We start from the raw sequence: 230,686 nt of genomic DNA, 5'->3' as shown, positions 1-230,686 counted from the left end.
GCCATCCCCGGCAAATACAAGATCGGCGCGTTCCCTAAGCCATTTTATCTTACCGTTCGCCACGATACGGTGTTGGATATCGTAAGGCGCACCACGCATGGCAGCCTGCCAGGCTTGGTGCACGTAATGACGGTCAGCCGGATGGACACATTCTAAGAAGCGCTCGTAGCTTATAGGCGTGCCTAAAGGCATGCCGAAAATTCGGTAATTTTCGTCAGACCATTTCAGAGAACTGTCGCCAATGTACAAGGACCAACTGCCTAAATGCGCCTGGGCTTGGGCGTGAGCCAGATGCGCTTCGCTTTCTCGCAAGGCATTTTCGATCAACTTAAAATTGCTGACATCCATGTTAACCCCGACGATTTTTTGCCTGCCGCTCTTGGGATCGCCGGCTATGATGGCTGAAGCCTGAATGAAGCGTAAGGCGCCGTCGCTCTTCCGGCGAATCCTAAACTCCCAATGCTTTTCCTGTTGGTCTCGAATTAACTTGCGTAGTGTGGCTTCAGTGCGCGGTAAGTCTTCGACCACTACCAAGGTAGCCCAGGTCTGGTAGTCTATGGGCGTTCCCACGGGAATACCGAACATCTCGTACATGCGTTCATCCCAATCCCCGACGCCCAACGCCAGATCCCACTCGCAAATGCCGATTGCGGCGGCTTTGGTGGCCAGGCCCAAGCGCTCGCTGTAATTGCGAAGTCGCTCTTCCGCGCTCCGACTTTCGGTTATGTCGCGCGCCAGACCGATGGTGCCCAGCACATCGTCTTTATCGTCGATGATGGGCGCTTTGATCGTTTCAGTCCAAGTCTCTCGCCCAGCATCGAAAGCTCTCTCGGTCAGCGATACTTGTTGCCGAGTCAGCATCACTTCTTGGTCAACCGCGCGATAATGCTCGGCCAGGCTTTCCGGCCAGATATCGAAATCAGTCACATCTTCTGAATCACGCAGATTGTCGATGCCCACGGCGGTTAGCCAATGTTTGTTGGCTTGAATATATTTCCCGTTTTTGTCCTTCATCCAGGCCAAGAATGGCAGGCTATCGTACATCGCACGCAGACGGGCTTCCGACTCGCTGATGCGTTTTTGCGCGGATTTCAATGCGGTGATGTCGGTCACCAAGACGAAAAATCCTTTCACTTGCCCTACCGCGCCATCCGGCAAATAGGCGGCTTGCGTATGCCGAGCTGCGCCCGCGAAATTGACGATGGTGCGCTCAAAATACTGTGGTTCTCCTTTCAGCACGGCATCTATAAACGGCTTATTCAGCGTGTATAGTTCATCGCCGATGACTTCGCGAATATGTTTGCCGAGCAAGTTTTCGGATGTAAAGCCGAACCATTCCTCATAGGCTTTGTTGCCAAATTTGTTGATAAGATTTTTGTCCCAGTAGCCGATCATCGCCGGCATATGGTTGAGTACGGAACGCAAATTCTGTTGGTGCTCTAAAACTTCGGCCGCCTTCTCCGGGTTATTTGGCAACGAGGTATCCGAAAGTATTGTTAGCCATGCCGATATAGTGCCATGCCGGTCCGCTAGACCTCGACCGCTGACGCTGACGCGGACATCGCTGCCGTCTGCGCGTCTTACGGTTAATTCGATAGCTTCCGCCATGCCTGGGCCAACGGGCTTGAAACACGGTAAAAGCGCAACGGGAAAAGGCGTGTTACCGTCCGCGGAAAAAAGGTAATGTTGATTCTGCCAATCGGCTGTTGAGCCAATCCCCAGCAAAAGTTCGGCGGAGTGGTTGACGCAGATGATTTGGTGCGTCGTGTCGAAAACGATGACGGCTTCTTTAATACTGTCGATGATCCCGTACAGCAAGTCGGTTTCATGTTCAAAATTACTCAAGTTGAGTCGGCGGTTTGGCATCTCGACGAATTAGCAATGGTTTGGGAATGCAAGCATAAACGAGCTATGACATTTTTCGGCAAAGAAATTAACGGGCATTCTCGGGCAGCCGAGGGAATACCGTCCCGGCTTCACTTGTCGGCGGATTGGCCTACACTTTGGGCATTATCAATTCGAGAGTCGCCCGCATGGAATTTAAAGACTATCTAAAAATCCTCGTCCAACACGATGGTTCGGATCTGTATCTGACGGCGGGGGCTCCGCCGGCGGCCAAGTTCCAAGGCAGCTTAAAACCGCTGGAAAACGTCAAACTTAGCCGTGAACGCATCAAGGAAATTGCCGACGGCATCATGGACGCCGAGCAGCGCGCCGCCTTTGAACATGTGCCGGAAATGAATCTGGCCATTACTGAAGAAGGAATCGGGCGGTTTCGGGTGAATATTTTTAAACAGCGCAATTGCCACGCCTTGGTGATCCGCAACATCAAGGTCGATATTCCCAGTGCCGACGCCTTGGGCTTGCCGCAAATCCTGAAAGATAAAATCATGGAAAAGCGCGGGCTGATTTTGTTCGTCGGCGGCACCGGTTCCGGTAAATCGACATCCTTGGCGGCCTTGATAGATTATCGCAACAGCAACTCATCCGGGCATATCATCACCATCGAAGATCCTATCGAGTTTGTACATCCGCATAAAAAATCCTTGGTAAATCAGCGCGAAGTCGGCGTCGATACCCTTAGTTATGAAGACGCATTGAAAAACACCTTGCGGCAGGCGCCGGATGTAATTCTGATCGGCGAAATTCGCAGCCAGGAGACGATGGAGCATGCCTTGGCTTTTGCCGAAACCGGCCATCTGTGCTTGTCCACCTTACACGCCAATAACGCCAATCAGGCCTTGGATCGGATCATTAACTTTTTCCCGGAAGAACGTCGTCCGCAGTTGCTGATGGACTTGTCCTTGAATCTGCAAGCGTTTATTTCTCAACGTCTGGTACCCACCGTCGAAGGCAAACGGGTGGCGGCTATCGAAATTTTGCTGGGTACTAAATTGGTTAGCGATTTAATCCATAAAGGCGATATTCACGCCATCAAGGAAGCGATGGAAAAATCCGAAAATATCGGCATGCAGACTTTTGACAGCCATTTACTCAAGCTCTACAAAGGCGGGGTGATCACCTTGGAGGAGGCCTTGCGCAACTCGGATTCGCCGAACAATTTAAAACTGAAAATCAATTTGAGCGACGGTTTGGGGTCGGCGACCAAAAAGCCCAGTTCTCTGGCTGGCAGTCTTGCTTTGGAAGAAATCACCAAGAAAGAGGGTGATGAGGAAAGTGAGGGACATTAAGGAAATTCCAACGAATGTCCCAAACATCTTTGCTTTGTCGTTACAACGAAAGCGGGAAGCCGGGAAATTCAAAAAACTGGATTTCCTATTGTGGGAATGATGGGGCTATCAAAACATAAAAACGGACGATGGGCCATTTTGCAAGCGAGTGGCAATCGATAGATTTCATTTGGATCAGCTATCGTATTCCCCATGGAATCAGCTTGTTCATAGAGCTTAAAGCCGTTTTGAACAGGCTAGGATAAGTCTGCGACGCTGAGGATCTTATAAACCTCGTAGGCTGGCTGCTGATAAGGATGGCAAGCCAGCAAGGTTTGCACCACCGTTTTAATTAAATCATCGGCGCAGACCATTTCTATCTTATATTCGGCGACCTGCTGAATTTCACCGATACTGCCCAGATAAGGGTGGCTACCGGCGAGAGGGCGGAATTGGCCCTCGCCCAGCACTTGCCAGGCACAACTGTCGTAATCGCCGATACGCCCGGCGCCCTGCTCGAACAACGCTTGTTTTAGCTGTTCGGCATGGCTGACCGGCACATAAAAACTCAGTTTATACATAATGCCGGATGCCAGGTGACCATGCCAAGCAGGTTAGGGTTACTAACATCAGCCGGTAGCCAGTAAAAACACGCCCCACAGCACCACAACCAGCGTAATTTCCTCGATCATGTTGATGGCGGCCTGTCGGTCTGCTCTGTTCAGCATGGCTGTTTGATTGGCTTTTTGATCGCGCATATGAACGGATTGATGAAGCATAATCTCCTCCTAGTGGTGGTTGGTATAGCTACGCATTTGTCCGACTAATACCCCTTGTATTTCCACTTGCTCGGGCCGGTAACGCATGGCCTGCATTGAGGAATTGGCGGGAATTAGCAGGGTTTCGTGTGGGTACTGCTCGATAAATTTCAATGTTGCTTCGGCTTTTTCAACTAATGCAACGACGATTTCGCCGTTACGAGCATGGCTGCGTTGTTCGATGATGACCCAGTCGCCGTCGAAGATGCCTTCTTCCTGCATCGAATCTCCCTTTACTTTCAGGACATAACAAGGGTTCTCGGTTTTCAATTCTTCCGGCACAGCCATATAAGAAATGTTTTCGATGGCTTCTATCGGTCTGCCGGCGGCTATGGTGCCGACAAAAGGCAGCATGCCGGATGCCACGGTTTTGTTGACCAGCGATTTGGCGTGTTCGGTCAGGCGAATGCCGCGTTGCTTGCGCTCCGGTGCTTCAATCAAATTGGCGTCGATCAGTGCCTTGATCTGGCTGTGCAATGAACCGCGCGATTTCAATCCCATCGCCGAGCACAATTCTTCTAGTGTCGGCGGATGACTGAATAGCTCCTGATTTTGTAGCAGGAAGTCGAAAATTTCTTGTTGCTTACGGGTAAGTGTCATATTTGTTCTGTATTTGTTTTGTAAAAGCATACAATGAAAACAAATGCAGAACAAATAAATTTTTCAGGTTGTCGGAAAAATTTGCTATTGGTGGGTTGCTGTGGATTAGGAGCGACGAAAAACGGGTTTTTCGAAGAGGCTATTTTTAACCTGGCTCTTATATTTCCGTTGGCCGTCATTCCCGAATAAGCGGGAATCCAATTTAGCAACTGGGCTCCCGGCTTTACGGGAGCGAGCTTATTTAGAAATGTGGTTAATAGCCGTTGCGTAAGGTCCAGTGAGACTGAAACCGGTCATTCTGCAAAAATCAGGCATTTTCGGATGTTATTGCCGCGCTGGGAAACGGAAGTAGAAAGCCGTTACCAGCGTTCCAACGGGGCGGACTGGGCGTTTTATCGAAAGTGTTATTTGCTTGCGTCAGTGACGCATTTCTTGGTGAAGCTATTCTTCGCAGCGCCTTTCAAGTTTTTCTCGGCAGCTTTTGCATCGCAGCCGGCTTTAGCGGCAGTGATTTTGGCGTCTTTCTCGCATTTTTTAAGAAAGCTATTTTTGGCGGCGCCAGCCAGCTTTTTTTCAGTAGCCTTGGCTTCGCACGCTGCGTCGGCTGCATACGCCGTTTGGTTCAAGAAAAATAAAGCTACTATTGCCAAAATAATGTTTTTCATTAGGTATTCTCCGAATAGATTAATAGAGCGCTTATTCTGTAGTTGCTGAGGTTTGGATGGTTCTCGCAATTGACCCTCTGTTGCTTGCCGTTTACCGCAAGAGGTCTTTATGCCCCAACAATCGTTATTTTCAACGCAAGCGGCTAAGTGTCGCGTGATGAACGATTTTCTCAGCAGTAAAACGCTAGCCCTTCAGCACTATGGTTTCGACTTGGTCTCCCCCTCTGGCCGACAGCGTGATTTTGTCCTCCTGAGCCAACCAACCGATACTTCTTTGAATGATGGCCTCTTCCTCCGGCAGTACATAAACTAATTTGGCAACCGGTGTCGCGCCGTTTTCAGCCAAATGATGCCAGATAACCCCAGCGGTCAAACCTATGCGTTCGTGCATGGAAATTACGATTGGCGCGGTTTCACTTGGCTCTGCTTCCACAGTAGGCTCTACTTTAGCGGCTTTGGGCTTTGGATTAGCTTTTTTCGCGGCTGCTTTAACAGTGGGCGCCGGGGCTTTTTCGGTACTTTCCGGGGCAGTCGGTGCTTCAGTAGCTGTTTTTACGGCTTTAGGCGTTGTAGTTGCTTTGGGTTTAGCTTTGGTTTTGCCCGGTGCGGTGGACATTTCTTGTGCTGTTTTAACGGCAACGGATTTGGTAGGGGATTTTTTAGTCGCTTTCGCTGGAGCAGGCTTTTCAGTGGCAGAGACTGACGTTTCAGATGTTGGCGTAGTTTTTTTCATATTGGCTTTCAGACGGTCAAGGGTAGAGTTGTTTCCAGCATTCGGGCTTAGCGTATTCCGTTACTGAGAGTTTAATCGAGATTTTAACCGGATTTACAAATCGATTGCTTGTTAAACAAACGGCCATAAAAAAACCGGTATCAGCTTAGCCGATACCGGTTTGATATTACGAGCCCAAGCTGTGTTTAGTGTACGTCTTTCCAGTACTCTTTTTTCAACAGATAGGCTAGTGCGATAAACATCAGGATAAAGAACAACACGTATTTACCCATTTGTTGTCTTTCCAGTTGCACCGGTTCGCCGACGTAAACCAGGAAATTGACCAGGTCGTTGACCATTTTGTCGAATTCCTGAGGTGTCATTTGCCCCGGTTGTTCCAGTTTCAGACCGGTAATGACGTCATGGCCGTCGATTTTCTGGGTAATCGCCGATTGCGTACCTTGCAATTGCCAGAACACGTTGGGCATGCCGACATCAGGGAACACGACATTGTTAACGCCCAAAGGTGCTTTTCCCGGCTCGGCATAGAAGCTGCGCAGGTAGGTATACAACCAGTCGGCGCCGCGCGAGCGGGCAATCAGCGACAAATCGGGCGGCGTGGTGCCGAACCATTTTTCCGCATCGTGCGCGTTCATCGCCGAATGCATCTGATCGTAGATGCCGGCCCCAAAAGGTGCCACCACTTTCAGAACTTCCGCTTCATCCAGCTTCAGATCGATAGCGATACGTTTGTAGCGGATATGTTTTGCCGAATGGCAGCCCAGGCAATAGGTAACGTAATATTTCGCGCCGCGCTCCATCGCCATGGTGTCGCTTAAGTCGATGTCGGCGCTGTCGAGTTTGACGCCACCGCTGGCCAGCACGTTGAAAGGCAGCAAAAATAAAAGAGTGTAGAGTATCTTTTTCATGGCTTAATCCAGGCTCTTTTTCAGGTTTTTTGCAAAACGAATCAGTACGGCAGATATGCCGGACCAGTTCGGCCTTTTCTTGGCGATAGTGCCGCCGATATTGTCGGGAACTTGCTGTACCTCAACCACTTCATCGACTAAGGCCAGTAGAGCCGGAATGCGATCTTCCAGGCTCGGCTGGTCGGTCAGGCGATTCGGTACCGGTTTGGTTTTTTCCCAGCGGGTATACAGAGGCATCAACAGGAAAAATCCGAAGTAAACTGCGGTCAATACCCGAGCAACAGTGGTGGCACCTGGCGTAGCAGGCTGAGTTCCCAAATAACCCAAACCGATAAAGGCGACTACAAACAATGCCACGGCTTTTTTGAAGATGCCGCCACGGTAACGGATGGATTTGACCGGGCTACGATCCAGCCAAGGCAGCATGAACAGCACCACAATCGCGCCGCCCATCGCAATCACGCCGGCAAACTTATCCGGTACTGCGCGCAAAATGGCGTAAAACGGAGTGAAATACCAGACCGGCGCAATATGTTCCGGGGTTTTCAATGGATCAGCCGGGATAAAGTTGGCGTGTTCCAGAAAGTAGCCGCCCAATTCCGGCATGTAGAAAATCACCGTGGCGAAGAAGAACATGAACACGCCGACGCCGACGATGTCCTTGACGGTGTAGTAAGGATGGAAAGGAATGCCGTCGACCGGATGTCCCCAAGGGTCTTTTGATTGCTTGATTTCAACGCCGTCAGGGTTGTTGGAACCCACTTCGTGTAAGGCGACAATATGCAGGAACACCAGGATTAACAATACTAGAGGCACGGCGATGACGTGAAACGCGAAAAAGCGGTTCAACGTGGCGTCGGACACCACATAGTCGCCTCGCACCCACAGCGATAACTCGTCGCCGATCACTGGAATCGCGCTAAACAAGGAGATGATGACCTGGGCGCCCCAGTAAGACATCTGTCCCCAAGGCAGCAGGTAACCCATAAACGCTTCCGCCATCAGGCAGACGAAGATCAGCATGCCGAAGATCCAGATCAGTTCGCGCGGTTGCTTGAACGAGCCATAAATCAGGCCGCGGAACATGTGCAGATAGACCACGATGAAGAACGCCGAGGCGCCGGTGGAGTGCATATAACGCACTAGCCAACCCCAGTTGACGTCGCGCATGATGTATTCGACCGAGTCGAAAGCCAGCTTGGCATCCGGCTTGTAGTTCATGGTCAGTAAAATGCCGGTGATGAACTGATTGACCAGCACCAACAGGGCCAACGAGCCGAAAAAATACCAGATGTTAAAGTTTTTGGGCGCGTAGTAATGCGCCATGTGTTCATTCCACAAATCGGAGAGTGGAAAACGCTCCAGCAGCCATTCGCTGCATTGATTCATTTTTTGCTTCATGCTGGGTTTGCCTCGCTTTCTTCGCCAACGACAATCAGATTGTCTGTTTCATATCGATAAGGCGGTATCTCAAGATTGGTAGGGGCGGGAACGCCGCGATACACACGACCGGCCAGATCGAACCAGGAGCCGTGACACGGGCAAAAGAAACCGCCTTTCCAATCCGGGCCCAAATCGTTAGGGGCAATTTCCGGGCGAAACGTGGGCGAGCAGCCTAAGTGCGTGCACAGGCCGACCGCGACAAAAATTTCCGGTTTAATGGAACGCAGCGGATTTTTGCTGTTCTGCGGCTGCATGGATTCGTTGGATACCGGGTCAGCCAATTTGCTGTCCAGAGTCGCTAGAGTGGATATGACCTCCGGCGTCCGATTCAAGACCCACACCGGCTTGCCGCGCCAAGCCACGCGAATTAGCTGGCCGGGTTCCATCTTGCTGATATCGACATCGACGGGAGCCCCTGCTGCCATGGCTTTGGCGCTGGGCTGCATTTGCGAGAGAAAGGGGACGGCCAAATAGCCGGCACCCACTGCACCAACCACCGACAGTGCCGAGGTCAGAAACTGGCGTTTGGAATGATCGACGCCTTCGTGGTTCATAAGTAACACTCCTGATGATGTGATGTATATCGCGATACATCGATTATTATAATTTTCAGCAAATATACCCTACTGTCCGTGATTATTGAAATTGTTCTTGCGACAGCGCTATTCAAGGGTTTCAGGCCTTTGCGGATAGTGAGAATCATCACTTTAAAGCAACTGCCAACGCGCTTAGAAAGGCTTGATTTTCTTCCGGTTTCCCGACGGTGACGCGCAGGCAATTGTGTAACAGCCCGCCTTGAGGGGACAGATTCTTGATCAACACGCCTTGCGACTTCAGTGAGGCAAATACGTCGTCAGCGGCTTTGTTAAGGGTGCGGAACAAAATGAAGTTAGCAGCGCTGGGGTAGGCTCGAACGCTAGGCGTCTCCTCTAAGGCTTTGAGAACCAAAGCGCGCTCCCCTCGTAGCGTTTGGGTTTGTTCTAACAGAAACTCGCCATGATCCAACGCAAATCCCACCGTGATTTGGGTCAGGCAATTGATATTGTAAGGTAAGCGGACTTTATGCAACTGCTCCACTATGGCCGGTTCGCCGGCCAGAAATCCCAAGCGCAAGCCGGCCAGCCCCAACTTGGAAACGGTGCGCATCACCAATAAATTAGGATAATGCCCTAGTTCGCCGATAAAACTGGCGTCGGCAAACGGCGCATACGCTTCGTCGACCACTACCAATCCCGGTGCTAGGCTGAGTATTTCCTTGATGGCTGCGGCATCGAATAAGTTGCCGGTGGGGTTGTTGGGATAGGCGATAAAAATCAAGGCAGGTCGAGATTCGGCAATCGCCTCGCGCATGGCCGGCATGTCCAGTTCAAAACTGTCTGCCAGCAACGGCACGCCTAGGTAACGCAGGCCCAGGCTTTGCGCCACTTGCTTGTACATCACAAATCCGGGTTCCGGTGCCAATACGGCGGCATCGGCGCTTAAAGCCATTAATAATATTTGAATGATTTCGTCGGAGCCGTTGCCGAGCAGCAAGGCCGATTGCTCCGGAATGCCGTTCGCCCGGCGTAATGCGATCGCCAGCGTCTTGGCTTCCGGGTCGGGGTAGCGGTTAATCGGGCAGGTCTTCAGCGATTCCAACCAGCGTGCTTGAATATCTTCCGGCCAGCTATAAGGATTTTCCATGGCATCGAGTTTGATGAAGTTGCTGGCATCGGCGACATGGTAGGCCGACATGGAGAGAACTTCGGAGCGGAACAGCGTTTCGAGCGGTTGGGTTGGCATGTAGTCAAACTCTGCGGAATTGGAACGAGCGGCATTGATATTACACCCTAGCAAACTGGGTTGGCCGCGAGGGCAAAAGTCGGCGGGTTTTAACAAAGCGGAGGACGAACGTATAACCTTGAAAACCAGCCTCTTGCGTCCCCGTTGACGCGAGTCGCTCGCTACGGTGCGGGCGGATAGGGCGCGGGGATAATAACACTGCTTGCTGGAGGTGGCAAAGGGATTAGGCGGCAGAGCGGGCTAATATGCCGATTTACCTTTGGCGGCGGTGATACTTATGGCGATACACTTTTATGGCGCGTCAATTATAGTAGGTCAGGTTGCCGCTATCGCGGCTTCCTGACGATTTGCTTTATAAGGTTACCACTGCGACTCGCCCGTTTCCGGGTCGTACATTTCGTGGAATATTTTGTGGCGGTTGGCGATCAATTCGTCGATGCTGGGCGAGTTGCTCATCGCTCTGGAAATCGCCAGCTTCATGGCTTCGTAGTTAGTGCGGTACAAATCCTTGCGGTCCAGCCCCGGGTTGTCCGCGCAGGAGGGATCGATCCAGATCATGGCAATGATGCACAACTCGTTGGCTTGTAGGCGCGGAATAATGCCGTCGGCGACGCTATCGATCACCGCGTCGGCAACTGCGGACTGTACCGGGCCGCCCAATAAGTTGACGTAAGCCGAGGATTTGATCGTGACTTTTGGCACCATGATGGTGGCCGGACGCACTTGTTGGTTGGTGGCGCGGATCGCGAACATGCGCGTGTGGCCCGCAGTTTGCCCCATCAGATTGGCAAAGGCATGACCGGCCGGGCCTTTGACGTCGCCAATCAGAATTTCCGGCATCGCGTCGGTGCCTTGGCCGTCGCTGGAAAATACGGTGGCTTCGCCGGTTCTAAACCAATAAGAGTCTGACATGGTGCGTCCTCGGAGTATGTTAGGAAAGGCCGCATTCTATGCCCACGCTGGGCTTGCGGCAATAGGCGGGCTTATCCGGCTTGGGGTTTAGATTGGTGGCTAACCATCTCTGTTTATTTGGGGCGGAGTGCTATTGGTGCATGCGATCCTTATGCACTCAGGTAAGGCTGGAGAACTAATAGGTCCCACAGCGAATCCAGTGTAGCCGCTCGTCTCCCGCCTGCGCGGGTATTTAAAGTCCGAGTAAAAAATGTCCAGTGGCGCTATACCTGCAAGGCTTTTACCGCACTGCGCAGCAACTGCAAACATTGGCGATTGGCGGCCAAATCCAGCGCGCTGAAATCGTCCTGCGTACTGAGTAGCGGATCGGCGCCGGCTTCCAGCAATTGCTTGACCACAGCGTGTTTGCCACTGGAGGATGCATAAGTCAGGGCGCTAGCGCCACTGGGATTTTGATAATTAATATCGATGCCGGCCTCTAGCAACAAGCCGATGCAATCGCCCGCTTCGGCAAAACATGCGGCCCACAGCGCGTTGTTGCCGTAAGCGTCCAGCGCGTTAAGATCTGCACCTTGCTCCAGCAGATAGTTCAGTACATCGGCCCGGCCTTGTTGGGCGGACAGAATCAATGGGTGCTTGCCGTGCGGATTGAGGTCCAATTGAAAGCCGTTTTCCAGCAACCAGGCGTCTATTTCGGGAGTAATAGTCATGCGATAGGGTGCGGTTTAGACCAGCGAGGGTCGGTGGAGTAAGGACAGATGGCCGACACCGGCTGTTTTCAATTTGTCGGCCAGCTCGTGACGCGCCAGTTCGCCTTTGCCGCGCAGATACTTCAATTCGCTAACGGTCAGCAAGGTGATGGCGATGAGCTTTATTTCGCCGCCTGCAAGCGTTAAAGTTTTGGCGGGTTCGCTATTAGCCCCCAATAAGGCGCCAATTTGGCCGCGGCCGTCCTTGATGTGATCGATAGCAAATTCCATCGATAGCAGTTCCCCGTTCAATAGCCTTTCGCTTAAACGCGGGAAGCCGGCCAAGGTATGGCTGACTTCGGCGGTCAGCGGAAATAACCAGGTGTCGGCGAATTTGGCGAGCGGTGCGTTCTCGGCGGCGCCGGAATCCGGGCTTTCGATAAACACTTCCAAGCCCAGGCCGGTTTCCGGTCTGTCGCGCTCCACCCAGGGGTCGGATAAGCCATCGGAGATCACGCAGGCGTTTTGGCCATGCCGCGCGGCCAGCCAGGCAGCCCCCGCCGGCCATTCCGGGCCGTCGCTCATCGGGCCCATCAAAGAAGTTAAGGCTGCCAAGTCGGAGCCCAGCCGTTCTTTCAATGCTTGGTGGCGGGACTCGGTCGCCATCCGCAGGCGGTCCGCATAGGTCAGGCCGACGATGTGTTCAGTCTGCGGCATGCGTTGCCTCCATCGCTAAGGCTTCCCAGCGCTCACGAGCGGTAAAACTGACTTCTTCGTCGGCGTCGTCAAGCATCTGCTTCAGCAGTTCCGGCTCGGCGCGCAGCGCCACTTCATAGCGTACGGTCCAGTCTTCGTCCTTGCTCATCATGGCTAGATCGTCGACCTCCATGCGCTGCGCGACGATACGGCGGATGTTCACTTCTTGATCGTTGGCCATCAAGCCCAAACTCACGCTGGGTATGCGCTCTGCGACGGTGCGGCGCACTTCATTGTCCGGGTCGGCGACTAAACGGAATAGTCGGCCTTTGGGCAAGCGTTTGGCAACGTAAGTGCGTACCAAGTAATCCGGATCGTTGGCCATTAACTCGAGTTGGGTTTCCGGCAGGCGGTCGGCCACCGTGACTCGCACTTCCCGGTCGCTGTCCTGGCTTAATTCCAGCAGCCATTCCACCGGCACACGATAAGCCAGTACTCGGCGCACGGCTTCGTCGGGGTCGGTCAGTAAGGGGCGCAAATGATTGGTGGGCAAATATTGGGCGGCAATTGCGCGCCGTTCCCAGAATGGGTCTTGGGTGTAATTTAACGCATAGACCGGATGCGCTTTGAAAAACCGGTCGATTTGCCGACCGCTTTCCGCGACCACGCAGCGGTCACCCGGCTTGCAGGTGCCTGTGGCGAGTAAGGTATCCCGGTAAGCGCAGTGGGAGCAGTCGGCCAACGGGGTTAGATCAAATTGATCTTGTTCTGCTAAGGATGAGGCCGACATCTAGGCGGCCTCCGCCAAGACCGGCAACAACTGCGGCGTGACTTGCGCCAGCCAGACTCTGATGCGCTCGTCGGTCAAATGCGGTTGGCCGCGTTGGTCTAGTACGAGGCCGACGAATTGATCGTCGATCACCGAGTCGGAATGTTCGAAGGTATAGCCTTCCGTGCTCCAGCGGCCGATCATCTCGGCGCCGAATCGGTAGAATACCCGGTAAAGTTGGATCAGGGAGCTGGCGAAGCGCGAGGCATAGCGTTCTTGATGGCCCAAGCCGAATAACGCGATCCGTTTGCCGGAGAGATCGACGCCATCCAGGGTCGGTACGAACTCCTGCCAGCTGCGCTCCTGGCATCCGGCTCCCAAACCGGGCAAGTCGCCTATGCCGTAGCTGGGAGTACCCAATATCAGCGCGTCGTATTGCAATAGTTCTTCGGGTTTAACCCGATTGATGTTTTTGGGCTTGTCGGCCAGCTCTTCGCCCAACAAACTGAAAATCTTTTTTGCCACTAGACGAGTGCTGCCGGTATCCGTTCCGAAAAAAATGCCGATTTTGCTCATAAATCACCTGTAATCGAGAGTGCTGGATAAGGCTTGTGCAGCCGTTTTAAGCTTCTCAGCAAATTTTGATCCAGATTTAAAATCAGTCTGCTTGTCTGATTTTTTTGTTTTAGATCAGTTAGATAGATATTTTTGCCGTATTTTCCGGTTGAGGTCTGTGCAGGCATGTCTACAATTGCAGGACGGTTGGGGTGATTTGTGACATAGCGGCGCGGATTGCCCGTTAGATTGAGGTTGGATTGTTAGCGTCAAAATGCAGCTCTCCAGCGAATGCACGAGGTCCCGTTATGTAGCAGTGACAGTATCTACGGCTATTGCAATAAGCCGGTTTCTTATAAAACGGGATGAGCTAAACGCCTGTTTTAGAGCAAGCTGATTAAGTGGTTATTCTCAATCCAGCCAAGCATATTCATTATCGTAAAAAATATTCAAGGACGCCTTATGGCAATTCTGCGCTGTAACAATTGTGCCTATTTACGTGAAGTGCCGAATGAACATGTGGGCAAAACGGTTAAATGCCCGGTTTGCGATCAAGCATCGGCAATTCACGATACCGTAGTTTTTGTGAAGAAACTGATCGATAAATACGGCGTGTTATTGGGTAAATATCGAGAATTAGAGCAGGCGGGGAGCCCCGTTGCGGATGTTTTGCGATCCGACACGCGCTTGCTTAAAGTCGAAGAGGTGGATTTGCATAATACTGCGGTGATGACCAATAGTATGCAATACAAGCCTATTATCAGCTGGTTTGAGCGTAAGAATGTTCAGGTCGAAGTAAATCATAATGCCTTGGATACGCAAGGTTTTTATGATGAAGTGGCGGTTGAGTTGGGCGATAACTTTCCGGTCTTGCAGGAGGTACTGGATAAAATTAGAAAAGCCCAAAGAAATAACTACGCATCGGTAGTTTTGAATTTAAACGATTACAGTCAAAATCAAATTAAAACGATTACCGGATTTTGTAAAAACCTGTACGAATTCTCGTTTGTTGCCAAGTATTTTTATAATAAAAATGAAAAGAGAGTCCATCTAACTTTACAGAGTATGTCGGCCATCGTCGGATTTTTTAATGGTGAATGGTTGGAGTGGTATGTGTTTATGAAATTGCTGAAACACTTCTACGAAAGTAAAGGACTTTTCTCTTGCTTAAGAAACTTTAATATTCAGTTTGCGAATGAAGATAAATATGAAGTGGATGTGTTTTTTCTAATTAATGGGCGTATACCGGTATTTATAGAGTGTAAATCCGGAGAATTTCGTTCCTTTATCGAAAAGTACTGCAAAATGCGGCGCAGACTGGATATCGCCAAGGAAAACTTTCTGTTACTGGTCTTGGGTGTTAGTGATGAGCAGGTGTTGGGGCTAACCAAAATGTACGATATTACCTTCGTCAATGAGACGGGGTTTATCAAACACATTGCCGGGCTGACGGTGCAATAATCAATACCGTTTTTAGCTTGTGGTAATTGAGTTATTTTTCCCTCTTTTGCTGTTATTTCCAGAATCTATGGTAGTATGAAAAAGCTTTGAGCAAGCAACCGGATTAAAATATACAGTCATAAATTTGTAATTTTAATGTGGTTTAAAAAAACACTTAAATATCAATTGATAGGATTTGTATGAACACAGTAAAAAAAACCTTGGCTTCATTTTTAGTGATCGCCGCAGCATTAGTTTCGACATCAGCTAATGCAAACAGCGCTGGCGACGCCAAAGTTCGTGCAGCCGGTGAAGCTACCGTTGCCAAAGTAGAGGAAGCTGTAAGTTTGCTGGAAAAAGGCGACAAAGAAGGCACTTTGAAAGCGCTGGGCGATGTTCGTCAGTCACAAAAAGAGTTCCGCTACGAGCAAACCGAGCGTTTGCGTCAAAGAGCTGGTGACAAACTGAAAGTTGCCCGCGATGAGATCGAAAAAGGCGACGCTAATGCCACTGCTAGTTTGAAAGCGACTCTGGATCTCTACAAAGAAATGATGAAAGTATATAGCGCCGCTCACTAAGGACGCATCTAATCAATCCAAGCTGGATTGATTAACGGCTGCCACCGAAAGACCTGTTTTCTCGGTGGCTCCCAACTAAATAACACTGTTTTCTCGATGTTTATGCCTATTTGGCACCCCGCAAACATCGACTTTTTAAAGCTTACAATCGGCAAACAATTTCTCAAATTCCTGAGCCGGTAATGGCTTTGCGAACAAATAGCCTTGTCCGAAATCGCAACCTGCCGCAGTAAGCAAATCCCGTTGGCTTGACGTTTCTATGCCTTCGGCAATCACTTTTATTCCCAGTTTGTGGGCCATCACGATGATTGCCTCGCATAAGGCCATGTCGTCGGAGCCTATCGCGAGATTGCGGACGAAGCTCTGATCTATCTTCAGGTAATCGATGTCGAACTTTTTCAGATAAGACAACGAGGAATAGCCGGTGCCGAAATCATCCAGCGACACCTGAATACCTGCGTCGCGGAACGACAACAGTTGCTCGGCCACGCTGCTATTGGCATCCAGTAACAGGCCTTCGGTAATTTCGATGACGACGCTTTGCCCGGAAAGACTCAGCGCCTCCAATGTGTCCAGCCAATCGCGATGACTGTCGCGTTCATTCCGAAACTGGACCGGCGACTTATTGATACTGATCTGGAATTTTTCGTGTATCGATTGCCGCCAGCGGCTGGTTTGTTCGGCGGCTTCCTGAAAAATCCAATTGCCTATACTGCTGATCAAACCGGTTTCTTCGGCAATCGGAATAAAATCCGCTGGGTTGATCAGGCCGCGTGTCGGATGTTGCCAGCGGATCAGTGCTTCCGCTTTCCGCACAGTATTGGTAGCCAGTTCGACGATGGGTTGGTAACACAGATAAAACTGCTGCCCCGCCAAGGCCAGTCGTAGGTCGTTGCTTAGCCGTAGCCGCGCCTGCGCGGATTCCTGCATGGTCGGGATGAAGAAACAATATTGATTCCGGCCCTGGCGCTTGGCGGCATACATTGCCTGGTCCGCATGCTTTAACAGAGATTTCAGGTTGTCGGCATCGTCCGGGTAAAAAGCGATGCCGATGCTGGTGGAAATATAGGCAATTTCGTTACCCAACTGAAAGCATTCAGTCATTTTTTGCAACAGGTTGCCGGCTATGCGCTCGGCGTTGCCGGGCTCACCGACATCGCTCAGGATCACAGTAAATTCGTCGCCGCCCAGGCGGGCTACGGTATCGGTCTCCCGCACGCTGGCCAAAATGCGTTGGGCGGCGATTTGCAGCAACTCGTCGCCCATGTCGTGTCCCAGGGTGTCGTTCACTTCCTTGAATAAGTCCAGATCGATAAACAACAGGGCCAGACGCTTATGTTCCCGGTGGGCTTTTTTGATGTCCTGGCTCAGCCGGTCGTAAAACATGCGCCGATTCGGCAATTGGGTTAATGGGTCGAAATTGGCTTGTTGCCAGATCACGCCTTCGGTTTTTTTCTTTTCGGTAATATCGGAAAATAAAGCCACCCGCCGCTGCATGGTCTGCTGAGCATCGAAGATGGTATTGACGGTTAACCACTTGGCATATATCTCGCCGTTCTTACGCTTGTCCCAAATTTCGCCCTGCCAACTGCCCTTGCTTTGAATGGCTTGCCACATGGCTTCGCTGTGGCTGCTGCTGTTTAGAATGTCTATGTGCTTACCGACTACTTCATCCGATTGGTAGCCGGTAATGGTGGTAAACGCGGCGTTGATTGTGAGGATGCGATCATCTGAGTCTGCCAACAACATGGCCTCGCTGCTGTTTTGATAAATCAGCGCGGCCTGTTGTAGGGCTTCTTCGATACGCTTACGTTCGGTAATGTCCCGGGCGATAGCCAAGTTATAGCCGACGTTGGCGTATTCGAAATAATTGGCCACCACTTCCACCGGAAATAGCCTGCCATCCTTGGTTTTGTGGATGGTTTCCAACTTATTCGAGCGCTTAATTTTCAGTTCCGCCCAATGCGCGGCCCAGACTTGCCGTGGAAAGCAAGGGTCTACATCAAATACGCTCAACCGCAACAGTTCTTGATGGCTATAGCCCAAAGCCTTGCAAGATTGGTTGTTGACGTAGATGAAGCTGGCATTCTCGGTAATCAAATAAGCGCTGTCGTGCATTTGATCCATGCCAAAGCTTAATTGGGCTAAGCGCCTGCGCGAGGTTTTTTGCTCGGTGATGTCCCGAAAACTCCAAACCCGGCCGGCCGGTTGGCCGTCCAGATATTGTGGTTGGCAATAGCTTTCGATAAAGCGGCCGTCTTTAAATTCCAGTTCGCTGGCGTAGCGTTGCTTGGGGTATTTATAAATCTCTTTGATGCGGTTTAGGAAGGTGGTTCGATTTTTTAGGAGTTTCAGGGCATAAGTCAGCGATTTTTCGTCGTCGCCGATCTTTAAAGAACCTGCCGGGATGCCCCAAAGCCGCATGAATTGAGGATTGAAGGTGGCGATTTTGCCGAACAGATCGACTACCAATATAGCGTCGGTGCTGGAGTCGAGCGCGGCTTGAAGGATTGATAGCGATTTTTGCAAACTGGCTTGTTTCTGCTTGGATTGGACCATGACTCGGCTACACGTGCTAGCACGTAACTCTAGCAAAGGCTTATTTAAAAGGTTGTTTTATAAGCCTAGCCGATTCCGACAGTGCCGTACCTTTTTATATGGATCAATACCAAATGCTTATTGACCGGCAAAGTAATGCATCGCCCCCAGCAAGGGGGTGCGCGGATTCAAAGCCAACTTAACCGACAATTTGGCGAGCATGGGTTGAAACCGGCCCTTGGCGACAAAAGCCTGGATAAATTCCCCGGATTCCAAAGCCGATCTGATTTTCGGGCCGATACCGCCGCCGATGAATACGCCGCCGGTAGCGAAGGCTTTTAAGGCCAAGTTACCTGCTTCGGCGCCGTAAAGTTCCGCAAACAAGCGCACGGTTTCACGGCACAAGGGGTCTTCTCCGTCCACGCCCAGGCGGGAAATCAACGCATTACGATCCACACCGCGCGCTTCGGCTGCCGGAGGCACTGCCGGGCAGGGCGGGGCAAAGCGGATGTGCGCCAGAAAATCGTAGATATTGCTGAAGCCGATACCGGACAACACCCGTTCGCAGCTGACATGAGCAGGATAACGGTCGCGCAGATAAGTCAAAAGTTGGTCTTGTTGCGGGTTTTGCGGCGCAAAATCGCAATGACCGCCTTCGGTGGCGATGGGGTGATACTGGTTGCCGTCCCAATGCAGCATCGCTTCGCCGAGACCGGTGCCGGCGGCGATTACGGCGATGTTGCCGGTTTGCGGTTCGGCATTGGGGTTGAGTTCGATGAAGTCCTGGTCTTGCAGATGCAGCATGCCAATCGCCATCGCTTCCAGATCGTTCAACAATTTCACGCGTTCGGTGCTCAAGCGGAGTTTGAGCTGTTCGCCGTCCACCAGCCAGGGCAAATTCGTCGTCTGGCAGCGTTGATTGACCACCGGGCCGGCGATGCCGAAACAGGCTGACGACACTATTGGCTTGTCGCTCAGAAACAGATCCAGAATTTCCTCAAACGTTTGAAACTCGCCGCTGGCAAAGGTTTGTTCTTGTAAACAGCTCAGCGTGCCGTCGGCTTGTCTGTCGAGTAAGGCCAGAACCGTTTTGGTTCCGCCAATGTCGCCGGCTAGAATCATATGCGTCCTCATGAGGTTGGGGTGGCGTTGTTGAGCAAGTGGATCAAGGCATCGAGTATCGCGTTGGCCAGTGCATGCGGCGGCAGCTGGTAAAACGCTTGCCAAGCCAGCGATACGCATTCTTCGTAATGATCGCGGTATTGCGGATGCTGCTGTAGCCAGCTGATTCTGACCGCATGGCCGATCAAAATATCCGTGACCAAGGTGTCGTCAATGTATAGATCCGGATAATCGCGGACGATGGATGCCAGTGCGCGTAAGGCTTCGACGCTCAATTGCCGGTAAACCGGCGCCTGAATTTTATTCAGAATATGGTTGATATGCAGCCTGAAGCTTTGTTCGCCGGCGGTCATTTGCGCCAGCATGATCTCGCTGTCGATCCGGCGTTTGCTATTGTATTTTTCACCAACCATCAGGCCTTTGCAATGATGCAGCAAGTCCCAGACCCCGGCGAAGAAGGCTTCGTTCTCACGGCCGACGCTGCCTTGCTGTTCGCGCCAGGCATACCAATCGTCGGCATCGCCGCGGTCTTTTGGGTTCATCGATTCAGGGAAACGCGCTGCGGTTAAATCGCGATGCGGACCTTCGCAGTGCAGGGTTTCGACTTGGCCGAGCTGGTTTTCACTGTTGTTGTAATCTTCCAGGGTCTCTTGCAATAAGTCCGCGACTTGATGCGGCGGCAGGGACAAAATATCGCTAAACGCCTGATCCAGCGAGCTGCTGCTCAGACGCTTTTGTCGGGCGATAATCAATTGCAGAATGTGGCCGACCCGGATCGTGTGCATGTCGGCGAACAGTTCCGGCTTTAACTTGATCAGCATGCCCAGGTAGATAATCAATTCCTGCACGATGATCTGCTGGCTACTGTCGTTGGGGTTAAAGGTGCGGATGGTGTCCAGGATTTGCCAGGAATCGGTCGGACGACGCAAGGTGGCTTTGCCGCTGTAGGCGCGGCCCACGGTCAAGCCATGCTGGCGCACCAGTATCTCGGTGGCGGCCTGTTCCAGGTTGATGTCATATTTGCCCAGTAAGCTGGCGCAGCGACGTACCACATTCCAGGCGTGGCGGTCGCCGGCTCGGACATAGACTTCTTCCAACAAGTCGCGCACCCGTCCCGGCTGGTTATCATCGTTGCGTAAGCCGGTGTCGTAATCAAGCCCGTGACGTTGGCAGAGTAAGGTGAGGGCTTCCAGCTGGGCATAGAGGTTGGGGTTATTGCGCAACTGTTCCACTAGTTGGTTGTCGTCACCGATTTCCCACTCGGTCAATACGAAGCTATCCAGCGCTTGCGAGGCTTGGTTGTTGTGGGCCAGCAAATTGGCGAAGGGGCGTTCGACTTCTTCCCAACTGGCTTCCGAGAAACTAAAACCGTGCAGGTTGCCGATTTTTTCGTGGCTGGCGGTTTGGACAAAATCGGTTAATAGCCCGAGCTTAACCGGCGTGCCTTGCACATTGCCCTGGCTGAGTTGTTCGATAAAGCCCAGCAACACTTGCCGGTCTTCATTGCCGAGCATGTTGTGCTTGATATTGATGACCAATAGAGGCTGAGCGGGGTTGTCCCAGTGGCGGATGATGTAGGCCAGTTCGGTACGCAACCGTTGAATCAGCAACTGGTTGTCCATCGCAATGTAGAATCCTTTTTGGTTCATAAATTGCGGTAAAAACAATAAAGGTTCGCCTGCAAGCACGTAAAGCTTGGAGGTGGCTAGCGTGCGTAGTTGCCTTAAGGGCCGACCAGTGAGTCCAATACGGTCGTTGCGGCCCACTTGGGTGTAAGCAGCGGCTAATTCGCTGGCGTCTCGCACTTGGATCGGCGCGATTTCAGTTAAAGTTTGCGACGGAATACCGCGCTCGCGCAATTCGGCCTGGACTTGTTCATCTTCCGCCAGCAAGGCGATCTGCAAAGTAGAGTTGGGGTATAAGCGGGTGGATTTGTAGCGCCCCAGCGGGTCGATGTCGTCCACGCCGATCAAGCCGTCTTGCAATAATCCGCCCAGGATATACAGACTCTGCGCCCAGACCAGCGGCACGTTTTCGTTGGGGACGCGAGTTTGGCTATGCGGATGGCGCTTTTCGGCGCTGATGGCGCTTTCCGGCACGATGTAAAGTTCCGGCAGCAACCATTGGCCGTTTTGTTCCACCAGCAGGTCTTCCAGGCGGCGGCGATAATCGCCAACCCCTTCAGTATCGCCGGCAAACAGCTTATTCAGTAATAAGTAGCAGAAAAACAGCGGCCATTCGCATTCGATGTCCATGAACTGTTTTAATTCATGCGGTTCGTAATGCAGACGCTGATGGTCTTCGATCACGGTTTGATGACCGTCCAGCAGGAAACGTTTGCAACCGTAGCGGCCTTGCAGTTTGTCGACAATCAAAGCCTCGGTGCGTTCGCGTAGCGCTTTATTGTCTACCGCGAAGGCCGGAAAGCCGGTAACGCTGAGCACCGCCGAATCGACTTCCTTGGAGATGGATTCGCGCGGCAGCAGAGCTTCCAAGGTGATGCGGGTGCGGGCGATGTCGTCGCTGATCACGTGGATGATCGCAGTTTGCCCGCCGTCCTTGCCGAACAAATTGCAGCCTGACATGGCTTCCAGCGCGGCCTTGGCCATGCCTATCGAGCTGGCATTCAATTCCGCCAGACCGTGATTCATTTTATTGCCGCGTTCCCAGATGCCATAGTCTGGCGTGCGATAAGCCCGGCTGACGTAATGCACCAGGTTTTGCACGAAATTGACTTCGTCGATGCTGAACACAATCCGCAAGCCCGAGGCGGTCATTTGCGCCAGCATCAGCAGGAACAAGGAGGTCGCGTCCAGTTGCAAATGGCCCCATTCGCTGTCGCCCACCACCACTTCGCCGCTAGTGGTTTTGTATTTGGCGTGCAGCGAGTCCAGTGGGTCCTGGCTGTGTTTGAATTTTTCCACCTTTGCCGCTTGCCGCATCATCGCCGTCAACAGACCGCGCATCAGTTTGACGACGCTTTGTTCCAGTAAATAGGTGCGTTCCTGCTGGCCCTCCACTTTGCGGTAAGCCAGTCCCAGGCCCCAGGCCGCCAAAATGCTGTAGACATTGTCCCGCACCCAGGCGTCGGTGTAATTGCCGTGTGTGGTGACGGCGGTACTGGCCGGTAGCAGGCCACTTATCCAATCCTGGCGTTTCAGGATAATATCTTGAACTTGCTGATAATACTGGTCGAGCGTCTCGGTTTGACTGGTCGGCATCATGTATTTAATGGATTGTGAGGTGGCGTTTAAAGAATTGGGCACTCAAGCCTTGGGCAAGGTAACTCCGGTTTGGCCTTGATACTTGCCGCCGCGATCTCTATAAGAGGTTTCGCAGACTTCGTCGCCGCCGAAAAACAGCATCTGGGCGACGCCTTCGTTGGCGTAGATTTTGGCTGGTAGCGGGGTGGTGTTGGAAAACTCCAACGTCACATGGCCTTCCCACTCCGGTTCCAGCGGGGTGACGTTGACGATAATGCCGCAGCGGGCATAGGTCGATTTACCCAGACAGATGACGAGCACATCGCGCGGAATCCGGAAAAACTCCACGGTGCGTGCCAAGGCAAACGAGTTGGGCGGAATAATGCAGACATCGGATTTCACATCGACGAAGCTGCCTTCGTCAAAATCTTTCGGATCGACGATGGTGGAATTGATGTTGGTGAAGATTTTAAATTCGTTGGAGCAACGTACGTCGTAGCCGTAACTGGAGGTGCCGTAAGAAATGATGCGGCCTTGCGCGGATTCACGGACTTGCCCGGCCTGAAACGGCTCAATCATGCCGTGTTGCTCGGCCATGCGGCGAATCCATTGGTCTGATTTTATGCTCATGTTGCTGGTTGGGTAGGGAAAAATAACAGAGCGTTCAAAATAGCATATTAGGGCGGAAAAATCGCTAGTTGCCTTGCTGAAAGGGGCTAATTTGTTGAGGTCTGGCGCTTGCTTGTTTTCGGTTACAGTGCGACAAACAATCTCGGGTAGGTCACGGTGTCGCGAATGCGGTTACGTAACAAGCTTAAAGTGTCAGGGAACGCTGCCGCACACCCTGACCTAGGCCAACCAGCTTGTTCTTATAAATTAGAAAAACTTATTTACAAAATAAGACGACCGGTCGCATAATAAGGCCCATGACGAAGTTAGCACCCAAACAGCTGAAAAAAGACAAGCTCCTGGAGCAGGGCGTCAGCTTGCTGCTGGAAAAAGGCTATCACGCCACCGGCTTGAAAGAGATCCTGGATACCGTGCAAATTCCCAAGGGCTCGTTTTACGCCTATTTCGAAAGCAAGGAACGCTTCGCGGCGGAAGCAATTCATCACTACATCGAGCCGTTTATTGTGCGTTTATCCGGCCATTTGCAAGACCCGGAAACGGACGGCTTGGCGGCGTTGAAGGCTTACTATTTGGGGTTGATAGCCGAGGTGGCGCAAACCGGTTTCAAGGGCGGTTGCCTGTTGGGAAACTTGATGGGCGAGATTGGCGATACTAGTCCCTTATGTCGCGATGCTTTATTGGATGCGGTTGGTCGCTACAGTGCCTTGCAGCAAGCGGCGTTGGAGCGCGGACAAAGACAAGGTTCAGTAAGGCTGGATCGCTCAGCGAAAAGCATGGCGGATTTGATGTTGAACGGCTGGCAGGGCGCGCTGTTAAGGATGAAAGTTGAGCAATCGGTAGAGCCGTTGCAGGCGGTTTGTCGGGATTTGTTGGATGATTATTTTAGGGTGTGAATAGATACAGTTTTCTGAAAACTGTCATGAACCATATTGCTTTTGGATGAGTTATTTGAAAATCCTATTTATCCTGATTCCACTGTGTTTTTGTTTAGGAGGATGTTCCGAGCAATCAGAGACAACCTCCTCAAAGAAGTCAGAACGGCCTGTTGTTGAACTTGTTGAAAAGCCAGAAGCGTTGGCAGCTGTTGTTTCAGAGAACCCAGTAGAGCCTCCCAAAAAGTCGGAAGCGATTCCTACAGAGCTCGCGGTCGACAATGCGGTAGCATTGATTTCCGAACTTCCCGAAATCAAAGCGTGGTCGGACTATATCGAACAAAAATCGCAAGGTAAGGTGCATGCGGCATTATTAACCCCAACTAAAGAGCCACAAGACATAGATGGAAAGCAATATTGGCCGGTTGATTTCTTTGAGAGTCAAGACACTCATATGCATCGTTGGGAGTCGTTTTGGGTGCGCATTGATGGAAAGGAAATATTGGTAGATGATTTGGCCGACGGTCTGATTAGCTTGCAGAACTGGCGAGATCAAAAGAAGCCGTTGGAACGAATACAATCTTAAAGAACCTTAGACATGCTAGACGCCGGAATCGCAACTTTTAAAGAGGTAACAACTGTGGACATTCCACCTGAGCAACGAATTATGAACAACGATCCTAAACGCATCATCGACGATGCGATGCAATTAGAACCCGCTATCCGCGCCTTCATTGCTGAAACGCTGTTGGAATCACTGGATTTTGAGGAAGACTTTCCAGTATCAGCCTCATGGCAGGCAGAAATTCAGCGTCGTTGTGCCGCCATTAATAACGGAACGGCTCGACTCGTCGATCACGAATCAGCGATGGCTCAATTGCGCGCAAGCCTTGCCTAATGCGGGTTATTTGGAATGATGAGGCATTGACCGAAGCGAATGCAGCTACCTTGTATTATCGGGAAAAACAAGCGGAGTTGGGGCAGCGTTTTGTCGATGCTATCGAGGACGCGGCAGCAAAAATCGCTCACCGACCATTGCTGTATCGCAAATTAGCGGGCGATGTTCGCAAATGCAAACTACCTCACTTCCCTTTCGGCATTGTTTACAGCGTTCGAGAGGATGCGATATACATCCTCGCCGTGATGCATATGCGACAAGAACCGGGTTATTGGAAGAATAGGATTAAATCGTAACTCTGACGCGAGAATTGCGTAGGCTGGGGTGAATGAAATGAAACCCAGCATTGACAAATGCTCAGCTGGGTTTCACTGCGTGGTCTTCGGCTCGCTTTCGCTCTACCCAGCCTACGAATCGAAATAACCGCTGCCCACCCGGCAGCATTTTTTAACGCCGGTAAATTAGACGACCGGTCATTTATTAGGAGGCCATCATGCCCAAATACATTATCGAACGCGAGATTCCCGGTGCCGGGCAGTTGACGCAAGCCGAACTGCAAGGCATTTCCCAAAAATCCTGTGGCGTACTGCGCGACATGGGGCCGCGCATCCAATGGCTGCAAAGCTATGTCACCGGCGACAAGGTGTATTGCATCTATATCGCCGACAACGAACAAGCGATTCGTGAACACGCCGAGCAAGGTGGTTTTCCGGCCAATCGCATCGAACAAATTACCACCATCATTGACCCGAGCACGGGCGATTGATATACCAAACCTCTGTAGGATGTGCTGAACGCAGTGAAGCGCATCGATCGCGAATGATGCGCCTCCTCACGTCGGCACATCCTATGGGCGAAACCACAATAAAAACACTCGGGGGAGAAACTCATGACATTTAAACTAAGCACCTTTACCGCCGCGCTAATGCTCGGCACCGCCAGCATGTCCGCCAACGCCGACGAAACCTGCGCCTCGCCGTACATGGCGAAAATCACCGGCCAGGAAGATTTTGTGTACATCTGGACCTTGGGCGCGGAAGGCGTTGGCGACGAGCAGGACAAACTGGTCACCGTTGACGTCAATCCCAAATCCAAACAATACGGCAAGGTGATCGGCAGCTTGTCGGTGGGTGGTCGTAACGAAGCTCACCATTCCGACTTTACCGACGACCGTAAATTTCTGTGGGCCGGTGGTCTCGATACCAACAAGATTTTCATCTTCGACGTGGCCACCGATCCAGCCAAACCCAAGCTCAGCAAAACTATCACCGATTTCGTCGCCAAGAGCGGCGGCGTGGTTGGCCCGCACAGCTTGTACGCCTTGCCGGGCCGGATGATCATCACCGGCTTGTCCAATAACAAAGATCACGGCGGCCGCACCGCGATTGTGGAATACAGCAACGCCGGCGATTACATCGCCACTTACTGGCTGCCGACCGACAGCAATCTGGAAGGGGCGATCAAATCCGGCAAATACGCCGACGGCTATAACTACGACGTGCGGGTACTGCCGCGTAAAAATTTGATGCTGACTTCCTCGTTCACCGGTTGGTCGAACTATATGATGGACTTCGGCAAGATGTTGGCCGATCCGGAAGCGATGAAACGCTTCGGCAACACCGTGGTGCAATGGGATTTACACAGTCGCCAGCCGAAGAAAGTCTTCGACGTACCCGGCGCGCCCCTGGAAATCCGCTGCGCCTGGGCGGAAGATCATAACTACTGCTTCACTAGCACCGCGTTGACTTCCAAAATCTGGCTGATTCATCAAGACGACAAAGGTGAATGGCAAGCCAAGGATGTCGCGGACATCGGCGAACCGGCCAAAATCCCGCTGCCGGTGGACATTTCCATCTCCAGCGACGACAAAACCTTGTGGGTCAACACCTTCATGGACGGCAAGACCCGTCGCTTTGACATCAGCGACCCGTTCCACCCCAAACAAGTGTTCGAGCAAAAAATCGGCGCGCAAGTGAATATGGTGTCCTCCAGCTGGGACGGGAAACGCTTGTATTACACCTCGTCGCTGCTGGCGAACTGGGATAAGAAAGGCGCGGACAACGAGCAATTTTTCAAAGCCTATAGTTGGGATGGTAGCAAGTTGACCGAGCAGTTCTCGATTGATTTCACCAAAGAGAAGCTGGGTAGGGCGCATCAAATGCGGTTTGGGGCGTATGCTTTATATGGCAAAGCGCCGAAATAGACGCTTTGGTTTTTGGGAGACGCAAGATTTTGCGTCTCTAAATTAAGCTGCCCGCAACATGAAATCTACATGTACAGCATCGTATGGAAAAATCACTTTGCCGCCATCTGTTTTATCCAGTAGGCCGCAATTCAGCAGGGCGGTCACATCACCATGCACCGCCTTGACATCGCGACCCAAGCGGCGTGCCACTTCACGGACCGTTAATTCGCCGGCGCCGGTCATGGTTTTCAACAGCTGCCAGCGTTTTACGGTTAGGGTTTTCCAGAGCTGCTCTTCGGATGAGAAACCGATAAACGCGCCTTGTGGCCGTCCGCTTTCCCAGGAAGCCAGAAATTGTTCGGTTGCCGTCTCGCGGCTGGTGATACCAATCGTTACTTCATTCATGTTGCGCACTCCACAGATCTACATCGGGCCAAAAATCGGCCAATAGGCGGCGAGGTGACTCAAACTGGTATAAGGTTTCAGTATCAGCACCCGTGTGTTTATGATCGCCTTTGCCCGCTTCATTGTTGTAACGCAACACACAGTCGCCGTTGACGACAAACGCCAGCCGGTATTTGAAAGCATGAGTACTTCCCGGAACAGGCGTTGGTAGTTGCCACAATACCAACTCGGCGAAACGATTGTCGTCGAGTATTACGCGCTGTTTGAGCAGTAATTCCGCTTTCCTGTTGGAGATAATAACAACAGGGCGGGCGGAGTGCCAACTTGGGGGTTATCGATATAGTGTCGCTGGTGCGACGGCTGGTTTAGTTGTCGGTTCTCGCACCGACAGGCGAGGTACTTTCTTTTGCTCCGCCAAAAGAAAGTACCCAAAGAAAAGGCGGCCCGGACGCCGCTTGTTTCCTGCGCTCCGAAGCTTTTATCGAGGGTCGGCAGAAGGGGTTTCCCAGCCCCTCCGCCGACGTGCGGCATCCCTGCCGCACCCCTTCGGGCTATTCTCGATAAAAGCTCCGGTGCTCGGCGCGGCATACGGGAAAACTCCTTCCCAAGTATTTACAGTGTGCATTAATGAATGACGTGCCTCACTTTGTTTCAACATTTCCAGGATGCTTGAACTTGTTGCTTGGACATTGACTATGATTAAAAAAAATAAAGTAATCTGAGAAAGCCTATGGAACGACTATTTCGCGTGCTTGAAAAAATTAACAGCATCTTGTTACTGCTTGTCTTTGTTGGGGTAGGCATTCTCGTCGGTGGGGTGTCGTTATTTAATAACGACCTGCAGCAAAATCGAGGAACTATAAAAGTTCCATCTGGGGAATCAGCCTCCAGAGACAAAATACTTCTTCGCCTTGATCGGGTTCAAAACATTATCGGTGCAAATGCCCAAATGGTGTCGTTGACTGCTGAGAGAGAATCAGGAGGTTTTTCCTCAGGTGGCTACAACAGTTCTGAAACAAGGAATATCCTTTTTTTGATGGGATCGGACAAAACGGCACGATGGTTGTTTCCTAAGCAAAGCAATGTAGTGCTGACTACTGAGCAATTACGAGAGGAATTTAAGGATGCACGAGATAATCCCACTAGAGCATTATATTTCGAGTATGTAACTCTGGACACAAATGCAGACGGAAAGCTTTCGTCTAAAGACTTATCCAGCATCGGTATTTCTAATCCTCAAGGTTTAGCTTTTATTGAAATGTTAACCGGAGTATCTCGGGTGCTTTCACATCAGCTGCTTGATAGCCAGCGTCTTTCAATCGTCTATCAGTCTGGAAACGTAGTAAGGCACGCAATCATTTCTATCGTAACCATGAAAATAGACAAAGACCAGGAGCTGATTCGTTTACCGGATGAGCTTTAAGCAAGTAGCGTCGATGAAGCACATCGTTCGCGATAGTAAATTTCGATATTCCGGGATGGTTTTCTTACCGTATGCCGCGCCCGAGCACCGGAGCTTTTGAACGGATCAGCCCGCAGGGGTGCGGCATGGATGCCGCACGTTGCCGAAGGGGCAGGAAGCCCCTTTCGGCAACCCCGTTCAAAAGCTTCGGAGCGCAGGGAACAAGCGGCATCCGGGTGGCTTTTTCTTTGGATACTTTCTTTTGGCCAAGCAAAAGAAAGTATCGCGGTTGTCGGTCCGCGAACCGACATTAACACAAGCTGTCGCGACAGCGACACCAAATCCCAAAAGTAAACAGCATCCATGAAAATTCTCTATCGCCCCAGTCTACTTTATCTGAAAGCCGACGCCGGAGCGTCCGCCGCAGCATTCCCGCGCTGGAGCATGGGAACGATAGGATTCGGTATTCTCTGTTTACTGACAAACACAGCCGTTCTTGCCGAAGAGCAAAATCAAAAGCCCTTAGCCCCCGGCTACACCGCCCTACCTTTCGAACCGGCAAAACCCGGCACCTACACCCTGCCAGTCATCAATCCAGCCGCCAACGGCAAAGTATTAACCACCAACAACCAGCCCAAAAAACTCCACGACTTGATGGGCGACAAAATCGTCATACTCAGCTTCATCTACGCCGCCTGCAGCGATGTCAACGGCTGTCCGCTGGCCACGCAGGTGTTGCACAAAATCAGCCGGCAATTGCAAAAACAGCCGGAATTGGCCGACAAACTCAGATTACTAACGCTCAGCTTCAACCCCACGCAAGACACGCCGGAAATTATGCGCCATTACGGCGAGGGCTTTAAAACCGGAGATTTTGATTGGCAGTTTCTGACTACGCGCGACGAGGCCGCTTTGCAGCCGATTCTGGATGGTTATCAGCAAAACGTGCAAAAAGTCTACGACGACAAAGGCAAATTCACCGGCACGTTTTCGCATTTGCTGCGGGTGTATTTGATCGATAAAGACAAGAACGTTCGCAATATTTATAGCGTGGATTTTCTGCATGCCGACACCCTGATCAACGATGTCAAAACCTTGCTGGCCGATGCCAAACCGCAAGCCGCGCCGCTACCGGCACAGGCTGAAATGTTGTTTCAGCCCGGCGACAATAAGCAAAACTACCAACAAGCCGATTACCAAACTCGCTCCTTAGCGCTGGCCCAGCGTCTGGGGCAGCCGGCTAACTTGCTGGCGTTTGCGGAACAGCCGCCGCTGGGTTTACCGAAATTGCCCGTGCCCAAAGACAATCCGCTCACGCCTGCCAAGATCTCGCTGGGCCGCAAGCTGTTTTTCGACCGGCGCCTGTCGCTGAACAACACGTTTTCCTGCGCGATCTGCCATATCCCGGAGCAGGGGTTTAGCAACAACGAAATGACCACTGCGGTGGGGATTGAGGGGCGTAGCGTTCGGCGTAACAGTCCGACCTTGTATAACGTCGGTTATGCGCAATTACTATTTCACGATGGCCGTGAGAATAGCCTGGAACAACAAGCCTGGGGGCCGCTGCTGGCGCATAATGAAATGGCGAACCCGTCGATTGGTTATCTGGTGGATAAGCTAAAAGCGAGTGCCGACTATCGCGGGCTGTTCGAAAAAGCCTTCAACAAAGGGCCGACTATGGAAACCATCGGTCAGGCCCTGGCCAGCTATCAGCGCACTTTGAATGCGGCCGATTCGCCGTTCGACCGTTGGTATTTCGGCAAACAAAAAGCGGCGCTCAGCGAGGCGGGGCAGCGCGGATTTGCCTTATTCACCGGCAAAGCCGGTTGCAGTGCTTGCCATAGCATCGGTGAAAAATCCGCCTTATTTACCGATCAAAAACGCCATAACACTGGTATCGGCTATACCGAGTCCATGCAAAAAGTTTCGGAAAAGCAAAGAGTGCAAGTCGCGCCTGGCGTGTTTGTGGATGTAAACAGCGACAACTTGAAAGGTTTGAATACGGAGAAACCGGGCGATCTGGGCTATTACGAGATCAGTCAAAATCCCGCCGACCGCTGGGCTTACAAAACCCCGTCGCTGCGTAATGTCGCGCTCAGTGCGCCCTACATGCATAACGGTTCCTTGCCGACTTTGGCTGAGGTGGTGAAGTTTTACAATCAAGGCGGCGTGGCCAACGAAAATTTATCGCCCTTGCTCAAACCGCTGGGCTTGTCCGAGCAGGAAAGCGCCGACCTGGTAGAGTTTTTAAAAGCGCTGACCGGTGCCAATGTCGGCACCTTGATTTCCGATGCTTTTGCTGCGCCGGTCGGCGATAGCGGAACGGCGGCGCAGCCGATACCGGACGGCGGTAAAGGTCGATAGCCGCCGGGTTGACCGGTTTTTTGTCACAAAATGGTAATATGACGCTGATAACTTAGCAGGATCATTGGACCTTTAGACTAAACATGCTTATGTCGAACTTGAAAATCCTGGTCGTGGAAGACGAAGACGCTATCCGGGAGATGCTGGTCATGGTGCTGGAGCAGGCCAATTTATCTGTGATCGCTGTTGGCAGTGCCGAGCAGGCAAGGGAGAGTCTGGCCGATAACATGGTGGATTTAATTATCTTGGACTGGATGCTGCCGGGAATCAGCGGCGTGGAATTGGCCAGACGCCTGAAAAACGAACCGGGTTACAAAGAATTGCCTATCATTTTGCTCACCGCGCGCGGCGAAGAAGAGGACAAGATTCGCGGTTTGGAAATTGGCGCGGACGATTATGTGACCAAGCCTTTTTCGCCGAAAGAACTCATCGCCCGGATCAAGGCCGTGATGCGCCGGAGCGGTAAGTTGTCGGAATCCGGTCAGCTCAGCGTTGGCGACCTGACCCTGGATGCCGAGCAGCATAAGCTGACCATCGCCGGCCGCAGTCTGGAAGTCAGTCCTACCGAGTTTAGATTGATGCAATTTTTTATGACCAATCCCGACAAGGTCTACAGTCGCACCCACTTGCTGGATCAGGTCTGGGGGCGTAGCGTGTACATTGAGGAACGAACTGTGGATGTGCATATTCGCCGCTTGCGCAAAATTCTGGCCGAATATGGCCGCGAGGAACTGATTCAGACCGTACGCGGATTTGGTTACCGCTTTTCGATGGCAAACTGATTTTTCATGCAGCGTTGGCAGCGGGAAATAAATATTGCGATTGCGTTACTGATACCGGCTTTGGTGCTGAGTTTTTTTGTCGGGCACTTCAGCCATTTTTTGTTGGCGATTACGCTATTTCTATATATCAGGCAGACCATCAGCGTCAACAAGCTGGAACGTTGGCTCAGTCAGGGCGGGGTCGGCGAGCGGCCCGATTTTAAAGGCATCTGGGGCGACATCTACTATCACCTGTATAAAATCCGCAAAAGTCAGAAACGCCGCAAGAAAAAGCTCGGCAAGATGCTGGAGAGTTTTCGCAAATCCACCAGTGCCTTACCCGATGCGATTGTGGTGTTGGGCGCGTATGGCGAGATAGAGTGGAGCAATAAGGTCGCCCACGATTTTTTGGGGCTGAAACGATCCGATAATGGCCAACGGATTCCTAATCTGGTGCGGCATCCGCTGTTTATTCAGTATCTAAAAGATCAGGATTACCAAAACAAGATCTGCATTCCATCGCCGATCAACGAAAACATGATTTTGCAAATCGGTATTTTCCCTTACGGTGCCGGCTTACGTTTGTTGATGGCACAGGATGTCACCCATCTGAAAAATATTGAACGGATGCGTACCGACTTTGTGGCCAATGTGTCGCACGAGTTACGCACGCCGATTACCGTGTTGCGCGGTTATCTCGAGACCTTGCAAGAACTTGACGACGGTACCGGTCCTTACGCGCGCTCGTTTCAAAACATGGCGGCGCAAACCGAACGCATGCAGGCATTGATAGACGATTTGCTGCTGCTGGCGCGCCTGGAAAGCAAAACTAAAAAGTTCGAATGCGTCAATGTTCCGGAGTTGCTCGGGCAGGTTTGCCGGGAAAGCGATCTGCTGGAACGGGACGAGCGCCGGGTCGAGCTGGTTTTGGATAGCCGAGCCAATGTACGTGGCGATATGGAGGAACTGCGCAGCGCTTTCAGCAATCTGTTGGTCAATGCCATGAAATATTCGCAGCCTAGCTCACCGGTTAAAGTGAGTTGGCGGGCCAAGCCCGACGGCAGCGTTTATTTTGAAGTGGAAGACTTTGGCGACGGAATCTCTAGTGTGGATATTCCCAGGATTACCGAGCGCTTTTACCGCGCGGAAATTAAACGCAATCAAAAAATCCCCGGCACCGGTTTGGGGTTGGCCATCGTCAAACATGTCTTGGTCAGGCATGATGCCAAGCTGGACATTGAAAGCCAACTGGGCAAAGGCAGTAAATTCCGCTGTGTGTTTCCGCGGCAGCGCGTGTGTTGAGGCGTGGCTGAATCGCGGTTAAAACGTGGCCGGCGGATTGGCGAATCGGTAAGTTTGCGAGGCGGATTTTTTGGCGGCATCCATGGCCGCTTGCTTCAGCGCTTCGGTATTGTCGGCATCATAAGGGCAGATGGCGATACCGATACGGCAATTGAGTTGGGCTGTGTCGTGTTCCAGCACAAACGGTTCGGAGAGTTTTTCGATAATTATTTTAGCGATGCGCTCCACGCTGTCGATTTTTTCCAGTTCGGTGAGGATAATCGCAAATTCCGCACCATCCATTCGTGCTACTAAATCGGTTTCCCGGACATTAGCCAGCACCCGTTGCGCGGCTTCCTGCAAGATGCTGTCGCCTTGCGCATAACCGAAGCGCTCGTTAATGTCTTTGAAGTGCTCGATGTCTACCACCAGCAAGGCCAAAAACCAGCCGCCGCGCTGCGCTTTTTTAATATCTTGTTCCAGTCTGTCGTAAAACAGGCGGCGGTTACCAATACCCGTGAGCGGATCTAAATTAACCTGTTTCCACAGTTGTTCTTCTCCGAGCTTACGTTGGGTAATGTCGAAAAACAGGCCGATGCGCTTTAGCGGGATACCGTTGCCGTCGAAAATGGTGTTGATGTTGAGCTGCTCGACATAGAGTTCGCCGTTTTTACGTCTATTCCAGATTTCGCCCTGCCACTTCCCTTTGGTATTGATAGTTTGCCACATGGCTTGAAAAAAACTATCGTCATGCCGGCCAGAGCTCAGAATCCGGGCGTTCTTGCCGATTATGTCTTCGGCGGAATAACCGGTAATGCGGCTGAATGCCGGGTTAATCGATACGATAGTGGCATCCGCTTCGGTGATCATCATCGCTTCGCTGCAATTTTGGTAAAACAACATGCCCAATTGCCGATCTTCTTCAGCCAATTTGTATGCCGTGATGTCTTGCAGAATACCGGTCATACGCGGGCTATTGCCGAGTTGGTGGCAACCGGAGCCGCGAATCCAGCGGATTGCGCCGTCGATGCGGCGAATGCGGCATTCGAAATCCCAATTGCTGTGCGTGGTGCGAGCAAGCTGGAAGCCGGCATTGACCATGTCGCGATGCTCCGGTGTGACATGGCCGAGAAAAGTATGATAGGTCCAATGCGGCAGCAGATGGCTGTAGCCGAAGATTTGGTCGTGTATGTCTGTGCGTTGCACCGAATAATCTTGTAAGTCCAGGTCCCAGGCGCCGGTATCGATGGTTTCCAATGCAAAACTCAAGCGGGCTTCACTTTGTTGCAAGGCCTGGTTGATTTGTTGTTGATGGAATAAAGTCAGGGCTAGCGGTATGCCCACACTTGCGAGGATGAACAGGTAAAACCAGATGTTTAGCAGGCCGCTTTGCAGGTGTGTGGTGGCGAATGCGCCCAACTGATGCTGCAAACCCCACAGGGATTGAATGGCGGTCATTGTCACCAAAAGCAACACGCCGTGACGGCCGAATCTGACCGCTGCCCAAACCACAAACAGGAAGGCCCAATAAGTTTCGCCGTAAGCGCTCAGCAGGTTGGGAAACCAGCTTAAAAACACCGCTTGGCCGCTCAAAAAACTCGTTGCTATGAAGGCCAGCGTTTCCAACGCGCGTTTGGGGGCAAACCAGTCTTTCGGCCAGTGTCGCCAGATCAGAATCAAGGGCGTGACCAAGGCGATTCCGAATACATCGGCCATCCACCAGTGCAGCATACTGGGCAGCAGGGCTTCGGCAGGCAGATACTTGCTTAAAAACAACGTCATGGGGCCGATCAGTGCGCTGAAGCAGGCGGCAATGATGCCTGTCAACGTCAGCCAGGCAAAATCCCGAGGATGCCGCAGCGATAACGAAAAGCCTGGGTTGCCGAGCAGTAGCCAGGCGCCAAGCCAGGATTCCAGGATATTGCCGGTAGCGATGCTGGCGGAGATTAGCCAGGAGTCGCCGACCAGCATGCCGGCAAGAAACGCGCCGATGAACACGCCCGGCCAATAGCGCTTACCGCCCAACAGAAAGGTGGCCATCCCCAGGCCGGCTGGAAACCAAACCAGCGTGACATTGCCGTTGTCGGAAAAAAAAGCCAATACCAGTTTTGCCAACATGGCGTAGAGCAGGGCGATACCGACTATTTTTAGTCCAACGATAATGCGCGGAGTAAAGCCCATGAGGTTTTGGAATGTGTGCTTGTAAGTTGAAAAGTGTATATCAGTAGTCGGTATTCTCCAGTTTTTCACTCTGGATTTAATGCGAATCGATCGAGAAAATCGCAGACAAGCAAGCGGATAACTCTATAATTGCCCGCATTTTTGAGCTTGACCGAGGAGTGGGGATGATTTCCGAAACGGTTGTTGAGTTATCGCGGGCGCAGTTTGCGCTGCATGCGGTGCAATATTTTCTATGCGTACCGTTGACGTTGGGTTTGTCGCTATTGTTGGCGGGCATGGAATCCTGGTTTGTTATAAGCGGGCAGGGCGTTTACCAGCGGTTGACGCAATATTGGGGCAAGCTGTTTGTCATCGGTTTTGGCTTGAGCATGGCTTCTTCTCTGGCGATGGCTTGTCAATTCGGGACCAATTGGTCGTATTTCTCGCATTATGTCGGCGATGTGTTTGCCCTCCCTTTATTGCTGGGGTTTGCCGGTTTGTTTATAGCCGCCAATGGGCTGGGTTGGTTTTTGTTCGGTTGGCAGCGCTTGGGCAAGTGGTCGCATCTTGTGGTGACTTGGTTAATCGCTATCGGCTGCCACTTGAGTTTGTTTGGCTTTCTGCTTGCCAGCGGCTGGATGCAAAATCCGGTGGGTGCGGAATTAAATCCGCAAACGCTGCGGCTGGAGTTGCTCGATTTATCGCAGGTGCTGACCAATCCGCTGGCTTGGGCGAAAATTGTGCATAGTCTGCTGGCCAGTTATGTGGTGACCGCCGGCTTTATGTTGGCTATCAGCGCTTACTATTTACTCAAGCAGCGCCAAATCGAACTGGCGCAACGTTCTTACCGCATCGCCGCGGCTTTTGGTTTGGTGACTGTGATTGCCACCATGGCGATAGACGATGTCAGCATTTATGGCGCGGGTGCGATGCAGCATAACAAGCTGGCGGCCATTAACGGTCTGCCCAATGATGCGACTCTGGAGCAAAATCGCCAGCGCATCAGCAATGGCGTAAAAGCTTATGCTCTGCTGCAAGAATTGCGCGACGACAAAAAGGAGCCGGAATTGCTGGCGGCATTTGCCGCCGCCAAAGTCGATTTGGGCCATGCCTTATTGCTGAAGCGCTGGCGGGAGAGCGTGACCGACGCCAACCCGGCGCAGATAGAATTAGCCGTGCGCGCCAGCGTGCCGGCTACCGCGCCATTGTATTGGGGATATAGATTGATGATTGCAGCAGGTGTATTGCTGGCGCTGCTGTTTTTAGCGGCGAATGCCTCTAGCATTCTCGGTTGGCGCCATGTCTGGTTATTTAAGGCCAGTGTTTATGCCTTACCGTTGCCTTGGCTGGCGAGCGGCAGCGGCTGGTTTATCTCGGAGTTCGGCCGGCAGCCCTGGTTGGTTGCCGATATGCTGCCCACCTGGCAAGGTGTGTCCACGCTGACTGTCGCCGATCTAGCAGTCAGCCTAGCGGCTTACGGTTTGGCATATACCGGGCTGCTGGCGTTGGCTGTGATGTTAACTTTAAAATTTATCGAGCAGGGCAGTGTAGAAGTGTTGCCGTTTAACCAGGAGCCAAGTCATGTTGCTTGATTATGAAATGCTGCGCTTGGTCTGTTGGGGCGTGTTGGGCTTGTTTGTCGTGGGTTTTGTGCTGAGCAGCGGTATCGAGATCGGCGTCAGCATGTTGTTACCGTTTTTGAATGCCTCCGAAGCGCAGCGCGCCGAGCTGGTTGCCAGATTGGCGCCAACCAGCGCCGGCAATCAGGTCTGGCTATTGGCAACCATCGGTGTGTTGTTTGCCGGCTGGCCGACAGTGTATGCGGCGACGTTTGCCAGTTTTCAGCCTTTGCTGTTGTTGACGGTGTTATCGCTGTTCGTGCGGCCTTTGGGATGGTATTTCAGAGCTAGTGTGACTCGCGAAGACTGGCTAAAAAAATGGGATAAAGCCCTGTTTATCAGTGGCTTGCTGCCGGCGGCTCTGTTGGGGGTGATGGCCGGCAATCTATTGAAAGGTGTGCCGTTTCATTTGGCTAGCGATATGCACATTGCTTTTCTGGGCAGTTTTTCCGGGCTGTTCAGTCCGTTTGCCTCGCTGGTCGGTGCTACCTGCGTGGCATTATTGACGATGCATGGCGCGATTTACCTGCAAACGCATACCCAAGACGCGCTTTATCAGCGCAGTAAAGCCTTGGCGATGTCCGGCGGCCTGGCTTTTTTGGTGTTGTTTGCGCTGGCGGGCGGCTGGATTACCCATCTGGAAGGCTATCATGTCACTACCGACATCATGCCTAGTGGCGTTTCCAATCCCTTGACTAAATTCGTGAAGCGCGGCGACGGTTTGTGGCTGGACAATTACGAGCACGAACCCGCCTTATGGGCGTTGCCAGCTTTGGCTTTTGTGTGCGGGATAGCCGGGTTGGTGCTGTCGCGTCTGGATAAGGCTTATTGGGCGCAGCTGGCCAGCGCGGTGACGGTGGTGATGGTGATTTTGACCATGGGTGTGTCCCTGTTTCCGTTTTTGGCACCGTCCAATATATCGTTAAACAGTTCGCTGACTATTTGGGACGCCAGCGCCAGTCAAGTGACGTTGAGCTCGCTGCTGTGGGTGACTGGCGTGCTGCTGCCGCTTATGGCTATTGCGACGCGCGGCCTATATAAAATGTTACCTTGAGCCCATCAATGTTCATTTGGGAAGGACTACATGCATCGAGACTTCCTTAACCGGGCTAACTCTGCTAAAACCTAGTTTCCTAACAACTATAATTAATACAGGTAGGCGCATCATGAAGAAAATCCTTAATCACACCCTGATCGGCGTTCTGGCATTTATCCCGATTATGGTGATTGTGCAAATCGTCTTGTTCGTAAAAGACCGGCTTACAGATTTGTTTCAATTCGTTTACGGTTACTCCGACAATTATCTGGTGACGTTTCTGTTGTTTGCCGCCAGTTTCGCGACCATTACCTACGTGGGACATCGGGTCAGCCTGGGCCGGTTTTCCATCATTGCGATGTTCGAACACTTGATCGAGCGGATTCCGCTGCTAAGCACGATTTACCGCGTGACTAAAAAGCTGGTGAACATGATCGCCGGGCATCAGTTGCAAGAACCGCGTGAAGTGGTTTACATCGAATATCCTAAAGACGGCATTTGGGTACCTGCCTATGTCACCAACAAGACCGACGACCGTTATGTGTTGTTTGTGCCTACATCGCCCAATCCTACTTCAGGTTTCGCGGTGATTGTCCACGAATCGAAAGTGATCAAGTCGGACATGAGCATCGAGCAAGTGACTAGTTTTATCATCAGCGTCGGCGCCGATTTCGAAAAAGTCGCGGAAATCGCCAAACTACCCAAGTAAGTTTGTCTGTTTGTTGCAGCGATGACCTATCCGCTGCAACAAAATCCCTTCTCGGCTTGATGCCGTATCAGCTAACCGGACTGTCATGCACGATCCAAGCTATTTACTCGCCGAAGCACTCGGCAATCGCCTAAACATCCTAAGTCTACGTCTGGCCTTGTCCGAATCCTGTACCGGCGGCGGTATTGCCAAGGCAATTACCGATGTACCGGGCAGTTCCGGATGGTTTGATCGTGGTTTTGTTACCTACAGCAACGATGCCAAGATCGATATGCTGGGTGTCAAACCGGAGACTTTGGCGAGAGTGGGTGCGGTGAGCGAAGAGACTGCTTTGGAAATGGTGGCGGGCACTTTGACAAATAGTCTGGCCGATCTGGCTTTGGCCGTCACCGGTATTGCCGGGCCTGATGGCGGCACGCCGCTAAAGCCGGTCGGAACCGTATTTATCGCCTGGCAAAAGCGTGGCGCTAACGGTGCTTGCTTGAAGAAACAATTCAGCGGCGACCGGCAGTCGATACGGCAGCAGGCGACGTTGTTTTGCTTGCAGCAACTTTTACACATGCTGGAAAACGCGTAATCCCGGCGATTTTTATTTCTTTGGCAGCGGCTGACAAAAACAATCGAGGTGTTTCCAGGGACTGCTCTGCAAATAGCCTGGGTTCAATCCGGAGTTGGAACTGGGCTTGATTGGCCAAAAAGCTTTTAACCCCGGCCCACAAGTTACGCTAGAATGCCGCTTCTTTTCCTTGCGGATGTTGTCGCCATGTTGAAAAAACTCTTTCTTTGCACAGCTGTTTCCTTGTTGCTAAACGCTTGTGCCACCAGCCCCACCGGCCGCTCGCAGTTTATTTATATGCCGGACAATCAGGTCGATCAGATGGGTTTGCAAGCCTTCAGCAGTATGAAGAGCAAAAACCCGATCAGCGGCAATCAGCGCTACAGCCAGTTCGCCCAATGCGTGGCGTACGCTATTACCCAGCAAACCGGCGGGCAATGGGAAGTGGTGGTGTTTGAAGACGAATCCTTGAACGCCTTTGCCCTACCTGGCAACAAAATCGGCGTGCATACCGGACTGATCAATTTGGTGGATAACCAGGACCAGCTGGCGGCGGTAATCGGTCATGAAATTGGCCATGTGTTATCCAGACACAGCAACGAGCGCTTGTCGCAGGAAACGGCGGTCAGCACCGGTTTGGCCATGGTGCAAGCGGTGACGCAGCCGCAAACCGCCTTGGGTCAAACCGCATTGGGCCTGTTGGGCGTGGGCGCGCAATATGGCGTAATCCTGCCGTACAGCCGGATTCACGAAACCGAAGCCGATACCATAGGCTTGGATTTAATGGCCAAAGCCGGCTTCGACCCGCGGCAAAGCGTCAATTTATGGTTGAAAATGGACAAAGCCGCGCAGGGCGGTCAGCCTATCGAATTTATGTCCACTCATCCATCGCATGCCAGCCGCATCGATAATTTGAATCAAAATATGGGCAGAGCCGTCCAGCTACAGCAACAAGCCTGGGGTGCCGGCAGACAACCGCGTTGCAGCAAATAATGAACCCGCATTTATCCCAGTTACATCCGTACCCGTTTGAAAAGCTTGCCACGCTGAAACAAGGCGTCACGCCGCCAGTCGACAAAGCGCATATCGCTCTGTCGATCGGTGAACCCAAGCACGCCACCCCGCACTTTATTCAGGAAGCCTTACTGCAACATTTGCACGGCTTGACCCAATATCCGACCACCAAAGGTTTGCCGGAATTGCGGCAGACCATCGCCGACTGGACTTGCCGCCGCTTTGGGATTCCGGCCGGGGGTGTGGACGCCGAAACCCAGGTGTTGCCGGTCAACGGTACCCGCGAGGCCTTGTTCTCGCTGGCGCAAGCGGTAATTGATTCTGCCGACAAGCCGGTGGTGATCATGCCCAATCCGTTTTACCAGATCTACGAAGGTGCAGCTCTGCTGGCCGGTGCCGAGCCGTATTATCTGAATACGGTCGAGGCCGACGGCTACTTGCCGGACTTTGACAGCGTGCCGGAGGCGATTTGGCAACGTTGCCAGTTGATCTTTATCTGCTCGCCGGGCAACCCGACCGGCACGGTGTTGACGCCAGCCGATCATCTGAAATTATTAGCTTTGGCCGAAAAATACGATTTTGTCATCGCTTCGGACGAGTGTTACACCGAGCTCTACGACGACGAGGCCCATCCGCCGCAAGGCTTGCTGCAAAGCGCTTATCAGGCCGGCAACACCGATTTCAAACGCTGCGTAATTTTCCAAAGCCTGTCCAAACGCTCCAACGCGCCGGGATTGCGTTCCGGCTTTGTCGCCGGCGACGCCGAGGTGTTGCAGCAGTATTTCAAATACCGCACCTACCACGGCTGCCCGATGCCGGTGCCGACCCAGCACGCCAGCATCGCCGCCTGGAACGACGAAGAGCATGTCAGGCACAACCGCCAGTTGTACCGCGACAAATTCACCGCGTTTATCGAGATTTTGCAGGATGTGTGCGAGATCAGCCGGCCGCCGGCCAGCTTTTACATCTGGCTGAAGACACCGATCTCGGATACAGAATTTGCGCAAAAGCTGTTTGCCGAGCAAAACATTACGGTACTGCCCGGCAGCTACTTGTCGCGCGATAGCGGCGGCATCAATCCCGGCGCCAATCATGTGCGGATTGCCTTGGTCGCGCCTATTGAAGAGTGTGTAGAAGCTGCGCAACGGATTAAAGCATTTCTCAATGAAAACAACCCATAGGATGTGCTGAACAACGTGAAGCGCATCGGTCGCGAAGACGATGCGCCTCCTGCGTCGGCACATCCTATCCCCGTTAATCACTAACCCTAAGAAATACCATGTCAAACCTGGAAACCATCATCAACGACGCCTTTGAAAACCGCGCCGACATCAGCCCGTCCACAGTCTCCGCCGAAGTCCGTAACGCGGTTGCGGAAGTCTTGAATATGCTCGACAAAGGCGAAGCTCGCGTCGCCGAGAAAAAAGACGGCGATTGGGTCACCAATCAATGGCTGAAAAAAGCCGTGTTGCTGTCGTTTCGGATCAACGAAAACAAAGTCATCGAAAGCGGCGACGTGCGTTATTACGACAAAGTGCCGACCAAATTCGGCCAGTACAGCGAAGCCGATTTCGCTCAAGCCGGCGTCCGTGTGGTGCCGAATGCGGTCGCCCGTTACGGTTCATACATTGCGCCCGGCGCGATCCTGATGCCGTCATACGTCAACATCGGCGCTTACGTCGACAGCGGCACCATGGTCGATACCTGGGTAACGGTCGGCTCTTGCGCGCAAATCGGTAAAAACGTGCATTTGTCCGGCGGCGTCGGCATCGGCGGCGTGTTGGAGCCGCTGCAAGCTAACCCCACCATCATCGGCGACAACTGCTTCATCGGCGCCCGCTCCGAAATCGTCGAAGGTGTCATCGTCGAAGACAACTGCGTAGTATCGATGGGCGTCTACATAGGCCAAAGCACCAAGATTTTCAACCGCATGACCGGCGAAGTAAGCTACGGTCGCATCCCGGCCGGCTCCGTGGTCGTCTCCGGTAACCTGCCTTCTAAAGACGGCAGCCACAGCTTGTATTGCGCGGTGATCATCAAGCAAGTGGACGAAAAAACTCGCAGCAAAACCGGGATTAATGAGTTGTTGCGGGATTGATGTAACGTCAGAACGCTAGGCTGGGTGGAACGGCAGTGAAACCCAGTGTTTAAGCTCTGCAATCAACCTAACCCAAGGTCCTCGACTATGACAAAGGCTATTATTTTTGCCCTGATGTTGGTATCTAGTTTGGCTGCCGGGGTGAGTGTCGCCGACGATTGTCCTATCGAGCGAGCTCGGTACGAACTGATGGCAGATCCGGAATATACCGCTGGGTTTGAGTTAAAACCAACGGTCGTCGCGCCTGACGGCGAGTTGGTGTTTTTTGTCGCTTCAGCTAAAAGTGCATTTACTTATTGGTTTCGGCTGAACTTTGGCAATGGTTTTACGACGCTGTCAATGACGCCGCTGGCGGTTACGCAATCTGCTAACTCTGCCCTGGGTCTTAACGACCTGCCGGTTTCACAGGCCCAGGCGTTTCAGCCGCTGTTTTTGATCAAGCAGGATCTGACCTTTCTTGAGCCGGAGTTAGCGGTGGCCGGTTTGGCGGCGCCTATGTACGTCTTTCCATCAGCCTTGGCGCCAGAACTTTGGTATCACAGCGAGGCGTATGGAAATCCGCAAAATATACGGGAGTCGATGACTCGCAGTTTTTTTAAGTTTGTGGCATGTAGCCGCGCATGAAAAGCCAAGTAGGCCGGCAAGTCTGTCGGTTTATCTCCGCCTAAAATTGGTGGCTAAGCCGCAAATCCCACGCTCTCCGCCCGAATCGTAAACACCATCACCAACTCTTCATCCTGTTGCAATGTCAGCGGCGTCGGCAGGCCGTCCGGGCCGGGTTGCTGGCCGATGATAGGCTCGATGCAGACATACTCGGCTTTTTTATCGCTCCAAATACCAAACGCCAACGCTAGACTTTCCGACAATGGCGATATATTGCAAGCCATCGTGACCGTGTAATCAGCTGTGCTCAATTTGACCGGTGCTGCTGGCGATTTTGCGTGGTGTACTCTTAAGCTATCGTGCGGGAGCGTTGCAACTTCGATCTGCGTATCCGCAATGTCGATAAAGCTGTTAGGCGAAATCGAGAAATAAGGGTGAAAGCCGGGGCGAACCAGCGCGGTTTCCGACACCGCGCGAATCCGGGTGCTGACCGTCAGGGTTTTGCCGTTTGCTTCCGTCAGCTCTTGCCAGTCGGTTATTACCTCGACAGAACCCCAATTCACATCAGCCGGCGCAGTGAGGTTTTTTTGATGCGGCAGGTCGCTGTCGCAAGGTGTTATCCGATATTCGCCGTGTTTAAGCGCGAAAGGCGGTGTTAATTCTTCAAAGTTGGGTATGCACAGATACACGCCGCCCCGCGAGCCGCCGTCTGGTTTGTCGTGTAAGGGTTGGATAATATGAATATCGTCTAACTGCCAGTTGATCAGGGTGCCCGTGTCGGTGAATTTCATTGGGGAAATATGTCCTGTACTTTAATGGTGTTGCGGTATGAGGTGGGACGAGTTCGGCTCCATGCTTCGCAAGTGAATTGAATTGAGCTGATTTTCTCGGTTAAAAAAGTGCTTTAGCGGCTATTGTAAACAACGAGGCCAATAAAATGGGGGATTTCAGCTTGTAGTGCCGAAGTTTCAGCTAAACGATGCGCCCAAGTGACTATGGATTAACGCCAATTTGCCGGGCTATCGACTATGAGAAAATCAATCCGGACACGCGTTTTTTTCAAATCGAACTGATGCAAACAATCGATATTTTTTCCTTGAAAGATCATGCCGGTGACTATCAACACTGGCCGTTGCAGACCCAATTAATGATCAATGGCTTGCCGAGTTCTTGTTATGTACCGGGCTACCGGCTTTTACATCAATTTCAAACGCCGGCCCACGAATACCTATTAATCTGCGATTGGGATTGTCCCTTTGAAGAAGCCACGGAGATAATCTTGCTGGATGGCCAGCTCAAGGTGTTGGCGGCGCGTTCGTTTGCTGTGCCCTACGGCTCATTTTTGTTGAACGAGGTGTTGGTGCTGGACGAAGCCAATTTAAAACTGATGTTTTTTCGAGATGAACATTGGCAAGTGACTATTACGCCGCATAACTTGCCTTGCTTGCATTTTTCCAGCAGGAGTTGGCTGCCGGCATTAAGAACGCGGATACAGTTGAAACGGCTTTAGACATTTTGAGTGTCCGGCTGGCGTCTCTCGCTGTGAGTGTTGAGTCGGCATGAGGGATTTTCGAGGCCGACTAATGCATTTGTATATCGAGCTGGTAAGCTAGCGTTCGCGAATAAGAATACTGCGATGCCAAGCAGTCGAATTCAGGACGGAAAATAATTGTGCGGCGGAACGTGGTGGTAGCCGAGGGTGCGTTAACGCATGGCAAGGATGAGCGGCTATGCGTTACAATGCTGCCACTAGTGCCAAGGAGGCCAAACAGCATGAATGCGAACCCTTTCGATACGCTGCAGCCGCGCACCTGATTTTAATGCCGCTTTGCCGGCTCCGTTTTTCTCTTCAATCCTAACCTGCGAGCACACCATGCCAGAAAATATTTCCAATAATGCCCTAATCCTCGCCTTGTTGTCCCTGAACGGCGAGATCGCTATCCAAAAAGATTATCTGGAATCCGGCGAGATCCCGGAAGATGAGGTGACCGACGAGGAAGAAGTACTGGACGATTTGGAGCAAGCCTTCATGGAATTTGTCGATGTTTACAAAGCCCGTGCCAAAGCCGACGACTCACTGCCCAGCATCGAAGAACTGCTGGCCGGCGAAGAAGGCTAACACTGCATGATCGTAGTTTACGGCATCAAAAACTGCGATAGCGTCAAAAAGGCGCGAACCTGGCTGGAAGCGCGGCAGATTGCCTACCGCTTCCACGACTATCGGATCGATGGACTGGAAGCCGCTTTGCTGCAAAGTTTTGTCGATGCGCTGGGCGTGGATGCCGTGCTTAACCAGCGCAGTACAAGCTGGCGCCAACTGGACGACGGCCAAAAATCCGATTTAACCCCCGACAAAGCCGTGCAACTCATGCTGGCTGTGCCGACCTTGATCAAGCGCCCGATTCTGGATGATGGACAGCAACTGATCGTCGGCTTCAATCCCGATCAGTACCCTACCGAATAATGAGCGAAACCCTTTCCCTGTTAGAAGCGCTGATTCGTCGCGAATCGGTGACCCCCAACGATGCCGGTTGCCAGGATTTGCTGGCGCAACGTTTGACCAAGCTTGGCTTTACTGACGAACGCCTGAATTTTGCCGACACCCAAAACCTGTGGTTGCGGAAAGGGCAGCAGGCGCCGCTGTTCGTATTTTTGGGGCATACCGACGTGGTGCCGACCGGGCCACTGGCGGCGTGGGATTCGCAGCCGTTCGAGCCGACTATCCGCGACGGCAAGCTTTATGGTCGTGGCGCGGCGGATATGAAAGGCGGCATTGCTGCATTCGTCACGGCCATCGAGCGTTTTGTGGCTGAATATCCCGAGCACAAAGGCTCGATAGCCATAATGATGACCAGTGACGAGGAGGGCATAGCCACTCACGGTGTGGTCAAAGTGGTCGAAGTACTGGAACAGCGCGGCGAAAAAATCGACTGGTGTCTGGTCGGTGAACCGTCCAGCGACAAAAAAATCGGCGATGTTATTCGGGTGGGGCGGCGCGGCTCCTTATGCGCCAAACTGACGGTGCTGGGTATTCAAGGCCACGTGGCTTATCCGGAATTGGCGGAAAATCCGATTCATACGTTTGCGCCGGCTTTAAAAGAGTTGACCGAGGAAGTGTGGGACCACGGCAATCAATTCTTCCCGCCAACCCGCTTGCAGGTGTCCAATATCAACGGCGGCACCGGTGCGGAAAACATCATTCCCGGCCAGGTGGAGGTGCAGTTCAATCTGCGGTTTTGCACCGAATTGGATGAAGCCACCATCAAGAGCCGCACCCAGGCAATTTTGGACAAACACGGCTTCAAATACGATTTGCAATGGCGCTTGTCCGGCAACCCATTCCTGACCTCGCAAGGCGAATTGATCGACGCCACGCATGCCGCGATTGAAAGCGTCTGCGGCTTCCAGACTTTGGACGATACCGGCGGCGGCACCTCTGACGGCCGTTTTATCGCGCCGACCGGTGCGCAAGTGATTGAGCTGGGGCCGTTGAACGCCAGTATTCACAAAGTTAACGAACATATCGGTCTGGATGAGTTGGAAGTTTTGAGTCGGATTTACCAACAGATTTTGGTGAACTTGCTGGCGTATTAAGCAGGTTCTTAAAATATCGGGCACTCCCGCTCCAGCGGGAGCCCAACTGCCCACACAGGACTGGCACCCAACCTGTTTAAACAATTGCCTTCTCCCGGTCGTCACCCACTCGGCCTCTAATGCTTTGCCCAAACCGCTAGAAAGTTAGAGCAGCGCCGGCCACAGATTTAACTATTCCGAAGTGCCCAGGGGATTATCTTCAAGCAGTGAGTACCGATGGTTTGATGCCGAATTCCGCCGGATACTAATCGCAATGACCACGCTATACTTTTAAGCGCAGATTTAGGCGTTAATTTGGTCGACGGTCTGAAACGGAATATTCCGATATCAACAGGGGAAAGCATGACTACTGGCCCTGCTCCACAAAAGTTATTAGCGCGCTACCGGCATTACTATCCGGCTCTCCTGATTTTGCTGATTTCGCTGTCTGCCTTGTTTGTGGCTTGGCAAGATCTGAATTGGCGTTATCAGCAGCGTTTACAGGAATATTTCGATTTCGAAACCCAACGCCTTACCAGCGACATCAGCAAACGCATGGCTTTGCATGGCCAAACGCTACGTAGCGCCGCCGGCTTATTCGCCGCCAGCGACGAGGTTACCCGAGAGGACTGGCGCGCTTTTGTCGAAATGCTGGAGTTGGATCGCAGCCATCCCGGGGTGCAAGGCGTGGGCTATACGGTTCGGATTCCCGCCGGGCAGCTCGAACAGCATATTGCCGATATTCGTCGCCAGGGTTTTCCTGACTATGTAGTTAATCCGTTAGAGCCGCGCACCGAGTATTCCAGCATCATCTATTTGGAACCGTTCAGCGGCCGCAATCTCCGCGCGTTCGGTTACGATATGTACTCAGAACCGATTCGGCGCAAAGCGATGGAGCGTGCGCGGGATAAGGGCGAGTTGGCCTACACCGGTAAGGTGGTTCTAATCCAGGAAACCAAGGCCGATTTACAAGCCGGAATGTTGGCGTACTTCCCGGTGTATCGCAACGGCAGCATCCCGCAAACCTCAGAGCAGCGCCGTTCCGCTCTACTGGGCTGGGTATACATTCCTTATCGTATGAATGACTTGCTGAAAGCCATCCTGGGACAGGATTTATTGGCCTTGCGCCTGGAAATTTTTGATCAGGACGATCTCAGCGCCGATGGCCTGCTTTACGATAGCCAGACCGGCTTGGTGCCGGCAGCGTTTAAAACCCAGGATGATGCGAAGACACGCAGCCAGCGTCTGGATTTGGGCGGGCATTTTTGGACGTTGCGTTACACGGCCATGCCAGCCTTCAGCAAGACCGCCAAATTCGAGCCGCCCTGGGTTGAAGTATTGGCGTTGGTGCTGATCAGCTTTTTGCTGTTTTTTATTACCTGGGCCTATATCAATGCGCGCCGAAACGCTGCGATTGCCCTGCAATTGACCGAGTCGTTACGGCAAAGCGAAAGCCGGTTCCGCAGCTTGTTCGAAAACTCGCCGGTGGCTTATCTGGCAATGGATAGGCAAGGTAATTTGTTGGATGTGAATCCGCAATTGTGCGCGCTGCTGGACTACGACGTTGATGAACTGATAGGCCGAAAATTGTTTGAATTTGTCGCGCCGGAATCGGTTCAGGATTTTCAATTAAAACTGCAAATGCTCAATCATTATGGTTTGTTGGAATGCGAATTGTCGCTGCTGACAAAATTGGGGCACATGCTGACCGTGATTCTCGACGGTCGCTTGCAAGGCGATAAAAACCGTCCGGCGGTTATTCATTGTATTTTGACCAATATTACCGAGCGCAAGCGCGCCGAAGATAAGTTGCAACTGGCGGCCAGAGTGTTTAGCGATGCGCATGAAGGCATCACCATCGCCGATGCGGCCGGCAACATTATCGATGCTAATCCGACGTTTTGCGCGATAACCGGTTATACCCGCGAGGAAGTGATTGGCCGCAATCATAGTATTCTGCAATCGGGAAAACATGATTCGCAGTTTTATAAAAACTTGTGGCAAACCCTGCAAACCGAGGGCTGTTGGCAAGGCGAGATATGGAATCGCAAGAAGAGCGGCGAGTTATATGTCGAATTGCTGACGATCTCGGCGATGCGCAACCGCACCGGCGAAATTCTGAATTATGTCGGTTTGTTTTCCGACATTACCCAAGCCAAACTCCAGCAGCAGGAACTCGAGCGCTTGGCACATCACGATCCATTGACGCAATTGCCCAATCGTATTTTGTTCAACGACAGATTTTGTCAGGCCTTGGCGCGCTGTAAACGCGATAGTACGTTATTGGGCGTCGTGTATATGGATCTGGACGGTTTCAAACAGGTCAACGACCAGTTCGGCCATGAAGCTGGCGATACATTGCTGATCGAGGTGGCTGAGCGGATAAAGGCTAATCTGCGCGAGGATGATACGGTGTGCCGATTAGGCGGCGACGAATTTGCCTTATTGATGGGCGGTCTGGAATCCAAGCCGCAGTGTGAGCAGGCTTTGTTGCGTGTTCATCAGGCGATTTCCCAGCCCTACTATATCGGCGGGCAAACCGCGAAGATTGGTGTCAGTAGCGGTATTACTTTATGTCCGCTGGATGTGGGTACACCGGATTGTTTACTCAGTCACGCCGATCAGGCCATGTATCTTGCCAAACAGCATGGCCGCGGCTGCTATGAATTTTTTCAGCTCGGTTGAGTCTGCTCAGCAAGCGCTTAATTTTTCAACTCAATAAGAGGATATACCTATGCGTTGCCATCAAGTCGATTTTCAGATTATCGGTCATGACATTCAAATGGTCGAAGTCGAGCTCGACCCCAAAGAAACCGTGATCGCCGAAGCGGGGGCGATGACCTATCTCGAACAAGATGTCGACTTTGAAGCCAAGATGGGCGACGGTTCCGGCGGGGTGATGGATAAACTGTTTGGTATCGGCAAGCGTATGCTGACCGGCGAGTCGGTATTTTTGACTCATTTTACCAATCACGGTTCGCAAAAACGCCGGGTGGCGTTTGCCGCGCCGTTTCCCGGTTCAATCGCGGCATTGAATATGGCTGAATTGGGTGAGGAGGTGATTTGCCAGAAATCGGCGTTTTTGGCTGCCGCGTACGGCACCCAAGTGGATATTGCCTTTAACAAACGCTTGGGCAGCGGCTTTTTCGGCGGCGAAGGTTTTATTCTGCAACGCCTGCGCGGTGACGGCATGGCCTTTATTCACGCCGGCGGCACGGTGATTCGCAAGGAGTTGCGTAACGAAACCTTGCGTCTGGATACCGGCTGTCTGGTGGCCTTCAGCGGCGATATCGATTACAACATCGGTATGAGCGGCGGCTTGAAAAGCATGCTGTTCGGCGGCGAAGGCTTGTTTCTGGCGACCTTGAAAGGTACAGGTTCGGTGTGGATCCAAAGCATGCCGTTTTCGCGTCTGGCGGAGAGGGTGCTAAGTCAGTACCGGCCGTCGGTAGGGCAAGATACTCAATAGTTTATTGCCGCAACGGTTCGGCGGCCGAATTAAAGACCAACGTTCGGCATCACGACCAGTATTTTACCCATAGCGCGCAGATTGACTTGTTCGTGTAGCGCCAGCCCTGCTAGGGCGAAAAGTTGATGCCATTCGCTAAGCGTACGTTCTCGGCCTTGGGTAGCCATAAACATCTGCATATCGAACGCGGCACTGGCAAAATCAGCTGGGGAATCCGGCATGACTAATTCCATAATGGCAATTACAGCCCCGGTGTCGCCAATCGCTGCGGCAAGATTGCGCAGGGTGCGAACGCAGTTTTGCTGGTCCATCCCGTGCAGAACCGCGCTGAGCAGGTAAATGTCTTTACCGTTTTTGGCGGCGGGTGCCCACTCTAACAGGTTGCCGGCCACGAAACTTACGCGGTCAAGCAGTTGCGGCGCGGCATGGATGGCCCAATGGTCAGCCGCGGTATCAATGACTTGTGGCCGGTCGAACACCACTGCGCTTAGATGGGGATGCAGCTTTAATAAGGTCAACGCTTTACTGCCTTTTGAACCGCCGACATCGATAACGCGCTCGAACCGTTCCCAGGCAAAATCACGGGCGTAACTGTCGCCCGTTAAAGCTTCGACGCTGTCCATCGCGCGGGCGAACAATGCATCGAATTCGGTATTTCGGTCCATATGGGCATACAGTTCGTTGCCGTGCACACTCTCGAACGGTATGTTACCGGTGCGTATGCCTGGCTCCAATTGTTCGAACCATGGCCGGCTCATCTCGGGCGCGTTGTGCATTAAAATCATCGCGCGAACATTGTTGGGATGATCTTCCCGCAAGTAATTCGAGAGCGCATTGTTTTTGAAAATTCGTGGCGAAATTTCTTCGAATATACCCAGCGCGGCCAGCATGCGCAGCAGCCGATAGACTGCATCCGTTTGCGCCGAAACCCTTGCGGCTAAAACTTCGGCCGCAAGCGCTTGATTCGCCAGCGTCGTTGCTATATCCAGCCGAACGGCAACATATAGTGCCCGCGATTGCCAGAAAGCCGAACCGATCTGGATTAGCCTAAAGGGAGGCGGGATGATTTTACGGGGCAGTTGCTGCAACCAGTCCGCGAATTTCAGTAACTTGCTAAACAGGTAAACCGCACCGGCGTGCTTTTGTAATGACATTGGTTATGCTCCGTTTTATGCAGACGGCTTAGGCGCCAAGCCAGCGGAAAACAGGCGGCCGTTGAAAGCGGCGAGTTGCGCCAAGAATGCGGTATCCATCGGGCGGCCCATTTGCTCTTCGAAAATATCTTTCAGCAGCATCGGCATCATTGCCAGACTGACAAAAGCCAACCGCAGAATGTCGGGATCGATCGACGCGGACACTTGCCCGCTGGATTTAAGTTTTCCCACCTTTTTTGCGCCGTTCGTGCGTCCGCGAGCCAATAGTTGTTGAATAAAACGCCGGCCCGGTCCCTGTTTGAGTGCCAATACTTTCAAGATCAGCTTGGGGAATTCCGGATGTTCGGCCATGATTTGGTAATAAAGGTTGAGAAAGTCGGCAAAGCCATCGACCGAATCCAGCATTTGCCCATTCAGTACCTTTAACAGCGGTGCCATCGTGTCGCGGATCATCTCTTCGTAAAGGCCTTCTTTGTTGCCGAAGTAATAGCGAATCATTGACACATTGGCTTCAGCTTTCTGCGCGATCAGGCGAGTGGTGACTTTGTGGTAGTCGTCGGATAGAAAACTGTCGAGCGCTGCTTTTAACAGGCGTTCCCGCACTGGGTCGGCCGTGGGTTCCGGGTTGCAAGGCATCGGTTTCTCCGGGTTTTCGTTAAGCGAAAGCTAGATTAGCAATTGGAAGCGGGAGCCGCCAGGCGTTTTGTCAATCAACTTAAAGGGTTTGATTGAGCTACACTTTGCAGGCAGGCGGCGGAAAGCCTTTGGGGCCGTTATGTTCGTCTGACGCTATGCTTCGAAACCCGGTTTCGACCGAGCGAGTGAGTTTATAACAGTCCATGCTCCGCGAACGAAAAGGGCTGGCCGTCGCCGACGATGAAATGATCCAACACGCGAATATCGAACAGGCCTAGGGCCTGTTTCAGTTTGTCGGTGATTTGCCTGTCGGCCTGACTGGGTTCATTGATGCCGGACGGATGGTTGTGCGCAAATATGACCGCTGCTGCGTGGTGAAACAAGGCCCGTTTCGCCACTTCGCGCGGATAAACGCTGGCACCGTCTATGGTGCCGCGAAATAATTCTTCCCACTGAATCACCCGATGCTGATTGTCCAGAAACAGGCAGGCGAACACTTCGAAACTGTAGCTGCGTAATTGGGCGCTGAGATAGGCGCGGGTGATGTCCGGGCTGGTCAAGGCGTTGCCGCGTTGCAGGATCTCGGCAAAATGGCGGCGGGCCATTTCCAAAACCGCTTGTAACTGGGCGTATTTCGCATCGCCCAAACCGTTGCTTTGGCAGAAGCGGTGTTGATCGGCGCCGAGCAAAGCCTGTAAGGAACCGTATTCGCTCAGTAAGTCGCGGGCCATATCCACCGCCGATTTGCCGGGCGTGCCGGTGCGCAGAAAAATCGCCAACAGCTCGGCGTCAGTCAGCGCGGTGGCGCCGCGTTGCAACAGTTTTTCGCGGGGTCGTTCGTCCGCAGGCCAATTCTTGATGCTCATCAACTCCTCCAGGCCGTTAATCATTGATTTTAAGCATAGAAGAAGCGTCTAGAGTTTGCCATGAGGCAAAACTGAAAAGTTTAAATGGCCAATTGCTCCGAGAATTTAGGTATGTTGCACCCAAAGGTTGAGGAGAAGGGGGCGTGGGAGCCGCAACGCTTTGGCATCGTTGCCGCAGCTTGACGAAAGGAGCCTGCGCTACTTTCGTCAAGCTTATCCAGCGGGAAATGCTTACTTCAAAATGTTCAATCAGGAACTCCCCAGCAACCCCAGCGCACTCAAACTAGGCAAAAAGAAATAACTCCCGCCCCGCGTGGTGACAAACTGCTGAAACCCGCAAACCCGCCGCCGCAATGGTTCATCCTGAATGGTGAAATTGCGATTCTCCGCTACGCCGCTGCCGATCAACGGATCGTCTTCATCGTACAAACCGGCGAATTTGACACTGTTGATCCAGGTGTGTTGCACAAATTCGAACTGGCGCTCGATATTCGCGTTCAAGCAGATGAACAACAAGCCGCGCTCTTTGCCGTCGTCTTTTGCCGGGTTTTCCAGAAAATTGCCGTAGCTGCGGCCGCGCCGCAGGATGCGGTGGCGGTTGGCGACTTTTAGTGCTTCCGCTTCGGTAGCGCCCAATCCCACTGCTCTGGGATTGGCGCGGCGAATGTGCGAGCCCAGCGGGCAGCCGGTGCCATGCGGGTCTTTGGTAAAGTTAAAACTGTTATCGACCTTGTTAGGGTCGGTGTCCTGATTGGGCTCCACCACTGCACCGCTTTTCCAGCGGCCGACGAACTTGGCGGCCAGATAGTCGGCGGTAATACCTTGGCGTGCGGCTTCTTCTTCCATAAATTGCCAGAACGCGCCGACATCTTGCTTCAACTGGCGTAACACCAGATAGGTGCCGTTTTTGCCAAAGGCTTCGCCGGCAGTACCCAACTGTGGCATTTTGGTAAGCTTGCCGTCGTATTGATTCGGATAACCTAGCAAAAATTCGCCGGTGGCGATTTCGCCGGTGCCGCTGTTAGTCGGGAAGCCGTCTACGACAGGGTCTGAAATGCCGTCCGCAAAGCCGAAATGCTCCAAAGTAAAGCCGTTGGCGTCTTGTTTTTTCTCGCCGGCATCCAAACGCTGCACGACGCTCAAGCCGGCCCCTTTAAAGGCTTTTTCATGGTATTTCTGGCTGGCGTTGTGGATAGCGTCGTTTTTGGAAAACAGCATGAATAACATATCCACCCGTTTGGCGCCGCTGCCCCAATCCCACACGCTAGGATCGTTGATGCCACGGTCGCCCAATAGGGCCGAACGATGCTCGGAATGCATGCCTTCCCGGAAGGACAGCTCAAAGCTGTACAGGCTGTCTTTATCCAGATTTAGCTGTTCGAAACCGGAATAACTGATTGCCAGGTTTATGCGGTTTTCGGTTTCGTCGGTCGGTTTATCTGCGCCGTGGCTGATTTGCTTTTGTTCGACCAGATTTTTCAGCCAGGGCTTGGTTTTGCCGGCATCGTCGATTTTTAACAGGTAATAGCTACAGTTGGCCATATGCTTGTTATAGCCGCTAAACACGATGCCTTGTACGTCTTCTAATTTATCGATGGTGGTCATTGTTGGAGTCCTTTTATAAGCATCTCAGCCAAGCAGCCAGATTGGTCGTGGAAAATAAACCTTCGTGAATCGCCCGGTTATTGGCGACATTTTTCACGGACAAATCGATGTAGGCGCTATACCAAACCAACTCGGCGAGCTGGCTGTTTCTGGCGAAATTTTTGAAACGTTGTTCGTCGCGGGAGCCGCCGCGCAAGGCCAGCCATTGCGTATCCGGAAAGCCGCGGTCCTTACCCAGTTGGGTGTTGCTCCACACCGCGGTCAAGCCGACGCTGGCGTGGTCGATAAATTCGCCCAGATAGTTTTCCCAGCTACCGTCGTAGTTGCTCATAAATAACAAGCGCTTGTTGCCGGGCAGAATCACCCAGCGGGCAAAATGGATGGTGACGATGCCGCTAAGGTCGCCCTTGGTGGCGACTAGTTTGGCAACCAGATTGATGCCTGCCAGCACCACGCGTAAGGTGGTCAATCTGAACCAGCCGGGTTTGATGTCAATGACGCTGGTTAGATGGTTTTGCAATTGCCGGTCTTCCACGCGCTGAATAGCTTCCATTTGCTCGGAAACAACCCAGGGCTTGTCGTCCTGTTTGTCGCGCATTTCATTCCAGCGCAACACCACTGCGAATGCGACGCCGGCGATCAGTACCAATACTGCCAAAAACTCCACCAGCGGCCCGAACATGCCGAAGAAGCCGCCCACTAGCAATATGCCCAAGACGACCAGCAAGCCGTTGAAGATGTTTTGCCCCATGTTGTTCAAAAACGGCTGCGGAGTGGGTTTGTTGATGTTACCTAAATGTTTGACGATGTCGGCATGAATCTCGGCGGGCTGTTTAGCCGCGAGTGCCGGGCGATTGGCGTCGATGTAGTCTTGGATACGTTGGCGGATTTGCTGTTGCTCGTAAATGGTGTTGCGGGTTTGCCCCGGATGAGCGACATAAAAGGCATTAGCACCGAAATCGTTTTTCAATAAATAGTCGGCCAGTTGGCTGGTGTTATTGCCCGGATAATCCTTGCAGCAGCTATACACGGTATTCACAAAGTCCGGATTACCGGCAAGCAAATCGTTGACGAATTGCTTCACGTCGCCGTCGATATTGGCTTCGAAAGCCAGTAGCGCCGGCTCGCCGGTATCCACCTCCGAGGGATGCGTGCCGGGGATAACGAAAAAGGTGCAGTAGTGCAGTTGTTGATAATTGGAAAATTTAATCACCGGATTGTTTTTGATATCGGTGCCTATCGGCGCCAGATACGCCTCCAGCTTTTGTAGCTGGTCCGGCAATATTTCCGTGATAACGGTCATGGGGTTTTGTTGCATACACACGTCCTCTTGAAATTATTATCGTGCTGGTGAAGAAATTACCGATCAAAGCTCAGGACAAATTGATCGGGAAACGGTCCGTCGTACAAAATGCCGCTGCTTATTTTCAAGTTGTTCAAGCGCAGCAAACTGGCTACCAAGGTTGGGATTTGGATGCGATTGATGTATTCGCCAAAACAGCGGTGCATGCCGTCGCCAAAGTGCATATACCGATCCAGAGCGCGATCGTCACGCACACTGAGCGGCTCCGGCCAAGCGCTTTCGTCGAACATCGCCGAAGCGGTAAACGCGAATACTTCGGTACCGGGCGGTATCTTGACGCCGGCAACCTCCGCGCCGTTTTTGCAATGTCGGCGCATAGCCGCCGCCATGGTGTTGAAACGGAACACGTCGAAACACAAGTGCAATAGCTTGTCTTCGTCATCGACCACCTGTTTGGCGCGTTGCAAGACATCGGGTTTGCTAAGCAATTGCTCGACAATCAAGGTGGTGGCCATTGAGGTGGTATCCAGCGCGCCGACGATCAAGCCGGAGATGTTGCGGCGAATGCCATCGTCGTCCAGATCGTGCTCGCCGTCCATGCCCATTTTGATGAGACGCGATAGAAAATCTTCAAACTGCTCGCCTTGTTTGATGCGCTGCCGGCGTTCGGCGATCAGATTCAGCAGATACGGCCCCATTTCCCGGAACGATTGTTCGGCGGTGATTTGAATACTGCGCTGGCTGCTGAGATTCAAAAACAGATCGTGAAACAAAGAACGCATCCAGCGCATCATCGTCACTTCGTCAGGTCCAGGTACGCCTAGATAATCGCGAATAAAACGCCGCGCCACCGGCCGGGTTAATTGCGACACCATATCGATGCGGCCCACCGGCAAGGCGGCTTGGATCATCTCGTCGCAATGCTGGCGGACGATGCGGCGAATTAGTTGGTCTTCGCCGGGCTTGATCACTCGGCGCAATGCGCCTTGCTCTTTGCTATAGGCTTCCGAGCGATCCATGCCTAAGAAAAACGGCCCGTTCAAACGCTGCATATTCGGGGCGTTGATTTCGGCGATGGTGAATTCGGTATCGCGCGCCAGGGTCTCGCGCACGTCGCTGTCACTGGTGACCAAAGCGCGTTTGCCCAACACCAAAACCGGCTTATGTTTACGTAACAATCCGAATAGCCAGCGCTGTACTGTGGCGCCGGTCAATAGGGCGATACCGCGCGCCAGGTAGTAACTGACGAAATTTTGCGGTGTGGTGGACGTGGGGTGATAGTCCAGGACTGGTGTTGGCGCGGGTCGATGTTCGCGGTACATTTTCAAGGCCAGGGCGCCAGTAGAGCTGGCACGTAACTGCTCGACGAAAGCTTGGTAGGCAGCGGGCAATGCCTCCTTGGGCGGTTGTACACCGCCAAATTGTTCCGGTAACAAAACCGGCGCGGATAGCGCAGCCAGGCAATAATCGGCAATGGTGGGACCGTCGCCCAGCAAATAGGCTCTGCCGTCGGCCAGCAGCGCATCCAGCTCCGCAAAGATCGCTTCGATTTGTTGTTTGCAGGGTTCGACTTGTCCTGGATCAGCAGGCAGGGATTTTTCCATGGCTTTAGCCAATACGGGATAAGCGCGTTCGGCCAACCATTTTTGCCAGTTAGGCACCCGCTGTTGCCAGAACGACAGCACCGTTTCTTTTTGTGGCAGCAACATCGCATAGCCGTAATTGCGCGTCGCCAGGCCCAATTTGTCCACCAGCAAGGCCAGCAAGCGTTCGGTTTCCGCCATGCCTTTCTCGTCGCGTGGATACAGCCTTAGTTCGGCAGGCAAACGGGCATTGATGTATTGCAGCGATTCGCGCATCGTACATAAGGTTGCTTCGCTGGTGATCAACACCGGCATGGCCTTAGCATCGGTGCCTGCCAACAGGAAGGCGGGTAAGTGCAGCATCGGCACGCTGCCTTCTTCCCGATACGGCACCCCGCCGTAGTCGAGCATCCAGCGCACTAATTCACTGATATGGGATACCGGAATCGTCAATAAACGATTCAGTTGTTTGGAGTTGGCTCCGCGCCGCGTACTTCCGGGTTTGATCATGATTCCTTCCTCTTGCTTGCTATTGTTATAGTTATTAATGCTATAGCTGGCATAACCGGCGACCATTAGTCGTATCGGCTTGAATGGCATGTTGATATGCGCGCTTGGTAAAACAACTTGCCGGGCTGCTTACGCACGCCGTTATCGGCGGCCAAGCAATTGTTAATCCACCCGTGAACCAAACGCCGAGCTTTAACGGAATATCAATAATAGACCAATCGTAACTAATTGAAATAAAAAGCGAAAGACAAAATGTTGCTTAGCAACAACCGTGCCTAAATGCGAAGCACGTCACAAAACGCGCTGGGCTGCGCCCGCCTGGTACCTAGCAAACGGAAAGCTTCTCTGTCGCCGAAATCCGCTGCAAATCTTCCGATTCTTTCTATGCGGACCTTAATCAGATTGTCATTTGCCGCTGCCTATAATCCCGGCCTCTTCACAACGCTTAGGAGCAGTCGCGATGCAAGTATTAAAACCCAGCTGTCATTTTTTAAAACCGGCCAAACTGGCATTGGCAATAGCCGGCTTGTTAGCGCTGAACGCGCCGGTATTTGCACAAACCGTTGATGTGCCGCAAATGGAACAAGGCATCCAGATCGGTGATTTGGCACCCGGCCGTGCGATAGTTTGGAGCCGTGCCGACCGCCCGTCGCGCATGATGCTGAAATATGCTTATAACCCGCAGTTTAATGACGCGATTAGTGTCCGCGGTCCGTATGCCTTGGCCGAGACCGACTTTACCGCCCGCCAAGACCTGACGGGTTTACCCGAGGGCAAAGACGTTTATGTCAAAGTCTGGTTTGAAGATTTGACCAACGCCCGCGGCAAAAGCGAACCGGTCATTGGACATTTTCATACTATCGGCAAACGCGACGATATTCGTTTCGTCTGGGGCGGCGATACCGCCGGCCAAGGTTGGGGCATCAACGAAAGCTTCGGCGGCATGAAGATTTACGAAGCCATGCGCCAAGTGCAACCGCAATTTTTCATTCAAAGTGGCGACAATGTTTATTCCGATGGCCCGATTCCGGAGAGCAAGCTGGCCGAGAATGGCCAGGTCTGGACTAATGTGGTGACGCCGGAAGTAAGTAAAGTCGCGGAAACCTTGGACGAGTTCCGTGGCCGCTACAAATACAATTTGCTGGACGAAAATGTCCGTCGCTTCAATGCCGAAGTGCCGCAAATCTGGCAGTGGGACGATCATGAAGTGGTCAATAACTGGTCGGATTCCAAGGACTTAAGCAATGATTCACGCTACACCGAAAAAAATATACCGACGCTAATTGCCCGCGCCACTAAAGCCTTCCTGGAATATGCACCTCTGCGTCCGCACGACGCCGAAGAATCCGAGCGGATTTATCGCAAAGTTTCCTACGGTAAATTGTTGGATGTGTTTGTGCTGGACATGCGTAGCTATCGCGGCCCGAATACCGCCAATCTGCAAACCCAGGAAAATGCCGAAACCGCTTTCCTCGGTGCCGAGCAAATGGCTTGGTTGCAGGATGAGTTGAAACGCTCCAAAGCCACCTGGAAAGTCATCTCCGCCGACATGCCGATTGGTTTGAATATCGGTGATGGCAATACTGCCCAAGGCCAAGCGCGTTGGGAAGCGGTTGCGAATGGTAACAACGGCCCGGCAGCAGGTCGGGAACTGGAGGTTGCTCGCTTGTTGAGTTTTATCAAGCATGAACATATCAACAACCTGGTTTGGTTGACTGCCGATGTCCACTATGCAGCCGCGCATTATTACGATCCTGCCAAAGCGGCATCCAAAGACTTCGCGCCGTTCTGGGAATTCGTCGCCGGTCCGTTAAATGCCGGTTCCTTTGGCCCCAATAGCACTGATGGCACCTTCGGCCCACAAGTAGTTTTCTCCAAAGCGCCGCCAGCCGGCCAAGCCAATCTGTCACCTTATGCTGGCCTGCAATTTTTTGGTGAAGTGAATATCGACAAAAAAAGCCGCGCTATGACGGTGGATTTTAAGGACATCGACGGTGCCGTTGTCTTCAGCAAAACCCTGCCGGCGGAAGCCGAACGTGAGCGCGGGCACGATCATCACGACCGCGATCACGACTAACACCAAGTTGCCGGGGCGGTATTTGCCGCCCGGCAATTTCTCTGGTTAAGCCATTTAACTTCAAGCAAAATAAGGACTCCATTTATGTTGAAACCCACGTTATTGACAATTGCCATGCTGGCTGCAATCGGTGCGCAAAACAGTGCTCAGGCGCTGCCGCACAGCGAACATCACGAACATGCCAGTGCCGGCCCCTTGGTCATAGGCCATCGCGGCGCGTCCGGCTATCGTCCTGAGCATACTCTGGCTGGCTATGCCTTGGCGATTGAAATGGGTGCGGATTTTATCGAACCCGATTTGGTACTGACCAAGGACGGCCAAATGATTGCTCGCCACGAACCGATGATAGGCAGTACCACCGATGTGGCGAACCACCCGGAATTTGCTGATCGTAAAACCACCCGCATGGTCGATGGTGTGGCAGTAACCGATTGGTTTGCCAGCGACTTTAGCTTGAAAGAAATCAAAACCCTGCGCGCCATCCAAACCCGCGGTCGCGATAATTCTTATGACGGCGAGTTTGAAATCCCAACCTTGAACGAAGTGATTGCGCTGGCCAAGCTGCAAAGCGAAAAAACCGGTCGTCGGATTGGCATCTACCCTGAAATCAAACATTCCACCTATCACGCCGATCTGAAGAACGCTAAAGGTAAACCTTTATTCGGTAAAAATTTCTTCGAAGACAAGCTGCTGAAAAAGCTACATAAGGCATACGGCAACAGTGCTTGCGCGCCGGTGTTCATCCAGTCTTTCGAAGTCAGCAATCTGCAATATTTGAACCGCAAAACCGACATCAAATTGGTACAGCTGATCGATGCGGACGACGTCAATGCCGACGGCTCGATGTCGCTGGTTGCGCCGTATAAACAGCCGTATGACTTTGTCGTGAAAGGCGATCAACGTACTTTCGCCGATTTGCTGAGCAACGACGGTCTGGATTTTGTAAATACCTACGCGGATGCGGTAGGTCCGTGGAAGCCTTATCTGGTGAAAACCGTAGCTGTCGATTTTGACCGCAACGGCGATGGCAAAATCAACATTAATGACCGTATTGTCGAAGGTAGCACCGGCGTAGTAGAAATGGCCCACGACAAAGGCTTGCTAGTGCACACCTGGACCTTCCGCAATGATGCCAGCGGCTATGGCTTCGCTGACCCGCAACAGGAAATGACTTATTACTTTGATTTGGGTGTGGATGGCTTGTTTACCGACTTCGCCGACACCGGAGTAGCTGCGCGCGATGCGTCGATTAATGCGGAACATGCCGGTTTTCTGGGACGTTGTGAATCTCGCGACGACGATGGACATGAAGGTCATGCGCGCCATCATGTTCGCTGATTTGTTGTAATTCTTTAAAGTAAAACCCGGCGCGGGCGGTGCCGGGTTTTTAGGTCTGTCCTTAAATTATGTGATGCCTAGTTGGATATAAATCTACAAGTTGGTCTGTGGGTGAAAATGGGCAAGTTGCTAGTCTCCAAATCTCATGCCTTTCCCGTTGTACCATAAGTTCTCTCCGGCAATGGCCTGTTTTGGGCGTCACGTAAAAGTCTTTCCATATCCCCAAGTACGATGGAATTAAACGTCGATAAATTTTACATTTTTTAGTGGAAGTTGAGTATTCTTCTGGGTAATTTATAGCATAAAAGTCATATATATCAATTTATTAGCTATTTTTATTTTAGATTTGCCCATATTTTGCTTTGTTGCAGAGGCGTGCAGCCATTTTAGCTGCTGCCATTGAAAATTTAACTTCTACTTAATTCTGGAGATACTATGAAAACCAATGCTTTTGCGGCGCTTGTTGCTGCTGTGCTACTAACCCCAGCCGCACATGCGGGATTTGTGAATGGTAATTTTGAAACCGGCGATGCGAGTGGTTGGACAACTGGCGGCGGCTACAGAGGTAACGAATTAAACTCAACTCTGGATCCTGTGAATTACTTGCCAGGAGGCAGTAACTATAATTCTTCCTTAAACCATTCCTCTATTGTGACTGCCGGTTTTGATGCTAACACAGGGAACAATCTTAACCGAGTCTATAGCGGGAATTACTCATATCGTGTGGAAGACACTGTTACTGGCGGTTATGCTTCCGCGATTACGCAAACGGTAAGCAATTATCAAGACAGCAGCATTTTCTTTGCGTGGGCTGCGGTATTGCAAGGTGCTCACGGTGTCAATGATGCCGCAACTTTCAAATTAACGTTAACAGATTTGACCAGTATGTCAGTTTTGGTAAACAGAGAATATAACGCGGCTACTACCGGTTCAGGCGTTGACTCGCGTTTCACCTATAACGCTTCAACCGGATACTACTACACTGCTTGGCAAGTAGAGCAGTTGACTAACCTTACGTTAGGTCATACTTACCAGCTGAGCTTATTGGCTGCGGACTGCGAGCCAACCGGGCACAGAGGCTATGTCTATCTCGACGGTTTCGGTGCTGTGACTCCTCCGGTGGTGGATAACGGCACCGTTCCAGAGCCAGGTACCTTGGCTCTGTTAGGTGGCGGTTTGTTGGGTATGACCCGTTTGGCGCGTCGTAACGGTAAGGTTAATGTGATCGCCGCTTAATTAAGTTGTCGTAAACAGCCTGAAGATTGGAGCGGGCAGTTGGAAAAATTTGAATGCCCGTTCATGATGTTAGTTTTTTCTTTCAGGCCGTTTCTTTGAGATGTACCGCAGACTTCGGTTTGCGGTACTCAATGTCAAGCTGGCGCCTCCGAACAGTTTGAGCGTTACCGGCGGGTGTTAGGATTCGGAAAAAATAGTTGCTGCTTAATTTTCTCACGTAGCAATGCGAGAGCCTGGTGATCATCCCAGCCGCTCATAGTAGAGCCGTCCGCGAAGACGACGATAGGTGTCACCATTCGCCCCATCCCAAAGAAAAATCCAATATCGTTCATCATTTCGTGCGGATATGAACAACCCGGGCTAGCAGGTTCACTAGGTGCATTTTCGCGCATCATTGCCTGCCAGGATTTTGCGGCATTGCTAGAACAATAAATATTGGCTGCTTGCCGGTAGCCGTCTTCGGTTAATCCAACCGGTGCAACAAAAGCGGAAACATCTTCTTGCTCAAAGGCTCTTTCAAGTTTTCGGCAAAATGGACAATCCGGAGCCGACCAAATTACCGCCACTGCCGGTTTTCGGCGTTGAATAAAAATAAGATTTTCAAATGGCAGATACTTGATCTGTTCTTTCAGCCAATTTCTTTTTCCTTCTGAGTTGTTTTCCAAGGGGGAGCGAATGCTCCAGCCTTGAGTTCTTACATTTCCCAGCCAAGCCATATCTTCTCGAAAATAGGCGGAAGGAGCACCCGGCTGCCCCGAGCGGACGGCATAAAAGCCCGGAAAAATAGTGGGTTCGATGTGGTGTCCTTCCCGCAACGCTACACGTGTTTCTCGTTCGAACGCGGTTTTAGCCTTGGGTAGGTCAGGTTTCCAAGAGGGGCTGTCAGCAAGCGTGCTTTGGCCTGCTATACAAAGGGTCGCGATTAAAAAGCTTTTTAATGTACTCATGTGATTTTTGATGTCAGATTTCTTTACAAGACATTGTCAGAAATGTCCGGCCGGTGATTTCAGCGTCTGCGGTTTTTGCAGATGCTATTCGGAGTAGGAATTTAACGCTGTTGGGGGCATTTTGATAAGACCAACCGATCTGACGGGCCGCTATTTTATCTCTACTGCTGCGCGGTTATTAAATATATTCCTGGCATTTTACAGCCATTTGACATCGATCAAATGGCCTTATCCGATCAATGTCATGATGTTGTCCAAGCCTTATGGCTTGAAGTGCATCTCCTTTGATAATGCGCAGTTGCGCGGCAAAGGCGAATTATAAAAACATCGTCACAACCGGAAAACTTATGAAATTAATCAGCCAAGTATTATTGTTAGTTATCGCAGTAACCACCCTGGCCGCATGCGGCGAGCAAGGTGTTGGCCCGAGCAAACCAAAAGCTGATTCCTCTAAAGAAATTAAATAAGCGGCTTTAGCTTGGAATGCGATATTGCCGTGTCTTTTCGGTCCGGCAATATCAATCCGGGACACCGGCGTGGGCTGTGCAATTTATAGTGCAAGAATTAACCGCGGTTCTCAACGCGCTTAAATTGTGGATTTTTATCCCGCGTTGCTTAACGGAAATAACCCCTTGTTGGCTTAAATAAGCAAGCTGTCGGCTGACTGTTTCAATCGTCAGACCCAGAAAATTGGCGATATGCAGACGGCTCATCGTTAAATTGAATGAGGTGCTGGAAAAACCCAATGCTGCATAGCGTTGCGAGAGCATCAATAAAAAAGTCGCCATCCGTTCCTTAGCGGAGCGATGTCCAAGCAAGATAATCTTGTCGTGATCGGACGCAATTTCCTTACCTAAAATTCGCATCAGCTGGCTATGTAAGCTAGGTATCTTGCCGCATAATTCATTGAGATTGCTTAACGGCAGTTCGCAAACCGAGGCGGTTTCCAGCGCAACTGTGGTACAAGTAAAACGTCCATATTGCAGCGAATCCAGCCCCATCAATTCTCCGGGCAAATAAAATCCCATGGTTTGTTCTTCGCCTTCCGCGTTAGCGATAAAGCTCCGGAAAGAGCCTGATTTAATGGCATACAAACTGCGACAAGTATCGCCTTGCCGATAAAGTAAATCGTCAATATGCAGCGGCCGCCGTTCGCGAATTATATTCACCAGTTCTTCGACTTCGGACTGTTGTAGACCAAATGGCAAACATAATTCGGACAGCTTGCAGTTTTGGCAATTGACCTTGGTGGAGTTGGTTTCAGTCACGTTTGCCCTTGGTTAATGTCGCTGTAAATTGCATAGTAACAGAGCTTGATAAATTACTTGCCTTGCCTTGTGCTCGCGTGAGATTTTTCCGCGTCTTTCCTGGTCCAGCCAGGCTTGTCCAGCTGACTGCATCCGATTTCCGATACGCCATCCTTTCGTGACTATGGTATTTTAGCGACCCTATATCGCGCCGCCATTCGCCGGCTTACAACACAGGAATATTCGCAAAACAATGGGTGTACAGGAAAACTTCGAACAACTCCCGCTAAAAGAATTCACCGAAAAAGCCTACCTGGATTACTCCATGTACGTGATTTTGGACCGGGCTTTGCCGCACATCGGCGACGGCCTGAAACCAGTACAGCGCCGGATCGTGTATGCGATGTCGGAACTGGGTTTGACCGCGCTGGCCAAGTACAAAAAATCGGCACGCACCGTCGGTGACGTGCTGGGTAAATACCATCCGCATGGTGATTCTGCTTGCTACGAAGCCATGGTGTTGATGGCGCAGGACTTTTCTTATCGCTATCCGTTAATCGACGGCCAGGGCAACTGGGGTTCACCGGACGACCCAAAATCCTTCGCGGCGATGCGTTATACCGAATCCCGCTTAACCGCCTATGCGCAAACCCTGCTCAGCGAATTGGGTCAAGGCACGGTGGACTGGACCGACAATTTCGACGGCACCTTGAAAGAGCCCAGCCTGATGCCGGCCCGCTTGCCGAATGTGCTGTTGAACGGCACCATGGGCATTGCAGTGGGTATGGCCACCGACATTCCGCCGCACAATCTGCGCGAAGTCGCCAACGCCTGTCTGCAATTACTGGACGATCCTGAAACGCCACTGGAAAACCTGCTGACGCATATCAAGGGGCCGGATTATCCAACTGATGCCGAGATCGTCACGTCTACCGCCGATATTCAAAAAATGTATGCGACCGGCAATGGCTCGGTGAAGATGCGTGCCAAATATGAGCTGGAAGATGGCAACATCGTCATCACCGCTTTGCCGCATCAAGTCTCCGGCGCCAAGTTGCTGGAACAAATTGCCGCGCAAATGCTGGCAAAAAAGCTGCCAATGATCGAGGATTTACGCGACGAATCCGATCACGAGAATCCCACCCGCTTGCTGGTTATTCCCAAGACCAAGCGCATCGATGTCGATGCGGTAATGTCGCATTTATTCGCCACCACTGATCTGGAGAAAAATTACCGGGTCAATATGAATATGATCGGTTTGAACGGGAAGCCGCAGGTCAAAAATCTACGGATGATTTTGACCGAATGGATCAGCTTCAGAACCGAAACCGTGCGCCGCCGTTTGCAATATCGCTTGGATAAAGTGCTGGCACGTTTGCATATTCTGGAAGGTTTGCTCATCGCTTATCTGAATATCGACGAAGTGATTGCCATCATCAGAGCCGAAGATCATCCCAAGCCGGTTTTGATGGAGAGGTTTGGCTTGAGCGATTTGCAAGCCGAAGCCATCCTTGAACTGAAGCTGCGCCACTTAGCCAAGCTGGAAGAAATGAAGATTCGCGGCGAACAAGACGAATTGGAGCAAGAACGGCAGGCGCTGGAAAAAACCTTGGGTTCCGAGCGATTGCTGAATCGTCTGATCCGCAAGGAAATCGAGCGCGACGCGGAAAAATACGGCGATGATCGTCGTTCGCCCATCGTCGCGCGTGATGCTGCGCAGGCGTTGGATACCACAGAGCTAATCGCCAATGAGCCGGTCACTATTATTCTGTCGCAAAAAGGCTGGATACGCGCTGCGAAGGGTTACGACATCGAGGTGGAAAGTCTCAGCTATCGAGCCGGCGATGCCTATTTGTCGTCAGCGCGAGGCCGAACTACCCAGGCTGCTTATGTGTTGGATTCCACCGGGCGGGTCTATACGATTACCACCCACGATCTGCCGTCCGCGCGCAGTCAGGGTGAGCCGCTGACAGGTCGGCTTAATCCGCCGCCCGGCAGTTTGTTTACCGATGTGTTCACCGGGCAGCCTGACGATTGGTTGTTGATTGCTAGCAATGCAGGTTATGGTTTTCGAGTGCAGTTAAAAGAACTGCAAAGTAAAAATAAGGCCGGTAAGGCCCTGTTGAGTTTGCCGACTGGCGCCAAAGTTTTAACCCCAGCGTCAATTCCAACTGGTCACGACTTGCTGGCGGTTGCAACATTGCAGGGCAGATTGTTGATATTTCCGGCGTTGGATCTGCCCGAGCTGGCGAAAGGCAAGGGGAATAAGCTGATTCAGATTCCTGGCGGGGACTTGGCTTCCGGTAAGGATGCGGTGGTTGCGGTAACAGCGCTGTCGGCGAACAGCGAATTGAAAATCGTCTCCGGTAAACGGCATGTCACGCTCAAAGCTATGGATATTGCTCAATATACCGGTCATCGTGCCAATCGTGGCACAGCATTGCCGCGTGGCTTCCAAAAAGTGGACGGACTGGACTGCGTCGTGGATTAAAACTTCAAATACATTATGTCGATGTTTGTGCTGATCAGTAATAGGCTAAAAAGAGTTTGTTAGTGAAAAGTAAAAAATCTGTTGACGTAATTAATCTATGTCTTTATGATAGCGATCTTTCTGGAGTGCTTCTGCTCTTCGGGATAATAAGAAGGTCAATTCGGGGTATAGCGCAGTCTGGTAGCGCGTCTGCTTTGGGAGCAGAATGTCGGGAGTTCGAATCTCTCTACCCCGACCAAGATTTGCGCTTGTAGCTCAGCTGGATAGAGCATCGGCCTTCTAAGCCGAGGGTCGCAGGTTCGAGTCCTGCCAAGCGTGCCATCGCAAAAATTCATCATTATGGTGAGCGTAGCTCAGTTGGTAGAGTCCCGGATTGTGATTCCGGTTGTCGTGGGTTCGAGCCCCATCGTTCACCCCACCATTCCAACTTATTTATCAGTCTGATAGATAAGAAATTCTCCAAAGATCTGATTCTGCAAGTCAATCAATACTAGCTGTTCGTCCGTTTAAAAAGGACAAAAAAAGGACAGGGTTTCGCCTTGCCTGTATCTACTTTACTTCATTTTTTTCCTTTCTTCCTGTCAGTCCAAGCAAGTTCCTGGTCAATTTCTAATTCCTAGACCCTGGGGGGGGGATGGTTAGATCTGGGGGCGTTTGGTAAGCTAGGGGTATATGATCTATTTCTGACTCTCTCTGGATGCCAATCTAAACAGGTGATAATGGCATCATTGGAATAGACGCTGCTGAATTTGCTGCTGCTGTTGCTGTTGCAGCATTTGAGTTTCCATACGATGCATCTGACTCTCCATCTGCATTTTTTGACCTTGGATACGAGCATTCATTTCAGCTTGTCGAGCAGACATTTGCCCATGTAACGCTGCTGCCTGATCACTCAATTTATCGCTATAACTGTCTGGTACTCCTTTGAGGATTTTTAATTTTGTATCTATCAAACTTTTAAGAGAATTGGCCGTTTGCATATCCCTTCGCTCCAAAGCATCCCGATACTTTCTGTCTAGTAAAGCAATTTCACCCTCATCTCGTCTCTTGGCTACGATAGCGGCCTCATCGGCTTAGCTCGAGCCTGTTCCTCGGGCGATCTAGCATGGTAAGGCTGACGCTCCTCTTTCATCAGCTTCTCACTTTGATTCTCAGTGCAAGGAGAAGATGTATAGCCGTGCAGGCTTATCATGGGGAGGCCGAAAGTCGCGGTTTGCGAGGTAACCGCCAATAGGTTTTGCCGGGCCGAAAACGCTGGCAGCACGTGCAGTAATTGCTGTCGACCGCCGGCGATTTCAGAAAGGTGGGGTCGCATACGGGCGAATATGGCAATCGTTAAGCAAACGGGCAGGCGTCAAGTCGATCAGGGTGGGCGCTCACTGAGTAAGGCAAGCGCAACGGCACCGCCCATGCGGTAGGTCATTTGTGCGCGGGTTCAGCATTTTTGGAAATCGATAAATCGCCGGTTGACGTCGGTGACTGCATCATTGAAACGGCGGATGTGGCATGCTTCCTCGTCGTGTATTTTTATGAGCTTCAACGCGTACAGTAAGTCCTGTGTCCTGGTGAGCAGGTTGCGGTTCGCTTCTCCTGGCAGTATGCCGCTTTCCCTGCTTGCTCTGTCCGTGCTCCTTAGCAAAAGCCAAAGCAGTAAACCGATGCCCAGTGCAAGCAGAGTGAGAGGGGCGACATGCGGAAGGCGACGGACAGGTAGGCAAGTGCCAGCAGAGATAGGGTAAATAGGTGCATAAGGAAAAAGGTGCCGATGCCGATTCTCTGCGTCTCGGAAGTGAGAGCGTTGAAAATTTCGTCGCTGTGCTGGTCTGTTAGAAAGCTCCAGCGCGAATGGGCTGCCTCATCATAAAGCCGTTGTCTTAAATGATCGGCGAAGCGCAATTGCAGTGAGCGGCTTTCCCGGTCCCTGAGCGGCATGAGCCAGGCTTGCGCCGTGATCAGTCCCACAAAAATACAAGCGCGGTTTCGAAATCCCAGTTTAGCTTCAGCCTGGAGAGGAGGCGGTGAGCCACTGTAAAACGGCTACCTTCAGTTTCAAATCCGCCAGCTAAGGTCAGTAGCGGCAACAGCATTAGTAATCTCGCGTGTTCAGTGCCCGCTGACATAACGCTAAACAATGTAGTGCGCCGGATTGCTGGCGGATCGAAACGTAAAAACTCACGTGGATAAGCGCGAAAAAGCCAGTTGTTCCGGTTTGGGGTGGCTTGGTTGTTCGATGCCATAGCCGGGGGTGATAGCACGCGGCGGCAAGCGCTACTTCGTTCTGAAGCTAAGCCCGATTTGCGCATTATGCTCGGTATCACCGAGCAAGATAGCTTTTGGTCTTGGGGAAATTGCGTCCGCTGAAAATCTTGGAAACGGAGCGCCAGCGAAGTGAAGATTTTTAGTCCCCGATAGCCGTAGCGCCGGGCGGGTTTTCGCAGCGAAGCGGAGAAAACCTGCAAGGCATCGCGACACGGCGTTAAGTCATGCGAGAGCCGATGTTTCGACCCCTTGTTGGGTCGGAACGAGGTGACGCGGACGAATCGGGGCGCCGAAGGCATAAGCGGTCGCGTCATTTTTGCCGATTTTTTCCAGCAGGATGCCCGAAAAAATCTTTCGGCAAAAATAGCGACTCCCCGGAGCAGGCCGTTTTCACCAATTAGGTCCTCGGATTGTTGATAACCCGAGTAAGATCTTGAACAATTCGGTTAGGATGGATTTTGACACGACCATTTTTTCTGTTTTAATCACCAGAAGCCTTCGAACTTAAATCTGTCTATAGGTGGAAGCGGGCAAGATCGGGGTGATACGGTGTAGGATCGCTGTGCAAATAATGCTTGGTTAATTTTGACGATTCAGAGCTGATCGATCATGGTTGTATCGAATGAAGTAAGTCATGGCTCTTATTAAATGGGTTGGCAACGTAGATTGCTTTTTTACAAAAAACATTTTAAGCTCTTAATATCGTGTTGAATAAATACAATAATTCAGAGATAAAGTATAAAGTTTCTGGTCAAATACTTACGTTTTATCTTCTGCTAATCGCCTTTTCAACAGTCTATTGAAATTATTTTTCACGTTGAGTAACCATAAGTATGGTTGCTACAAAATGTTGTCTATAATTTATTGATTTTTTGTTGTTGCCGATGAGTAAGCTTTAATGGTAAGGCTATATTTGGAGGGTGATTTTTGACCGAATTGCGTTTTTAACGGGCTCTTAAATCAACTAGCACCAGAAGCTAGTCAAGGATGCTATTATTGGTTTGAAATCGAACCGATTTATTAAATTGATTGAGTTTTCAATTTTAAAGAGAAGCGGGCGGGCACACCGTAATATATACAACGCTACTAAGGCTTCGGCAAGCAGTGTAAGGGTGTTTTATCGTGTACGAGTCAGCTGTCCCTGGAGAGACTTTTTTACAGCGTATGACAATTGATGCCGAATGAAAATTGAAGCGCAATTACAAAAGCGTCGATGCTTTAGATTGTGTTTTTTCGGTTATCTAGATGAGTCGCAACAGTCCTTGGCCCTACATATTTAAATACTAGATGGATGTATTGTTCATAAACCCAGATTCGTCTAATAAGGCTTATCAGGATCTCGCTAAAACCTATTCAGCTATCGAGCCCCCTACATGGGCACTGTTACTGGCGGAGTCATGCCGAAGCAAGGGATTTGATGTCGCCTTGATGGATTGCGACGCTGAGCGTTTGACGCTTGAACAATCGGTGCAACGCATTGATGAGTTCAATCCACGTCTGGTAGTGTTCGTCGTCTACGGGCAAAATCCCAATTCCGGAACAACCAGCATGATCGGTGCATTGGCTCTGGCTAGCGCGCTTAAGGATACTGTTGGTAACCAAATACGGATTGCCTTCGTTGGTTCTCATACGAGTGCTTTGCCGTTGGACGTTCTGGCTCATAATTGCGTCGATATTGTGTTGCTCAACGAAGGCGTTTACGCATTGCATAATCTGTTGAGAGGCAATCTCGAGAGCGACTTGGCGCATGTCAAGGGCATCGGCTATAAACAGGGCTCTTCGGCCTTGCCCGTGCTCAACCCGCCTCAGTCTGTGGTACCGCAGGAACGGATGGACGAAGACCTGCCGGGTTATGCTTGGGATTTGCTGCCTTACCGCGACAAGCCACTCGACCTTTACCGGGCGCATTTCTGGCATGCCGAGTTCAGCCACGATAAACGCACACCGTTCGCGGCTATTTACACCTCGCTAGGTTGTAATTTCGGTTGCGATTTCTGCATGATCAACATCGTCAATCGGTCCGATAACAGCGTCGGCATTGATGCCTCGCATTCCCGCGGCATGCGTTTTTGGTCGCCAGCCTGGGTGATTCGCGAAATGGAAAAACTGGCGACGCTTGGCGTTCGCACGCTACGCATCAGCGACGAAATGTTCTTTCTCAATCGTAAGTACTACGAGCCCATACTGCAAAACGTGGTCGATAGAGGTTTCGACTTTAATATGTGGACCTATTCCCGCGTCGATACTGTCAGGCGCAATGCGCTCGATTTATTCAAGCGCGCTGGTGTAAATTGGCTGGCATTGGGTGTCGAGGCGGGTAATCAGATGGTGCGTCAAGAAGTTTCCAAGGGGTCGTTCAAGGAAGTCAATATCCGTGACGTGTGCGACACGATCAGCGATGCCGGCATCAGCATCATCAGCAACTATATCTTTGGCTTCCCGGATGATACGCTGGAAACGATGCAGCAAACGCTCGATCTTGCCATCGAGCTCAATACCGAGATGGCCAACATGTATCCTTGTCAGGCCTTGCCGGGCAGTCCCATGTACCATATTGCCAAACGCAACGGCTGGAAACTGCCCAAGACTTACGAAGGCTTTGCCTTCCTGTCGTATGAATGCGAACCGTTGCCGACCAAGTATTTGAGTTCGGAGGATGTGTTGCGCTTCCGTGATCAGGCATGGCAAACCTATTTTTCAAATCCCGCTTATCTTGAGCTAGCCGAGCGCCGTTTCGGCGTGCAGGAGCGCAAGAATATCGAGGACATGGCGAGCATCCGCCTTAAGCGGAAATTGTTGGGAGATTAAGCACTTGATTATCACCAGAACCCCGTTCAGGATTTCGTTTTTCGGTGGTGGCACCGACTACCCGGGTTGGTATCGTGAGCATGGCGGCGCCGTGCTGTCGACCTCGATCGACAAATATTGCTACATCAGTTGCCGCCGTCTGCCGCCGTTTTTCGACCATAAACACCGCATCGTCTATTCCCTGATCGAAAACGTCAAACATAACGACGAAATTCAACATCCCGCGGTTCGCGCGGTGCTTAACTGGGCGAATGTTGAGGAAGGCCTGGAAATTCATCACGATGGCGACCTACCTGCCCGTTCCGGCTTGGGTTCCAGCTCGTCGTTTACCGTCGGCTTGTTGAACGCCTTGCAAGCCTTGCAAGGACGAATGACCAACAAGGATGGATTGGCTAGGGACGCGATTCACATCGAACAAAACTTGATTGGTGAGAATGTCGGTTCCCAAGATCAAGTGTCGGCGGCCTTCGGTGGTTTCAACCGGATCGAGTTTCATACCAACGATACCTTCGACGTTGCGCCGGTGATTCTCCCGCAACAGCGCCAACAAGAGCTTCGTCAGCATTTGATGCTGTGCTTTACCGGCTTCTCGCGTATTGCCTCCGAAGTCGCGAAGTCGAAAATCGACAATTTGAAAAATCGCGAGAAAGAGCTGAAGCTGATGCGGGCGATGGTCGACGAGGCTATCGCATTGCTGCAGGACGGCCGCGAACCCATCGAATCGTTCGGTAGGCTGTTGGATGCCAGTTGGCATTACAAACGCAGTTTGTCTGAACGGGTGTCCACCCCAGAGATCGACGAAATATACAATGCGGCAATGGATGCCGGCGCCATCGGCGGCAAGATTTTGGGTGCTGGTGGCGGTGGTTTCTTGTTGTTGTTTGCTAAACCGGAGAAACAGGCCGCGATTCGCGAACGCCTCGACAAGCTGATTCACGTGCCGTTCAATTTCGAAGACTCCGGCAGCCGTGTAGTTCTCTACCAACCCAACGGACTTTAATTGTGATGCACCAGTTCTTATGTCTTGGTCTTCATGCCGGGGAGACCAACGGTTCGACCCATTACCGAACCAACGCCGAAATGGAGGCGCTGCTGTGAATTCCGAAACCCTTGATTTGCGCGCCAAGGCCGATTGGGTCTGGAGAGAGACGCTCGCGATCCACCGTCGCGCGCCCGAGACTCGGCTTGCTTCGTCGCTATCAGCCGTTGAAATTTTTGTCGCGTTGTATTACGGAGGCGTATTGCGTTTCGATGCCTCTCAGCCATTGGCGGCGCATCGTGACCGTTGCGTGATCAGCAAGGGTCACGGTTCAATTTGTATGTATCCGATTTTGGCCGATCTTGGTTTTTTTTCGAAAGATGAATTGTTGAGGGTTTGCCATAGCGGCGGTTTTTTGGGCGGTATTCCCGATCCGGTGATTCCTGGTTATGAGACTGTCAACGGTTCGCTCGGCCATGGCCTGGGCGTAGCCACCGGTATGGCTCTGGGCTTGAAGCGGCTCGATAGTGACCGACAAGTGTTCGTCGTGTCAGGTGACGGCGAATTGCACGAAGGAGCCAATTGGGAGGCCGCGATGTTTGCCTCTCAACACAGGCTCGACAATCTGAATCTCATCATCGACGACAACGGTATCAGCATGCTCGGCTATACCGATGATATCGTCAGCCACCATTCGCTAAGCGAGCGCTTAACCGCGTTTGGCTGGGATTGTCGGCGAGTCGATGGTCACGATGTGTTGGCTGTGCAGGCGGGTTTGTTGGAGATGAAGGTGACGGCGGCCGGTAAGCCGAAAGCGCTGATCGCCAAAACCTTGAAAGGTCGCGGTGTGCCGGGATTGGAGAATGCGCCTTTGTCGCACATTCTTAATCCCAAGCCGGAATTAATTGACAGTCTACTGGAGCAATTGCCATGACGACCAAACCGCTACCGATGCGCGACGTTCTGCTTGATCGGGTTTGGCAAGCGATGGGGCAGGATACGAAAATATTTTTCGTCAGTGCGGATTTTGGTTCGCCGATACTGGATAAAATACGCGCCGATTTCCCCGACCGTTTTGTCAACGTCGGTATCGCCGAGCAAAATTTGATCAACGTGTCTGCCGGTCTGGCGCTCGAAGGGTTTACCGTGTTTGCTTACGCGATTGCGCCGTTCATAACCATGCGCTGCTACGAACAGATTCGTGTCAGCTTGGCATTGCTGTCGGAAGTGCGGCCGATTAACGTTAACCTGATCGGCGTCGGCGCCGGTTATAGTTACGTGGTTTCCGGGCCGACGCACCAGTGCTACGAAGATTTGACCCTTATGCGCGCGATGCCGAATTTCCAAGTGTTTTCACCCGCCGACCATGTAACGGCGGGAGCATTGTTCGAGCGCTGCGTATCGGCTACCGGCCCCAAATATTTGCGCTTTGACGCTCAGGTATTGCCGGTAATCTACGAACAAACGGCACCGGACTTACGATTGGGTTTTCACGTTCACCGTCGCGGCCAGCGCGTGTGTTTGCTGGCCACCGGCTACATGTTACATACCGCGCTGAAGGTGGCGGCTCAGCAAGACCCCGAGCACGATGTCGGTGTCATCGATTTGGTGGACATTGCGCGTTTCGATGCGGATCGATTAGCTGACGAACTCGCTGGCTATCAAGGCTTGGTCAGTCTGGAAGAAGGCTTTAGTGGTCGCGGAGGGGTTGATGCCATGCTATTCGATTTCCTGGCCCGACGTAAACTGCCCTTGACACTGCTCAATCTGGGGGTCAATGGCGGCTACCGTTTCGAACTGGGTACACGGGCCGAATTACACGAACAAGTCGGCATAGGGCCGGAAGCCGTGCAACGGCGCGTTGCGGCATTCATTCAATCACTTTCTCATTAACCGGGTATTCGACAACATGAAATTCCCCCTGATGCGTAACAACATTCTGCGCGAAGATCTCGACGCAGTGATCGAACATCTCAAACAGGACGATCCGATTTTGACTCATGGCGCAAACGTGCGCGCGTTCGAGGCCGAGTGGTCGGAGTGGCTGGGTGTGAAATACAGCGTTTTCCTGAATTCCGGTGCATCGGCCAACCTGCTGACCATGGCGGTGTTGAAGATACGCCATCCCGAAGGCGGCGAAGTCATCGTGCCGCCGCTGGCCTGGGTATCGGATGTTGCATCGGTGTTGCAGAACGGATTCACCCCGGTATTTGCCGACATCGATCCGGCAACGCTGGCGATGGATACTCAACAAATTCTGAGTAAAATTACCGACAAAACCCGCGCCGTGTTTCTGACTCACGTCCAAGGTTTCGATGGCCTGACCGACGAACTGGTCGCGGAACTTGAATGCCGCAACATTCCGTTGATCGAAGATGTCTGTGAATCGCACGGCGCCCGCCATAACGGTAAATTGCTCGGCAGTATCGGCTGGATTTCCAATTTTTCCTATTACTACGCCCATCACATGAGCACCATTGAGGGTGGCATGGTTTGCACCAACGACCCCGAGGTCTATCAGCAAGTGCGCATGTTGCGTTCGCACGGCATGGTGCGCGAGGCGACTGACAATGATTTGAAGGCACGTTACATCGACGAAAATCCGCAGCTCAACCCGGATTTCATTTTTGCCTATCCGGCCTATAACACCCGCAATACTGAAATCGGCGGCATAATGGGCCGTAGCCAACTCAAGCGCCTCGATATGATCGTGCAACGCCGTACCGAAAATTTGCTGCGCTTTCTCGATAAAATTGATGCGTCCAAATACCGCACCGATTTCAAACTCGAGGGTTCGAGCAATTACGCTTTTAATCTGATCCTCAATGAGGCCGACGATAATTTGGTTCAACGGGTGATGAAAAAAATGCGCGAATCCGGCATCGAATTCCGCCGAGGTAGCGCCGGCGGCGGCAATCAGATACGCCAACCTTATTTGAGAGGCATCGTGCCCGAAGGCCATCATCTGGAATATCCGAATACCGAACACGTTCATTTTTACGGGTTTTACATCGGCAATTTCCCCGACTTGAGGTTTGACGAAGTCGACGAACTGTGCGCGTTGCTCAACGCAGCTTGATGGCGACGTCGTGACCACGGCAATTGTTCTTGCAGGCGGCTTGGGCACGCGTTTGCGTCACGCGGTACCCGATTTGCCGAAACCGATGGCTCCAATCAATGGCCGTCCGTTTCTCGAATTTTTACTCGAGTATTGGCGTACTCAGGGCGTGGAGCGTTTCATTCTATCGGTTGGCTACCGGTGTGATGCGATCATTGATTACTTCGGTAATAATTACCGTGGTGCGGTGATCGAATACGTGGTCGAACAAACCCCCTTGGGTACCGGTGGGGGCGTACTATTAGCCGCACGCAACATCCCGGTCGGCGAACGTTTTCTCTTGCTCAACGGCGATACTTTCTTCGCTGTGGATTTGGAACAGTTGATGCGTTTCGCACAACGTAGCGATGCGGATTGCTGTTTTTCGTTGTTTCGTTCCAACGAAGAAGGCCGCTTTATGGCGTTGGAAGTATCCGGTGACGGGCGCATCGAGTGTTTGCAGTCCGGCAAAGGAGGCGTCCGCAGTCTGGCCAACGGCGGAGTGTACGTCCTGCGGCGCAGCGCATTGTTGGAAGAACGGTTTACGCCGAACGCCAAATGGTCTCTCGAAGACGATATTTTTCCAGCGGCTTTGACTGCCGGCCGTCGTTTAACCGGTGTCGAGTTTCCGGGAACCTTCATCGATATTGGCATTCCCGATGATTACGCGCGCGCCGCGCAAGTGTTGAGCGGGGAGTCGGAGTGGATATAGTTTCGCGCCTCATAACTAATGTTCAGGCCTCGATTGATGCCAAAAACAGGCTGTTGGCTGATACCGACGCGTTAGCCGAATTCGGAGCGGCCGTGGAAGCTGTGATCGCTTGTTATCGCAACGGTGGCCGCATCTACATTGCCGGCAATGGCGGCTCGGCGGCCGATGCTCAGCATTTGGCGGCGGAGTTCGTCAGTAAACTGGCGCGGGAACGTGATGCGTTGCCCGCAGAAGCCCTGACCGTCGATAGTTCCATTCTGACAGCAATCGGCAACGACTACGGCTTCGAACACGTATTTTCCAGGCAACTGGCCGGCAAAGCCTGCGGCAATGACGTTTTTTTGGGCATCAGCACGTCGGGCCAGTCGCCGAACATCTTGCAAGCGCTGGCGCAGTGCCGCGCTATGTCGATACCAAGCATCGCATTTTGCGGCCGCGATGGCGGCAAAGCCCGCGAACTTGCGATGTATGCAGTAGTCGTCCCGGGAACCGCGACCAGCACTATTCAGGAATTGCACATAGTCTTGGCACATACGCTGTGCGAGTGCGTCGAAGCGGCAATCTTTGGCGAATGAATTTTTTCGAACCGAAAGGAGAGTTATGAGTTACAACATTTTAGTAACCGGCGGCGCTGGCTATTTGGGCTCTACCATGGTACCCGACTTGCTGGCTACAGGACATAAAGTTACGGTGCTGGACAACTTCATGTTCAAGCAAAGCAGTTTGAACCACGTCTGTCACCACCCGAATTTCTCGGTCGTCAAGGGTGACATCCGCTTGGAAAAAAATGTCGCGCCGTTGCTCAAAAATGCCGATATTGTGATTCCGCTGGCTGCGCTGGTGGGTGCGCCGCTGTGCAATCTGGATCCAATCGGCGCAACAACTACCAACCACGACGCAATAACGCTGATGCTGAAGTTGTTGGCCAAGGATCAAATCGTGTTAATGCCGACCACGAATAGCGCTTACGGCACCGGCGATGAAAACAACTTTTGTACCGAGGAATCGCCGTTGCGTCCGATTTCGCAATATGCAATTGAAAAGGTCAAAATCGAACAGGAATTGATGCAGCGCGAAAACGCAATCAGCTTCCGTTTGGCGACCGTATTCGGCATGTCGCCTAGAATGCGCGTCGATTTATTGGTCAACGACTTTACCTACCGCGCGGTCAACGACCGATTCGTCGTGCTGTTCGAAGGCTATTTCAAACGCAATTATGTACATGTGCGCGACGTTTCCCGCGCTTTCCAACATGCGATTACCAATTATGACGCGATGAAGGGTCAGATTTACAACGTCGGTCTTTCAGAAGCCAACGTCTCTAAAAAAGAATTATGCGAAACAATCAAAAAGCAGATTCCCGACTTCGTGTTCATCGACGCGCCGGTCGGTAAGGATCCTGATCAACGAAACTACATCGTATCCAACGCCAAAATCGAGGCAACAGGTTACAAAACCTCTGTCAGCCTTGATGCCGGTATCTCCGAATTGATCAAAGGTTTTACCATGATCAAGAATTCGATGTACGGCAACGTTTGATCCAACACCAAACTAACTATCAGCTACGGCATGCAACACGAAGATAAGGTAACGGACCAGAACTTTCGGATCGAACTTTTGGGGCGACAAGAGGTATTCGAAAACGCGCTGTTTCGGGTTTATGCCGATCACGTCGTCGATTCTCACGGCAACGAAGTGCCTCGCTATCTGAGCGTCGTGCCTCGCTGTTTAGTCGACGACTCTGTCGCCGGCGTTGCGGTACTTCCGGTTGCCGGGCACGCTATTGGCTTGATGCGAGTGCTAAGGCACCCGTTACAGCGCTGGTCCTGGGAAGTGGTCAAGGGGCATGGGGAACCCGGCGAAAGCCCAGCCGCCATAGCGGAACGCGAGCTGATGGAAGAGACGGGGTTGGCGCTATTGACCGGCGGTTTGAGGGATCTGGGGTCGCTGTCGCCGGAAGCAGGCGTTATCCAGGCTCGCTCTCGGCTGTTTGCCGCTTTGGTCGATGCCGGTGCAGCCGTCAAGGTTGAACCGGAGTTCGGCCACGGCGAATTTCGCTTTTTCGACCGATCCACCGTATTACAAATGATTGCCGAGGGTGAAATCGAAGACGCCAGTTCGTTGGTGCTGGTTTATAAGTGGTTAATCGAACACGAGTCGAATGGTTGAAGACATTGTTGATTTGTTGGTCTGCTACCGCTTTTTAAACGTGCTAATAGCGCGTTTGGGTTCAACCAAATTAATTTGCCCGGTAATCTAATCCCCGCCTTGATTCCATGTTGGATATTGTCAGTAATATTATGAAGTATCGGTCACTAATTGGCGCACTTGCCTTGCGTGATTTGCAAAGTAGGTACGTTGGGACTATGGGAGGGGCGTTATGGTCGATCATTCAGCCGGCCTCTACGGTGGCCGTGTTTTATTTTGTGTTCTCGGTAGGTTTTAAAGCGGCCGCGCCCGCCGGTTCACCTTTTATTATGTGGTTCATCACCGGACTGATGGTCTGGTTTTATTTCAATGAAACTTTGATCACCATTACTGGTTCTGTAACCAGTAACGCTCATCTGATTAAGAAAACCGTTTTTCCAACCGAAATACTTCCCTTCGTGTTCATCACGGCGGGTATTGTGCCGCATATGATCTTCATGATCTTTGTGATAGGAATGCAAGTTTGGTATGACATTGCATTTTCGCCGATGCGTTTGTTGGTGGTCTATTTCATGCTGTGCAACGCCACATTGCTACTCGGGCTGGGTTGGTTGTTTTGCGCGCTACAAGTGTTTTACCGGGACATAGCACAAGCCCTTTCCGTGATATTGAATGTCCTGTTTTGGTTAACGCCGATTGTGTGGTCAATGGAACTGTTACCGGAAAATTATCGCCATCTATTATCTTATAATCCAATTTACTATATTGTTGAAGGGTATCGTGGCTTACTTATATTTCCTGAGCCGAAATTACCAAATTTAACGGATACTGTTTTTTTTTGGTGTGTGACAATTTCGATTCTATTTTTCGGCGCTTATATTTTTCGGCGGCTCAAGCCTGAGTTTGCCGATATGCTTTGAAAAATAATGGGCCATAATGTGATTAATAAGCGTTATTTAACTGAAATTGAGGGGGGTTAATGGAGTCGTTGCCCGCAATATCAGTTTGCAACGTTAGTAAGAAATTCAGATTGTTTTCTTCTCCGAAAGAACGGTTAATCGAGGCTATTCATCCCTTCCGTAAGCAATACCACAAAGAGTTTTGGGCGCTTAGGAATATTAGTTTCGATGTACATCGCGGGGAAATCGTCGGAATTTTGGGGCGTAACGGTTCAGGCAAGTCGACGTTATTGCAGATTATCTGCGCGGTGATGCAGGCTACTGGAGGAGAGGTTAAGTCCAGCGGCAGAATTTCCGCATTGTTGGAGTTGGGGGCTGGTTTCAATCCCGAATTTACCGGGCGCGAAAATGTCATCTTGAACGGCGCCATTCAAGGTTTTTCGAAACAGGAAATGCTGGAGCGTATTGACGATATCGCAGCATTTGCCGACATCGGCGAATTCTTTGATCAACCGGTTAAGCTTTATTCCTCGGGAATGTTTGTCCGGGTCGCGTTTGCAGCGGCGATTCATATAGACCCCGAAATCCTTGTCGTCGATGAGGCTCTGAGCGTTGGCGATTCAAAATTCCAACACCGTTGTTTCCAACGCATCCGAAACTTCATGGAGCAAGGCAAGACTATTTTGGTTGTGTCCCACAGCACGGACACCCTGTTAAGGATTTGCAGTCGTGGCGTCGTTCTGGATCGGGGAGAGTTGGTACACATCGGCCCGATCACGAGTGCTGTTAATCATTATCAAAAGTTGTTGTTTGGAGAGGCTCAAAACATATCGAAGAATAGCAACGTTAAACGAAAGAAGGCCTTGCTCTTCGTAGAAAGGGCGGACAAAACCGACAAAATCCCTTTCAAGCCTACCTATAACCGTCACGAAGCCAGAATGGGCTCCGGTAAGGCCCGGATTGTCGATTTCGATCTAGTGGTCGATGGAGATTTGAATCCTCCCGAGATTGCCTCGCATGCCAATTGCGAGCTGATCGTCAAATTAGTCAGTGACGAGTTCGTGCAACTCTCTGTCGGTTTTGCCATCGTTTCGCTTGAAGGAACTTATGTTTTTGGCACCAACCTGGCAATGATGGGACATCCTTTTGTTCAAATCGAACCTGATGGCTATGTGGCGTTAAAATTTCATTGGCAAGCACATCTTACCGGGGGCGAATATTTTCTCAATCTCGGTTGTAACGAATTTGTCGATGGGCAAGATAGTTTTGTCGATGTACGACGCTCAGTGGCTCGATTGAAATTTTCGGATACACCGCAATCGGTCGGTTTTGTTGACCTTGAAGTCGTGGCTGAATTAGTGGCTGTGGACATTCTGGATGAGCAGTAGCTTAATGGTAGCTCCACGGCCGTTGGTGGTAGGTTATCCCCGTAGCGGCTTCTCTTTACTCATCAATGTGATTGCTGAACTTGTCGGCCCGGCACGGGATAGGCGTACGCTTAGCATCAAAGCGCTGTGCGACACCGCCGGATTCCAGATTTCCCGGCGAATAGAAGACGTGTTTATTCGCCGCGGTTTGTCGCACGATCTCATTTACAATTACAACTTTCGACAATTGGCCGGAGGACCTAAATGGTTGGCCGGTTCCGAGTTTCGCGATGCTCGATTTCGAAAATATATCGGCCTGCGTGGCGGCGGGGATTTCACCTTAATTACTTCTCATCCCCGCGAAATTCTCAATTATTACGAGGTTGTCCATTCGCACGTTGGACCGGCGGCTTGGTTAAGCGCGCTTGATGTCCCGAAGGGCTTGCGTTTCGCATCAATGCGTCATCCCGCGGGAACGTTAACGTCCGCCTGTTTTTCGATCAATGCGCTGGCCAGCGAATATATCCAACGTTTTGTTCCCTGTCAGGAAGATAACGACTTTCTAAGACAACGCCTCGCTCTGTACAAGCTTAGCGATCTTAACTTTTTCGAAGCGCTACTGCCGCCTTTCAAGGCTTACCTTGAAGAGTTCACTCAGCAAGATCACAACTACTATTTGATGCGCTGGGAAGACTTAATTGACAGTCCCGTGAAGACCATTCTCGGTATTGCGGGCGAATTGGGTTACAACACAAGCGTACCTCAGGCGCAAGCCTTATGGGCAAAACTCGACCACGTGAACCTAACCGGCTCCCATAAGCACAATCTGCGTCGGGGGCATGGCATCGTTGAGGGTTGGAAGGATTGGATAACCAATACTCATCTTGATATTCTGCGCGACCACGGTATCGACACGTATGCCGCCCGCTACGGTTACGGACCCATCTCGCCTTTAGACGAAAGCACTTACACGCCATTTCAGCAAACGCTTGAGGACTATATTCGGCGGGGCGAAGTATTTCGTGATTACGGCGACGAAGATTTGTTTGGATTTGCCTTCAACAAGTCCAACATCGATTTTTCCCGTTTTGGTTTTCGCCAATATCCTTGGCGAACCCATACGGCCATCGAGCGGTCCTCGTGCCGCGACGAAAGTTTGGTCATGGAAGTGTCGGATGTGGCGGAGGAGGCGTGCGGCATTTTTAATGAAGCGGCCGCTATCTGGATTAACGCGGCGCAAAATGACGGTTTAGATACGGCGGCGATAGATTCTATAACGTCGGTGGTTTCAGAGCTTTACGCTAACGATGCCGAGCTTGAAGTGTTTGTATCCGCCATGACTGCTGCCATCAACGCTGATCGAGGCTCCAATGCCGATACCGGGAAGAAATATTCGGAGCCACTTTTGTTGGATAGCCTGGGAACGACAAATGTCGTATTTTTTCAAGGCAAGTATTATGCGGTTCCACAGGCGCTAGGGCCTGTTGATTTTAGCTTGCCGAATCTCTCCGGCATTGCTTTTACGGGAATTGCAGATTCTTTTTCCGAACTCATTTTGATGGTGAAGGAATGAAAGGAAACGGCAGCGAACTTAGATTTATCGAACCGACTGCGCCAGCCTTTGCAGAAGCCTTGCGCAACAATCCGCCATTAACCGGGCCTGTTTATCTTGTGGGTCACGGCGAGCTTGCGGATACCATCGTGCGGGATGCTACTCACGAAGGTGTATCGGTTATTGCTCACACTGATATCCCACCACTGGAAGTTCTAAAACAAGCTCGCGTGTTGTTGTTTACAGAAACTCGGGGCGAGCAACTTGGGGATCTGTTGTTGGCATGTTTGGATCTGCAACAGGTCCGGATTTTTGCGCCGAAAAGTGATTGGCACATGAGTCGCAAACCCTTGTTTATAGTCTCTATCCCCAAGGCCGGTACGCATTTGGCCTACGAGTTTGCTCGAGCGTTGGGTTATGCTGCTGGTATCCAAATCCCTGATTTTCCCAAGCCAGGCACTTGGTATTGTATCGAATACAGTAACTCGCATACGGTTGCCCGAGATTTCTTTATCGATTCGGTGCGCCGAGCGCCATTTGGTAATCGGCACCATCCGGTTACTCAAACCCCTGTGCTTTTTGTCTACCGGCACCCGTTGGATATTCTGGTCTCTGAGGCGCATTACTACCATCGCGAAGGTAAAACGGTTTTTGCGGGCTATTTTTCCGGCAAGGATTTTGAACATCGGGTGCGGCAATTAGTAGACGACGAATGGTTGTTGGGCTCCTTAAGGCAGCGTGTGGGCGGTTTTCTGCCATGGCTGAATTTTCCTAATGTCATCCCGATCGCTTTCGAGGAGCTGGTGGGCGGAGCTGGCGGCGGTTCGGCACGCGCTCAACTTAAATCGATTTGGGCTATACAGTTAAAACTTCAGGCGGACGGTATTACCAAAGACATTGCGGCTCAGGTCTTCAATCAGAATTCGGCGACCTTTCGTGAAGGCCGAATTGGTGGCTATCTTTCGCAATTGCCTTCAAACCTGATCGACGAATTAGCTGATCGATGCGCTGATGTTCTTTCCGGCTTCGGCTACACGGTAAGGGGAGACTCGTTGATTCCTCGCCGGGTTGCTGAATTCCAATCACGTCCGTTGCGGTATTCGGCCAAGGACTTCAACGAGATGCCTTTAACCGTGGAACAAGACTTCATGGGTTGCAACCTTGTCCGCTATGCCCACCGTTTTTATGCCGCCCCTCTTTCGGCGGGTGTCATCGCTCTGGACGAATGCACGGCCCAGCAACTTGCGCGCTTGCCTTCGGCAGCGACGCTTGCCGAATTAAAGTCCGTATTATTGATTGGCCGTAAGGCTTATGACCGGCAATTGGCGCAGCTTAACCAAACGGGATTCGAGTTGCATTCCAACACTACGAACAACGTTTCCCCGGCCTATTGGATGGAATCCGAAGAGCCTTGTCTCTTTGACACGTATAAAGGCTTCAATTTGGTTGCCTGGAAGGGACGTTATTTCGCTTTGCGTCAGTCCGTTGGCATGATCGATTTGGCGCAAAATTTACAGACCTTGCTGTCCCTTTACACGCCGGACGCTATTCTAATGGCAAGGGATGTCGATACTCTGATGGATGATATAGATGGTATCTCGACGGCGGTTCGCCTGACGAATAATGCCAACGGAAATATCTCCGGGTTGCAAGCTCAGCTAGACGACTGCACGCGTTCGATCCAAACGCAATCGGAACAGTTACAGAACGTTTATGATATGGCCCGTTTATACGGAGAAAAAATCGAAGGTTCTCTACAGGCTTTGAGCCTGCAAATTGAGGACTCCGTGGTCAAAGGTTTGCAGAATACTTTAACTAGCATTATTCAACAGCACGCGGTCTTGCAAGGTGAACTACAAAAACAAGAAGAACAAATTATGGTCTTGAATAATAAGCTCGACATTCGTAACGCGAGTTTCCTATCGCGTTTGTTTCGGAGGAACCCCCGATGAGCGAACAGATACTAAACGTCGCAATTCCCTGGAGCCTGACACACTACATACCGCTGAATGGCTTTCATCCCCTCTACCGGGCGTTGTTCGAAGAGAAGCCCGACTGGTTGAATATCGCGGCATGGGACAATGTCGAGTTATCGCAATCTTTGCGCGGTGACAATGCGTTCAGAGAATCCCTGCTCGCGGAAGTTGCGAAGGATGCCGCTAAGTTGGAAAACGTTTCCTTGTCGCCTATCGAGAAGGATTACTTTGCGCATTATTGGCCCGCCAATCAGGCTTTAACCCGTTTATTACCCGGTGAGATTGAAGTTCATCACACCGCGCCGTTTCCGAGTTTGTGCCGCCCTTTTGTATTTCATTGCGAATCGTTTGCGCCGGTTTTTTTTCCATTTGCGCATCAAGGAACCGGGAGCATGGAATCGCAAGAACAGGTACGAGCTTATTACAAGCGAATATTCGAAAATCCGCTGTGTCTTGGAATTTTCTCTCATTTACCGGAGACAATCACGGATTTGAGCTGTTTTTTTGCGTCGCCGATCATTGATGCCAAGCTTCATTTATCGCGCATTGGATTCATTGGCGTATCGGGCGGAGATAGGCAATCCAAAAAAGGGCTCGCGGCAGCTAGGTTTTTGTTCATCAATTCCGCGCATCAAAACCCAGACAACTTTTTCCTACGTGGCGGACATCTTGTGTTGCGTTTTTGGCAGGCACTATGTGCCGAGTCTGGAAACGAGCGATTGATTATGCGTTGTGGCCGGCCTTCGAATGCGATGTTGTGGGAATATGGGGTCGATTTAGACTGGTTGAGCTATCACGAAGGCCGCAGCATCATCTGGATTGAGAGTTATCTGACGGCGGGCGAGCTTGACGAACTTATGCGCGCCGCACATTTTTTGCTGCTTCCAAGTGCTTCCCTACATTCTGTTTCAATCATGCAGGCTATGGCGGCGGGAGCCGTACCGATTGTCTCCGATACGATTGGGACCAACCGCTATGTCGTAGACGGAAATGATGGGATAGTTTTGTCTGGCGTCTATGCCAACAATTGGCGGCGAGACCCCGAATCCGGAGTTATGACTGATCGATATGCTCGTAATCTTGATTTGGAGGATTCGCTCGTAGAACAAATGTTTTGCAGGGTTAGTGATTTGCTTAATCATCCCAACAAGTACGAATCGTTGAGTTTAAGGGCTTACAATAAAGCTCAAGTCGAATTTTCGGGGCGCGCTTTCAGTGAAGATTTCTGGAGTAAGGTTCGAACGATCTATTTTGATTATAAACGATCAGCGTGTTCTAGTAATGCTCTTGAAGAACAGGGCGAACATTTCAATACATGTTTAATCTGTGACGATGATTGGCCGAAAATAATTTCCAGTGTGCCGCAACCGGTGCCACGGCTTCAAGCGGGAAGAGGGAGAGTATTCGAAATAGGTGGCTATTTTGTGGCGACACCCCATTCCCAGATCATGAACTTACACGACTGGTCTCCAATTGCCGAGTTTGTAGATAGTGCGGCTCCTTCATTGAGTTTCTCAAACAGCCTTAAAGGTCTCAATGGCTGTTACATCGGATGTTCGATTGAGGATAATGGTATGTCGATCACAAGACGGATCGTCAAGATTATTGCAAAGTATTTAACGCCCTATCCGCGTCTGTATCTGGTTGCTTCTCAAATGCTTAGATTGTTGAGAGCGTGGAGGCGCCAATTCACCGTGAATTTGGCCTCTTCGTCCGATGTCGGTTTGATAGATGAAGGAGTTAGGCTAGTGATGCATGATGTTCGCGGATTGAACGTCATTCGCAGTGGGAAGCGCTTTTATGCCATTCCGATGAGTGAAGGTGAATTCTCTTCAGCTCGGGTGGACAAAGGTGGTTATAGCTTTTGCGTGACGGGGGACAATCTGAGAGACCTGTTAAAAAGAATCGATAGTTTACCCGTCCGCGTAGACCAAATCCACAACGTGGAATTAGTTGAGGAGGGGATGTATGGTTTCAATATCATCCGTTGTAGCGACAGGTTTTTTGCCATACCCCAATGTGACGGCGCGTTTAACCTACAGCGAGTTCTTGATAACGGTTATAGTCAAATATTTTCAGGCAGTTCGGTAAATGAGGTTAGAGCAGTGGTAGAGCGGAGCATATTGTGATCGGGAGGCCCGCTAGACACCCTGTTCATCTGTGGGTATATAACCACCCCGTGCAAATGATTAGCGATCAGATTGAGTTCTTTTTTCTGATAATGCAGCAGCATGGTTATCCCGTAACAATGGGGCGTAACCCAAAGGATACTGCACTAAACGTGGTCATCGAGAATTTTTCGGAAATGACCAGCAGGACGCTCATCGATTATTGCGAACGCACCGGTAAGCGAGTAGCCGTTATCATGACCGAGCACCTTGATCTGGTTGGGGACGAATTGTTCATCCATGGCGACCGATTATGGAACAATAATGATTACATGCACCCGGCAACTCAAGTTTCGAGAATTAAGAATCTCATGGATTGCGTGCCCTATTTCCGGGCTGTTTTTGTGTTGGGAGATCTGCCCGAATTAATTGGGTCAGGGAGTATGTTTCCCGGCCTTACAGTCAGAACCCTACCGTTTCCCGAATTATTGAGTGTTGACTTAACGAATCAGGAGCCGATGCACGAAGTTGTTTTTTCCGGCGCACTTACTGCGTTTCGGGATCAAACGCTACGGGCTATTGCTGAACGTTTTGTGTTGGCGCAAACGTCAAAATTTCTACCGAGAAAGGGGCGAGACCGACTCAACGAGTCAGCGCGTGTCGTGTTGAATATTCCCCAGCGACCCAACTGGCGTTGGCTTTCACTGATGCGCATCATTGCCGCGTTGCGTTGCGGCCGGGCGACGGTTTCGATTGGAACTCAAGACCAATCCTGTATTGCTGAATGCTGTATTCAGTTGCATGAAGCAGGGTGGGAAGATGAATTAAGGCGGGTGGTGAATAATTGGCCCCATGCCTATCAAGATTGTTTAACGCGATATGAAAGCATGCGCCAATCTTTTCTCGCAAAGCATCTGTTTCCGCATGATTTGATAGAATATTGGAGTTTATTAGAACGTTTGGACACCTGATTAATAGTCATGAGCTTACTTATGAAAAAGATAAATATCGATCAATTATAAGATGGCGCATCAGCATCCCAAATAGCGATATTTTTCTTGCCGGCAGAAGTTTCAAGGGAGTTTTGATATAACTAAAGTCTCGTGGCGCTATTTATTCCGTTAAAGTAGAAGTACCAATTTAAATGATAGGATTGTTATTAATGTGCGCGTTAGTCAAGATGGGGTTGTTTATGCTATAACTCGCCATTGTATTGGTCTATATAATTTTAAAAAAATTATTTGACAGCATATTGTTGTTGGATTTTATTAAAAATCAAAAAAAACGAGTGACAAGCTGCGGTATAATGCGGCTGTTTATTTGAAGAATAAAATGGATAATTCGAAATTAAAATTTATAACAACGCTTTTTATTCCTGTAAAAAATGAAATAGATGCATTAAAGGTTATAATGCCGCGTATTGACAAAAGTTGGTGTGACGAGATATTGATTCTTGATGGCAGTTCTGATGATGGCTCAAAAGAATACCTTGTTTCTAAAGGATATAACGTCGTTAACCAAGAATCAAAAGGAGTCAAAGCTGCTTTTTGGGAGGCGTTTGAATTGGCTAAAGGTGATGTCATTATTCCGTTTTCGCCGGACGGCAACTCTATTCCGGAGGATATTCCAAGGCTAATTGAAAAGATAAACGACGGTTATGATATAGTTGTAGCATCGAGATACAAAGGCGATGCAATTTCGGAAGATGACGATTTCGCATCGGGAATTGCCAATAAGTTTTTTACCCATCTTATTAATATACTGTTCTCAACAAAATACACAGATGGGCTCGTGATGTACAAAGCATTCAAAAAGTCTCATCTATATGCATTGGAAATAGATAAATTCAAGAGTGAGTTTTCGGAAATAATGTTATTAACCCGTGGTGCGAGGTACGGTTTGAAGATAACGGAAATTTCTTCTTCTGAACCTCCTAGGATAGGTGTACAAGGAAGCCGAGCCCATCCTGGGGTGCTAGGAAAATATAAGAGCGCTCTTGTTTTATTAAAATCCATATTGCGAGATGCATTGTTTTATCATCCTGGTCTGAATAGATAACAAAACATACCGTAGAGAATAGCTTATATTCTTTCAATACAACAGGCTAACGAACAAAATTCATCCGGTTTTGAATTGGCCGCTCTTGAGTTCATCTATGGTTTGAGTGTCGCACTCGATTTTCTTGTTCCTGGCGTGCTTTTTTGTATTGCCTATCTGGCCAACCAAATAATAAGCAGGAAAAAAGTTTGGCGGTCATCGTCGCGATGGATGCGGGAGTCGGGGTGTTGATTAGCATCCTTCACGCTATTTGGATGAGGCGTCGAGCAATGGGATAGCGTTGTTCCGCAGTGTTATCGACCACTTTTTGCCAATGGTTAAACGCCGTATCGGCCAGTGCCGGTAGTATCAAAATCTATGAGAAAATCCACTTATAAACGATCAGGCTACGTGCTTGAAAACTCGCGCCAAGAAGAGAATGCACAAAAACCAAGTGAACGCGGATTTGGAATAACTTTTGCTGCCATATTTTGCATTATAGGTTTTTTGAGGTTATATCAATCCCATGACTTGCACGATCATTGGTGGATGATATGGTTATTCTTTGCTGCAGTTTTGCTTATCCTTGCATATTTTTGGGTAGCACCACTACGACCTCTTAACAATCTTTGGCATCGTTTCGGCCTCGTTTTATCTTATTTAATTAATCCCATCATAATGGGCGTCGTTTTCTTATTAACTATTCTGCCGGTTGGGCTATTAATGCGCTTCCTCAAAAAAGATTTACTTAAGCTGAAAGTTGATCGCAAATCGTCAACCTATTGGCAAAATACACCGCTTGTTGTGGTTAAACAACAAAATATGAAAAATCAATTTTAATGTGGAATTAGCGATGCTGAATACCTTGCGAGAACTTTGGGTTTTCCTATCCATGCGAAAGAAGTATTGGCTATTGCCAATCATATTCGTGCTAGCCTTGGTCGGCGGTTTGGTTGTTTTAAGCCAAGGCTCCGCAATAGCGCCATTTATTTACGCCATATTTTGAAATTTGCCGAAATACCCGTGAACATATTAGGTATCTCGGCGTTTTATCACGATAGTGCGGCCTGTCTGATTGTAGATGGGCAAATAATCGCCGCCGCGCAAGAAGAACGTTTTACGCGCAAAAAACACGATGCGGGTTTTCCTAAAAACGCGATTGAATATTGCCTGAATGCGGCTGGTAAAAAGCTGGATCAAATTGAGTATGTTGTATTTTACGACAAGCCTTTTTTAAAATTCGAACGACTTCTTGAAACCTATATTGCCTTTGCTCCGCGTGGTTTTCAATCATTTTTAACGGCAATGCCGATTTGGCTGAAAGAAAAGCTCTTTCAAAAGTTAGTATTGCGGGATGAGTTGAAAAAGCTGGGTGCAGATCCGAGTATAGAAAGCCGTTTGTTATTTGCTGAACATCATCAAAGTCACGCCGCCTCGGCTTTTTTTGCTTCACCATTCGAGGAAGCCGTTGTGCTAACAATGGATGGCGTTGGCGAATGGACAACGACTTCAGTATCGATCGGATGCGAGAATCGCTTGGAGACGGCGAAAGAGATGCATTTTCCTCATTCTATTGGCCTTTTATATTCAGCGTTTACCTATTATCTTGGTTTTAAAGTTAATTCAGGTGAATACAAGGTGATGGGGTTGGCTCCCTACGGAGAAGCAAAATATGCCGACGTTATTCTGGATAAACTCATTGATCTGAAGGCTGACGGTAGTTTTCGGCTGGATATGCAATATTTTGATTATTGCACCGGCCTCAAGATGACCAACAAGAAATTCTACAAGCTTTTTGGTGAGCCGCCTCGAAATCCGGATCAGCCATTGACGCAAAAGCACATGGATATTGCGGCATCTATTCAATGGGTTACCGAAGAAATAGTGCTTCGCTTGACGCGTAGCCTTTCCAGTGAAAACAGCAGCAAAAATCTTTGTCTTGCCGGTGGTGTGGCTCTAAATTGCGTGGCTAACGGCAGAATCTTGCGCGACGGTAAATTTGAAAAAATTTGGATTCAACCGGCCGCCGGCGATGCCGGCGGCGCTGTTGGCGCGGCATTGGCTGCTTATTACACACACCTTAACAAGCCGCGCCGAACAAACGGGCGTGATGCGATGTCGGGCGGCTACCTTGGGCCGAGTTACAGCAATAGTGAGATTGAACGGCAACTCGTCAATGCTGGCGCTGGCTTTGAAAAATTAGATGACTCCGATTTGATTCAGGCCACCGTAGATGCTTTGGTAGCGGGAAAAGCCGTGGGATGGTTTCAAGGGCGTATGGAGTTTGGCCCTCGCGCGCTCGGGGCCCGTTCTATACTCGGAGATCCTCGCAATCCAGTGATGCAGAAAACGTTAAACCTCAAAGTCAAGTATCGCGAGAGCTTCCGTCCTTTTGCGCCGGCAATATTACGAGAAGATATGGTTGATTGGTTTGAGCTTGATTGTGATAGCCCATATATGCTTTTCGTTGCAAATGTAGCCGAAAATAAGCGCAGAAAAATAACGGAACAGGAGTCAGCGCTATTTGGAATCGATAAGCTTAATGTACAACGCTCCGAAATACCGGCCGTGACCCATGTCGACTATTCCGCAAGAATACAATCCGTGGATAGAGAAACCAATCCGAGGTTTCATGAACTCCTATCCTCGTTCAAAGCACGGACCGGTTGCCCTGTTCTCGTTAACACCAGTTTTAATGTTCGTGGAGAACCTATTGTTTGCAGTCCCGAAGATGCTTTTCGTTGTTTCATGGGCTCGGAGATCGAATTGCTGGTTATTGAGAACTACATTCTGTACAAAGAAAAACAGGATGCCCGCCTGAAAATAAATGACAGCCCTGCCTTTGAGCTGGATTAATTGCGCCGCTCGATAGTGGTCAATTTAAAGGCGGCCGGCGAATTACGGTAAAAGCAGCAGGTTATGGCATTAATAAATTCTCTCGATAATAAAGGCGCTCAAACTACAAGCTTCGGCGGAACACAATCTATATATAACTGCATGCGGGACGCCAAGTACAACGAAGATTTTTGAAATTGGGATGCCCGGATTTATATTCAAATTCTCTCAAAAGTTTTTATGCGGCAAACCAATAAAAAATTTCACTCAATTGCTTTAGTCTGTATTTCGTTGGTAATCTCACTAGGTCTCGCAGAAGGCCTCTTGCGCGTAAAAAACAGCTCGATGACCAACTACGATATCGAGATGTGGCGCTACGGCAAAGAGCTAAAAATCCGCCGTTCCGAGCCTATGCTTGATTTCGATCACGTTAAGTCGAAATCCGCGATATTGCAAAATGTCGAAATTCGCCTTAACGAGCATGGATTGCGCGGTGGTCAGCTTTCCCCTTTACCGCCTGGCGGACGAAGAATCCTCTTTCTCGGCGCCTCCATCACGTTTGGCTGGGGTGTTCCTGAACAGGATACCCTTGAAGTTAGGCTTGAGAAGGCGCTGAACGCTATCGACAAACAGCCTGTGCAAGTGCTTAACGCCGGAGTCGGCAACTACAACACGGAGCGCTACGTTTCCCGTTTTTTTGATGAACTTGCCGATCTGAAGCCGACCGATATCGTCGTGCATTATTGTCTGCGCGACGCCGAAGATCTACCTGCTGGCGGAGATAATTTGCTGTTACGTCACAGTCAACTGGCGGTGATCTTATGGGGCGTTTATCACCGGTTCTTCGATAAGAATGGAGAACAATCGATGGTTCAGTACTATCGCGACGTCTATCAGCCAGAGGCGCCCGGCATGCTCAAAATGAAAGAAAAGCTCAAGCAGCTTTCGGAGTATGCCAAAGCGAACAATATTCGTATATATCTGGCCATGACGCCCATCACATACAACTTAGTTGACTACAAATTCGGGTTTGTCCATGACATCATGAAGCAAGTATCCGCCGAGTATGGATACACTTATTGCGACCAACTGCCCACAATGAAAGGTGTGCCTCAGAAAGATATCTGGGCGACGCCGACCGATCCGCACCCCAACGCACTCGGCCACCGACTAATGGCCGAGGCAATCCAGCCAATGCTTTCCCAATCAGGCAACGCCTCAGTCAACAAGTAAACAGGATAAGGAATGCTATTTAGTTCGCCGGTGTTTTTTGTATTTTTTTCCGTTTACTTCCTGCTCCACTTCGTCATTCCCAAGCAATTTAGAATTTACCTGATCATTCTTGGCAGCACGATTTTTTATGGATGGTGGCGAATCGAATACATATGGCTGCCATACTTATTGACGGCGATCGCCTACTTGGGCGTAATTTGTATGAATGGCGCGGTCAATCCAGTCGCACGCAAACGCCTGGCGGTTACAACCGTCATCGGTTTATTTTTGCCGCTCGTTTTCTACAAGTACACTGATTTTTTCTTTAGGGAACTGATCGGACCGTTTGTTGATATGCACGACAATTTGCTCAATTTGCCATTGCCGCTTGGCTTGTCTTTCGTCACTTTTACCCTCGCAGCCTATGTCATCGATATCTACAAAGGTCGGTTTCAGGCGACATCCTCCCTATCGACGGTACTTGCCTACGTCTTGTTTTTTCCGCACCTGATTGCCGGGCCGATTCTGCGCCCTGCCGAATTGTTGCCGCAACTCGAGCGGCAGCGAATCGCCACGTTACGCCGGTTTGCGGTGCCACTTACAATCTTTTCGCTCGGTTTGGTAAAAAAACTGGTTTTTGCCGATCAAGTAGGTTTTGCGGTCGATGATGTTTATAAACAGAATGGAACGCTTGGTGCGCCGGATGCGCTGTTGGCAATTTACGGTTTCTCGGTTCAAATATATTGCGACTTCAGCGGATATACGGACATGGCAATTGGACTTGCGCTCGCGATAGGAATTCATCTGCCTAATAATTTCCGCCGCCCGTACGCCGCGCGTTCGCTTAGCGACTTATGGACTCGATGGCATATTACGCTTTCATTCTGGTTTCGTGACTATCTTTTTCAACCGCTCGGCGGCTACCGGCACGGACGGTTCAAGGCCGTCCGTAATATATTGATCACCATGCTGTTAAGCGGTTTATGGCATGGTGCGAATTGGACCTTTTTGATCTGGGGCTTGTTGCACGGTATCGGTATATCGGTTAATTATTTGTTGCGGCCCGTCTTACGCGGTTTGCCATCCGGCAAAATGCCCGATTGGATTGGAGTGTTGCTGACATTTCATTTTTTCGCTTTTGCAGCGGTCTTTTTTCGTAGCCCGACTATTGCAAAAGCGCTAAACATCTGGGCTGCCCCCTTTATCGGCGGTTGGGGCGGGATTGCTTCATTCGCCCACAATAATATTTTTCCGTTGTTGTTGATCTTAGTGTTCTTTGCGCTACATCGGTTTGACGACATCCGGAAGGTCAAATTTGCGGCCCATTATTTGCGGCCGGAGCTTCTATGGACTGCGCTGGTTTTCTGTTGGCTTATGGCGATTACAGTAAGCCAAGGAAACACGGCGGCTTTTATCTATTTCGATTTCTGACGAATCGCACGAAACAAGGCTTTACCCATAAGCCGCCTACGACCCAAAACGGCTATTAAGCGCAGAGACTGGAAACACCGGATCAACCGATAAGATTGAGGACGTTGCTTATAGGCATGATTGGACTCAAACCCTTTAAAGAACAATAACAAACCTTACGAGAGGAAGTATTGGTGACGGTGAAATTCGACAAAATATCTAATTTGATAATTGTCCTTGTGACTCTTATAGTTACGACCTATTTAATAGAAGTATGTAGCCAGCTCATTATAAAAAAACTGCCGGTATATGAGTCCCGGTGGGTTTTTCGGGCAAAAAAACCACCGGCATATTCTGATTCGCCTTACTTTAGCGCGGAATTCATTCATGAATCCTCTAACGGAGAAAAAGCAAAATTTGATGATAAAGTCCGTAGATTAGTAAATTTTGAAGGTAAGTATATCAATGTGATTGACGAGCACCGCCGGACTGCGTTTGTCCCGGAAGACGCGACAAATACTGTGTATATCTATGGCGCGTCCACAATATATTCGCAGGAAGTACCGGACGAATACACTATCCCAAGCATAGTGCAGCGCAAGATTAACGAAATTACGACTAAATATAAGGTCGTCAATTACGGTGCCTCATCGATGAACACCAAGCAGCAACTTCTTTTCTTACACGAAACAACGCTAAAAAAAGGTGATATCGTAATATTTTTCGATGGTGGCTGCGATATTATATATAACGTATACAACGATTACGAATATGGTCTCAACATAAACACTCTACGGAATTCAGAAAAACCGGGTGTCCTTGAATCACAAATATTGCCGGTTTTAGAGAAAGTAAAATTAATACACTTTGCCGAACTGCTCAAATATATCAAACAGAAGTCGCCCCCTCTAAATACGCGTAATGCCGAAGAGGTAAACGCAAGGGCGATTAAGGCAAGCGAGAATTTTGCCAATAATATTCGGTTAGCGCATCAATACAGCAAAACGTCGGGAGCTGATTTTTATCATTTTCTTCAACCGTCCATCTTTTCGCTTAAATCTCGCACTAAACACGAGCAATTTCTTATTGATAACTTCTTGTTGACCCCACCAGGAATGGAGTTTGTATATACGCACAGCATCGACAAGTTTGCTAACCAGAGTGACGCATTGAATGCCAATGGAATTATATCGGTAGATTTGAGAAGTATTCTTGATAATAGACAAAGTGAGGTGTTTCTGGATTTCGCCCATACGACTGAACGCGCAAATGAAATTATTGCGGCCGCTATTTTTTCAACGGTCAGGTGGAAGCGGTAGTAATTCGTGACTGAAAGCACTCCTAAAAATCTTATAGGCAACTACCTGCCTTCTGACCTAGTCATCATTCTGAGTCTGCATGCCTGCCTATTTTGGGCTCTTGCAGCAGCCAATCTGCCATTGGCTCATGACACGATGATTAACTTCCAGATGTTTGGTACGGTCTATCGTGAATTTTTACTCTCGGATGAGTTTCCACTTTGGTTACCATTTACCAATCAGGGCGTCACGGCGGATTTTGCCTATGCTTTCACGTTCACGCCGGCCTTTTATGCGGCAGTTTTTTTGGGAAAACTCTTTTCCGTCACTGACACTCTATTACTGTTTCGGTTCGGACTTTATCTCGAAGAAGCTCTGCTGCTCTATGGTCTGTACCAACTGTCCTCGCTTTTCCATCGGCACCGCATCAGCCCTATCATCATTGGCATCACTGGCGTGCTTTCGGTTTCTTGGGGGACGCAGATTCATTGGAACTTCCACCTGATTTATCTGTATCCATTGATGTTGTATCACACCGCCCGGTTTCTACGTGGTGGAGGCTTGGAACACTTAGCATTCGCGCTGATTGCGATGACGCTGGGCGGGCTTTTTTATACGCAGATATTCATTGCGGCCACACTGTGCGCATTCGTCTGTATCTGGCTGCTTCTACTACGGCCTCAAATATCGTCACTTCTAAGCTTTGCGGTTCCTAATCCAGGAGGGCTGCTAATCGTCTGCGTAGCGCTGGTCATTGCTGTTATGAACGTTCAATTTGCCCTGCATGTAATCGACGGCATGCAAAGCTTCACTTCCCTGCGGCAGTCCAACGGGTCCGTCGGGCTGGATATCTTCTTAACTTATGGGGGGTATGTATCACCCGTGAAATTTATGGAGTTCATCTATGCAGCGCCGGTTCGCTTTGCTTTTACTGCCTACTGCGGTCTGTTCACCATACTGTTCTTGATATTTGCACTGGTACACGCAAGGACAAAGGTCTTTGGGGTGTTCATGCTTTTAGCCGGGTTGGTGCTGCTGTTTTCTCTAGGTACCTCGGGGGGAGTGGCGGAAATTGCCTATAGGTTTTTTCCGGCGATGGATAAATTCCGCCACATCGGATTTGTCACGCCGGTCGCGAAGATTCTGCTTATCGTTGCTTCGGGATTTGGTGTTGATCATTATCTGGAAAGCATATCCATACGCAAGCGCAACACATTAATCCTTACAGCGCTCACTATTGTAATGGGTGCAGCTTTTGTGATGGTCGATGCCGCGCACGGATGGCGGTATGCTTATGTGACTGATTCCAGCCTGGATATACCTTTCACCTTTCACTACTTGCAGTGGGTTATCGTCCTTCTGTTTGTCCTGGTGGCATTTGGGCTAAGGACTGAGCGCATTGCACACGACATACTGGGTCCCAGTCTTGTGGTTTGCGTTTTGCTGGAAATGATGACTTACAAGTTCATGCTGGAGTGGTACGCTCCGGCCATGACGCCAAATTGGTTCAGGCACTGGCAGTCTCTCCGTCACGCCTACGATGTGCGTCCGTTGCTTTATAGCCCGAAGCGTCGAAGAGAAATCGAGCAAGACATCATTCACCGGTTATCCCTGATGGACGTATGGGGGGCGCGCAACAGCTTGGGATATGGAAGCTTGTCGCTCGACCTGTGTTTTCCTGTTCACCGCGTGGATATGACAAGTACGTCGTTTGATTCCCTTATCCAGACACGTCTTGCCGTAACGGATGGGCAGTCTCCGCAGGAATATTTCACGCTCGCAAGCGTAGTAAAAGATGCTGCACTAATGGCAGCAATTGGCTGCGAAACGCCAAAACTCTATTTAGCCCGTACACCCGTTGTCGCAGATAACGATGCCCAGGCGAGACATATCGTGAATACTGCGGCGACTCTTTACGAAACGCCAGTCGTCCAGACTAGTCATCCAAGGCGGTACGACGCGATGCCAACTTCACCATCAGTCGTTTCTTCGGACGTAATCACAATTCGCCGTTTCAGTGCCAACCAACTGATAGCCAATATTGATATGCCGTCCGGTTCAAACAGTTTCCTCATTTATTTGGACAGCCTGCATCCTGGCTGGCAAGCGCAGATCGATGGTCATGCCGCGCCAATTCTTCCAGCCAATATTGCCTTTAAGGCCTTAGAATTGACTCCCGGGCACCATGAGGTGACATTCCGCTTTACAGGAGGCTCCCGATGGACCGCCGCGACGATTTGGATCAATTACATTTTGACGATTGCCCTACTCTTGACGACTGTAGGCGTCTACGGGAGGTATATGTTGTCAAGGATATCCTTACTTTTCTTGCTGCCTAATTCAGGGAGTAGCCAATATCCCGAGGGCGCCTCGAAAAAGCCTTCGCAATAAGAGTATTGAAACTGTCGAAACAGATTGCAATCCAACGACTTGCGTTCCAACAACAGCTTTGCAAAGGCAGGTAGAGTTTTTTACAATCTCTCGCTTTTTGATTTGTCTATATTTGATGTTGGGGGGATCGATCTGGTTGCTTTTATTGGGGATTGGCTATAGAAGGTGCGATTTGTCTTCAAGTCTGGCCGTATAAAGGATTCAGTTACAATTCCAACTCGTGTTGTCAAACTAAGGCTGTTATGATTCAGTTTATGTTGCCGAAAGGCAACGTCTGTTGGTGCCAATATTGTTGCGCGCTAAAACTACCTTAGTTTATGGAAAAACGGAATATCAAATCTCTAAATTGGAGAGCGAGGAATATTTGATCGTCAACTTTAAATTTTGTTTAATGATTTATTTAAGCTCGGCTGGATTTTTTGAAAAATTAGATGGTATCGGGGCGTTATGAAAAATACGCTGATTTCCCTTCTATTACCTAGCCGCGGCCGCTTGCAACGCGCCAACGAATTTTTACAAAGTGTTCTTGAGAATAGCGAGTATCCGGAATATGTGGAAGTTATTGTTTACCTGGATGAGGATGATTTTACTAGCCACTCGATGGAATGTCCCGGGCTAACGATTAAACGTATTATAGGACCTAGGGCAACCATGGGCGCATACAACACCGCGTGTTATGAAATGGCTGGTGGGGATATTATCGTTCTTGCCAACGACGACATGATTATTCGCACTCGTGGCTGGGATAGCATAATACGCCAATTACATGACAGTATTCCGGATCGTATCTATCTGGCCTATGGAAACGATTTATTTAAGAAAGGAAATCTTTGCACATTCCCCATCCTTTCTCGAAAAACGTGCGAGATTTTACGAGAGCCTTTTCCAATGGTATATAAAGGGGCCTTCATCGATTATCACCTTATGGATATTTTTAAGCGCTTGGAGAAGTTGGGCCTTAAACGTATTCGCTATTTACCTGAGCTGATATTCGAGCATATGCATTATCGGGCAGGGAAGGCGCCCCTGGACGATACCTACCGGCAGCGAGGAAGGTTTGCAGATGATGGAGATTTCTTGTCGTTAATAACCATGCGGGCAAATGGCGCTCGGGCATTATCTCAAGTGAATCAGAAGGAAAAAGTGCAGGCCGCTTTGGATGATTGTGTTCCGAGCTCAGTGCCTCATGGAATGGTTGGCGTCGCTAGCTATATCACACGTTTTATTTTTTTAGATAAAGGTTTGCCGTTGCGCTGGCGCTTATCGTTATGGGTATGGTTTTTGGGTCGGCAACTGGCGGCTCACGGTTTGCTGAAACCGTTTGTTTGATGGGTCAGCCATTCTATGACGAAAACTTACGCTAAGCCCGCATTATTCTTGGATCGCGACGGCGTCATCAACGTCGAAAAAAATTACGTCTACCGTATCGAAGATTTCGACTTCGTTGATGGCATTTTCGACCTATGCCGACTGGCAACCCGGTTGGGCTTGGTGCTGGTGGTGGTGACCAATCAGGCCGGGATCGGACGGGGTTTTTATACGGAAGCACAATTTCATGTGCTGACGGCGTGGATGAGCGAGCGTTTCGCGACAGAAGGCGCACCGTTGACTGCTGTGTATTTTTGTCCGTTTCATCCCGAGCATGGTGTTGGCGACTACAAACGTGAGTCTTTCGAACGCAAGCCCAATCCGGGGATGATGTTGCGGGCCCGCGATGAACTTGGTTTGGACCTGTCCCGTTCTCTGCTTTTAGGCGACAAACATTCCGATATCGTTGCCGCAAAAGCGGCGGGGGTAGGCGTGACGCTGTTGCTAGGCGAGGATGTCGACAACGTCCGGCCGACTGTGGCGATATGTTCGCTTGCCGAGGCTTGCGCTGTTCTCGAGCGGCATTATTTGAAGGGGCAACATGACGACGTTTTCTGATTTTTGTATTGTCGGCGGGGGTATCGTCGGTTTCGCAACTGCACTGACGCTGCAGGAACGTCATCCCGACGCTCGCATTCTGTTGTTGGAAAAAGAGGAGATGCCCGGCCGACATCAGACCGGTCACAACAGCGGCGTCATACACGCAGGTATTTACTACGAGCCGGGGAGCCTGAAGGCGCGTCTGTGTAGGGAGGGTTTGGTCGCGACCAAGGATTTTTGTCGCGCGCACGGGATTCCCTACGACGAGTGCGGCAAGCTGATCGTAGCGACTGATGGCGTGGAACACGAACGGATCAATACGCTATACGACCGCGCGTTTGCTAACGGTTTGCAATTGGAACGCCTTGACGGAGCTGAGCTTGCCCGCAGTGAGCCAAATATTCGTGGGGTTGCTGCCTTGTATAGCCGGGAAACGGCGATTGTAGATTACGGCTTGGTATGCCGTAAAATGGCGGAACAAGTGGTGCAAGGCGGTGCAGTGGTACGTTTCGGTTTGCAGGTGGATCGCATTGAGGAGAGTGCTCATTACGTTGAAGTCGGGGGCGGCGGTGAGCTCTTTCGCGCAGGCCAATTGATCGTCTGTGGCGGTTTGCAAGCCGACCGGTTGGCCCGCTTGGCAGGTCTGGATGTTGATTTTCGTATCGTGCCCTTCCGCGGCGAATATTTTCAATTGCCGCAATCCAAAAACGCGGTCGTTAACCACCTCATTTATCCTGCGCCCGACCCGGCGCTGCCGTTCCTGGGCATCCACTTGACCCGTATGATAGACGGGAGCGTGACTGTGGGGCCGAACGCGGTGATTGGTTTCGCCCGCGAAGGCTATCCCAAGTTATCGTTTTCCCGGCGAGATTGCGCAGATTTTTTAGGATTTTCCGGGTTCTGGAAATTGATTTATCGCTACCGCCACCACGCGCTGCAAGAGTTGGTGACGTCGTTGAGCAAACGGGTTTACCTTCGGAAATGCCGCAAATATTGCCCGTCGTTAAGCGTCGAAGATTTATTGCCGTTCCGGGCGGGTATCCGTGCTCAGGTTGTTACCGATGAGGGCCTGGCCGTCCACGATTTTCTGTTTAAGCAGACCGAGCGGATGCTGCACGTTTGCAATGCGCCTTCGCCGGCCGCAACCTCCGCACTTCCTATCGGCAGAATTATTGCGGAACGTTGCCAAGCCATTTAGTGGGCCTTGAATCAATGGGTTTTCATCGGCGCGGGCCGCCGATTTTCGGATTATAGTTCTACCATCTGCTTTCGATTTACAGCAACTCCCTGTGTAATAACGCTGCTTTGCGTTCCAAGCCCCAGCGATAGCCCGATAATTTTCCGTCAATGCTTAATACCCGGTGGCATGGTATTGCTATGGCCAAAGGATTGGCAGCGCAAGCGCTCGCCACCGCACGCGCCGAATTCGGCGAACCTATGCGCCGGGCAATTTCGCTGTAACTAGCGGTGGCGCCGACAGGGATTTCCCGTAATGCCTGCCAAACGCGCTGTTGGAACGGTGTTCCTCCAGTATCTAAAATTAACTCCAGTCCCAGCTCTGGTATGTCGATAAATTTTCGTAATTTGGCGAAAATGCGTTCTAATTCGGGGGAGACGTCTATATATTCCGCTTCGGGATATTTGTCCTGGAAGGCTGTCGTCAGTTTATCCGGAGCATCGCCCAAGGCAATTGCGCAAACGCCGCTTGGTTTTACAGCCACAAGCAGCCAGCCCAACGGACATATCCCGGTTGCAAATCGAATTTGGCTACCGGGTTCACCGTGATGATTCGGAGAAATAGTCATGTTCATATCTAGTCCCAATTTATGCTGGCCTACGGCAACAGTGTTTGGCAAAATTTGCTGTTCGCATGTTACTTAACAAAAGAATGAAAAAATTACTAAACCAAAGCTTTTTAACCAATTTTATCTCCCTGTTGATTATCGCTGCCGGCTATGTCAGCCCGTTTTATCCGGAAACTTTGAAAGCGATCGGTTTTTTTGCGTTTTCCGGGGCAATTACCAACTGGTTGGCCATTCATATGCTGTTCGAAAAAGTGCCGTTCTTATATGGATCGGGGATTATCCCGGCGCGCTTCGAAGAGTTTAAAGCATCGATCAAGGCCTTGATGATGCAGCAGTTTTTTACCGTCGAAAACATCGAACAGTTCATCGAAAGAGAAGAGCAACAAGGAGGGCGGATTCTGAATCTGCAACCTTTGTTAAACGCGGTCGATTATGACAAAGTCTATGAAGGCTTGGTGTCGTCGATCATGGCTTCGTCGTTTGGCGGCATGTTGTTGATGATGGGCGGCGAAGAGGCGTTATTGCCGCTAAAACAACCCTTTACCGAAAAAATGCAGCACACCCTATCGGAAATGGTGGAGTCCGAACGGTTTAAACACGCTTTGCAGCACGGGTTGAATGCGCACAAGATTGGCGAGGATTTGACCGGCAAAATCGAAATGGTGATCGATAGGCGTTTGAGCGAACTAACGCCGCAATTGGTCAAAGAAATGGTGCAGTCCATCATCAAGCAGCATTTGGGGTGGTTGGTCGTGTGGGGAGGCGTGTTCGGCGGGGTGTTGGGCGCAATTTTCGGCTTTGCTTGAGCGGAGTGACGATGACCACCATCGAACTGGCTTACGATAGTTTCGGGGAGCCCGGCGGCACACCATTACTCATTGTGCATGGTTTTCTGGCCGCCTCGCGTAACTGGCGCTCCGTGGCCAAACGCCTGGCCGAGCAGCAACATGTTTATGTGTTGGATATGCGCAATCATGGCAGTTCGCCGCATGCCGAGGTGCTGGATTATCCCAGCATGGCCGCCGATCTGTTGGCTTTCATGGATGATCATGGTATAGCAAGCGCGCACCTGCTCGGTCATAGCATGGGCGGTAAGGCGGTGATGTGGTTTGCGCTGCATTATCCGGAGCGGGTTGCCGGTTTGATCGTTGCCGACATCGCCCCGGTCAGTTATCAGCATAGCTTCGACGATCTGGTCGATGCCCTTAGTCGTTTACCGGTCGATAGCATTGGTAATCGTAAGCAAGCGGAAGAGGCGCTAGCGGAAGCGGTTCCCGATCTTGCTTACCGGCAGTTTTTATTGCAAAACTTGCTGTTGAAAGACGGCAATTACTACTGGCGGATCAATCTGGATATTATTCAAAGAAATGCCCATCACATCGTCGGTTTTCCGGATGTAGGTAACAGCCGATTTTTCCGGCCGGTTTTATTTATTGGTGGTGGAAACTCAAAATATCTGGATGAAGAGGCGATTTATGCGGTGTTTCCGCAAGCCAAAATCGCGAAAATTCCAGATACCGGCCATTGGCTTTACGTTGAAGAGCCGGACGCGTTTTGTCGCTTGGTTGAGGATTGGTTGCTTGCCGCGTAGCGCTTAAGTCCTTGATCTAGGTTGATTTAGAACCTTGGTACACTGGTCAGAAATCGGAATGACGATAAGCTTACCACCGCTATTTAGCTAGTTCAGTGCGGAGTAGGTACATCATGACAGTCAATTCATCTCAACAAACTCAAGGTGTCAGACGCGGCAAGCTTGCGGTGCCACTTGAGGATTTGTTACTCACTCAGTCCGAGCACGGGCTCAGCGATTATTTGTCGCTATCAGTCAGCGATTGCGGCAAACACACCAAAGTTAGTATCACTACGACCGATGTCGAGCCGTTAACCTATTCGGCGTTTATTCATGTTTCCGCGCCGCTGGATTTTGCTTCGGTAGTGTTTGTGGCGCAGCCAGTTAAGCTGGGTGAGTTGAGCGATCATCGAACATTGCCTGATAAAAGAAAAGCTTGTGTTAGAATCGCGCGGCTTGCACCGTTTTGGCGAGTGTTGCGGCAAAAGGGATCGCAACGCCGGCGCTAAGACGCGGCGATAGCTGATGGTTGGTACGCCGAGCCATCACTTTTTTCTTAACTTTTTATTCGAAACGCTCATGAACAAACCCAAAAAAGTCGCAATCCTCACGGCCGGCGGTTTGGCGCCTTGCCTGAACTCCGCTATCGGCAGCCTGATTGAACGCTACACAGAAATTGATCCCAGCATCGAAATTATTTGCTATCGCGGCGGCTACAAAGGCCTGCTGCTTGGCGACTCTTACCCTGTGACTGCCGAGGTGCGCGCCAAAGCCGGCTTGCTGCAACGTTTCGGCGGCTCAGTGATCGGCAACAGCCGCGTCAAACTGACCAATATCAAAGACTGCGTGAAACGCGGTTTGGTGAAAGAAGGCGAAGACCCACAAAAAGTCGCAGCTGACCAATTAATCAAAGACGGCGTCGATATTCTGCACACTATCGGCGGCGATGACACCAATACTGCCGCTGCCGATTTGGCGGCGTTTCTGGCCAAAAACAACTACGGCTTGACCGTGATCGGTTTGCCGAAAACCGTCGATAACGACGTATTCCCGATCAAACAATCCCTGGGTGCCTGGACCGCTGCTGAGCAAGGCGCCAGTTATTTCATGAACGTGGTAGCAGAGAACAATTCCAACCCACGCATGTTGATCGTTCACGAAGTGATGGGCCGTAACTGCGGCTGGTTGACCGCCGCGACTGCGCAGGAATATCGCAAATTACTGGATCGCGCCGAGTGGTTGCCTGAGTTGGGTTTATCGCGCGAATCATATGAAGTGCATGCGGTTTTCGTCCCGGAAATGGCGATTGATTTAGAAGCCGAAGCCAAGCGTTTGCGCGAAGTGATGGATAAAGTCGACTGCGTGAATATCTTCGTTTCAGAAGGTGCCGGCGTAGAAGCTATAGTTGCCGAATTGCAAGCCAAAGGCCAGGAAGTGCCGCGTGATGCATTCGGCCACATCAAACTGGATGCAGTTAATCCTGGCAAATGGTTCGGTGAACAATTCGCGCAAATGATCGGTGCGGAAAAAACCCTGGTACAAAAATCAGGTTACTTTGCCCGCGCTGCCGCAGCCAACGTTGATGACATGCGTCTGATCAAATCATGCGCCGACTTGGCAGTGGAATGTGCCTTCCGCCGTGAATCCGGCGTGATGGGGCATGACGAAGATAACGGCAACGTATTGCGCGCTATCGAGTTTCCACGTATCAAAGGCGGCAAGCCGTTCAATATCGATACCGACTGGTTCACCGAAACGCTGGCGGCCATCGGCCAGAAAAAAGGCGGCAAAGTCGAAGTTAGTCATTAATACGTTTTTGGCTTGATCACAGGGGCGGATTTATCCGCCCTTTTTTATTTATAGAGGGCGAATAAATTCGCCCCTACCGGCAAATTTCATAAGCCCAATTCTGTTAAATCGGCATGATCGTCCGGTCGCCGGCCCAACGGCCAATGGAATAAGCGGTCATCGGCCTTAATCGGTAAATCGTTGATGCTGGCAAAGCGGCGCTGCATCAATCCGTATTCGTTGAATTCCCAATTCTCGTTGCCGTAGCTGCGAAAACAGTTGCCGGCGTCGTCATGCCACTCGTAAGCAAAACGCACCGCGATCCGGTTGTCGGTATAAGCCCACAACTCTTTGATCAGCCGGTAATCCAATTCCTTGGCCCACTTGCGTTGTAAAAATTCGCGGATTTGTGCGCGACCCACCGGAAACTCGGCGCGATTGCGCCAACGACTATCTTCGGTATATACCTGGACGACGCGATCTGGATCGCGGCTATTCCAGGCATCTTCGGCCATCCGGACTTTTTGCGCGGCGGTTTCGGCGGTAAATGGCGGTAAAGGCGGTTTGCTGTCCATTGTTGTGCTCCTGGGCGGGTTGAAAATGATGTAGACAGGGTTGTCTACGTTTGGTGATGGTAGCAATTGTAGACAGACTTGTCTACAATCGAAAAATGATTTCTGATCCCACAACTAGTATTTCGGACCGCCCGCCTCGGGAGCGGATCTTGCTGACCGCGCATGATCTGTTTTATCGCGACGGTATTCGCGCTACCGGCATCGACAAAGTGATCGCCGAGTCCGGCGTGACGAAAGTGACGTTCTATCGGTATTTCCCCAGCAAAAACGATTTGATCCGGGCGTTTTTGGATTACCGGCACGACCTGTGGATGGCCTGGTTTAACGATGCCTTACAGCGTCACGGCGGGCGAGCGGGTGCGGGATTGATGCCGCTGGTGGCGACTATGGCAGAATGGTTTCGCAAACCGATTTATCGTGGCTGCGCGTTTATCAATACTGTTGCCGAATTAGGTGGAGTATTACCCGATGTGCTGGACATCTGCCAACAGCACAAACAGGATATGGTGCGGGTGATTACCGAGCTATTGCCGGATGGCCCAAACCGGCAGCAGTTGGCAAATGCGGCTGCGGTGGCGATCGACGGCGCCATAGTCAAAGCGCAGTTGGAATCACAAGATGCGCTGGATAAGCAGTCCCTAACAAGCTTGGAGACGCTATTGGCAGCGCTCGACGCGTTTGCCGGATCAATGTCGCCTGAAACGCCGAACGATTAGCTTTTCCAGCCCTATCGCCGCGTAAATGACTACGCTAACCCCCAAAATCAACAGCCACTCGTCAGGCCCGATTGCCGCGCTACCGAACAAGGCCTGCATCGGTGGCCAGTAGGTAAACAGTAGTTGCAGCAAAGTCATGCTGACCACGCCAAAAATCAGCCATAGATTGGAAAATACGCCGACGCGGAACATCGAATAATTTAGCGAGCGGCAGTTGAATAGATAAAACACGGAACCGAATACAAACACGTTGACCGCTACGGTGCGGGCTTTGGCCAGGGTTTCGTTGTGTGATAGTTCCCATTCGAACAGCCCGAACGCGCCTGCAAGCAATAAAAAGCCGACCAGACAGATACGAAACATCAGGTGTTTGGTCAAGATCGGTTGTTTGCGGTTACGCGGCTTACGCAGCATCAAGCCCGGTTCCTTGGGTTCGAAAGCCAGCATCAAGCCCAGTAACACCGCAGTGGTCATATTGATCCACAGAATTTGCAGAGGGGTGATAGGCAGGGCGACATTGGCGAATACGGCGGCAGTAATCACCAGACCCTCGCCGAGATTGGTCGGCAAGGTCCAGGCGATGAATTTCACCAGATTGTCGAACACGCCGCGGCCTTCCTCTACCGCCGCTTCGATGGTAGCGAAGTGGTCGTCAGTCAATACCATGGCTGCGGCTTCTTTGGCGACTTCGGTGCCGCCCATGCCCATCGCCACGCCGATGTTGGCTTGCCGCAGTGCCGGGGCATCATTGACGCCGTCCCCGGTCATGGCTACCACGTGACCGTTGGCTTGCAGCGCTTGCACCAGTTGCAATTTTTGCTCCGGCGCGATGCGGGCGAATACATCGCAGTCCTTGACGTGTTTGCGATAGTCGGCCTCGCTGTAGTTTTGCAGTTCGGCGCCGCTGATCACGCGTTCGGTGTGATGCATACTCAGCTGCTTGGCGATGGCCAGCGCGGTGACTGGGTGGTCGCCGGTGATCATTTTCACCGAGATACCGGCCTTATAACAGGCGGCAATGGCTCTGGCAGCCTCGGGGCGGGGCGGGTCGATCATGGCTTGCAAGCCCAGAAAAGTCAGGCCGCCACCCACTTCGCGGTGTTCAACGGCATCGTCATTGTGCTCTGCGCGTGCAAAGGCCAGGACTCTCAAGCCTTGTGCGGCAAATGCTTCGGCTTGTTGGCTCAGACGATTTTTATCCAGCGGCACCAATTGCATGTCGGCGGAGAAGGCGTTGTCGCAGCGCTGCAACAGGCTTTCCAGGGAACCTTTCAAATAAATATGCCGGGCATCCTCGGCTAGATCGTGGTGCAAGGTTGCCATGAATTGGTGTTCCGATTCGAAAGGAATCGCGTCCAGACGCGGATGATCGCCGCTGACGCTGGCTTGATGCAGACCGGCTTTGTGGGCCGCTACCAGCAAGGCGGCTTCGGTAGGGTCGCCTTCGATACGCCAGCTGTCGGCGTCGGCGAGTAATCTGGCGTCGTTGCAAAGTAGGCCGGCTTTCAGACATTCCAATAGTGCCGGTTTTTGGGTTGGATCGACCGCTTGTTTTTGGCTGGTAAATTCACCGTCCGGCGTGTAGCCGCTGCCGCTGACCTCGAATACTTCACCGCCGGCCTGCACGAATTGCACGGTCATTTGGTTTTGCGTCAAGGTGCCGGTCTTGTCCGAACAGATCACCGTGGTACTGCCCAGTGTTTCCACCGCCGGCAGTTTGCGAATGATGGCATTGCGCTTGGCCATCCGCGAGACGCCGATAGCCAGGGTAATGGTCAACGCGGCCGGCAGGCCTTCCGGGATGGCGCCAACTGCCAGCGCCACCGAAGCCATGAACATATTCAACATGGTTTCACCGCGCCAGACACCCACCGCAAAGGTTACCGCCGCGCAGCCGACGATGACCCAGAGCAACAATTGACTGAACTGGCTCATTTTTAGGGTTAGCGGCGTTTCCAAGGGTTCGGCGCTACCGATCAGCTTGTTGATGCGGCCGATTTCGGTGTTGTCGCCGGTGCTTACCACTACGGCCAGCGCGCTGCCGTAGCTGACCAGAGTCGAGGAATACGCCATATTGGCGCGATCAGCCAATAAGGTGGTTACGGGCAAGGTTTGCGCCTGTTTTTCCACCGGTACCGATTCGCCGGTGAGCGCGGACTCGTCGATTTTCAGTTCGCGGCTTTGCAATAGGCGCAAATCGGCGGGTACCTTGTCGCCGGATTGCAGAAATATCAAATCGCCGGGCACTAGTTCAGCAGCGGCTATGCTCCGGCGCTGGCCGTCACGCAGTACATTACTGCTGATGTTCAAGGTCTGAGCCAGCGCATTAATCGCTTTCAGCGCGTTGGCTTCCTGGATGAAGCCGATTACAGCATTGATGATGACGACACCGAAGATGACACTGCTGTCGGTCCATTCCTCTAGGAACGCGGTGGTGGCAGCGGAGAACAGCAGGATGTAGATCAGGGGTTGATGAAATTGCGCCAGTAGCAAAAGCAAAGGGCCTTTGCCACGGCGAGCGGTCAGACGGTTTGCGCCGTTTGTCACAAGGCGTTTTTGCGCTTCTTCATCTCTCAGGCCTTGACCCAGTTCTACGGCAAAATGCGTTAATACGGTTTCCGGCGTTTGGCTGTGCCAGTCGGCTTTAGGGTAATTGTCCATATGCTCAGATTGATGGTTGAAAACGGCGTTGGCGTAGTTGGCCCAGGGGCAAATAGGTCAGTGGCTAAACCCATGAATTGACAAACAGTATTTTGTACTTGTTCCCTAAAAGGTATGGGGTTATAGTCCATACCCGAGGTCTATGATCTCATTCTAAATTAAAATAAAAACAAATAGTTGGAGGTATTTATGGGCGGAGTTATCGAATTAATGGTGTTGATGTTGATTATTGCCATCTTCGCTTTCGCACCGTTAGGGTATTTCATTTACATGTATACCATGAAGAATGGCGAGCCGTTTGGCGACATCGAGCCGCACGGCGATAGCGATTCGGCGCTATTGAGAAATGTCAGTAAAGCCATTCTGATGGTTAAAGGCAAGCTGGGTAAAAATTAAATTAGCGCTTTTGTTCGTCAGTCATAGAAAGCCGGGGCCAGCCCGGCTTTTTTGTGCGGATTAGCCTACTTCGCGCCGCAGCTTGGGCAATTTGGATTTTTCTTCAAGCGCATGCTGTGCCATTCCATGCTCAGTCCGTCCAGCAACAGCAAACGGCCAGTCAATGTGCTGCCGGTGCCAACTATCAGCTTTATCGTTTCCAAGGCCTGTATGCTGCCGACGATGCCGGTGATCGGAGCAATCACGCCATTGCGGGCGCAATTTTGCAATTCCTCGCCATCGCTTTGATAGAGGCAGTTATAGCACGGGCTATCGTTTAAGCCGGGTGTAAATATGCTGACTTGGCCCTCGAAGCGGATCGCCGCGCCGGATACCAATGGGGTTTGTTGGTCTACGCAAGCCTTATTGATGGCAAAGCGGGTGGTGAAATTATCGCTACAGTCCAGCACCACGTCGGTGTCCGCCACTTCTGCCAGTAGCTGTTCGCCGGCTAATCGCTGTTTGCGAGCAAATACTTTTACGCCCGGATTAATTTTTTCCAAAGTCTGCTGGGTTGAAATAACTTTATCCAACCCTATATCGGCTGTGTTGTGAGCAATCTGCCGTTGCAAATTGGTCAAATCGACCTGGTCGTCGTCGTAAACGGTGATCTGGCCGATACCGGCCGCGGCCAGATACATAGAGGCAGGTGAGCCTAAACCACCAGCGCCTACGATTAACACTTTGGCATCAAGTAGTTTTTGCTGACCGGCAATATCGATTTGCGGCAGCATGATTTGCCGGCTGTAACGGAGTAATTGTTCGTCGTTCATGGTTTGCAGAGGTTGAGTGAGGCGCAGATGATGCCAAAGAGCTTGACAGAGTGCAAAAGCCGGATATTATTAGCACTCGTTGCTAGAGAGTGCTAATAAACTTGAGGCCGCTTAAAAGCTCGCTTCTTCCGTAAGGGGTAGCTTTTTTTTAAATAGCTTTATTAAGTTTTTAACCTTTAACTTTATCTACATTAAGGAGACATTGATGAAAATTCGTCCGTTACATGACCGTATCGTCGTAAAACGCGTTGAAGAAGAAACCAAAACCGCTGGTGGCATCGTGTTGCCCGGTTCAGCTGCAGAAAAACCAAGCGAAGGTGAAGTTTTAGCAGTCGGTTCAGGTAAACCGTTAGATAACGGCCAAGTACGTGCCCTGGAAGTTAAAGTTGGCGACAGAGTGTTGTTCGGCAAATATTCCGGCACCGAAGTTAAAGTCGATGGCGAGCAATACATCGTCATGCGCGAAGAAGACATCATGGGTGTTTTGGGTTAATCCCAATTCGTTCGACACACTCTTTTTCAATTTAACCAATATCTCAGGAATAAGAAATGGCAGCAAAAGACGTAAAATTTGGTGGCGACGCTCGTGCATTGATGGTGCAAGGCGTTAACGTTCTGGCTAACGCAGTAAAAGTTACTTTGGGTCCTAAAGGCCGTAACGCTGTGTTGGATAAAAGCTTTGGCGCGCCAACCATCACCAAAGACGGTGTATCGGTTGCGAAAGAAATCGAATTGAAAGACAAATTCGAAAACATGGGCGCGCAAATGGTTAAAGAAGTTGCTTCTAAAACTTCTGATGTAGCCGGCGACGGTACTACAACTGCGACCGTTTTGGCTCAAGCCATTGTTAACGAAGGTTTGAAATCAGTCGCAGCGGGTATGAACCCAATGGACTTGAAACGCGGTATTGACTTAGCTGTTACTGCAGCGGTTGCAGCGATTCAAAACGCCTCAACCCCTTGCACAGACAACAAAGCTATCGCCCAAGTAGGTACCATCTCTGCAAACTCTGACGAGTCTGTCGGTAGAATCATCGCCGAAGCGATGGAAAAAGTCGGTAAAGAAGGTGTTATCACTGTTGAAGAAGGCACCGGTCTGGAAAATGACCTGGATGTAGTGGAAGGTATGCAGTTCGACCGTGGCTACCTGTCTCCTTACTTCATCAATAAACAAGAAAGCATGAGCGTAGAACTGGACGACCCGTTTGTCCTGTTGTACGACAAAAAAATCTCCAACATCCGCGAATTGTTACCGATTCTGGAAGGCGTAGCTAAATCAGGCCGTTCCTTGTTGATCATTTCTGAAGATGTCGAAGGCGAAGCCTTGGCAACTCTGGTTGTTAACAACATGCGCGGCATCGTTAAAGTCGCCGCTGTTAAAGCCCCAGGCTTCGGCGATCGTCGTAAAGCCATGTTGGAAGACATCGCGGTTCTGACCGGCGGTGTGGTGATTTCTGAAGAAGTGGGTCTGTCTTTGGAAAAAGCCGACATCAGCCAATTGGGCACTGCAAAACGCGTCCAAATCAACAAAGAAAACACCACCATCATCGACGGTGCTGGTAACGAAGATCAAATCAAAGGTCGTGTTGCGCAAATCCGCGCGCAAGCCGATGAAGCCACTTCCGATTACGACCGTGAAAAACTGCAAGAGCGTTTGGCCAAACTGGCTGGCGGCGTAGCGGTTATCAAAGTCGGTGCTGCGACCGAAGTGGAAATGAAAGAGAAGAAAGCTCGCGTTGAAGACGCGCTGCATTCAACTCGCGCTGCGGTTGAAGAAGGTGTGGTTGCCGGTGGCGGTACCGCGCTGATCCGTGCATTATCTGCGCTGGAAGGCTTGAAAGGCATCAACCACGATCAAGATGTGGGTGTCAGCATTCTGCGCCGGGCGATGGAAGAACCTTTGCGCCAAATCGTCAGCAATGCTGGTGACGAAGCCTCTGTGGTCTTAAATGAAGTCAAAAAAGGCACCGGTAACTTCGGTTACAACGCGGCAACCGGCGAATACGGCGACATGATCGCAATGGGTATTTTGGACCCTGCGAAAGTCACCCGTTCTGCCTTGCAAAATGCAGCTTCGGTTGCCGGTTTGATGATCACTACCGAAGTAATGATCGCCGATGCGCCAGCCGACAACAAAGCCCCTGCAATGCCTGATATGGGCGGCATGGGCGGTATGGGCGGCATGATGTAATCGCCGTTCGGCCTCGGCCAGAAAACCCCGGTTGCCGCGAGGTGCCGGGGTTTTTTATTGCCTAGCGCTTTTGGTGTGGAACGTTTTACGATGTATTGCCATGCAATAGATTGATTTTTGCTGCGAAACATTCGATAACGGTATCAGGAAATTATTCTCAGCTCGAAGCTATTAACCATGACCAACGATTTTTCGATTCTGATTGCCGACGACAATGAAATCAATCTATGGCTATTGCGCGAGCAGTTGGAATACTGGACGACGAATATCACGTCGGCAAAAGACGGGCGGGAGGCCTGGCAATTATTGCAAAAACGCCGCTACGACTTCATCTTCCTGGATGTAAATATGCCGTTTTTGAGTGGTTTCGATGTCGCCGTAAATTTGCGCGGCACCGAAAACTACAATCGGCAAACGCCGGCAGTCGCCGTCACGGCTCACGCGCAAAATCAGCAGCAGGAACGGGCGATTGCAGCCGGGTTTAACGAATGTCTGGTCAAACCGGTCCGCCTTTACCAGTTGGAGCAATTGCTGGTGCGTTGGCGGCAACATGAGCCAGTGAATGCCGAGTATTATGCCGGGCAACTTTTGCGTAAAGCCCAGGATAATAAGCAGTTGAGCCAAGTCCTGATGGTCAAATTATTTGAGCAGTTGCCGGGATTAATACTTGAGATCGAGAAGGCCGTGGACAATGGCTTGCTGCAACAGGCTTGGGAGTTGAACCATAAACTGCATGGCACCTTTTGTTTTTACGATTTTGCCGACTGCCTGGCGGTCGTCGAGAACTTGCAAAAAGCATTGGCACAAGCCGACGCAGAGTTGGTGCGCCAGCGCTTTAGTACGATGAAAATTAAGCTGGTTCGGCTTTTGGATAATCAGGATCAAGTTCTGAAATATCTGGGTGACGATGGCTGCATACTATGACCAAGGTGAATCTGGCGTGGTTTTAACTTGGCCACTTTTAGCGACTGCCGCGCTTTCCAGTTCGACGCGCCCGCACAAATGATGCAAACTGCACCCTATATTGCAAAGTAAAGACAAGGTAGCTTTTATGAATACAGACCCCTGCACTTACGTCATTTTCGGTGCTACCGGCAATTTGGCGCGGCTGAAGCTGATGCCCGGCTTCTATCATCTGGAGCTGGAAAAAAAACTGCCGGAAGGTACGCGTATCCTGGCGGTGGGCCGCCGTCCCTGGGATAGAGCGACTTGGCTGGCGGAAGTGAAGACCTTACTGCTAGAACAGGCAAATACGCCTTTGGACGAGGCCGTATTCAACCGTTTTGCCGAAAGGCTGGATTATCATCGCGGCGATCTTGATCAGCCGGAATGCTATAAAACCCTGGCGGAAACGCTAAACGCTCAGCCGCGATTTTCCCGCAATATGGCCTTCTATCTCGCCATCGGTCCCAGCGATTTCGGCAACGTCATCGAGTCCTTGAGCCAGGTGGAACTGCTGAACGAAGAATATGGCTGGCGACGAGTGGTGATCGAAAAACCGTTCGGTTACGATTTGGAAAGTGCGCAGGCCTTGCAAAAACGCCTCAGCCGGTACTTGAGCGAAGACCAGATTTACCGCATCGACCATTATCTGGGTAAAGGTATGGTGCAGAACGTATTGGTGTTTCGTTTCGCCAATGTCATGTTGGAACCCTTATGGAATCGAAATTACATCGATCATGTGCAGATCACTCACTCCGAAGAGCTGGGTATAGGTAGCCGCGGCGAATATTACGACAGCGCCGGAGCGATGCGCGACATGTTGCAAAGCCATCTGTTGCAACTGTTGACGCTGGTGGCGATGGAGCCGCCGGTGTCTATGGACGCTGAATCGCTGCGCGACGAAAAAGTCAAAGTGCTGAAGTCCATTCGGCCGATCCCGAAATCGGCCGTGCATGCGCATGCCTTTCGCGGCCAATATGCCCGAGGCAATATCGACGGTCATAAGGTGGTTGGCTACCTGGAAGAAGCCAATATTCCCGCTGACAGCAGTACCGAAACCTATGCGGCGATGAAATTGTTGATCGACAACTGGCGCTGGCGCGGCGTGCCGTTTTATTTACGTACCGGCAAACGCATGGCCAAGGGCCAGTCTTCGATTGCGATTTGTTTTCGGCATCCGCCCTTTCAATTTTTCCGCGATACCCATGTGCAGTGTATGACGCCAAACTGGATATTGTTGGGAATTCAGCCGGAAGAATGCATCCGCATCGAAATGACTGTCAAGGAAGCCGGATTGGAAATGCGGACCCGCACCACCAGTCTGGACGCGAGTTTTCGCAATCCTGACGAACGCCGTGTCGATGCTTACGAAGACTTGTTGTTGGACGTCATGAAAGGCGACCGCTCGCTATTTTTGCGTTTTGACGAAGTGGAATACGCTTGGCGTATCGTTGACCCAATTTTGCAAAATTGGGTGACCGAGCGGGATTATATCGCCACCTATCCGGCCGGCTCCTGGGGGCCGGAAGAAAGCCGCCGCTTGTTCGAGAAGGAAGACCAGTATTGGCGCAGTTCCTTGATGCCGGAGTGTCAGCCGTAACAAAGGCTCCTGCGGTTTCTGTTAGCCATTCTTACCACGATGCGGTAGCGCCCGGTTTCTTCCGTCTTGCGGATTATTAACTCGACCCTTAACTGCCGTTCGCCCTGTCGAAGGGCAAACCAGCCTGAGCTTCGACACGCTCAACTCGTACGGAATATCAGTGATATACAGGGTCGGGTTGATAAGTGTTTCGAGCCAACGAAAAACAAAACTGCGTGAAATGCCGTGGGGGTGTGGCATTTCACACGGTTTTATGAAGTCCACCAAGCCTCAGATTTTTTCCGAACCAGCACAAAGCCCTTATTCTCAGGCCTTTAAGTCTCTGAATCCAGTCATGGCGTGAACTTTGCTGCGCCAAATGCCACGATTAACTCCAGCATGGCCTGGCTTCGCGCATGGCATTTTCAGACCACGATATTTACCGAATTTTTTTAAGTACCCGCCCGCAAATCCAGCGTTTTTTGCGACAGCGCATTCGTTGCGACGACACTGCGGCCGACCTGATTCAAGACATTTTTTTGAGATTGACGCTGTTGAAGCCACCTCCCGCCAGTGAGATCGAAGTCCAGGCCTGGCTGTTTAAAGTGGCATCCAATCTATCTCTCGATCATCTGCGCACGCAAAAACGCCGTTATGAACTGCTTGATCAATATCTGGGCGACGAAACCGACATCGACGCTTCGGCAGCGCCGGAGCGGACGGCGGAAGCGCAAGATCAATTGCGGCACATTCAGCTGGCACTGGCCGATTTGCCTGATCAATGCGCCGAGATTTTATACTTAAGCCGTATCGAGGGCTTAAGCCATATTGAAATTGCCAAGCAACTGAAAATTTCGACCAGTTGGGTGGAAAAACAGCTGGCAAAAGCGTTGCTGCATTGCCGGCAGGCTGTTGATAGCCAATGAGCTTAGTGTGGATTTAAGCGCCGTGGATCGTTATAGTAAATATCCCGCTCCAAACAACGCCGTAATGAACGAAACTTCTTCAACTCGCCGAGAAGCCTTGCAGCAACAAGCCGTTGCCTGGCACGTGCGCCTAAAGTCCGGTGCTGCCGATGACACGGTATTGGCTGAGTTCGAAAACTGGCGGTCGCAAACCCCCGAACACGAGCAAGCCTATCGTGATGTCGAGACCCTTTGGCAACACCTGCCGCGGTCGCTGCTCGCTGACCGGCAACGCCGCCGCGCGCTGGCGATAAGGCAGCGGCGAGGGCGTAGGCTAAAGCGCGGATTCGGCTTGGCTGTGGCCGCTTCGCTGCTGCTGAGCGTGATGAGTGGTTTTTATCCGGATTACTTGCAACATCCGCTGGCAGACTACCGTACCCGCATCGGCGAGCAGACCTCAATTACGCTGGCCGACGGCAGTATCGCGCACCTGAATACCGATACCGCCATCGATGTGTCAATCAATGCCAATGAGCGACGCATTGAATTGCTGCGCGGCGAGGCCGAATTTGACGTGGCGCATGACGAGCACAAGCCGTTTCGGGTCGTATCCGGTTCTACGTCCACAGAAGCGTTGGGCACCCGCTTTATCATCCGTTACGACGGCCAAGCCGGCGCGGTTACGCTATTGCAAGGCAAAGTCCGTAGTAGCAGGCCGTCCGCGCACGGTGCGCAAGCCGATAGCGCCACACTGCAACCCGGCCAACAACTAAGCTTCAATACCGAGATGTTGGGCGTGCCGCAAGCAGTCGAATTAAGCAACGCCGACGCCTGGCGCCGTGGCCGCTTGTTGATGAATTTCGTACCGTTAAAACAGGTTATCGCCGAAATCAACCGCTACCGGCGCAGCCAAATCCGTTTATTGGACGACAGTCTGGCGGAACGCGAAGTGAATATCGCCGTGGACATCAAGCAAATCGATGTCTGGCTACAGGCTTTGCAGCAAACTTTGCCAATCAAGGCCGTTGAAGCGGGGCCGTTCGTGTTTTTGCAGTCTTGATGGCCGGCTTTGCTGCCTGCGACAATTTGCCACACATCCTTTAGTACGGCTCAGCCAGCCGCCAATCGTTCTCAGCTAAAACCCACTCAAACTGAGGACACATCATGAGAAAAACCGGAAACCCAAGCCGGACGCGAAAAGCCCAAACTAAAGGCTCATCCGCCATCGGCGCATTGCCGCTTTGTCTGGGCTTGATAACCGCTGCGACGCTGCCGACGGCTCAGGCCGAAAGCCTCAGCGCCACTAGCGAAAGCCGCACCTACAACATCGCCGCGCAGCCTTTGTACTCCGCACTCAGCACACTGGCTGAACAGTCCGGCGTGCAGTTTGTTTACAACTCGGAGTTGGTGAAGGGTATCGATTCGCAAGGCGTCAGCGGCAATTATTCATTGGAAGGTGCTTTGAAACGTTTGTTACAAGGCTCGCAAGTTTCCTATCAATTCAGTAACGGTAATACCGTGACACTGCATAAATCGGCTGCGCTAGAGCCGCAGTCGAATGCCGCCACTTTGCCCAGTGTCACGGTGACCGGCTCGGAGATTTACGCGGATACCGACCCTTACAACCCCAGCTACACCCGAAGGGTGACCGCGACGGCCACCAAAACCGATACCCCGCTGATGGAAACACCGGTCAATATTCAGCTGATCCCCAAGGCGGTGCTGGACGACCAGCAAACTATACAGATGACCGAGGCCTTAAAGAATGTGGCCGGTGCCACGTTTAGCAATGGATCAGGCGCATTGTCCGACGATATTTTTATACGTGGATTTCGTAGCCGTACTTATTTCCGTAACGGCTTGCGGAGCGGCGACGCTAATAGCTCGGTAGGGAATCGACAAATGGCCAACGTGGAGCAGCTGGAAGTGCTCAAAGGCCCGGCCGCCGTTATGTACGGTCGAATGGAGCCGGGCGGCATGGTCAACGTCGTGACCAAACGCCCGCTAAATACGCCCTATTACGCATTACAACAGCAGTTCGGCTCCTTTGATCTGTATCGAACCACCTTGGATGCCACCGGACCGTTGACCCAGGATGATACCTTGCTGTACCGATTTAACGGCTCGTTCGAGAACAGCGGTTCTTTTCGCGAATTTGTCGATAAAGAACGGACTTTTATCGCACCGATGATTACCTGGAATATCAGTCCGCGGACCCAAGTCAGTCTGGAAATGGAATACCGCCACGACAACCTGATTTATGACAACAACACTTGGCCGTTTGTCGACGGCCAGTTTATCGGTATGGACAGATCGCGCAATTTGATGGAGCCGGCACGAGTGAATGTCGAGGAAAAGCTGATCGGGCTGGATTGGTCGCATCAATTCAACGACGATTGGAATATCAAGCAGCGCTTTGTAGCCAATCTACAGGACAGGGCGGAGAACTGGGTAATGGGGGCGTCGGATACCTTGACGCCGGACAATCTGTTAGCGCGCCAGCAATACGAGGTAAGAACTCAGGACAATACCTATTACACGACGCTGGACGTCACCGGCCATTTCAAAACCGGCCCGTTGGCCCATACCGTGCTTATGGGCGGAGATTACTATCGTACCGACATTGTCAGCAATCCTTATATCGCCACGTTGGCACCGATCAACGTCCACAATCCCGTACACACCGTCGAACCGATAACAGCCTATACGCCAGCCGGCTGGGCCAGCAACAACAGCGCGGATTTTGTCGGCCTGTATGCCCAGGATCAGATCAAATTGCCTTACGGTTTTCATGTGATGGGCGGCTTTCGTTACCAATACGTCAAGCAATGGGACAATTTGAACCACACCGAACAGCCGGCCGACGACGATGTCACGCCTAGAGTCGGCGTACTATGGCAAGCTCAAGATTGGTTGAGTCTGTACGGTAACTACATCGAAAACTTCGGCGTTTCCAACCAGTGGGCTACTACACTCACAGGCAAGCCGCTGCCGCCGGAAAGCGCGCAGCAATGGGAAGTAGGCAGCAAATTCGAATTTTTCGGCGGCAAACTCAGCGCAACGCTGGCGTACTACGACATCACCAAACAAAATGTCGTCACTCGCGACCCCTCTGACTTTACCGGCAATTTTTCAATAGCCGCCGGCGAAGTACGCAGTAAAGGGCCGGAAGTTGACATCCGCGGCGAGTTGCTGCCGGGCTGGAATCTGATCGCTACCTATGCCAATTTCGATACCCGCGTCAGCAAGGATAATAACGGCCTGGAAGGCAATCGGCTTTTTGCAGTACCTAGAAATGTCGGCAGTTTATGGTCGACCTACGATTTCCGGCAAGGCGATTTACGCGGATTAAAAGTCGGCGGCGGCATCAGTATGCGCGACGGCGCCACCGACGGCTCCCGTAATGGCTATCAAACCGCCGGCTATGCGACAGTCGATCTGTTGGCCGCATATTCTTGGAAAGTCGAAAAATCCAAAATCACCGTCCAGCTAAACGTCAACAATCTGCTCGACAAAACCTACTTTCCGGATGCCTACTGGAGCGGCGCCAGCAGTACGCGCACCATCGGCACGCCGCGCTCTTTGCTGGGGTCGGTCAAGGTGGAGTTTTAAGCTTCAATGCCTTTTTTCTGTCGGGTTCAATAAGGATTGCCGCCCAGAGAATGGACCACGTCAAAGTCTGACTTGTTCATGTTGGGGCTGAGGTACAGCGCGCATGAGACCGTTGGGGCGAGGTAACGAACCCCTACCTAAGCTCTATGAATCCACCGATCCTTTCCAAAATGCGCCGCCGCGCGTCGGCATTTACCCTGGTGCGCCTTTGACGGCGATGGGAACGGTGCGCTTGGAGTTCTAGCTGGCTCGGGTTAGGCAGATGTCAGAGTCAAGCAGGTCGGGGCTTGCAACCTCGACCTAAATGTTTCAAATCCACTTGGCCTGCGCACCGCCAAGTATCAATCAAACGACAATTGGCATGGGGATTTTCTGTGCTGAGACGTCCTATATAACAACCTGCCTTTGCCTTAGCACGACTATCGCTTAACTTCGACTAAAAACCATGAACATCAATGCCAATTATCTAAGGGCGACACCTCTACACCATTCGTCAAGCCCGCACTTGACCCGTTTGAAAGCCCGGCGCCAACGCTGGTTAACCGTCCATCTTTGGTTGGGATTGACACTGGGTCTGCTGCTGTCTATCTACGGTATCACCGGCAGTATTTTGGTGTTTCATGCGGAAATCGAAGAATGGCTGCACCATGAAATGCTGGTGGTGCAGGCACCGGTGGATGCGGAGTATCGACCCTTGGCAGAAATTTTCGCGGCCGGCAAGCAGGCGGTGCCGCCAAACGCCAAATATAACTTCGCCACCTATCCGCGGAACGAATTCGCGGCCTTCAAACTGCGGTACGCAGTTGCCGACGCTGACGGTTCGCTGGAAAATTGGGAAGTTGCCGTTGACCCGTATACGACTAATGTGACGGGTAAGCAACTCAAGAGGCGTTCCCGCGACTGGCTGCCCAGCACTTTTATAGGCTTGATGTTTGAATTGCATTTCGCATTGTTGATTCCGGGAGACATCAGTGAGCCGATAGTCGGCGTGTCCGCCGCGTTATTGATTATCTCGACCTTGACCGGCCTGATCGTCTGGTGGCCGCTGACCGGCAAATGGTGGCAGGCGCTGACTTTTAAGTCTGGTGCCGGCAAGGTGCGCTTTAATTACGATCTGCACAAAACTAGCGGCATTTACACGCTGCTGGTGCTGATACCGGTGTTGTTTTCCGGGATTTATATGGTGCTGCCGCATAACGTGGTGCCGGTTTTGGAGTTGTTCTCGCCGGTGACATATCGCTATTGGTATCAGTCCAAACCGCCCTATCCCGACGCACCGGCGATAGGCATGGACCAGGCGGTGGCGATTGCCTTTAAACAGTATCCGCAAGGCCGGCCACACTGGATTTACGGCGCCACCGAGCCTACCAAAACCTACACGGTCTGCCAGGACGGCGTCGATGTGCCGGGCAGTATTTTGCAACGCCGTTGCACGGTGATCGACCGCTACACCGGCAAGATTCTGGATCTGGACGACCCCAGCCTGCCGACCGCCACAGCCGGCGAAATTTTCACCCACTGGCAATGGCCTTTGCATTCCGGCCAAGCCTTCGGCATGACCGGGCGGATTTTGGTGTTTATCACCGGATTGGCTTGCCCGGTGTTGTTTGTCACCGGTGTGATCCGCTGGTTGCAAAAGCGGCGAGCAAACAGCCTACCTGCGAAGATTAATCGCGACCGAAGCGAGTCAAATAACACAGTTTAAAAGATCGAGGTGCTAACCGTCGCGGAGCTTAGAGCAAAAATTCTTCAGCATTCCAGGCGTCACCTATGCGGAGGGCCCATCAGTTCAAGTCGGGCGCGGATATTGCTATTCAAAAAGCCACACCTTGGCCGCCCTGCGTTACTTGTCCTATGCTTGAATTGACCGCCACCGACATTGCCGACCTGATGCATAAGCATCGCCGCGAATTATTGGGCTTTCTGTCGCAACGCATCAGCTGCGCGGAAACCGCGCAGGATATTTTTCAGGAGACGTTTATCCGCTATGCCGGCTACGGCGGCAAAGACCGCGTCGAAAACCCCCGCGCCTTTATTTTCCGCATCGCCGCCAATCTGGCCACCGATTATCTGCGCAGCCACAATCGCCATTCAGGAAGAGACGTCGAAGACTCCACCGATGACGAGGCGGAGGGCGGCGAGCAATCTGTCTTATCCGTCGAACGGACCGTCATGTCGCAACAACAGCTGGAGCATTTGATCGCCGCGCTGGACGAGTTATCGCCCAAATGCCGGGAAGTATTTATTCTGCTGAAGCTCAAGCATTGTAGTTATGCGGAAGTGGAGCAAAGGCTGGGCATCTCGCAGACCATGATTTTCAAATATTTGACCCAGGCCCTGCGCCATTGCCGGCAGAGGATAGGCGACCTGGATTGAACGGGATGCCTTTATCGGCAAACACACCTATGTTTATCCGGCCGGCGTTTTATAATCCGATTCCCGAACCGACCGCGGCGCAGCCTTCTTATGAACCAACCCATCCCGCCTTTCCCCGACGCCGACGCGAATGCGCAAGCCGAATACTGGCGAGCTTTGCGCGAATCGCCGTTCTTCGACAGCGAGCAGGATCAACGCTGGCGAGCTTGGTTGGCGGCCAGTCGGGAAAATCAGGAAGCCTGGCGCCAGACACAGCAGTTTTTTGACTGTATAGAGGGCTTAAACCCGGCGCAAATCAACCAAATCGAACGGGAAGTAAGGGCCTCGAACGGAACGCAACACAAAACGCCTGCCCGAACACTGCCCAAGCGCAGCCTCCGGATGTTGCCGATTGCCGCCTGCCTGATGCTGGCCTTTTGTTTGGGTTGGGCATTCAGCGCCGGTTTCTTTGCCGATTTCCGTACCGGCACCAGCGAACAGCGTCGAATTCAACTCAGCGACGGCTCTTCGGTAATCCTGAATACTGCTTCGTCGTTGTCGGTGGAATTTTCCGAAAGACAACGCCTTATCCGCCTGCACGGCGGCGAGGCTTATTTCAAGGTGGCCGCCGATGCGGCCAGGCCGTTCGAGGTGGTGACGAGTGGTGGCCGGGTCAGGGCCTTGGGTACGGCTTTTGATGTTAAACAATGGCAGGGCGACCTGGCGGTGACGGTCTACGAACACAGCGTGCGCGTCGCGTTCGCCGATGGCGAGACAGTGGAAAGTCTGGCGGCAGGCCAGCGCGTTGCATCGGCTGGCGGTAAAGCCGGACTGCCGGAAAGCGTCAATCTAAAGCAGGCCGGTGCCTGGCAAGAACGGCGCCTGGTGTTCAAGGAAAAGCCGCTGCGACAAGTGGTGGATGACCTGAACCGCTACCGTCCCGGAAAAATAATCATCGCCGATCCGGCTCTGGCCGAGCATTTGGTCACCGGCATATTCGACGCCGACGACCCGGAAGCGGCGTTGAATGTCATCGAAAAAACCTTGGCTGTCAGCGAAACCCGCTTGACCGACGCCTTGGTGATCTTGCGCCGCCAATAAGTTTTCGCCGCGTTGTTTTCCTGGTCAATGGTCGCGAAACCGCGCCGTTTGGCCTTCGGCTAAATAAATTTTCTCATCCGGGTTATAAAACCCACTTGCTCGGTCGTCTTTGCTTACGAACCCACACGGATACCGCGAAGGAGCGCCTTCTTCGCCAGCCGTTATCAGCGTATTTAAAGCCAGGAGGCCGGATGAGTCAGCGTTATTCCTTTGTTAACCCTCTCTGTTTCACCCTTTTTGCCGCAACTCTAAGTGCCAGCCCCTGGTGCGTGGCGGAGAGTGAAATCAATTTTGCCATCCCGGCCGCGCCGTTGGCCGACGCCCTGCTGCAATTTTCCGAGATAAGCGGCGTCAAGGTGTTCTTCAGCTCGCAATTGACCGAAAGGCTGCGCGCCAATGCCGTGCAAGGCCGTTATACGCCGCAACAGGCATTACATAAGCTATTGGACGGCTCCGGTCTGGCCGCAAAATCAGCGGGTGACGGTACGGTAACCTTGGAAAATTCGACAAAGTCGGTAGAGCCGCAATCGGCTAATTCTACGACTTTGCCGACGGTGACGGTAACAGGCAGATCCGGCTATGCCGACAGCGATCCTTATAATCCGGACTACAACCGCACCAGCGCCAGCGCCGCCACCAAAACCGATACGCCGATCATGGAAACCCCGGTATCGATTCAGGTAGTGCCCAGGGCAGTGATGAACGATCAAAAAACCACCACCATTAAAGACGCGCTGGAAAACGTCAGCAGCATACGTCCGCAATCGTCCTTGGGTTTAAGCAACGCCTATATTGTCCGTGGCTTTAGGAACGGCCGGGTTTATCGCAACGGCTTGATATCCAGCGGCTTGAATATCGGGGAAGGCGCTCAATACGAAACAGCTAACCTTGAGAGCGTCGAGGTACTGAAAGGCCCCGCGGCGGTTTTGTTTGGCCGTATCGAGCCCGGCGGCTTAATCAACTTGGTCACCAAAAAACCTCGCGACGAGGCCTATTACTCGGTGGAGCAGCGTTTCGGCGCTTATGATTTTTATAGAACCGAATGGGATGCCACCGGCCCTATTTCGGGAGATAAGTCGTTGAGCTATCGTTTTTCCGGTGCTTATCAAAATAACAAATCGTTTCGGGATTTTAATTTCAATGACCGGGTTCTGGTAAACCCCTCTTTGACCTGGCGACCCAGCGATGCGACCGAACTATCCTTGGATTTGGAAGCCTTGCACGAGGACACCCAGGTTGACAGAGGCTTATTTGCTATCGGCAATCGCCCGGCGCCTATTCCCGTCAGCCGCTCTTTCATCGACCCCGACGATCCTGTCGACACGAACTCCAAGGTGAACCTCGGCTTCAATCTAACGCACGCCTTCAATGAAAACTGGACCTTGCGTAATCGGTTCCTGGCTTCGTTTGTTTACGATAAAAACACCTCCGTCAAACCCGCTAACGGCTTTACAGTCGAACAGTTTTTCGATCCGAATACGGGTAATCGCCGCTATGCGCGGAATATATTTTCTCAAACATCGGACAGCGAAACCTATACGACCAATCTGGATTTAACCGGAAAATTCGACTTAATGGGCGTCAGCCATCAAACCTTGATTGGCGTCGATTATTTGCGCGCAGTCGGCAGCTATGAATTCTATGGCAACTATCAGGACCCCGTGCCGGGTTTGGAGATAGATATTTATAATCCCCAATACGGTATCGATCAGGCCTATTACGCCAATGCGCTGGCAACGCCCTCCGACGGCGGGACTAACCATTACCTGTTCCGGGATGACTGGTACGGTGCGTATTTTCAGGACCACATTACCCTATGGGATAAAGTGCATATCCTCGGCGGCGGCCGTTACGATTGGGCCAGAACCGGTGTGGGAATGGGCGATTCGGCCAGTACTGCCGACGCCGCTCTGCCTTCGCGCCGGGATGAAGGCTTTAGTCCACGGGTGGGTGTTCTTTATCAACCCTGGACCTGGGCCAGCATCTACGGCAATTGGACCACTTCTTTCGGCGCCAATAATGGCATAACAGCCACCGGCGCGACGATTAATCCGGAAATCGGCGAACAATTCGAAGCCGGGGTTAAAACCGAGTTTTTCGATCAGCGCTTGTCCACAACCTTGGCGTATTACCATTTGACCAAAGAAAACTTGATGACCCGCGATTTCAACAGCCCGGACCCGTTCGCTAGTGCGGCTATCGGTAAAGCTCGCAGCCAAGGTATCGAGCTGGATATAGCCGGACGGCTTACCGACGAGTTCAGTATCATCGGCAACTATGCCTTTACCGATGCCCGTATCACCAAAGACTTTTCCGGTCTGCAGGGCCATCGTCTGAATAACGTGCCGGAGCATTCCGGCAGTCTTTGGCTCAAATACGATATTCATCACTACGAACCGTTGAACGGTTTGAGCTTTGGCTTGGGCATGTTTGCCGCCGGGCAACGGCAAGGCGATAACGACAACACGTTTGCGTTACCCGGCTACGCCCGCTTGGATGCCTTTGCCAGCTATACCTATCAACTGGGTAAGTCCCGGTTGATTACGCAATTCAATATCCGCAATCTGCTGGATAAAACCTACTACGAGTCTACCGATCCCTTCCAAAACGCCCCGCCGCGCGTTGGTATTTACCCTGGCGCGCCACTCACGGCCATGGGGTCTGTGCGCTTGGAGTTTTAGTTCGTTCCGGCAGGCAAATTCGACATCTGAACAGGTCGGGTTTACACGCTCGACCTATATGTTGCTAATTCACTTGACCCGCTCGCGACATCCGAGCGGACAAATATTGATCAAATGACAATTGGCGTGGGGGATTTTCTTTGCTGGGACGTCCTATTGATGACCACCCGCCTTTGCAAGCACGACCAAATTTGTTTTCGACTAAAACCATGGACATCAAAGCCAATAACCTAACGGTGATAACTCTTCGCCATACGTCAAGCCAGCGCCTGACTATTTTGAAAACCCGGCGCCAACGCTGGTTGACTGTCCATCTCTGGCTAGGGTTGACGCTGGGCCTGTTGCTGTCGATCTACGGCATCACCGGCAGTATCTTGGTATTTCACGCGGAAATAGACGAATGGCTCAATAGCGAACTGTTGACCGTGGTTCCTTCTGAACAAACCGCCAGTTACCAACCGTTAGCGGAAGTTTTTGCCGCCGGACGAGCCGCCATGCCGCCGATGGCCAAATTGAGTTTCGCCACCTATCCGCGCAATCAATTGGCCGCGTTTCAATTGTCCTATGTCTTGCCTATTAGCCCGGACGTCACCCAAAACTGGCAAGTGTATGTCGATCCATACTCCGCGAGGGTAACCGGCAAGCGTTTGATGCGAAACTCCAATGACTGGTTGCCCAACACCTTCATTGATTTGATGTTCGAACTGCACTATGCGTTGCTGATTAGGTCCGAGGGAGTCAGTACCGTTATCGTCGGCGTCTCGGCAGCATTGCTGATCATTTCCGCCCTGACCGGCCTGATCGTCTGGTGGCCGCTGACTGGCAAATGGCGGCAGGCGCTGACGTTCAAGGCGGGTGCCGGCAAGGTACGCTGCAATTACGATTTGCATAAGGTTAGTGGTTTCTACACACTGCCGGTACTGATTCCGGTGTTGTTTTCCGGGATTTACATGGTGCTGCCGCATAATGTGGTGCCGGTTTTAGAGTTGTTTTCGCCGGTGACTTACCGTCATTGGTTTCAATCCGCGCCACCCGTTGCAAATGCGCCAGCCATCAGCATGGATAAAGCCGTTGAGATGGCCATACAACGTTATCCGAGTGGCCGGCCACATTGGATTTACGGTGCAGTGGAGCCAACAGACACCTACACGGTTTGCCAGGACGGTGTCGATGCGCCGGGCAGCATCTTGCAACGCCGCTGCACCGTCATTGATCAATACAACGGCAAAGTCCTGGATCTGGACGACCCCAGCCTGCCGACCGCCAAAGCCGCCGAAGTCTTTACCCATTGGCAATGGCCTTTGCATTCCGGCCAAGCTTTCGGTATGACCGGGCGGATTTTGGTGTTTATCACCGGACTGGCTTGCCCGGTGCTGTTTGTCACCGGTGTGATCCGCTGGCGGCAAAAAGCCGCAACCCGGCACAAACGGAAGGGCTGAACTCGATCGGTTATCAGGTACTGAAACGATTGGGCAATATGTTCGACCAACAAGAGATGTCTGAATTTGCCCATGTCAGTCGCGCATCGCAGCGGGAGGCTAGTTTAAAAGTGTGTCATATGCCGCACTTTGGTCGTCGCGCTTTCGGGGATTTCGCCCTCAATGCTGCCAACTGATGGATCAATCGCCAGTTAACACTGGCTTTGCAGGCTAGTGGCTTAAAATTTGCTGTAGCAGAACACGTTTCATTGCCGACTATGTGTTCATGGATGCAATCACCGATTCCGATTTACTGGCTAGCTTTCTGCTCTATCGGAAGGAGCTCCAGCAATTTTTGACGCATAAGGTCAATTGTGCCGAAACCGCGGCCGATTTGATCCAGGAAACTTATTTGCGCATTGCCCGCTATTCCGCCGCCGGCGAGATCGCCAATCAGCGGGCGTTCGTGTTTCGGATCGCCGACAATCTGGCTCTGGACCATTTGCGCAGCAGGGCTCGGCAAGAACAACGCGACGGCGGTCCGGTCGGCGATGACATCGCTTGCAGTCAACCGCAACCGGATAGCACGCTGGAGGGGCAGCAACAAATGGAATTGTTCGAAACACTTATCTACGAACTGCCGCCGCAATGTCGGAAGGTGTTCTTGTCGTGCCGCGTGGAAGGCAAGCGTTATTCCGAAATCGCCGCCGAGCTGGGCATATCGGCGCGCACCGTGGAAAGTCATATGTATAAGGCCTTGAAGCACTTGAAAGACCGCATCGATTTCCTTTGATGCTCCGCGCGCTTATCTCATGCAACTTATCCTCGTTCTAAAATCGTGGCATCATGCCTGCCTCGGCCCAACGCTTCGCGCCCCCTAACCATGTCCGATAAGCCCCAATCCCCTTCATCCGCTTCGCTTTCGAACCAGGCTCTAGCCTGGTTTGCCCGCTTGCAAGCGGATGACGTCAGCGACGAAGCGCGTCGCCAATTTGAAATTTGGTACCACGCCGATCCCCGCCACGCCGAAGCCTACGACAAATCCCGCAAGCTATGGGACTTGCTGCAACAGCCGGCGGAGCGAGTTCAGCAACGTCTACAAGCGGATGCCGCCCAAACCAAAACAGAACGCTCTCCCGCTGGGAAAGGGTGGGGTAAGGGGCGTTTGCCACCGCCAGCTAGCGGCCGAAACCTGCACCGGGTTGCCTTGGGTTGTCTTGGGCTGTTATTGCTGGTGGCCGGCTGGCGGCTACCCGAACAATGGCAAAACTGGCGCAGCGATTATCATACCGAAGCCGGCCAACAACTCGGCGTCGATCTGGCGGACGGCTCGCGGCTGACCTTGAATACCGATACGGCCTTGGTAGTCCGTTATAGCGATAGCCTGCGCCAGATCGAATTGTTACGCGGCGAAGCCTATTTCGAAGTCGCGGCCAATAAGCAACGGCCGTTTGTCGTTGACGGCGGCCAAGCGACCGCGCGCGCGGTCGGTACCGCCTATAGTGTTCGCAGACAAGCCGACGAGCTGCGCGTCGTCGTCAGCGAAGGCACCGTGGAGGTCGGCGCCGATAGCGCCAAGGCTTTGGTGCACGCCGCCGAGCAAGCCGAGTATCGACAAGGCCGGCTGCAAGCCGTTGCCCGCCTCGACAACGACGACGCGCTGGCCTGGCGGCGGCGCCAAACCGTGTTTCACCGCCAACCTTTGACCCAGGTGTTGGCGGAAGTTAACCGCTATCGGCGCGGCCGTATTGTCGCTGTCAATCCGCAGTTGGCCGAACGGGTCGTCAACGGCGTCTTCAACAACGGCGATCCCGATGCCGTGCTGGCCGCGCTGACAAACACGCTGCAAGCCAAATCTTTGCAGATGCCGGGCGATCTGGTGTTGTTGTATTGACGTGGTCGGTGGGTGCTTTGCGCTAGTAGTTTTAACGACTAAAAAATATTTTTTTCAGCACTAAGGGTAAGCCTGAACCTGCGTCGTCTTTGTCGGTAACACCATCCATCGACGAAGGAGATAGACATATGAAATATCCCATACCAGCTTGCCGTGCCCCACTCTACCTAGCGCTTGCTGCCGGCCTGTTGACTTCTACTGTTACCCTAGCTGCCGAGCAAACCGCGCAAAGCTTTGATATCCGCTCCCAAGCGCTGTCCTCCGCGTTGACTCGTTTTTCCGCGCTCACCGGCTTGCAAGTGCTGTATGAAGGCGACATTGCCGAACGCATCACCGCGCCGGAACTAAAAGGCCGTTATACGCAGGAACAGGCTTTGCAGAACTTGCTGCGCGGTTCCGGGCTGCGCTACCGGTTCAGCAACGGCAATACCGTCACCTTGGAAAAAGCGGCGGCGGTGGAACCGCAGTCGGCGGCCGGTACGACAACCTTGCCGAGTTTAACGGTGACGGGCAAAGCCTTAGGAAGCGAAAGCCTTAGCCTGACGACGCCATCGATGCAAGAATCGCAAACCAAACTCAATCGAGTGGCGGGCGGTACCACGGTAATCGACGGCGAACGGATCGCCGAAGGTGCGCCTTTGTCGGTCAGCGATGCCTTGGCGACGGCGCCGGGTGTTTATGTGGGCGATATTAGCGCCGGCGCGACCGGCGGATCGCGCATCTCCATCCGCGGTTCGGACGGCAATTCCGATATTTCGCCGATTCGCGGGATCAAAATCCTGCGCAACGGCATGCCGTTTACCCACGCCAACGGGACTTTCGATGTCGAAATGCTCAATCTTTATGCCATCGAGCATATCGAAGTCTATCGCGGTGCCAATGCCTTGGAATATGGCGGCAGCAATCTAGGCGGTGCCATCAACTACATCACGCCGACGGGATATACCGCCGATCCGCTGAAAATCGGTATTGTCGGGGGGACTAACGATTATTACCGCCCGTATTTCAGCGGGGGCAAAGCGTTTGAAAACGGCCTGGATGTTTTCGGCACGTTTTCCTACGTCAATACCGATACGACCCGGGAAAACAACCATCAAGAGCAGTTTTTGGGACATGGCAATGTCGGCTATCGCTGGAACGAAAATCACGAAACCCGTTTATATTTCGATGCGCAAAACCATAATTTCTTATGGCCGGCATCGCTGAGCAAGCGACAAATCGATCAAAATCCCCAACAAAACGCCAACGACTGGTCCTTACCCAATGGCTTTTCATCCTACCGTTTCGATCTAAAGCATTCGGTAAAATTGAATGGCGGCGACCACTTTGATATCGGTACTTATTATTCGATCAATAACTATCGTTACGACTATACCGATAGCGGCAATCATGACCAGTGGCAGGATGTCGGCTTCAATTGGCGGCACGAACTCAATGGTCAATTATTGGGTTTAAAAAACCGGGTGATATGGGGCGGTCTGACCCAATGGCAATTTATCAACGATAAAAACTACGGCGTCGTTGGCAGGCAGCTTGGACCGTTGTTGACGGCGGAGCGCGACCGCTGGCTGAATGTCGAAGCCTTTATGGAAGACCAATTGAGTTTGACCGACGCGTTTACCTTGATAGCCGGCATCCAATTAAATTATCGCGACGTCAATTACGAACGTTACGAGGGCTATGTAGCCAGTGCCGCCAGACCCAGCAATCAGGCTAATCAAGATTTTTTCACCGCTAACCCTAAACTAGGCTTTACCTGGCAAGCCACCGACGAAGCGCAAATTTACGGTAATGTCAGCCGCAGCTCCGAACCGCCAAAAATGGCCGATCTTGCCAATATTTATCTACAACCCAAAAGAAATCTGCAAACCGCCAGCACCGTGGAAATCGGCACGCGCGGGCAAGCCCAGCGCTTGAAATGGGACTTGGCTTTTTACCAGGCATGGGTCAACAACGAGTACTTGATTGTTTCCAATCCCAGAAATCCAACGGCGTTTTCCTCCACCAACGCTGATAGTACGACGCTACATCGTGGTGTCGAACTCGGCTTGGAAACCACTTTGCCTCTAAATCTGGCGGCGTCCGGCGACAACCTGCGACTCAGCGGCAACTACACCTGGAACGACTTTACGTTTGACAGCGACCCCGCGCTAGCCAATAACCGCTTGCCCGGCGTTCCCGAACACAATGCTTTCGTCGAAGCGCTGTACCAGCATCCCAGCGGTTTTTACATAGGCCCCAATGCCCGCATCGTCAGTTCCAACTGGGCGGACTTTGCCAATACTTTGGCCGCCAAGCCTTATGCGCTATTGGGTGCGCGCATGGGTTGGGATGACGGCAAACATTGGAAGCTGTTTGTGGATGGTCGAAATTTGACCGACGAACATTACGCGTCTTCGGTTTGGGTGATAGGGAATGCCAATGGTGCCGATTTGGAACAATTCAATCCCGGCGCCACCCGGTCGGTGTTTGGCGGGGTGGAATACCGGTTTTAATCTCGAGGTGGTTTCAGGCTCCAGACAAAGCTATTAACCCGGCCCAATTCATCACGGGGATTCCGTTTGGGCTGAGATTCTATGGTTTTCGTCAAGCTGCATTGTTGAGGCAAGCAATTTTCTGAGCGTCAAATCGGGCATCGGCTTGTTGCCAAAGCGAGAATGCGATGCGTAATAATTTTCTGGCGATAATCACTAGCGCCTGAGTTGCCGAGAACTCTCTGGCTCTTAACTCTTGGTAATAGGGTTTCCACACAGCCGTTTTGGCGGCTGCCTGGGCGCAGTTGTATAACAGCCGTCTCAGTTCACCCGGTCCCCGTTTGGATACGCGTCGGCGGCCCCGCTTTTGGCCTGAGTCACAGGCTCGGGGATCCAGCCCGACAAAGGCTACTACGGCATCGCTGCGGCTTAACGGGACCCGATCAAACAAGACAGCCAGCTGTGTTGAGGTTTGCCGGCCAATACCCGGTATGCTCTCAAGACGTCGGGCCTCGGCTTTCAGTGCAGGCTGCAAAGTTAATAAGTCATCCAGTTGCTGATCGATATGCTTGAGCAATCCGTCCAAGGCGGCCACGGTATCAATGAGTGGCGCTTCAAGTTCCTTCACGCTTCGCAAGGCTTTTTGCAGGGCTTGACGATGCTTGACGACCGTCGCACGGCGCCGTTGCAGTAAAGCCACTTGGTGCTGCATCGCCGAAGCAGGTTGATAGGGACGTAAATGACCCCGTTCAGCGGTGATAAATCGCCGGATCATTTGGGCGTCCACTCGATCCGTCTTGCCCCGTCTGCCCAAACCCAGGGCATAATGGCGCATATCCCGTGGGTTCAGCACATAGACGACCATGCCCATCAATACCGCTTGCTCTGCCATGAGTTGATGATAATCGCTGGTGGCTTCCAGGCCAATATAACTCCCGGTCGGTAACGTCTTCAGCCAGGCATCGATGGCCTCTGCCGTATTGGCAAGCGTCAACAAACCCTGCTCTGAATCTATCACCAGTTCATCTTTTGCTACATCGATACCGATCAACATTTCGCTTGTCATACGTCCTCCACCTGTTGAAAAATAAGAGAGTCGGGGTGGTGCGTCTGCCGAGTAAGCTTGTGCACAAATCGGCGGTCTAACCGCTAGATTCTTCATCGACTCTGGAAGACGCGATGGGATGATTTCTCAGTGAGGTCTGTCTTAGCAGATGCTTGTCGATGTCCCTCCATCCCGACAACCAAAGTCTCCCCGATTCTCTTAACCTTTACCATACAAGTTTGTCGAAGGATGGACGGGAAAATCCGGGCATCCGCCGCCCCAAACCGTTCATGCTTCGACTGAGCTCGACAATTGCTTCTGCATCCATGCAAGTCGAGCAAGAACGGTTTGGCCGGTAAGTCATTTCGGGAAGTTATTTTTAGCGCAATCCTCAGCCTCTCACCAAAATAGGAAATAGCTCCGTAATGCCGCCGGCGATAAATTCGACGGCGGTCGAGGTCAACAATAAGCCCATCACTCGCGTCACCACGTTCATGCCGGTTTGTCCCATCACGGCGATAATGCGCGGCGCCAGCAGCAGGATTAGCAACACGATCAAACTGACGGACGCGATCACGCCGCTGAACAACAAATAGTGCGCCAAGGACAAATCGCGATGTGCATAGACGATGGTGGTGCTGATCGCGCCAGGCCCTGCCAACAAGGGAATCGCCAAGGGCACCACCGCTACCGAGGACTTTTCGTGCGACTCGGCGTCTTCTTCCGGTGTGTGCCGAGAACGATCATCGCTGACTCGCAGCATCGATATGCCCATCAACAGCAACAATAGGCCGCCGGCCACCCGAAAAGCCGGCAGGCCGATGCCGAAGAAATTCAGGATGGGCTCGCCCGCCAACAGCGAAGTGAACAACACCATCGCCACGGCAAATGCGGTGGTCATTGCTGTCTGCCGACGTTGCAAAGGTGATTTTGTCGCAGTCAACGACATAAAAATCGGCATGGCACTGATCGGATTGACTACGGAAATCAAGCCGGCGAGCAATTGCACATATTCGTTCCAATTCATTTGGAGGATTCCTGTTTTTAGACCCTATAGCGTTAAATAATCACGCCAGCCGCTACCGTGTGCAAAGACGCCGGATCGATGACGATGAAACTGCCGGTGGTGCGGTTATCGACATACGCATCGACTAACAGTGGCTGTTGCAATTTAAGTTTGACCCGCAGGATGTCGTTCATGACTGCCGTTTCCGGGGTGGCCTGGTGGTCCAGCGTGTTGACGTCAACCCGGTAACTCAACTCTTCGAAGAAAGCATTAACGGTGCGGGTGGTATGTTTAACCAGGTACTTACCCCGCGCTTGCATTGGCTGCTCGGACAACCAGCACATATCGGCGGTGAGTGTCTTGACGACCCGCGGCGGCTGAATGGCGTTGGACAGCATATCGCCACGCGAAATGTCGATTTCACTTTCCAGCGCCACTACCACCGCGTGATCTGCGCTTGCCATGGCCAATGACTGTTCGGCCACAGTCAAACCCTTGACGCGCGCCCGCTGGCCGGTCGGCCACACCGCTATTTCGTCGCCAATGTGCAGCCGTCCCGAAGCCAGTGTGCCTTGATAACCGCGAAATTCCGTATCGCTTGCTCCGTTGGCGGCATTGCCCAGCATCACCCGCACCACACGCTGCACCGGCAGCCTTAGCGGGGCCCGCTCGGCATCGCGCCGGGCCGGGACGGCTTCCAAGTATTCGAGCAAACTGGGACCGTGATACCAAGGAATCGCCTCCGCGCGCGTCGCCACGTTGGTACCGTTTAAAGCCGATAGCGGAATGGCTTGCACGTGATGACGACCCAAGGCGCTGACGAAGGCGTTGAACGCATCTACGATGTCTTGATATACCGCAGGTTGCCAATCCACCAAATCCATTTTGTTCACTGCCAGCACTAACTCGCGGATACCGAGTAAATGTGCCAGATAGGCGTGGCGGCGGGTCTGGGTGGTGACGCCTTTCCTGGCGTCGACCAACAAAATCGCCGAGTCGGCGCTGGAGGCGGCTGTGACCATGTTGCGGGTATATTGCTCGTGGCCGGGCGCATCACCGATGATGAATTTACGCCGCGATGTGGCGAAATAACGATAGGCCACATCAATCGTAATGCCTTGTTCCCGCTCAGCGATCAGGCCATCGGTCAACAACGACCAATCGATAGCCGCCAGCCCGCGTTTTTGCGAAGTGGCTTGAATCGCCGCCAATTGATCGGCGGCGACGTTGCCGGTGTCGTACAACAAGCGACCGATCAGCGTGCTCTTGCCGTCATCGACGCTGCCGGCGGTGATAAACCTCAGCAGGCCGGAATTAGCGGGTTGCACGGTCTCGTCAAATTGGCTTTCAAGTGTCACATAGCTAGGTGCGTTCATCAGAAATACCCCTCTTTTTTACGTTGTTCCATCGCCGCATCGGAGGCGCGGTCGTCCAGGCGGGTCGCGCCACGTTCGGTCAGCAGGCATTGGGCGGTTTCGGCGATGATGTCGGCTACATTACCGGCTGACGATGCCACCGGCGCGGTGCAGGAAATATCGCCGACAGTGCGGAAACGGCAGCTGATGGTTTCTACGGTATCGCCGGCCTGGGCCGGTGTCAGATGCGTCACCGGTACCAGAATATCGCCGCGCCGCACCACTTGGCGCGGATGGGCGAAGTAAAGCGCCGGCAGTTCGATGTCTTCGCGCTGGATGTATTGCCAGACATCGAGTTCGGTCCAATTTGAAATCGGGAATACCCTTAGATGGTCGCCCAGTGCGACGCGGGTGTTGTACAAAGACCAGAGCTCAGGGCGCTGATTTTTGGGTTCCCATTGACCGAACTCGTCGCGCACGCTGACGATACGCTCCTTGGCCCGCGCTTTCTCTTCGTCACGTCGGGCACCTCCCAGACAGGCATCGAAACCAAATTCGGCGATTGCTTCCATCAAAGTCACCGATTGATAGGCATTGCGCGATTCCAACGCATGCCGCAAACGTACCGAGCCTTTACGGATCGAGTCTTCGACGCTGCGCACGTGCAACTGGCAAGCGTAGCGTTCGGCCATCCGGTCGCGATAGGCAATCACTTCGTCATAGTTATGGCCGGTATCAATGTGCAATAGCGCGCAGCCGATGCGCTCGGGATGAAAAGCCTTGTAAGCCAGATGTAATAACACCGCCGAATCCTTGCCGCCGGAAAACAACAACACCGGATGTCGACATTCAGCAATCACCTCGCGGAGGATGAACAGCGCCTCGGCTTCCAGTAAGTCCAGGTGGTCCGCCGCTGCGTGTGTCTGGTTGACGGGTGTGTTTACTTGCTCGTTCATATTAACTCTCCTTGCCAGAATCGGTGACGGCTTGCCAGTGCTGCGGCTGTAGATAGCGATAGCAGCGGTTGTCCAACGGATCGATACGCGTCAGGTGCAACCAGTGGTTGTCGACCAATTGCCGAACCTCGGCGTGGTTTGCCAAGACTTGCTCGATCATCTCGGCGGGTGCCTCGATGACCACGGTCAAACGCACCGGCTCGTGGCGCAGGGTTTTGCCGTCATGTAGCGATTGCCAAGGCAAGCCGGTGCGCAAATCGCCGCCGTTGCCTTCGAGAATGCCGATGGTGCCGACCACATTGTGCAACGCTTTGTTACCGCTGCCGAAGCGGCGGTTATCCACGGTCGAGGCGTAGTACTGCAGATTAATCCAGCTGGCCACCACCATCGGCGCGCTCATGATCAGACTCAAAATCGCAGTATCCGAGTCTTGCCGGTAATCGTAGTTGTGTAGAAATACCCGACCGTCGAATTCAAAGTGATACGTGCGTTGTCTGGGTGCGGCAATAAAAGCCATATTCCCCGCCAGACCCCATTCCGGACGAATCTGCGACCAATCGCGGCTGCGTTGAGTAACGGCTTTCATTAGCGCAGCGGCATCGTGGCGGGGTAATCCCAAACCCGGCGCGCGCTCCTGGCGAGTGAGTTGTGAAGCCTGATTCAGCCAGCGCTGTAATAGCAACAGGTCTTCGCCGAAGCAATGCGGGATTTGCTCAAGGTCGAACAGCCGCACCTCATCCGTGGTCGTATCGTGCAAACCGGCGACAAACCAGGTATCTTTCGGGATAGTCAGTCCCTGCGCTGCCAGGCCGGCACGAACCTCGCGATCGTTCAACACCGCAGCCGCCACCCTGGCGTTGGCTTCGCCGCTGTGCCCTCCGCAGGCGCCGCAATCCAGGCCGGCGGCGTAAGGATTGTTGACGGTGCTGCTGCCGTGGCCGCACAACAACACCAGCCGGGCAAAACGGCCTGTCAGGCTCATGCCCTGCAGGGCTTTGCGCGCCAGTTCGACGCGGTCACCCAGGGCGATACCGGTTTCGACCACTGGCCCCTTGGCAATCAGACGGCCGCGCTGGCGGGTAATGACCGGTCCGATGCGGTGGACGATGGCTTTGTCCAGACCGGCGATACCCGGTTTCACTACCGGCCGGGTCAAACCCAGGCTGTCGCTGAGCAATTTGCCGGCGAAGCTCAGACCGGAAATTTCCACGTAAGAGAAACACGACACCGCGGAGTTTTTAAAGCCCTTCCAAAGCCGATTTAAACGTTTGCGCAGCCAGCGCTTTTCCAGGATGTCGCGTAGTTCGCCGACATCGGCATCGGTTACACTTTCCCGAATCCGGAATCTAGGCTTCAGCAAAACCGGACATTGCTGCTGACCATGATGGTGCCCAAGAGCGATGTATTCGATGGGGAAACCGAAGAAACCGGCAAAACCAAGGGTTTCGATAGTATGAGATTGCATTTCCAGAGCGCGCCGATAAATTTCGGAACGCACGTCGATACAAAACACTGCCTGCAGGTTTTTACGCTGGGCTTGCCAAGGGCCTGTTGAGGCCAGCGCCGACGCGAGTTTTTCGAACAAGGGGCGTTGCGTTGCCAATTCGTAGGCCGACTGCATAATATGCCGTACTTCAAGCGCTACGCCGGTATCGGTATCTGTCAACGGCGCGTCTTGCCAATGGCCTCGCCATGTCTCGACATCTTGCCGGCTTGCCACCGCCGAAATGAGCGCATAGTCATAGCTGAGCCGTATGGCCAGTAGTTGCCGCAAGGCATCCTGGTTTTTCTCGGGGCTGGTTTGCCAATGTTTGTAACACACCCAAGAACTCCAGCCGGCCACCGTTAGCAACTGCCGATGACAGGCATCATCGAGTCGGGCGCTGGGCAAACCCATTTCAGTGAGTATCTGCGTAATCGCCTCAATGGGCTCTTCAGGCAAGGCGTTTATCGTCTGACGAAACGCCGACAGGCCGGCTAATTCCGGCGTGCGATCAAAGGCCGCAGCGCGGCGCCAGGCCACATACAGCGGCAGCCCCCGCCAGGGCATGCGCCATGCGGATTGTCCTTGATCGAAGTAGGCCGCGCACCATTTGGATATTTCCTCGGTAATCAATACCGACCACTGGCTGCCACGCATGGCGTCCAGATGCTCCGCCAAGGTCTGCCAGCGCTTGCCGGTCAACCCGAAATCCTGGCCCGACGCTTCATGCAATAGGGACAGGCATTGTTCTAGCGACATACTGCTGCCGGCAAGTTGTAGTGCCTGCCTGACATCGGACTCTTCAATGCGGCCCGAACGATAGTGTTCGGCGTAGAAACTCGCCGGCATCAGCATCTCGCCTTGACCCATCCGCGCGCTGACTTCACAAGCATCAGCAAAGCTGCGCTCAGTTAGACCCAGAAACGGATTGACCGCGACGAACTGTTGCAGGGGCCATAACGGCGCGATGCGGGTGCAGGCGCTTTCAACGGCTGCAACTATATCCGGGGTTTGGTAGGTATGCGTGCCATCGGCAACGCTGACTATCTCGGCATCAGCGAATGAGGGCTGTGTTTTAAATGACAATACGGCTGAGTTCATTGCGGCATTCCTCCAGAGTGACGATGGCTAAGACTGACGGGCTTGGACCCATACCGATGAATCATGCGGTTGGTCAGAGTACTGATGTAAAAGCCGTTGTAGATATGCACGTAGGCTGCTTGCCAAACCTGGGCAGCCGCCGGGCCCGGGTACTGAATCTGTAACATCAAAATCGTGAAAAAGCCCGCCAGTACGATGATCAGCAAAACACTATCGAACACGCTGTCTATCGGCATCTGGTCAGCAATGTCTGCGCGCAGTAAATGCAAGAAGCCGGTTTGCAGGGCGAAATACAAAAGGCTAACCCCGGCGGCAATCAGCAGGGCTTTGCCGATTTGCGCTGGACCGGTTTGATGGGCCACGGCATTCCACAACAAGTAGGTCAAGGCCATTTGCAAGATGGCACCCAACAGCACAATGCCCGGCTCTTCCCTAAATGTCAGATCGAACAAGCCGGCACTGCCAACGGTCAAGCCCAAGGCCGCTATGAACGCCAGCAACAGTTCGCCTGGATGGCGACTGTCGCGAATCGGCGGAGCCCAGGCCGCGCGAGCAATGTCCACCACGCTGCCGCTGGATAAAAAGGCGTGCGCCTTGTACAAGGCGTGGGCGACGATATGCAGCATCGCCGAGGAAAATGCGCCGAGCCCACATTGCAACATCATGAAACCCATCTGGCCGACGGTGGAAAAGGCCAGCGATTTTTTGATACTGGTTTGAGTCAGCATCACCAATGAGCCGAAAAGAGCAGTAATGGTGCCGATGACTGCCAGCAAGTGCAGTGCGACGGGCGCCTGCACCAGTATGTGGCTCATGCGTATCACTAGAAATCCGCCGGCATTGATGATGCCGGCATGCATCAACGCCGATACCGGCGTGGGGGTTTCCATGACCTCCGGCAGCCAGCTGTGAAATGGAAACTGCGCCGATTTGATCACAGCGCCAATCACCAGGGCAAAGGCTGCGGCGTTCAACAAGCCGGTGTCCGCAACCGGTCTGTCTGCAAGTGCGAACAATTCCCTGAATTCAAGGGTGCCGAAGACTTGATAAAGCCAAACCCCTGCCAAAATCAGCGCGCAATCGCCTAAGCGGCTGAAGACAAACTTCTTGCGCGCGGCGATACGAGCCCCCTGGCGTTCCGGATAAAACAACAATAATCGGTGCAAACACAGACTGGTGAGAATCCAGGCCAGCACAAATAATATGAAGTGGCCGGCGATGACTAGGGTCATCACTGCCGCGATAGTCCAGGCCAGCCACTTAAAAAAACGGCCCTGACCAGGATCGCCATCCAGGTAATGACGTGAATAGCGGATGACCACGGCGCCTATGAACGCCACCAGCATCAGCATGATGACCGAGAGTCTGTCGATGTATAAGCCGTTATCTGCGACACCAGCAGGTAATGAAACCGGATAGAAAATGCCGATGCCGGAAAGCCCGGCTGTGAGTACCGCCATGATGGATAAAGCGCCGCACAGTTTGCCCATTTGCTGCGGGTGGCGTGTCGCCCAGGCGGAGGACGGAGTGCCGGATAGAAACAACAGCAGCGGAGTCGAAACAGCCAAGTAACTGATCAAGGATGTCATGGCAGCAACTCCTGTCTAATTAGCAATGTGGCGTTGCTGTCAGATTGTTCGATGCATAAGATTGCCCAGCTGATAGTACGGTTCATGAGAATCTCCGAAGTGTTGAGAGTGAGGTCATGCTAGCAATCGGCTATTGATTCATCCAATATATGTATTTAATCTAAATGTTCTTTTTTGTTAATGACTAAATGGCCTCACTGAACTATCACCATCTGCGTTATTTCTGGATGATCGCCAACGAAAACAATTTGACGCGGGCTGCTGAACGCTTACATGTGTCACAGTCGGCGCTGAGTATTCAATTGCGTCAGCTAGAAGAATCGTTTGGGCAAAAGTTGTTCGAGCGTGAGGGCAAACGCCTGCAATTAACCGAAGCCGGACGGATTGCCCTGGATTACGCCAACGCCATTTTTCGGGCTGGCGATGAATTGATCAGCTTGATGCATGGCCGTTCGGCGGGCGAACGGCAGTTATTGCGGATTGGTGCAGTGTCTACGCTGTCGCGTAATTTTCAGCTGGAGTTGGTCCGCTCCTTAGTCCTGCGCAGCGATGTCGAACTGGTGTTGCATTCCGGCAGCCTGCGCGAATTGCTGGCGCAAATGCATACCCACACCATCGATCTGGTGCTGTCCAACCGGCCGGTACCGCGAGATGCGCAAACCAATTGGCATTGCCATCTATTGGATGAACAGCCGGTCAGCTTGGTCGGTAAACCCTGCGCCGACAATCTGCCGTTTCAATTCCCGCAGGATCTGCATGGCAGACCCCTGCTGTTACCGAGCATTGAAAGCGAAATTAGGGCCGCGTTCGATTTCTTGCTGGAACAAGCCGGCGTGAGGCCAATTGTGGTGGCCGAAGTCGATGACATGGCGATGCTGCGCTTGCTGGCGCGCGAGTCCGGCCATTTGACCCTCGTACCGCCGGTGGTTGTGCTGGATGAATTACGCCAAGGTCTGTTGGTGGAGCGCTACCGTATCGCGGATATTCGCGAGCGCTTTTATGCCATCACGCCGAGCCGGCGTTTCCCGAATGCTTTAGTCAAAGATTTGCTGGCCAACTCGTCTGAATCAAGGGTTTCGGACGTTGATCACGTTTCAATAGCTGGCGGCGAGGCTTGAGTCGAATTAACGTGCGTAGCGGGTTTGCATGCCAATTTGCCGAGGCATTTTGGCAATGCGTGAATTGCGCGAGCAAACCATCAATCTATTAGCGGAATGTTTTGCCTGGGTACTAAGTCTAGTGACTGGGAAAGGCATCGCTCCCATGAAAACGTCTGCACTTGTATCGCTGACAATTTTTTCTGAATGTTGCGGTCTTGTCGCATTCCTGTCTCAAAACAATACACTCAAACTGTGACACATCCCTGAAAGTCCCTGTGTTCCGGGGCTTGCGGGCGCTAAGTTCCGTGGCATTGATATTGCTGTGGGTCAATTGAGAATCACTGGGATTTTCAAGAGGGCGGCAGGCGCGTGCCAAAGCCTATCGCCGATTTTTTGGCAATGTCATTAAGGTGATGAAATGAGTGAAGTGATATGGGTCGGATTGATTATGCTGATTGTGGCTGCCTGTGCATTCGCGCCCTTGGGGTGCATGCTGTCGGCTTATGCAAAGTCCAGTAAATCCAGCGGCACTAGCAAAGCAGTAGGTGATGTCGGTGGTCCGGCGAAGGGACTGCCCGAGGATTCGGTCCTCAAACGGCATTTTTTGACGCAATTGCAAAGCGAGATTGAGGCAACCTTGTTTCCGCGGCCAACCGATTCGATGCTGCAACGGCATTACGATGCCTTGGTGGCGGCCAAGCTGGAAAACCGCTTGCAGATTATCGGAAAATAAGCCCTTGTTGTTGATTTAACTGCAATAACTTTAAATCTTTAAGATATACCCTCTTTGAAAAAGAGGGGGATGCAGCAAGTTGAAGACTACTCCGGCCCTTAAAATCGTCGCTTCCGCCTTTGCGGGCACGACGACGCCAGGGAAATTAAGGGCCGGGCGAATAACTCAATCGGGATAGGCGCTGATAATGTCGCGCCTATTGTGCCGATACTCATCGTAGCTGCGGTTTTGCTGAACGCCATTGCGTATTTTGCTGGCGTTCTACCAGCCCGATTAGCGAAAATAGACCGCAGATGTGTCGCCTCGTAGCGATTTCCCCGTCACTTAGACCAAGCCTTGCATGCTAAACGCCGCCGATCTCGACACCTTGTTTTTGACCTTTCGCGTCGCCAGTCTGGCTACCTTACTGTTGCTATTGTTGGGTACGCCGCTGGCTTGGAAGTTGGCGCGCAGCCGCTCGCGCTGGAAAGGTGTTATCAATAGCATCGTAGCTCTGCCGCTGGTGCTGCCGCCGACGGTATTGGGCTTTTACTTATTGGTGTTGATGGGGCCGGCTGGGGTGGTAGGGCAATTCACCCAGTGGTTGGGTATAGGCACTTTGCCGTTCAGCTTTGGTGGTTTGGTGGTGGCGTCGGTGTTGTATTCGTTGCCGTTTGTGGTGCAGCCTTTGCAGAACGCCTTCGTGGCAATGGGCGATGCACCGCTGGAAGCTGCCGCGACCTTGGGAGCCGGGCCGCTGGATAGATTTTTCAGCGTGGCGCTGCCTCTGGCGAAGCCGGGTTTTTTAACCGCTGGCGTGTTGGGGTTTACCCATACCGTCGGAGAATTCGGCGTGGTATTGATGGTGGGCGGCAATATTCCCGACAAAACCCGCGTCGTATCCGTGCAAATTTACAATCATGTCGAAGCCTTGGAATACGGGCAGGCGCATTGGCTGGCCGGCGGCTTGCTGATCTTCTCTTTCTTGGTGTTACTGCTGCTGTACAACAGCCAACAAACCCAAACCCTGACGCAATCCTTGAAATGACTATGTCCCAAGTGCCCAGCATTCAGGCCCGCTTGCGCCTGGCTTACGACCAATTTGATTTGGATGTGGATTTGCAATTGCCTGCCAGCGGTGTGACGGTGCTGTTCGGTCACTCCGGTTCCGGTAAGACCACCTTGCTGCGTTGTATCGCCGGGTTGGAACGGCCAACGCAGGGCTTTTTGAAAATCGGCGACACCCTTTGGCAAGATAGCGAGCAAGACTTTTTCCTGCCCACCCATAAACGTAATCTGGCTTATGTGTTTCAAGAGGCCAATCTGTTCCCGCATCTGTCGGTGCGCGGCAATCTGGATTATGCAGTGCGGCGCTTGCGAACCAAAGATAGGGCATTTTCCTTAGAGCAGGCTATCGAATTACTGGCGATAGGGCCGTTGCTGGACCGCTTGCCAGCCCGGCTGTCCGGCGGCGAACGGCAACGCGTAGCCATTACCAGAGCCTTGGCCGCCAGTCCGGATGTGTTGTTGATGGACGAGCCGCTGGCCTCGCTGGACGAGCAACGCAAGCAGGACATCCTGCCGTATTTGACCGGCTTGCATCAGAATCTGCAAATCCCGATTCTGTACGTCACCCACTCCTTGCAGGAGGTCAATCAACTCGCGGACCACCTGCTGGTGATGGCCGCCGGTAAGGCCTTAGCCTGCGGGCCGCTGGCGGAAACCCTGACGCGGCTGGATGGGCCTATGGCTTTGGATCGGCAAGCGGCCAGCGTCTGGCAGGGTAAGTTGATCAGCCACGAAGCCGAGTATCATCTCAGCCATGCCGAATTCGCCGGTGGCAGCCTGAGTTTGCCGTATTTGGATATGCCGATTGGTAGCTCGGTGAGAATCAGAATTTACGCCCGCGACGTCAGTATTACCTTGCAACCGCCGGAAGCTTCCAGCATCTTGAATATTTTATCGGCCCAGGTTTTGGCGCTTAGCGAAATGGGGCAGGGCCAAATCGTGGTGCAACTGGCAGTCGGCGACGAGGTGCTACTGGCGCATATCACCCAAAAATCGGCGATGTTGTTAAACGTGCAGCCCGGCATGGCCGTCTATGTGCAAATCAAGGGTACTTCCATCGTTCGGTAAGCATTTCCGCTCACTTTTACGGTCCGGCGTTTGGCCGCGCTGATTTGTTCATCACCGTCATTCCCGTCCGAATCGGAACCCGGAACATTCAAAGTTCAGGAGCTTCGCTTTCGCAGAGATGGCGCTGCAACCAGCGTTGCCTTAGCGCGGAGCCGATTACTTGTCGCTGGCGCGCAATTTTGCCGCATGAAATGTGATAGCCCTCAAAAAACGCAATGAATTTTTCGATGTTGGCGCATTGCAGACCCTTTATCGGCATTTAGCGACTATCTTGTAAACGGTTTGCCGGAGCGGGTATCGCTGGATGGATAGCCGACGGCCCCCCGCGTCAAAATAGTTGTCACCTCAAAATAATAAAAAAAATGAAAGCAAAGATATGGCTTGATGGTCGGTATCAAATACAAGCGACGAATCGATTAAACCTGTTCCTGTTCGGTATGGCGCTTAACGTCAATATCTTCGGTAGCGCGGTGGCAGATAACGCGCCGGATATCGAAGCTTTTTCCATCAACGAACTGATGCAAATGGAAGTGTCGTCGGCTTCCAGAAAGTCGCAGACCGTATCCGATACCGCGGCGGCGGCGTTCGTGATCAGTCAGGAAGACATTCGCCGTTCCGGTGCCACCAGTATTCCCGATGCACTTCGCCTGGCGCCCGGCCTTGAGGTAGCGCAAATCAACGCCAGTGTCTGGGCGGTTACCGCGCGCGGCTTCAATAGCCGTTATGCCAATAAATTGCTGGTACTGATGGATGGTCGTAGCGTTTATACGCCGCTGTTTTCCGGGGTATTCTGGGATTTACAGGATACGCTGATGGAAGACATCGAGCGTATCGAAGTAATCCGTGGGCCGGGCGCGGTGATGTGGGGCGCCAATGCGGTAAACGGTGTGATCAATATCATTACGAAGAAGGCCAAGGACACCCAAGGTAATCTGTTCGTGGCCGGCGGCGGCAACCAGGAGCGCGGCTTCGCCGGTTATCGGCACGGTGGTCGTATCGGCGACGACGGTAGTTACCGGGTGTATGCCAAAACCTTTGAGCGCGATACCTTTGTTAACGCAAGCGGAGAAAGGCTGCACGACGACTGGCGCTCGGTGCAGGGCGGTTTTCGCATCGACGACCGCATCTCCAATGACAGCCGTTACACCGTGCAAGGCGATGTTTACCGCAAGACCATAGGTAATACCGTGGTACCGCAAACCGTGTTGCCGCCGTTTAACCGCGAGTTCAATTTCGACGACCATGCCGATGGCGCCAACCTGCTGGCGCGTTGGGAAGGCAATTTCAGCGACGGTTCTGAATTCATGCTGCAAGGCTATTATGACCGGGTCGCTTTCAGCGCCGCAGCGCTGTCCGACAGTCAAGATATGTTGGATATCGATTTTCAGCATCGCCTGCATCCCAATGCCGACCACGATTTGATGTGGGGCGCCAGTTACCGGTTTATTCACAGTACCACGGTCAATACCTCGGCCATCGCCTTTACGCCCAACAGCTTGGGTTACCACAACGGCAGCGTCTTCGTGCAGGACGACATCACGTTGATAGACAACACCCTGCGCTTGACGCTGGGTACCAAGCTGGAAGAAAGCCACTTTGGTAATACTCAAGTGCAGCCCAACGCCCGTTTAATGTGGACGCCGGACCAAGTGCATTCGGTATGGGCTTCGGTTTCCAGGGCGTCGCGGACGCCGGCGCGCGGCGAAGCCCAGGCCAATGTGGGGCTGGGCGGCGTGCCGACCGGTTTGCCGGCGCCTTTCGATCAGATTCAAGTCATCGCTCAGCCCAACCCCAATTTGCGCGCCGAAAAAATCTTCGCCGCCGAAATCGGTTACCGCACTCAGTGGACCGAAAAATTCTCCACCGATATTACCGCCTTCAGCAACCATTACAGCGATTTGGTGCTATTCCGCCGTGGGGAGTTGGTAGGGCTCACCCAGTCGTTGATCTGGAGTAACGCCCAGCAAGATTTCACCACGCGCGGCATCGAGATCGCCAGTGAATGGCATGTGTTGGATTGGATGCGCTTCAGCGGCAATTACAGTCATCTGAAAATGGAAATCCCCCAGGACCCGCTCAATCCGGATATTGCCGGCCTGAGCCCACGCCATCGCGGCTCCTTACGCTGGCAGATGGATTTGCCGGAAAAAATCAAGCTCGACTTTACCCTGCGCCACGTTGGCCGCTTGCATTCCACCAGCCAGGCGGTGCCGGCCTACACCACCTTTGATGCCAGACTGGCTTACGAACCCTATAACGGCGTGGAGTTCGCCGTCATCGCCCAAAATCTGTTCTCGCCCAGCCATCCCGAATATAAAGATTCATCCGCGTTGTCCTTGCCGAGTAGTGCTGTGGAAGTGCCGCGCTCGATCTACGGCAAACTCAGCTGGCGCTTTTGATTTTTCAACCCGTAAAGAGTATCGACCATGCGTAAGCTCTGGAAAAAATTGCCCTGGATTATTGCCGGGATTGTGTTGATTGTCGGCCTGCTGAAGCCGCCGTTATTGCCTTGGCTGTTGTTAGTATTGACCGTGCTAGCGTGTTTATTTCTGCCGCGCCGCGGGCTGATCGGTCCGGTCGAATTGCCGGCCGACGATGCCTTTTTACCCAGTGAGCAAGTGCAGTGGTGGTATTGGACCGGGCATTTATTCACCGACGACGGCCGTCGCTTTGGTTTTGAAATCGTGTTTTTCTCGTTCGACAGTTTGGTGATTTTTCGCGATCAGCTGGTGCAGGCGGCGGTTACCGATGTGAATGGTCAACGTTTCTCGTTTGAAGAGTTCGTCGAGTTTCATTTGCCCAATCGAACCCCAAACGGTTTCAACCTGACGTCCGGCGCCGACAATAAAGTCACAGCGGTCGGTGGCGACGGCCATGACCGCTTGCATGCGCAAGTCGGCGACTATGTGCTGGACCTGGAGCTCAATGCCACTCAGCCGCCGGCATTACATTACGGCGGCGATCCGCATCCTTACCGGTTCGGCGGCTACACCTATTACTACTCCCGGCCGAAAATGGCGACCACCGGTACTATCAGTATCGGCGGCCAGACTTTTCAGGTCACCGGCAACAGTTGGTTCGACAGACAATACGGGGAACTCTACCAAGCTATTCTGCAAGGCTGGCAATGGTTTGCGATCGAATTGGCCGACAACCGGCAAATCATGTTGTTCGACTTCAAGGGTAGCGACACTTCAGTGGAAAAATCCGGCTCGATTACCGATGCGCAAGGGCAAACCGTCACGCTGGCGGCGCACGAATTCACGGTTACCGTGCTCGGTGAATGGACTAGTCCCAATACCGGCTGTACGTATCCCTCCGGTTGGGAAGTCGAGGTGCGTGGCGAAAAATTTACCGTGCAGCCCTTGGTGCAGGATCAGGAATTACGCGCGCAGCATACTTTTTGGGTGGGGCCTACATACTGGGAAGGTGCGTGCAGCGTAGCCGGTGCCGCGGCCGGAAATGCCTACGTAGAGTTGAACGGATTTTGCCGTTGCCCTGGTAGAGGTGGTTAAATTACTGAATCATTCGACATCAAGCTTAGAAACGCAAGCCGGTCCCTGACTGGATTGCTGGGGTTTGCGTTTCTACCTTAACAAACTTGATTGCCGGCTCCCGTCAAACAACATCATCGTTAATCTACCCGGACGGTTCTTAACCAAAACCTGATGCAAAAAGGATCTCGCATACATTACAAAATGGCCGGACAGAAAAGTTTAGGTTACGCGTCGGGCGTGATGCGGGGTATTGTCAAAAACTATCTGACCAAGCGTTTTTTCGCACCGCAATCCAGACGCTATAGGGCGCGCAAATGGATTTTCGCCTGTTTTTGCCTTTTAGTGCCTGGCTGGCAGGTGTTGCCGGCCGCCAGCCTGTCGGAGGCGCAGATCAAAGCCGCCTATCTATACAATTTTGCCAAATTCGTGGAATGGCCGGCCGACGTATTGCCGCCCGGTGCGGACATTTTGCTCTGTGTGGTCGGTAATAGCGTGCTGGACAGCGAGTTACAAGCCCTGGACGGGCGCAAAGCCGGCGAACGCACCTTGCGGTTTGTCCAACATAACTATACCGATCCGGATTTGACTAATTGCCATCTGTTGTTTCTCGGCAGCTCAGAGAAAGCCCACTTTGTGGTGACCTTAAAAGCACTGCGCGATGCGCCAGTGTTGACCTTATCCGACATCGACGACTTTGCCGAAAAAGGCGGCGGTATCAGCTTGCTGTTTCGTGAAAACAAGGTGGTATTTGAAGTGAATCTGGAACCGATTCGTAATGCCCGGCTGCATTTACCCGGCCAACTGTTGAATATAGCCGCCATTGTTTACGGGAGATAGTTTGATGCGCGTTTTGCCCAATTTTGCCAACTGGTCTCTGCGGCGCAAACTGGTGTCCATCATCATGTTTAGTTGTGCGGTATGCCTGTTCGTCAGTCTGTCGGTGATGGTAGTTAGCTCGGTGGTGAGCCGCTATCGCAGCGTGTTGCACGAATTGTCCAGTTTGGCGGACGTGTTAGCCGAAAACGGCCAAGCCGCGCTGGTGTTTGCCGATAAAGCCGAAGCCAGCAGGTTGCTGGTGTCTTTGAAAGACCGGCCTGAGCTGTATGCGGCCTGGATGGTGTCGGCCGATGGCGGTGTACTCGCGTCATGGAGCCGGGGAACGGCGGATATCGGTATACCCAGCGACTACCGGCGACCGTTTCGCGAACTGCGCACCAACTTCTGGAGCCGGCGCGCCGAGCTATTCACGCCGGTGATCAAAAATACCGAGTTGGTCGGCTATGTGTTGCTGCAAGCCGATTTCACCGCGCAATGGAACGATCAACTGGCCGATTTGGGCAAGAGTTTGGGGGCTGCGGGGCTGGCGCTGATATTGGTTTATCTGTTGGCAATCCGCTTGCAGCGCATCATTTCCAGGCCGATAGAGGAGTTGGCTACGGCCGCGCGGCTTATCGCCGAGGATAAAAATTACGCCTTACGCGTGGCGCAGCGCGACCACGACGAGATCGGCGATTTGGTGCAGGCCTTTAATACCATGTTGGGCGAGATTCAATTGCGCGACGAAACCCTTACCTGCCATCGTGACCGTCTGGAAGCCGAAGTGGCGCAGCGCACCGAAGAATTATTGCAAGCCAAAGAGGAAGCGGAAGCCGCCTCGCGTTCCAAAGGCATGTTCCTGGCGAATATGAGTCATGAAATCCGCACGCCGATGAATGCGATCATCGGCTTGTCGGATTTGGCGTTGAACAGCGATCTGTCGCCTAAGCTGCGGGATTATCTCAGGAAAATCCACACCTCATCGCTCGCCTTGCTGGGGATTACCAACGACATTCTCGATTATTCCAAGGTCGAAGCCGGCCGTATGGAATTGCAGACCGAAGCGTTTAGTTTGGAGGATGTGCTGGAGAATGTGTTGAATCTGTTCATCGTCCGCGCCGAGGAAAAAGGCCTGGAGCTGGTGCTGGAACTGGATTCCGCTTTGCCGCCGCGCTTAATTGGCGATGCGCTGCGCTTGGGGCAAATATTGAACAATCTGGTTGGTAATGCGGTGAAATTTACCGAGGCCGGGGAAATTCATATCAAGGTTTCGCAGTTGGCAAAAACCCACGGCTACTCCACCTTGAGTTTTTCGGTGCGCGATACCGGTATTGGGATGTCGGCGGAACAGCTTGAGCATTTGTTTCATGCCTTTACCCAGGCCGACGGCTCGATTACCCGCCGCTTTGGCGGTACCGGGCTGGGATTGACCATCAGCAAGCGGCTGGTGGAAATGATGGGCGGTAATTTAGCCGTGCAGAGTCAGCTTGGCGAAGGTAGCTTATTCGAGTTTACGCTGCTGCTGCCGTTTCCGTCCGAGCAGAAAGCGCGGCCAATTCCCGGCCATCTGCAAAGCATGCGGGTGTTGATCGTCGACGATTTGGACATTTCCCGACAGATGTTGCGCGATATTTTGCTGGCCTGGGGCTTCCAGGTCGAGGAAGCCGCGTCCGGGGCCCAAGCCTTAGAAGCACTGCGCGCTGCCAACGATGTCAATCGGGATTTCGAATTGGTGCTGCTGGATTGGAAAATGCCTGGTCTGGATGGTGTGCAGGTTACCCGGGAAATTCGGGAGATGGTGCGCCGCACCGAGATTCGCAGCGCTCCGGTCGTAATTATGGTGACCGCCTTCAGCCGCGAGAAATTGTTAAGTGCGGCGGGCGATGCGATACCCGACGATATTTTGGTCAAGCCGGTGATGCCATCGACCTTGCTGGAAGCCTTGACGCGTTTGCAGGGCGGCAACCCGGAGCAGGGCACTGAACAAAGCCGGCCGCTTCTGGCGGGTATGGCGGCTTCGATACGTGGGGCACGCATCCTGTTGGTGGAGGACAACGAGGTCAACCAAATGGTAGCCCGGGAATATCTGGAAAGCTCCGGCTTACACGTCACCGTGGTTAATAACGGCCGGGAAGGGGTCGAGGCGGTCAGGAAAAACCGTTACGACGCCGTATTGATGGATTTACAAATGCCGGAGATGAGCGGTATCGAAGCTACTCGGCTGATCCGCCAGGATGCGCGCTTTGCCGAATTGCCCATCATTGCCATGACGGCGGCGGTACAGGAGCGCGAGCGCAACGATTGTTACGCTGCCGGCATGAACGATCATATCGGCAAGCCGGTGTTGCCGCAGACTTTGATGGCGGCGTTGGTACGTTGGATCAAACCGTCGGGACGAAGCGCATCTCTCGAGCCGGCGCCGTCGAAGTCAGAGTCTACGGTCCCCTGCTTATCCAGGGAGTTGCCTGGATTCGATATGGCGTATATTCGGATTATGATCGGCGAGGACAGTCATAAATTACAACTTTTGTTTGAGTGTTTTAGAGATAAATTTGCCGATACAATGCAACGCCTGAGAGCGTTGCATAGCGCCGAAAAAACCGAGCAGGCGGTCGATTTGCTGCACAATTTGAAAGGAGCCGCCGGCGTGCTGGGCGCTGTAGAACTGAGCCGGGCCGCGGCGAATCTGGAGGAAGCTTTGCATGCCGGCATGCCGTTCGACGCGTGCCTCGCCGCTTGCGAGACCAGTTTGGCGGAAACCCTGAACACGATTGCCGATTTCACCGCTAAGGGTGTTGTTGCAGAGGAGCAGAGCCAAGCCGCCGATTGGGTAGCGGCAAACGAGTTGGCCGGCCAGTTGCGCGACTTGTTGGAGGGTAGCGATTTTGTACCGAATGACTTGATCGAGCAATTGAAGAGCGCGCTGCCTTGCCCGGAAACCCGGTTACTGATAAAAAAAATAGAAAAACAGGTCGGCAATATCGACTACGGGCGGGCTCGAGTGACGCTTGCCGAGTTGGTAACTTTGATAGCGTCACAGCGACAAAACAGAGGATAGTCATGACTACCGAGATCTCCAAGCCCTTGATTTTGATCGTAGACGATACGCCGACCAACATTCAGGTGTTGGCGGAAAATTTGATCGACGAGTATCGCATCAAGGTGGCGGTCAGCGGTGAGGCGGCGCTGGAGGCCATTGACCGGCAAGGTCCGCCCGATCTGATCCTGTTGGATGTGATGATACCGGGCATGGACGGATATGAAGTCTGCCGGCGTCTGAAAAGCGACCCGCAAACAGCGGCTATTCCGGTGATATTTGTGACGGCGATGAATGCGGCGACCAATGAAGAATACGGGCTGAATCTCGGCGCGATGGACTACATTACCAAGCCGTTTTATTTGCCGGTGGTTAAGGCACGGATTCGTAATCATATTCGCCTGAAACGGATGACCGATATGTTGGAAGCGATGGCCTGGATGGACGGTCTGACCGGCATCCCCAATCGTCGGCGCTTCGATCAGGTCTTGGAAAACGAATGGAAGCGGGCGCAGCGCAATCAGTTGCCCTTGGCATTAGTCATGGTGGATGTCGATTATTTTAAAGCTTATAACGATTGTCACGGGCATGGCGCCGGCGATATTTGTTTGCGGCAGGTGGCAACGATATTGGCGGCCTCGGTGAGTCGCTCCGGCGATTTGGTGGCGCGTTACGGCGGGGAAGAGTTTGTCATGCTGATGCCGGAAACCGACGCCGAAGGCGCCCAACGCGTGGCCGAACTGCTATGCCGGCGCATTGAAGCGCAGCAAATTCCGCATACCGGCTCCAGCGCTTCGCCTTGGGTGACGATTAGCGCCGGTTTTGCGGTAGTGGTGCCGGATCTGCAACAGATGCCGTCCGAATTGTTGGACGAGGCTGATCGGCAGTTGTATTTGGCTAAAGAAAACGGTCGAAACGGCGCGCGCGGACACTATTCGACCGTTTAGGTTTAGCCCGGCCGCGTGTTCTCACCGGCCGAGCTTGCGGGATTTTTTTAAGCAGCGACAGCCGAAGCTTGCACCGATTGCAGGAAGTCCTGGCAGTCGGCGTTAATCAGCTCAAAGCCCATTTTGGCACTAAAGCGTTTTTCCTTGTCGGTAGGGTTTTTTCTTAAAAACCAGCCTCTGTGTTCGTCGGCACCGTAGGTAATGTCGCTCATGACCATCCGCTCGGAATCGCGATTGAGGGGCAAACCCAGCAGCAGGTATTTTTTGCCTTTGCGGTAATCCTTTAAAAAATCCGGGATCGCGAAGCCGCCCATCAGCTCTGTGATGTAATCGACATAGTCGGCATCGGAAGCAATGTAATTGGATTCGGGTTTTGGCGTGCCCATGGGTTTAAACAAAATCGGCAGGTTTCTATCAACTTGTTCCTGCGGAATTTCGAAATAGGCGCTGCCGTCGTAATGATAAATTTTGAAACGAAAAGCGGTAGCGACGATGCGGGCGACGCCGACGATCAAGGTGTGTTCTTCGTCGGCATAGCTGTCTTGCAATTGGGTGTCGCGGTTAACGTCGACCACATATTTGGGCCGCCATTCTTTTAACCAATCGTGCATGGACGCGCGGGTGTATTGAATTTGTCCGTAAGTCTTGTCGAGAAACTGCGTTACATAGTTACGGCCGCGCTTCAGTTCCTGGTTCATCGCCGCGCGCGGAAACTCGTACATCAGTTTCGGCGCCATCGGTTTGCCGCCGTTCATCGCCAAGATCAAGCTGTCGCTGTCGGCGGGCATCGGTTCTTGCGTCAGTTTGCTTTTGGCATCGAACACTGCTCCCGGTCCGAGATAGGGAATGACTTGGTTATCGTATAAACCGCTTAGAATTTCGGAAAATACCGTATTTGACATGGTTGGCCCCAGCTAAATGAAAAGTAATACTTAGCCCAAGCAAAATTCAATCCAGTTTGCTTATTAGCTTACAGGCCTTGCTGTGCATGGCTTGCAGCTTTTTGCGGCACGGGTGGAAAGGCAACAACCGTATAAATCTAGATGAAATTGTCGTAACTGCGACAAGTTTGCGCAGCGATGGACAACACGCGGCTGCGGTTGAAGTATTCGCTCGAATTAAAAACATCCATTGCAAAGAGAGGTATAGCCATGTCCGATATGCTTATTTTGGGTACCCGCAAGGGTACGGTCATATTTGATCGGACGAACGCCGCTTGGCGTCCGCGTCCCATTGTCCATGCCGGCATTCCGGTTTGCTACGCAGCGCGCGACCCGCGTGACGGCACCTTGTGGGCTTCGCTGGATCACGGCCATTGGGGGCCGAAACTGTCGCGGTCGCGCGATGGCGGCAAAACCTGGGAGGATTTGTCGTCCTTGAAATATCCGGAAGGCGCGCGCTACATTGCCCAATATCTACCAACGCCGGATTTTGATCCTGAGGCCCCGGCCGGACAACCCGAATATAAGAATGCCACGGTGTTCAAGATCTGGCATCTGGCCTTCGGCAGCGCCGAACAAGCCGGCAGGATTTATGCCGGTACTATTCCCGGCGGGCTCTTTGTCAGCGACGATGGCGGCGACAGCTGGACGCTAAACCGGCCGTTGTGGAATCACGAGAGCCGAGGCGGCGATTTGTTTGCCGGCGAGGCGACCAGCGAGAATCGCTGGGGCGGCACGCCGGCCAGTATCGATTACGGCGTATTCGAACCTGGCATTCATTCTATCGCTGTCGATCCGCGCGATCCGAATCGGATTCATGTCGCGGTATCGTCGGCTGGCGTATTGGAATCCGCGGACGGCGGCCAGACTTGGCAAGGTCGAAATCGCGGCTTGTTGATGGACTATCTGCCGAATCCGGAAGCTGATTGGGGGCATGATCCGCATTTCATGACCACCTGTCCCGGGCAACCGGATCATCTCTGGCAACAAAATCATTGCGGGGTGTTTTACAGCGACGACGGCGCGCGGCACTGGCGCAAGGTCAGTCTGCCGGATGCCGGCGTACATTTTGGTTTTCCGATCGCCGTCGATGAGCGTGACGGTCGCACTGCCTGGGTAGTGCCGGCACGGGCGGATTCGGAACGGATGGCAATTGGCGGCGGCTTGTGTGTGGCCCGGACCACAGACGGCGGGCAGACTTGGCAAACCTTTCGCGCCGGATTGCCGCAGGAACATGCTTACGATATTGTCCTTAGGCATGGGCTCGATATTGCCGGCGATTGCTTGTGTTTTGCTAGCACCACCGGCAACGTCTATTTGTCGGAAGACCGGGGCGAGACCTGGCAGTGTCTGGGTAACCATTTTCCGCCGGTCTATTCGGTACGTTTTGGTTAGCCGCCATGCCGACTGTAAAAATGACTTCGCATCTTTACCGCTTCCTTCCTGGATTGGAGGGCCGCGCAATAACGGTGCCGGCCGGTTCGGTGGCGGAAGTTTTACAAGCCGTCAACCAGCTTGCTCCAGGATTCACCGATTACATACTGGATGAACGCGGGGCGTTGCGCCGCCATGTTTACCTTAGCGTTGACGATACCATTGTGGTCGACAGAAAGACGCTTTCGGATCGGGTCTCGGAGCATGAGGTTGTGTATATTTTTCAGGCACTGAGCGGCGGTTAATTGCTTTTGCCGTAAACCATCGGACTGTCCAAGCACAGACTAGTGCCAGCCACCGTATTGTGTTGTCGGGTCGCCACGAAAACCGGATGTGGTTTTATTGGCATCGGGCACATGTGCGGTGCTTTCCGCTGCTTGCACCATATTGTTATGGGTATAACCGCCCATGGCCTTGGCTTGTTTGGCGATGGCGGTGGTCGTGGGGTTGATGTCGTATTTGCTGGCGTCGGGATGGATCACCACGCTGATTAATTGTGCCTCTTTCGGCGCGTTGGGGCCCGGTGTGTAACTTAGAATGACCGGTAAATCGGTGCCGGCGGGTACTTGAATTTCATAGCGTTGGCTATTGTTGAGTTCGGTGCTGGCAAGCGTTATCCCGCTTTCGGATAGTAAGCTGACAGTGCCGGTTTTCAGCGGTCCGGCGTTGTCGCTGACCGCGCCGAGCAGCGATGAGGTGCGCAGGGTTTGTTTGACGGCGGCTTTGCTGGGAGCGCTTGATTTTGCTTGGTCCTGGCCGCAACCGGTCATTATTCCGCAGCTCAGCAGGGTAAGGCCGGCGATCAGGGCAAGTGTGAATGTAGTCGGGTTTTTCATCTGTGTCTCCGTTGACGTCAGTTTAAGATACCCGCTAAATCGGCCACCGACAAGTAGGGTTTGCGTGCCGCGCATCGGCGTTGGGCGCTCAGATAGCAGTTGAATAAAGCCGCTAAGGCCGTTATAGTTGCCCAACTTTTATACTTGTAAATCAATGCTATGCCATCATTCGACATCGTTTCAGAACTCGACAGCCACGAAGTGACCAACGCAGTGGACCAGGCCAATAAAGAAGTCGCTACCCGATTTGATTTCAAAGGCTCCAATGCCTGTTTCGAACAGCAGGACGATAGCATCGTGATGAAAGCCGAATCGACTTTTCAACTGCAACAAATGTTGCCTATTTTGTATGCCAAAATGGGTAAACGCGGCATCGATATTTCCAGTTTGGAAAGCGGCAAGATTCAGGACACCGGCAAAACCGCTCAGCAACCTATCACCTTAAAGCAGGGTGTGGGCACCGATCTGGCGAAAAAAATCGTCAAGCTGATCAAGGACAAGAAACTAAAAGTCCAGGCCGCGATCAACGGCGATAAGGTGCGCGTGACCGGCAAAAAACGTGACGACTTGCAGGAAGTGATTCAAATGTTGCGCACCGAAGACTTGGAGCAACCGTTGCAGTTTAACAATTTTCGCGACTAGTTTGGGTTCCGAAGTCTAAGCTAACTAAAGGGATTGTCGTGGCGGGCCCGCGGACGTGGATTCTTCAGGACTTCAACTGGCTGACCATGGACGCCAGGTAAAAGTTTGATCCGTTCGCGCCGGGCTTGAGCAGTGAACATCAGCAACTTGTTCGAAGATTTCGTTAAAACTATCGGGGGAGCGCGATATGCGAACGGTAATGATCGGTCAAAAAGTGCCGCCCCTATCGGTTTCCGAATGGGTGCAGGGACAGTCTGTCAATTTCGAACAATTGCGTGGTCAAGTTGTGTTGGTGGCGGTGTTTCAAGTCAACTGTCCCGGCTGTTTTTTGTCTTGTTTGCCACAGGTCTTGGCGTTAAAACAACGTTATGCCGAGAGCGGTTTGACCGTGCTGGGGTTGGCTACCGCGTTTGAGGACTTCGATAAAAATAATCTGCAAAATCTAAAACGCTTGGTTGAAACCGGCGAAGTGATCGGCGAAACCTTGCGAGTGTTAAGTGGGCGAGGTCTGTTGCAGGACGGCAAGTTACCGTATCGCCTCGATTTTCCGGTAGCAATGGATAGATTGACCAAGCGCGAATTTGGCAGTATCGAAAGCGAAATTGACGCTTTTATCAGCCAACGCTTGAGTGATTTGGAACAAGACATCGGTTTGCGGCAACCGCATGTGCGAGCGCAGGTAAAACAATATTTACAAACCCTGGATTATCACGCCGAAACCTTCGAATTTTTCCAGTTACAAGGTACCCCATCCTATATTCTGGTTGATAGAGCGGGCTTGCTGGTCCAATGTAAGTTTGGGGCGTATCCCGATCTGGAAACCGATATTCTCAAGCTGTTGTAACTCCCGTTCGGGTGCGCTAGGTTCGCTGCGTAGCCGCCAGATAGTGCGATAAACGGTATTGAATGCGGCCGGTGAATGTCACTCTGGCTCGCGCGGGGTTTTAGACGCAGCAGTTACAAAGCCAGCGACTGCTTATGACGAAATCTTAAGGCGACATCCGTGTCTAGTGTTAACGTTTTTTAGCTAGCCTAACCGGCCATTTCCGGATAAGTCAGGCTGGGGTATAGCAATACAACTTGGTCTTACTGGCTTACTTTGCGGCGCAAACCAGTCAGGCCCGCCAAAGCTGAGCCAAACAACCAGACAGCGCCAGGAACAGGCACTGCGGTTGATCCGCCTTCAACAAACGGCGTAAATACCAGACTTTGTGATGATTGTTTTTTCTCGATCAATGCGGAATCACCTACATTGAAAGATTCGGCGGTTAAGTCGTTTTGGATTCTGACGCGAACATCGGCATTACCCCAAGCAACAGGCGTATTCAACGTAGCCGAGGCCGACCAAGTGCTTAGCGGGCAGCCGGACGATGTGGCGCAGGAATCTGTCAATGGACCAGCGGAAAAGTTGGTCGCGATATGATCCACTCCATTCCACAGATTGGTTAAACGCAATTGACCGGATGCGTCGACCGAAGGCGCCAAGGTGATGCTGCCGGAACGATTGACCAGACGGTAGTCGCCGTTTTCCACCAGGCTTACGCCACTCAAACTCAGATTCGCATCGGGTCTGATGTCAAACTGCACGTTGCTGTTGGTGAACACCGTGCCTTGCGTACCGGTTGCTTGGGCCTTAAAGTTCAACGGCGAGAACAAAACGCTATTGCCGTCACCCGATAAAGTCGGGGCGCCAAACAAGCCTAAATTGGTATCGTCATAGATAGCCGTAAAGCCGTTACCGTCCAACGAAATTAATGCCGCCGAAGCGTTCCCGCTTAACATTGAAAGTACCCCGGCAAATGCCAGAAGCGAAGTTTTAAATTTCATAAAAGTCCCTAATAACTTTAAAAAGGCAAGTTGACTTCAAGTCGAACCATTAGCTTTCACTAAAGGCCTATCAAAGTCGGTTAAAGTTTGCTGGCCACATTGCGTTTGGAGCTTTTCAATGCGTTGCCGCTTCCATTGCCAGCTACCTACGTCCAGTCTTTTGTCGAGAAAAACTCGAATAAAAACAAAGTCGTCGGTATTCTTCCTAGAAATTCTGTCTTCGCGACCTAGCAGAGTTCCGGTCGGTGCGCAATCGTACGAATTGTCCAAGTCAAAACGGTTACCGAACCGTGAAGGTTTGAAGAAATGTATTACAAATGTATGCTGTCCATGGCAGGGATGGCTGTACTGAAAGCCTAAAGCGAGGCTTTGATTGTTTGAGACAAAGCCGATGAGCAGCGGACGATAATGCCAACCTATACCTAACAATTCAGGTCATGGTATGGTTGCGCGACTTTTTTATCCTTGCCGCTTTTTCAGGAAATGCCCATGACCGAACCCTTGCTGATCGCCAAATCCCAACTTGCCGAACTTTGTCTGTTGCCGGCCATGGCTAACCGCCACGGCTTGATCGCCGGCGCTACCGGTACAGGTAAGACCATCACTCTGCAAACCTTGGCCGAAGCGTTTTCACAAATCGGCGTGCCGGTATTCATGGCGGATGTGAAGGGCGATTTGTCGGGTATCAGCCGGACCGGCGGCGGCAATGCCAAAGTTGAAGCAAGGCTGGCAGAGCTGGGTATAGCCGCCGACTATGCGGCGATGCCGACGCTGTTTTGGGACGTGTTGGGTAAAAAGGGCCATCCTCTGCGTTCGACGGTGTCGGAAATGGGGCCGCTGCTTTTGGCGCGGATGCTGGATTTGAACGAGGTGCAAAGCGGCGTGCTTACCGCCGCGTTCAAGATTGCCGACGATAACGGCTGGCTGTTGTTGGATTTGAAAGACTTGCGGGCCTTGCTGCAATACGCGTCCGAAAATGCCTCCGAGTTGTCCGGCGAATACGGCAGTATCTCGGCGGCCAGCGTCGGCGCGATCCAGCGCGGTTTGCTGCAACTCGAGCATGAGGGTGGTGAGAATTTGTTCGGCGAGCCGGCTTTGGATTTCAACGACTTTCTGCAAACCGACGGCGGTAAGGGCGTGATCAATATTCTGGCGGCGGACACCTTGTATAACTCGCCGCGCGTCTACGCCACCTTGTTGTTGTGGCTGTTGTCCGAATTGTTCGAAAATCTGCCGGAAGCTGGCGATTTGGATAAGCCTAAATTGGTATTCTTCTTTGACGAAGCACATCTATTGTTTAACGACGCACCGTCCGCGCTGCTGCAAAAAATCGAACAAGTGGTGCGCTTGATCCGTTCCAAGGGCGTGGGTGTGTATTTTGTCAGTCAAAATCCCTTGGATATTCCTGACGTGATTCTCGGCCAGCTCGGCAATCGGGTGCAGCATGCCTTGCGGGCGTTTACGCCGCGCGACCAAAAAGCCGTGAAAGCGGCGGCGGAAACCTTCCGGGCGAATCCAGGTTTGGATGTTGAAACAGCCATCACCGAGCTGAGCGTTGGCGAAGCCTTGGTGTCTTTCCTCGACGAAAAAGGTACGCCGATGCCGGTAGAGCGAGCAATGATCAAGCCGCCTAGTTCCCGAGTCGGCCCTGCCAGCGATGCCGAACGCCAGGAATCGATCAGTACCTCCGTCATTGCCGGCCATTACGAAAAACAGGTCGATCGCGAATCGGCCTACGAAATTCTGAAAGGCCGCGCGGAAAAAGTCGCTCCGCCTGAGCCCGCCGCCGAGAATGGTGGTTCCGGCTCAGGTTTCAATTGGGGCGAAGTATTGCTGGGCGGCGTGGGCGCGGCTACCAAATCGCGGCGCGGTCGCAGCGGCGGGCAAAGTGTGCTGGAAGCGGCCGCGAAAAGCGCCGCCCGCAGTATCGGCCAGGAAGTGGGCAAGCAAATTATTCGCGGCGTGTTGGGCTCGTTATTAGGTGGTCGGCGCTAAGGCCTAAAACATTGCTGACATAACGCTGTCAGGAGGGCTGTTTTAGGATAACGGCTCTTTTAACCACAACGAGGACCACATCATGATCAACAACTTAGCCACTTGGTTTGAATTACCCGTCATTGATATGCCGCGCGCACAGGAGTTTTATTGCGGCGTTTTAAATGCATCGTTCAAGGAGGAGGAAATGAGCGGCTATCAACTGGGGATTTTCGATGCCGATGAAGGTGCCGTCAGCGGTATGCTGGTATTGGGCGAACATTATCAGCCTAGCGCGACCGGCGCGGTGGTGTATTTCAACGGCGGCACCGACTTAAATGAGCCGCTGGCCAAAGTGGAAGCAAATGGCGGCAGCATATTGATGCCGAAAACCCCCATTCACGACGGCGAATGCGGCTACTTTGCGATGCTGCTCGATAGCGAAGGTAACCGAGTTGGACTGTATTCCCCATCTTAACGGAAAATAAAACGGCGGGCAGTCTCGAATATGACTGCCCGTTCTGCAAATGCGCCGCGCTGACCGTCTGTTTCAAATCGTCCAAATCCTGCGTAATCGAAGGCTGGTTACCGCCAAAGCGCTCGCCGAGCGCCTGGAAGTATCCGAACGCACCATCTATCGCGACATCCAAGTGTTAAGCCTGTCCGGCATTCCTATCGAAGGTGAGGCCGGCGTCGGTTACATGCTCCGTCACAGTCTGGATATTCCGCCCATCATGTTCAGCGCCGCCGAACTGGAAGCCTTGGTAATCGGCGCGCGGATGGTGAAAACCTGGGCCGGCAAGGAGTTGGGACATTCCGCGCAGTCGGTGCTGGACAAAGTGACGGCGGTAGTGCCTACGGAATTGCGCGAACAACTGGAGCGCAGCAAATTATTCGCGCTGCGTTTTTCGCCGCGCGAAGATTTGGATGTGACCATGGATATTTGCCGCAAGGCGCTGGACGGCAAGCGTTTGCTATCCATGGATTACCGCCGTGCCGACGGTACCTTCAGCCAGCGGCGGATCAGGCCGCTGGGCTTATATTTTTGGGGCAATGTCTGGACCTTGGTGGGTTGGTGCGAACTACGCGGCGACTTTCGCAATTTCCGGCTGGATCGTATCCAGCAGGCCTTGGTACTGGATGAAGTATTTACCGACGACGCCGGGCAAACCTTGCAGGACTTTATTCGGCGGATGCATTGCCTGCCGCAGTGAGATTTCCGGTAACGCTACGATTCGGGTTGCCGAAAATCAGGTTTTCTCTATCATGTCCAATTTGACCGGTAGAATTGCCGGTATTTTCATTTCATCGACTCTCAACTGCTCCTGACTCATGACAACAATCAACATCCAACAAATGATGGCCGACAGCGGCGTGGCGTTCGGCACCAGCGGCGCGCGCGGCCTGGTTAGTCAAATGACCGGCGAAGTCTGCGCGGCTTATACGCTGGCGTTTATCCAAGGTTTAAATTTGGCGCGGCCTGGTCAAAAAATAGCATTGGGTATGGACCTCAGGCCGTCCAGTCCGGACATTGCCCAAGCGTGCGTGGCCGGCATTCGTCAGGCGGGCTGCGAAGTGGATTTTTGCGGCGTGTTGCCGACGCCGGCGCTGGCCTTGTATGCGTTGGCGAACGGTCTGCCGGCGATTATGGTTACCGGCAGTCATATTCCGTTCGACCGCAACGGCATCAAGTTTTATCGGGCCGACGGCGAGATCAGCAAGGCGGACGAAGCAGCGATGACTAGCGCAACAGTGGACGTGCAAACTGTTTCCGCCGAGCTGCCGCCAGTCAATCCGGCTGCGCTGACGCAATTTCGGCAACGTTACACCAGCCTATTCGGTCACGATTTGCTAAACGGCTGGCGAGTCGGCGTTTACGAACATTCCAGCGCCGCCCGCGATGTATTGAAAGACGTGCTGGCGGAATTGGGCGCTGAGGTAATCGGTTTGGAGCGCACAGATACCTTCGTACCTATTGATACCGAAGCGGTCGGCGAGGCGGATCGGCAACGCGGCCGCAACTGGGCTGCCGAATATAAACTGGATGCGCTGATTTCCACCGACGGCGACGGCGATAGGCCTTTGATCGGCGACGAAACCGGCGAATGGCTGCGCGGCGATATTGTCGGCTTGCTGTGCGCGAAGTTTCTCGGGGCCGATACTGTGGTGACGCCGGTGAGCTGCAATACAGCCATCGAGGCGTCCGGTTGGTTCAAGCAGGTAATCCGCACGCGAATCGGTTCGCCTTACGTGATTGCGGGCATGGAGCAAGTGCCAAGCGGTGGCGTGGCCGGATTTGAAGCCAACGGCGGCTTTCTGGCTGGGAACGGCTTGTCCGTGAACGGCAACGCCTTGGCACCATTGCCGACTCGCGATTCGCTGCTGCCGGCCTTGGCGTTACTGGCGATGGCTAGTACCCAAGGCGTGAAGTTATCGGGACTGTTGAAAGGCTTGCCGCAACGTTACACCGCCAGCGACCGTATCCAAGAGTTTCCGGTCGCTAACAGTCGGGCCTTGCTGGAACGTTTGCAGGCGGAGGCCACGGCTTATCGTAGCCTATGGGGCGATGAGCTTGGTGCGCCGGTAAGTCGCGATACTACAGACGGGCTAAGGTTGACTTTTGCCAATAGCGAGATTGTCCATCTGCGCCCCTCCGGCAATGCGCCGGAACTGCGTTGTTATGTTGAAGCCGACGACATGGCGCGCGCTGAATCACTGGTTAGTTCCACGTTAAAACGGATTGCCGGGGTTTGAGAAATTGTATGGCACGTCAGTAATAGCGTTAATCAGCCGTTAAGTTTGGCTGGGGTATTCTGTCCCCGCGTTAATAACTATTACTAAGGAGTTTCACCATGCAACACAAAAATGTATTTTTGGCTTCACTGTTGTTAATTTCTGGCTCCGCTTTCGCCGAAAGCTCTGTTTTAGGCGGTATTGCCAAGCAAGCCGCGACCAACGCCGCCACAGCGGCAGTGCCGACTGCGGTGCCGGGCGCGACAACGGCAGTCCAGGCTGTCGAATCCGCGGGCGCGGCAAAACAGGCTGTACAAACAGCGCCTGGCGTGGTTAAGGATCAGGCCCAGGATGCGGTGAAAGACGCCGCGCAGCAAAAAGTGGAGCAGGCGGTGCCGGCGGAAGCCAAGCAAGGCGTGGAAACCTTGAAAGCCGGCAAGGAAGCGGCAACGGATCTGAAAGGCAAAGTCGATGCTGCACCTAAATCAACCGGCGAAGCGGCCAGTGTAGTAAAAGGCAAGGCTAAAGAAAAAGCCGCCGAAAAAGCGCTGGATCTATTGAAATAACAACCGTAGCTTGACGCGGAAACCTCTGTATTCGAGGTTTCCGCCCACTTAATCGCTAAAATCCTCATCCTGCTCACCGTCAAGCCGACGGTGAGTCCTCATTATCGAATCACTTCCCGATTTTTCAACGCAACGTAAATCTCATCGACGTTGTATTGATCGCAATCAAAGCTAAGATCGGCTGAAGTCGGTTTTTCATCAAGACACAAGCACAACAAGCCGGCGTTTTTGATCGCATTAGCCAGAGCATCGTTCGCTTGTTCCAACACCGTCGTGGCATGGCCGGTGTCGAACAGTTTGCGTTCTAGCTGGTAAGCCACTTGTTTGGCATTGGCTCCGTTCAAGGCGATGATGCTGGCGGTTTGGCTGAAACGTATCGCCCGCTCGGCCGCGGACACCGGCGACCAGTCTTCCGCGCTGGCGTCGCCGGTAATCATGCCGGCGCCGACCGTGACGTTAGTCAGGCGGTCTATGACGATGAACGAACCAGTGGTTTTATTGCGTTTGTAAGGGTCGAACACCACCGGCGCATTGACCGTCACAGTGCAGGAGCCGATTTCGTTTAGCTTTAATTCCATGGCATCGTGGTGTTCCAGCGTATTCACGTCGATGCGGTGATGAATCATCGACACCGAGCCGGACACGCTGCGCGTCGCCAGTTTGATCACATACTGCCGGCCTGGGACCATGGCTTGCTCAGTCATCCAGACGATAGTGGCTTTGAATTTGTCGGCGATGCTGGGTGCGGCTTGCTGTTGACCCAGGATGATGTCGCCACGGCTGACGTCGATTTCGTCTTCCAAAGTCAAGGTTACGGCCATAGACGCAAAAGCTTGCTCCAAGTCACCGTCGAAAGTAACGATGGATTTGATTTTGCTGGTTTTACCTGATGGCAATGCCGTGATTTGATCACCTTTTTTGAATACGCCGGAAGCGACAGTGCCGCAAAAGCCGCGAAAATCCAGGTTGGGGCGGTTGACGTATTGCACCGGAAAACGGGCGTCGTCGAAATTGTGGTCGCTGGCGATTTCGATGCTGTTCAGCAGTTCCATCATCGGCATGCCGGTAAACCAGGGCATATTTTCGCTGGGGTTGACCACGTTATCGCCGTCCAATGCCGACATCGGGATGAAATGTACGTCGTGCAGATCCAGGGTTTTCACGAAGGCCAGATAGTCGTCCTGAATTTTCCGGTAAGTCTCTTCGCTATAACCCACCAAGTCCATTTTGTTGATAGCGACGATGATGTGTTTCAGGCCCAACAGCGAGGCTATGAAACTGTGGCGTTTGGTTTGGGTTTGCACGCCGTAGCGGGCGTCGATCAGAATGACCGCTAAGTCGCAGGTCGAAGCGCCGGTGGCCATATTGCGGGTGTATTGCTCGTGTCCGGGGGTGTCGGCGATGATGAATTTGCGAGTAGAGGTCGAAAAGTAACGGTAAGCCACGTCGATGGTGATGCCTTGCTCGCGCTCGGCCTGCAAGCCGTCAACCAGCAAGGCCAAATCGATCTTGCCGGCGCCGGTGGTGCCGGACTTGACGCTGTCGGCCTGCACTGCCGCCAGTTGGTCTTCGTAAATCATTTTCGAGTCGTGCAGCAAACGACCAATCAAGGTGCTCTTGCCGTCGTCGACATTGCCGCAGGTTAAAAACCGCAGCAATTCTTTGCGTTCGTGTTGCGCCAGATAGGCGTTGATGTCGGTGCTGATTAAGTCGGATTGGTGGGACATGGGATTCCTAAGTGCCTTATTTGTTTAAAAGGTGCCGCGCTTTTTTTATAAAGCGCTTACTTGCAATATTGTTTTAATAAGTCGGCTAGTTCGTCACGACTCAATTGCCGGGTTGCTACATTAATTACCCATTCGTAGAGCTGGGTGTTGTCCATCGCCGGTTGTTTATGGTTGGCAGCCAGAAAAACCAGCATACAAGCAGCGGCGGCTCGCTTGTTGCCGTCCAGAAACGGGTGGTTATTGGCGAGCGAATAGCAATATTGAGCGGCAGTTTGAAAAATGTCGCCGCTGTAATGCCAGGTTTGTTGGGCTGCGTCGAGCGCCGATTCCAGCAATGATTCATCTCTAATTCCATGCGTACCGCCGAAGCGTTCTATTTGTTGTTGATGTATCGTTAATGCCAGGGTTTTCGAGATATAAAACAAGTCGGGCATTGTTACTGCGCCAATTTTGCAAAGGCGTCTGCATATTGATCCATCAATTGTGCATGGATATTTAAGGCTTCTTCATCGTCAATTGCTGGCTTGCCTAATGATTCCTGCTGTTTTTGTTCCAAAAACAATACGAAATCCAAAACCTCGGCTTGCAGACGGGGCTCGAGTCTCACAAGATGCTGCTGTATTTCTTCATGTAATTGCATGAGTAACTCGCTAAAAGACTTATCGACACCACTGCTTTTCACAGGGAATGCCGTCATTGTTGCCATCCATTTTTGTGTCCGGACAGTTGTTGATGAAAAAAGTCGCTTCCTCGCAAGAAGTCATTTGCGAGCAATAAGTGCGGCCATCGCATACATATTTTTGTGAACGTTGCTCCGCGGCATTGCCAGTTGGCGCAGCATCCGCTTGCTCTGAGTTTGAACCGTTACGGAAAAAGCTCTTAACCTTATCGGTTATTTTGGACACAGGCTGTTGCTCGGCTTTGACTTCTGCAAGCGGCTTCAAATTCGCGGTCTTGCGATCAACTTTGGTATCGCAAGCGGTGTCTGAATAGACGATGCGGCCATTTGTATCGGTGCATTTATAAACTGCGCCTAAGCTATCCGCCGCATACAGAACGATAAACACCAATAACAAACTTTTGATCGCCATGTTCGCTGTCAACGCAGTGCCGGGCTGCTAGAAGTAGCCTTCGCGCTTCTTCTGTTCCATCGAACCTGCCTGATCATGATCAATCAAGCGGCCCTGACGTTCGGACGTGGTGGTCAGCAGCATTTCCTGAATGATTTCCGGCAGGGTGGTCGCAGTCGATTCAACCGCACCGGTCAAGGGGTAACAACCCAGCGTGCGGAAACGGACCATTTTCATTTCAACTTTATCATTCGGGCCGATCGGCATGCGCTCGTCATCGACCATGATCAGCATGCCGTCTTTTTCGACCACTGGCCGCTCTTTGGCAAAATACAAAGGTACGATGGGGATATTTTCCAGATGAATATATTGCCAAATATCCAGTTCGGTCCAGTTGGATAGCGGGAAGACGCGGATAGACTCGCCCTTATCGACTTTGCCGTTGTAGATGTTCCAGAGTTCCGGGCGTTGATTTTTCGGGTCCCAACGGTGATTTTTATCGCGAAACGAATACACCCGTTCCTTGGCGCGGGATTTTTCCTCGTCGCGGCGCGCCCCGCCGAAGGCTGCGTCGAACTGGTATTTGTTTAGGGCTTGTTTCAAGCCGTCGGTTTTCATCACGTCGGTATGTTTTTTACTGCCGTGCGTGAACGGGCCTATGCCTTGGGCGACACCTTCTTCGTTGATATGCACGATTAAATCCCAGCCCAGATCTTTCGCCATGTTGTTGCGAAACTCGATCATCTCCCGAAATTTCCAGGTGGTATCGACATGCAATAAGGGGAAGGGCGGTTTGCCGGGGAAGAAAGCTTTGCGCGTCAGATGCAGCATCACTGCGGAATCCTTGCCGATTGAATACAGCATGACCGGCTTTTCAAATTCCGCCGCCACTTCGCGAATGATATGGATGCTTTCTGCTTCGAGCTGTTTCAGATGGGTTAATTTATAATCGGTCATCAAATATCCGGGGCGCACGGCCATGTTTGCAGTGAAGTGTAAGCCCGCTATTTTAAAGGCAAACCCCCATCTACGCTATCGGCAAAGCTTATGAGACAGATACACGGACTGGAAAAATTGGTAGAGCAACAGCCGGGGCGACTAAATGCGCAAATACTGGCCGAGCTATTGCTGACCGATTTGCACCAGTGCCGTTGCAGTATTTACGGCACTATCGGCGATGACGACAGGGTATTGCTGGCGGAGCTGGATTTGTTGCCCGGCGGCATTGAATACGAGATGTTCGATCAGCGTATCGATTTGGTCGTCGCCGGGCCGATACTGCGCAACGATTGCGTGCCGTTGACTTATCGCCTGCAAGGCGAGCAGTTTGCGCTCAGCGGCCGCTGCTCGATGATCGCCAGGGTCTGTGGTGTGGATTTATATTTGCAGCGCAGTTATACCGGGGTGGTCGGCGACATCGCCCGCCAGAAATTCGCTATTCCGCTCAAGCCGCTGTTGCAAATGCTGTAGCGCTTTAGTCGGCACCCCGATAAATCCGGCACTGCGACGGATTTGGGGTACCATGAGGTTCAGGTCCCGCGCATCTTCGCGGGCCATTGGGCAGGATGGCGACGGAGTTGGGCAGATGAAATTCTATGATCGCAGTCGCAGCCTTTGCGAGTGGGAGCGGGTTGAGGAATGGCGCGAGAAAATGCGCGTCAGCTTGGCCGCTCAGGAAAGTAATAAAGTGTCGCCGTTTCATTTGTTGTCTATACAGGGTGTGTCGGCTGCGGAGCAGCGGCTTTGCGCCGATCTATGGTTGAAAGATCGCATCGATGCTACTGCGGTGGAGCGGGCCGATCTGGCATTTAGCTACGCTGCCAGCAGCCGGCCCAAAATTCGTCTGGGATATTTGTCTTGCGATTTTCATGAGCATGCCACGGCTTTTTTGCTTGCAGAATTGTTCGAGGCGCATGATCGAGAGCAATTCGAGGTGTATGCCTATTCGTATGGGCCGGACGACGGCTTGGGCATGCGCCAACGGCTCTGCGAGTTTTTCGATAGCTTTGTCGATCTGCAAGCACTGTCTTTATCCGAAGCCGCCCAAGCCATCCACCGAGATAACATCGATATTCTGATCGATCTAAAAGGCTATACCCGCGGCACCCGTACCGAAATCCTCAGCTACCGGCCGGCGCCGATTCAGGTCAACTATCTGGGTTATCCCGGCACTTTGGGCGGCGATTTTTGCGACTACATCATTACCGATCCTTACCTGACGCCAGCCGCCAGCGCCGCCGATTACAGCGAAGCCTTTGCTTACTTGCCCGACAGCTATCAACCGCACGGTCGGCATGCCGAAATCGGTAAGCCCACCAAGCGCGCGCAACATGGTTTGGACGAGCACAGCTTCGTCTTTTGCTGTTTCAACCAGGCCTATAAAATTACCCCGGAAGTGTTCGATATTTGGTGCAGACTGTTGTATAGCGTGCCGGGTAGCGTGTTGTGGTTGTTAAAAAATTCCAAAGCCAAAGGCCGGCTTAGAAATGAAGCGTATCAACGCGGCATTGCGCCGGACAGGTTGATATTTGCCGACGATTTGCCGCAGGTCGAACACTTGGGCCGCCTGGCCTTGGCCGATTTGGTGCTGGATACTCAGCCTTACAATGCGCACACCACCGCCAGCGATGCCTTATGGGTGGGGGTGCCGATAATCACTTGCGTCGGCGATACCTTTGCGTCGCGGGTGGCCGGCAGTTTGCTGCATGCGATCGGTTTGCCGGAATTGATAGCCGCCGATTTGGAAGGCTATTACGATTTGGCCCTGGAACTGGCGACCAACCCGGCACGCTTAAGCGAAGTCAGGCAAAAATTGGCAGACAATCGCTTAAGCACACCACTGTTCGATATCAAGGCTTATACCCGACATTTGGAAGCCTTGTACAAAACCATGTGGCAGCGGCACGTCGCCGGCGATTTGCCGATAGCCATCGGCCAAACCGAGCCGCGCTTATAGCTGACTAGTGACCCAGCGCACGATGTCTTGCGAGCTCAGTGCGCCGGCTTGTCTGGCCAGTTCTCGACCGCCTTTAAACAAAATCAGAGTGGGAATACTGCGAATGTTGTAACGGGCGCTGAGCTGTTGCTCCGCTTCGGTGTCGACTTTACCCAACCGAATCCGTGGTTCCAAAACCTGAGCGGCTTGGGCAAAAGCCGGCGCCATCATTTTGCACGGTCCACACCAGTCTGCCCAAAAATCCACCAGGAGTGGAATATCATTGCGCGCCAGATGTATTTCAAAGCTTTTCGCAGTCAACGCCAAAGGATGGCCGCTGAATAATTCTTGGTGGCATTGTCCACATTTTGGGCTTTGCGACAGACGGGCCGCCGGTAGGCGGTTTACTGCTTGGCAATTTGGGCAGACTAAATGTAGGGATTCGCTCATATTGTGTTCTCGAATATAAGTATCGGCGAATTGATTCGCCCGTCAAAATTAAGCGATTATCGCCAAAAACCGCCGATGCGCCAACGCGCTGGCCGGACAATCACCCGGCTACCGTAAGCCGGCGCGATGAACGGTTCGTGCCAAAGGGTTTGCGGCCGGCTTGGGCTCAAGGCTTGCAGGCGGCGTACCCGTTCAGCGGTCGGCGGATGTGTGCGCAGCCAGGACGGTTCCGGATTGCCCCAGCCTGGCAGTAGTATCGACTTCCAACCACCGCTGACTTGTTCGATATGCGCCAAGGCTGTCGCCAAACCCAGTGGATCGCCGGTCAGCGCCGCCGCATTCAGGTCGGCATCGTATTCGCGGATGCGCGATAAGCCCAACTGCATCAATAAGGCCAAATGCGGCGAAAACAACAGCAGCAACAAGCCCGGCCAATTGATCTGAAAGCTGATTTCGCCGAACAGCAGCAAAGGGATGGACAGCAACAAAAACAACTGTCCGGTGGCGGCGAATAAAGCGGTAATCCGGCTAATCGCATCGGCCAAGCCCATCACCCGCAAATCGTTATTGGCGATATGCGCCATTTCGTGCGCCAACACGCCGGCCAGTTCCCGCGAGTTAAGTTGCTTGAATAATCCATCGGTCAAGGCGATGGCCGATTGTTGGCTGCTGCCGACCGCAAAGGCGTTGATAAGCGGGCTGGGAATGTAATACGGCGCTGGGACGCTGGGCAGTTCGGCGCGTTTGGCCAGCACCTGTAGCATTTGCCACAGCGCCGGCGCTTCTTGCGGATGGATAGGCCGCGCGCGATAAAGACTTAGCGTCAAGCGCCAAGCCGCCGCCGGTTCGAAGATCAGTGCAAATACGCCGGTCGCCAAGGCGATCCAGATGCCTTCTTCCCCGAACAATAGGCTGCCGGCCAAGGTGCAGATTGCCAGTAGCGCCAACATTAATAGCAATGTTTGCAGCCGGTTGAGCCAGCTATGACGATGCCATTCGATGCTCTGCATAGCCTACTCCAGGCCGGCCCGGCGCAAGCGGCGGCGCAATTCGTCGATCTCTTCCTGCATATCCGCCACCAGCGCGGCCAGCTCCGGTACCGCTTCGAAATTGCGTTCCAGGCTGACGATGCGTCGCACCCGCACCAGATGCGCACTGGAAAAACGCCATTCGCTTTGCTGCTGCGGTAGCGGGTTGAGTAAGCCTTCTTCAATATGCCGGGTAATCCATTCCGGCTCTACCGCGCAGATGGCCGCCAGCTGCTGCAAGGTCAGGCCGCTGTCTTCCATAACGGCGTCTATCAAGTTCTCGGCTGATGGCATGCTTTAACTCCTGTGCTGAGCGCGCGGATCGAAAGCCAGTTCGCGCGCCATGGTTTCATAAAGTGCTCGGGCTTTGGGCGAACTGGCGGGCGGTAATACCACCTGAATATCCAGCAGCAAATCGCCGGGCGTCGCGCTGGGAATGCCCTTGCCGCGCAGTCGCAATTGTTGACCGCTTTGCGTGCCTTCCGGGATGCGTACTTTTAGACCGGTATCGAATAAATTCACCGGCACCATCGCCCCCAGCGCCGCTTCCCAAGGTGTGACCGGCAGACTCATATGCAGGTTGCTGCCGTCCACCCGCAAACGCGGATGCGGATTGAAATGCACCTCCAGCAGCAAGTCGCCGGGTTTACCGCTGCCCATGCCCGGCGCGCCCTGGCCGGCCAAACGAATAATCTGGCCTTCGTAGACACCCTTGGGGATTTTGACGTTCAAGGTGCGCGTATCCAAAACCACATGGCCGCCGGCATCCATACGCGGCACCCGCAAGCTGATTTGCCTGGCCGCGCCGTTAAAGGCGTCGGCTATATCCAGCAGTACTTTGGCGTGATGATCTTCGCCTTGGGCATGAAAGCCGGCTTGGCCCTCAAAGGGCCCGCCGCGAGCTCGGCCGGCGCCCATCTTGCCGAATAATTCGCTGAAAAAGTCGCCGAAATCGGCCGTATCGGTGCTGGAAAACTCGAAGCCGGCATCCCAGTTCGGCGGTGGATGAAACTCCTGGCCCGGTTGATAGCCGCGTCCCAATTGATCGTAAGCCGCGCGTTTTTCCGTGTCGGACAGCACGGCATAGGCTTCGTTAAGTTCCTTCATGCGCGCCTCGGCATTCGGTTCCTTCGAAACATCGGGATGAAACTTGCGGGCCAGCTTGCGGTAAGCTTTTTTGATGTCTGCCAGCACCGCATCGCGACTCACGCCGAGAATTTGATAATAATCTTTATATTGCACGCAATGGCTCCTGTTGATGCTGTGACGAGGGCTTGGGCGTTATGGTTGTCTATGACTTATAGCGGATAGCCGGGCCTCCGACAACTTATAAAACAAGGTTTAGCAACATCGAACGATATAGGGTTTGAGTTGCCGCAGATCAAGGTTTAATTTGCGGCATTACTGTTCAGGCGATTGGGAAAAAGGCCCTCTTGAAATAATTGATTTAAAACCTATATAGCTGACAATTATTTTATCGATTTGATAAGATACAACTTCTTGGGGGCGACATGGCTTCGACGTGGGTAGCAAAACCTCAGGTGCATGCCGAGCACAGTACAGCTCGTAAAACCTACTGAAAACAAGTATTCGCAAACGACGAAAACTACTCAGTGGCCTTAGCAGCTTAAAACCTGCACCACTTCTCTGACCAGATGTACTTATGCGTCTGGAGTCTCTTTCGGGGGGCGCTCAGGGATCATATTACATAAGCTCGCGCCAAGGCTTAGTTCGGAGCCCGAAGCGCTAAATCCAATCGAAATCGCTGTTGATCCTCTTGGCCCGACGGGTAGTCAACAGTTAAATTAAAAGCGCGGGATAAGCATGTAGAGCTTGTGGCGGAGTGCTTGCGGACGCGGGTTCAATTCCCGCCGCCTCCACCAAGAATGAGTATTAAAAGTCCTAAGATGTACCGAACCCTGCGAGTTTCAAGACTTCGCGGGGTTTTTTATGTCTGGTAAAGTCTACTAAAATCACAGTACCCGTTCGTTTACCTGAGTATATGGCTGAAAGTCTTGCAAATGCTGTTGAAGGAGCAATAAACCATGCGGTTATCACAATATCAAGCCCAAACAATACGTGAAAGTGACTTAAGCAACTTCGGTGAAGATGCCCATGTCTGGTTGTTCGGCTCAAGAGTACGGGATGACGAAAAAGGTGGCGACATCGATCTTTATATTGAGGTCCAAGCGCAATCGGCAGCGGACTTAATCAACAGTAAATTGAAGTTTCTACGTGATTTACACAAAAGGCTCGGGGATCAAAAAATCGACGTCGTGTTGCGTAAGACCAATGGCTCGGTTGACTTACCTATTTATCAAATTGCTAAACAGGCCGGGATTCAGTTGCAATGATTACAGCCATACAAGAGATCCTAAAAATCTGTGACCGTCATGCCGATAGGTTGCGTTGGGCTGTAAGTCAACTGCAATGCCATGCCCCATTTGACGAACATGGTTTAAGTCGTCTGACCGATACTGAGATTGCCGTTTTGGATCAGTTTTTCGTGCGATTTGGGAAATTGCAGGAAGCAATGGGCGCTAAGCTGTTCCCGGCGGTGTTGGAGCTGACAAAAGAACCGGGTGAGTTAAAAGCATTTATAGACAAGTTGAATCGCCTTGAAAAAATAGGTGCGATTCCATCGGCAGATGATTGGTTGCTGCTGCGTGAAGTCAGAAACACCTTTGCACACGATTACCCTGATGATCCTGAACTCAAAGCAGAAATCATCAACAAGGCGCTTGATCTAACAGCTTCCCTTCTTGATGTGTTGGATGCCGTAAAACGTTTTGTCCAACCTTATTTGTAGTGATTGGCAAACCCCGATAAATCCCGCTAGACGCCAGAATCAATTTAAAAAGCCTAATGCCCATGGTCAATGATGACGAACAACAGTTTTTAAACAACCTCGATAAAAAACTCTGGACCAGCGCCGACAAGCTGCGCTCCACCCTGGACGCCTCGCAATACAAACACACGGTACTCGGCTTAATCTTTTTAAAATACGTCAGCGACTCGTTTGATATTCGCCGCGCAGAACTCACCTGCCAGTTTAAAAATCCGGACCACGAATACTACCTAGACCCCGCCGACGTTGGCGGCGAGGACAGCGCCGACTACCAAGCTGAAATCAACGCCGAACTGGAACAACGCGACTACTACGCCGAAACCAATGTATTTTGGGTGCCGAAAGTGGCGCGCTGGGAGTTTTTGCAAAATCAGAACAAAGTCGTCATTAACAGCGTTATTTGGCTGACTAAAGCCGGTGACGTACTGACCCAAGCGCCGGAAGATGACACCGAAAAACGCCTTTGCACCCGCATCAGCTCCGTCGGTCAGTTAATCGACCACGCGCTGGAAGCCATCGAACACGACAACGCCAAACTCAAAGGCATCCTCAACAAACGCTACACCAGCTTGCAAATCGACCCCGCCAAACTGGGCGAACTCATCGACTTAATCGCCACCATCCCGTTTAAACACGCCAGCCTCAGCAGTAAAGACATTCTCGGCCATGTTTACGAATACTTTCTCGGCCAATTTGCCTTGGCCGAAGGCAAGAAAGGCGGCCAATTTTACACGCCCAAATCCATCGTCAGTCTGATTGTGCAAATGCTGGAACCCTTCAAAGGCCGCGTCTACGACCCGGCGATGGGCAGCGGTGGCTTTTTTGTGCAATCGGAAAACTTTATCCGCGAGCATCAAGGCCGTATCGGCGACGTTTCCATTTACGGACAAGAATACAACCACACTACCTGGCAGCTGGCCGCCATGAACATGGTGATTCGCGGTATTGATTTTAACTTCGGCAAAGAACCCGCCAATACCTACACCAACGACCAGCACCCCGATTTACGTGCCGACTTTGTCATGGCCAATCCGCCGTTCAACATGCGCGAGTGGGATACCGGTGTCAGTGACGACGACCCGCGCTGGGTATACGGCAAACCGCCCAGCGGCAACGCCAACTTTGCCTGGTTGCAACACATGCTGTATCACCTTGCGCCCAATGGCAGCATGGGCTTGTTGCTGGCCAACGGCTCCATGAGCTCCAACACCAATAACGAAGGCGAAATCCGCAAAGCGCTGATTGAAAACGACTTGGTGGAATGTATGGTCGCCTTGCCCGGCCAATTGTTCACCAACACCCAAATCCCCGCCTGCATCTGGTTTTTAACCAAAAACAAAGGCCAACGCACGTCCGCCAGCGGCAGGACATTACGGGATCGCAAAGGCAAAATTTTGTTTATCGATGCCCGCAATCTGGGCTACATGAAAGACCGTGTATTGCGCGACTTTACGCAGGACGATTTAAACAAAGTCACCGAGACCTTTCATTGTTGGCAAACCGTAGGTTGGGCTGACGACTGCATGGATTCAGGAGGTAGAGCAATGCAGGGAGCAATTGCCGAGCAACGCGATGCCCAACAAGCCCAAGTGGCCGAATCTGTTGGGGTTCCTAACGTCACCCCAACCTACACCGACATTCCGGCTTTTTGTAAATCCGCCACCCTGGCCGAAATCCAAAAACACGATTACGTGTTGACCCCAGGCCGTTACGTCGGCGCGGCGGATGTTGTGGACGATGGCGAAGCCTTCGCCGAGAAAATGGCGCGCTTGACCGCACAGCTTAAAAGCCAGTTTGAGCAGAGTGACAAGCTGGAAACGGAGATTAAGAAGAATTTGGCTGGGTTAGGTTACGATGTCTAATTTGTTGAAACAAACCGTAATGTATTTTAGCTGGTGGTTATGCTGTTTAATGGAAGTATGCAAATGAAATGGACTAAGTACCAAATTTCTGATGTTGCTAAAGTAATTACAGGTAAAACTCCACCAGGAACTGACGAAAAATATTTTAATGGTAAAACGTTGTTTATTACTCCAACTGATATGGGTGATTTTAGAGAAATTACTGAAACACAAAGAACGCTTTCCATAAATGTGAAAAAGTATTAAGTCGAATTTTATTCGATAAAGGTATTGCTGTTTCCTGCATTGGCTGGCAAATGGGAAAGTCTGCTATTATCAAAAAACTTGCTGCTACTAACCAGCAAATTAATACAGTTATTCCTGATGAAGACAAAGTAGATTTTTATTTTCTTTACTATGTTCTAAGTTCCAAGAGAAAAGAAATATTCAATTTAGGTGCGACATGTACCCGAACTCCAATTCTTAAAAAATCTTCATTTGAAAAAATCTCCTTTGAAGCACCTAGCTTGTCTGAACAAAAGGAAATTGCAGTGATATTAAGGTCGATTGATGACAAAATCGAACTCAACCGCCAAACCAACCAAACCCTGGAACAAATCGCCCAAGCTATTTTTAAAAGCTGGTTTGTCGATTTTGAGCCGGTGAAAGCCAAAATGGCCGCCAAACAAGCTGGCGCCAGTGTTGAGCTAATCGAACAAGCCGCCATCTGCGCCATCAGCGGCAAAACCCCGGAACAACTCGCCCAACTCGACCCGCAAACCCTGCAACAACTCAAAACCACCGCCGCCTTATTCCCCGATGCTTTGGTGGATTCTGAGCTAGGGGAAATACCGGAGGGGTGGGAAGTAAAAACTCTAGAAAAACTATCTTCAACTATAGCAATGGGTCCTTTCGGGTCAAACATAAAGGTAGAAACTTTCGTTGATGAAGGTGTCCCGATTATCAATGGTCAACAACTTAAAGGCACTATGTTAGAGGACGGAGATAACAAGTTTTTAACTTATGAGCACGCTGATAAACTAATTAAATCTAATGTTTATAGAGGAGATATTGTAATTACGCATCGCGGCACATTAGGTCAGGTAAGTATTATTCCTGAAGGGTCAAAATATGAGCGCTATATTGTTTCTCAAAGCCAATGTTACATAAGGCCAGATAGAGAAGTTGTTTCTCCATTATTCATGATTTATTATTTTAAATCTGATGTAGGGCAACATGAATTATTAGCGCACAAATCTCAAGTTGGTGTGCCTTCCATTGCAATGCCTGTCACAAACTTACGAAAGATTAAGTTATTAGCGCCAAGTAAGGTGGTTTCGGACAAGTTTCAATATATTGTTGCTGACTTGCAAAGAAATATGTCAATAAACATAGATGTAATATATTCGTTGCAAGAGCTAAGAGATACATTATTACCGAAGCTACTTTCAGGTGAGCTCCCCGTTAATCCAGAATCACCCTCCTTACAGGAGGCGATATGAGTGAACTATTTAATGTCTATTGCGACGAGTCCTGTCATTTAGAAGGCGATAATATCCCCGTCATGGTTTTAGGGGCAGTGTGGTGTCCGCAAGCTATCAGCGGAAAAATCGCACGAGATATTCGGGCAATACAGGTTAAGCATGGTTTAAAGGCAGACTTTGAGATTAAGTGGACAAAAATATCTCTTGGTAAGCAGGCTTTTTATTGCGAAATCGTTGATTACTTTTTTAGCCATCCCGACCTGCATTTTCGTGGCCTGGTAGTACCCGATAAATCAAAACTGAAACATGGCGAGTTTGCTCAAGACCATAATCTGTTTTATTACAAAATGTTTTTTTATGTGTTGCGCAACATTTTAGAAAACGGCAATTGCTACCATATTTATTTGGATATTAAAGATACGTTAGGGCGTGAAAAAATTGATGACTTGAAGAAAGTATTACATAACGCCCACTATGATTTTGATCGTAAAGCGATTGAAAATATTCAACATGTTCGCTCGTATGAAATGGCGCAGTTGCAGTTAACCGACCTGTTTATTGGCGCATTGGCTTATGTGCATCGCGGATTAAATACTAATGCAGGCAAGCTGGCGGTCATCGACCGTATAAAACAACGTTCTGGTAAAAGTTTGATTTACAGTACCTTGCCATCCGAAAGGAAATTCAATGTTTTTGTGTGGGAGGCAAGCTAATGGCAATGGATTTGCCAGATTTGGTTCTCTTTTGCGGAGACTGGCAAGCTTACGAAGATAGGGTTTATTCTGTATATTTTGAGACGATCATTCAGAGCAATTTACGTTTTAATAATTTACCCGTGCGCCCCCGTTACACACCTGAAACCAAGGGTAAACACTTTGGCTTTTAGCATATGGTGCAAGAGGGTGATGTTGAGGAAGAAAGGACGCCTGACTTACGGCGGTGTGAACGGATAGGCTGGGTCAGTTGGGTAATAGAAAATTGTATTGAGAATTCAGAAATCAGTTGGTGGGTGGAGAAAAGAGATAACCAGAATGAGATTGTGATTTGGATTGAGGCAGAGCAATACGTTGTCGTGTTGTCTGAACGTAGGGATTATTGGCTGCTTAAAACATCTTATCTTGCGACAAAAAGTGGAAAAATAAAGCAGTTAGAGAGGAATCGAGCTAAATATGCAAAGCCCAGAAAAAACTAGACCCGACACATGTTGCCATGAATCGGGCCCGAACGTTCTGTTCACACATGGTGAATGAAGCGGAGCAATTATTGCATGTGTACCATTATTTACAAGTAAAACTTTCGAACACTTTGATTCTTTATGATCGCAGAAAACCAACTATGGCAGGATTATTTTTTGTCCTTAATCGGCAATTGGACGGTACTTTGACCAGCAATTGGACGGACTAAAGGCTAGGTAAAACAAGGTTTTATAAATTTACCCATCCATGAAAGCTGTTATTTCGTTGCAAATACAAGTGGAGTCATGCTTTATGGATAGGGTTCTGATAATTAACGATTATTTTATTTCATCGCAAATCGAAGTAGGTTACAAATGATCACGGAAGACCAACTGGAACAGCTTTGCCTCGATTGGTTTACAGACATTGGCTATCACTATGTGAATGGCTATGACATTGCGCCCGATGCTGAGCATCCAGAACGGGTCGATTACCGGCAAGTGGTACTGTTTGAACGCTTGCTCAACCAGCTCCAAAAAATCAACCCGCATATCCCCTTTGATGTTTTAGAACGCGTCTCCCAGCAAATCGCCAAACCGGAATCGCCGGTGTTAATCAAAAGCAACCATGTGTTTCATCGCCTGTTATTAGAGGGCGTGAAGGTTGATTTTAAAATCGATGGCGAAGAAAAAACCGATTATGTGGCGCTGCTGGATTTTGCCACGGTCAGCAATAACCAGTTTTTGGTGGTGAATCAATACACGATTGCCGGCAGCAAAGGCCATCGCCGCCCGGATGTGCTGGTATTTGTGAATGGCTTGCCGTTGGCGGTGCTGGAGCTGAAAAATCCGGTCGATCAAAATGCCGATATTTGGGCGGCTTATCAGCAGTTGCAAACGTATAAAGATGAAATTAGCGATTTATTCATTTTTAACGCAGCGCTGGTGGTGAGTGATGGTTTGCATGCGCGGGTGGGTTCGCTGACGGCCAATAAAGAACGGTTTCTGCCGTGGCGCACTCTGGCGAGTGAAGACGACAAGCCGTTGTTTCAATACCGTTTGGAAACCTTGGTGAAGGGCTTTTTTCAGCCGGAATTGTTTTTAGATTATCTGCATTACTTTATTTTGTTTGAGCAGGACGACGGCCAGCTGATTAAAAAGATTGCCGGTTATCATCAGTTTCATGCGGTGCGCGAGGCGGTAAAAGCCACGGTCATTGCTGCGCAACAGATAGACGACCGTGCTGCCGAACCCCGCGCCGATTACGCGCAACGGGTGGTGCCGGGTTCTGGGAAAGCGGGGGTGGTGTGGCATACCCAGGGTTCGGGCAAGTCGATTTCGATGGTGTGTTATGCCAGTAAGTTATTGGCGCAGCCGGAGATGAATAATCCCACCATCGTGGTGGTGACCGATAGAAACGATCTGGACGGCCAGCTGTTTAATACCTTTAGCATGGCAGTCGAAACGTTGAAACAAACCCCGGTGCAGGCCGGTGACCGTGATGATTTGCGCGAGATGTTGGCCGCACGCCAAGCGGGTGGGATTATTTTTACCACCATCCAAAAGTTTGCCTTGCTGGCCGATGAAACCAGTCATCCGGTATTAAGCAATCGCCACAATATCGTGGTGATTAGCGATGAAGCACACCGCAGCCAGTATGGCGATAAAGCCAAGTTAAATGCCAAAGGCCAATATACCTTTGGATATTCCAAGCATTTGCGCGATGCCTTGCCCAGCGCCAGTTTTATTGGCTTTACCGGCACGCCGATTGCCGCGCAAGATAAAGATACGCGCGCGGTGTTTGGCGATTACGTGTCGATTTACGATATTCAGGACGCGGTGGATGATGGCGCGACGGTGCCGATTTATTATGAATCGCGCCTGGCCAAGCTGGACATCAACACGGCAGACATCGAAGCCTTGAATGCGGAAGTGGACGAAGTCATTGAAGACGAAGAAGACATCGCCAGCCGCGAAAATACCAAATCTAAATGGGCGGCCTTGGAAAAGCTGGTGGGCAGTGCGCCGCGTGTGGAACAGGTGGCTAAGGATTTGGTGAGTCATTTTGCAACCCGCATTGCCAGCATGCCAGGCAAAGCCATGATCGTGTGCATGAGCCGGGATATTTGTGTGGAGCTGTATAACGCCATTGTGGCGCTTAAGCCCGAATGGCACGATGCCGACCCCAACAAGGGCACGATTAAAATTGTCATGACCGGTTCGGCTTCTGATCATGCCAAGCTACAGCCGCATATTTACAGCAAAACCACCAAAAAGCTGTTTGAAAAACGTTTTAAAGACGCGAGCGACCCGCTGCAATTGGTGATTGTGCGCGATATGTGGCTGACGGGTTTTGATGCGCCGTGTTGTCATACCATGTACATCGACAAGCCGATGAAAGGCCACAACCTGATGCAAGCCATTGCACGGGTGAACCGGGTGTTTAAAGACAAGCCCGGTGGCTTGGTGGTGGACTATATCGGCATTGCCAGTGAGTTAAAGCAAGCATTAAAAACCTACACCGATTCCAAAGGCAAAGGCGCGCCCACGTTGGATACGCACGAGGCCTATGCACTGCTACTCGAAAAGCTGGATATTGTGCATGGCATGATGCAGGGCTTTGATTACAGTGCCTTTGCCACCCAGGCTTTGCATTTATTGCCGGGGGCGATGAATCATATTTTGAGTTTGCAAGGCAGTAATGGTGAGTTAGACGGTAAAAAGCGTTTTTTCGAGGTAATGACCTTATTAGTCAAAGCGTATAGCTTATGTAGCACGCTGGATGAAGTCGCCCCGCTTAAAATGGAAATTGCCTTTTTAAGCGCGGTGAAAGCCTCGTTAACTAAAAACACCACAGTGGATAAACGCTTAAGTGATGAAGAGAAAAACTCGGCGCTAAAGCAGATCATTGATAACGCGATTGTCGCCGAAGGCGTTGATGATATTTTTAGCTTGGTGGGTTTGGACAAGCCCAATATTGGCTTGCTGTCGCCAGAATTTATGGATGATGTCGCCCAACTGAAGGAAAAAAATCTGGCGGTGGATTTGCTGGAACGTTTGCTGCGCGATGAAGTGAACGCGCGGATGAAAACCGATGTAGTATCCGAGAAAAAATACTCTGAGCGCATTCTGGAGTCTTTGCGCAAATACCACAACCGCGCCATCGAAACCGCTCAGGTAATTGAAGAGCTGATTGCGATTGCCAAAGACATGCAGGCGGATTGGGCGCAAGCGGAAAAACTGGGTTTAAATCCAGACGAAATAGCCTTTTACCGGGCCTTGATTCAAAATGAATCGGCCGTGCGTGAGTTGGGTGATAACAATCTACGCGAACTGGCGAAATATATTACCGAACAATTACGCAATAGCACGACGGTCGATTGGGCCAAACGCGATAGCGTGCGGGCCCGATTGCGGAATCTGGTCAGAAGGGCTTTGCGGCGCTGGAAGTATCCACCCGATAAAGCCGACGAAGCGGTTGAGTTGTGTCTAAAGCAAGCCGAGGTACTCAGTGAGGCTTGGAGTTTGAGCTAATACGCCACCGAATGGATTTCGGTACCTGGCCCTGGTCAATTCGCTGTCGATTTTGAGTCAACTTGGTGCGTATTTTTGTGAACTCCAACGGGAAGTTCGTCCTTTTGGTGCGTCTCGCGTCTATTTGGCTTGGGCGGCATTGAGCAATATCGCTGGCGAGAAAATTGCTGGCAAATCGGCATGTCTCAACTGAAGGCGCATCAAAATGTCCGTATTGCTGATTAACTCGTTTCTCGGTCGCTTCAAGCTAAAAAGTAAGTTTGCGCTGATATTTACGCTGATTGTTTTGGCCGGCGTGCTGACCTTGATTATGCTCGTCGATGCGGGTCTGTCAATTTCCGGGTCACAATGGCTGGTGATAGTCTCCGCTAATCTGGCTTGGATAGTGGCGTTGTTAGCATTTTATTCTTCCCTTTCGGGTGCGATTGCGGCATTGATCGGCGCACACAGGCAGTTAGAGCTTGGCAACTTCAATATGCGTCTGCAGATTACCGGTCAGGATGAGCTGTCGCAGTTGTATAGCGGTTTTAACGAAACCGCCAAAGCGTTGGGCCGGCGCCTAGGCGATGTGCATGCGTCTATTCAAGAAGTGACCTATGCCGCCGACCAACTCAACCAGGGTGCCGGTTTCGTAGCCGAAAAACTCGATAACCAACGCGAAAGAACCACGATGATGGCGGCGGCCATTGAACAAATGTCAGCCAGTATCATGGGCGTGGCGGGGCAATGCCGGGACGCTGAAAAAATATCGTCTACCACGCAGCAGCTTTCCCAGCAAGGCCATCGCGCCATCGAAAGCTTTATTGCCGATATGAAGGCGTTGTTCGGCGAAATTCAGGACTTGGCTCAATTGATGCGAAATCTGGAATTGCATTCCCAGCAGGTCGCCAGTATCTCGGAAGTGATTAAAGCCATTTCCGATCAGACCAACCTTCTGGCTCTGAATGCAGCGATAGAAGCCGCACGAGCCGGAGAATACGGTCGCGGCTTTGCCGTGGTGGCCGACGAAGTTCGCTCGCTGGCGCAACGGGTGCGGCAATCGGCCGAGGAAATAACCGGTACCACCGAAGCCGTCAGGGAAAAAATTTATCTGGCCGCGCAGTCCATCGCCGCCACTCGGGATCAAACGGAAAAAGGCATTGACAAAGCCTTCGAAGTTGAACAATCGCTGGCCGAGATTCGGCTGTATGCGGATCAAGCCTTAAATAACGTAACGATGATAGCAACCAGCGCCGAACAGCAAACCCAGGTAAGCCAGGAAATCGGCCGCAACATCGAGACGATTGCTCAAAGCGTTGAACAAAACAGCAATGCGGCCCAGGAATCAGCGGAAATAGCCAGGCATTTGGCTAAATTGGCGCAAATCGTCGCTCATTAACCAATTTAAAGGGGAATTAGACGTGCCCGATTACGTTTCTGTATTGTTTTTATTGGCGGCGGTGATCGCCAGTGCTGCTGCATTTATGTGCTACAAAAATCGCCAGACGCGCCTTGACCATCTACGTGGGCAATTGCATAGTCTGGAAATCACCGGCGCTTTGAAAAACCTATTGACGCAGATACAACAACATCGCGGCATGGTGAGCGCTTATTTGAACGGCGATCTGAGCTTTAAATACAAAATCACGGTCTTGCAATCCGACATTGATCGGCAGCTCGATCAACTCTCTGGGCAGTTCAAGCGGTCGCCGGAATCGTGTCAGTCGTTCGTTGACATTCGCGATGCCTGGAAGCAACTACACCCTTCCGCATTGCATCTGACCAAGGAAGTAAGTTTCGAACGGCACTGTGTATTGGCCGGTACTATTCTCAATTTGATAAGAGATATAGCGGAGCATAGCCAATTACATCAGGAAAGTATTTGTCCGTTCAGCTTTATAGAAATTCTATGGCATCTATTGCCGGATACCGCGGAGGCGATAGGTCAGGCACGCGCTATCGGCACCGGCGTGGCCGCGGCTGGCCGCTGTCGGATCACTGATAGGATCAAGCTGGGTTTTCTGATTACGCGTATCCGTCAGGCCATCGAACGGGTTGAAGCCGGCATGGGCAACACCGATATATCCATGGTTGCCGATAACCGCTTTCAGCAGTCTTCGGCTGCGGTTCATGTGCACATTACCAGTTTAATTGGCCATATCGAACAAAAATTGCTGACTGTGGATAAGCCGGCGATCGATCCGGTGGCCTTCTTTGACACCGCCACGGGGACATTGAACAGTATTTTTGCTCTTTACGATCAGGGCGAAGTGATTACAAGCCATGCCTTGCAAAACCAACTGGCAAGTGCCAGACGTAGTAGCAATCAGTCTTTCGCTATCGTGTTGGTAAGCTTGGTTTTTTTACTGGCTTCGTTGGTATTGAAGCATGGGGTTTCTTAATCAGCGAGACCAAAAATCACGCTTTCGATGGAGGCAATTTAATTTTGAGGGATGCTGTAGTACTACAATGAGAGACATCATTTCAACTTTGTTTGATTACATTAAACAGTCTACGCCCACTTTTTTAGGGAATAATTCCGGAAAGTCAGGATGTCAGCGCGATTGGCTAAGCTAAGCTAGGCAAGACCCGTTTGTTGCGCTATGGTTAATGCCCGCTTCCTCCGGCCCAATAGTTTCGTATAGCGGGTTGGCCGAATAGCACTAAGCAATTATCAGTCGTCGCTAACCTAAACATCTAAGTCCATCCACATTCCTCGACACAATGGCTCAACCACCCGACAGAATTCGAGCCAAGTGCCTTTGCATAGACATAGAAACCGCGAGGCAGGATAGCTTAAAGCTGCGGGAGATTGGTGCGTATCGCCCGGACACCGATGCCCGCTTGCGCTTATCAGGTAAAGCTGCCGACTTGCGGCAAAAGCTGGATCAGATCAGCGAAGGCGCGGCGTTTGTGTTGGGGCATAACGTGATTGCCTTCGATCAACCTGCTCTATCGGTATTGCATCCGGATTTGGCGCTGCATCGTTTGCCCTTGGTCGATACGCTGGAACTGTCGCCGGTGGCTTTTCCGCAAAATCCCTATCACCGCTTGGTGAAGGACTACAAACTCTGTACCACGACTCGCAACGATCCGGTTCGGGACGCGGAACTGGCTTACGAGCTGTTTCTGGATCAGGCCGAGGCCTTGCGGCAGCGGGTGGCCGAGCATCCTGACGAAGCGCTGTGTCTGCATTTTTTATTGGCTCCGGAAAACGGTAAGGGCGTGGCGAATTTTTTTGCCAGCTTGCGCGCCGCGTTGCGGCCTTCCTTGCCTGATGCCCAAGCAGCCTGGCAACGCGCTACCGAGGGTAAGGGGTGCCGCGCCGGGCAGCAAAAAATCGTTCATCACTATTTGCCTGATCCTGCTTGGCATAAGTCTTTGGCTTATGTGTTGGCCTGGCTGCGGGTGGCGGGTGGCAATTCCGTGCTGCCGCCTTGGGTGAGTTTGTCCTTCCCGAAAACGCGGGAGTTAATCGCGATCTTGCGCGATGTGCCTTGTGGTGATGCCGAGTGCGACTGGTGTCGGGAGCAGCATGATCTGTCGCAATTGTTGCCTCGTTATTTTCCTGGCATCACCCAGTTCCGGCCGATGCCGACTACCGAGGATGGTCGGTCCTTACAGCAAGTCATCGTCGAACACGGCTTTGCCGGCACGCCGACCCTGGCGATTCTGCCAACTGGTGGCGGCAAATCCTTGTGTTATCAATTGCCGGCGCTGGCGCGTTTTTATCGCAACGGCAGCCTGACGGTGATTATCTCGCCGCTGCAATCCTTGATGAAGGACCAGGTCGATAACCTGGAAGCGCGCGGCATCACCTGTGCCGGCTACATCAACAGTCTGCTGAATCCGCTGGAACGGCAGGTGATGCTGGATAAGTTGCGCTTGGGCGATTTGGGTTTGATCTTTGTCGCGCCGGAACAATTTCGCAGCCGCGCATTTGCCAAGGCTTTGCAACATCGGGAAATCGGGGCCTGGGTGTTCGACGAGGCGCATTGTTTATCCAAATGGGGGCATGATTTCCGACCTGATTATTTATACGTGTCGCGCTTTATCAAGACCCGGCAAAAGGACAAGCCGTCGCCGGTGTTTTGCTTTACCGCCACCGCCAAGCCGGACGTGGTGCAAGACATTGTGGAGCATTTTCGCAAGCGCTTGGGGATTACGCTTGTGTGTTTGACCGGCGGCGTCAACCGCGAAAACCTGCTGTACGAAGTGCATGCAGTGCCCGCCCAAGCTAAATACCCGGAAGTGCTGCGCTTGCTGGAGCAAAGCTTGCGCGATGAGGGCGGGGCTATCGTGTTCTGCGCGCGGCAGAAGACCGTGGAGGAAATGGCGGAATTTTTGAAACAGGCTGGCCTGGATTGCGGTTATTTCCACGGCGGCATGCAGCCCGAGCAAAAACGCCAAGTGCAGGAAGACTTCATTGCTGGCGAACTACGGGTGATCGCCGCCACCAATGCCTTTGGTATGGGCGTGGATAAGGCCGACGTGCGTTTGGTGATTCATTTGGATACGCCGGGCTCGCTGGAAAACTATTTGCAGGAAGCGGGTCGGGCCGGTCGTGATCAAGATCCTGCGCGTTGTGTGTTGCTGTATGACGATGCCGACCTGGATGTGCAGTTTCGCTTGCTGCGTAATTCCAAGCTGACGCAACACGATATTTCCGCGATTTTAAAAGCGCTGCGCAGCATCGAGCGCAAAGACCGCAGCGAAGGTTCGGTGGTGGTCACTAGCGGCGAAATATTGCTGGAAATTCCGGACAAGCACGGCATCGATCCCGACGCCGCCGATGCCGACACCAAAGTCCGCATCGCCGTGGCCTGGCTGGAAGAGGCGCGCTTGCTGGAGCGCGAGGAAAATCATACGCGGGTGTTCCCTGGTAGCTTGCAAGTGGCTAGTCTTGAAGAAGCCCAAGTTTTGCTGCAGAAGACGCTGGGGCCGAATACGAACATTGAGCCGTACATGGCGCTGTTGTCGCAGTTGTTTTACAGCGAAGACGACGAAGGCATTAGTACCGACGACCTGATGCTGGCTACCGGCCGCAACTCTCACGAAGTGCAGAGCATGCTACGCGAGTTGGACCGCTTTAAACTGGTGTCCAACGATACCGAAATCGGTGTGACCCTTTACCGCGATCCCGACACGGCAGAACGGCTGGCAGACTTGCGTAAGCTGGAAGATACATTGATTGCCAGTCTGCGCGAGGCGGCGCCGGATGCGGATAGGGAGCAGTGGCAGATTTTGAATGTGCGGCGGCTGTGCGATACCTTGCGCCGCGATGCCGGCGTGGAACTGACGCCGGACAAATTGACTCGCTTGATGAAATCGTTTGCCGAAGCCTTTGGCGACAGTAGCAGCCAGCGTGGTTTTTTCGCGTTGCGTCCGGCCGGTCAGGATAATCGCTATCTTAAATTGCTGCGCAGCTGGCAGGACATCGACCTGATTCGGCATAAACGCATGCGGCTGGCTCAGGCCTTGCTGAATTTCTTTCTGGCGCAACGTCAAGGCAATAATCTGCTGGTTACCTGCAAACAAGGCGATTTGGAAGCGGCTTTGCAAGCCGATCTGACCTTGCAGGATCTGGAGGTGCGCGATTGGCAGGTGGCTTTGGCAGCAGCGCTAATCTATTTGGACAGCAACGAGGTGTTGCATCTGGCGCGCGGCAAGGCAGTATTTCGGGCGGCGATGAGTATCCAACTCAATGCCGAAGCCCGGCGTCGGCAATTTAAAAAATCCGATTATGCCGAGCTGGCTTTGCATTACAAGGACAAGATCATCCAGGTGCATGTGATGGCGGAATACGCCCGGCTGGCGCTGGGCAAGATTCAGGCGGCGATGGCGTTTATCGTCGATTACTTTGCCATGGACAGACCCGAATTCGTGCGCCGCTATTTTGCCGGCCGCCAGGATATTCTGGAAATGGCCACCACCGAAGCCGCGCATCGGCGCATCCTCACCGATCTGCAAAGTCCCGAGCAGCAAGCCATCGTCGCCGCACCGCCGGAAGGCAGCCAATTGGTGCTGGCCGGCCCCGGTTCCGGCAAGACCAAGGTGATTGTGCATCGGGTGGCCTGGTTACTGCGCGAATGTATGGTGTTGCCGGAAGACATCATGGTGCTGAGTTATAACCGTTCAGCGGCGCTTGAAATTCGCAAACGCTTGTGGGCTTTGATTGGTGCCGATGCCGCCGGCGTCACCGTGCAAACCTTGCACGGTTTGGCAATGCGCTTGACCGGCACCAGTTATGCGGTGGCTGCCGAACATGGTGAGAGCGTTGATTTTTCAGCGGTGATCAAAAACGCCACCGCGCTGTTAAAACAAGCGGAGCAGGGCGACGAACTTGGGCCGGGCATCCAACGTGACCGCTTGCTGTCCGGTTTGCGTTATTTATTGGTTGACGAATATCAGGACATCAACGCCGAGCATTACGAGCTAATCAGCGCGCTGGCCGGTAGAGCCATCAATAGCGAGGACGATAAATTGTCCTTGTTGGCGGTGGGTGACGATGATCAAAACATCTATGCTTTTGGCGGCGCGAATGTGCGTTTCATCAAACAGTTTGCCGTGGACTATCAGGCAAAAACCTACTACCTAATCGAAAATTACCGCTCCACGGCACAGATCATCTATTGCGCGAACCGGGTAATTGCGCCGGTGCGGGAGCGGATGAAAATTAAGCAGGCCATCCAAATTAACTACGCGCGCCGCGAGGCAGCGGAGGGCGGAGAGTTTGCCGAGCTGGATAGTTTGACTCAAGGCCGCGTACATATTCTGGAAACCCCGGCGCTGCTGCACGGCGAAGTCGAGGTAGCGTTGGGCGAGTTAGTGCGGCTGAACAGGCTGGCGAATTTGGGGGAAACCAGCCACTGGGGCCGCTTTGCGGTGATTGCTAGACATTGGGACACGCTGGAGCCGCTGGCAGAATTGTGTCGGTTGCGAGGCATTCCGGTAAGGCTGATGCGCGACGATTATTTGCTGAATTTGCATGCCACTAGGGAAGGCCATAGTTTGCTGGCCCTGTTGAATAAGCAAAGGCGAACGGCCCGCAAACCAAGGGTGTTGCTGCGTTGGGGATCGTTGTCGCGCTGGTTCAAACGCCGCTATCGGCAAAATGTGAATGAGCTGATCGAACATCCTTATCTAGCCATGCTGGCGCAATTCATCATCGCCGCCGAGGTCGCCGCGCCGGGTTGCCAGCAGGTGGTCAGCAACCTTGTCGATGCACTCTACGAATTCGGTTCCGGCAGCCAGTCCGGGGAAAACGATAGCCGGCATGCGCCGCTGCTGTTATTGACAGCGCATCGAGCCAAGGGTTTGGAGTTCGATCATGTCCTGATTCTGGATGGCGGCGGCTGGCAGCAAGCCAGCGACGAAGAGCGGCGGCTGTTTTATGTGGCGATGACGCGCGCCCGCAAAACGCTGACTTTGTGCGCCAAGCGGGGCGGAAAGCACGCTTTTATCAAGGATTGCGAGATGCTTTGCGTCAAAACCCAACCGCAATATACAGCGGGTTTTCAGCAATTAGAGCAACGCACATGGCTGGCCGGTTTGGGGCAAGTCGTGTTGTCCTGGCCCGGCTATTTCGCTGCCGACAAGCCGATTCACCGGGGGATTGCCGCGTTGGATGTGGGTAGCGAATTGATTTTGCGGGCCAGAAGCGACCGCCAAATCGGTTGGGAATTAGCCGATTTAAATGGCGTGGCTGTGACTCGGATGGCACAGGCCTTTACCCCGCCAAAAGGCAGTATCCTCAAGGTACGGGTTGCGGCGATTTCGGTTAGGCATAAGACAGCGGGGGACTCTGAGAGTCTGCGATGCGAGCGTTGGGAAGTGGTGTTGCCGGAAATTCTATATTTACCGCGCGCAAACGTCGGAAAGACCTAGGCTTTTCGGCAGAGATTTCGTCGTTCCCGCGCAGGCGGGAACCCAGGAGAGTCAACACTCTGGACCCCCGCTTGCGCGGGGATGACGATTAATTCAGCAATCCGAGAGTCGCCGAACTTAGTTTTTCAGCTTGGCGATCAGCATTTTGTTCACTTCGCCCGGATTGGCCTTGCCTTGGGTTTCTTTCATGATTTGCCCAACTAAGGCCATCAAAGCCTTGTCCTTGCCGGCCCGGTATTGTTCGACTGGTACCGGGTTGGCGGCGATGACTTTGTCGACGATCGTTTCTATCGCGCCGCTGTCGGTGATCTGCTTCAAGCCTTCTTTCTCGATGATCTCGTCGGCGCTGTCGTTGCCGTTCCAGAGTTTGTCGAATACCTGTTTGGCGGTTTTGCCGGAAATAGTGTTGTCGGCAATGCGTTTGATTAGGCCGGCCAGACGTTCGGAGCTTACCGGGCAATCGCCGATTTCCAAGCCAGTTTTGTTCAACGCGCCTAGAACGTCACCGGTAATCCAATTACCAGCCAGTTTGGCTTCGCCGCCGGAGGCTTTGACAACAGTTTCGTAGAAATCGGCCAGTTCGCGAGATGAAGTTAAGGTCGCGGCGCTTTCGCCATCCTGGCCGTATTGTTCGATAAAACGCTGTTTCTTGGCATCCGGCAATTCCGGTAGCGTGGCACGAATTTCGTTTTTTAACGATTCTTCAATCAACACGGGCAACAGATCAGGATCCGGGAAGTAACGGTAGTCGTTGGCTTCTTCCTTGCTGCGCATGGAACGGGTTTCGTCTTTGTTGGCGTCGTACAAACGGGTTTCCTGAACGACTTTGCCGCCACCTTCGATCACATCGATTTGTCGCTCGATTTCGTGGTTGATGGCTTTTTCGACGAACTTGAAGGAGTTGATGTTTTTGATTTCGGCGCGGGTGCCGAATTCAGCTTGGCCTTTTGGGCGCACCGAGACGTTGGCGTCGCAGCGGAACGACCCTTCCTGCATATTGCCGTCGCAGATTTCCAGGTAGCGCACCAGTTCGTGCAGTTTGCGCATATAAGCCACGGCTTCTTTGGCGGAGCGCATGTCCGGCTCGGAAACGATTTCCAACAGCGGTGTGCCAGCCCGGTTCAAGTCTATGCCGGTCAGGCCGTGAAAGTCTTCGTGCAGCGATTTACCGGCGTCTTCTTCCAGATGGGCGCGGGTGATGCCGATACGTTTGGTCACGCCATCGACTTCGATGTCGAGATGGCCGTTGCCGACGATGGGTAACTCGAACTGGCTGATCTGGTAGCCTTTCGGCAAGTCCGGGTAGAAGTAGTTTTTGCGGGCGAACACCGAGTGCGGAGCGATGTCTGCGTCGATGGCTAAGCCGAAGGTCACGGCCTTGCGGACCGCGTCTTTGTTCAGCACCGGCAATACACCGGGCAAGCCTAAATCCACTGCACACGCCTGAGTGTTAGGCTCGGCGCCATAAGCGGTGGCGGCGCCGGAGAAGATTTTGGATTTCGTCGAGAGTTGGGTGTGGATTTCCAAGCCGATAACGGCTTCCCATTGTGAGTTCATTCGTGGTTCCTTTAAAACTTATTCGGCAAAAACGTCGTTCAGGTCGATTTGCAGGTCGGGGAATAAATGCGGGGTGGCGATTTCGTTGCCGGGATACAGGCCGCGCAATTGGTATTTGCCCTGCTCGTCTAGTACAAATTGCTGGACGATTTGTTCGTAGGGGAACACTAGCCAATATTCGCTGACACCGCTTTCTTCGTATAAATCGTATTTCAGGCGAACTTCTTTGCGGCTATTGCCCGGCGACAGCACTTCAATGATCCAATCGGGTGCGCCGTCGCAGCCTTGCTCGGTCAGTTTGTCCTTATCGCAAATCAAGCACAGGTCGGGTTGCACGACACTAAACGCTTCACCATTTTTGAGCAGCGATTTCCGGCGGTCGTAAAGTTTCACGTCGAAGGGGGCAATAAAGACTTCACAATTTTTGTGCAAGAAGTAGTTGTCAATTGGCCGCAGCAACTTAAGCGCAATCCTTTGATGCTTGACATTTGGCGCGGGCGACATCGCCATGATCTTACCCTTGATTAGCTCGACAGATTCTTCGAGCTGCCAAGTCAAATAGTCGGCGTAGCTGTAGATGCCGTTGGGGTCTAGTTGCGATAATTGCGTGATTGGCGCCATTTTGCCTCCCGTGTTATTCGAAGCCCTTGGGTATTTGCACGTGCCAGTCGGTCACTTGTTGGTAGCGATGGCCGACATTCAGCAATTTGGCTTCGCTGAAATAATTGCCGATCACATGCAGGCCAACCGGTTTGCCGTCAATACAGCCGGCCGGAATTGACATCGCCGGCAGGCCGGCCAGGTTGATGGCTATCGTGTAAATGTCTTCCAGATACATCCGAATCGGATCGCTGGTTTTTTCGCCGATGCGGAAGGCGGTACTGGGCGTGACCGGGCCCATCAACACATCGACTTCGCTCAAAGCCCGTTTGAAGTCGTCGCTGATCAGGCGGCGCACTTGTTGCGCTTTCAAATAGTAAGCATCGTAATAGCCGGCCGACAGCGCATAGGTGCCCATCAGGATACGGCGTTTGACTTCCGCGCCGAAGGCTTCGCCGCGCGAGCGAGTGTACAGGTCAGTCAAGTCTGCCGGATTTTGGCAGCGGTAACCAAAGCGCACACCGTCGTAGCGCGACAGGTTGGACGAGCATTCGGCCGAGGCGATCACGTAATAGGCAGGGATCGCTAGATTCAATTTAGGCATGTCCACTTCTTTGACTTCCGCGCCCAGCTTTTGATATTCGGCGATGGCGGCCTGAATCGTAGAGGCCATTTGGCTGTCGAGCTCCGCGCTGAAAAACTGTTTCGGCAGGCCGATTTTCAAGCCTTGCAGGCTATCGTTCAGGCTGGCGCTGTAGTCGGGCACAGCTTGATCGACACTGGTGGAATCTTTGGGGTCGAAGCCGGCCATGACTTGTAATAACAGGGCTGCATCTTCCGCGCTACGGGCCATTGGTCCGCCTTGGTCCAGACTGGACGCGTAGGCGATCATGCCGTAACGCGATACGCGGCCGTATGTCGGTTTTAAGCCGGTGATACCGCACAGCGCCGCCGGTTGGCGAATCGAGCCGCCGGTGTCGGTGCCTGTCACGGCAGGCGCCAGACGCGCCGCGACTGCCGCCGCCGAGCCGCCGGACGAGCCGCCGGGGACGCAATCGGTCGCCCAAGGGTTGCGCACCGGGCCGTAAAAGCTGGTTTCGTTGGACGAACCCATCGCAAATTCGTCCATGTTCAATTTGCCCAGCATCACCGCACCGGCGCTGTTGAAGTGATCAACAACGGTGGCGTTGTAGGGTGCGATAAAATTGTCCAACATTTTCGAGCCGCAGCTGGTTTTAGTGCCTAGCGTGCAGAAAATGTCTTTTTGGGCGATGGGGATGCCGGCAAGTGGTCCGGCGTTGCCAGTGGCCAGCAGTTGATCGGCGGCTCTCGCTTGTAACAAGGCGCTTTCTGCGCTAACGGTGATAAACGCATTTAGGTCTTGGTGCTGGCTTATGCGGTCCAAGAAGAATTGGGTGAGTTCAACGCTGGAAAATTCTTTACTGCGCAGCCCGGCTGCCAGTTCGCTAAGGTTTTTTTTGTGCATAATCGTCCTTAATCGATGACTTTCGGAACCAGGTACAATCCGGCTTCGGTTTGCGGGGCTATGGATTGGAAATGGTCGCGTTGGTCGGTCTCTGTCACCGCATCTTCGCGCAGACGTTGCATTTGATCCAAGGGATGCGCCATTGGCGTTACGCCGTCGGTGTTTAACTGGCCCATCTGGGTCATTAATTCCAGTACGCCGGATAGGTCTTTTGCATAGTGTTCGACATCTTGTTCAGCAATGCCCAGCCTTGCCAGGTGAGCGATTTTTTTAACGTCATTCGCCGTTAACGACATTCTTCTAACTCCAGGTTTTCTTAGTAAAACTATGATACTTTATATCTTGCTCAAATACCTGCTTGATTGTTAAAGTAGTGGGATTTTCCGTGTGCGCTTAGGGTACTGCTTACAATGTTTAAAAGAATTCGTGGCCTTTTTTCCAATGATTTGTCGATCGATTTGGGTACGGCAAATACGTTAATTTATGTTCCAGGCCAGGGAATCGTACTCAACGAGCCTTCCGTGGTGGCGATCAAGGAAGACAAAATTCGCGGCCAAAAAACCATCGCTGCTATCGGGGCGGATGCCAAAAGCATGTTGGGCCGCACGCCCGGTAATATCACCGCTATTCGGCCGTTGAAAGACGGCGTGATTGCAGACTTCGCCGTCACCGAGCGCATGCTGCGGTTTTTTATCAAAAAAGTCCACGAAAACAAGCTGTTGCGGCCCAGTCCGCGGATTTTGATCTGCGTGCCTTGCGGCTCGACCCAGGTTGAACGCCGCGCGATTCGTGAATCGGCGGCCATGGCGGGTGCTAGAGAAGTGTATCTGATCGAAGAGCCGATGTCCGCTGCTGTTGGCGCCGGTTTGCCGGTGGATACCGCGCATGGCTCCATGGTTTTGGACATAGGTGGGGGCACCTCGGAAGTGGCGGTCATTTCTTTGAACGGTATTGTTTATTCCGCCTCAGTCCGAATTGGCGGCGATCGCTTCGACGATGCCATCATCAGCTATGTGCGCCGCAACTATGGCACCTTGATCGGCGAAGCAACAGCCGAAAAAATCAAACACCAAATTGGTGCTGCCTATCCCGGTAGTGAAGTGCGCGAGATGCAGGTCACCGGCCGTAATCTGGCCGAGGGCGTGCCGCGCAGCTTTTCATTGAACAGCAATGAAATTCTGGAAGCCTTGCAAGAACCATTATCCGGCATAGTCAGCGCCGTTAAAGTGGCGTTGGAACAAACTCCGCCGGAACTGGGCGCGGACGTGGCCAGTCGCGGTATTGTGTTGACTGGTGGCGGTGCTTTGTTGAAAGATATTGACCGTTTGATTTCCGAAGAAACCGGTTTGCCGGTCTACATTGCCGATGATCCGCTGACCTGCGTGGCCAGAGGCGGCGGCATGGTGTTGGAAATGTTGGACTCTAAAGGTGCTTCGGCGTTCTCTCTGGAATAAGCGCTGAGCTGAAGTATCTCTAAAAGGCCGCTGTAATCGCGAAAAGCGGTTACAGCGGCCTTTTCTACGAAATTTGTGCCGCTCGGCGATGAAAGTGCCTTGAAGCGGAAGTCCATATGCTTACTTTCGCGTCAATTGACGCCGGTCTTGATTGTTAGAGGTTTGCCATAAAACTCTTATTTGCTAAAGGCCCTTCACTTAATACCCGTTTACTGGTGGCATTGCTGGTATCAATTTCGATGTTAGTGATTGATTATCGTAGCGAGCGTCTGGACCGGTTGCGCTCCTTGTTATCGGTGTTCACTTATCCATTACAGTCGCTGGCCAGTCTGCCGGTGGATTTTTACCAGACAGTGTCCGGAACGGTCATTTCTTTTGTGGAACTGCAAAAAGAAAACCGCCGCTTGAAAGAAGCTCAGTTCGTCAACGATGCGAAATTGTTGAAGTTCGCGGCCTTGGAAAAGGAAAACACTCGTCTGCGGATGTTGCTGGAAAACTCCTTTCAGCTTGGCGAGCAGGTGCTGGTAGCCGAACTGGTTTCGGTAAAATTGGCGCCTTACGAACATACGGTGGTAGTCAACAAAGGCTCGCGTTTTGGTGTGCATCCGGAACAACCTGTTTTGGATGCCAACGGCATCGTCGGCCAAGTGGTGCGGGCCTTACCGTCCAGCTCGGAAGTGATGCTGATCACCGATCCCGATCATGCCATCCCGGTACAAGTCAACCGCAACGGCTTGCGTACCATCGCTTTCGGTACCGGCCAACCCAACCGTCTGCATTTGCCGTTTCTGGCGAATAACGCCGATATTGTGCCGGGTGATTTGTTGGTTACCTCTGGGCTTGGCGGGGTGTTTCCGGCCGGTTATCCGGTGGCGGTGGTGGATAAGTTCGAAGCCAGGCCGGACAAATCCTTTGCCAATATTTACGCCACGCCAAAGGCGGAACTAGATAAAAGTCGCGAATTTTTGATCGTTTGGAGCCACTCCACCCCGGTTGTGCTAGGGGAGTCGGCGAAAGCCGCGGTCGAACCTGAATCCAAGGATGCAGAACATGTCGCGCCTTGATTTTGCCGCCACCGTTTACTTCATCGCTACCATAGGCGCGGCGATGGTGCTGCGGGTAATGTCGCTGTTTCCCAGCATGGATGTGTTCAATCCGGACTGGATCGTACTGGTGTTGATTTATTGGTCCATTGCCTTGCCGGAACGGTTTGGCGTATTCAGTGCATGGTCGATAGGCTTGTTGACTGACGTGTTGACCGGTCGCTTGCTGGGCCAGTACGCCTTGATCTATGCGCTGATTTGCTATTTCAGTATCAACGAGCATCGGCGTTTGCGGCAATTTCCGATGGTGCAGCAATGCTTGTTTGTGTTTTTGTGTTTGTTTGCGTCGCAGAGCATTATTTTCGGCACGGAAAGCATGCAAGCCGGCAACCGCTTGTCGCTGTCGTTCTGGTATCCGGTGTTATCCGGGACTTTGGTATGGCCGCTGGTGTTTGTGGTGTTGCGCTATATCCGGGTGATGGCGCGCATCTTTTAACGGGGCATGGATAGAAAATTCGCCATCAAGGATCCGCTAGCGGAGAGCCGCTTGTTCCTGAGCCGCATCGTCGCGGCGTTTATCTTGATCCTGTTTTTGATCGCCGGTTTGGTGGTGCGCTTGGTGTATTTGCAGGTGGTCGGTCACGAACATTATGCGACTCTATCCAAGGATAACCGCATCAAGATTTCGCCGTTGCCGCCCACGCGCGGGGTGATTTACGACCGCAAGGGTCGGATGCTCGCGGAAAATGTGCCGACCTACAGTTTGGAGCTGATTCCGGAGCAGATCGAAAATCTCGATGACACCCTGTTGCGGTTGCAAAAGCTGCTGGACATTTCCGAAGAAAAAATCGATCTGTTTCAAAAGCAGCGTAAGCGCAACAAATCCTTTACCAGCACGCCGTTACTGCAGAATCTGAGTGACGAAGAAGTCGCCAAATTCGCGGTGGTCAGACCGTATTTTCCCGGCGTCGATGTCTACGCCCGCTTGGTGCGGCATTACCCTTACGGCGATTTGGCTTCTCATGTGGTCGGCTACGTGGGCCGGATCAACGAGAAGGAAATGCAAACCTTGCCGCTGGCGAAATATCGGGGGACCAATCACATCGGTAAAACCGGCATCGAAAAAACCTACGAGGAGCATCTGCTGGGTACCGCCGGCTATGAAGAAATAGAAACCAATGCCCAGGCCAGGGCGGTGAATACCGTGGCCACGGTGGAGCCGGTAGCCGGGTCCAATATCTATCTGACCTTGGACATCGACCTACAAAAAATCGCCTACGATGCGTTGTCTGAGTATAACGGCGCGGCGGTGGCGATTGAGATCAAGACCGGCGGCGTACTGGTGTTCGCCAGCCGGCCCGGTTTTGATCCCAATCCGTTTGTTTCGGGGATTTCCGGTAAAGAATACAAAGCTTTGCAGGACTCGCCGGATCAGCCTTTATATAACCGAGCCTTGCGCGGCCAGTATCCGCCCGGCTCGACGGTGAAACCGTTTTTGGCCTTGGCCGGTCTGGAATACGGTGTGACTGAATTCAACCATCGCTTGTTTTGTCCTGGCTATTACAAGCTACCGAATGTCGATCACAAATACCGGGACTGGAAAAAATGGGGACACGGCATGGTGGACATGAACGATGCGATTACTCAGTCCTGCGATGTATATTTCTACGATCTGGCGCTGGCGCTAGGCATCGATAAAATGCACGCGTTCATGGACAAGTTCAGTTTCGGCCGGAAAACCGGGATCGATTTGGTCGGTGAAGTTGACGGCTTGATGCCGTCCAAGGAATGGAAAAAACATTACCGCAGTCAGGCCTGGTTTCCCGGCGAAACGCTGATTACCGGCATCGGCCAGGGTTACACGCAAGCTACGCCGCTGCAACTGGCGCACGCTACGGCTACTTTGGCGAACTATGGCAAGGTGATCACCCCCCATCTGGTGCACAGCATTATCAGTGCCGATTACGCCGACATGATTGGCGGCAAAGCCGATGCGTTGATCCCGTTGAAAACGCAGAATGTCGAAAATATCATCAAAGGCATGACCAACGTGGTGCACGGTTCCAGGGGTACCGCCGGTCGCTTGGCCAAGGCCATTACTTATCAAATTGCCGGCAAGACCGGTACCGCACAGGTATTTACCATCAAGCAGGAAGAGAAATACAACGAAGACGCCATCGATTTTAAAATGCGCGATCACGCCTTATTCATCGCCTTCGCGCCGGTGCATGACCCGCAAATCGCGGTGGCGATTATTGCCGAACACGGCGGTCACGGCGGCTCGGTAGCGGCGCCGATTGCCGGCGAAATCATTGATGCCTATCTGAATCAGAAAAAGGAGCCGCAGCCATGAGAACCGAAATGCGCAATGAGCAGTTTCAGCCGCCGTCGCTGCTTGGCAATTTACTCAGAAAGCTGCATATCGACATCCCGCTGTTCATCGGCTTGTTACTGATTTGCGCCACCAGTTTTGTGATTTTATACAGCGCCGGCGGGCAAGAATTGCCGTTATTGATTCGGCACGCTACCCGCATGGGTTTCGCCATTTTATTGATGATCGTCTTGGCTCATATCAACCCGCGCCGCTTCCAAAGTTTTTCAGTGGCCCTCTTCACCATTTGTGTGCTGTTATTGTTGGCGGTAGCGGTGATGGGGCAGATAAGTATGGGCGCTCAGCGCTGGCTGGATCTAGGTGTTTTTCGCTTTCAGCCTTCCGAATTTACCAAAATCAGCGCGCCGATGATGGTGGCCTGGTATCTATCGGAGCGCGCCTTGCCGCCCAAGCCCAAGCACGTGTTAGGCGCGGCGACGCTTTTGATCGTGCCGGTTTTGCTGATCGCTAAACAACCGGACTTGGGTACCTCCTTGCTGGTTGCTAGCTCCGGGGCGGCGGTATTGTTCTTTGCCGGCTTATCCTGGTGGTTCATGCTGGGCATTGTGGCTTTGCTGGCGTCTTTGACACCGGTGCTGTGGCACTTCATGCGCGAATACCAACGGAATAGAGTATTGACGTTTATGAATCCGGAAGCCGATCCGATGGGCGCCGGTTACCACATCATCCAGTCGAAGATCGCCATTGGTTCCGGCGGCATTAACGGCAAGGGCTGGTTGGGCAGTAGTCAAGCTGAGCTGGATTTTTTACCGGAAAGCTCCACTGACTTTATTTTTGCGGTGTTTGCCGAAGAATTCGGCTTATTCGGCTGCGTAGGCTTGCTCGTTTTATATTTATTGGTCATCAGCCGCTGTTTTTATATTGCGGTGCAAGCTCAGGATACTTACTCGCGCTTGTTAGCCGGCAGTTTGGCGTTTACTTTTTTTGTCTACGTATTTGTGAATATCGGTATGGTGATCGGTGTATTGCCGGTGGTCGGTGTGCCGCTGCCGTTGATCAGCTATGGCGGCACTTCGATGGTGACGCTGATGGCCGGCTTCGGTATTCTGATGTCTATCCATACCCACCGTAAATTACTACCCGTCTAATTGGCTTATGAAAATTAACAAGAATAAATTCGCCTGGCTATTGGCCGTCACGTTGTTTGCTGCCGGCTCGGCGTCGGCTGAAATCGCCGAAACCGACAGTTTCAAACAATTTATCCATAACCTGGTTAAACAACAGCATTTCAACGAAGCTGAGTTGCGCAGCCTGTTCAAAGCCGTGCAAATCCAGCAGCCGATTTTGGACGCGATGTCCAAGCCGGCGGAAGGCAAGCCCTGGTTTCAGTATCGCGAGATCTTCATGACTGAAGCCCGGATTGCCGGCGGCGTGCAGTTCTGGAAAGACAACGAAGCAGCTTTGAAAGCCGTGGAAAGCCAATACGGCGTGCCGGCGGAAATCATCATCGCCATCATCGGCGTAGAAACCAAATACGGCGCGCATACCGGCAAATATCGGGTGATCGATGCGTTGGCGACCTTGGGTTTTGCCTATCCGCCGCGTAGCGAATTTTTCCTGAAAGAACTGGAGCAATTCCTGGTTCTGGCGCGCGAAGAGCATATGGACCCGTTGCAACCTATGGGGTCTTACGCCGGGGCGATGGGTTTGCCGCAATTCATGCCTAGCAGTTTTCGCGGTTATGCCAAGGATTTTGATCTGGACGGTAAACGGAATATCTGGACCAATAGTGCCGATGCGATTGCCAGCGTGGCCAATTATTTCGTCCGCAACCAATGGCGACCCGGCGGGGCTGTGGCTTACCCGGTCACTGCGCGCGGCGGCGCTTATCGGCAAGCGCTAGGCAAGGGCGTTAAACCCGATACTAATGTCGGCGAATTGCGCCGCTTAGGGGTGGATGTACCGACACAATTAGCCTCTAGCGAAACTGTCAAGCTGTTGGCTTACCAGCAGCAGGTTGGCGAAGATTTATGGGTAGGCCTGCATAACTTCTATGTGATTACCCGCTACAACCACAGCCCGCTTTACGCGATGGCTGTCTATCAACTAAGCCAAGCCATTGCCGCCCGTAAGGCTTCTTAAGCATGACTGCCATTGATGGACTATTCTTGTCCGGCACTGGCAAAACCAAACTTGCTAGTAGCGCTTATATCTGACTTTACATGGTCGATGCTATCGGCCCTGTTTCACTTGGCAGCGGGCCTATGCAATTTGATTCGTTTTTATTTCTGATTTTTTGGTTAGTCGTTTTAGCCCTGCATTACTCGATAAGCAATTGGCGAGCGCAAAAAATAGTTCTGCTAATCGCCAGTTATCTATTCTACGCGGCCTGGAATCCGCCATTCGTGGTGTTGCTGTGGATTTCCACGACCGTGGATTTTTGGCTGGCCAAAACTATGGCGGCGGCGAAAAGCCAAGAACGCCGCAAGGGCTTGCTGACGATTAGTTTGTTGGTAAATCTTGGTTTTTTGGGATTTTTCAAATACGCGGATTTCTTGAATCAAAGTTTTGCCGGCCTGCTCGGATTGGTCGGCATCGCCTATCAACCGCAGCCTTTGGGCATTGTGTTGCCGATCGGTATTTCCTTTTACACCTTCCAAACTTTGTCATACACGCTAGACGTTTACCAGCGCAAAACGCCGGCCGAGAGCAGTTTTCTGGATTTTTCCTTATTCGTGACCTTTTTTCCGCAACTGGTCGCCGGGCCGATTGTCCGCGCACCACAGTTCTTACCCCAGTGTAAAACCCCGCAAAAAGCCAGTAGTCAACAATTTGTTTGGGGATTAACGCTGTTTTTATTCGGCGTTTTCGCTAAAGCCATTTTGGCCGATACCGCCTTGGCGCCGGTAGTTGATCAGATTTACGCCAAACCCACCGCGTTTGCCGGTCTGGATGTCTGGCTGGGTGTGTTGGCGTTTTCCGGGCAAATCTTTTTCGACTTTGCCGGTTATTCCCTATGCGCAATTGGTGCTGCGCTGACCTTGGGTTTTAGCTTGCCCGACAATTTTCATTGTCCATACGGCGCGCTTGGCTTTTCGGATTTCTGGAAGCGCTGGCATATTTCGCTGTCCAGTTGGCTGCGGGATTACCTGTATTTTAGTTTGGGCGGTAGTCGCGGTAAGCCGGTCAGGACTGCGTTCAATCTGGTGTTGGTGATGATTTTGGGTGGATTGTGGCACGGTGCTGCCTGGACTTTTGCGGTCTGGGGGTGTTTGCACGGCTTGTTTCTGGTTATCGAGCACGGTATCAAGCAAATCACGGCTTATCGCCCGGTTGGGCTGGCGCCGAAGTTGGTTTTGATCTTGGTGACATTTGTCATCGTGTCGTTGACCTGGATACCGTTTCGCGCCCAAGGCTTCGACAATTTAGCGGCAGTGCTAGGGTCGCTGACCAATACGATTGGCAGTAGCGAATTAGCCATGCTCAGCAGGATTGTAGTCGTGGCGGTAATGGCGACAACGTTGATTTGGCACATCGCCAGCCGGGAGATCAGGCTTGAACAACGATTCGACAATTTCTCACCCATGGTGAAAACCAGCGTCATCGCCTTGTTGATAGTTTGTGTGGGTATTTTTTCTACTGGTGACAGCCGTGCATTCATCTACTTCCAATTCTAGCGATCGCTTGCCTCAGCAAGCGCTTAAACGTAGCTGTCTGGCCGGGCTAGTTATTGCTGTGCTGCTGTTGGCGGTTGTCGAGCTAAGATTAAGGCAAATCGGTTTCCAGCCCACTGTGCAGGACAGCAAGGAGCTTTGGGCCACCGAGCGTAGCAAAGCCGCTTTGTTGGGTAAGCAGGCACTAATTTTGGTTGGCGACTCGCGCATGCAACTGGATATGGATCTGGATGTCTTGGCTGCCACAACCGGTTTAACGCCGGTACAACTGGCCATAGACGGTTCGGAGTTTTTACCGGTGTTGGCCGATTTGGCCGCTGATGAAGGTATCACCGGCACCGTCCTGGTGTCCGGCGATGTCTGGAAATTGGTCGAAAAGTCGCACACCGACCGCGCCAACGAATGGATCAGCTTTTACCACACAGAATACAAAGACCTGGTAGCACCCAAGCTGGAAACGCTATTGAAAAGTCGAGTGCAACAATGGTCGGCGTTATATGCCAGCGGCTTGCCGGCCAGCGACCTGCTGATACGCTTGATCACGCCCGGCAAAGTTAGGCCGCTTTATCTCAGTACTAAACCCAATCGGCAACGCGACGCCGATTATCAATTGGTCGAACAACCGATGTTTTATATTCAGCGGGTGTTACGCAACCTTGGGCAAACGGTCGATCTTGCTAAAGTGGCTTCGCAAGCCGATTTCGAACACTTGGTGATCGACGCCTTGCAACAATCGGCGCCGACCCATTATGCGCCTGAGCAGTTTTTCTACGTCAATCGCCTAACCGACCGGATTCTGGGCCGTGGCGGCAAAATCGCCTTTATCAATTTCCCGATGACGGGATTGATTTTCGCCATTGACGAGCACCGCAGCCCGCGCGAATTCGGCTGGGATGTATTCGCCGCCCATAGCCGAGCAATTACTTTTAATTCTCAGGATTATCCGGCGTTAAACTTTACATTGCCGGACGGCTCGCATTTGGATGTGCGAGATAAGCAGGCTTTTACCGAACAGCTGGTTTCAGGATTGAAAGCCAAAGCGGTTTTCTGAATTCGATGTCTGAAATGAGCGATTAATCAAGTGAATCTTCAAAACAAGATTAATGCTGGATAGCAAGCTTTGGCGCGAGTAATGTGACGATGAGGCAAGTTGATGGAAGACGATAAAACCGTTTTCATGGGAGTCAGTCCGTTTAAAGCACCGGAAGCGGATGCTGATCGCACCGTATTGGCCAAGCCGGAAACGCTTCTGGTTGAGTTACTGAATATCAGCGGACAAGTGATCGCCAGTTATGCGTTCGAAAACAGTTTCAGTGTTGGTCGTGCCCAAGAGAATTCGGTGGTTGTCAACGATCAATCCATAAGCCGGCATCATCTGGAAATCAAGCGTGAGTCCGATGGTTGGTGGGTGTATGACTTAAACAGCACGCACGGCGTGTATCTGGACAAACAACGGCTGGCTGCTAAAACCAAGTTGCATTTGCCGGTGTTGTTGGGTCTGGGCGTTTCGCCGTTTGAACTAAAAATCGCCTCCGTAAATGCAAAGCCTGTTTTACCCACGCCAAAAGACGATGTCACCTTATTTGCCGCCGCGCCAACGCCTGTTTTAAATCAGCCCAAAGCCCCGCCTCCCCAACCGCAGCAGAATTTATCGGCCGATGCCATCAAGAATCGCCTTTTGTCCGAAGAAGAATCGGCGGATATGGGCGATTACACCCGCATGGTGCGGCGGGTGATCCGCGAGGATAGAACGGTCAGAACCAAAAATTACAAAAAACTGATTTGGTCCTTGGGAATCTTGTTTGTGATAGCCGTCGGTTTGGTCACTTATCAATATCTGGCGCTGGACAATGCCCGCAAGCTGGCGATCAATATGTTTTACGATGTAAAAACCTTGGAAGTCAGTTTGTCGCAAGCCGACATGCGACTGGCGGAGAATGTCGAGTCCTTGGCCAAAGCTTTTGAAGAATTAAAGGACGAAAAATTAAAAGTCTCGCAAGAGCGCATCAAAGCCGAGCAGGCAAAAATTCTGGAAGAGAAAAAACGCTTAGCAGAGGAACGGCAAAAGCTGAAATTGATGAAAGCCAAATATCAGGAGTATCTAAAGGAAATCGATTTTCTGCGCCTGAGCTTTCCGACCGATGAACAATACGAACGCGAGTTGATCACCCGCGTGGTCAGGGGTTTCGGCGAAAGCGAGTTGGAATTGCCGGACGAGTTTGTCACGCAAGTGCGGCAATACATCAAGAACTGGCAGGACACTGGTCGGTTGCGCGTAGCTATTAAAAATATGCAAGATAACCAATATGGCGTGATGGTCTTGGATGCGCTGGATAAGGAAGGGCTGCCGGCTTATTTTATGTATTTGCCGCTGCAGGAAAGCAATTACGACACCAAGGCGATAGGGCCGGAGACGCGTTTTGGCATTGCCAAGGGTGCCTGGCAATTTTTAGCCACCACCGGACAGGAATACGGTTTACCGCCGGGTCCGTTGGCGAATGTCAGGGAATACGACGAGCAGGACGCGCGTTTCGACTTTGCGCAGGCCACCCAAGCCGGCGCCAAATACCTGAAATACATCTACAGCAAGCAAGCGCAAGCATCGGGATTGTTAGTGATGGCCAGCTATAACTACGGCCACAATAAAGTGCGCGGCATGGTGGAAAAAATGCCCGACAATCCGCGCGACCGCAACTTCTGGAAATTCATTCAACAATACGAAATTCCGCTGGAAACCTACGACTATGTGTTTTACATCGTCTCGGCGGCAGTAATAGGTGAAGACCCTAAGCATTTCGGTTTCGACTTCAGCCCGCCGCTGTTACAAATATCTCAGGCCGTTAATTGATAGGTCTGATTTAATTCGGTAGCTTCGATAACACTGGGTATCTTGCACCCTTAAACGGTCCTGGGCTCGAACCTAGCGACATATACCGGAGCACCCCATTCAATTCTACCCACCACCACAAGGAAACAACGATGAGTATGACGCTTTGGTTGAACATCCGTAACGGCGAAACTTACGAGAGCAACGGCGAAGATCATTCCGCTGTCTTCTACCTGCAAGAGCCACTGGATGCGTTGGCTGACAAACTCAATGTCACCCTGCTTAGCGCCTTTTATGATGATACTGACGTTCGCTATAACATGGACGAAACCGGCGAGTTTGAAGACTGCGAAGAAGGCTGGTCGGCATCAGCCGCCAATTGGTTTCCGGCCGCAGCCGTATTGTCTTCGGTATCCGTGATATTGGACCACCTGCAAACCAATCCTAACGCGTTAACGACCGCAGACGGCTGGAAGCAAGACGATGTCATTGACGAGCTTACCGATTTTAAGTCCGAGCTTGAACGTGCCGCAGCGCAGTCAAACACGGTCCATCTATGTATCGTCATGTGATGCCTGGCCTGGTAATCAAACTGACCTGCGCAAAAAAAGTGCAGATCCGTTATTTCTAAGGTCGATCTCAATGCGTCCGAATGGCTGACTAAAGCGGAAATTTGTGCCGCTGTTTGACACCATGGTACCTGTAAGGATGTGGTGGTTCCTGGGCTGGGCTCGGGCGATTTACAATCGATCAAGAACAAAGTAGGTGCTGACTGATCAAATTCGACCCTTCAGAGACATTCAAAGCTTTCTGCCTAATGTCCGCAGCTACGCCCTAAGCCGTCATTCAACGCCAGAGCTAGGTTCTCATATTGGATTATTCGGATTGGTTGCGTATTGGCTCCCAAACAACACCATTTTCATTGCCTGCAAATTCATAATATATGGATGTTGGATCGGATTCGAGAATGCTCATTGGGACGTTGCACTGGATATGTATAGTCACTCCATCACGACCAACGACGTCATCTGGTTTGTCCGCGAGATTGATTTCGAGTTTTGGCGAGGATTCGCACATTTTGAATTTAACAGATGCACTTGGCGGCGATGTGCTCAATGGCGTTACCGCATTCTCTATAACGTTTTCTAAAATCAATGGGTACTGCGCGCCTCTGTCTATTTCAAACTCGCTCTCGCATCGCAAATATTGTATTTTGAAATCAATTTCATTCACTAATACAACAATGCGATTGGAGAAGAATATTGCGGTGGGTTTTTCAAAAATTATTTTCTGAGCAATGCTCGACGGCCGCTTGTTCCAGAAATTGGTGTTTCCCGTTCGCCAAGTTTCCAAAATTAGTTTTGCTAGATTATTGACGTAGCTCCCCCTGATGTACGAAGTTATGCCATTAGGCATTGTTTCAATCGTGTATCGATATAAATCAATTTCGGAATTCAAGTCCGCATCGATTTCTGACAACGTGATGTTTGAAAGCTTCGATTGGACATACTCTGATGCGTTGGCTTGGGCTCCTTGTTCGGCAATAATACTGGCGTTGAAGTTAATGCATATAGGTCTAGATCCTTGTGTATGCATTCTGAATTTAATTATTCGACCTGAATATCCAAAATCGTCATCCTTCGATGGTCGTACGATGAATAGATCGATGCCTTTGCTTTTTGCGTAAAGCTCCGCTCCAGCTTCAAAACCTATTGTTGTTATGACAGCATACTTATCTAGCTTGAGGTCTTCCTTCTTCGCGAAAGCAATATCGATGATATCGCCGTCTACTTTCTAAGCCCAATATTTGCATTCAATACCAAGAGTAATAATATGCGGATTGAATCCAAACTTTACCAGCACGTCAACTTCTCTGTTCCTTCCGGATGCTCCTTTGGCTTTGTAATTGCGCTCAACGTGAATGGTGCCTTCGTTTTGAGCGTAAAGGCCCTTTACAAATTCTTCGAATTCGCTCCAATTTTCAATGCCTGCAATCTGCGAAATAATTTCTTTGTTCTGATTCATTGCATCTCTTTTGGCAATTGTGAAAACCTAACGAATGAAATGGACTCTACCGCCTCAAATGGCGAAAAAATGCGAGATTGAAGGGTCATAACCCGACCAATCAAAAATAGGAGAATCCGACATGACGAATATGACCATTGGAATCGACTTGGCTAAGAATACGTTGAGTTTGCACAGTACCGATGCCCAAAGCAAGACTATGCTTAAAATGACAGTTTCGCGCGGCATGCTGTAGGAACTTTTCCAACCTGCCGCCGTGTTTGACTGGGATGGAAGAGCCGTAGGACTTGCTGGACAACGTGCACCGTATCATTCGCGATTGATGCGGTCCGGAAACCCACCACACCCTATTGACGTTGAACGACAGTTTTCTGATTTGTAGCCGCCATATGTTAAAAAATTTGAATTTCCGCTATTGGCCGAAGTCTGTCTTCCCTCGTAAGCCAACATCAAAAGGTTAAGGCCTAATCTGTAATTCCACTAGGCGATACCCTATTGCGTCGCAGTTAGGCTTTACTGTTTCAGCACAACACCCTGTCATTAGTCCTCGGGCTAAAGAATTTGCGTTAGCCAAAAGCTATCGGCGGTGCCGGTCAAGCTAAAGCGGAAATTTTTGCCAAGCTGTTTTATCATGGTGTCAACAAGGATGTGTTGCTCCCGGGCTGGACTCGGGTGTTTATAACTGACAAGGATTTTCGATGCTTCCCCGCACTGTATCCATTCGGCTGTTTTCGGCCTCCGCGCGCTTCATTTTTGCTTGCCTGCTGGCAATAACTGAGCTTGGTGTGTCCCACGCCGGATTAAATGACGCAACTAATAATCTCCCCATTCATCCTACGCCACAGCACCCGGCCTTCTTGCTCGAGTTGGGCAGCGCACCTCACGCACAGTCTCGCTCCTTACCCGGAGTTCAATTCATACAGGGTCAAGCGCTGCAAGAGCCGCAAGCCGTCGTCAGTTGGCAAGTCGAGCCTGAAGCCGTCAATGTGCTGCATTCAGGCTTTGGCGCATGGTCAGCAGCTTTTCGTTTCAACTTAACTCAGTCTGTCGCGGGTGATTTTAAATTTTGGGCGCGCTGGCGGCAGGGCGGCGATCCGAATGTTTGCATACAGACTTTTGACATCTGGGCGGGACCGGATGCCGGCCGGTTGGCGCTGCGCGGTAGTTTGTCGCTAAAACCCAAGGGCTGGGAATATGCCTGGATGACCGGCGATAAGTCGGTGCCTCTCCAAGCCGGCGATAGGGTGATCGAGATTCGTAATAGCGGCAACGGTCACGATGCTAAAGTGTTCGACGCGTTTTTATTGGCGTCGCCGTGGGCGGTATTGCCGTTTGCGGGTAGTGTTGATCAACCGGCGGTGCTGTTGGAATTGGGCAAAGCGCCGGCTTTGGCAGCGTTGCCCAAGCCGCGCTATCTTGACGTTGTTACAGGCAGTGCCACGGCGGGCCGCAATACCGGCGCACTGGCCACCGAGCAGGATGAAGCATTATTGTTTCATCAGGGCTTTGGTGAGTGGGGTGGACGTTTTCGCTTTGAATTACCGACAGCGCTTAAGCCTGGACAATACCAGCTATTGGCCCGCTATAAAAGCGGCGGCGAGGTGTCGCAGGTCAAACAAAGCTTCATCGTCAAGGCCGGAGCCAAGCCTGAGGAGTTGGCGACTCGCGCCGAGTTTGCGCTGACCAATACCACGCCGTGGGAATACCAATGGTTGCCGGCGCCTACGACTATCAACTTGCTACCCGGCGACCGTTGGTTGGACATCGAAAATAGCGGCAAGGCGGACGGTGCCAAAGTCTTCGATGCCTTTTTATTAAAACTGGATAAGCCGCTGGGCGATTGGATGTCCGTCGAGCAGGCTCAAGCCAGAAATCGTTTCTTGGCGTTGACCAAGCCTGCCGCCGCAGGCCCGCGACGCCTTTATCTGTTGGATGGCAAAGGTGAAAACGCCGAGATGTTGTTTCGCGGGTTGGCTGCGGATGTGGTGCGGCCATTCTATGAAAATTTGCCGGTGACCTATTTGATTGGCCCGGAAGCCGAAACAATGGCCAGGCGATTGAATATCGAGGTTCTGCCCGCAGCGGTAATCACCGACGATCATTTCACCGTGCTCGGGGTATTCACGCAGCCTAGGAACGAAACGGAGGTGCTCAAATTTCTGTCCGAACCCGCCAAATTCGGCACGATGCCGAAACCAGCTCCAGTTGCTCCCTCGCAGCCAACTTCGCTGAACAATGGCGTGCCATCAGCGTGGCTGGTCGGCGGCTTGCAGGATGGGCAGGCCGGCCTGTCGGTGTTTGGCTTGGACACTGAAACTGTCTCAAGGCCCAATCCAGAACAACCGTATCTGAGTCTGGAAATGATGGGCGGCAAAATGCGCGATTGGCGCATCGCACTAACTCAGGCCAACGGTGAGACCGATATTGAAGCCAGCACCCAGCACGCCTATGGCTGGTCGCGCGGCACTGGGTATGCCCAGCTTTACGTTTACGCCGAACGGGCAACTCAAACGCTTTTGCATTTGCGACATTCCGGTATCAAATCCCTCGGCTGGCTGGATGGTCAGCCTGTTACGTTTAGCGATGATCCAACCCCGCCGGCTGGGTTTGCCAACTCCATCGGCACCCGAGCCAATGCTCTATTGCACGGTTTGACCACCGAAGGCTTGCCGGCAACTGCATCAGCGGAGCGCACGCAGTCCCCGCAAGTGGCGATGCTAAACCTGACACCCGGCTGGCATAGCTTGCTGCTGAAACTGGTGATGCAACATGAGCAAGGGCAGCGCTTTTATTTTTCCGGTCTGTTTACCGATCCCGCCGAGCGGTCGCTGTCGGGCTTGAAAACTCAAATCGCCGATCCCGATGTCGATTTGGCTTTGCAACGCATCGCCGCCAAATTGCGGTCAATAATGTTCGTCGATGCTCCGGCCAATTTGCCGCATCCGGGGGACTCGATGAGGTTAAAGGTGGATTTACGCTGGCAGCCGATTTTGGAAGAAACAACTTTACCGGTGCCGCTACTGCGCTTTCCGGCAAAGTTACGCCTGCGCCTGGTTGATTACAGCGGTAAACAAATCGCCGAACGGGAAGTCACTGATACCTTTCCCGGTCAGGTCGAAGCCGATTTTGGCAAGCTTCATGAGGCGGGTTATTACGCGGTTTATCCGTCCTTGTATACGAACGACGGCCGCTTGATCATGCATTATCCGGCCGACGGCTTTAGTGTGGTCGGCGGCAATGCCGCCCAAAAGCAACGGCTGCCGCAAAAGAAACTCTGGAACAACGATTACTACGCGCTGGCCGACGGCGATAAAAGTTTTAGACAGTCTGGCGGCTATTTTGCCTGGCTGGAACGAATGGGGATTTTCAGAAGCTACGGTAGCTATCCGGGCTTTGATCCCGAATATAAGCCTCTGTGGAACCAAGCCAAGCAGCGTGGCTTGCAGCTATTCGCCGATTCCTCCGGCGATAGCAATTGGTTGAACGACCAGCCTACTGACGGCCAAAACTTCATCAATTCTGCGGCCGCTTACACCCGCTATTTCAAAGCCACGAACGAAATAGACATTCGCCATGAAGCCGATTGGCAAAAGCTGCGCGAGCCGGCGCACTGGGTCGAACGGGCGAAATGGGAATACCAGTTGGCCCATCAAGCGCGCAGCGATGCGCATGTTGTCGGCGGCAGCCTGGTCAGGCCGGGCGAGGGCGATTGGTTTAAACAGGTGTTGCAGCTAGGTTTGGATAATTATCAGGACGCCTGGGACGTCCACGCTTATCCGCAACAGCCGCCGCGTTTCGGCGGACCCATTGGTAATGGTTCAAACGAAGATGAGCGCGGTGTGCTGGCAACCTACGCCAGCCTGGGCCGCAGCAACAAATTGCCGTTCTGGCTAGGCGAAACCGGCGCCAAGGCCATGCACGGTCCCAATGGCCGGCGCTGGCAGGCCGAGCAGGTGGCGAAAATCATCGCCTGGGTGAATAGTCGTCAGGATTATCTGGGTGTGGCGTTTTGCATCGCTCATGAATATGACTTGGCTTATGGCCGCATCTGGGACTATTCCTTGGGTCACAAGCCCGGCGAAGCGGCGATGTATACCGCCAGCGCGCTGATCGACGGATTGCCGTACCGTGCTGTCGATACCCAGGAAAGCAATATTCAGGCCGCCTATTTTGGCGATACCTTTATGGTTTGGCGCACAGATGAAACCCGCAGCGTCTGGACCATGCAGCTAGAGCCGAAGAAAGCCTGGGTGGCGGTGGATGTAGTCGGGCATGCGGAAGACTTGGCCGTCGGTGCCGCGGGCCAAGCCTTTGTTTCCATTTCATCCAGCCCTATCTATGTGTTACCGCGCGCTGATTATCTAAATTTGATTCGCGATTAATAGCTGGGCTATTTATGTCGTCTTTGCAAGGAAAACGGCTTTTCTATCCAGCAAAATAATGCGGCCGAGGGTAATAAGGTAACCAGGAATATCGGCGCTAAACCTATCCAGAATAGTAGTTCGCTACCGTGATGTGGGGGAAGTAATTTGGCAAATGCCATGAAAATGGCTTTTAATGACAGGCCATGAATTAAATAATAAGAGTAACTCATGTTGCCCAGCCATCTAAGGTAGGGTAAGGTAAATAAATAGTTGGTAAATCCTGAAGTACAAAAACATTCCAGACAGAAAATAAAAAACAGGGCGTAAAGTAATAAGTACTTAAGTGAAATATTGATGGGGTAATAGCTGGTTATCCCGAATGATGTAATAGCCAATATTAAAGCTAACAAGCCTATAGGCGGGAAGCGTTTTAAATAGCCGATTTCGACGGTTTCGTATAAAATTATTCCGGCAACAAACATTAATAAGCGGATAGGGCCATCATGACTATAAAAATAGCCGAATAATATCAGCGATGCCGATAAAAATAATAATATCCTGTATTTTCTCGGCCAGGCTCGTAGCTTGAGCGTGGTTATTAGTAGCGGAATCAGCAGGTAGTAAAAAAATTCATAGCTCAATGACCAGGCCACGGTGATGATGGGAGTAATATCGAACAGACCGGGCATCAGCAAATAATTTTGTGTTACGAAAATAAATCCGCTTTTCCAGTCGACAGGAATTTTAGATTCGGACGGAAAAGCAAACGAAAGCGCCAGATAAATAATAAATACCACGGTAAAGGTAGGATAAATTCTCTGAATTCTGCGGTATAAATATTTTTTGAATTCGGTGGGCTTTTTTATCAGCATGCCGTAAATCAAATAGCCACTTAATACAAAAAATAAATCGACGCCGGTATTGCCTATGGTATGGATGTTTTTCGCGATTTCGTGAGTAATCGAATTTGTCAGCAACCACGGTTCTATTAATGTCACATAGTGAACCAGAAATACCAGAAACACTGCAAAACCGCGTATACCTTCCATCGAGCGAATGGCGTTATGGCCAACATGGGATATTTCGAAAGTATTACGGATCCAACTTGCGATAGTTATCATAGTGTTTGCTTAGCTCATTAAAGCAGGGTAGAGGGTAAAGGCGATTAAACTACACGCCAAGAAACGCAGCTGATTTACAAGTTGCCAAGGCCCGTTCGATACATTAAACGCACTTGGCTGAAATTTGAACGGGCAAATCAGCCGTTTGTAAATTTACTTGGTTGGAGATCCGGCCCGGCGCTAGACTAATGAAATCCCTAAACAGTATAGGATGGTCATGGTGACTAGTTCAAAGCAAACGCCCTTATACGATCTACACCTGCAACTTGGTGCCAAGATGACTACGTTTGCCGGCTACCAAATGCCAGTGCAATATAAAAACGGCATCATTCACGAGCATTTGCACTGCCGCAGTCAGGCCGGATTCTTCGATATTTCGCACATGGGCCAATGCCGGATAGTGGGCGAACACGCAGCAGACGCCTTAGAAAAGCTCACGCCCGGTGGCATCGTCGATTTAAAGCCGGGTGCGCAGAAATACACGGTATTGACCAATGCCGAGGGCGGTGTAGTCGACGACATTATCGTTACCCGCATTGAAGCGGGCTTATCCCTCATCGTCAATGCCGGCTGCAAGGACAAAGATTTTGCTTATCTACGCAGCCAGTTACCGGTCAATTGCTTGTTCGAACCATCAAACGATTTAGCTTTATTTGCCATACAAGGACCGGGCGCAGCGGCGGTAATGGCTAAGTTTTCGACCGAGGCTGGCGGACTAAAATTTATGCAGGCTTGTGCCACCGACATTGCCGGGAGCGCATGCCATATTAGCCGTAGCGGGTACACCGGTGAAGATGGCTTCGAGATTTCTTTGCCGCAAGCCGACGCGGAACGAATCGCACGTTTGTTTTTGGCGGACGAGGCTGTCGAACCGATTGGTTTGGGCGCCCGCGATACCTTGCGCTTGGAAGCCGGGCTTTGTTTGTATGGCCATGAACTGAACGAAACGATCACGCCGATAGAGGCGGGCTTGCAATGGGTATTTAAAAAAGGTCATGGCGATTTTCCCGGCGCCGAGAAAATTCTGGCGCAACGGCAAACCGGTGCAGAACGAGTGCGGGTCGGTTTGTTGGTGGATGGCCGAATTCCGGTACGGGATGGTTGTGAGATCGTTCATCAAGACCAGCAAATCGGCTATGCGACTAGCGGCAGTTTCTCGCCCAGCCTGAACCGGCCGGTAGCGATGGCCTTGCTGGATCGCCGGTTTGCCGGGCTCGGCACGACATTAACCGCAATGGTGCGGAACTCGCCGATTAGTGTCACGGTCACTTCGCTACCTTTTGTTCCCCATCGTTACCTAAGAAGATAAGCCCATGTCTGCAAAAAGCCCCCGCCTCGACCAACTGGAAATGCGCGGTAATTTCATCCAGCGCCATATCGGTCCCAATCCGCAGCAGACTCAGGAAATGCTAGCCGAGTTGGGCTTGAGAGACCTGGAAGATATCGTCGGTCAAGTCATTCCCGCCAATATTCTTAACCACGAACCCTTAAAACTCACCGGGACGATCAGTGAACGAGCGGTGATCAAATACCTGCGCAAGATGCGCGAGCGTAACAAGGTGCTGGTGTCGATGATGGGCATGGGCTATTACGACACCATCATGCCGGCGGTGATCAAGCGCAACGTATTGGAAAATCCCGGCTGGTACACCGCCTACACCCCGTATCAAGCGGAAGTGGGGCAGGGCCGGCTGGAGGCCTTGTTGAATTTTCAGCAAATGATCATCGATTTGACCGGCATGGACATCGCCAACGCCTCCTTACTGGACGAAGCGACCGCGGCGGCGGAAGCGATGACCATGTCGCGGCGCCTGGCGAAAAGCTCCTCCAACAAGGTATTGATCGATAAAGACTGCCATCCGCAAACCATCGCGGTGGTGCAGACCCGAGCCGGCTCCTTGGGCTATGAAGTCGTAGTCGCCGATCCCTTCGACAATCTGGCCCAACACGATTTCTTTGCCTTGATTCTGCAATACCCAGGTTCCAGCGGCGAAATCCGCGATCTTAGCGAAGCCACCGCAATTGCTCACAGCAAACAAGCACTGGTGACGGTGGCCGCCGACTTGCTGAGTTTGGTGTTACTAAAACCGCCGGCTGCTTTTGATGCCGACATCGCCGTGGGCAGCGCCCAGCGTTTTGGTGTGCCGATGGGTTACGGCGGGCCGCACGCGGCTTTTTTTGCCACCCGCGACGACTTCAAGCGCTCTATGCCGGGCCGTTTGATCGGTGTGTCCAAGGATAGCCACGGCCAGATCGCCTTGCGGATGGCTTTACAGACCCGCGAACAACATATCCGCCGCGACAAGGCTACTAGCAATATTTGTACTTCGCAGGTTCTGCTGGCCGTAATTGCCGGTTTTTATGCGGTCTATCACGGGGCGGACGGGCTGCGCCTAATCGCCAGCCGGGTGCATCGCTACGCACAGATTCTGGCTGCGGGTTTGGCGCAATGCGGCCAGCAAGTGAATAGCCAATGTTATTTCGACACCGTGGTGGTTAGCGTACCGAATCGCGCGCGCCGCATCGCCGCGCAGGCGGCTGATGTGAACATCAATCTGCGGATTATCGACGCCGATACGCTGGGGATTTCCCTGGACGAAACCACCAACCGCGAGCATTTGCGAACCTTATGGCAAGTGTTTGCTTCGCCCATCGCTGAATTGCCGGATATCGGCGCCTTGGATGCATCCCTGAATGAATGCATCCCAGACGCACTGTTGCGCGACGATCCGATTCTGCAAAATCCGGTGTTTAGTCTGTATCACTCGGAAACCGAGATGATGCGTTACATGCGCCGACTGGCGCGGCGCGATATTGCCTTGGACAGAGCGATGATTCCGCTGGGATCGTGCACGATGAAACTCAACGCTGCCACAGAGATGCAGGCGATTTCGTTCTACGAATTCAATTCCATGCATCCGTTTGCACCGCTGTATCAGGCCCAAGGCTATCAGCAATTGTTCGCGGAGCTGGAAGACATGCTCTGCGATTTGACCGGCTTCGATGCGTTTTCCCTGCAACCCAATGCCGGCTCGCAAGGCGAATACACCGGCTTGCTAGTGATCCGTAAATATCACCAGGTCAACGGCCAGGGGCAGCGCACTATTTGTCTGATTCCGGCGTCCGCGCACGGCACCAATCCGGCCAGCGCCAGTTTGGCCGGCTTGACCGTGGTGGTTGTGGCTTGCGACGAGCAAGGCAATGTCAGCGTCGATGACCTGCGCGCCAAGGCCCTGCAATATCAGGACACGCTGGCGGCACTGATGATTACTTATCCTTCTACACACGGCGTTTACGAACAAGCCTTCCGCGAGATCTGCGACATCGTCCACCAACACGGCGGTCAGGTCTATATGGATGGTGCTAATTTCAATGCCTTGGTCGGCATCAGCCGGCCGGGGAAAATCGGTGCGGACGTCGCGCATCTGAATTTGCACAAAACTTTTTGTATCCCGCATGGCGGTGGTGGTCCTGGCGTCGGGCCGATAGGTGTCGGTGCACATCTGGCGCCGTACTTGCCTGATCATCCGCTGGTCGAAGGTGTCAACCCGGCCAAAGGCGAGCACGGCACGGTCGGCACTGTATCCGCCGCACCCTGGGGCTCGGCCAGCATTTTGACCATTTCCTGGGCATATATCGCCATGATGGGCGCCACCGGCTTACGCCGGGCTACCTTGGCGGCCATCATGAATGCCAATTACATCGCCCGCCGCCTGGCGCCGCATTATCCAATTCTGTACACCGATGCCAACGGCTGGGTGGCGCACGAATGTATTATCGATTGCCATCAATTCCGCAAAACCGCCAATGTTACCGTCGAGGACATTGCCAAACGCCTGATCGATTACGGTTTCCACGCCCCGACCGTGTCGTTCCCGGTGGCCGATACCTTGATGATAGAACCGACCGAAAGCGAGAATAAAACCGAGATCGACCGCTTCTGCGCAGCTTTGATTGCGATTCGGCAGGAGATTAAAGAAATCGAAGACGGCTTGGCCGACAGCCATAATAATGTGCTGCACAATGCGCCGCATACCCATCGTTTGCTGCTCGAAGAATGGACGCTACCATATTCCCGGCAAAAGGCCTTCTTTCCAGATAGTCATCAGCACGACGACAAATACTGGCCGCCGGTCGGCCGTATCGACAACGTCTACGGCGATCGTAATGTGATGTGCAGTTGCCCGACCGATTGGGCTGAGCCGATGGAGCCCGCATCCTGAACTCAAATATGCAAGCCCTGGCTTTTGTTGACCTGGAAACCACCGGCGCCTCAGCTACCAAAGACCGCATCACCGAAATCGGTATCGTTTTGGTTGACGAGGACGGCGTGCGCGAGTGGAACCAATTAGTAAATCCGCAAACCCGCATTCCGCTGTTTATCGAGCAATTGACCGGCATCAGCAACGAAATGGTCGCCGAGGCCCCCAGCTTTGCGCAAGTGGCCGGTGAAGTGGCGGAATTGCTGGAAGGGCGCTTATTCATCGCCCACAACGCCCGTTTCGATTACGGCTTTTTGAAGAACGAGTTCAGCCGGGTTGGCATGACTTTCCGCCCCCAAGTGTTGTGTACCGTCAAACTGTCGCGGGCTTTGTATCCGCATTTTCACCGGCATAACCTGGATAGCCTGATCGAACGGCATGGTTTGCAGGCCAAAGACCGGCACCGGGCCTTGGCCGACGCCCAATTGATTCATCAGTTTTGGACCCAAGCTTACGAACAATTTTCCGACGAAACCGTCGATGCTGCCGTGCAGCGTTTGGTGGGTCGTTCTAGTTTGCCGTCCAATATCGATCCCTTATTGATTCACGACTTGCCGGAAACGCCGGGCGTTTATTTGTTTTACGGTGAGAACGACTTACCGTTGTACATTGGCAAAAGCGTCAATATTCGTAACCGGGTGTTGGCGCATTTCGGCGCCGATCATAAAAACAACAAGGAAATGAGCTTGGCCCAGCAACTGCGGCGCATCGACTGGATCGAAACCGCCGGCGAGTTGGGTGCTTTACTCACCGAGTCCAAACTGATCAAGCAAATGATGCCGGTGCATAACCAGCGCTTGCGTCGGAAAAGCGCGTTGTGCGCCTGGCAATTGCAACAGCAGGGCGAACATTTACGCCCGGTTTTGACCTGGGCAGACAATCTGGATTTTGGGGCGCAGAACAATTTATACGGTTTGTATCACAGCCAGCGCGATGCGCAAAAAGCCTTGCGCAGCGTCGCCGAGCAGCACGGCCTGTGCCTGAGCGTATTGGGCCTGGAAAAAACCGCCGTCGGCCGGCCTTGCTTTGGCCACCAGATCAAAAAATGCCGCGGCGCCTGCGTCGGTTTGGAAGCGCCTTTGGCGCACGCGGCACGGCTGTTGATCGCCATGCAAAAACTCAAACTCACCGTTTGGCCGTATCCGGGCGCGATCGGCGTGCGCGAGGCAGGGGAACTGCACATCATCGACCGCTGGTGTTATTTGGGCTCGGCCAAAAACGAGGGGGAGATAGTGGCGATATTGCAGAGCGGGCGCCCGGCTTTTGATCGGGATACCTACATGTTGCTGAGTAAGTCCTTGAAAAAGGCGGAGGTTGTGGGGTTGTCGAGAACGTTGGAAATGGTTGGTTAACATGACCTTTGCGGCGATGTTGCGGGGGAAATGGATGGAGAGTTGCAATGCTCGAATGGCGGCTGGCGCTTCGCTTATCCTCCCTACGATCCTCAGCTTCAAACACCGGATTTATTTATAATTCGAATCAGGAGAATTTATGGCGGTATATCCGATGCTGGCGTCTATGATGGCCGGTACTAACATCCATTCATCGCATGTCTTTGAAACGCGCGTCATACCGTATCTGCTGGAGACTTGGCTAGACGACTACAGACGTTTCATTAAAGGCAGTGAAATTTTCGAGACTAATGTTGACGACTTTTCGTATTTGTTCGATGTGACGGTTGAACGATTGATCGCCGCATGGGGTGTTAGCAACGGTCGACATGCTGGTGCCCGCGACCGTTCTCGAATGGCCGGCCACCCTCTCAGTGATGGTCCAGATTATCACCGGGGCCACTCTATCCCGCATACCCTGGGTGGAACGACAGATATTAACTTGGTTCCGCAGCTCGGCGCCGTCAATATTGGTCCTTTCCGGCAGCTGGAGAAACGCGCGGTAGCCACCCCCGGTTCCTTGTATTTTACCTATTGGATATACGGCGCGTCTGGCAGTCAGAGGCCGTTGTATGTTCAACAGGGTCTGTTAATCCCGGGGAGTTTTCCTGACATTAGAACTCATCCGAATTAGACGTTTATCTCGCTCCCACGCTCCGGCGTGGGAATGCATAACGTTTTCATCGGTTGCTCCAGGCCCGCGTTTATCCTTTGGATTGGGCGGGAGTTATTTCCGAATCTGTTACCACGGGGGAAATCTGTGACGAGACGTCGTCTTCCGGAATGGCGTATAGCGTTTTGCTTATACGCCTTATGACGCGTTCGGCGGTTCTTGTCCGGATCGCCGCGAGGTAAGTGCTGGCTGGACCGTGCTTTGTGGGGTGGCGAAATGGCCTAGTCTAGGCGCCATAGCGTGCTTGCTAAGCGGTCATTCGCGTCAATGCCATGCCGATAGGGCTTGTCAGGCATTTGTCGCTAGCCAAAATCCAGTGTTTTTCAGTTCCGCTTCATCGGAATGCTGCTATTATCAATCTCACACGACAGACTGTTAACTTCACTGCTCGATTCCAAACCAGCCGATGTCTGAAAACACCATCAAATACGCCCAACTTGTCGATCTTGCCAGTCTGCAAACGCTGATGGACGATTTGTACCGGGTGGTCGGCATACCAAACGCGATTATCGATACCGACGGCATCGTTATCACCAACGCCGGATGGCAAGATGCCTGCGTAAAATTTCATCGGGTCAACCACAACACATGCAGTAACTGCATAGAAAGCGATACGGCATTGGTTGAAAGCATGCTGAAGGGTGAGCGGTTTGCAATCTACAAATGTCTGAACGGGTTGGTGGATTCGGCCATGCCGATTATCGTCGAGGGCCAGCACGTCGCCAATATTTTTACCGGTCAATGTTTTATTGAGCCTCCCGATCTGGAGTTCTTCCGCCGCCAGGCCCGGCTTTATGGGTTCGAAGAAAATAGTTATCTGCAAAGCATCAGCAAGGTACCGGTCATTGCGAAGCAGCGGCTGGAAACCATCACCGAAATGTACGCGCAACTCGCGCAAGCTTTTGCCAAACACGGCGCGGATCGGTTGCAGCAAAAGCAGGCGGCTGCGGAATTGGCGGAGCTGAATAACGAATTGAATCGGCGCGTCGAGGAAAGAACCGAGCAACTGATTCAAAACAATCAGCAACTGCTGTTGGAAAAGCGGGCCTTGGCCGCCAGCGAAGCGCGCTTATCGGCGCTATTCAAACACATGAGTAGCGGCGTGGCGGTATACCGAGCCAGCGAGGACGGCCGGGATTTCATTATCATCGGTTTCAACAAAGCCGCCGAGCAAATCGAAAAAATCACCCGCAAAGAATTGATCGGTAAAAAACTTACCGAAATGTTTCCGGGGGTATTCGAATTCGGCTTATTCGAAGTCTTGCATCGAGTGGCCAAAACCGGAACGCCGGAGGCTTTTCCGCCGTCGTATTACCATGACGAGCGGATTCAGGGTTGGCGGGAAAATTATGTGTATAAATTGCCTGGCGGTGAAATCGTCTCGATTTACAACGATGTCACGGAGCGCAAGCTGGCGGAAAAGGCCTTGCATCTGACGCAGTTTTCGGTGGATAGAGCCACTGAATGTTTGTACTGGATAACCGCCGACGCTAGATTCCAATTTGTAAACAACACCGCCTGCCAAGTATTGGGTTATAGCCGGGAGGAGTTGTTGACATTTTCGGTAATGGATATAGACAAGGAGTTAACAGCGGAAAATTGGCCCGCGCATTGGCAGGAAGTCAAACAAAAAGGCGCGTTAAAAATGGAAGCCATTCATCGCTGTAAAGACGGCCGGGAAATTCCGGTGGAAGTGGCCGCGAATTATCTGGTCTTCGAAGGCCTGGAGTATAACTGCGCGTTCGTGCGCGACATCAGCGAGCGCAAAGCCCTGCAAGCGGAGTTGGAGCGCCAGGCGCGCATCGATTATCTGACCGGGATTGCCAATCGCCGTTATTTCATGGAGCAGGGCGAAGCGGAGTTGGCGCGCAGTGATCGTTACGGCAACCCGTTGTCGGTATTGATGCTGGACATCGACTATTTTAAAGCCGTCAACGACAACTACGGCCATGCGGCCGGCGATCAGGCCTTGCAAAAACTGGGCTGCATTTTGGTGGAAGTTTTGCGGGAAATCGACATTCCCGGCCGCATGGGCGGCGAAGAATTTGCAATCTTATTACCGGAAACCGGCTTGCTTAAAGCCCTTGAGGTGGCGGAGCGACTCCGAAGCGTGGTGGCCGGCAGCGTGATTCCGGTTGAATCGGGGTTTGAATTGCAATTTACCGTATCGATTGGCGTGGCTACCCTGACGGATAAAAACAGCAGTATCGGCGATTTACTGAATTTGGCTGATAAGGGTTTGTATCAAGCCAAACACAGCGGCCGGAATAAGGTCTGTAGTTTTTCGCTACAACATTAGAATTGCATCGACTCGTCAAAACCCTCTCAACTCCGCGCCGCTTCGATAAATTGCGCCAAGGCCGCCACGGAACCGAAGATTTTCACCACATCGTCGCGTTCGGCATCGATTTTTACCTGATAAGTTTTGCGAATCGCCAAGCCCAGTTCCAGCGCGTCTATGGAATCCAGGCCCAAGCCATCATTGAACAGCGCGGCATTGCTGTCTATATCCGCCACATCGACATCTTCCAGCGCCAGTGTGTCGATAATCAGGTGTTTTATTTCAGTTTCCATCTCGCTCATGGCGTTCTCGTTGTTGAGTAAAATAATCCTGTAAATACTGCGTTAAGCGCCGCACCGCTATCGAGCGCGGTTGCAGTTCTCGGAAAGGCTGTAATTCGACATCCTCGCCTACAATCATTTGCAAATGAAAACGCCGCTGTGGGATTTGGTACCAGGCTTGGGTTTTGGTTAGGGTGCTGGGTTTACAGGTCAGCGTTACCGGCGTGATTATACTATCGGCTTGTAAGGCAATGGCCGCCGCGCCGCGTTGAAATCGATAGGCCCGGCCTGGCACCGAGCGGGTGCCTTCCGGAAAAATGATCATGGTGCCGCCGTTTTGCAGCCAAGTGGCGCAATCATTGACCATCGTTTCAGAATCGGCGTTGCTGATATAGCCGGCATTCAAGATTGGGCCGCGCATCGCCGGGTTATGCCACAGGCTGGCCTTGACGATGCAGTTGGCTTGTTTGATTCGGCTGATCAGAAATACCACATCCACCAAGGTTGGGTGGTTGGCGACAATCAGCTGGCGGGGACGGTTGAGTTTTTCCAGGCCGATCACTTCATAGCTCATGACGCCCAGTCTGTGCATCAAGCCTATAAACACATAAAAACTCAGATGTACCGTGTATTGCGCCCGGCAGGCTTTTTCGGCGCGGCTGCCCGGCCATATGGCCAAGAGCGGAAACACCAGCAGCCACAGCATCACGCCGCCGATCCCGAAGCTGGTAAAGCTGATCGCCGTGGCCAGTAAACGCCAGCCGTAATCAAGTTTTTGAATTAGAGTTTGTGCCATCGCCAGCTGCGGTTCTGATCGCCGAACTGCAACATAGCTTGGTCGGCGGGCAGGAATTGGATTAGGGGCGGCAATTGTAGCGGTTACTGACTATCGTGACGAGTTATCGACGATAAACCTAAAAATCAGTTGAGGGGTTTGCAAACCGTTCGTGGTCGACTTGCAGGGATGCAGTAAGTACAGCAAAGCAGGAGCAGTTGCTGAGCACATCACCACCCCGCCCATCCTTCGCCAGGCCCAGGGCGAACGGAATGTCGATATGCTCAACTGCGTATTACTATCAATCAAAGGGCTTGGAACTATGTTCCTGATGAATTGCGGACTTTATATGCAGCCCGGTAGCGGACGAGAATCCTCTTTACTGAATTGCGGCAAGGTGGCGAAGGCTTCCTTCAGCTTTTCGTGCCACATCTTGCGGATTTTGCTCAGATACTCGTTGTCCTCCTGGAAACAATAGTATTCGTCCAGTATCAGTGTATCCCGATGATAGATCAACAGTTCCACCGGAGCGCCGACGCTGGCGTTGCTGCGCATCGTCGAATCCATCGAAATCAAACAGCAGCGGCCGGCTTCGTGCAGTGAGGTATCGATTTTTAAAAATCGGTCCAGTACCGGTTTGCCGTATTTGTTTTCGCCGATTTGCAGATAAGGCGTCTGCCTGGAAGTAGTGATGCAATTGCCTTCCGGGTAAATCAAATAAGCGCCGTGCGGTTCCTGGCCGATTTGCCCCGCCAAAATAAAAGTGGCGGACGGATTGAAGCTGCTTTGGCCGGCATCCACATGGCGGCGCTGTTTTTCGACGCTGATCCGTCCCAGATAGGCGGCCGCTTCCGACAGATAGTTGACCGTGTCCAGATTAACTTCGGTCTCTTCCTTCATATCGCGCTTCAACTGGTCGATTACGGCCTGCGTGGTGGCCAGATTGCCGGCGCTGAGCAGCACGATTTTCCGGTCAGATGCCGTACAAAATGGGTGCATTTTGCCGTAAATGCTGACGTTGTCGATGCCGGCATTGGTTCTGGAATCCGAAGTTAAGACCAATCCGTCCTTTAGAGATACAGCAATACAGTAAGTCATGTGCTCTGTGCCTGAATATAGGGATAGCCGAAGTGTACTAAAGATACAACGCAAAGGCCAAGGCAAGTCTTGCATTAACGCGTAGTTGATTATGTTCGCCGTTAGTGCTGGGGTATTTGCACCACAACGATGCGACGCGGCCGGCTTTTGGGATCAGTTAGGTGCAAAATGAGTTGGTTTAACAGCTAGTCGAAATTCCGTGTTTGTCGCGCTAGGTGGGCTGTTTTCCGCCGATAAGCTTGAATGGATTCACAAAAATTTGCCAATTTATTGCTCAATTAAGGTCTGAATAAACGCTTTTCAAGCGCCGGTTAAGACAAACTTCGTCGCTGTTTTTTTCTGGAATAATCTATGCTTGTTTACCGCAATTGTCGAAATAAGGTCATTAAAACAGTGTCTTAGTGGGGTTTTTGAGATTCTATGGTTTTCGTCAAGCTGCATTGTTGAGGCAAGCAATTTTCTGAGCGTCAAATCGGGCATCGGCTTGTTGCCAAAGCGAGAATGCGATGCGTAATAATTTTCTGGCGATAATCACTAGCGCCTGAGTTGCCGAGAACTCTCTGGCTCTTAACTCTTGGTAATAGGGTTTCCACACAGCCGTTTTGGCGGCTGCCTGGGCGCAGTTGTATAACAGCCGTCTCAGTTCACCCGGTCCCCGTTTGGATACGCGTCGGCGGCCCCGCTTTTGGCCTGAGTCACAGGCTCGGGGATCCAGCCCGACAAAGGCTACTACGGCATCGCTGCGGCTTAACGGGACCCGATCAAACAAGACAGCCAGCTGTGTTGAGGTTTGCCGGCCAATACCCGGTATGCTCTCAAGACGTCGGGCCTCGGCTTTCAGTGCAGGCTGCAAAGTTAATAAGTCATCCAGTTGCTGATCGATATGCTTGAGCAATCCGTCCAAGGCGACCACGGTATCAATGAGTGGCGCTTCAAGTTCCTTCACGCTTCGCAAGGCTTTTTGCAGAGCTTGACGATGCTTGACGACCGTCGCACGGCGCCGTTGCAGTAAAGCCACTTGGTGCTGCATCGCCGAAGCAGGTTGATAGGGACGTAAATGACCCCGTTCAGCGGTGATAAATCGCCGGATCATTTGGGCGTCCACTCGATCCGTCTTGCCCCGTCTGCCCAAACCCAGGGCATAATGGCGCATATCCCGTGGGTTCAGCACATAGACGACCATGCCCATCAATACCGCTTGCTCTGCCATGAGTTGATGATAATCGCTGGTGGCTTCCAGGCCAATATAACTCCCGGTCGGTAACGTCTTCAGCCAGGCATCGATGGCCTCTGCCGTATTGGCAAGCGTCAACAAACCCTGCTCTGAATCTATCACCAGTTCATCTTTTGCTACATCGATACCGATCAACATTTCGCTTGTCATACGTCCTCCACCTGTTGAAAAATAAGAGAGTCGGGGTGGTGCGTCTGCCGAGTAAGCTTGTGCACAAATCGGCGGTCTAACCGCTAGATTCTTCATCGACTCTGGAAGACGCGATGGGATGATTTCTCAGTGAGGTCTGTCTTAGCAGATGCTTGTCGATGTCCCTCCATCCCGACAACCAAAGTCTCCCCGATTCTCTTAACCTTTACCATACAAGCTTGTCGACAAGCGTTGGGTGCACGCTGTCTTGTAAAAAGCGTTTTTTAATTTGAGTGAATGGGCTAGGTGTTGAGGTGTCTAGCCAGTATGAGGTTTGACAAGTTTTTAAAGGGAGGAGGATGAATGCCATTTTGTGGATTTCGTCGGGGTTTGGCGGTAGGTGAAGGTGAGCCGCAGATTAGCCTGACAGAATGGCTAATCCCCGATTTTCAATTGCTAGCAAGAGGAGTTTTATGAATGATTTTTTGCAGTCCCACTCGACAAAATTATTGGGATCAATGCCGGTGGTTAAAAGTTTTGAGGGGCGGTTAGCGTCTTTAAACGATTGGTGGGGCAAAATCACGCTGATAGGGAAAATAAATAGCCACAACGTGGCGACGACTATTTTGGACGATATGAGTCGTACCCAGCTTAAATTCGGCGAACTACAGAAACAATTGACCCATAATTTACTGGTCGAAAATGTGCAAAAACTGGTGCTGGATAACTCGTCGAAAGCGCAAGTGGCTATCGATTTGTTGATTCGTAACCTATTCGAGCGCACTGCAGATGTGGGTTTTCTGGCAACCGACGACGATATCAGAGTGTTTCTTGGTTCCGCGAATGTCAGCACCGAGCAAACGCAGTTCATCGAAAACAGGCTCCGTGAATATGTCAAAAAATACAGTGTTTACGACGAGATTATCGTCTTTGATACCCAAGGGAACGTAAAGGCCCATTTAGACAAAGCCAATTCCATATCCTATTCCAATGATCCCTTGTTGGCGGCAACGCTGAAGTCAGATCAGGATTATCTCGAAACCTTTCGCTATTCCGATTTACAAAGTGAGCGGCGCCACTCTTTAATCTATTCCTGCAAAATTACCCAAACCGATGACAAGAGTTCGCCGGTGTTGGGTGTTTTATGCCTGTGCTTTCGCTTTGATGACGAAATGCATAGCATTTTCGATGGACTCTTGATGTCGGGTGATATTGGGGTTTTAGCGATTATTGATCGGGATGGACAGGTGATTGCCAGCAGCAACGAACACTTGCTGCCGCTCAATACCGGATTTAAAGGTGATGCGGGCTTGAGAATGCTGAATTATCGGCGTCAAGACTATATCGTGAATATGCGCAGCACCAACGGTTATCAGGGCTTTTATGGTCTGGGTTGGCGCGGCCAAATGATGACTGGGCTGGGTATGGCGTTCGGTCGCGAAGAAAGGCAGCAGTCCCGTAACAGCTATACCGAGATCATGCATCAGGCAAGTTCTTTTCCGCAGGAATTACGGGAAATCCATCAGGCTTCTTCCGATATCAATACCGACCTTGGCTTGCTGGTGTTAAACGGACAGATTGCATCTGCCCGTAAAAATGCCACCGAATTTATGCCGGTGCTGGAGGCCATCAGACAAATTGGCTCTGATATTACCGCCATATTTAACGCGTCGGTTAAGAGCCTGCAGGAAGTGACGGTGATGTCCTCGCATCTAAATAATGCTGGATTTTTGGCGTCCTTGGCGGTCGATATCATGGATCGAAATTTATACGAGCGGGCTAACGATTGTCGCTGGTGGGCGCTCACCTCAGCCTTTAGGCGGGGCTTGACGAATGCTGAGCTTAGTTTCACCGAAGCCCGCCAAATCAGCGAAATCCTGCAATATATCAACGCACTTTATACGGTGTATACCAATCTTTATCTGTATGACAGCCAAGGTCGAATTCTGGCAGTCTCCTCGCCCCAGTATCAGATGTTAGTCGGCGTCAAGTTAGACGAGTCAACCGGTGCGACCGAGGCTTTAAAGCACAGCGATTCCCAACATTACACGGTATCGGCGTTTGATAAAACGCATCTCTACGGCAATCGGCATACTTACATCTATAACGCCGCAATTACCGATCTGGAGGACCCGCGTAAAGTGTTGGGTGGCATAGGCATTGTGTTTGATAGCGAACCGCAGTTTGAATCGATGCTGAACGATGTTTTGCCTCGCGATAAACAAGGTAAGGTATTGGCTGGCTGTTTTGGCGTGTTTGCGCAGAGAAACAAAACGATTATTGCCGTCGCCAATAATCCCGCGCTCAAAGTTGGAGACACCTTGGACGTTGATGCGGCATTTTTCGGATTGAAAACCGGTCATCGTAGTTCGGAAGTGATACAGCTAAATGGTACGAGTTACATCTTTGGTGTCGCTGTCTCAAAGGGGTACCGCGAGTACAAAGTGCAGGATGGTTATCGTAACGATGTAATTGCCATGGTGTTTATCCCGTTTTGATGGCAGTTGCATCGCCCAACCCACCGGCTGACGCCGGTGTCGCTCGATGGACTAAATAACTTGTTCGGGTTAAATCCGCAAATAGGCCGCGTGGTCAGTGTTCAGGTTGGAACAGCCCGGTTAAGCGCGGTCGCTTTGTGCAACTCCTTACAATCGTTCGGCTGAGAATGTGTCTTTACAAACATTAGGCAGCCTTTTTTGCGGCTGCCTAGATGTTATCCTTAATAATTTTCATATTAATCAATAACTTAAAATGATTTCATAACTGGCATGGCCTGTGCTTTCTCACTGCATAACCAATCAAGTGAGGTGAAGAATATGGAACTGCCAGTAATAAACGAAACTCCAGCAGCCAGCGCAGGCGGCTGCTCCTCCCATTCTTGCGGCACTAGTGATGACCAGTTAGGTCATTTGTCCGACGAGATTCGCTCAAAGGTGGAAAATCATCCTTGTTACTCGGAAGACGCTCATCACTATTTTGCCCGCATGCACGTAGCGGTGGCGCCAGCTTGTAACATTCAATGCCACTATTGCAACCGTAAATACGATTGCTCTAACGAGTCACGTCCCGGTGTAGTGTCTGAGTTGTTGACGCCCGATCAAGCCGTGAAAAAAACCATGGCGGTGGCTGCCAATATTCCGCAAATGACGGTACTGGGTATCGCCGGCCCCGGTGACCCATTGGCTAACCCAGAAAGAACTTTCGAAACCTTCCGTCGGTTGAGTGCCGAAGCGCCGGACATCAAACTCTGCGTATCCACCAACGGTCTGGCTTTGCCCGAATCGGTCGAAGAACTGGCCAAGCACAACATCGATCACGTCACGATCACGATCAACTGTGTCGATCCGGAAATCGGTGCGCAAATTTATCCCTGGATTTTCTGGGAAAACAAACGCATCAAAGGCGTGAAAGGCGCGAAGATTTTGATCGAGCAGCAACAAAAAGGCCTGGAAATGCTGACTGCCAGAGGCATTTTGGTCAAAGTCAACTCGGTGATGATTCCCGGTGTCAACGATAAGCATTTGGCGGAAGTCAGCAAAATCGTCAAAGCCAAAGGTGCTTTCCTGCACAACGTGATGCCGCTGATTGCCGAAGCCGAACACGGCACCTTTTACGGCGTGATGGGCCAACGCGGCCCGACTCAGGACGAGTTGATGGATCTGCAAGACTCTTGCTCCGGCGACATGAACATGATGCGTCACTGCCGGCAATGTCGGGCCGACGCGGTCGGTCTGCTGGGCGAAGATCGCGGCGACGAGTTCACGATGGACAAAATCGAGGCGATGGAAATCGATTACCAATCGGCGATGGAAAAACGCAAGGTCATTCACGAAGCGATTGCCGAGGAAATGCATAGCAAGCGCGCCGCCAAGGTCGAAAAAGCCGCCAGCCATGCCGACGAGCCCAAGCTGAATACCCGTCCGGTGTTGATGGCTATCGCGACCAGCGGTCAAGGTGTGATCAATATGCACTTCGGGCATGCGAAAGAGTTTCTGATCTACGAAGCATCCCCAAATGGCGTGCGCTTCATGAGTCACCGCAAGACCGATTTGTATTGCGGCGGCGACGATACCTGCGGCGACGGCGAGAGTGTGTTGCAACAAACGATTCGTTCCTTGGCCGGCTGTGAAGCGGTGTTGTGCTCCAAAATCGGTTACGAGCCCTGGGACTTACTGGAAAAAGCCGGCATCGTGCCCAACGGCGAGCATGCGATGGAGCCTATCGAGGAAGCCGTGATGGCGGTTTACAAGGAAATGGCTGCCGCCGGCAAGCTGGATGAGGCTGCGCCGCAAGAAGAGCGGGCGACGGCATAGCCCAATATTTCCTCTCCGGCCGGAGAGGGTGGGGCGAGGTGAATCAAAAAAGCTTTTGCTTATTCAATTCTCCTCACCCCAACCCTCTCCATCAGGAGAGGGAGATTGTTAGAAATGATTAACCATCGAATACAAAGGTAACGTCATGGCCTTACAAATTATCGAATCCTGCGTCAACTGTTATGCCTGCGAGCCGTTGTGCCCCAGCAAGGCGATCTACATGTCGGAAAAAGCCGGACATTTCCGGATTAACCCGAAAAAATGTACCGAGTGCGAAGGCGATTATAAAGATACGCAATGCGCCAGCATCTGCCCGATTGAAGGTGCCATTCTCGATGCCTTAGGCGTTCCGATTAATCCGCCAGGTTCGTTGACCGGTATTCCGCCGGAAAAAATGGCAGAGGCGATGGCGGAACTACAAGCACATTGACGGCCATGGCCACCGTGCATTTCTATGAAAAGCCGGGCTGCTTGAACAATACCCGGCAAAAGCAGTTGTTGAGTGCTGCCGGCCATTTGCTGGTGGTTTACGATCTGCTGCAACAGCCGTGGGGCAGGGAACCGGGCAAGTTGCGCTCGTTTTTCGGCGACATGCCGGTCGCGGATTGGTTTAACCGCAGCGCGCCGGCTGTCAAACAAGGGTTGGTCGATCCAAACACTGTCAGCGAAGACGAAGCTATAGCGCTGATGGTGGCGCAGCCGTTGTTGATTCGGCGGCCTTTGATGGAGGTCAACGAACAACGCGTCTGCGGTTTCGACCAACAACAGGTCGATGCCTGGTTGGGCTTGGCGACAGCCGTATCGCACAAAAATTTGGAAACCTGTCCCAAGCAGTCGCACGCCGAGGCTTGCAAGCCATGAACAGCGTCCAATTGGAGAGCGAAGACGGCGTACCGCTTGCGGTAGCCCTGTCGGAACGCGTGCATTGGGTCGGCGCGCTGGATCCGAACCTGCGTACTTTCGACATTATCCTGAAGACCGCCAATGGCACCAGCTACAACGCTTATGTGATTCGCGGCAGCGAAGGCGTGGCGGTAATCGATACCGTGAAGGAAGGCTTTGCCAACGACTTTTTCGCTCGCTTGGAAAGCGTCGCCGATTATTCCGAAATCAAAGTCATCGTTCTCAATCACTTGGAACCCGATCACACCGGCGCTTTGCCGGAGTTGATGAAACGGGCGCCGCAAGCACAGTTGTTCATTTCCCAAAAAGCCCAATCCATGCTCAAAGGCCTGCTGAAACAGGATGAGTTGAGCTACACCCCGGTGGTGACCGGCGACAAGGTCTCATTGGGGGACCGTAGCCTGGAGTTTTTGCACACCCCTTATTTGCATTGGCCCGACACCCAATGCACCTATGCGCCGGAAGAGGCGATGCTGTTTTCCGGCGACGTGTTTGGCTGTCATTTTTGCGACAACCGCTTGTACAACGACAAGGTCGGCGATTTCCGCTTTTCCTTTGAATACTACTACGCCCACATCATGCGGCCGTTCAAGGAATACGTGGTCAGGGCTCTGGAGTTGATCGAACCTTTGCCGCTGAAATTGATCGCGCCCACCCACGGCCCGATATTGCGCGACCGCCCACAGCATTACATCCAGCGTTACCGGCAGCTATCCAGTCCGGCGCTGCATAACGAACTCAGGCCCAATCAAAAAACCTTGCTGATTTTTTACATCAGCTCATACGGCAATACCCGACGGATGGCGGAAGCCATTTATCAAGGCGCCATGCAAATAGAGGACGTGCGGGTATCGCTTTACGATTTGGAAGGCGGTGAGGTTGCGCCGTTCGTGGATTTGATCGAGGAAGCCGACGGTTTGGTGTTGGGCACGCCGACCATCAACGGTGATGCGGTCAAGCCGATTTGGGATCTGCTGTCTTCGTTGGCTGTGGTCAATCTAAAAAACAAGCTCGGTGGCGTGTTCGGCTCTTACGGCTGGACCGGCGAAGGCGTGCGCCTGGTGGAAGACCGCTTGCGCGGCTTGAAATTGCGCGTGCCGATTCAGGGCTTGCGCGTCAAGCTGATTCCGACCGACGACGAGATCCACGAGTGCAAAGCCTTCGGCTTGGAACTGGCTCAGGAGTTGACCGGGGCCAGAGAGTCGAGAGTGATTAATTTTGCGGACCTGTAAACCGGATAAAACAGACGCCTGCTATTGAGCCTACAGCGGTATTCGTAGGCTAAACCGATCCAAGGACGCATCGGTGACCTCACCGGCCGCAAGGCCGGTGAAAATCAGGAATCGTTTCGGTTCCAAACCGGGAGTCCTCAGATTAGAGGCTGCCGAGATTACTTTTAATACCTTATGGAGTTTTTACAATGGCCAAAGCGACCATTACATTTGAAGATATAA

Annotated in this window: 198 protein-coding genes, 3 tRNA genes and 1 other RNA gene (2 of these 202 only partly in view); 136 read left to right on the top strand and 66 right to left on the bottom strand. The window is 52.0% G+C overall.

Translation table 11 applies throughout. The features are described 5' to 3' along the window. On the bottom strand, positions 1-1,845 hold the 5' portion of the coding sequence (locus METH11B_RS27855; RefSeq protein ID WP_026602328.1) for a PAS domain-containing sensor histidine kinase. It extends 741 nt beyond the left edge of the window; the window shows 1,845 of its 2,586 coding nt (coding positions 1-1,845); the start codon lies at positions 1,843-1,845; its stop codon lies beyond the left edge, outside the window. 188 nt (positions 1,846-2,033) lie between these two features. On the opposite strand from METH11B_RS27855, the gene METH11B_RS0112655 reads away from it, so the two are divergent. Next, positions 2,034-3,191, top strand: a complete 1,158-nt coding sequence (locus METH11B_RS0112655; RefSeq protein WP_036277480.1) for a PilT/PilU family type 4a pilus ATPase — start codon at positions 2,034-2,036, stop codon at positions 3,189-3,191. A gap of 236 nt (positions 3,192-3,427) precedes the next feature. Here the strand turns inward: METH11B_RS0112655 and METH11B_RS0112650 are convergent, their stop codons facing one another. The 14 genes from METH11B_RS0112650 to METH11B_RS0112585 form a co-directional block, all read right to left on the bottom strand. Continuing rightward, positions 3,428-3,751 carry an NGG1p interacting factor 3 protein, NIF3 gene (locus METH11B_RS0112650; protein ID WP_026602326.1) on the bottom strand — a complete coding sequence of 108 codons (324 nt, stop codon included), beginning with the start codon at positions 3,749-3,751 and terminating at the stop codon, positions 3,428-3,430. Positions 3,752-3,799: 48 nt separating this feature from the next. After that, complete coding sequence (locus METH11B_RS29465) at positions 3,800-3,949, bottom strand: hypothetical protein (protein ID WP_165385910.1); 150 nt, start codon at positions 3,947-3,949, stop codon at positions 3,800-3,802. A gap of 9 nt (positions 3,950-3,958) precedes the next feature. Beyond that, the gene (gene lexA / locus METH11B_RS0112640; protein ID WP_026602325.1) at positions 3,959-4,588 is read right to left on the bottom strand and encodes a transcriptional repressor LexA; all 630 of its coding nucleotides are present in this window, start codon (positions 4,586-4,588) and stop codon (positions 3,959-3,961) included. 404 nt (positions 4,589-4,992) lie between these two features. Next, a complete protein-coding gene (locus METH11B_RS0112635; protein WP_026602324.1) occupies positions 4,993-5,253 on the bottom strand; it encodes a hypothetical protein in 261 nt (86 codons plus the stop codon). Between the two features lie 184 nt (positions 5,254-5,437). Next, positions 5,438-5,986, bottom strand: a complete 549-nt coding sequence (locus tag METH11B_RS27850; RefSeq protein WP_081733795.1) for a winged helix-turn-helix domain-containing protein — start codon at positions 5,984-5,986, stop codon at positions 5,438-5,440. Positions 5,987-6,171: 185 nt separating this feature from the next. After that, positions 6,172-6,894 (bottom strand): cytochrome c1, encoded by a 723-nt coding sequence (locus METH11B_RS0112625; protein ID WP_020484583.1) that lies wholly within the window; start codon positions 6,892-6,894, stop codon positions 6,172-6,174. A 3-nt stretch (positions 6,895-6,897) separates the two neighbouring features. After that, complete coding sequence (locus tag METH11B_RS0112620) at positions 6,898-8,295, bottom strand: cytochrome b (protein ID WP_020484584.1); 1,398 nt, start codon at positions 8,293-8,295, stop codon at positions 6,898-6,900. Beyond that, on the bottom strand, positions 8,292-8,891 hold the full coding sequence (gene petA / locus METH11B_RS0112615) for a ubiquinol-cytochrome c reductase iron-sulfur subunit (RefSeq protein ID WP_020484585.1): 600 nt from the start codon (positions 8,889-8,891) through the stop codon (positions 8,292-8,294). The genes METH11B_RS0112620 and petA overlap by 4 nt, the downstream gene beginning before the upstream one ends. Before the next feature lie 148 nt (positions 8,892-9,039). Beyond that, a complete protein-coding gene (hisC, locus tag METH11B_RS0112610) occupies positions 9,040-10,119 on the bottom strand; it encodes a histidinol-phosphate transaminase (RefSeq protein ID WP_026602322.1) in 1,080 nt (359 codons plus the stop codon). A 360-nt stretch (positions 10,120-10,479) separates the two neighbouring features. Then, a complete protein-coding gene (gene fae, locus METH11B_RS0112605) occupies positions 10,480-11,031 on the bottom strand; it encodes a formaldehyde-activating enzyme (RefSeq protein ID WP_026602321.1) in 552 nt (183 codons plus the stop codon). A 263-nt stretch (positions 11,032-11,294) separates the two neighbouring features. After that, complete coding sequence (locus tag METH11B_RS0112600) at positions 11,295-11,741, bottom strand: ankyrin repeat domain-containing protein (protein ID WP_026602320.1); 447 nt, start codon at positions 11,739-11,741, stop codon at positions 11,295-11,297. A gap of 15 nt (positions 11,742-11,756) precedes the next feature. Beyond that, on the bottom strand, positions 11,757-12,437 hold the full coding sequence (locus METH11B_RS0112595; protein ID WP_026602319.1) for a hypothetical protein: 681 nt from the start codon (positions 12,435-12,437) through the stop codon (positions 11,757-11,759). Further along, positions 12,424-13,206 (bottom strand): 4Fe4S-binding leucine-rich repeat protein, encoded by a 783-nt coding sequence (locus tag METH11B_RS0112590; RefSeq protein WP_026602318.1) that lies wholly within the window; start codon positions 13,204-13,206, stop codon positions 12,424-12,426. The genes METH11B_RS0112595 and METH11B_RS0112590 overlap by 14 nt, the downstream gene beginning before the upstream one ends. Next, complete coding sequence (locus tag METH11B_RS0112585; protein WP_026602317.1) at positions 13,207-13,761, bottom strand: flavodoxin; 555 nt, start codon at positions 13,759-13,761, stop codon at positions 13,207-13,209. A 441-nt stretch (positions 13,762-14,202) separates the two neighbouring features. Between METH11B_RS0112585 and METH11B_RS0112575 the strand changes: the two genes are divergently transcribed. Both METH11B_RS0112575 and METH11B_RS0112570 read left to right on the top strand, forming a co-directional pair. Next, positions 14,203-15,201, top strand: coding sequence for a hypothetical protein (locus tag METH11B_RS0112575; RefSeq protein WP_026602316.1), 999 nt, complete (start codon positions 14,203-14,205; stop codon positions 15,199-15,201). Between the two features lie 179 nt (positions 15,202-15,380). Next, positions 15,381-15,758: a hypothetical protein gene (locus METH11B_RS0112570; protein ID WP_026602315.1), complete on the top strand. Its 378-nt coding sequence runs from the start codon at positions 15,381-15,383 to the stop codon at positions 15,756-15,758. Between the two features lie 135 nt (positions 15,759-15,893). On the opposite strand, the gene METH11B_RS0112565 is transcribed toward METH11B_RS0112570, so the two are convergent. The 4 genes from METH11B_RS0112565 to dcd form a co-directional block, all read right to left on the bottom strand. Further along, positions 15,894-18,317, bottom strand: a complete 2,424-nt coding sequence (locus METH11B_RS0112565) for a sensor domain-containing protein (RefSeq protein WP_026602314.1) — start codon at positions 18,315-18,317, stop codon at positions 15,894-15,896. A gap of 117 nt (positions 18,318-18,434) precedes the next feature. Then, positions 18,435-19,418: a glucokinase gene (gene glk / locus METH11B_RS0112560; RefSeq protein ID WP_026602313.1), complete on the bottom strand. Its 984-nt coding sequence runs from the start codon at positions 19,416-19,418 to the stop codon at positions 18,435-18,437. An 8-nt stretch (positions 19,419-19,426) separates the two neighbouring features. Next, a complete protein-coding gene (locus METH11B_RS0112555; protein WP_026602312.1) occupies positions 19,427-22,684 on the bottom strand; it encodes a glycoside hydrolase family 15 protein in 3,258 nt (1,085 codons plus the stop codon). Further along, positions 22,685-23,251, bottom strand: coding sequence for a dCTP deaminase (gene dcd, locus METH11B_RS0112550; protein ID WP_036275936.1), 567 nt, complete (start codon positions 23,249-23,251; stop codon positions 22,685-22,687). A gap of 296 nt (positions 23,252-23,547) precedes the next feature. On the opposite strand from dcd, the gene METH11B_RS0112545 reads away from it, so the two are divergent. The 6 genes from METH11B_RS0112545 (at position 23,548) to METH11B_RS0112520 (ending at position 27,224) form a co-directional block, all read left to right on the top strand. After that, the gene (locus METH11B_RS0112545; protein ID WP_026602310.1) at positions 23,548-24,144 is read left to right on the top strand and encodes a TetR/AcrR family transcriptional regulator; all 597 of its coding nucleotides are present in this window, start codon (positions 23,548-23,550) and stop codon (positions 24,142-24,144) included. A gap of 55 nt (positions 24,145-24,199) precedes the next feature. Beyond that, positions 24,200-24,709 (top strand): hypothetical protein, encoded by a 510-nt coding sequence (locus METH11B_RS27845; protein ID WP_155931120.1) that lies wholly within the window; start codon positions 24,200-24,202, stop codon positions 24,707-24,709. 81 nt (positions 24,710-24,790) lie between these two features. Then, positions 24,791-25,021 (top strand): addiction module protein, encoded by a 231-nt coding sequence (locus METH11B_RS0112535; protein WP_026602308.1) that lies wholly within the window; start codon positions 24,791-24,793, stop codon positions 25,019-25,021. Then, positions 25,021-25,317, top strand: a complete 297-nt coding sequence (locus METH11B_RS0112530) for a type II toxin-antitoxin system RelE/ParE family toxin (RefSeq protein ID WP_026602307.1) — start codon at positions 25,021-25,023, stop codon at positions 25,315-25,317. The genes METH11B_RS0112535 and METH11B_RS0112530 overlap by 1 nt, the downstream gene beginning before the upstream one ends. Before the next feature lie 197 nt (positions 25,318-25,514). After that, a complete protein-coding gene (locus tag METH11B_RS0112525; RefSeq protein WP_026602306.1) occupies positions 25,515-25,787 on the top strand; it encodes a DUF4242 domain-containing protein in 273 nt (90 codons plus the stop codon). A 123-nt stretch (positions 25,788-25,910) separates the two neighbouring features. Continuing rightward, positions 25,911-27,224 (top strand): selenium-binding protein SBP56-related protein, encoded by a 1,314-nt coding sequence (locus METH11B_RS0112520; protein ID WP_026602305.1) that lies wholly within the window; start codon positions 25,911-25,913, stop codon positions 27,222-27,224. 42 nt (positions 27,225-27,266) lie between these two features. Here METH11B_RS0112520 and METH11B_RS0112515 read toward each other — a convergent pair whose 3' ends face one another. Then, positions 27,267-27,611 carry an HVO_A0114 family putative DNA-binding protein gene (locus tag METH11B_RS0112515; protein WP_026602304.1) on the bottom strand — a complete coding sequence of 115 codons (345 nt, stop codon included), beginning with the start codon at positions 27,609-27,611 and terminating at the stop codon, positions 27,267-27,269. Continuing rightward, entirely contained in the window at positions 27,604-27,864 is a 261-nt protein-coding gene (locus METH11B_RS26745) for a toxin-antitoxin system TumE family protein (RefSeq protein WP_269319499.1), read from the bottom strand. Before METH11B_RS26745 ends, METH11B_RS0112515 begins: the two co-directional genes overlap by 8 nt. A gap of 477 nt (positions 27,865-28,341) precedes the next feature. On the opposite strand from METH11B_RS26745, the gene METH11B_RS0112505 reads away from it, so the two are divergent. The 4 genes from METH11B_RS0112505 to phoR all read left to right on the top strand — a co-directional run bounded on the left by METH11B_RS0112505 (position 28,342) and on the right by phoR (position 33,440). Further along, complete coding sequence (locus METH11B_RS0112505) at positions 28,342-29,034, top strand: hypothetical protein (RefSeq protein ID WP_026602302.1); 693 nt, start codon at positions 28,342-28,344, stop codon at positions 29,032-29,034. A gap of 342 nt (positions 29,035-29,376) precedes the next feature. After that, positions 29,377-31,377, top strand: a complete 2,001-nt coding sequence (locus tag METH11B_RS0112500; RefSeq protein WP_026602301.1) for a cytochrome c peroxidase — start codon at positions 29,377-29,379, stop codon at positions 31,375-31,377. Between the two features lie 89 nt (positions 31,378-31,466). Beyond that, positions 31,467-32,159, top strand: a complete 693-nt coding sequence (phoB, locus tag METH11B_RS0112495) for a phosphate regulon transcriptional regulator PhoB (protein ID WP_026602300.1) — start codon at positions 31,467-31,469, stop codon at positions 32,157-32,159. 6 nt (positions 32,160-32,165) lie between these two features. After that, a complete protein-coding gene (gene phoR / locus METH11B_RS0112490; RefSeq protein ID WP_026602299.1) occupies positions 32,166-33,440 on the top strand; it encodes a phosphate regulon sensor histidine kinase PhoR in 1,275 nt (424 codons plus the stop codon). Between the two features lie 18 nt (positions 33,441-33,458). On the opposite strand, the gene METH11B_RS27840 is transcribed toward phoR, so the two are convergent. Next, positions 33,459-35,600, bottom strand: coding sequence for an MASE1 domain-containing protein (locus tag METH11B_RS27840; RefSeq protein ID WP_026602298.1), 2,142 nt, complete (start codon positions 35,598-35,600; stop codon positions 33,459-33,461). Between the two features lie 164 nt (positions 35,601-35,764). Here METH11B_RS27840 and METH11B_RS0112480 point away from each other — a divergent pair, with 164 nt between their 5' ends. The 8 genes from METH11B_RS0112480 to METH11B_RS0112445 all read left to right on the top strand — a co-directional run bounded on the left by METH11B_RS0112480 (position 35,765) and on the right by METH11B_RS0112445 (position 43,235). Further along, entirely contained in the window at positions 35,765-37,171 is a 1,407-nt protein-coding gene (locus METH11B_RS0112480) for a cytochrome ubiquinol oxidase subunit I (protein ID WP_026602297.1), read from the top strand. Continuing rightward, positions 37,161-38,252, top strand: coding sequence for a cytochrome d ubiquinol oxidase subunit II (gene cydB / locus METH11B_RS0112475; protein WP_026602296.1), 1,092 nt, complete (start codon positions 37,161-37,163; stop codon positions 38,250-38,252). Before METH11B_RS0112480 ends, cydB begins: the two co-directional genes overlap by 11 nt. Positions 38,253-38,364: 112 nt before the next feature. Beyond that, entirely contained in the window at positions 38,365-38,943 is a 579-nt protein-coding gene (locus tag METH11B_RS0112470; protein WP_020484616.1) for a DUF502 domain-containing protein, read from the top strand. A gap of 85 nt (positions 38,944-39,028) precedes the next feature. Further along, the gene (locus METH11B_RS0112465) at positions 39,029-39,520 is read left to right on the top strand and encodes a CinA family protein (protein ID WP_026602295.1); all 492 of its coding nucleotides are present in this window, start codon (positions 39,029-39,031) and stop codon (positions 39,518-39,520) included. A gap of 186 nt (positions 39,521-39,706) precedes the next feature. Beyond that, positions 39,707-40,492, top strand: coding sequence for a M48 family metallopeptidase (locus tag METH11B_RS0112460; RefSeq protein WP_026147142.1), 786 nt, complete (start codon positions 39,707-39,709; stop codon positions 40,490-40,492). Next, the gene (gene dapC, locus METH11B_RS0112455) at positions 40,492-41,694 is read left to right on the top strand and encodes a succinyldiaminopimelate transaminase (protein ID WP_026602294.1); all 1,203 of its coding nucleotides are present in this window, start codon (positions 40,492-40,494) and stop codon (positions 41,692-41,694) included. Before METH11B_RS0112460 ends, dapC begins: the two co-directional genes overlap by 1 nt. A 98-nt stretch (positions 41,695-41,792) precedes the next feature. After that, entirely contained in the window at positions 41,793-42,611 is an 819-nt protein-coding gene (gene dapD / locus METH11B_RS0112450; RefSeq protein WP_020484620.1) for a 2,3,4,5-tetrahydropyridine-2,6-dicarboxylate N-succinyltransferase, read from the top strand. 87 nt (positions 42,612-42,698) lie between these two features. After that, positions 42,699-43,235, top strand: a complete 537-nt coding sequence (locus METH11B_RS0112445; RefSeq protein ID WP_026602293.1) for a hypothetical protein — start codon at positions 42,699-42,701, stop codon at positions 43,233-43,235. 53 nt (positions 43,236-43,288) lie between these two features. Here the strand turns inward: METH11B_RS0112445 and METH11B_RS0112440 are convergent, their stop codons facing one another. After that, a complete protein-coding gene (locus METH11B_RS0112440) occupies positions 43,289-44,005 on the bottom strand; it encodes a hypothetical protein (protein ID WP_026602292.1) in 717 nt (238 codons plus the stop codon). 188 nt (positions 44,006-44,193) lie between these two features. Here METH11B_RS0112440 and METH11B_RS27835 point away from each other — a divergent pair, with 188 nt between their 5' ends. From METH11B_RS27835 to METH11B_RS0112410, 6 genes are all read left to right on the top strand, one after another. Beyond that, entirely contained in the window at positions 44,194-44,724 is a 531-nt protein-coding gene (locus tag METH11B_RS27835; protein WP_026602291.1) for a hypothetical protein, read from the top strand. A 363-nt stretch (positions 44,725-45,087) separates the two neighbouring features. After that, on the top strand, positions 45,088-45,333 hold the full coding sequence (locus METH11B_RS0112430; RefSeq protein ID WP_020484624.1) for a hypothetical protein: 246 nt from the start codon (positions 45,088-45,090) through the stop codon (positions 45,331-45,333). A gap of 6 nt (positions 45,334-45,339) precedes the next feature. Then, on the top strand, positions 45,340-45,678 hold the full coding sequence (locus tag METH11B_RS0112425) for an ArsC family reductase (RefSeq protein ID WP_026602290.1): 339 nt from the start codon (positions 45,340-45,342) through the stop codon (positions 45,676-45,678). Beyond that, positions 45,678-46,808, top strand: coding sequence for a succinyl-diaminopimelate desuccinylase (gene dapE / locus METH11B_RS0112420; RefSeq protein ID WP_026602289.1), 1,131 nt, complete (start codon positions 45,678-45,680; stop codon positions 46,806-46,808). Before METH11B_RS0112425 ends, dapE begins: the two co-directional genes overlap by 1 nt. Before the next feature lie 342 nt (positions 46,809-47,150). After that, positions 47,151-49,472 (top strand): sensor domain-containing diguanylate cyclase, encoded by a 2,322-nt coding sequence (locus tag METH11B_RS0112415; RefSeq protein WP_026602288.1) that lies wholly within the window; start codon positions 47,151-47,153, stop codon positions 49,470-49,472. A gap of 49 nt (positions 49,473-49,521) precedes the next feature. Next, positions 49,522-50,256: a TIGR00266 family protein gene (locus METH11B_RS0112410; protein ID WP_026602287.1), complete on the top strand. Its 735-nt coding sequence runs from the start codon at positions 49,522-49,524 to the stop codon at positions 50,254-50,256. Positions 50,257-50,285: 29 nt separating this feature from the next. Here the strand turns inward: METH11B_RS0112410 and METH11B_RS0112405 are convergent, their stop codons facing one another. From METH11B_RS0112405 to METH11B_RS0112380, 6 genes are all read right to left on the bottom strand, one after another. After that, on the bottom strand, positions 50,286-51,410 hold the full coding sequence (locus METH11B_RS0112405; RefSeq protein WP_026602286.1) for a methyltransferase: 1,125 nt from the start codon (positions 51,408-51,410) through the stop codon (positions 50,286-50,288). Positions 51,411-51,425: 15 nt separating this feature from the next. After that, complete coding sequence (locus METH11B_RS0112400; protein WP_026602285.1) at positions 51,426-52,046, bottom strand: TetR/AcrR family transcriptional regulator; 621 nt, start codon at positions 52,044-52,046, stop codon at positions 51,426-51,428. Between the two features lie 191 nt (positions 52,047-52,237). Next, a complete protein-coding gene (gene radC / locus METH11B_RS0112395; RefSeq protein ID WP_036277444.1) occupies positions 52,238-52,912 on the bottom strand; it encodes a RadC family protein in 675 nt (224 codons plus the stop codon). Between the two features lie 249 nt (positions 52,913-53,161). After that, positions 53,162-54,517 (bottom strand): Dyp-type peroxidase, encoded by a 1,356-nt coding sequence (locus METH11B_RS0112390; protein ID WP_026602283.1) that lies wholly within the window; start codon positions 54,515-54,517, stop codon positions 53,162-53,164. A 13-nt stretch (positions 54,518-54,530) separates the two neighbouring features. Beyond that, positions 54,531-55,835 (bottom strand): hypothetical protein, encoded by a 1,305-nt coding sequence (locus METH11B_RS0112385; protein ID WP_026602282.1) that lies wholly within the window; start codon positions 55,833-55,835, stop codon positions 54,531-54,533. A 41-nt stretch (positions 55,836-55,876) separates the two neighbouring features. Then, positions 55,877-57,913, bottom strand: a complete 2,037-nt coding sequence (locus tag METH11B_RS0112380; RefSeq protein ID WP_197026953.1) for a cytochrome P450 — start codon at positions 57,911-57,913, stop codon at positions 55,877-55,879. A 460-nt stretch (positions 57,914-58,373) separates the two neighbouring features. On the opposite strand from METH11B_RS0112380, the gene METH11B_RS0112375 reads away from it, so the two are divergent. The 3 genes from METH11B_RS0112375 (at position 58,374) to METH11B_RS0112365 (ending at position 62,564) form a co-directional block, all read left to right on the top strand. Then, positions 58,374-59,990, top strand: coding sequence for an alkaline phosphatase D family protein (locus METH11B_RS0112375; RefSeq protein ID WP_026602280.1), 1,617 nt, complete (start codon positions 58,374-58,376; stop codon positions 59,988-59,990). A gap of 84 nt (positions 59,991-60,074) precedes the next feature. Then, complete coding sequence (locus METH11B_RS0112370) at positions 60,075-61,328, top strand: glycerophosphodiester phosphodiesterase (protein WP_026602279.1); 1,254 nt, start codon at positions 60,075-60,077, stop codon at positions 61,326-61,328. 435 nt (positions 61,329-61,763) lie between these two features. Continuing rightward, complete coding sequence (locus METH11B_RS0112365) at positions 61,764-62,564, top strand: PEP-CTERM sorting domain-containing protein (RefSeq protein ID WP_026602278.1); 801 nt, start codon at positions 61,764-61,766, stop codon at positions 62,562-62,564. A 164-nt stretch (positions 62,565-62,728) separates the two neighbouring features. Here the strand turns inward: METH11B_RS0112365 and METH11B_RS0112360 are convergent, their stop codons facing one another. Next, positions 62,729-63,511 (bottom strand): thioredoxin fold domain-containing protein, encoded by a 783-nt coding sequence (locus METH11B_RS0112360; RefSeq protein WP_026602277.1) that lies wholly within the window; start codon positions 63,509-63,511, stop codon positions 62,729-62,731. A 121-nt stretch (positions 63,512-63,632) separates the two neighbouring features. Between METH11B_RS0112360 and METH11B_RS0112355 the strand changes: the two genes are divergently transcribed. Beyond that, entirely contained in the window at positions 63,633-63,833 is a 201-nt protein-coding gene (locus METH11B_RS0112355) for a hypothetical protein (protein WP_026602276.1), read from the top strand. A 196-nt stretch (positions 63,834-64,029) separates the two neighbouring features. Here METH11B_RS0112355 and fnr read toward each other — a convergent pair whose 3' ends face one another. Then, complete coding sequence (gene fnr, locus METH11B_RS0112345; protein ID WP_026602275.1) at positions 64,030-64,779, bottom strand: fumarate/nitrate reduction transcriptional regulator Fnr; 750 nt, start codon at positions 64,777-64,779, stop codon at positions 64,030-64,032. Positions 64,780-65,011: 232 nt separating this feature from the next. Between fnr and parC the strand changes: the two genes are divergently transcribed. From parC to METH11B_RS0112325, 4 genes are all read left to right on the top strand, one after another. Beyond that, positions 65,012-67,249, top strand: coding sequence for a DNA topoisomerase IV subunit A (gene parC / locus METH11B_RS0112340; RefSeq protein WP_026602274.1), 2,238 nt, complete (start codon positions 65,012-65,014; stop codon positions 67,247-67,249). A 161-nt stretch (positions 67,250-67,410) separates the two neighbouring features. After that, a tRNA-Pro gene (locus METH11B_RS0112335) sits at positions 67,411-67,487 on the top strand. 6 nt (positions 67,488-67,493) lie between these two features. Beyond that, positions 67,494-67,570, top strand: a tRNA-Arg gene (locus METH11B_RS0112330). Between the two features lie 21 nt (positions 67,571-67,591). Further along, positions 67,592-67,667, top strand: a tRNA-His gene (locus METH11B_RS0112325). A gap of 307 nt (positions 67,668-67,974) precedes the next feature. On the opposite strand, the gene METH11B_RS0112320 is transcribed toward METH11B_RS0112325, so the two are convergent. Then, positions 67,975-68,229 (bottom strand): hypothetical protein, encoded by a 255-nt coding sequence (locus METH11B_RS0112320; RefSeq protein ID WP_026602273.1) that lies wholly within the window; start codon positions 68,227-68,229, stop codon positions 67,975-67,977. A gap of 652 nt (positions 68,230-68,881) precedes the next feature. Next, positions 68,882-69,211 carry a hypothetical protein gene (locus tag METH11B_RS0112315; protein ID WP_155931119.1) on the bottom strand — a complete coding sequence of 110 codons (330 nt, stop codon included), beginning with the start codon at positions 69,209-69,211 and terminating at the stop codon, positions 68,882-68,884. A gap of 1,584 nt (positions 69,212-70,795) precedes the next feature. Here METH11B_RS0112315 and METH11B_RS0112305 point away from each other — a divergent pair. The 26 genes from METH11B_RS0112305 (at position 70,796) to lhgO (ending at position 101,443) form a co-directional block, all read left to right on the top strand. Next, positions 70,796-72,316 carry a B12-binding domain-containing radical SAM protein gene (locus tag METH11B_RS0112305; RefSeq protein WP_036275929.1) on the top strand — a complete coding sequence of 507 codons (1,521 nt, stop codon included), beginning with the start codon at positions 70,796-70,798 and terminating at the stop codon, positions 72,314-72,316. Positions 72,317-72,320: 4 nt separating this feature from the next. Beyond that, entirely contained in the window at positions 72,321-73,316 is a 996-nt protein-coding gene (locus METH11B_RS0112300; RefSeq protein WP_026602270.1) for a GHMP family kinase ATP-binding protein, read from the top strand. A 94-nt stretch (positions 73,317-73,410) separates the two neighbouring features. Next, complete coding sequence (locus tag METH11B_RS0112295; RefSeq protein ID WP_026602269.1) at positions 73,411-74,229, top strand: transketolase; 819 nt, start codon at positions 73,411-73,413, stop codon at positions 74,227-74,229. Continuing rightward, entirely contained in the window at positions 74,226-75,188 is a 963-nt protein-coding gene (locus METH11B_RS0112290; protein ID WP_026602268.1) for a transketolase family protein, read from the top strand. Before METH11B_RS0112295 ends, METH11B_RS0112290 begins: the two co-directional genes overlap by 4 nt. A gap of 16 nt (positions 75,189-75,204) precedes the next feature. Further along, the gene (locus tag METH11B_RS0112285) at positions 75,205-76,374 is read left to right on the top strand and encodes a DegT/DnrJ/EryC1/StrS family aminotransferase (RefSeq protein ID WP_036275926.1); all 1,170 of its coding nucleotides are present in this window, start codon (positions 75,205-75,207) and stop codon (positions 76,372-76,374) included. 10 nt (positions 76,375-76,384) lie between these two features. Further along, the gene (locus tag METH11B_RS0112280; RefSeq protein WP_026602266.1) at positions 76,385-77,104 is read left to right on the top strand and encodes a nucleotidyltransferase family protein; all 720 of its coding nucleotides are present in this window, start codon (positions 76,385-76,387) and stop codon (positions 77,102-77,104) included. Then, positions 77,095-77,679, top strand: a complete 585-nt coding sequence (locus tag METH11B_RS0112275; protein ID WP_026602265.1) for a D-sedoheptulose-7-phosphate isomerase — start codon at positions 77,095-77,097, stop codon at positions 77,677-77,679. Before METH11B_RS0112280 ends, METH11B_RS0112275 begins: the two co-directional genes overlap by 10 nt. A gap of 25 nt (positions 77,680-77,704) precedes the next feature. Then, positions 77,705-78,643 carry an NAD-dependent epimerase/dehydratase family protein gene (locus METH11B_RS0112270; protein ID WP_026602264.1) on the top strand — a complete coding sequence of 313 codons (939 nt, stop codon included), beginning with the start codon at positions 77,705-77,707 and terminating at the stop codon, positions 78,641-78,643. A 30-nt stretch (positions 78,644-78,673) separates the two neighbouring features. After that, on the top strand, positions 78,674-79,273 hold the full coding sequence (locus METH11B_RS0112265; protein ID WP_026602263.1) for an NUDIX hydrolase: 600 nt from the start codon (positions 78,674-78,676) through the stop codon (positions 79,271-79,273). Between the two features lie 107 nt (positions 79,274-79,380). Next, the gene (locus METH11B_RS0112260; protein WP_036275922.1) at positions 79,381-80,172 is read left to right on the top strand and encodes an ABC transporter permease; all 792 of its coding nucleotides are present in this window, start codon (positions 79,381-79,383) and stop codon (positions 80,170-80,172) included. A 59-nt stretch (positions 80,173-80,231) separates the two neighbouring features. Then, positions 80,232-81,539, top strand: coding sequence for an ABC transporter ATP-binding protein (locus METH11B_RS26730; RefSeq protein ID WP_036275920.1), 1,308 nt, complete (start codon positions 80,232-80,234; stop codon positions 81,537-81,539). Between the two features lie 67 nt (positions 81,540-81,606). Beyond that, positions 81,607-83,091, top strand: coding sequence for a hypothetical protein (locus METH11B_RS0112250; RefSeq protein ID WP_155931118.1), 1,485 nt, complete (start codon positions 81,607-81,609; stop codon positions 83,089-83,091). Positions 83,092-83,150: 59 nt separating this feature from the next. After that, positions 83,151-85,022: a hypothetical protein gene (locus METH11B_RS0112245; RefSeq protein ID WP_155931117.1), complete on the top strand. Its 1,872-nt coding sequence runs from the start codon at positions 83,151-83,153 to the stop codon at positions 85,020-85,022. Next, positions 85,019-87,175, top strand: a complete 2,157-nt coding sequence (locus tag METH11B_RS0112240; protein ID WP_026602258.1) for a glycosyltransferase — start codon at positions 85,019-85,021, stop codon at positions 87,173-87,175. The genes METH11B_RS0112245 and METH11B_RS0112240 overlap by 4 nt, the downstream gene beginning before the upstream one ends. Before the next feature lie 56 nt (positions 87,176-87,231). Further along, positions 87,232-88,125: a hypothetical protein gene (locus tag METH11B_RS0112235; RefSeq protein ID WP_155931116.1), complete on the top strand. Its 894-nt coding sequence runs from the start codon at positions 87,232-87,234 to the stop codon at positions 88,123-88,125. Positions 88,126-88,486: 361 nt separating this feature from the next. Further along, complete coding sequence (locus tag METH11B_RS26725; RefSeq protein WP_026602256.1) at positions 88,487-89,212, top strand: glycosyltransferase family 2 protein; 726 nt, start codon at positions 88,487-88,489, stop codon at positions 89,210-89,212. A 357-nt stretch (positions 89,213-89,569) separates the two neighbouring features. Continuing rightward, the gene (locus METH11B_RS26720; protein ID WP_026602255.1) at positions 89,570-90,031 is read left to right on the top strand and encodes an SxtJ family membrane protein; all 462 of its coding nucleotides are present in this window, start codon (positions 89,570-89,572) and stop codon (positions 90,029-90,031) included. A gap of 13 nt (positions 90,032-90,044) precedes the next feature. Continuing rightward, entirely contained in the window at positions 90,045-90,197 is a 153-nt protein-coding gene (locus METH11B_RS29780) for a DUF5989 family protein (RefSeq protein ID WP_313732599.1), read from the top strand. 17 nt (positions 90,198-90,214) lie between these two features. Further along, the gene (locus tag METH11B_RS0112220; protein WP_036277433.1) at positions 90,215-92,047 is read left to right on the top strand and encodes a carbamoyltransferase family protein; all 1,833 of its coding nucleotides are present in this window, start codon (positions 90,215-90,217) and stop codon (positions 92,045-92,047) included. 324 nt (positions 92,048-92,371) lie between these two features. Beyond that, positions 92,372-93,259, top strand: a complete 888-nt coding sequence (locus METH11B_RS0112215; protein ID WP_026602253.1) for an SGNH/GDSL hydrolase family protein — start codon at positions 92,372-92,374, stop codon at positions 93,257-93,259. A gap of 12 nt (positions 93,260-93,271) precedes the next feature. Continuing rightward, complete coding sequence (locus METH11B_RS0112210) at positions 93,272-94,669, top strand: MBOAT family O-acyltransferase (protein WP_026602252.1); 1,398 nt, start codon at positions 93,272-93,274, stop codon at positions 94,667-94,669. A gap of 173 nt (positions 94,670-94,842) precedes the next feature. Next, positions 94,843-95,967 carry a hypothetical protein gene (locus METH11B_RS0112205; protein WP_026602251.1) on the top strand — a complete coding sequence of 375 codons (1,125 nt, stop codon included), beginning with the start codon at positions 94,843-94,845 and terminating at the stop codon, positions 95,965-95,967. A 6-nt stretch (positions 95,968-95,973) separates the two neighbouring features. Beyond that, positions 95,974-98,337 carry a hypothetical protein gene (locus METH11B_RS0112200; RefSeq protein WP_155931115.1) on the top strand — a complete coding sequence of 788 codons (2,364 nt, stop codon included), beginning with the start codon at positions 95,974-95,976 and terminating at the stop codon, positions 98,335-98,337. A gap of 447 nt (positions 98,338-98,784) precedes the next feature. After that, positions 98,785-99,666, top strand: coding sequence for a glycosyltransferase family 2 protein (locus METH11B_RS26715; protein WP_026602249.1), 882 nt, complete (start codon positions 98,785-98,787; stop codon positions 99,664-99,666). 15 nt (positions 99,667-99,681) lie between these two features. Continuing rightward, positions 99,682-100,263 (top strand): D-glycero-alpha-D-manno-heptose-1,7-bisphosphate 7-phosphatase, encoded by a 582-nt coding sequence (locus METH11B_RS0112185; RefSeq protein WP_026602248.1) that lies wholly within the window; start codon positions 99,682-99,684, stop codon positions 100,261-100,263. Further along, complete coding sequence (lhgO, locus tag METH11B_RS0112180; RefSeq protein WP_026602247.1) at positions 100,247-101,443, top strand: L-2-hydroxyglutarate oxidase; 1,197 nt, start codon at positions 100,247-100,249, stop codon at positions 101,441-101,443. Before METH11B_RS0112185 ends, lhgO begins: the two co-directional genes overlap by 17 nt. A 76-nt stretch (positions 101,444-101,519) precedes the next feature. Here lhgO and METH11B_RS0112175 read toward each other — a convergent pair whose 3' ends face one another. Beyond that, positions 101,520-102,050, bottom strand: coding sequence for a methylated-DNA--[protein]-cysteine S-methyltransferase (locus METH11B_RS0112175; RefSeq protein WP_231499614.1), 531 nt, complete (start codon positions 102,048-102,050; stop codon positions 101,520-101,522). 83 nt (positions 102,051-102,133) lie between these two features. Here METH11B_RS0112175 and METH11B_RS0112170 point away from each other — a divergent pair, with 83 nt between their 5' ends. From METH11B_RS0112170 to METH11B_RS0112155, 4 genes are all read left to right on the top strand, one after another. Beyond that, on the top strand, positions 102,134-102,856 hold the full coding sequence (locus tag METH11B_RS0112170) for a hypothetical protein (RefSeq protein WP_026602245.1): 723 nt from the start codon (positions 102,134-102,136) through the stop codon (positions 102,854-102,856). An 11-nt stretch (positions 102,857-102,867) separates the two neighbouring features. Continuing rightward, on the top strand, positions 102,868-103,641 hold the full coding sequence (locus METH11B_RS0112165) for an alpha/beta fold hydrolase (protein WP_026602244.1): 774 nt from the start codon (positions 102,868-102,870) through the stop codon (positions 103,639-103,641). Positions 103,642-103,754: 113 nt separating this feature from the next. Further along, positions 103,755-104,129 (top strand): hypothetical protein, encoded by a 375-nt coding sequence (locus METH11B_RS0112160; protein WP_026602243.1) that lies wholly within the window; start codon positions 103,755-103,757, stop codon positions 104,127-104,129. A gap of 70 nt (positions 104,130-104,199) precedes the next feature. Continuing rightward, positions 104,200-105,429, top strand: a complete 1,230-nt coding sequence (locus METH11B_RS0112155) for a pyrophosphate--fructose-6-phosphate 1-phosphotransferase (RefSeq protein WP_036277424.1) — start codon at positions 104,200-104,202, stop codon at positions 105,427-105,429. 86 nt (positions 105,430-105,515) lie between these two features. Here the strand turns inward: METH11B_RS0112155 and METH11B_RS0112150 are convergent, their stop codons facing one another. Next, positions 105,516-105,983 carry a nuclear transport factor 2 family protein gene (locus METH11B_RS0112150; protein ID WP_020484646.1) on the bottom strand — a complete coding sequence of 156 codons (468 nt, stop codon included), beginning with the start codon at positions 105,981-105,983 and terminating at the stop codon, positions 105,516-105,518. Between the two features lie 149 nt (positions 105,984-106,132). Between METH11B_RS0112150 and METH11B_RS0112145 the strand changes: the two genes are divergently transcribed. Beyond that, positions 106,133-106,699, top strand: a complete 567-nt coding sequence (locus METH11B_RS0112145; RefSeq protein ID WP_026602241.1) for a TetR/AcrR family transcriptional regulator — start codon at positions 106,133-106,135, stop codon at positions 106,697-106,699. On the opposite strand, the gene METH11B_RS0112140 is transcribed toward METH11B_RS0112145, so the two are convergent. Further along, positions 106,670-109,360 (bottom strand): cation-transporting P-type ATPase, encoded by a 2,691-nt coding sequence (locus METH11B_RS0112140; protein WP_026602240.1) that lies wholly within the window; start codon positions 109,358-109,360, stop codon positions 106,670-106,672. The genes METH11B_RS0112145 and METH11B_RS0112140 overlap by 30 nt on opposite strands. A 189-nt stretch (positions 109,361-109,549) precedes the next feature. On the opposite strand from METH11B_RS0112140, the gene METH11B_RS0112135 reads away from it, so the two are divergent. Then, positions 109,550-109,756 (top strand): hypothetical protein, encoded by a 207-nt coding sequence (locus METH11B_RS0112135; RefSeq protein ID WP_020484649.1) that lies wholly within the window; start codon positions 109,550-109,552, stop codon positions 109,754-109,756. A 65-nt stretch (positions 109,757-109,821) separates the two neighbouring features. On the opposite strand, the gene METH11B_RS0112130 is transcribed toward METH11B_RS0112135, so the two are convergent. Continuing rightward, positions 109,822-110,568: a HesA/MoeB/ThiF family protein gene (locus tag METH11B_RS0112130; protein WP_026602239.1), complete on the bottom strand. Its 747-nt coding sequence runs from the start codon at positions 110,566-110,568 to the stop codon at positions 109,822-109,824. A gap of 205 nt (positions 110,569-110,773) precedes the next feature. On the opposite strand from METH11B_RS0112130, the gene groES reads away from it, so the two are divergent. The 15 genes from groES to METH11B_RS0112055 all read left to right on the top strand — a co-directional run bounded on the left by groES (position 110,774) and on the right by METH11B_RS0112055 (position 131,740). Beyond that, a complete protein-coding gene (groES, locus tag METH11B_RS0112125) occupies positions 110,774-111,061 on the top strand; it encodes a co-chaperone GroES (protein ID WP_020484651.1) in 288 nt (95 codons plus the stop codon). Positions 111,062-111,117: 56 nt separating this feature from the next. Beyond that, a complete protein-coding gene (groL, locus tag METH11B_RS0112120) occupies positions 111,118-112,758 on the top strand; it encodes a chaperonin GroEL (protein WP_020484652.1) in 1,641 nt (546 codons plus the stop codon). 177 nt (positions 112,759-112,935) lie between these two features. Then, positions 112,936-113,682 (top strand): response regulator, encoded by a 747-nt coding sequence (locus METH11B_RS0112115; protein ID WP_026602238.1) that lies wholly within the window; start codon positions 112,936-112,938, stop codon positions 113,680-113,682. 127 nt (positions 113,683-113,809) lie between these two features. Next, complete coding sequence (gene zwf / locus METH11B_RS0112110; RefSeq protein ID WP_026602237.1) at positions 113,810-115,300, top strand: glucose-6-phosphate dehydrogenase; 1,491 nt, start codon at positions 113,810-113,812, stop codon at positions 115,298-115,300. A gap of 395 nt (positions 115,301-115,695) precedes the next feature. Then, positions 115,696-116,205, top strand: a complete 510-nt coding sequence (locus METH11B_RS0112105) for an RNA polymerase sigma factor (protein ID WP_020484655.1) — start codon at positions 115,696-115,698, stop codon at positions 116,203-116,205. Positions 116,206-116,269: 64 nt separating this feature from the next. Then, the gene (locus METH11B_RS0112100) at positions 116,270-117,244 is read left to right on the top strand and encodes a FecR family protein (RefSeq protein ID WP_036277418.1); all 975 of its coding nucleotides are present in this window, start codon (positions 116,270-116,272) and stop codon (positions 117,242-117,244) included. 104 nt (positions 117,245-117,348) lie between these two features. After that, positions 117,349-119,796, top strand: coding sequence for a TonB-dependent siderophore receptor (locus METH11B_RS0112095; RefSeq protein ID WP_026602235.1), 2,448 nt, complete (start codon positions 117,349-117,351; stop codon positions 119,794-119,796). Between the two features lie 445 nt (positions 119,797-120,241). Beyond that, on the top strand, positions 120,242-121,501 hold the full coding sequence (locus METH11B_RS0112090) for a PepSY-associated TM helix domain-containing protein (protein WP_036275913.1): 1,260 nt from the start codon (positions 120,242-120,244) through the stop codon (positions 121,499-121,501). A 65-nt stretch (positions 121,502-121,566) separates the two neighbouring features. Next, positions 121,567-122,172, top strand: a complete 606-nt coding sequence (locus METH11B_RS0112085; protein WP_026602233.1) for an RNA polymerase sigma factor — start codon at positions 121,567-121,569, stop codon at positions 122,170-122,172. A gap of 90 nt (positions 122,173-122,262) precedes the next feature. Beyond that, positions 122,263-123,252, top strand: coding sequence for a FecR family protein (locus tag METH11B_RS26710; protein WP_026602232.1), 990 nt, complete (start codon positions 122,263-122,265; stop codon positions 123,250-123,252). A gap of 191 nt (positions 123,253-123,443) precedes the next feature. Further along, on the top strand, positions 123,444-125,933 hold the full coding sequence (locus METH11B_RS0112075) for a TonB-dependent siderophore receptor (RefSeq protein WP_036275910.1): 2,490 nt from the start codon (positions 123,444-123,446) through the stop codon (positions 125,931-125,933). A gap of 209 nt (positions 125,934-126,142) precedes the next feature. Next, a complete protein-coding gene (locus METH11B_RS0112070) occupies positions 126,143-127,372 on the top strand; it encodes a PepSY-associated TM helix domain-containing protein (RefSeq protein WP_026602230.1) in 1,230 nt (409 codons plus the stop codon). A gap of 265 nt (positions 127,373-127,637) precedes the next feature. Next, positions 127,638-128,144 (top strand): RNA polymerase sigma factor, encoded by a 507-nt coding sequence (locus tag METH11B_RS0112065; RefSeq protein WP_026602229.1) that lies wholly within the window; start codon positions 127,638-127,640, stop codon positions 128,142-128,144. 90 nt (positions 128,145-128,234) lie between these two features. Further along, on the top strand, positions 128,235-129,245 hold the full coding sequence (locus METH11B_RS0112060; protein ID WP_026602228.1) for a FecR family protein: 1,011 nt from the start codon (positions 128,235-128,237) through the stop codon (positions 129,243-129,245). A 128-nt stretch (positions 129,246-129,373) separates the two neighbouring features. Further along, on the top strand, positions 129,374-131,740 hold the full coding sequence (locus tag METH11B_RS0112055; RefSeq protein ID WP_026602227.1) for a TonB-dependent receptor domain-containing protein: 2,367 nt from the start codon (positions 129,374-129,376) through the stop codon (positions 131,738-131,740). A 91-nt stretch (positions 131,741-131,831) separates the two neighbouring features. On the opposite strand, the gene METH11B_RS0112050 is transcribed toward METH11B_RS0112055, so the two are convergent. From METH11B_RS0112050 to METH11B_RS0112025, 6 genes are all read right to left on the bottom strand, one after another. Continuing rightward, complete coding sequence (locus tag METH11B_RS0112050) at positions 131,832-132,785, bottom strand: IS110 family transposase (RefSeq protein ID WP_026602226.1); 954 nt, start codon at positions 132,783-132,785, stop codon at positions 131,832-131,834. Positions 132,786-133,155: 370 nt separating this feature from the next. After that, a complete protein-coding gene (locus tag METH11B_RS0112045) occupies positions 133,156-133,791 on the bottom strand; it encodes an NAAT family transporter (protein ID WP_026602225.1) in 636 nt (211 codons plus the stop codon). Positions 133,792-133,823: 32 nt separating this feature from the next. Further along, on the bottom strand, positions 133,824-135,146 hold the full coding sequence (locus tag METH11B_RS0112040; RefSeq protein ID WP_026602224.1) for a sulfate adenylyltransferase subunit 1: 1,323 nt from the start codon (positions 135,144-135,146) through the stop codon (positions 133,824-133,826). Continuing rightward, on the bottom strand, positions 135,146-136,081 hold the full coding sequence (gene cysD / locus METH11B_RS0112035) for a sulfate adenylyltransferase subunit CysD (protein WP_026602223.1): 936 nt from the start codon (positions 136,079-136,081) through the stop codon (positions 135,146-135,148). The genes METH11B_RS0112040 and cysD (METH11B_RS0112035) overlap by 1 nt, the downstream gene beginning before the upstream one ends. A 1-nt stretch (position 136,082) precedes the next feature. Further along, positions 136,083-138,665, bottom strand: a complete 2,583-nt coding sequence (locus METH11B_RS0112030) for a YbcC family protein (protein WP_026602222.1) — start codon at positions 138,663-138,665, stop codon at positions 136,083-136,085. Next, positions 138,662-140,254 (bottom strand): NADH-quinone oxidoreductase subunit L, encoded by a 1,593-nt coding sequence (locus METH11B_RS0112025; RefSeq protein WP_026602221.1) that lies wholly within the window; start codon positions 140,252-140,254, stop codon positions 138,662-138,664. The genes METH11B_RS0112030 and METH11B_RS0112025 overlap by 4 nt, the downstream gene beginning before the upstream one ends. 188 nt (positions 140,255-140,442) lie before the next feature. On the opposite strand from METH11B_RS0112025, the gene METH11B_RS0112020 reads away from it, so the two are divergent. The 9 genes from METH11B_RS0112020 (at position 140,443) to METH11B_RS0111975 (ending at position 152,499) form a co-directional block, all read left to right on the top strand. After that, on the top strand, positions 140,443-141,372 hold the full coding sequence (locus METH11B_RS0112020; RefSeq protein ID WP_051067722.1) for a LysR family transcriptional regulator: 930 nt from the start codon (positions 140,443-140,445) through the stop codon (positions 141,370-141,372). A 400-nt stretch (positions 141,373-141,772) separates the two neighbouring features. Next, entirely contained in the window at positions 141,773-142,087 is a 315-nt protein-coding gene (locus tag METH11B_RS0112015; protein ID WP_020484673.1) for a hypothetical protein, read from the top strand. Between the two features lie 340 nt (positions 142,088-142,427). Continuing rightward, on the top strand, positions 142,428-143,114 hold the full coding sequence (modB, locus tag METH11B_RS0112010; RefSeq protein WP_020484674.1) for a molybdate ABC transporter permease subunit: 687 nt from the start codon (positions 142,428-142,430) through the stop codon (positions 143,112-143,114). Positions 143,115-143,125: 11 nt separating this feature from the next. Then, positions 143,126-144,202 carry a molybdenum ABC transporter ATP-binding protein gene (gene modC / locus METH11B_RS0112005; RefSeq protein ID WP_442919030.1) on the top strand — a complete coding sequence of 359 codons (1,077 nt, stop codon included), beginning with the start codon at positions 143,126-143,128 and terminating at the stop codon, positions 144,200-144,202. A 362-nt stretch (positions 144,203-144,564) separates the two neighbouring features. Beyond that, the gene (locus tag METH11B_RS0111995) at positions 144,565-146,601 is read left to right on the top strand and encodes a TonB-dependent receptor plug domain-containing protein (protein ID WP_051067723.1); all 2,037 of its coding nucleotides are present in this window, start codon (positions 144,565-144,567) and stop codon (positions 146,599-146,601) included. A 27-nt stretch (positions 146,602-146,628) separates the two neighbouring features. Continuing rightward, the gene (locus tag METH11B_RS0111990) at positions 146,629-147,717 is read left to right on the top strand and encodes a lipocalin family protein (protein ID WP_026602219.1); all 1,089 of its coding nucleotides are present in this window, start codon (positions 146,629-146,631) and stop codon (positions 147,715-147,717) included. Between the two features lie 153 nt (positions 147,718-147,870). Next, the gene (locus tag METH11B_RS0111985; RefSeq protein ID WP_231499613.1) at positions 147,871-148,536 is read left to right on the top strand and encodes a YfiR family protein; all 666 of its coding nucleotides are present in this window, start codon (positions 147,871-147,873) and stop codon (positions 148,534-148,536) included. Between the two features lie 4 nt (positions 148,537-148,540). Then, entirely contained in the window at positions 148,541-151,573 is a 3,033-nt protein-coding gene (locus METH11B_RS0111980; RefSeq protein WP_026602217.1) for a hybrid sensor histidine kinase/response regulator, read from the top strand. A 2-nt stretch (positions 151,574-151,575) separates the two neighbouring features. After that, complete coding sequence (locus METH11B_RS0111975; protein WP_026602216.1) at positions 151,576-152,499, top strand: diguanylate cyclase domain-containing protein; 924 nt, start codon at positions 151,576-151,578, stop codon at positions 152,497-152,499. Positions 152,500-152,546: 47 nt separating this feature from the next. On the opposite strand, the gene METH11B_RS0111970 is transcribed toward METH11B_RS0111975, so the two are convergent. Further along, on the bottom strand, positions 152,547-153,401 hold the full coding sequence (locus METH11B_RS0111970; protein ID WP_026602215.1) for an SIR2 family protein: 855 nt from the start codon (positions 153,399-153,401) through the stop codon (positions 152,547-152,549). Between the two features lie 249 nt (positions 153,402-153,650). Here METH11B_RS0111970 and METH11B_RS0111965 point away from each other — a divergent pair, with 249 nt between their 5' ends. Both METH11B_RS0111965 and METH11B_RS0111960 read left to right on the top strand, forming a co-directional pair. Beyond that, on the top strand, positions 153,651-154,835 hold the full coding sequence (locus METH11B_RS0111965; RefSeq protein WP_036277401.1) for a WD40/YVTN/BNR-like repeat-containing protein: 1,185 nt from the start codon (positions 153,651-153,653) through the stop codon (positions 154,833-154,835). Positions 154,836-154,840: 5 nt separating this feature from the next. Then, the gene (locus tag METH11B_RS0111960; RefSeq protein ID WP_036275906.1) at positions 154,841-155,119 is read left to right on the top strand and encodes a MoaD/ThiS family protein; all 279 of its coding nucleotides are present in this window, start codon (positions 154,841-154,843) and stop codon (positions 155,117-155,119) included. 39 nt (positions 155,120-155,158) lie between these two features. Here METH11B_RS0111960 and METH11B_RS0111955 read toward each other — a convergent pair whose 3' ends face one another. Next, complete coding sequence (locus METH11B_RS0111955) at positions 155,159-155,710, bottom strand: hypothetical protein (protein ID WP_026602212.1); 552 nt, start codon at positions 155,708-155,710, stop codon at positions 155,159-155,161. 159 nt (positions 155,711-155,869) lie between these two features. Between METH11B_RS0111955 and METH11B_RS0111950 the strand changes: the two genes are divergently transcribed. Further along, positions 155,870-156,352 (top strand): YajQ family cyclic di-GMP-binding protein, encoded by a 483-nt coding sequence (locus METH11B_RS0111950; protein ID WP_026602211.1) that lies wholly within the window; start codon positions 155,870-155,872, stop codon positions 156,350-156,352. 187 nt (positions 156,353-156,539) lie between these two features. Then, on the top strand, positions 156,540-157,196 hold the full coding sequence (locus METH11B_RS0111945) for a redoxin family protein (protein ID WP_036275903.1): 657 nt from the start codon (positions 156,540-156,542) through the stop codon (positions 157,194-157,196). A gap of 242 nt (positions 157,197-157,438) precedes the next feature. Here the strand turns inward: METH11B_RS0111945 and METH11B_RS0111940 are convergent, their stop codons facing one another. Further along, positions 157,439-158,179 carry a VPLPA-CTERM sorting domain-containing protein gene (locus METH11B_RS0111940; RefSeq protein ID WP_026602209.1) on the bottom strand — a complete coding sequence of 247 codons (741 nt, stop codon included), beginning with the start codon at positions 158,177-158,179 and terminating at the stop codon, positions 157,439-157,441. A 489-nt stretch (positions 158,180-158,668) separates the two neighbouring features. On the opposite strand from METH11B_RS0111940, the gene METH11B_RS0111935 reads away from it, so the two are divergent. The 5 genes from METH11B_RS0111935 (at position 158,669) to METH11B_RS0111910 (ending at position 163,452) form a co-directional block, all read left to right on the top strand. Continuing rightward, positions 158,669-160,174, top strand: a complete 1,506-nt coding sequence (locus tag METH11B_RS0111935; RefSeq protein ID WP_026602208.1) for a helicase HerA-like domain-containing protein — start codon at positions 158,669-158,671, stop codon at positions 160,172-160,174. Between the two features lie 82 nt (positions 160,175-160,256). Next, entirely contained in the window at positions 160,257-160,631 is a 375-nt protein-coding gene (locus METH11B_RS0111930) for a VOC family protein (RefSeq protein WP_026602207.1), read from the top strand. 49 nt (positions 160,632-160,680) lie between these two features. Further along, the gene (locus METH11B_RS0111925) at positions 160,681-161,367 is read left to right on the top strand and encodes a helix-turn-helix transcriptional regulator (protein WP_026602206.1); all 687 of its coding nucleotides are present in this window, start codon (positions 160,681-160,683) and stop codon (positions 161,365-161,367) included. Positions 161,368-161,485: 118 nt separating this feature from the next. After that, the gene (locus METH11B_RS0111915) at positions 161,486-162,907 is read left to right on the top strand and encodes a phosphomannomutase (protein ID WP_036275900.1); all 1,422 of its coding nucleotides are present in this window, start codon (positions 161,486-161,488) and stop codon (positions 162,905-162,907) included. A 98-nt stretch (positions 162,908-163,005) separates the two neighbouring features. Beyond that, entirely contained in the window at positions 163,006-163,452 is a 447-nt protein-coding gene (locus tag METH11B_RS0111910; protein WP_026602204.1) for a hypothetical protein, read from the top strand. A gap of 101 nt (positions 163,453-163,553) precedes the next feature. Here METH11B_RS0111910 and cysN read toward each other — a convergent pair whose 3' ends face one another. Genes cysN through cysD (METH11B_RS0111885) form a run of 5 tightly spaced genes read right to left on the bottom strand, consistent with a single transcriptional unit; the run spans position 163,554 to position 167,206 of the window. Beyond that, a complete protein-coding gene (gene cysN, locus METH11B_RS0111905; RefSeq protein WP_026602203.1) occupies positions 163,554-165,179 on the bottom strand; it encodes a sulfate adenylyltransferase subunit CysN in 1,626 nt (541 codons plus the stop codon). Between the two features lie 56 nt (positions 165,180-165,235). Continuing rightward, positions 165,236-165,613 (bottom strand): type II toxin-antitoxin system death-on-curing family toxin, encoded by a 378-nt coding sequence (locus METH11B_RS0111900; protein ID WP_026602202.1) that lies wholly within the window; start codon positions 165,611-165,613, stop codon positions 165,236-165,238. Between the two features lie 2 nt (positions 165,614-165,615). After that, positions 165,616-165,819: a hypothetical protein gene (locus METH11B_RS0111895; protein ID WP_026602201.1), complete on the bottom strand. Its 204-nt coding sequence runs from the start codon at positions 165,817-165,819 to the stop codon at positions 165,616-165,618. Positions 165,820-165,838: 19 nt separating this feature from the next. Further along, positions 165,839-166,270 (bottom strand): excalibur calcium-binding domain-containing protein, encoded by a 432-nt coding sequence (locus METH11B_RS0111890; protein WP_026602200.1) that lies wholly within the window; start codon positions 166,268-166,270, stop codon positions 165,839-165,841. A 27-nt stretch (positions 166,271-166,297) separates the two neighbouring features. Next, a complete protein-coding gene (cysD, locus tag METH11B_RS0111885; RefSeq protein WP_036277398.1) occupies positions 166,298-167,206 on the bottom strand; it encodes a sulfate adenylyltransferase subunit CysD in 909 nt (302 codons plus the stop codon). Positions 167,207-167,296: 90 nt separating this feature from the next. Between cysD (METH11B_RS0111885) and METH11B_RS0111880 the strand changes: the two genes are divergently transcribed. Beyond that, on the top strand, positions 167,297-167,719 hold the full coding sequence (locus METH11B_RS0111880; RefSeq protein WP_026602198.1) for a hypothetical protein: 423 nt from the start codon (positions 167,297-167,299) through the stop codon (positions 167,717-167,719). Positions 167,720-167,834: 115 nt separating this feature from the next. Continuing rightward, on the top strand, positions 167,835-169,205 hold the full coding sequence (locus METH11B_RS0111875) for an O-linked N-acetylglucosamine transferase, SPINDLY family protein (protein ID WP_026602197.1): 1,371 nt from the start codon (positions 167,835-167,837) through the stop codon (positions 169,203-169,205). Here the strand turns inward: METH11B_RS0111875 and trxC are convergent. The 4 genes from trxC to METH11B_RS0111855 are packed head-to-tail and all read right to left on the bottom strand — an operon-like array spanning position 169,200 to position 171,904. Further along, positions 169,200-169,634, bottom strand: a complete 435-nt coding sequence (gene trxC / locus METH11B_RS0111870) for a thioredoxin TrxC (RefSeq protein ID WP_026602196.1) — start codon at positions 169,632-169,634, stop codon at positions 169,200-169,202. The two genes, METH11B_RS0111875 and trxC, sit on opposite strands and share 6 nt — an antisense overlap. A 56-nt stretch (positions 169,635-169,690) precedes the next feature. Next, positions 169,691-170,644 carry a zinc metalloprotease HtpX gene (locus METH11B_RS0111865; RefSeq protein WP_026602195.1) on the bottom strand — a complete coding sequence of 318 codons (954 nt, stop codon included), beginning with the start codon at positions 170,642-170,644 and terminating at the stop codon, positions 169,691-169,693. Positions 170,645-170,647: 3 nt separating this feature from the next. Further along, on the bottom strand, positions 170,648-170,956 hold the full coding sequence (locus METH11B_RS0111860) for a chaperone modulator CbpM (protein WP_026602194.1): 309 nt from the start codon (positions 170,954-170,956) through the stop codon (positions 170,648-170,650). A gap of 3 nt (positions 170,957-170,959) precedes the next feature. Continuing rightward, positions 170,960-171,904, bottom strand: a complete 945-nt coding sequence (locus tag METH11B_RS0111855) for a DnaJ C-terminal domain-containing protein (RefSeq protein WP_026602193.1) — start codon at positions 171,902-171,904, stop codon at positions 170,960-170,962. Between the two features lie 260 nt (positions 171,905-172,164). On the opposite strand from METH11B_RS0111855, the gene ssrA reads away from it, so the two are divergent. From ssrA to METH11B_RS0111790, 12 genes are all read left to right on the top strand, one after another. Further along, positions 172,165-172,545, top strand: a transfer-messenger RNA (tmRNA) gene (gene ssrA, locus METH11B_RS28530). A gap of 162 nt (positions 172,546-172,707) precedes the next feature. Beyond that, positions 172,708-173,016 carry a nucleotidyltransferase domain-containing protein gene (locus METH11B_RS0111850; protein ID WP_026602192.1) on the top strand — a complete coding sequence of 103 codons (309 nt, stop codon included), beginning with the start codon at positions 172,708-172,710 and terminating at the stop codon, positions 173,014-173,016. Further along, positions 173,013-173,471 (top strand): hypothetical protein, encoded by a 459-nt coding sequence (locus METH11B_RS0111845; protein WP_026602191.1) that lies wholly within the window; start codon positions 173,013-173,015, stop codon positions 173,469-173,471. Before METH11B_RS0111850 ends, METH11B_RS0111845 begins: the two co-directional genes overlap by 4 nt. Before the next feature lie 56 nt (positions 173,472-173,527). Beyond that, entirely contained in the window at positions 173,528-175,372 is a 1,845-nt protein-coding gene (locus METH11B_RS0111840; protein WP_231499612.1) for a class I SAM-dependent DNA methyltransferase, read from the top strand. 63 nt (positions 175,373-175,435) lie between these two features. Continuing rightward, the gene (locus tag METH11B_RS29985; RefSeq protein WP_026602189.1) at positions 175,436-175,618 is read left to right on the top strand and encodes a restriction endonuclease subunit S; all 183 of its coding nucleotides are present in this window, start codon (positions 175,436-175,438) and stop codon (positions 175,616-175,618) included. 50 nt (positions 175,619-175,668) lie between these two features. Then, on the top strand, positions 175,669-176,853 hold the full coding sequence (locus tag METH11B_RS29980) for a restriction endonuclease subunit S (RefSeq protein WP_026602188.1): 1,185 nt from the start codon (positions 175,669-175,671) through the stop codon (positions 176,851-176,853). After that, a complete protein-coding gene (locus tag METH11B_RS0111825) occupies positions 176,850-177,548 on the top strand; it encodes a DUF3800 domain-containing protein (protein ID WP_026602187.1) in 699 nt (232 codons plus the stop codon). Before METH11B_RS29980 ends, METH11B_RS0111825 begins: the two co-directional genes overlap by 4 nt. Then, a complete protein-coding gene (locus METH11B_RS29460; protein ID WP_197026950.1) occupies positions 177,548-177,721 on the top strand; it encodes a hypothetical protein in 174 nt (57 codons plus the stop codon). The genes METH11B_RS0111825 and METH11B_RS29460 overlap by 1 nt, the downstream gene beginning before the upstream one ends. Positions 177,722-178,384: 663 nt before the next feature. Then, the gene (locus METH11B_RS0111805) at positions 178,385-181,543 is read left to right on the top strand and encodes a type I restriction endonuclease subunit R (protein WP_026602185.1); all 3,159 of its coding nucleotides are present in this window, start codon (positions 178,385-178,387) and stop codon (positions 181,541-181,543) included. 205 nt (positions 181,544-181,748) lie between these two features. After that, positions 181,749-182,921, top strand: a complete 1,173-nt coding sequence (locus METH11B_RS0111800) for a methyl-accepting chemotaxis protein (protein WP_026602184.1) — start codon at positions 181,749-181,751, stop codon at positions 182,919-182,921. A 22-nt stretch (positions 182,922-182,943) separates the two neighbouring features. Next, complete coding sequence (locus tag METH11B_RS0111795; RefSeq protein ID WP_026602183.1) at positions 182,944-183,924, top strand: nitrate- and nitrite sensing domain-containing protein; 981 nt, start codon at positions 182,944-182,946, stop codon at positions 183,922-183,924. 322 nt (positions 183,925-184,246) lie between these two features. Further along, a complete protein-coding gene (locus tag METH11B_RS0111790) occupies positions 184,247-189,409 on the top strand; it encodes a RecQ family ATP-dependent DNA helicase (protein ID WP_036275896.1) in 5,163 nt (1,720 codons plus the stop codon). A 117-nt stretch (positions 189,410-189,526) separates the two neighbouring features. Here the strand turns inward: METH11B_RS0111790 and gatB are convergent, their stop codons facing one another. The 4 genes from gatB to gatC are packed head-to-tail and all read right to left on the bottom strand — an operon-like array spanning position 189,527 to position 193,348. Further along, positions 189,527-190,966 carry an Asp-tRNA(Asn)/Glu-tRNA(Gln) amidotransferase subunit GatB gene (gatB, locus tag METH11B_RS0111785; protein ID WP_026602181.1) on the bottom strand — a complete coding sequence of 480 codons (1,440 nt, stop codon included), beginning with the start codon at positions 190,964-190,966 and terminating at the stop codon, positions 189,527-189,529. Between the two features lie 18 nt (positions 190,967-190,984). Next, positions 190,985-191,587, bottom strand: coding sequence for a Uma2 family endonuclease (locus METH11B_RS0111780; RefSeq protein WP_026602180.1), 603 nt, complete (start codon positions 191,585-191,587; stop codon positions 190,985-190,987). A 13-nt stretch (positions 191,588-191,600) separates the two neighbouring features. Next, positions 191,601-193,052 carry an Asp-tRNA(Asn)/Glu-tRNA(Gln) amidotransferase subunit GatA gene (gatA, locus tag METH11B_RS0111775; RefSeq protein ID WP_026602179.1) on the bottom strand — a complete coding sequence of 484 codons (1,452 nt, stop codon included), beginning with the start codon at positions 193,050-193,052 and terminating at the stop codon, positions 191,601-191,603. 8 nt (positions 193,053-193,060) lie between these two features. After that, on the bottom strand, positions 193,061-193,348 hold the full coding sequence (gene gatC, locus METH11B_RS0111770; RefSeq protein ID WP_020484717.1) for an Asp-tRNA(Asn)/Glu-tRNA(Gln) amidotransferase subunit GatC: 288 nt from the start codon (positions 193,346-193,348) through the stop codon (positions 193,061-193,063). Positions 193,349-193,462: 114 nt separating this feature from the next. On the opposite strand from gatC, the gene METH11B_RS0111765 reads away from it, so the two are divergent. The 10 genes from METH11B_RS0111765 (at position 193,463) to METH11B_RS0111720 (ending at position 204,954) form a co-directional block, all read left to right on the top strand. Next, entirely contained in the window at positions 193,463-194,506 is a 1,044-nt protein-coding gene (locus tag METH11B_RS0111765) for a rod shape-determining protein (protein ID WP_020484718.1), read from the top strand. Positions 194,507-194,673: 167 nt separating this feature from the next. Next, positions 194,674-195,570, top strand: a complete 897-nt coding sequence (gene mreC / locus METH11B_RS0111760; RefSeq protein WP_081607973.1) for a rod shape-determining protein MreC — start codon at positions 194,674-194,676, stop codon at positions 195,568-195,570. Continuing rightward, a complete protein-coding gene (gene mreD / locus METH11B_RS0111755) occupies positions 195,557-196,045 on the top strand; it encodes a rod shape-determining protein MreD (protein ID WP_020484720.1) in 489 nt (162 codons plus the stop codon). The genes mreC and mreD overlap by 14 nt, the downstream gene beginning before the upstream one ends. A gap of 6 nt (positions 196,046-196,051) precedes the next feature. Beyond that, on the top strand, positions 196,052-197,902 hold the full coding sequence (gene mrdA / locus METH11B_RS0111750) for a penicillin-binding protein 2 (protein ID WP_026602178.1): 1,851 nt from the start codon (positions 196,052-196,054) through the stop codon (positions 197,900-197,902). Next, positions 197,899-199,029, top strand: coding sequence for a rod shape-determining protein RodA (gene rodA, locus METH11B_RS0111745; protein WP_026602177.1), 1,131 nt, complete (start codon positions 197,899-197,901; stop codon positions 199,027-199,029). Before mrdA ends, rodA begins: the two co-directional genes overlap by 4 nt. 7 nt (positions 199,030-199,036) lie before the next feature. Next, complete coding sequence (gene mltB, locus METH11B_RS0111740; protein WP_026602176.1) at positions 199,037-200,023, top strand: lytic murein transglycosylase B; 987 nt, start codon at positions 199,037-199,039, stop codon at positions 200,021-200,023. Positions 200,024-200,145: 122 nt separating this feature from the next. Beyond that, the gene (locus METH11B_RS0111735; protein WP_026602175.1) at positions 200,146-201,558 is read left to right on the top strand and encodes an MBOAT family O-acyltransferase; all 1,413 of its coding nucleotides are present in this window, start codon (positions 200,146-200,148) and stop codon (positions 201,556-201,558) included. Next, the gene (locus METH11B_RS0111730) at positions 201,533-202,606 is read left to right on the top strand and encodes a hypothetical protein (protein ID WP_155931113.1); all 1,074 of its coding nucleotides are present in this window, start codon (positions 201,533-201,535) and stop codon (positions 202,604-202,606) included. The genes METH11B_RS0111735 and METH11B_RS0111730 overlap by 26 nt, the downstream gene beginning before the upstream one ends. 102 nt (positions 202,607-202,708) lie before the next feature. Continuing rightward, positions 202,709-204,403, top strand: coding sequence for an FHA domain-containing protein (locus METH11B_RS0111725; RefSeq protein ID WP_026602173.1), 1,695 nt, complete (start codon positions 202,709-202,711; stop codon positions 204,401-204,403). A gap of 131 nt (positions 204,404-204,534) precedes the next feature. Continuing rightward, complete coding sequence (locus METH11B_RS0111720; protein ID WP_026602172.1) at positions 204,535-204,954, top strand: hypothetical protein; 420 nt, start codon at positions 204,535-204,537, stop codon at positions 204,952-204,954. 304 nt (positions 204,955-205,258) lie between these two features. On the opposite strand, the gene METH11B_RS0111715 is transcribed toward METH11B_RS0111720, so the two are convergent. Both METH11B_RS0111715 and METH11B_RS0111710 read right to left on the bottom strand, forming a co-directional pair. Further along, entirely contained in the window at positions 205,259-205,978 is a 720-nt protein-coding gene (locus METH11B_RS0111715) for a hypothetical protein (RefSeq protein WP_026602171.1), read from the bottom strand. A gap of 198 nt (positions 205,979-206,176) precedes the next feature. Continuing rightward, entirely contained in the window at positions 206,177-206,407 is a 231-nt protein-coding gene (locus METH11B_RS0111710) for a hypothetical protein (protein WP_026602170.1), read from the bottom strand. Positions 206,408-207,105: 698 nt separating this feature from the next. On the opposite strand from METH11B_RS0111710, the gene METH11B_RS0111695 reads away from it, so the two are divergent. After that, positions 207,106-210,789, top strand: coding sequence for a hypothetical protein (locus METH11B_RS0111695; RefSeq protein WP_026602169.1), 3,684 nt, complete (start codon positions 207,106-207,108; stop codon positions 210,787-210,789). Between the two features lie 8 nt (positions 210,790-210,797). Here the strand turns inward: METH11B_RS0111695 and METH11B_RS0111690 are convergent, their stop codons facing one another. Next, positions 210,798-211,892, bottom strand: coding sequence for an acyltransferase family protein (locus METH11B_RS0111690; protein WP_026602168.1), 1,095 nt, complete (start codon positions 211,890-211,892; stop codon positions 210,798-210,800). Positions 211,893-212,109: 217 nt separating this feature from the next. On the opposite strand from METH11B_RS0111690, the gene gcvT reads away from it, so the two are divergent. The 5 genes from gcvT (at position 212,110) to METH11B_RS27830 (ending at position 220,517) form a co-directional block, all read left to right on the top strand. Beyond that, complete coding sequence (gcvT, locus tag METH11B_RS0111685) at positions 212,110-213,201, top strand: glycine cleavage system aminomethyltransferase GcvT (protein ID WP_331280413.1); 1,092 nt, start codon at positions 212,110-212,112, stop codon at positions 213,199-213,201. A 4-nt stretch (positions 213,202-213,205) separates the two neighbouring features. Next, positions 213,206-216,115, top strand: a complete 2,910-nt coding sequence (gene gcvP, locus METH11B_RS0111680) for an aminomethyl-transferring glycine dehydrogenase (RefSeq protein WP_026602166.1) — start codon at positions 213,206-213,208, stop codon at positions 216,113-216,115. Positions 216,116-216,123: 8 nt separating this feature from the next. Beyond that, positions 216,124-217,506: a 3'-5' exonuclease family protein gene (locus tag METH11B_RS0111675; RefSeq protein ID WP_020484734.1), complete on the top strand. Its 1,383-nt coding sequence runs from the start codon at positions 216,124-216,126 to the stop codon at positions 217,504-217,506. A gap of 139 nt (positions 217,507-217,645) precedes the next feature. Next, on the top strand, positions 217,646-218,179 hold the full coding sequence (locus METH11B_RS0111670; RefSeq protein ID WP_020484735.1) for a hypothetical protein: 534 nt from the start codon (positions 217,646-217,648) through the stop codon (positions 218,177-218,179). A 445-nt stretch (positions 218,180-218,624) separates the two neighbouring features. Then, positions 218,625-220,517 (top strand): diguanylate cyclase, encoded by a 1,893-nt coding sequence (locus METH11B_RS27830; RefSeq protein WP_020484736.1) that lies wholly within the window; start codon positions 218,625-218,627, stop codon positions 220,515-220,517. Positions 220,518-220,543: 26 nt separating this feature from the next. Here the strand turns inward: METH11B_RS27830 and METH11B_RS0111660 are convergent, their stop codons facing one another. The 4 genes from METH11B_RS0111660 to METH11B_RS0111645 form a co-directional block, all read right to left on the bottom strand. Continuing rightward, on the bottom strand, positions 220,544-220,792 hold the full coding sequence (locus METH11B_RS0111660) for a phosphopantetheine-binding protein (RefSeq protein WP_442785769.1): 249 nt from the start codon (positions 220,790-220,792) through the stop codon (positions 220,544-220,546). Further along, positions 220,782-221,576 (bottom strand): lysophospholipid acyltransferase family protein, encoded by a 795-nt coding sequence (locus METH11B_RS0111655; RefSeq protein WP_026602165.1) that lies wholly within the window; start codon positions 221,574-221,576, stop codon positions 220,782-220,784. The genes METH11B_RS0111660 and METH11B_RS0111655 overlap by 11 nt, the downstream gene beginning before the upstream one ends. A gap of 324 nt (positions 221,577-221,900) precedes the next feature. Further along, positions 221,901-222,653, bottom strand: a complete 753-nt coding sequence (locus METH11B_RS0111650) for a hypothetical protein (protein WP_020484739.1) — start codon at positions 222,651-222,653, stop codon at positions 221,901-221,903. Positions 222,654-223,083: 430 nt separating this feature from the next. Continuing rightward, complete coding sequence (locus tag METH11B_RS0111645; RefSeq protein WP_026600893.1) at positions 223,084-224,037, bottom strand: IS110 family transposase; 954 nt, start codon at positions 224,035-224,037, stop codon at positions 223,084-223,086. A gap of 452 nt (positions 224,038-224,489) precedes the next feature. Here METH11B_RS0111645 and METH11B_RS0111640 point away from each other — a divergent pair, with 452 nt between their 5' ends. The 6 genes from METH11B_RS0111640 to METH11B_RS0111615 all read left to right on the top strand — a co-directional run. Further along, complete coding sequence (locus METH11B_RS0111640; RefSeq protein ID WP_026602164.1) at positions 224,490-226,514, top strand: cache domain-containing protein; 2,025 nt, start codon at positions 224,490-224,492, stop codon at positions 226,512-226,514. 318 nt (positions 226,515-226,832) lie between these two features. Next, positions 226,833-228,329 carry a nitrogenase cofactor biosynthesis protein NifB gene (nifB, locus tag METH11B_RS0111635; RefSeq protein WP_020484741.1) on the top strand — a complete coding sequence of 499 codons (1,497 nt, stop codon included), beginning with the start codon at positions 226,833-226,835 and terminating at the stop codon, positions 228,327-228,329. Positions 228,330-228,474: 145 nt separating this feature from the next. Next, positions 228,475-228,759: a 4Fe-4S dicluster domain-containing protein gene (locus METH11B_RS0111630; RefSeq protein ID WP_020484742.1), complete on the top strand. Its 285-nt coding sequence runs from the start codon at positions 228,475-228,477 to the stop codon at positions 228,757-228,759. Positions 228,760-228,764: 5 nt separating this feature from the next. Continuing rightward, positions 228,765-229,190, top strand: a complete 426-nt coding sequence (locus tag METH11B_RS0111625; protein ID WP_020484743.1) for an ArsC/Spx/MgsR family protein — start codon at positions 228,765-228,767, stop codon at positions 229,188-229,190. Then, positions 229,187-230,464 carry an FprA family A-type flavoprotein gene (locus METH11B_RS0111620; protein WP_026147162.1) on the top strand — a complete coding sequence of 426 codons (1,278 nt, stop codon included), beginning with the start codon at positions 229,187-229,189 and terminating at the stop codon, positions 230,462-230,464. The genes METH11B_RS0111625 and METH11B_RS0111620 overlap by 4 nt, the downstream gene beginning before the upstream one ends. Before the next feature lie 188 nt (positions 230,465-230,652). After that, a protein-coding gene (locus METH11B_RS0111615) for a 2Fe-2S iron-sulfur cluster-binding protein (RefSeq protein ID WP_020484745.1) crosses the window boundary here: on the top strand, positions 230,653-230,686 show its start. Its footprint extends 254 nt past the window's final position; the window shows 34 of its 288 coding nt (coding positions 1-34); it begins with the start codon at positions 230,653-230,655; the stop codon falls past the right edge of the window.

The organism is Methylomonas sp. 11b (genome assembly GCF_000515215.1).
In the GTDB taxonomy this organism is placed as follows: domain Bacteria; phylum Pseudomonadota; class Gammaproteobacteria; order Methylococcales; family Methylomonadaceae; genus Methylomonas.
This window is presented reverse-complemented; position numbering and strand designations above follow the sequence as displayed.

Excerpts from the sequence above, each read along its gene's own strand:
- METH11B_RS0112270 (WP_026602264.1), top strand. The coding sequence starts at position 77,705 with ATGAGTTACAACATTTTAGTAACCGGCGGCGCTGGCTATTTGGGCTCT.
- METH11B_RS0112570 (WP_026602315.1), top strand. The coding sequence starts at position 15,381 with ATGAACACAGTAAAAAAAACCTTGGCTTCATTTTTAGTGATCGCCGCA.
- METH11B_RS0112305 (WP_036275929.1), top strand. The coding sequence starts at position 70,796 with ATGGATGTATTGTTCATAAACCCAGATTCGTCTAATAAGGCTTATCAG.
- METH11B_RS0111695 (WP_026602169.1), top strand. The coding sequence starts at position 207,106 with ATGCTTCCCCGCACTGTATCCATTCGGCTGTTTTCGGCCTCCGCGCGC.
- METH11B_RS0111975 (WP_026602216.1), top strand. The coding sequence starts at position 151,576 with ATGACTACCGAGATCTCCAAGCCCTTGATTTTGATCGTAGACGATACG.
- METH11B_RS29780 (WP_313732599.1), top strand. The coding sequence starts at position 90,045 with ATGCTGAATACCTTGCGAGAACTTTGGGTTTTCCTATCCATGCGAAAG.
- METH11B_RS26710 (WP_026602232.1), top strand. The coding sequence starts at position 122,263 with ATGAACCAACCCATCCCGCCTTTCCCCGACGCCGACGCGAATGCGCAA.
- METH11B_RS0111660 (WP_442785769.1), bottom strand. The coding sequence starts at position 220,792 with ATGGAAACTGAAATAAAACACCTGATTATCGACACACTGGCGCTGGAA.
- gatC (WP_020484717.1), bottom strand. The coding sequence starts at position 193,348 with ATGTCGTTAACGGCGAATGACGTTAAAAAAATCGCTCACCTGGCAAGG.
- dapE (WP_026602289.1), top strand. The coding sequence starts at position 45,678 with ATGAGCGAAACCCTTTCCCTGTTAGAAGCGCTGATTCGTCGCGAATCG.
- modB (WP_020484674.1), top strand. The coding sequence starts at position 142,428 with ATGCTAAACGCCGCCGATCTCGACACCTTGTTTTTGACCTTTCGCGTC.
- METH11B_RS0111940 (WP_026602209.1), bottom strand. The coding sequence starts at position 158,179 with ATGAAATTTAAAACTTCGCTTCTGGCATTTGCCGGGGTACTTTCAATG.
- METH11B_RS0111970 (WP_026602215.1), bottom strand. The coding sequence starts at position 153,401 with ATGTCAAATACGGTATTTTCCGAAATTCTAAGCGGTTTATACGATAAC.
- METH11B_RS0112150 (WP_020484646.1), bottom strand. The coding sequence starts at position 105,983 with ATGGACAGCAAACCGCCTTTACCGCCATTTACCGCCGAAACCGCCGCG.
- METH11B_RS0112240 (WP_026602258.1), top strand. The coding sequence starts at position 85,019 with ATGAGCGAACAGATACTAAACGTCGCAATTCCCTGGAGCCTGACACAC.
- METH11B_RS27835 (WP_026602291.1), top strand. The coding sequence starts at position 44,194 with ATGCGCCCAAGTGACTATGGATTAACGCCAATTTGCCGGGCTATCGAC.
- METH11B_RS27840 (WP_026602298.1), bottom strand. The coding sequence starts at position 35,600 with ATGGGCTTTACTCCGCGCATTATCGTTGGACTAAAAATAGTCGGTATC.
- METH11B_RS0112155 (WP_036277424.1), top strand. The coding sequence starts at position 104,200 with ATGAACAAACCCAAAAAAGTCGCAATCCTCACGGCCGGCGGTTTGGCG.
- METH11B_RS0111910 (WP_026602204.1), top strand. The coding sequence starts at position 163,006 with ATGCAACACAAAAATGTATTTTTGGCTTCACTGTTGTTAATTTCTGGC.
- METH11B_RS0111895 (WP_026602201.1), bottom strand. The coding sequence starts at position 165,819 with ATGCAATTACATGAAGAAATACAGCAGCATCTTGTGAGACTCGAGCCC.
- METH11B_RS0112390 (WP_026602283.1), bottom strand. The coding sequence starts at position 54,517 with ATGACCACCATCGATAAATTAGAAGACGTACAAGGCATCGTGTTTAGC.
- METH11B_RS0111980 (WP_026602217.1), top strand. The coding sequence starts at position 148,541 with ATGCGCGTTTTGCCCAATTTTGCCAACTGGTCTCTGCGGCGCAAACTG.
- METH11B_RS0112100 (WP_036277418.1), top strand. The coding sequence starts at position 116,270 with ATGAACGAAACTTCTTCAACTCGCCGAGAAGCCTTGCAGCAACAAGCC.
- METH11B_RS0112115 (WP_026602238.1), top strand. The coding sequence starts at position 112,936 with ATGACCAACGATTTTTCGATTCTGATTGCCGACGACAATGAAATCAAT.
- METH11B_RS0111670 (WP_020484735.1), top strand. The coding sequence starts at position 217,646 with ATGGCGGTATATCCGATGCTGGCGTCTATGATGGCCGGTACTAACATC.
- METH11B_RS0112040 (WP_026602224.1), bottom strand. The coding sequence starts at position 135,146 with ATGAACGCACCTAGCTATGTGACACTTGAAAGCCAATTTGACGAGACC.
- hisC (WP_026602322.1), bottom strand. The coding sequence starts at position 10,119 with ATGCCAACCCAACCGCTCGAAACGCTGTTCCGCTCCGAAGTTCTCTCC.
- METH11B_RS0112170 (WP_026602245.1), top strand. The coding sequence starts at position 102,134 with ATGAAAAAATTACTAAACCAAAGCTTTTTAACCAATTTTATCTCCCTG.
- METH11B_RS0112030 (WP_026602222.1), bottom strand. The coding sequence starts at position 138,665 with ATGAACTCAGCCGTATTGTCATTTAAAACACAGCCCTCATTCGCTGAT.
- METH11B_RS0112360 (WP_026602277.1), bottom strand. The coding sequence starts at position 63,511 with ATGAGTACATTAAAAAGCTTTTTAATCGCGACCCTTTGTATAGCAGGC.
- METH11B_RS0112060 (WP_026602228.1), top strand. The coding sequence starts at position 128,235 with ATGTCCGATAAGCCCCAATCCCCTTCATCCGCTTCGCTTTCGAACCAG.
- METH11B_RS0112600 (WP_026602320.1), bottom strand. The coding sequence starts at position 11,741 with ATGACTATTACTCCCGAAATAGACGCCTGGTTGCTGGAAAACGGCTTT.
- METH11B_RS0112055 (WP_026602227.1), top strand. The coding sequence starts at position 129,374 with ATGAAATATCCCATACCAGCTTGCCGTGCCCCACTCTACCTAGCGCTT.
- METH11B_RS0112140 (WP_026602240.1), bottom strand. The coding sequence starts at position 109,360 with ATGGACAATTACCCTAAAGCCGACTGGCACAGCCAAACGCCGGAAACC.
- METH11B_RS0112445 (WP_026602293.1), top strand. The coding sequence starts at position 42,699 with ATGACAAAGGCTATTATTTTTGCCCTGATGTTGGTATCTAGTTTGGCT.
- METH11B_RS0111890 (WP_026602200.1), bottom strand. The coding sequence starts at position 166,270 with ATGGCGATCAAAAGTTTGTTATTGGTGTTTATCGTTCTGTATGCGGCG.
- rodA (WP_026602177.1), top strand. The coding sequence starts at position 197,899 with ATGAGAACCGAAATGCGCAATGAGCAGTTTCAGCCGCCGTCGCTGCTT.
- METH11B_RS0111655 (WP_026602165.1), bottom strand. The coding sequence starts at position 221,576 with ATGGCACAAACTCTAATTCAAAAACTTGATTACGGCTGGCGTTTACTG.
- METH11B_RS0111955 (WP_026602212.1), bottom strand. The coding sequence starts at position 155,710 with ATGAAAAACCCGACTACATTCACACTTGCCCTGATCGCCGGCCTTACC.
- METH11B_RS26725 (WP_026602256.1), top strand. The coding sequence starts at position 88,487 with ATGGATAATTCGAAATTAAAATTTATAACAACGCTTTTTATTCCTGTA.
- METH11B_RS26715 (WP_026602249.1), top strand. The coding sequence starts at position 98,785 with ATGAAAAATACGCTGATTTCCCTTCTATTACCTAGCCGCGGCCGCTTG.
- METH11B_RS0111865 (WP_026602195.1), bottom strand. The coding sequence starts at position 170,644 with ATGCAGAGCATCGAATGGCATCGTCATAGCTGGCTCAACCGGCTGCAA.
- METH11B_RS0112470 (WP_020484616.1), top strand. The coding sequence starts at position 38,365 with ATGAAGAAAATCCTTAATCACACCCTGATCGGCGTTCTGGCATTTATC.
- METH11B_RS0112515 (WP_026602304.1), bottom strand. The coding sequence starts at position 27,611 with ATGAATGAAGTAACGATTGGTATCACCAGCCGCGAGACGGCAACCGAA.
- glk (WP_026602313.1), bottom strand. The coding sequence starts at position 19,418 with ATGATTCTAGCCGGCGACATTGGCGGAACCAAAACGGTTCTGGCCTTA.
- METH11B_RS0111825 (WP_026602187.1), top strand. The coding sequence starts at position 176,850 with ATGAGTGAACTATTTAATGTCTATTGCGACGAGTCCTGTCATTTAGAA.
- METH11B_RS0112090 (WP_036275913.1), top strand. The coding sequence starts at position 120,242 with ATGAACATCAATGCCAATTATCTAAGGGCGACACCTCTACACCATTCG.
- fae (WP_026602321.1), bottom strand. The coding sequence starts at position 11,031 with ATGTCAGACTCTTATTGGTTTAGAACCGGCGAAGCCACCGTATTTTCC.
- METH11B_RS0112320 (WP_026602273.1), bottom strand. The coding sequence starts at position 68,229 with ATGCAAACGGCCAATTCTCTTAAAAGTTTGATAGATACAAAATTAAAA.
- phoR (WP_026602299.1), top strand. The coding sequence starts at position 32,166 with ATGCAGCGTTGGCAGCGGGAAATAAATATTGCGATTGCGTTACTGATA.
- parC (WP_026602274.1), top strand. The coding sequence starts at position 65,012 with ATGGGTGTACAGGAAAACTTCGAACAACTCCCGCTAAAAGAATTCACC.
- METH11B_RS0112525 (WP_026602306.1), top strand. The coding sequence starts at position 25,515 with ATGCCCAAATACATTATCGAACGCGAGATTCCCGGTGCCGGGCAGTTG.
- METH11B_RS0112535 (WP_026602308.1), top strand. The coding sequence starts at position 24,791 with ATGAACAACGATCCTAAACGCATCATCGACGATGCGATGCAATTAGAA.
- METH11B_RS0111765 (WP_020484718.1), top strand. The coding sequence starts at position 193,463 with ATGTTTAAAAGAATTCGTGGCCTTTTTTCCAATGATTTGTCGATCGAT.
- cysN (WP_026602203.1), bottom strand. The coding sequence starts at position 165,179 with ATGTCCCACCAATCCGACTTAATCAGCACCGACATCAACGCCTATCTG.
- METH11B_RS29980 (WP_026602188.1), top strand. The coding sequence starts at position 175,669 with ATGGGAAAGTCTGCTATTATCAAAAAACTTGCTGCTACTAACCAGCAA.
- METH11B_RS0112160 (WP_026602243.1), top strand. The coding sequence starts at position 103,755 with ATGACAGTCAATTCATCTCAACAAACTCAAGGTGTCAGACGCGGCAAG.
- lhgO (WP_026602247.1), top strand. The coding sequence starts at position 100,247 with ATGACGACGTTTTCTGATTTTTGTATTGTCGGCGGGGGTATCGTCGGT.
- gatB (WP_026602181.1), bottom strand. The coding sequence starts at position 190,966 with ATGAACTCACAATGGGAAGCCGTTATCGGCTTGGAAATCCACACCCAA.
- METH11B_RS0111930 (WP_026602207.1), top strand. The coding sequence starts at position 160,257 with ATGATCAACAACTTAGCCACTTGGTTTGAATTACCCGTCATTGATATG.
- METH11B_RS0111650 (WP_020484739.1), bottom strand. The coding sequence starts at position 222,653 with ATGACTTACTGTATTGCTGTATCTCTAAAGGACGGATTGGTCTTAACT.
- groL (WP_020484652.1), top strand. The coding sequence starts at position 111,118 with ATGGCAGCAAAAGACGTAAAATTTGGTGGCGACGCTCGTGCATTGATG.
- METH11B_RS0112545 (WP_026602310.1), top strand. The coding sequence starts at position 23,548 with ATGACGAAGTTAGCACCCAAACAGCTGAAAAAAGACAAGCTCCTGGAG.
- mrdA (WP_026602178.1), top strand. The coding sequence starts at position 196,052 with ATGGATAGAAAATTCGCCATCAAGGATCCGCTAGCGGAGAGCCGCTTG.
- METH11B_RS0111860 (WP_026602194.1), bottom strand. The coding sequence starts at position 170,956 with ATGCCATCAGCCGAGAACTTGATAGACGCCGTTATGGAAGACAGCGGC.
- METH11B_RS0111800 (WP_026602184.1), top strand. The coding sequence starts at position 181,749 with ATGTCCGTATTGCTGATTAACTCGTTTCTCGGTCGCTTCAAGCTAAAA.
- phoB (WP_026602300.1), top strand. The coding sequence starts at position 31,467 with ATGTCGAACTTGAAAATCCTGGTCGTGGAAGACGAAGACGCTATCCGG.
- METH11B_RS0112655 (WP_036277480.1), top strand. The coding sequence starts at position 2,034 with ATGGAATTTAAAGACTATCTAAAAATCCTCGTCCAACACGATGGTTCG.
- METH11B_RS0111840 (WP_231499612.1), top strand. The coding sequence starts at position 173,528 with ATGCCCATGGTCAATGATGACGAACAACAGTTTTTAAACAACCTCGAT.
- cydB (WP_026602296.1), top strand. The coding sequence starts at position 37,161 with ATGTTGCTTGATTATGAAATGCTGCGCTTGGTCTGTTGGGGCGTGTTG.
- METH11B_RS0111995 (WP_051067723.1), top strand. The coding sequence starts at position 144,565 with ATGAAAGCAAAGATATGGCTTGATGGTCGGTATCAAATACAAGCGACG.
- METH11B_RS0112595 (WP_026602319.1), bottom strand. The coding sequence starts at position 12,437 with ATGCCGCAGACTGAACACATCGTCGGCCTGACCTATGCGGACCGCCTG.
- METH11B_RS0111690 (WP_026602168.1), bottom strand. The coding sequence starts at position 211,892 with ATGATAACTATCGCAAGTTGGATCCGTAATACTTTCGAAATATCCCAT.
- gatA (WP_026602179.1), bottom strand. The coding sequence starts at position 193,052 with ATGCACAAAAAAAACCTTAGCGAACTGGCAGCCGGGCTGCGCAGTAAA.
- METH11B_RS0112370 (WP_026602279.1), top strand. The coding sequence starts at position 60,075 with ATGTTGAAACCCACGTTATTGACAATTGCCATGCTGGCTGCAATCGGT.
- METH11B_RS0111990 (WP_026602219.1), top strand. The coding sequence starts at position 146,629 with ATGCGTAAGCTCTGGAAAAAATTGCCCTGGATTATTGCCGGGATTGTG.
- METH11B_RS0112020 (WP_051067722.1), top strand. The coding sequence starts at position 140,443 with ATGGCCTCACTGAACTATCACCATCTGCGTTATTTCTGGATGATCGCC.
- METH11B_RS0112425 (WP_026602290.1), top strand. The coding sequence starts at position 45,340 with ATGATCGTAGTTTACGGCATCAAAAACTGCGATAGCGTCAAAAAGGCG.
- METH11B_RS0112085 (WP_026602233.1), top strand. The coding sequence starts at position 121,567 with ATGCGGAGGGCCCATCAGTTCAAGTCGGGCGCGGATATTGCTATTCAA.
- cysD (WP_036277398.1), bottom strand. The coding sequence starts at position 167,206 with ATGACCGATTATAAATTAACCCATCTGAAACAGCTCGAAGCAGAAAGC.
- METH11B_RS0111900 (WP_026602202.1), bottom strand. The coding sequence starts at position 165,613 with ATGCCCGACTTGTTTTATATCTCGAAAACCCTGGCATTAACGATACAT.
- METH11B_RS0112440 (WP_026602292.1), bottom strand. The coding sequence starts at position 44,005 with ATGAAATTCACCGACACGGGCACCCTGATCAACTGGCAGTTAGACGAT.
- METH11B_RS0112365 (WP_026602278.1), top strand. The coding sequence starts at position 61,764 with ATGAAAACCAATGCTTTTGCGGCGCTTGTTGCTGCTGTGCTACTAACC.
- METH11B_RS0111710 (WP_026602170.1), bottom strand. The coding sequence starts at position 206,407 with ATGAATCAGAACAAAGAAATTATTTCGCAGATTGCAGGCATTGAAAAT.
- METH11B_RS0112025 (WP_026602221.1), bottom strand. The coding sequence starts at position 140,254 with ATGACATCCTTGATCAGTTACTTGGCTGTTTCGACTCCGCTGCTGTTG.
- METH11B_RS0111715 (WP_026602171.1), bottom strand. The coding sequence starts at position 205,978 with ATGCATACACAAGGATCTAGACCTATATGCATTAACTTCAACGCCAGT.
- METH11B_RS0111925 (WP_026602206.1), top strand. The coding sequence starts at position 160,681 with ATGCGCCGCGCTGACCGTCTGTTTCAAATCGTCCAAATCCTGCGTAAT.
- METH11B_RS0111965 (WP_036277401.1), top strand. The coding sequence starts at position 153,651 with ATGTCCGATATGCTTATTTTGGGTACCCGCAAGGGTACGGTCATATTT.
- METH11B_RS0112175 (WP_231499614.1), bottom strand. The coding sequence starts at position 102,050 with ATGACTATTTCTCCGAATCATCACGGTGAACCCGGTAGCCAAATTCGA.
- zwf (WP_026602237.1), top strand. The coding sequence starts at position 113,810 with ATGAATACAGACCCCTGCACTTACGTCATTTTCGGTGCTACCGGCAAT.
- METH11B_RS0111875 (WP_026602197.1), top strand. The coding sequence starts at position 167,835 with ATGAAATTCTATGATCGCAGTCGCAGCCTTTGCGAGTGGGAGCGGGTT.
- METH11B_RS0111985 (WP_231499613.1), top strand. The coding sequence starts at position 147,871 with ATGCAAAAAGGATCTCGCATACATTACAAAATGGCCGGACAGAAAAGT.
- lexA (WP_026602325.1), bottom strand. The coding sequence starts at position 4,588 with ATGACACTTACCCGTAAGCAACAAGAAATTTTCGACTTCCTGCTACAA.
- METH11B_RS0112375 (WP_026602280.1), top strand. The coding sequence starts at position 58,374 with ATGCAAGTATTAAAACCCAGCTGTCATTTTTTAAAACCGGCCAAACTG.
- METH11B_RS0111645 (WP_026600893.1), bottom strand. The coding sequence starts at position 224,037 with ATGACAAGCGAAATGTTGATCGGTATCGATGTAGCAAAAGATGAACTG.
- METH11B_RS0111950 (WP_026602211.1), top strand. The coding sequence starts at position 155,870 with ATGCCATCATTCGACATCGTTTCAGAACTCGACAGCCACGAAGTGACC.
- METH11B_RS0112635 (WP_026602324.1), bottom strand. The coding sequence starts at position 5,253 with ATGAAAAACATTATTTTGGCAATAGTAGCTTTATTTTTCTTGAACCAA.
- METH11B_RS29465 (WP_165385910.1), bottom strand. The coding sequence starts at position 3,949 with ATGCTTCATCAATCCGTTCATATGCGCGATCAAAAAGCCAATCAAACA.
- METH11B_RS0112530 (WP_026602307.1), top strand. The coding sequence starts at position 25,021 with ATGCGGGTTATTTGGAATGATGAGGCATTGACCGAAGCGAATGCAGCT.
- METH11B_RS0112130 (WP_026602239.1), bottom strand. The coding sequence starts at position 110,568 with ATGAACGACGAACAATTACTCCGTTACAGCCGGCAAATCATGCTGCCG.
- METH11B_RS0111880 (WP_026602198.1), top strand. The coding sequence starts at position 167,297 with ATGAGACAGATACACGGACTGGAAAAATTGGTAGAGCAACAGCCGGGG.
- METH11B_RS0112290 (WP_026602268.1), top strand. The coding sequence starts at position 74,226 with ATGACGACCAAACCGCTACCGATGCGCGACGTTCTGCTTGATCGGGTT.
- METH11B_RS0112575 (WP_026602316.1), top strand. The coding sequence starts at position 14,203 with ATGGCAATTCTGCGCTGTAACAATTGTGCCTATTTACGTGAAGTGCCG.
- METH11B_RS0112565 (WP_026602314.1), bottom strand. The coding sequence starts at position 18,317 with ATGGTCCAATCCAAGCAGAAACAAGCCAGTTTGCAAAAATCGCTATCA.
- METH11B_RS0112585 (WP_026602317.1), bottom strand. The coding sequence starts at position 13,761 with ATGAGCAAAATCGGCATTTTTTTCGGAACGGATACCGGCAGCACTCGT.
- METH11B_RS0112380 (WP_197026953.1), bottom strand. The coding sequence starts at position 57,913 with ATGATCAAACCCGGAAGTACGCGGCGCGGAGCCAACTCCAAACAACTG.
- METH11B_RS0111790 (WP_036275896.1), top strand. The coding sequence starts at position 184,247 with ATGGCTCAACCACCCGACAGAATTCGAGCCAAGTGCCTTTGCATAGAC.
- nifB (WP_020484741.1), top strand. The coding sequence starts at position 226,833 with ATGGAACTGCCAGTAATAAACGAAACTCCAGCAGCCAGCGCAGGCGGC.
- gcvT (WP_331280413.1), top strand. The coding sequence starts at position 212,110 with ATGGTGACTAGTTCAAAGCAAACGCCCTTATACGATCTACACCTGCAA.
- trxC (WP_026602196.1), bottom strand. The coding sequence starts at position 169,634 with ATGAGCGAATCCCTACATTTAGTCTGCCCAAATTGCCAAGCAGTAAAC.
- METH11B_RS0112135 (WP_020484649.1), top strand. The coding sequence starts at position 109,550 with ATGGGCGGAGTTATCGAATTAATGGTGTTGATGTTGATTATTGCCATC.
- METH11B_RS0111945 (WP_036275903.1), top strand. The coding sequence starts at position 156,540 with ATGCGAACGGTAATGATCGGTCAAAAAGTGCCGCCCCTATCGGTTTCC.
- dapD (WP_020484620.1), top strand. The coding sequence starts at position 41,793 with ATGTCAAACCTGGAAACCATCATCAACGACGCCTTTGAAAACCGCGCC.
- METH11B_RS0112235 (WP_155931116.1), top strand. The coding sequence starts at position 87,232 with ATGATTAGCGATCAGATTGAGTTCTTTTTTCTGATAATGCAGCAGCAT.
- METH11B_RS0111960 (WP_036275906.1), top strand. The coding sequence starts at position 154,841 with ATGCCGACTGTAAAAATGACTTCGCATCTTTACCGCTTCCTTCCTGGA.
- METH11B_RS0112095 (WP_026602235.1), top strand. The coding sequence starts at position 117,349 with ATGAGAAAAACCGGAAACCCAAGCCGGACGCGAAAAGCCCAAACTAAA.
- METH11B_RS0112185 (WP_026602248.1), top strand. The coding sequence starts at position 99,682 with ATGACGAAAACTTACGCTAAGCCCGCATTATTCTTGGATCGCGACGGC.
- METH11B_RS0111915 (WP_036275900.1), top strand. The coding sequence starts at position 161,486 with ATGACAACAATCAACATCCAACAAATGATGGCCGACAGCGGCGTGGCG.
- METH11B_RS0112075 (WP_036275910.1), top strand. The coding sequence starts at position 123,444 with ATGAGTCAGCGTTATTCCTTTGTTAACCCTCTCTGTTTCACCCTTTTT.
- METH11B_RS0111620 (WP_026147162.1), top strand. The coding sequence starts at position 229,187 with ATGAACAGCGTCCAATTGGAGAGCGAAGACGGCGTACCGCTTGCGGTA.
- METH11B_RS0112620 (WP_020484584.1), bottom strand. The coding sequence starts at position 8,295 with ATGAAGCAAAAAATGAATCAATGCAGCGAATGGCTGCTGGAGCGTTTT.
- dapC (WP_026602294.1), top strand. The coding sequence starts at position 40,492 with ATGAACCCGCATTTATCCCAGTTACATCCGTACCCGTTTGAAAAGCTT.
- METH11B_RS27830 (WP_020484736.1), top strand. The coding sequence starts at position 218,625 with ATGTCTGAAAACACCATCAAATACGCCCAACTTGTCGATCTTGCCAGT.
- METH11B_RS29460 (WP_197026950.1), top strand. The coding sequence starts at position 177,548 with ATGGCAATGGATTTGCCAGATTTGGTTCTCTTTTGCGGAGACTGGCAA.
- mreD (WP_020484720.1), top strand. The coding sequence starts at position 195,557 with ATGTCGCGCCTTGATTTTGCCGCCACCGTTTACTTCATCGCTACCATA.
- METH11B_RS0112460 (WP_026147142.1), top strand. The coding sequence starts at position 39,707 with ATGTTGAAAAAACTCTTTCTTTGCACAGCTGTTTCCTTGTTGCTAAAC.
- METH11B_RS0112625 (WP_020484583.1), bottom strand. The coding sequence starts at position 6,894 with ATGAAAAAGATACTCTACACTCTTTTATTTTTGCTGCCTTTCAACGTG.
- METH11B_RS26730 (WP_036275920.1), top strand. The coding sequence starts at position 80,232 with ATGGAGTCGTTGCCCGCAATATCAGTTTGCAACGTTAGTAAGAAATTC.
- METH11B_RS0112465 (WP_026602295.1), top strand. The coding sequence starts at position 39,029 with ATGCACGATCCAAGCTATTTACTCGCCGAAGCACTCGGCAATCGCCTA.
- METH11B_RS0112520 (WP_026602305.1), top strand. The coding sequence starts at position 25,911 with ATGACATTTAAACTAAGCACCTTTACCGCCGCGCTAATGCTCGGCACC.
- petA (WP_020484585.1), bottom strand. The coding sequence starts at position 8,891 with ATGAACCACGAAGGCGTCGATCATTCCAAACGCCAGTTTCTGACCTCG.
- groES (WP_020484651.1), top strand. The coding sequence starts at position 110,774 with ATGAAAATTCGTCCGTTACATGACCGTATCGTCGTAAAACGCGTTGAA.
- METH11B_RS29985 (WP_026602189.1), top strand. The coding sequence starts at position 175,436 with ATGAAATGGACTAAGTACCAAATTTCTGATGTTGCTAAAGTAATTACA.
- METH11B_RS0112430 (WP_020484624.1), top strand. The coding sequence starts at position 45,088 with ATGCCAGAAAATATTTCCAATAATGCCCTAATCCTCGCCTTGTTGTCC.
- METH11B_RS0112065 (WP_026602229.1), top strand. The coding sequence starts at position 127,638 with ATGGATGCAATCACCGATTCCGATTTACTGGCTAGCTTTCTGCTCTAT.
- METH11B_RS0112015 (WP_020484673.1), top strand. The coding sequence starts at position 141,773 with ATGAGTGAAGTGATATGGGTCGGATTGATTATGCTGATTGTGGCTGCC.
- METH11B_RS0112210 (WP_026602252.1), top strand. The coding sequence starts at position 93,272 with ATGCTATTTAGTTCGCCGGTGTTTTTTGTATTTTTTTCCGTTTACTTC.
- gcvP (WP_026602166.1), top strand. The coding sequence starts at position 213,206 with ATGTCTGCAAAAAGCCCCCGCCTCGACCAACTGGAAATGCGCGGTAAT.
- METH11B_RS0111805 (WP_026602185.1), top strand. The coding sequence starts at position 178,385 with ATGATCACGGAAGACCAACTGGAACAGCTTTGCCTCGATTGGTTTACA.
- mltB (WP_026602176.1), top strand. The coding sequence starts at position 199,037 with ATGAAAATTAACAAGAATAAATTCGCCTGGCTATTGGCCGTCACGTTG.
- METH11B_RS0111935 (WP_026602208.1), top strand. The coding sequence starts at position 158,669 with ATGACCGAACCCTTGCTGATCGCCAAATCCCAACTTGCCGAACTTTGT.
- METH11B_RS0111725 (WP_026602173.1), top strand. The coding sequence starts at position 202,709 with ATGGAAGACGATAAAACCGTTTTCATGGGAGTCAGTCCGTTTAAAGCA.
- METH11B_RS0112400 (WP_026602285.1), bottom strand. The coding sequence starts at position 52,046 with ATGCCTTGCAACCCGGAACCCACGGCCGACCCAGTGCGGGAACGCCTG.
- METH11B_RS0112650 (WP_026602326.1), bottom strand. The coding sequence starts at position 3,751 with ATGTATAAACTGAGTTTTTATGTGCCGGTCAGCCATGCCGAACAGCTA.
- METH11B_RS0112105 (WP_020484655.1), top strand. The coding sequence starts at position 115,696 with ATGGCATTTTCAGACCACGATATTTACCGAATTTTTTTAAGTACCCGC.
- METH11B_RS0111625 (WP_020484743.1), top strand. The coding sequence starts at position 228,765 with ATGGCCACCGTGCATTTCTATGAAAAGCCGGGCTGCTTGAACAATACC.
- METH11B_RS0112405 (WP_026602286.1), bottom strand. The coding sequence starts at position 51,410 with ATGTCATTACAAAAGCACGCCGGTGCGGTTTACCTGTTTAGCAAGTTA.
- METH11B_RS0112500 (WP_026602301.1), top strand. The coding sequence starts at position 29,377 with ATGAAAATTCTCTATCGCCCCAGTCTACTTTATCTGAAAGCCGACGCC.
- METH11B_RS0111675 (WP_020484734.1), top strand. The coding sequence starts at position 216,124 with ATGCAAGCCCTGGCTTTTGTTGACCTGGAAACCACCGGCGCCTCAGCT.
- cysD (WP_026602223.1), bottom strand. The coding sequence starts at position 136,081 with ATGAACGAGCAAGTAAACACACCCGTCAACCAGACACACGCAGCGGCG.
- METH11B_RS0111720 (WP_026602172.1), top strand. The coding sequence starts at position 204,535 with ATGAGTATGACGCTTTGGTTGAACATCCGTAACGGCGAAACTTACGAG.
- METH11B_RS27850 (WP_081733795.1), bottom strand. The coding sequence starts at position 5,986 with ATGAAAAAAACTACGCCAACATCTGAAACGTCAGTCTCTGCCACTGAA.
- METH11B_RS0111850 (WP_026602192.1), top strand. The coding sequence starts at position 172,708 with ATGCGGTTATCACAATATCAAGCCCAAACAATACGTGAAAGTGACTTA.
- METH11B_RS0112410 (WP_026602287.1), top strand. The coding sequence starts at position 49,522 with ATGCGTTGCCATCAAGTCGATTTTCAGATTATCGGTCATGACATTCAA.
- METH11B_RS0112285 (WP_036275926.1), top strand. The coding sequence starts at position 75,205 with ATGAAATTCCCCCTGATGCGTAACAACATTCTGCGCGAAGATCTCGAC.
- radC (WP_036277444.1), bottom strand. The coding sequence starts at position 52,912 with ATGAGCATCAAGAATTGGCCTGCGGACGAACGACCCCGCGAAAAACTG.
- METH11B_RS0112070 (WP_026602230.1), top strand. The coding sequence starts at position 126,143 with ATGGACATCAAAGCCAATAACCTAACGGTGATAACTCTTCGCCATACG.
- METH11B_RS0111630 (WP_020484742.1), top strand. The coding sequence starts at position 228,475 with ATGGCCTTACAAATTATCGAATCCTGCGTCAACTGTTATGCCTGCGAG.
- METH11B_RS0112050 (WP_026602226.1), bottom strand. The coding sequence starts at position 132,785 with ATGACAAGCGAAATGTTGATCGGTATCGATGTAGCAAAAGATGAACTG.
- METH11B_RS0111640 (WP_026602164.1), top strand. The coding sequence starts at position 224,490 with ATGAATGATTTTTTGCAGTCCCACTCGACAAAATTATTGGGATCAATG.
- METH11B_RS0112045 (WP_026602225.1), bottom strand. The coding sequence starts at position 133,791 with ATGAATTGGAACGAATATGTGCAATTGCTCGCCGGCTTGATTTCCGTA.
- METH11B_RS0112215 (WP_026602253.1), top strand. The coding sequence starts at position 92,372 with ATGACCAACTACGATATCGAGATGTGGCGCTACGGCAAAGAGCTAAAA.
- METH11B_RS0112265 (WP_026602263.1), top strand. The coding sequence starts at position 78,674 with ATGCAACACGAAGATAAGGTAACGGACCAGAACTTTCGGATCGAACTT.
- METH11B_RS0112385 (WP_026602282.1), bottom strand. The coding sequence starts at position 55,835 with ATGCAACAAAACCCCATGACCGTTATCACGGAAATATTGCCGGACCAG.
- dcd (WP_036275936.1), bottom strand. The coding sequence starts at position 23,251 with ATGAGCATAAAATCAGACCAATGGATTCGCCGCATGGCCGAGCAACAC.
- METH11B_RS0111735 (WP_026602175.1), top strand. The coding sequence starts at position 200,146 with ATGCAATTTGATTCGTTTTTATTTCTGATTTTTTGGTTAGTCGTTTTA.
- METH11B_RS0112505 (WP_026602302.1), top strand. The coding sequence starts at position 28,342 with ATGGAACGACTATTTCGCGTGCTTGAAAAAATTAACAGCATCTTGTTA.
- METH11B_RS0111780 (WP_026602180.1), bottom strand. The coding sequence starts at position 191,587 with ATGGCGCCAATCACGCAATTATCGCAACTAGACCCCAACGGCATCTAC.
- METH11B_RS0112480 (WP_026602297.1), top strand. The coding sequence starts at position 35,765 with ATGATTTCCGAAACGGTTGTTGAGTTATCGCGGGCGCAGTTTGCGCTG.
- METH11B_RS0112415 (WP_026602288.1), top strand. The coding sequence starts at position 47,151 with ATGACTACTGGCCCTGCTCCACAAAAGTTATTAGCGCGCTACCGGCAT.
- METH11B_RS0112165 (WP_026602244.1), top strand. The coding sequence starts at position 102,868 with ATGACCACCATCGAACTGGCTTACGATAGTTTCGGGGAGCCCGGCGGC.
- METH11B_RS0111845 (WP_026602191.1), top strand. The coding sequence starts at position 173,013 with ATGATTACAGCCATACAAGAGATCCTAAAAATCTGTGACCGTCATGCC.
- METH11B_RS0112590 (WP_026602318.1), bottom strand. The coding sequence starts at position 13,206 with ATGTCGGCCTCATCCTTAGCAGAACAAGATCAATTTGATCTAACCCCG.
- METH11B_RS26720 (WP_026602255.1), top strand. The coding sequence starts at position 89,570 with ATGAGAAAATCCACTTATAAACGATCAGGCTACGTGCTTGAAAACTCG.
- METH11B_RS0112260 (WP_036275922.1), top strand. The coding sequence starts at position 79,381 with ATGTTGGATATTGTCAGTAATATTATGAAGTATCGGTCACTAATTGGC.